This window comes from Polynucleobacter nymphae (genome assembly GCF_018882155.1).
GTDB lineage: Bacteria > Pseudomonadota > Gammaproteobacteria > Burkholderiales > Burkholderiaceae > Polynucleobacter > Polynucleobacter nymphae.
In genome coordinates, this window is the sequence record NZ_JACVPA010000001.1 from 1,148,882 (window position 1) to 1,376,788 (window position 227,907).

Sequence of the window (227,907 nt, forward strand, 5' to 3'; positions counted from 1 at the left end):
GATCTACTTGGCCCGCCTTAAAGGCATCACGACGTTGATCTACTACATCAGCCAAATGTGCAAATGCAGAATCTACATTAGAGGGTTTGTTTGAAGAACTCGTCATTGGTTTATTTTATGTCTTTTATTAAGCAAGCCTACTTCTTAGACTTGTCAACCCAGACGGATTTAGTAGAGTCCCATTGGAAAAAGAAGCAACTATGCTCTCCAGTGTGACAGGCGATTCCATCCTTTTGCTCAACCATTAACAAGATCGTATCGCCGTCACAATCTAAGCGAATTTCTTTTACCTTTTGGGTGTGGCCAGACTCTTCACCTTTGTGCCAGAGTTTTTGACGAGAGCGTGTCCAGTAAACCGCCTCACCTAAACGCATAGTTTCTAGAAGTGCATCGCGATTCATCCAAGCCATCATCAAAACATCTTTACTGCCGACCTCTTGTGCAATGACTGGAACTAAACCCTGATCATTCCAAGTCACGGCATCTAATAAGGTTTGGTCTTGAGGATTTTTATTTGTATCTGACATTGGCTCAATTTTGACAGAATTGTTAAGGCCAAACCAAATAAGTAGTTGTCGGGGCCTGCAGTAATGACCCGCCCCACCTTATGGACACTCACCATATTTGTGTGTATGATGTGTATAGAATTTATAATTTGCGGATGAATAGCAAAAAACTAATTAAGGTCATAGAAAAAGATGGCTGGGTATTGCGGGGCTCAAAAGGCTCTCATCATGTTTTTAATCACCCCCATAAACCTGGGCATATCACTGTTCCTCACCCCAAAAAGGATTTAGGGATTGGATTAGTTCAAAAGCTACTAAAACAAGCAGGAATGAAATAGAGGAATCATCATGAAATATCCAATTGCGATTGAACCGGGTGGAGATAAATTAGCGTGGGGCGTAATCGTTCCTGACTTACCTGGCTGCTTCTCAGCTGCCGATAGCGGAATTGATGAGGCAATTGAAAATACCAAAGAAGCGATTGAACTTTGGATTGAGGCAGCATTAGACGCTGGTGAAGATATACCGAAGCCTAGCCCAATTACCAATCTACAGAAAAAGAAAGAGTTCAAGGGATATATTTGGGCAATTGCCGAGATTGACCCAGCTTTGCTATCAGACGATATCGAAAGAGTAAATATATCTTTACCAAAAAGAGTATTGGCAAGATTGGATGCGAAGGCTAAATCAGCTGGAGAAAATCGCTCTGCTTTTATCGCTCATATGGCCATCAGTGCTTAAAAGTTCTCGCTAAATACGAACCGGAATTCCTTGGGCAGCCATATATTCTTTTGCCTGTCCTACGGTGAACTCACCATAGTGAAAAATGCTGGCCGCCAGCACTGCATCAGCATGGCCTTTAGTAATACCATCCACTAAATGCTGAAGATTACCTACGCCACCCGATGCAATTACCGGAATAGACACTGCATCACTGACAGCTGCAGTTAAAGCCAAATCGAAGCCATCTTTACTGCCATCACGATTCATACTCGTAAGCAAAATTTCGCCGGCACCACGTTTAGCCACTTCACTAGCCCACGCAACCACATCAATGCCAGTAGCCGTTCTGCCGCCATGGGTAAATACCTCCCAATTGCCGGCAGCAGTTTGTTTGGCATCTATCGCAACCACAATGCATTGGGATCCGTAATAGGCTGCAGCATCAGAAACTAAATCTGGATTAGCGACTGCTGAAGAATTCATGCTCACTTTATCTGCGCCAGCATTTAGCAAGCGTCGCACATCAGCAACTGCACGCACCCCACCTCCAACAGTTAAGGGAATAAAAACTTGTGACGCCACATCTTCAATGATGTGCAAGATTAAATCGCGTCCATCAGATGTTGCAGTGATGTCTAAAAAAGTGAGCTCATCCGCCCCTTGGGTGTCATAGCGTTTAGCGATTTCTATAGGATCGCCAGCATCTCGTAAGCCAACGAAATTCACACCCTTAACAACTCGCCCTGCAGTCACATCAAGGCAAGGAATAATTCGCTTAGTGAGCACTAGATAATTTTCTTTGCGTACTTGAGAGTTAACTCATCCGCATATTTTTGAGCTGCTGCAAGATCAAGGTCTCCAGCATAGATAGAGCGACCAGCAATGACGCCCATCACGCCCTCTTCTTCTGCCTTACAAAGTGCTTCGATATCTTTATTACTTGAAAGACCGCCACTTGCAATTACTGGAATGCGAATAGCCTGAGCGAGCTTAATAGTAGCTTCAATATTGACGCCCTTGAGCATGCCGTCACGACCAATGTCGGTATAGATGATTGCTTCAACGCCCCAGTCTTCAAACTTCTTAGCAAGGTCAATCACCTCATGACCAGTGATCTTGCTCCAGCCATCTGTAGCGACCTTGCCATCACGTGCATCTAAGCCTACCATCACATGGCCAGGGAATGCAGTACACGCATCTTGCACAAAGCCGGGACTCTTCACTGCGGCAGTACCAATGATCACAGTACTAATGCCGTCATCCAATAAACGCTCAATCGTTTCAAGGTCACGAATGCCGCCGCCCAATTGAACGGGAATCTCATCGCCGACTGCTTTGAGAATCGATTTGATGGCAGACTCATTTTTAAGCTTGCCAGCAAAGGCACCATTAAGATCTACTAGATGTAAGCGGCGCGCCCCTTTACTAATCCAGTGCGTGGCCATAGCACCAGGATCTTCCGAGAAAACCGTGGCTTTGTCCATATCACCTTGTTCGAGTCGAACGCAGTGGCCGTCTTTGAGATCAATTGCAGGAATCAGCAGCATATCTAAAGGTTAGAAAGTTTTAAGGTTGCCAAGAAACAAAATTTTGATAAAGCTTTAATCCGTATTCTGCACTTTTTTCTGGATGAAATTGTGTAGCGAAAATATTATCTCGTGCCACCGCAGAAGTAAACCAATCCCCGTACTCTGTTGAGCCCGCAATATCTTCTTTGCGTTGCGGCACAACATAGTAGCTATGGACAAAATAAAAGCTGCTTAAGTCAGGAATACCGTTCCAAAGGGGGTGTTTTGAGTCTTGACGCACCTGATTCCACCCCATATGGGGAACTTTATAAGCGGAGCCATCAGCCTGCTTCTTGCCAGCCAACTCAAAACGACGGACTTCGCCGGGGATTAAACCCAAACAGGATGTCCATGGGGTTTTTTCTGTGGCGCGCACTTCAGCGCTTTGATCAAACAGCATCTGCTCACCTACACATACTCCAAGTAGGGGCTTATTTTTTGCCGCCTCTAAGAGTGCCTCTAGCAAGCCAGACTCTTGAAGATGTTTCATGCAATCAGGCATGGCACCTTGACCCGGCAAGACAACACGAGCTGCAGAACGAATATCTTCCGGCTGATGTGCAATCAATACATTGTCACCTGGAGCTACATGATGAAATGCTTGATATACGGAACGTAGATTACCCATTCCATAATCAACAATCGCAATCGTTTGCGCCAATTTAGCTTATCTTTCGCTGTTGTCTGCAGAGCAACTATAAGGTGTCTAGATTAGAGACTGCCTTTAGTTGAAGGGACGGCACCAGATGCCCGTGGATCAATGGCTAGAGCCATACGTAAGGCGCGGCCAAAAGCCTTGAACACAGTTTCAATCTGATGGTGCGCATTAATGCCACGCAAATTATCAATGTGTAAAGTCACTCCAGCGTGATTCACAAAACCACGGAAGAACTCAATGCTGAGATCAACATCAAAGTCACCTACTCGAGCTCGAGTAAATGGCACGTTAAATTCCAATCCTGGACGACCAGAAAAATCGATCACAACACGCGAAAGGGTTTCGTCCAAAGGTACATAGGCGTGGCCATAACGGGTAATGCCTGCCTTATCACCTACTGCCTTAGCAAACGCCTGACCCAAGGTAATTCCCACATCTTCAACAGTATGGTGATCATCAATATGGGTATCGCCATTGCCAACTACTTTGAGGTCAATCATGCCGTGACGAGCAATCTGATCAAGCATATGGTCTAAAAAAGGAACGCCGGAGGCCAGCTCAGCCTTCCCAGTACCATCTAAATTGATGGAAATTTGAATTTTGGTTTCCGAAGTGTTTCGGGTAACGTCGGCTTGCCGCATTTCATTGCGCCGCGAGGCGAAGTGTTGATTGAAGCCTCATAATATCATTCCTAGAAGATTTATAAATGCAGATATTGCTTCACTTTCATTCTGATTTTTGAGCTGAGTACCCTAATGAGCCGTTTTTGGAGCCCTGTTGTTCACACCTTGACCCCTTATGTCCCTGGGGAGCAACCGCAAATGCAGCGGCTGGTAAAGCTCAACACAAACGAAAGTCCTTATGGACCATCGCCTAAGGCTCTTGCGGCAATTAATGCCCAAAATAATGAAGATTTACGTCTTTATCCTGATCCAGAGGGCGCTGCACTGAAGCAAGCCATTGCCAAGTTACATGGCCTAGACCCAAAACAAGTCTTTTTAGGCAACGGCTCCGATGAAGTTCTGGCCCATGTTTTTGCTGGCCTACTCAAACACAGTAAACCAGTTCTCTTTCCTGACATCACTTATAGCTTCTACCCGGTCTACTGCAAACTGCTCGGGATTGACTACAAAACCATTCCTCTTGGAAAAGAGTTTGAGATTAATCTAGCTGATTACAAAACTCCAAATGGTGGAATTATTTTCCCCAATCCAAATGCGCCAACCGGTAGATCTATAACGCGCTCTGAGATCCAAACTCTTCTATCCAGGAATAAAGACTCTGTACTAGTAATTGATGAAGCCTATGTTGATTACGGCACGCAGTCTTGTATTCCGCTTTTGCGTGGTGCCGCTTGCCCAGAGAATCTTCTAGTTGTTCATACACTTTCTAAATCACGCGCCCTTGCTGGTCTGCGCGTTGGCTTTGCGGTAGGTCATCCCGATTTAATTGCAGGCTTGGAGCGCGTCAAAAATAGTTTCAACTCTTATCCTCTTGGACGCCTAGCACAGGCAGGTGCAATTGCCGCGATTGAGGATCAAGCTCACCTTGAGCAAACTTCTCAACAGGTAATGCAAACCCGCGCCAAGCTCGTAAGTGATTTGAATGCTCTGGGATTTGAAACCTTGCCTTCAACTGCAAACTTTATCTTTACTCGCCATCCTCAGCATGCTGGAGCGGCGCTCTACCAGGCATTGCGTGATCGCGGCATTATCGTGCGCCACTTTAAATTACCACGTATAGAAAACTTCTTGCGCATTACGATTGGCACAGATGAACAAAGCGGCGAACTCGTCGCCGCTTTAAAAGAAATCTTAGCTTAATTTAATTCGAGTTTATTTTCGAATTATTTCTGAACTTATTTCTTTAGGCGCATCTCGGCAGCGCGCGCATGGGCTTGTAAGCCCTCACCGTGGGCAAGCGTGCTAGCTACTGCTCCTAAGGTCTGGGCACCCGCCTCGCTCACCTCAATCATGCTGGAGCGCTTAATAAAGTCGTAGACACCCAGCGGGGATGAAAAGCGGGCAGTGCGGGCTGTTGGTAGAACGTGATTTGGCCCAGCGCAGTAATCCCCCAGCGCCTCACTGGTGTAGTTGCCTATGAAGATCGCACCTGCATGACGAATTTTCTCTGCCCACTTGCGTGGATCAGCAGCGCAAATCTCTAAGTGCTCTGCGGCAATTGCATTAGCAATCTCGCAAGCTTCACTCATATCTTTTACCTGAATCAATAAGGCGCGATTCGTCAAAGAGGCTTCGATGACTTTAGCTCTTGGCATCTCAGGAAGTAGCTTATTCATGCTTGCTTGTACTTGTTCAATGAAGCTAGCATCTGGGCACAACAAAATAGATTGGGCTTGCTCATCGTGTTCTGCTTGAGAAAACAGATCCATCGCAATCCAATCTGGATTACTTGAGCCATCGCACAACACCAAAATTTCCGAAGGGCCAGCAATCATGTCAATACCAACAATCCCAAATACCCTGCGCTTGGCAGCAGCAACATAAGCGTTACCAGGACCAACAATCTTATCTACCGATGGAATACTCTTGGTGCCATAAGCCAAAGCACCAACTGCTTGAGCGCCGCCAATCGTAAAGACGCGGTCTACACCGGCCAAGTAGGCAGCAGCCAATACCAATGGATTACGCGCACCATCTGGCGTTGGCACAACCATGATGACTTCCTGAACACCAGCGACTTTGGCTGGTATAGCATTCATCAGAACAGAAGAGGGGTAAGCCGCTTTACCGCCTGGAACATAAATACCGACACGATCTAGTGCTGTGACTTTTTGACCTAAGCGCGTACCATCTGCCTCTTCATATTCCCAAGAGTGACAACCCGCTTCGATCTTTTGCTGCTCGTGATATGTGCGCACTCTTTGTGCAGCAACATCTAATGCGCTCTTTTGTTCGATAGATAAAGACTGATAAGCTTGTTCTAAATCTTTACGAGGAATCTCTAATTCAGAAACCTGATTAACATTTAAGCGATCAAATTGTTTAGTGAAGCCCAAGACTGCTTCATCACCCTTTTCTTTAACTGCTAAAAGAATTTTGGCGACAGTCGCATCAATCGCTTCATCATCAGCCATAGGCAAAGAAAGGCTGGAGAGCAGGGTTTCTTTGAAATCTGCGTCCTGGCTATTGAGGCGCTTGATTTTGATTTGTGCAGACATTTGAGCGAGAAGTAAGGTTGCGCTTTACTTCAGCAGCTCAAAAATGGGTTGCAGTTGAGCACGCTTACGCTTGTATGAAGCTTGGTTCACTACTAGGCGTGCACTGATATCCGCAATCGGTTCAACCTCAACCAAGCCATTAGCTTTAAGCGTATTACCAGTCGAAACTAAGTCCACAATTGCATCAGCTAAACCGACTAGTGGTGCTAACTCCATCGAGCCATAGAGCTGAATCGTATCAATGTGTACACCTTTGTTAGCAAAGTGCTCACGTGCGCAATTCACGTATTTCGTGGCTACCTTTAAGCGAGAGCCCTGCTTAACCGCTGCAGCATAGTCAAAACCTTCACGCACTGCAACCGACATACGGCACTTAGCAATATTGAGATCGTATGGCACATAAAGACCATCAGTCCCTTTTTCCATCAAGACATCCAAACCTGCAACGCCGAAATCAGCACCCCCAAATTGCACATAGGTAGGCACATCTGAGGCGCGCACAATAATCAAGCGCACGTCTGAATTTGAGGTTTCAATAATGAGTTTGCGTGACTTTTCAGGATCTTCCTTCGGCACAATGCCGATCTTGGATAAGATCTCTGCAGTTTCTTCGAAGATGCGGCCCTTAGAGAGGGCTAAAGTCAATTTCATGGACTAATTATCCATCAGGCTTACTTGATGCGCTCAATCTTTGCGCCTAAAAGCGTCAATTTATGCTCCATACGGTCATAGCCACGATCTAAATGGTAGATCCGATCAACCTGAGTTTCACCTTGAGCTGCCAAGCCAGCAATGACCAAACTAGCAGAGGCACGTAAATCGGTAGCCATCACAATGGCACCCGAGAGCTTTTCAACGCCCTGCGCAATTGCGGTATTTCCTTCGATTGCAATATCAGCGCCTAGGCGATTTAACTCTTGAACATGCATAAAACGATTCTCAAAAATCGTTTCAGTAATTGTTGAACTGCCTCCTGCTACTGCATTGACAGCCATCAATTGCGCCTGCATATCAGTTGGGAACGCTGGGTATTCTGAAGTGCGAAAACTCACGGCCTTAGGGCGACCATGCATAGAGGCCTTAATCCAATCTGGGCCCACTTCCATTTGTAGGCCAGCCTCCTTCAGTTTCACCATCACCGCATCTAAAGTATCAGGGCGGCAATGCTTCACAAGCACCTCGCCACCAGCAGCAGCAACTGCGCACAAGAATGTGCCTGCCTCAATGCGATCCGGTATCACTGCATGCTCAGCGCCGTGCAGTTTTTCAACACCTTCAATGACTAAACGATCGCTGCCAATACCAGTAATCTTGGCACCCATCTTCACCAATAACTCAGCAAGATCACCGACCTCTGGTTCACGTGCAGCGTTTTCTAGAATTGTTGTACCCGATGCTAAGGTAGCAGCCATCAATAAATTCTCTGTGCCCGTTACCGTAATCATGTCAGTCAAAATTGATGCGCCCTTAAGGCGATCAGTTGATGGCTTAGTTTCTGCTTGAATATAACCGCTCTTAATCTTGATACTTGCGCCCATGGCTTTCAAGCCTTTGATGTGTTGATCTACTGGGCGAGCACCAATAGCACAGCCGCCAGGCAAGGAGACCTTAGCGCTATGCATTCTGGCTAGAAGGGGGCCAAGAACCAAAATAGAGGCACGCATGGTTTTCACCATCTCATAGGTTGCCTCTGAACTCTTGATCACAGCTGCACTGAGTACTAAATGACTACGATCAGTTGCATCGGGAAAGGTAACGGTTACGCCAATTTCCTGCAAGAGTTTGAGCATCGTACGCACGTCCTGCAAATCTGGAACGTTACGCAGTACTACTGGTTGGTCAGTCAGCAAGCATGCACAAAGAATCGGTAAGGCGGCATTTTTAGCCCCTGCGATAACTACCTCACCATTGAGAGGTGTGCCGCCAACCATTCTTAATTTATCCATGAAACGATTCCAGTAAAGACTGATGTAGTGCTGTTATTAATAATAATCTTAGGCCGCAGGATTCTGGGCAAACTCTTGCGGCGTAAATGCCTTAATCGATAAAGCATGTACTTCGGCTTTCATCCGATCGCCCATCGCGCCATAGACCAATTGATGGCGTTGTACTAAACGCTTGCCTTCAAATTCTGGGCTCACAATCGTTGCAAAAAAATGCTGGCCATCACCTTCTACCTGAATATGGGTGCAGACAATTCCCTGCTTAATGTAGCCCTCAATTTGCTCTGGGGTTGGAAACATCAATCTCTCCTAATAAAACTAAATCATTAATGGCGGAGCTTATAGCCCTTTTGTAATAAGCGCAAAGCAATGATTGAAACGGCAATAAAAAAACAAGTAATGATTGCCAAACTATTCCACGGGGAGAAATCAGAAACCCCGAAAAAGCCGTAACGGAATCCATCAATCATATAAAAGAATGGGTTGAAATGCGACACAACCTGCCATGCTGGTGGCAGCGAATGAATTGAGTAGAAAACTCCTGACAACATCGTGGCAGGCATGATGACAAAGTTCTGAAAGGCAGCTAGCTGATCATACTTATCCGCCCAGATGCCAGCAATCAAACCCAAACTACCTAAAATAGCAGCGCCTAAAAAGGCAAAGGTCAAAATCCACAATGGATACTCTATTGCAGGAAGGCCATACCAGGCAGTAATTAAAAACACCCCAAAGCCTACTACTACACCCCGAAACACCGCTGCCAAAATATAGGCTGCATAAAACTCAAAATGGCTCAGCGGGGCAAGTAAAACAAATACTAGGTTACCCGTAACCTTGGATTGAATTAAGGAAGATGAAGTGTTTGCGAAGGCATTTTGCAAAACGCTCATCATCACTAAGCCTGGTATTAAAAATGCTGTGTAACTTAAGCGACCATAGACTTCTCTACCTTCAAGAACCTGGCCAAAAATCATGAGATATAAAACGGCGGTTAATACTGGAGCAGCTACAGTCTGAAACCCTACTTTGTAAAAACGGAGTATTTCTTTACGCAACAATGTTGGAAAACCACTGCCGTACTCTAAAGGTGGCCTACTCAGTCCGTGCTTCATAAAGCACCTCCCGACATGATGTTGACAAATACCTCTTCTAAATCCGTCTTGCCTTCACCATCTTTTTTTATTGAACCGTGACGCGCCAAAAGATTGGCAGTGGTATCTAAGGCAACAATCTTGCCTTGCTTGAGCATAGCAATGCGCTGACATAACGCTTCGGCTTCTTCTAGGTAATGGGTAGTTAGCACAATCGTGTGGCCATCTTGATTCAGCCTGCTAATGAACTGCCATAAAGACTGGCGTAACTCTACATCCACGCCAGCCGTAGGTTCATCCAGAATAATGACTGGAGGTCTATGAACCAAAGCTTGAGCAACCAATACTCGGCGCTTCATACCGCCCGATAAAGAGCGCATATTACTATCTGCTTTTGATGTGAGGTCAAGATTAGCCATGATCTCGTCAACCCATGCATCGTTATTGCGAATACCGAAGTAGCCAGATTGAAAACGTAAGGTTTCACGAACCGTAAAGAACGGGTCAAATACTAACTCTTGTGGAACAACGCCCAACATTCGGCGCGCTTCACGAAATGTTTTTTGTACATCGGCGCCCATAATTGCGGCATGGCCTTTATTTGGAGTGACCAAACCTGCCAAGATAGAAATCAGGGTCGTTTTGCCAGCACCATTAGGGCCTAGTAAGCCAAAAAATTCACCTGGCTCAATGCTCAAGGAAACATCATCGAGCGCCTGAAGTGCCCCGTAGTTTTTGGATACATTTTTAATGGAAATTGCAGCTTGCATGCTATTAGAAGCCTAGCAATGCGGATACGCCATAGACACTGGCTAGTACTTTCAACTTTTCAGGAGCATGCTCTATAGAAAGGGAATGGCCATCAGCCTGCAACTTTTTTTGCCACGCTAATAGAACAGTTAATACTGTGGAATCAAAATCTTTTAAGGAAGAACAGTCAATCGTTCTTAAGTTAGCCAAATTTAACAAGCCTTCTTTTTCTAGCAGTAGAGCATTTTCCTGCGTAACTATCTTAGGTAAAGAAAAGGTCATCGTTAAATATCTAAATTAATCTTGCTATGAATTTGCAGGCTTGGCACTAGCCAATTGCTTATTGCGATCTTGCAAGAACTTCACTAGGCCATCAATTCCATTTTGACTAATCTGGTTTGAAAACTGATTTCGATAAGCCTCAATCAACCAAACGCCCATGATATTCATGTCGTAGACTTTCCAGCCCTTATCTGTTTTCTCAAGACGATAATCTAAAGGTACAGGGTCTCCACGACCCAGGACAACCGTTTTAACAACGACTTCCTTGTCGTCTGGGGCGGCACGAAGCGCCTTAAATTGCACAGTCTGATCACGTAACTGACTTAAAGCTCCAGAGTAGGTCCTTATTAATAAATTTTTGAATTCCACCACCAATTGATTTTGCTGCTCAGGAGTAGCTTTCTTCCAATTAGGGCCCATTGCCATTTCAGTAGTGCGGAGCATATCGGTATAAGGAACTATTTTCTTTTCAACCAAATCAACAATCTTTGGAATATTCCCTTTTTGAATATCTGGATCTGACTTTACAGAAGCCATAACGTCTGTCACAACCATTTTGATTAAAGCATCGGGGGGGGTGGCTTGATCAGGCGTTTGCGCAAACGCAGTACAGGAGATCAGGAGCAAACCTGTCATGAAGTACTGAGTGATTCTTTTGTAACTTTTCATATCTAATGATCTCGCTATCTTTATCTAGATTGAGGCTAATTTTAGCCCTCCTCAAGAAAACTACTTATTCGTAAGGATTCTGGTAAACAGGCATCGTAGGCTCTTCATCATCACGGCCCTGGTTAATCTGATACTGACGACGCTGAATATAAGCATCACGCATAAAGCTGTACTTATCAATTGCGGCGCCATCCAACAAATCGCCAGCTTCGTAATACGTATTGCGCGCGTTGATAACGCGTAAGCCCGTAAGGCTATTTCGTAAGCCTACTGGATTAATATATTTAAAGAAGTAGTCAGACTCTAAGTCGGCAACAGTACCAAAAGTATCGCGAATGTTACTTGGCCCAAAGAATGGCAATACTACGTAGGGACCAGCAGGAACACCCCATACACCAAAGGTTTGACCCCAGTCTTCTTTATGCTTTTCAAGACCCGCAGGCGTTGCCAGATCCAAAAGTCCACCTAATCCCATGGTGGTATTGACGAACACCCGCATCAAATCATTAAATGCAAAATCTGGCTTGCCTTGCAACAGATTCTGTAAAGCAGTGTAGATATCGCTGTAGTTACTAAAAAAGTTATAAATACCTTCTCGTACAAATTCAGGTAAAACAAAACGATAGCCCGCCACTACTGGCTTTAAGACATAAGCATCTAATCCTTCATTAAACTCAAAGACCGAACGATTGAATGGCTCCCAAGGGTCTTGTGGCGAGCGCTCAACCCCTGCAGGTATTGAGGCGCAGCCCACCAGAAATGCAGTAAAACCAAGTAAGACTAGGCGCTTGAGCTTGCGCTGAAGATCACAGGCCCACAAATTCATTTTGCTGCGCCTTTGTCTTGACCGCTATCTGCTGCCTTGTTGTAAAGAAACTGACTAATGAGATTTTCTAAAACAATAGCTGATTGAGTCTGAGTAATTTTTCCACCATTAGCTAATAAATCATCCGAACCGCCAGCCTCAAGGCCAATATATTGCTCGCCTAACAAACCCGAAGTCAAAATTTTGGCGGCAGAATCCGCTGGGAACTTATAGGCCTCTTCAATCGTCATCACAACGGTTGCCTGATAAGTTTTATCGTCAAAAGAAATATTAGCAATCCGGCCGACAACTACACCGGCACTCTTGACTGGTGCACGAGGCTTTAAGCCGCCAATATTGTCAAAACGTGCGGAAATTTTATACGTCGGTGCAAATGACACCGCGTTCATATTGCCAACCTTTAATGCCAGGAATAAGGCTGCCAACAAACCAATGGCAACGAAGATTCCCACCCAAATATCAATTGCACTTTTTCTCATAAGAGCCCCAGTTTATTCTTTCTAGTTCGAGAACATCATTGCGGTTAGCAGGAAATCCAATGCCAAAACCGATAAAGAGGAAATCACCACCGTCCGGGTAGTGGCTTGCGATACACCCTCGGGTGTAGGCTTAGCTTCATAGCCTTGATAGAGGGCGATAAACGTTACTGCCACGCCGAAAACCATACTTTTAATTAAGCCGTTACCAATATCTGAAAAGAGGTCCACGCCACCCTGCATTTGAGACCAAAAGGCTCCAGAATCAACACCAATTAGTGGGACGCCAACAAAATAGCCACCCATCACACCTACTGCGGTAAAAATCGTCGCCAAAATTGGCATAGCAATAATGCCAGCCCAAAGTCGTGGAGCGATCACACGAGCTAATGGATCTACCGCCATCATTTCCATTGCACTTAACTGTTCACCAGCTTTCATCAAGCCAATTTCTGCAGTCAATGAGGTGCCAGCGCGGCCAGCAAACAATAAGGCAGTAATAACTGGGCCTAATTCACGGGTCAAAGAGAGTGCCACTAATAAGCCTAATGCCTGCTCTGAGCCATAGCGATTTAAGGTGTAGTAGCCCTGCAATCCCAGCACAAATCCCACAAATAAACCGGAGACTGAAATGATCACAAAAGAATGATTGCCCACAAATAGAATTTGATCAATCACTAAACGAGGTCTTTTGAGTAAAAATCCTGAACGGAAAATGACTGCGGAAAACATTCTTGAAGCAAGTCCAAGACTAGTTAAATTACGGCGCACAAAAAACCCAAGATCGCCGAATAAATCGAGAAGTTTATGTATAGCAGCCATTAAATACTTAATCCAAAATCTTCTGCCAAACTCTGGCCTGGATAATGGAATGGCACTGGGCCATCAGGAGCAGCATCTAAAAATTGTCTGACAAAAGGGTCTGTGGAGCGACTTAATTCAGCAGGTGTCCCTTGTGCGCCAATACGGCCATTAGCAATGAAGTACACATAATCAGCAATTTCAAAAGTCTCCTCAACATCGTGTGTCACTAGAAGACTAGTGGCGCCAAGCGCATTGTTGAGATCGCGTATCAATCGCGCAGTAATACCCAAAGAGATTGGATCTAAACCTGCAAATGGCTCGTCGTACATGATGAGTGGAGGATCTAGAGCGATTGCTCTAGCGAGCGCAACGCGTCTTGCCATACCACCAGAAATTTGTGATGGCATTAAATCACGAGCACCTCGTAAACCCACTGCATTTAATTTCATTAGTACTAGAGAGCGCAAAAGCTCTTCACTTAAATCTGTATGTTCGCGCAAGGGGAATGCGACATTTTCAAAAACACTCAAATCTGTAAACAATGCGCCAAACTGAAAGAGCATGCCCATGCGACGACGCGCAGCCATCAATTGATCGTCAGCCATCCTGCCAATATCTTTACCTTCAAATAAGACTTGCCCGGATTGAGCAGTAAATTGACCGCCAATTAAACGCAGAATCGTGGTTTTACCGCAGCCTGATCCACCCATTACCGCGACTACTTGGCCACGGCGAAACTCCATATTGAGGCCCGACAAAATCTGCCGCTCACCAAGAGCATAGGAAAAGTCGACATCCTTAATAGAGACGACAACTTCTTCTGCAGATTGAGCGCTTGCATTCAAAGAGTTTGGGTGGACAGTGTTCATATCCCCGATATTATCGGGGTAAAACAGATGACCCCATTAAATACTGGTCTACTGCTTGAGCGCATTGGCGACCCTCACGAATTGCCCAAACTACAAGAGACTGCCCGCGGCGCATATCACCAGCAGCAAAGACCTTAGAAACATTAGTTTGATAGGCATTTTGTCCTTCTACAGTAGCTTTGGCATTGCCGCGAGCATCTTTTTCAACGCCGAAAGCATTGAGAACCTGCTGTACTGGAGATACGAATCCCATTGCCAAAAGTACTAAATCTGCCTTGATCTCAAACTCAGAGTTTAGAACTTCAACCATCTTGCCGTCTTTCCACTCCAATCGAACACCAATCAGTTTTTCTACTTTGCCGTTTTTACCTTCAAAACGCTTTGTTCCTACTGACCAGTCGCGCTCACAACCTTCCTCATGGGAAGATGAGGTGCGGAGCTTGGTTGGCCAATAAGGCCACACCAAAGGCTTGTTCTCAACTTCGGGGGGCTGCGGGAGTAATTCAAACTGAGTAACGTGTTTTGCACCGTGGCGATTGGATGTGCCAACACAATCAGAGCCAGTATCGCCGCCACCAATCACAACAACGTGTTTATCAGTTGCCCGGATTTCATTTTTGAAGTCTCCAGCATTCTCTTTATTTTGTGGAATCAAAAATTCCAATGCATAGTGCACACCAGTCAATTCACGGCCAGGTACAGGCAAGTCACGTGGCTGTTCAGCGCCGCCAGTAATGACTACAGCATCAAAATCTTTCATCAACTGCTCAGGAGAAACAGTTTTGGTAGAGTAATTTTTTACTTCAGCGCTCATGGCTTCTTTGCCAACAAAAACACCGGTTTCAAATTTCACACCTTCAGCCTGCATCTGCTCGACACGACGATCGATGAGCCACTTTTCCATTTTGAAATCAGGAATACCATAGCGCAGCAAGCCGCCAATGCGATCGTTCTTTTCAAACACAGTGACATCATGACCAACACGAGCCAACTGCTGAGCGGCAGCCATACCAGCGGGGCCGCCGCCAACAACAGCTACTTTTTTACCAGTCTTGGTTTTAGATGGCTGAGGCTTAACCCAACCACTTTCCCAACCCTTATCAATAATGGCATGCTCGATAGACTTAATGCCGACAGGAGCACGATTAATGCCTAGAGTACATGCAGCCTCGCAAGGCGCCGGACAAATACGACCCGTAAACTCTGGAAAGTTATTGGTAGATTGCAAAACATCTAAAGCATTCTTCCAGTCGTTATGGAACACTAAATCATTGAAGTCGGGAATGATGTTGTTGACTGGGCATCCATTATTACAAAATGGAATGCCACAATCCATACAACGAGCGCCCTCAATCTTGGCTTCTTCATCAGTTAAAGCGGCAACGAACTCTTTGTAATGATGGAGACGTTTAACGGGCGCTTCGTATGTTTCCTCGACGCGCTCAAACTCCATAAACCCAGTGACCTTACCCATATCTAATCCTTAGTATCTTTTCTGAATGTTCGTATTAATTAAGCAACTTAAGCGGCAACAGTTTTGTTTTGCGCCTTGTCCCATAGCTCACCTAGGGCACGCTTGTACTCAGTTGGGAGGACTTTCACAAAACGGCTGCGGGAATTTTCCCAATCAGCCAAGAGTGCTTTAGCACGCTCTGAACCGGTGTAGCGGAAATGGCGTTCAATTAAGCCCTTTAAAATTTGCTCATCAGTGATGCGCTCTCCACCATCTTTCACGTCAACTGGGGCGTGCCACTCAGACTGAGGCATCTTTGCAATTTGCTCTGCAGACGGCAATACCTTTTCTAAAGTTGCCATACTGGTATTGCAGCGCTTATCGAATAAACCATCTTCGTCATAAACGTACGCAATACCACCGCTCATACCAGCAGCAAAGTTACGCCCAGTGGCACCAAGCACCGCCACAGTTCCACCAGTCATGTACTCACAACCATGATCGCCAGTACCCTCTACAACAGTCGTGGCTCCAGAATTACGTACCGCAAAACGCTCGCCAGCAACGCCATTAAAGAAGGCTTCACCAGCAATTGCGCCGTATAGAACAGTATTACCAACAATGATGTTCTTGGCTGTATCACCACGGAACTCGTGTGGAGCACGCACAATCACGCGACCCCCAGACAGGCCTTTCCCAACGTAGTCATTACCATCACCAACTAAATCTAAGGTAATGCCTCGTGCCAAGAAAGCTGCAAAACTTTGGCCAGCAGTGCCGTTCAATTGAATATGAATAGTGTCATCAGGCAAACCAGCATGACCGTATCGCTGTGCAACTTCGCCAGAAAGCATTGCACCAACAGTGCGGTTTACGTTCTTCACTGGAACGATAAATGAAACTTTCTCGCCACGCTCTAATGCAGGCTCACTCTTCTCAATCAAGATATTGTCAAGGGCACTTGCCAAGCCATGATCCTGTGTCAGTACTTGATAACGCGGAACATCACTTGCCACTTTTGGCTCAGCAAAAATCTTGCTGAAATCCAAACCATGCACTTTCCAGTTATCAATCCCTTTACGGGTATCTAATAAATCCACGCGGCCGATCAGATCATCAAACTTACGAATGCCCAATTGCGCCATGATCTCGCGAGCCTCTTCGGCAATAAAGAAGAAGAAGTTCACTACATGCTCAGGCTTGCCAGAGAACTTCTTGCGCAATTCTGGATCTTGAGTAGCAACACCAACGGGGCAAGTATTCAAATGGCATTTACGCATCATGATGCAACCTTCAACCACCAATGGCGCTGTTGCAAAACCAAATTCGTCTGCACCCAACAATGCGCCGATCACGACATCACGACCCGTCTTCATTTGGCCGTCAGCCTGAACCCGGATACGGCTACGTAGACCATTGAGAACCAGGGTTTGCTGTGTTTCAGCCAAACCGAGTTCCCAGGGTGAACCAGCATGTTTAATCGAAGAAAGGGGGGAAGCGCCTGTACCGCCATCGTGGCCAGCAATCACCACGTGATCTGCTTTGGCCTTGGCAACACCAGCTGCCACAGTACCAACACCAACCTCTGATACTAACTTCACAGAAACGTCTGCTTTAGGATTGACGTTCTTTAAGTCATGAATCAATTGAGCAATATCTTCAATCGAGTAAATGTCATGGTGTGGAGGAGGAGAAATTAAACCAACTCCCGGCACGGAGAAGCGTAACTTACCAATATAGTCAGATACTTTGCCGCCAGGTAATTGACCGCCCTCACCAGGCTTAGCACCTTGTGCCATTTTGATCTGAATTTGATCTGCAGAGCGCAAGTACTCAGTAGTTACTCCAAAACGACCAGAGGCAACTTGTTTAATTTTGGAGCGCAATGAATCACCATCAAGTAATGGGATATTGGCTTCAACTACATCGCTGCCCAATACGCTGGCAAGAGTTTCGCCTTTTTTAATTGGGATACCTTTGAGCTCATTAATATAGCGATTTGGATCTTCACCGCCTTCGCCAGTATTGGACTTACCGCCAATACGATTCATCGCAATTGCCAAAGTAGCATGCGCTTCGGTAGAGATCGATCCTAAAGACATAGCGCCAGTAGCAAAACGTTTCACAATTTCTTTGGCAGATTCAACTTCATCTAATGGAATTGCTTTTACTGGATCAATCTTGAATTCAAAGAGACCGCGCAAGGTCATTTGACGTTTGGTTTGGTCATTGATGATGTTGGCATACTCTTTATACGTCTGGTAGCCCTTCTCTGCACCAATTCGAGTGGAATGCTGTAACTTTGCAATCGTATCTGGTGTCCACATATGGTCTTCACCACGGATACGAAAGGCATATTCACCACCAGCATCGAGCATATTGGTTAACACTGGATCATTGCTAAAGGCAGAAGTGTGCATCCGCAGAGCTTCTTCAGCCACCTCAAATACACCGATACCACCAACGTTTGATGGAGTGCCCTTGAAATACTGATGAATAATCTCCTGATTCAAGCCAATCGCTTCAAAAATCTGTGAGCCGGTATAAGACATATAGGTAGAGATACCCATCTTGGACATCACTTTTTGCAGGCCCTTACCAACTGCTTTGATATAATTCTTAACCGCTTTTTCACCAGACAAATCGCCCGATAAGCCTTTAGCCATATCGGTTAACGTTTCCAAAGCGAGATATGGGTGAACTGCTTCAGCACCATAGCCAGCCAAGAGCGCAAAGTGGTGTGTTTCACGAGCGCTACCAGTCTCAACCACGAGGCCTACGCTGGTACGCAAACCTTTTTCAACTAAATGTTGGTGAATTGCAGAGGTCGCCAGTAAAGCGGGAATCGCAACATGCTTCTCGTCAACTTGACGATCGCTCACGATCAAGATGTTGTAACCAGAACGTACTGCATCAGCTGCTTCTGCGCACAAAGATGCTAAGCGAGCTTCAATACCAGCTCTGCCCCATACCGCCGGATAGCAAATATCTAATTCATAAGAGCGAAATTTACCATTGGTGTAGTGGCCAATATGACGAATCTTAGTGATGTCATCAAAATCTAAAATTGGCTGACTCACTTCTAAGCGCATTGGCGGGTTGATGTTGTTGGTATCTAATAAGTTAGGTTTTGGCCCAATGAATGACACCAATGACATCACCATATTCTCGCGAATAGGGTCAATTGGAGGATTAGTAACCTGTGCAAATAATTGCTTGAAGTAGTTATATAAGGGCTTGTTCTTGTTGGAAAGAACAGCTAATGGGCTATCGTTACCCATTGAACCAATCGCCTCTTCACCATTCATGGCCATTGGCGCCATCAGGTACTTGATATCTTCTTGGGTATAACCAAACGCCTGTTGACGGTCTAATAATTTAGCCGCTGGACGAATCGTCGTTTTTTCATCAACCAAGTCGGCCTTGCTTGCGTCAACCTCATCTAGCTTGACACGAACTGCATCGATCCAGCTCTTGTATGGCTTAGCATTTGATACGGCATTCTTGAGTTCAACGTCATCAATAATGCGACCTTGCTCCATGTCGATCATAAACATTTTGCCTGGCTGTAGACGCCATTTTTGAATAATCTTGGTTTCTGGAATTGGCAATACGCCAGCCTCAGAAGCCATGATGACCAAGTCATCATCGGTTACGTAATAACGCGCTGGACGCAAACCATTGCGGTCTAAAGTTGCGCCGATTTGACGACCATCGGTAAATGCCATTGCAGCTGGGCCATCCCATGGCTCCATCATGGCTGCGTGATATTCATAGAAAGCACGGCGGTTGTCATCCATTAATGTATGCTGCTCCCATGCCTCAGGAATCATCATCATCATGGCTTGCGCCAATGGATAACCTGACATCACTAAGAGCTCTAGGCAGTTATCAAAACTAGCTGTATCTGACTGGCCTGGGTAAATCAGTGGCCATAATTTTTGCAAGTCATCACCAAGCACTGGGGAGCTGATTGCTCCCTCGCGTGCATTAACCCAATTGACATTACCTTTAACAGTATTAATTTCACCGTTGTGAGCAATCATGCGGTATGGGTGAGCCAACTCCCAAGCAGGAAAAGTATTGGTAGAGAACCGTTGGTGCACTAACGCTAATGCTGATACGGTACGGGGATCTTGCAAGTCCTGGTAATACGCACCCACCTGATTAGCTAGCAGCAAACCCTTGTAAACAATGGTTCGGGCAGACATTGAAGCAACAAAATATTCTTTACCATGCTTCAAATGTAAATCTTGAATTGCATGGCTCGCAGTTTTACGAATGACGTACAGCTTGCGCTCAAGCGCATCAGTCGTCATGATGTCGCGGCCACGGCCAATAAAAATTTGACGAATGAATGGCTCTGTCATTTGCACTGTTGGAGACATTGGCAACTTCACATCTACTGGCACATCTCTCCAACCCAAAACAACCTGGCCCTCTAAGCGGACGGTGCGCTCCAACTCTTGTTCACAAGCTAAACGTGATGCCTGCTCTTTTGGCAAGAAAATCATGCCAACGCCGTACTCGCCTAAAGGCGGCAAGGTGACGGCTTGTTTAGCCATTTCTTCGCGGTACAAAGTATCGGGAATCTGAATCAAGATGCCAGCACCATCACCCATCAATGGGTCAGCACCAACAGCACCCCGGTGATCTAGGTTTTCCAAAATCTGCAAACCTTGGCTAACAATCTCGTGGGATTTCTTGCCTTTAATATGCGCGACAAATCCTACGCCACAGGCATCATGCTCATTTCGAGGGTCGTATAAACCTTGAGCGATTGGGCGAAGATCAGAATTGAATTGTGTAGTCATAGTATTTCCGAGGGGCGACAAAGGCCTGATTACTTTTGGAGGATCAAATATAGGTGAATACCCATACCGATGCAATAGAAATAAAATGAGTCTGTCCCATTTATTGATGTGGCGCACCAAAATAAACTATTTAAATGGGGACAGAGTTGTATACCCTCACCCTAGAAAAATTCTAAGTTACTGAATTTATTAGCTTAATTTTTCTAGGGCGGCCACGATCCCGAATTTGGGTGAGCTCTGGATCATCTTTAAATAGCTTTTTAGCATAAATATCACTAACCCAAGGCTTTGATCGAAGCAAGGCTTCCGTAATTTGCTGGTCCTCCCAGTGGGGCGCCCCATCTTTTACAAAGCTGGCCCAGCTCATTTGTCTTTCAAAAGGGGTATTACCCAACTTCCAAAAGTGCTGGTGGTCAACCAACCAAGACTCTGCATTTCCCCCAATATGGCTTGCAAAGCTAGTCCAACTGGAATCTTGGGGGGTGGATTCATAACCTGCCCTGACTGGATTTAACTCGATATAGCGTTGGCAACGTAAAAAATAATCTGGATCAATTAAGGAGGAGCGATAACGTCCCTCCCAAATGGTTCCAGATCGTTTGTGCTGTTGATTGAAATACTGCACATAACGTCTACCCAAGGACTGCATTGTTTTAGCGAGCGACTCTTTGTTTTGCGGCGTCATCAACAAATGCACATGATTGGGCATTAATGCAAATGCATGGACTGCACAACCAAATTGTTTTGCGGCCTCTCGCAACCAATCTAAATAAGTGCGACGGTCTTCAGAACTAAAGAAAAGAGTTTCTCGATTATTGCCACGAACCATCACATGCATTACTTGGCCAGGTATTACAGTGCGCGCTTGCCGAGCCATTTTGAAAACGAACTACTGAAGTTCGCGGGGGGCGCCACTACGAGAAAACTCAGGGATAAACCAATCGCCGTCAGCTTGTGTCACACCAGTTGGAACTTCACGTGATTCTTGTGGCACATCTTTTAGAGCTACAGACATGTAAGAGATCCACATTGGTAAAGCAAGCCCACCACCCGTTTCGCGATCACCCAAGCTAGCTGGCTTATCAAAACCAATCCAAGCAATCGCCACTATTTTGGGGTTGTAGCCAGCGAACCAAGCATCATGAGATTCATTGGTAGTGCCAGTCTTTCCAGCAATATCACTGCGACCCAATTTAGCTCTAGCGGATGCAGCCGTGCCAGTCTTAGTCACCTCTTGTAGCATGCTATCCATTACGAAAGCAGTGCGTGCATCTAAAACACGTGTAGCACCATCGCCAACACGAACAGGTTTAGCCTCAAATAAAACCTCCCCTTTAGAGTCCATCATCTTATCGATTAGAAAGGGGTCTACACGATAGCCGCCATTTGCAAACACGCTGTAGGCTGAGGCCATCTGCAAAGGCGTTACCGAACCTGCTCCCAAAGCCATCGTCAAATAAGGTGGATGTTTTTCAGGCTCAAAACCAAACCGCTGAATATATTCTTGGGCATATGAAGGGCCGATTGCACGAATCACGCGAACTGAAACTAAATTCTTAGACTTTGCTAATGCTGTACGCAAGCGCATCATGCCTTCATATTTACCATCGTAGTTCTTTGGCTCCCAGGCCTGACTGCCCGTCTCCATGCTACCAATTGATAAAGGCGCATCGTTCACCATAGTGCTTGGTGTAAAACCTTTTTCAATTGCAGCGGCATAAATAAAAGGCTTGAAAGAGGAGCCTGGCTGACGCAAGGCTTGAGTCACGTGGTTGAACTGATTGCGGCGGAAATCGAAGCCGCCAACGAGAGACAAAATTGCGCCCGTATCTGCATTCATAGAGACGAAAGCTGCCTCGACTTGGGGCAACTGCGCTAACTTCCAAGTGCCACCATCCAATAGTAGCCTCACTACCGCGCCCGGGCGTAAACGTTTTTTGGGCTGAGTACTATCGGTAATTGATGCGGAAGCTAATTTCATGCCATCACCTTTTAAAGTGACCGTATCGCCTGTAGCAATCATGACTTGCATTTCTTTTGGCTTCACATCAAGGACAACGCCAGACTGCAAATCATCTAATTGTGGATAAGCAAGCAAAGCCTCATCAATGGCGCGTTGGCGCTTAACGCGATCCTCAGGAAGATCAATAAAACCCTCTGGACCACGATAAGCGTGACGTAAGTCATACTCAAAAATACCGCGACGTACAGCTTTATACGCGGCGTCTTGGTCCGCTTTTAAGATCGTTGTGTAGACATCGATTCCTTGGGAGTAAATAGCCTCACCATATTGGTTAAATAGTAACTGGCGCACCATTTCTGCAGGAAAGTCTGCACGTACCGCAAATTCATTGCCCAAACCGCGAATGCGCAACTCCTCAATCATGGCCTTTTGATACTCCTCTGGGGAGATATATCCAAGGTCACGCATGCGTTGCAATATATATTCCTGACGAATCTTAGCGCGACGAAAATTGCTAACTGGGTTGTACGCCGAGGGGGCCTTAGGCAGGCCAGCTAACATTGCAGACTCTGCAATCGTGATGTCTTTTAATTCTTTACCAAAATAAATCTGGGCTGCACTCGAAAAACCATAAGCCCTCTGACCTAAGAAAATCTGATTCATATAGATTTCGAGAATCTTATCTTTGGTTAGTTGAGACTCGATTTCCCAGGCTAGTAAAACTTCATAAATTTTTCGACTAAAAGTTTTCTCATTGCTCAGGAAAAAGTTTCGAGCCACCTGCATGGTGATGGTGGAGGCGCCTTGAGATAAATGCCCACGCAGATTAGTCAAAGTGGCCCGCAAAATCCCCACATAATCGACCCCGCCATGAGAGTAGAAGCGATCATCCTCGATAGCCAAAACAGCATTGCGCATACTTTGTGGAATTTCATCCAAAGGGATAACCTTACGGCGCTCTTCGCCAAACTCGCCAATCAAAACCTTATCGGCCGTATAAATCCGCAGAGGGGTTTTTGGGTTGTAATCTGTTAAAGCCGAGATTTTCGGTAAATTGGGCTTGGCTACTAAAAATGCGTAGCCCATCAGCAGCATTACCACTAAGGCAAATACCACGCCAATAATCAACATTGCCTTCACCAAAGGATTACTAGAAGATTTACGGGGTGAACCAGGCCCTACTCGGGAATATCGCGGACCTTTATCGAGCTGACGGATTAGTCGTTGGTTTTGCGGCGGCTTGTCTTTTGGGGGGAAGGCCATAAGCTCAAATTATATGGTGCTTAAGTAATTTCCCTAAAAGCTCTAAAAGCCTAGTTTTTGAGCTTTTAGAGGTGTCTTTGCTGACATCAGCTTCAAACTATGCTGATGGCTATTCTTAGGCTAAACCTGAAAAATGTAGGCATGCCATCACGCCATATTTCTCCACAATCTTTTGATGAAATTTTGAGTGAGCTTGGTGATGATCCAGCGATTCCTGATCCCCATGGGATACGTAAAACTGCTTCCTCCAAAAGTCCTCCTCTAGAGCATCCAAAACTGAGCAAAGAGGGCGCCCAGCTAGATGCCTTAAGTAATCCAAATCTTTTGAATCAACTCCAAAAATTGGGAGGATTTTTTGCTTTTGGGGCGTGTTTAATAATTATTGGTATTGCGCTTTTTATTGCCTATGGGGCTCTAAAAACAAGTTTTGAAGCTACCCTCCAAGAGTCCCAGAAGGAAATTTCTGAGCTTAAAAAAGAATTAGCCATACTGCGCACTGAACTACAAAGTGAACAAGATGATCTATATGAAGCCATAGATTCAATAGAAGTGAGTATTCACTCATTAATAGAGAATAAACCAACTAAACAAGTTTTTACGAAGCCTCAAGCGCATCCTCATGAGGCTGAACTGCGTCGCTGGCGTTATTTGGGGGCGAGTGAAATGGGTGGTTCTCGCCAGGCGTTTTTTCATACTGGGAAGAGCAATGTGATGTTTCAAAAAGGGATGCTTGTTTTGGGGGATTGGCGATTGACCCAGCTTGAGAAAGATCTCGCAACCCTAACCCATAGCCAAGGCAAAACCTTACACATTAAACCCTCCAAAACCGAATGAAGCAAAGTCTAAAACCCGCACATCAATACATACAAAAATTTAGCCTTTGTCTTGGCTTTTTATTCATTTTTTGTGTGAGTCCAATTGGTGCCAACACGTCTGGACAAAACTTAATGGAAACGCCTATTAGTTTGCAATTTACCGATATTGAAGTGTCAGAGCTTTTACAAGCTCTTGCAGCACTGGGTAACACCAACTTTTTGTTAAGTGAATCGATTAAGGGGAGGATTACGGTTGATCTCAATAACACGCCATGGCAAACAGCACTCCACTCAATTCTAGCGAGCAGAGGATTGCGCCTAGTTCGCAACGGTGACATTTACTGGATTGGGCCTCATGCGGAAATTGCTGCGTTTCAAAAGCATCGTCGTGAAGATGCGGCCCTACCCTTTGGTGGCGACCATATTAATAGTCCAAGGCAAATACTCATTGAGGCCCGCATTGTAGAGGCTGATGAGCGCTTTGCCCGCGAACTGGGAGTTAAGCTGGGCTACCAAGCAAACTCTTTGGGAGGTAACTCAGATAAAACAATCTCTAGTAATTTTGATTTGGGTGGATCAGGCTTAAGTGGCTTTAATCCAGCAACCGTGGCTGCAACTTTAGTCTCCCGAAACGGTAGTCGTCTTTTGCAAATGGAACTATCGGCCCTTGAATCGGATGGTCAAGGGAAAATTCTTTCTAATCCGCGCATCATGACAGGGGATCAAGTCAAAGCTACTATCGAACAAGGTACTGAGCTCCCCTATCAAACTACCTCACAAAATGGCAGTAAATTGCAATTTCGGAAAGCCAATTTACGCTTAGAAGTTTTACCAAAAATTCATCCTGACGGAAAAATCTCCATGCTAGTTGGGATTAATAAGGACACCATTGGCATGAAAACAGAGCAGGGATATGCAATTGACACTAAAAGCCTGAGCTCAGAGGTCACCGTTGAAAACGGGGGAACAGCCATCATTGGGGGTATTTTTCAAACAACCGCTAGGGAGGATGAAGTCAAAATCCCCTTACTAGGAGATATTCCTCTAATTGGCCACTTATTTCGCCATAAATCTAAATTACAAGATAAAACTGAACTACTTGTCTTCCTAACCCCTACCGTTCTCGATAAACCCTAATAAAATCGAAGGGTGAACTCCCCGAAAAACAATATCTTTCTGATTGGCCTTATGGGTGCCGGAAAGTCGACCGTCGGAAAAGTGCTAGCCAAAAAATTAGGGCGCCGCTTTCTAGATGCTGATCATGTGATTGAAGAGCGCTGTGGCGTCAAGATTCCAGTTATCTTTGAGATGGAAGGTGAGGCAGGATTTCGCAAACGAGAAGCACAAGTCATTCGAGAAATTACAGCTGAGCACGAGATTGTCCTGGCTACCGGTGGTGGGGCTATTTTATTTCCCGATAACCGTCAAGCGCTAAAGGAGCGCGGCACCGTCATTTATCTACATGCAAATCCAAATGAACTTTGGCATCGCACTAAAGGTGGCGATGGACGTCCCTTGCTTCGTAATGGTGATGCCAAAAAAATTCTGGAAAATTTATACACTATTCGCGATCCCCTTTATCGCGAAATCGCCGATCATGTGATTGAAACTGGCAAACCCAGCGTCAATCAGCTGGTCAACACCTTAATTATGCAACTTGAACTTTCTGCTTAAATACATTGGCGCTATGATGAAAACACTTGAAGTTGATCTTGGTAACCGAAGCTATCCAATACATATTGGCACTGATCTAATTGATCAAGCCAGCTTATTTGGGGCCTGTGAAAAAGCAACTTCAATTTATATCGTTACTAACACTACGGTTGCCCCGCTCTACGCTGCCCGCCTAACTAAGACTCTAGAAGCCTTTGGTAAACCTGTTAGAACCATCACCTTGCCTGACGGCGAATCGTATAAAGACTGGAAAAATCTTCAGCTCATTTTTGATGATCTATTAAAGTTTGGTGCGGATCGCCAAACCATGTTGATTGCCTTAGGTGGCGGCGTGATTGGCGATATGACAGGTTTTGCTGCAGCCAGCTTTATGCGTGGCATTCGTTTCATTCAAGTTCCGACTACCTTATTGGCTCAGGTTGATTCTTCTGTTGGTGGCAAAACTGGCATCAATCATCCTTTGGGTAAAAACATGATTGGGGCATTTCATCAACCTGTTGCTGTGGTTGCTGATCTCAACACGCTGAAGACCTTGCCGCCAAGAGAGCTCTCTGCTGGCCTTGCCGAAGTGGTGAAACATGGCGCTATCGCTGATACCAAATTTTTAGATTGGATCGAAACAAATGCGGTGGCATTGCTAGCCTGCGACACAAGCGCAATGGGGCATGCAGTACTTCGTTCCTGTGAAATTAAATCTGCAGTAGTTTCTGCAGACGAAAGGGAGGGTGGCATTCGTGCAACTCTAAACTTTGGTCATACCTTTGGACATGCGATAGAAGCTGGCATGGGTTACGGCGAATGGCTTCACGGGGAGGCTGTTGGCTGCGGTATGGTGATGGGTGCTGACTTATCTTGTCGTTTAAACCTCATCAGCAAGGCTGAGCTCGAGCGGCTCACTAACATTATCAAATCAATGAATCTGCCTATTGTTCCCCCTAAATTTGGCGCAGAACGCTATTTGGAACTGATGCAGGTTGATAAGAAAACAGAGGGTGGCCAAATTCGCTACGTGATCTTGGAAAGAATGGGCAAGGCTCAAATCAAGAGCGTACCCGATACCCTCGTGATCGAAACTTTAGTTTCTACTGGTGCAGCCTAAAGTTCTTAAGACTTGATCAAAGTGATCTTGACTGCTTGGCCAGCCTGAGTGCTAGCAAACTGCGTCAAATCACTTAATAGCTCTCTACCGGTTTTGGTGTCCAACCACAAAGGCGTAGCCATGGTTCCAGCCCAACGGTAGTGGTAGCCACCAGACTTAGCGGCCACCCAAATTTCATGTAAAGGTGGCTGGGTATTCACCACAATCACACTTTTATCCCTAAAGCGGATATTAATAACATTGCCTCCTTGGCGCTCTACATCCAAATCTAGATCTAATTCGTCATCAGCAGCCTCCAAAGCCGCCTCAATAGACTGTAATAAATTACTACCCAGTTGATGAAACTGCTTGTCATCAATGGCTTCCACGCTCAAATTATTTGGATTCATCCCAGAGTCCTGCATGCTATATTCAATCATTCGTTTTAGAGACATTCATGATAGCGATTCTCAATAGAGCCTTTGGCATTACCCTTGTAATAGCCCTTGCTGGATGTGGGGTTAGGGGTCCACTATTTATGCCAAATACGCCTAATGTGCCGCCAGCACCTACAGAGCCAGAACCTAAAGGCAAGCTCTATCCACCACAAACCCCTCCTAGCACAAGCAATTCATCACCGGCAAAGCAATGACAAGCAAAGCACTTCCTCTTCCTAAATTATCTGGATTTACTGAGCGTGACGGTACTTGGTATGCCGAAGAAATTCCGCTGGCAGATTTAGCAAAAGAATTTGGTACACCACTATATGTCTATAGTAAAAAATCGCTGACTGAGGCCTACCAAGCTTATGACAAGGCTTGTATTGATAACAAAGGTAAACGTCGTGCACGCGTGCATTACGCCATGAAAGCAAATAGTAATTTGGCAGTGATTGATTGCTTCAAAAAACTTGGCGCAGGGTTCGACTTAGTGAGCGGCGGAGAATTAGCTCGCGCATTGGCAATTGGTGCCGATCCTAAAAGCCTCGTCTTCGCTGGTGTAGGTAAATCCGCCTCTGAGATCGCTGCTGCCTTAGATGCTGGGGTTAAGTGCATCAACGTTGAATCGATTGCCGAGCTTCACAACATTAATCGCGTGGCAAGTAAGCTCAGCTGCCGTGCGCCTGTCTCTTTACGCGTTAATCCTGATGTCGATGCACAAACACACCCTTATATTTCTACTGGCTTAAAAGGAAATAAATTTGGTATTGCATATCATGAGGTTTTAAAAACATATCGTGAAGCCAGCCAACTCTCACAGATTGATGTGGTTGGCATTGACTGTCATATCGGCTCACAAATCACTACTACTGCGCCCTACTTAGATGCCTTAGATAAAGTTTTAGATTTAGTTGAGCAGCTCAAGAAGGAAGGCATCGTAATTCACCATCTTGATTTAGGTGGTGGCCTTGGAATTTCCTATAGCGATGAAACACCACCTGATATCACCGAGTTCACGAATACGCTTTTAAACCATGTGGCAGAACGAGGCTTTGCTCATTTAGACATTGTTCTAGAGCCAGGCAGATCTTTGGTTGGTAATGCTGGAGTGCTCCTCACTACTGTTCAATACCTTAAACCTGGTACTGAGAAAAACTTCTGCATAGTTGATGCTGCTATGACAGAGCTGCTACGTCCAGCCTTATATGAAGCACATCATGGCATTGTTCCAGTACAAGCTAAAGAAGTTAATAGCTTGACCTATGATGTTGTTGGGCCTGTTTGTGAGTCTGGAGATTGGTTAGGAAGAGATCGTAATCTTGCTGTGGAGGAAGGCGATCTTCTAGCAATTCTTTCAACTGGCGCTTATGGTTTTGTCATGGCCTCTAACTACAATACTCGCCCCAAACCAGCTGAAATTATGGTTGATGGAAAAAATGCTTACGTCATTCGTGCACGTGAAAAAATATCTGACCTATTTATAAGTGAAACTGTTTTGCCAAAGTAGCTTTCTAAAACATACTGTAAATAAAAACCCCGCTACATGAGCGGGGTTTTTATTTGAAGCTCAGAATAATTTCTTAATGCAAACCTGCCATGTAATCAGCAACTGCTTTCATTTCTTGATCAGAAAGCTTAGTAGCAATCGTAGTCATTTGAATGCTATTTTTACGAACGCCTTCACGGAATGCAAGTAGCTGTGCATTGGTGTAATCAGCCCATTGACCACCTAAGAGTGGATATTGAGCAGGAATGCCAGCACCTGTTGGACTATGGCAAGCAGCGCAGGCTGGAATGCCCTTCGCCGCAATACCGCCGCGGTAAATACTTTGACCCAACTCAATGGTTTCTTTGTTTTGAGCAACGCCTTGCGAAAGGGCTTGCTTACCTAAGTATGCAGATATGTTTTGCATATCTTGCTCAGTCAAAGCTGCAGACATGCCCATCATGATTGGGTTAGCACGAGTGCCCTCTTTGAAATTTTTCAATTGCTTGTTCGTGTATGCAGCATGTTGCGCAGATAACTTAGGCCATGTACTAACAGCGCTTTGACCTTTAGGGCCATGGCAAGTAATACAAGCTACAACGCCGCGGGAAGTATCGCCGCCGTTATAAAGAGATTCACCAGCAGCAACATCAACCTTTGGTTTGCCTGGCACTGTAGCCTTCGCTACAGCTTCAGGAGCCATCGGAGCGGCATCGGCAGCCATAGCAGCCCCAGAAATGCCGATCAGAGTGAAAATAGAGAGAACTGCGAAACCAGCTCGTAAGCTAGTTAATTTGGAGATTTTGGGGCTTTGACGCATTATGTTTACCTTGGCAAAAATTCCTAAAAGTGTTTGGGCCCTGTATTTACAATCCTTTTACCCAACACCGTGAGATATTTCATGATTTTGCGTGATTTTACAATAGCTTCAGGACATGTCTAAACTCTTTCAAGCCCGATTCGCCACCACAGTCAATGACACCCATTGCCTGCCTGCCACACCCTTGCGTGAGGTGGCCTTTGCTGGTCGCTCAAATGCTGGAAAATCCAGTGCCATTAACGTCCTATGCAATCAAAAAAGGCTCGCTTTTGCTAGTAAAACGCCCGGCCGAACCCAGCATATCAACTACTTCGGACTCTTCGCCAAAGATGACCTTTTAGCCTATCTGGTGGACTTACCAGGCTACGGCTATGCGGCAGTGAACCGTGAGACCAAATACCACTGGAATAGCCTCCTGAGCGACTATCTTCAGGAACGTGAGCAGTTGGTGGGTATGGTTCTGATTGTGGATGCCCGGCGCGGTATTACCGACCTAGATGAACAAATGATTCAGTGGTTTGTGCCAACCGGCAAACCGATCCATATTTTGCTCAGCAAATGCGACAAACTCAATAAAAGTGAGTGCAAGCATGCTCTTGAGGCGGTTCAGAAGCAATTACAACAGTACGATCCTGCCTTGCCAGATGGCACGGGCGAGTCTAAGCAACTTACGGCACAATTATTCTCAAGTACAAAACGTATTGGTCTTGAAGAGGCAGATAATTTAGTTATTAAATGGCTATTTGAAACAGAAACCCATGAAGATGAAATCACAAGCTAACTCTTTGCTCAACTTTCCGGGGCACCGCCCTCGCCGCATGCGTCGCGATGATTGGTCGCGCCGTCTGATGCAAGAAAACGGTATTTCTGCGAGTGACTTGATTTACCCCGTATTCCTGCTGGAGGGTAAAGGTAAATCTGAAGCAGTTGCTTCGATGCCGGGTGTTAATCGTGTCTCATTAGACTTACTGTTTAATGTTGCCCAAGAATGTGTGGATCTGGGAATTCCTGTATTAGCTTTGTTCCCAGTGATTGATGCTGCATTAAAAACTCCGGATGGTAAAGAGGCATACAACCCGAAAGGTCTGGTGCCAACAGCTGTTGCTGAATTAAAGAAACGCTTCCCCAATTTGGGCATCATGACTGATGTTGCACTTGATCCCTATACCAGTCATGGTCAAGATGGTGTTCTTGATGATCAAGGCCGCATACTCAATGATGAGACCAGCGCAATTTTAGTTCAGCAAGCCATTGCTCAAGCCCAGGCTGGTGTCGACATCGTTGCGCCATCAGACATGATGGATGGCCGTATCGGAAAAATTCGAGAAGCACTCGAACAAAAGAAATTAATTCACACACGCATCATGGCTTATTCAGCTAAATATGCCTCTGCGTTTTATGGTCCATTTAGAGATGCAGTTGGCTCAGCCAAGAACCTCGGTAAAGCAGATAAAAAAACGTATCAAATGGACTACGCCAATGGGGATGAGGCTTTGCGAGAGGTTGCTCTTGATATCAGCGAGGGGGCTGATATGGTCATGGTCAAGCCTGGAATGCCGTATCTAGATATCGTGCGTCGCGTCAAAGAGGAATTTAATTACCCCACTTATGCCTATCAAGTGAGCGGTGAATATGCCATGCTCAAAGCTGCTGCACAGAATGGTTGGCTCGATCATGACGCCGTGATGATGGAATCTCTTCTGGCATTTAAACGGGCTGGTGCAAATGGTGTATTGACTTACTTTGCAATCGAGGCAGCGCGCTTACTTAAAGCAACCAAGTAAGTCGATAAGCTATTTACCTTGAGAAGCTTTTTTTAAGCGCTCAATGAAACGTTGAGGTGGCATATAACCAATCACGCGTTGATCTGCCTGCTCTTGCGAATCAAGATTGAAAATCAAAATGCCTGGTGGGCCATATAAACCAAAGCGCTTCAGCAATGCTTGATTATCAGGACTATTCGTAGTCACATCCGCTTGCAGCAAAACAAATTGCTTTAATGCTTGACTCACTTCTGCGTTGGCAAAAGTATTGATCTCCATCTCTTTACAGCTGATACACCAATCTGCATAAAAATCGAGTAAGACTAATTTTTGATCGCGCTTTGCTTGGCTAAGCTGTGCATCAAGCTCCGCTGGCGAATGAATCACCACAAAAGACAAATCACCAACTGGATGAATAGTTTGTCCATTCATGATTTTTACGGGCCCGCTTGCATCATTCTGGCCAAGCAAAGGAGATGCAATCCAGGCTGCAGTCGCTACGAGCAAAACACCCAAGGTACGCTGTAACCAGACCATCCAAATGCCGGTAGATGGAATCAAAATACGTGCCTCAATGGCAATAAAGAGGAGCGGCAAACCCATGCCTAAAGCCATAACAAAAAGTAATCCGGCCCCTAAAGACATAGAGCCAGTTTGGGCAATAAATGCCAATACGCCTGCTAAGGGGGCAGTAATACAGGGGCTTGCTACTAAGGTTGAGATACCGCCCAAAGCAAAGGCGCCAAACACGCTACCACCCTTCTGGCGACCTGCTAGACGATCAACCTGCTGATGCCATGAATTTGGCAAACGAAGCTCATACAGCCCAAATAAACTCCCTGAGAGGGCTAGTAGCAATAAGGCAAAGGCAGCCAGTGCAACTGGGCTTTGCAGCGCCCTTTGTACACTACCACCCAGAGCTGCCATCAAGGTTCCAGCCAAGGCATATACCAAGGCCATGCCTAAAACATAAGAGAGTGCTAATAAGCTGGCGCGCCCCTTAGAAATCGTTTTGCCGCCTTGGGAACCAAAGATCACACTAGAAAGAATTGGAAGCATCGGCAACACACAAGGCGTAAATGCCAACGCAAGACCTAAAACAAAGAAAGCTAAGAACAAATAAGCAGTAAAAGTATTCGCTAAAAAGCGACCAATAGCATTAACGTCATCTCGTTCACGCCATAAATCAGCCAGACTAAATTCGGTTTTGGGCTGGCCTGTAACATTTTGTAATCCTTCAAGTTCTTCTGGGATCGGCGCTGCTTTAACGCCGGGCCCTGCCAGCAAAAACTTTAGGGTCGTGGGCGGATAACAAATGCCAGCTTCTGCACATCCTTGAAGACTGACTTGGGCGTAAATAGGTTTTCCAAGTACAGGTTTGATGTCCAATAAAACCATCAAGGGCTGCTTATAAACCTGTAGTTTTTTCTGGAAAGTCTCATCAAACTTTTCAATGCCATTAGGTAATGCAGGCCTTACATTAATTAGCTTTCCAGGCTCAATACCAATCGCAAAATGAAGAGATTCCCGATAGATGTAATACCCCTTAGCAGGAATAAATTCAACCTCAAGCTGCTTAGAATTTTCTAACCAAGTAGCCTCTACGCGGAAAGCTTTTTCTGGTGGCAAAAAATCTGGCGCTGCAAATACTTGCGCCGATAAGAGCAGTAGTAGCCCAAAAATCTTTCCCAGAAAAAAATTGAATTTCATGTCTTTGAATATACCTCCGAGCTAACCCACTGTGCATATTGCTGCTCGTATTGTTCAGGTGAAAAAGCCAAAATCTCCGGAAGATCATAAGGATGGCTTTCTTTTATGAATGCGCAGATCTCTTCCCATTGGTGGGACATCGTTTTTGCAGACAAGAGAATCTCTTGCTCCTCGCAAACCTTCCCTTCCCAGCGATAGACCGAATAAATCCCTTCATTAATCTGAATACAGGCCGCAAGATGTGCCTCAACCAGAGCTTTAGCTAAGGCTGTAGCAGTCTCCATATTCGGCAAACTAGTAACAACCACTAGAAGCTTATTGGGATTGGCTAATGGGCTCACTAAGGGGTTTTGAGGCATACCGTATTTATAAACCTATAAATGAAAAAAGCCAGACCGAAGCCTGGCTTTTGAATAGTTTCGAGACTTAAGCCTCTTCAACTACTGCTGCTGTTTCATCAACTTCTGGACGATCAAGCAACTCAACCAATGCCATTGGCGCATTATCGCCATGACGGAAGCCAAACTTCAAAATTCGAAGGTAGCCGCCTGGACGTGTTGCATAGCGTGGACCAAGCTCTGTGAAGAGTTTAGCAACGATATCGCGATCACGTGTGCGATTAAATGCCAAGCGACGGTTTGCCAAGTTATCTTTTTTACCTAAAGTAATTAAAGGCTCAACAACCATGCGCAATTCTTTTGCTTTTGGCAAAGTGGTTTTAATCACTTCGTGCTCCAAAAGAGAATTGGACATATTGCGCAGCATCGCCAAGCGATGTGAGGATGTTCTGTTTAGTTTGCGTAAGCCGTTTCCGTGACGCATGATGCTTCCTTTCTAATTATTTCTCGAGGTTAGCTGGAGGCCAGCTTTCGAGTTTCATGCCAAGACTTAAGCCACGAGCAGCCAATACGTCTTTAATTTCGTTCAAAGACTTACGACCCAAATTAGGCGTCTTCAACAATTCATTCTCTGTACGTTGAATCAAGTCACCGATGTAGTAAATGTTCTCAGCCTTCAAGCAGTTTGCAGAGCGAACTGTGAGCTCGAGGTCATCAACTGGACGCATCAACATTGGATCAACCATTGAAGAACGGCTTGGTGCAAGATCACCAGAAACTTCGCTGCTCTCAAGAGCTGCGAACACAACCAACTGATCAACCAAGATGCTAGCCGCTTGACGAATTGCTTCTTCAGGAGACAGCACACCGTTTGTTTCGATAGTCATTACGAGACGATCGAGGTCGGTACGTTGCTCAACACGAGCAGATTCAACAGCATAGCTAACACGGCTTACTGGGCTAAACGAGGCATCCAACACGATACGGCCAATAATCTTGGTAGTCTCATCGTTGTATTGACGCACGTTACCAGGTACATAGCCACGACCTTTTTCAACCTTGATCTGCATATCTAGCTTACCGCCAGCGGATAGGTGAGCAATTACGTGATCAGGATTCATGATTTCTACATCATGCGGAAGATCGATATCTTTTGCTGTAACGACGCCTGGGCCTTCTTTACGTAAATTGATAGTGACTTCATCGCGGGACTGCAACTTAAAGACGATACCTTTGAGGTTCAACAAGAGATTTACTACGTCCTCTTGAACTCCGTCCAAAGTGGAGTATTCATGAACAACACCTGCAATTGCTACTTCAGTTGGAGCATAACCAACCATCGAGGACAGAAGTACACGACGTAATGCATTTCCGAGTGTGTGGCCATAGCCACGCTCGAACGGCTCCATAACAACCTTAGCTTGGTTGGTGGTAAGCGCTTCAACAGAAATAATTTTTGGCTTGAGCAAATTTGTTTGCATATTTTTTCCTTGATAGTGCCTAATTAGCGTGAATACAATTCAACGATCAAACTTTCATTAATTTCACCGCTGATTTCTTCGCGGTCAGGCACCTGCTTGAATGTTCCTTCCAGCTTTCCTGCATCAACTGAAACCCAGCTGATAGCAGTCATTTGCTGAACCAAGTTGAGTGATTCTGTAATACGTGTTTGCTTCTTCGCTTTTTCACGAATAGCAACCACATCACCAGGTTTAACCTGAATAGATGGAATATTCACTGGGCTACCATTGAGCAAAATTGCACAATGAGAAACCAACTGACGTGCTTCTGCGCGGGTTGAACCGAAACCCATGCGATAAACCACGTTGTCGAGGCGTGACTCAAGCAACTGGAGCAATGTTTCACCAGTGTTGCCCTTACGACGCTCTGCTTCTGCGAAGTAACGACGGAATTGGCGCTCTAATATGCCGTAGATACGTTTAACCTTTTGCTTTTCACGCAATTGATTACCGTAATCTGATGTTCTTGAGCCAGATGTACGACCATGTTGACCAGGCTTAGTATCTAACTTGCACTTGTCTGACAGGGCGCGACGTGCGCTCTTTAAAAATAAGTCGGTACCTTCCCGACGTGCTAATTTGGCCTTAGGCCCTAAGTAACGTGCCACGATGCTTTCCTTTCTTTGCCGCAGTCTTGCGACCGGCGGTGAGTTCACCCTTTAAATCAGATGAACAGTGGGCTTTTAATAAAAAATACTAAACTTTTACTACTAACTCCGCAGCTTAAATACGACGACGCTTTGGAGGACGGCAACCATTATGTGGAACTGGAGTTACGTCTTGAATCTCAGTGATCTTGATGCCCAAAGAGTTCAAAGCGCGTACTGCTGATTCACGACCTGGGCCTGGACCCTTGATCTGAACTTCCAAGTTCTTGATACCGCATTCAACAGCAGCTTTACCAGCTACTTCTGCAGCTACCTGAGCAGCAAAAGGTGTTGATTTACGTGAGCCTTTGAAGCCCTGGCCGCCAGAAGTTGCCCATGAAAGTGCATTTCCTTGACGATCAGTGATCGTAATAATAGTGTTGTTAAAGGAAGCGTGAACGTGCGCGATACCGTCAGCAACGTTCTTCTTAACCTTCTTACGCGTACGCTGTGAAGCAGTAGAAGCGGATTGTTGTTTTGCCATGTCAATAAACTTTCTTGATTATTTCTTCAGTTGCACGCCAGACTTACGTGGGCCCTTGCGGGTACGCGCATTAGTCTTAGTACGTTGTCCACGCACAGGCAGACCCTTACGATGGCGTACGCCACGATAGCAACCTAAGTCCATCAAACGCTTGATGCTCATAGTTACTTCACGACGAAGGTCACCTTCGGTAATGAACTTACCTACTTCATCACGCAACTTTTCCAAGTCAGCGTCAGTAAGATCTTTGATTTTTTTGGAGATAGCAACACCTGTGGTTTGGCAAATTTTGCGAGCACGAGTTGTGCCAATGCCAAAAATTGCTGTCAAACCAATGACAGTGTGTTGATGATTTGGGATATTTACCCCAGCGATACGTGCCATGAGATTTCCTCTTAATTAACCAGATCAGCCTTGACGCTGCTTATGACGTGCATCTGAAGAACAGATCACACGCACAACGCGTTTGCGCTTAATGATCTTGCAATTTCTGCAAATACACTTAACGGATGCTAAAACTTTCATAACTCACCTCTTAAAAATAGGTACTACTGAATCTTTACTTCGCCCGGAATATGATTCTGGCGCGCGTCAGGTCGTAAGGAGTCATCTCCACCGTTACCTTATCTCCCGGCAAAATACGGATGTAATGCATCCGCATCTTTCCGGAAATGTGCCCTAGAACCACATGTCCGTTTTCCAGCTTCACGCGAAACATCGCGTTCGGCAAATTCTCAACAATCTCTCCCGCCATCTGAATTACATCGTCCTTAGACATTCAGTTAGGCGCCCATATTAAAGTTGGCTTTTTTCATCAAAGAGCCATACTGCTGTTGCATCACGAATGACTGAACCTGAGCCATGAAATCCATTGCAACAACAACAATAATCAACAGCGAAGTACCGCCGAAATAAAACGGCACGTTGTACTTCAATACTAAAAATTCTGGTAACAGACACACTAAAACCATGTAAATCGCACCGGCTAATGTCAAGCGCACCAAGATCTTATCGATATAACGTGCTGTTTGATCGCCTGGGCGAATGCCTGGAACAAATGCGCCGCTCTTCTTAAGGTTCTCAGCAGTATCACGGCTGTTAAATACCAAAGCGGTATAGAAGAAACAGAAGAAGATAATCGCTGCTGCATACAGAATGGTGTACACAGGCTGACCTGGAGCCAAAGTAGCCGCCAAATCCTTAATAATTCTGCTAAACATATTATTCGTTTCGCCTGATGTGAACCAGCCAGCAATGGTTGCAGGGAACAAAATAATTGAAGAAGCAAAAATGGGAGGAATAACACCTGCCATGTTTAACTTCAATGGGAAGTAAGAGGACTGGCCGCCATAGATCTTGTTGCCAACTTGACGCTTAGCGTAATTTACTAAGATACGGCGCTGACCGCGCTCTACAAATACTACGAAATAGGTTACCGCTACGCAAATCACAACGATGAGCAAGGCAGAAATAATATTCATTGAGCCAGTGCGAACTAACTCCAACAAGCTAGCTAATGCGTTTGGCAAACCAGAAACAATGCCACCAAAAATAATGATAGAAATGCCATTGCCAAGACCACGCTCAGTAATTTGCTCGCCAAGCCACATCAGAAACATCGTGCCAGTTACCAAAGTCACTACGGTATTGAGCTCAAACATTAAACCTGGATTAACTACTAGGCCTGGCTGAGCTTGTAAAGCAACTGAAATTCCTAAAGCCTGGAAAGTAGCCAACAGAACAGTGCCATAACGGGTGTACTGAGTAATCTTACGTTGACCAGCTTGGCCCTCTTTTTTTAATGCCTCTAAAGATGGAACAACAATAGTCATTAACTGCATGATGATCGATGCAGAGATGTAAGGCATGATTCCCAAAGCAAAAACTGTGAAGCGTGATAATGCGCCGCCTGAGAACAAGTTAAACATTCCCAAGATACCGTCTTTTTGACCTGCAAATAACTGAGCCAATTGGTCTGGATCAATACCAGGAACTGGAATATGAGCACCCAAACGGAACACGAGCAAAGCCAACACCAAGAAAATCAAGCGTTGGCGTAATTCGCCAAACTTGCCTCCTGCTGATGCAGTGCCTGCGTTATTGGTAGGTGCTAATGCCATATTAAATAAAAGACCTATTAAGCTGCTTCAACCAGTTTGCCGCCAGCTGCTTCGATAGCTGCTTTAGCGCCGGCAGTAGCTGTAACACCCTTGAGGGTTACAGCAATCTTGAGTTCACCAGTTTTAACAACCTTAACGGCATTGATTTGCTCACCAGCAAAACCGTGCGCCTTCAAAACTAATAGGTCTACTTCTGGCAAATTAATTTTTGCTAAGTCGTTCAAAGTGATTTGACCAACGTGACGACGCGTCAAAGAAACGAAACCGCGTTTTGGTAAACGACGATACATCGGCATTTGACCGCCTTCGAATCCAACCTTGTGGAAGCCACCGGAACGGGATTTTTGACCTTTGTGACCACGGCCAGCAGTTTTACCAAGACCAGAACCAATACCGCGACCAACGCGACGACGGTTTTTCTTGGAGCCCTCTGCGGGTTTGAGTGTATTAAGTTGCATATTATTCGCCTATTTACTTGCTAGTTAGCTAACAACTTTAACTAGATAAGAAACTTTATTAATCATGCCGCGGACAGCTGGAGTGTCTTCCAATTCAGAAACTGAATTGATACGACGAAGGCCTAAGCCGCGTACAGTTGCACGATGACTTTCGCGTGTGCCGATCAAACTGCGTACTAATTGCAGTTTGACTTTGGAGTTAGATTTTGTCATTTGTAGATTCCTAATCTTTTAGTCTTAGCCGAGAATCTCTTCAACTGACTTGCCGCGCTTAGCAGCAATCTCAGCAGGAGTACTCATCTTGCTTAAACCATCAATCGTTGCGCGAACTAAGTTGTAAGGGTTTGTAGAGCCGAGAGACTTGGCTACAACGTTGGTTACACCCATGACGTCGAAAATCGCACGCATTGGGCCACCAGCAATAATTCCAGTACCGTCTTTAGCTGGAGAAATCAAAACGCGTGATGCGCCATGTTGACCAGTAACAGTGTGCTGCAAAGTGCCCTTACGCAAGGAAACCTTAATCATCTTACGACGCGCTTCGTCCATTGCCTTTTGAACAGCAACTGGAACTTCTTTTGATTTGCCTTTACCCATGCCGATGCGGCCATCGCCATCGCCAACTACAGTGAGTGCGGCGAAGCCGAGAATACGACCACCCTTAACCACTTTAGTTACACGATTAACAGCGATCATCTTCTCGCGAAGACCATCATCACGCTCTTCGTTTTGCATCTTAGTTTGCATTTTTGCCATGTTTTTTCCTAAACCCTATTAGAACTTCAGGCCGGCTTCACGCGCAGCTTCAGCTAAGGCCTTAATACGGCCGTGATAACGATGACCGGAACGATCAAAAGCAACATCAACAACGCCTGCCTTAACAGCACGCTCGGCAACTAACTTGCCAACTTGTTTTGCAGCTTCAGCGTTGCCGCCGTTTTTGATCGCTTGGCGCAAATCTTTTTCCATTGTTGAAGCAGCTGCTAGTACTTTGGTTCCGCATGGGCTATAAACCTGCGCAGAAATATGTGAATTGCTACGGATAACTGTTAAGCGATTTGCCAATGCTTCGGCAATGCGAATACGAGTCTGCCGAGCACGTCTTTGTCTGGATTCGTCTTTATTCATTTTCTAATCTCGCTTACTTCTTCTTAGTTTCTTTTAGATGCACAACTTCGTCGACGTAGCGAACGCCTTTGCCTTTGTATGGTTCTGGTGAACGGTATGCGCGAACTTCAGCTGCGACCTGGCCAACTTGCTGCTTGTTGAAGCCTTTAATAATGATTTCCGTTTGCGATGGAGTCTCAGCTTTTACACCCTTTGGTAGCGTGTAAATAATGTCGTGTGAGAAACCCAACTGCAACTTCAATGTTTCGCCTTGTGCAGCAGCACGGTAACCAACACCTACCAAGCTGAGCTTGCGCTCAAAGCCAGCAGTTACGCCAATAACCATGTTGTTAACCAAAGCACGTGCCGTACCTGACTGCGCACCAGCTTCTGGTGAGTCATTATTGACAACAACTGTCAATACGCCGTCTGCTTGTTTTAAACCAACTGAAGGGTGCAAGTTATGTGTCAAAGTGCCTAATGGGCCTTTGACAGTAATGTTTGCACCGTTGATGCTGATTTCAGCGCCCTTAGGAACTGTAATTGGTGATTTGCCTACGCGGGACATATTTCTCTCCTTAAGCTACGTAGCAAATAACTTCGCCGCCCACGCCTGTTGCACGTGCTTTACGGTCTGTCATTACGCCTTGAGGGGTTGAAATAATTGCAATGCCCAAGCCATTCATTACTTCTGGAATGTCATGGCGGCCTTTATAGATACGCAGACTTGGTGTTGAAACACGGTCAATACGCTCAATAACAGGACGACCTGCATAGTATTTAAGATCAATATGGAGCACTGGCTTAGCTGCCTCACCTTTGATTTCAAAACTTTCGATATAGCCTTCATCTTGCAACACTTTTGCGATGGCTACTTTAACTTTTGACGACGGCATCAAGACTACGGGCTTCTGCACTGCTTGCGCATTGCGGATCCGGGTCAACATGTCGGCGATTGGATCGCTGATACTCATGAGTTCTCCTAATTCTTTCGCCGCTTACCAGCTGGCCTTGGTTAAACCGGGGATTTCGCCACGGAAGGCGATTTCACGAATCTTGCTACGGGCCAAACCGAATTTACGGAATGTGCCACGTGGTCGACCGGTTAATGAACAACGATTTCTTTGACGAATCGGACTTGCATTACGTGGAAGTGCCTGTAGTTTCAAGCGAGCTTCATAGCGCTCTTCATCGCTGCGTGATTGATCAGCAATGATCGCTTTGAGTTCAGCACGCTTTACAGCGTACTTCTCTACAGTTTTTGCGCGCTTATTCTCGCGCTCAATCAGGGATAGTTTTGCCACGTTAGCCTCTTAATTGCGGAAAGGGAATTTGAATGCTGCCAACAAAGCTTTTGCTTCTTCGTCGGTTTTAGCAGTCGTCGTAATACTGATATTGAGACCACGGAGGGCATCAATTTTGTCGTATTCAATTTCAGGGAAAATAATCTGTTCTTTAACACCAATGTTGTAGTTACCACGGCCGTCAAATGCTTTACCGGAGATTCCACGGAAGTCACGTACGCGCGGCAATGCAACAGTAACGAAACGATCTAAGAATTCGTACATGCGTTGACCACGCAATGTCACCATGGCACCGATTGGGTAGCCTTGACGAATTTTGAAACCTGCAATCGCTTTTTTAGCTTTAGTTACAACTGGCTTTTGGCCTGCAACTTTAGTTAAATCTCCAACTGCATTTTCGATAATTTTCTTATCGTTCACTGCATCGCCTAAGCCCATATTCAGGGTTACTTTGGTGATGCGTGGAACTTGCATTGCAGACTTGTAACCAAATTTGGCAATCAAATCAGCAACAACTTTTTGTTGATAGTGTTCTTGAAAACGTGTGCTCATAATTTCTCCGTGCCCCTTATGCGCTTAATGTTGCGCCAGTGGTTTTGAGGAAACGCTGTTTTTTACCATCAACGAGTTTGATACCAACACGTGATGGTTTGCCGTTACCGTCAACCAAAGCCACATTAGAAATGTGAACAGGCATAGTCTTGTCAATCATGCCGCCGGTTACACCAGCAGCTGGGTTTGGCTTAACGCTCTTTTTATAAATATTTACGCCTTCGATCACTAATTTGTTCTCGAGAACGTCCGTTACAGTTCCTTGCTTGCCTTTATCACGGCCAGTCAACAAAACTACGGAATCACCTTTACGAATTTTTTTCATATCAGCCTCTTAAATCACTTCGGGGGCGAGAGAAACGATCTTCATGAACTTTTCAGTACGCAATTCGCGTGTAACTGGTCCAAAGATACGTGTGCCAATTGGCTCTAACTTAGCGTTGAGCAAAACTGCAGCGTTTGCATCGAACTTAATCAATGAACCGTCTGGACGGCGAACACCCTTAGCTGTTCTGACTACAACAGCGTTATAAATATCGCCTTTTTTTACACGGCCACGTGGAGCAGCTGACTTAACGCTGACTTTGATGACATCACCAATACTGGCGTAACGACGCTTAGAGCCGCCCAATACCTTGATGCACAAAACTTCACTGGCGCCTGTGTTGTCGGCGACCTGCAATCTACTTTCGGTTTGTATCATTTCTAATCCCCAACTTATTGGCCAAAGGCAAACAGTCTTGGTTCCGTCTAGGGGCTTTAACGAAGGCTAAAACCCGGAATTAATGAAAAACACTACTTCTCCAATAAAACCAGAGAAGCCTTCTATTCTACTACGTAAAACAGGGATTTTGGAAGAATCTTCACCAAAATCCCATAAAAATACCTTAAATACCCTTTGAAGCCTCAACTAAACGGGTAACAACCCATGATTTAGTGCGTGAAATTGGCTTAGATTCAGCAATTTCAACGGTATCACCCATCTTGTATGTGCCAGCTTCGTCATGAGCGTGGTACTTCTTGGACTTGCCAACGTACTTACCAATCACTGGATGCTTCACTTGACGCTCAACCAAAACCGTCACAGTTTTTTGCATTTTGTCACTAACAATACGGCCTACGAGGGTGCGGCGTAAGGGTTTAGATAATTCTGTCATATCCCTTTTTCCTTATTTCTGTGCAGTCTTTTGGGTAATAAAAGTCTTTACGCGAGCGATGTCGCGCTTAGTCTTACCCAATTGACTAGTATTAGTGAGTTGCTGAGTGCCCTTTTGCATACGGAGCTTAAAGTTAGTCTTTAAGAGCTCTGTTAATTCTGCGTTCAAGCCAGTCAGATCTTTAATTGCTAATTCTTTATTTTTCATAATCTCTATCCCGATCAACCTAAGTGGCGAATCACGAAAGTAGTCTGTAAAGGTAATTTAGCGGCAGCAAGCTTGAAAGCTTCGCGCGCCAAAGTCTCGTCCACACCATCCATCTCGTAAAGTACTTTGCCTGGTTGAATTTCAGCTACGTAGTACTCTGGGTTACCTTTACCGTTACCCATACGTACTTCAGCAGGTTTTTGTGAAATTGGCTTGTCTGGGAAAATACGGATCCAGATACGGCCACCACGTTTAATGTGACGGGTCATTGCGCGACGTGCTGACTCGATTTGACGAGCAGTTAAACGACCACGGCCAACGGCCTTTAATCCAAAGTCACCAAAGGCTACAGAACTACCGCGTGTTGCCACACCAGTGTTACGGCCTTTTTGTTCCTTACGATACTTGCGACGCTTTGGTTGTAGCATGCTTACTCTCCTGACTTCTGCGTATCTGCGGCCGGCACTTCAACCTTACGCACACGCTTGATTGCTGGCTTAGCAGCAACTAATGGCTTATCGGTTCCAGCAGCTGGTTTACGAGCAGCCGTTTTGCTTGGAGCACGACGAGTTTTCTTTTCTTCAGCGGCTGGCTCAATGGATGGAGAAGCTACTGGAGCGTCAGCACCACGGCCCAATGTGTCACCTTTGTAAACCCAAACTTTTACACCAATGATGCCGTAAGTTGTTTCAGCCTCAGATGTTGCGTAATCAATATCAGCCTTCAATGTATGAAGTGGAACGCGACCTTCACGGTACCATTCACGACGAGCAATCTCAGCGCCATTCAAACGACCAGATGACATGATCTTGATCCCTTGTGCGCCAAGGCGCATTGCGCTTTGCATCGCACGCTTCATCGCACGACGGAACATGATGCGCTTCTCTAACTGCTGGGTAATAGAATCAGCGATCAATTGCGCATCAACTTCAGGCTTACGAATTTCTTCAATGTTCACGTGAACTGGAACACCCATACGCTTTTGTAATTCGCGGCGGAGAACTTCAATGTCTTCGCCTTTTTTACCGATCACTACGCCTGGACGTGAGCTATAAATAGTAATGCGGGCATTCTTTGCTGGACGCTCAATGATTACTTTACTTACGGACGCATTCTTTAACTTCTTCTTCAAATAGATGCGGACATCAACGTCCTCTTTGAGCATCTTTGCAAAGTCAGTGTTATTTGCATACCAGCGTGATGTCCAATTCTTTGTTACCGCGAGTCGGAATCCGGTGGGATTTATCTTTTGGCCCATATCTTTCCTTAGTTACTCAAGGTCACGCTAATGTGACAAGTTTGTTTTTCAATTTGATTACCACGACCCTTAGCGCGTGCAGTGAAACGTTTCAAGGATGTTCCTTTATCAACGATGACCGCTGATACCTTAAGCTCATCAATGTCAGCGCCTTTATTGTGTTCAGCATTTGCAATCGCTGATTCAACTACTTTTTTCACAATGAAGGCAGCTTTTTTGGGGCTGAAATTCAAAATGTTTAATGCGCGGGCAATCGGCAAACCACGAATTTGATCAGCGACCAAACGTGTCTTTTGCGCTGAAATGCGGGCGCTCTTGTGAATAGCTTTAACTTCCATCATCATCCCCTTACTTCTTCACAACTTTCTTGTCAGCAGAGTGACCTTTGAAAGTACGGGTCAAGGCAAATTCGCCTAACTTATGACCCACCATGTTTTCTGATACATAAACCGGAACGTGTTGACGACCGTTATGAACAGCGATTGTCAGACCAATGAAGTCTGGAAGAATCGTTGAACGGCGTGACCAAGTTTTAATCGGCTTTTTGTCTTTGTTAGCCTGTGCGACTTCAACTTTATTTACCAAGCTGGCTTCGCAAAATGGGCCTTTTTTAGCTGAACGTGTCATATCTATTTTTCCTTAATCGCTTAGCGCTTTTGACGGCGTTGAACGATCATCGATGTTGTACGTTTGTTACGACGTGTACGATAACCTTTGGTTGGAGTGCCCCATGGAGATACAGGTACGCGGCCTTCGCCAGTCTTACCTTCACCACCACCATGTGGGTGATCTACTGGGTTCATCGCCACACCGCGAACGGTTGGACGAATACCACGCCAGCGATTTGCACCAGCTTTACCAATGACGCGCAAGCTGTGCTCTTCATTACCAACTTCACCAATAGTGGCGCGGCACTCAATCAGAACGCGGCGAACTTCACCAGAGCGCAAACGCACTTGGGCGTATACACCCTCGCGAGCTAGCAATACTGCAGAACCACCAGCAGAGCGTGCAACTTGTGCACCTTTACCTGGCAGAATTTCAACGCAGTGAATGGTGCTACCAACTGGAATATTGCGAATAGGCAAGTTATTACCAGATTTAATTGCTGCTTCTGAGCCATTCATGATTGCTTGGCCAACAGTCATGCCTTTAGCAGCAAGAATGTAACGACGCTCGCCATCAGCAAACACGATCAATGCAATATTTGCACTGCGGTTTGGATCGTATTCCAAGCGTTCAACTTTTGCTGGAATACCATCTTTATCGTTGCGCTTGAAATCCACAACACGATAGTGATGCTTATGACCACCACCTTTATGACGGGTAGTGATGTGACCATTATTGTTACGACCCGCTTTTTGGAATTGTGGCTCTACCAACGCTGCAAAAGGCTTGCCTTTATGCAGGTCAGGATTGACCACCTTGACCATAGAACGGCGACCTGGTGAGGTCGGTTTTGTCTTCATCAAAGGCATGATTAATTCGCCTCCGCTTCAAAGTTAATTTCTTGACCTGGCTTCAAATTCACATAGGCCTTCTTAGTATGGTCACGACGACCTTCAAAACGGCCATAGCGCTTAGGCTTGCCCTTTTGATTCACGATTTGAACTGAGTCAACTTGCACTTTGAAGAGCAATTCAACAGCTTGTTTCACATCGCTCTTGTTTGCATCGCGAGCTACTTGGAAAACTACTTGTTCGTTTTTCTCTGCAACCATAGTGGCTTTTTCAGAGATAACCGGTCCAAGCAGAACCTTCATGAGGTTGTGATCGTTTTTACGGACTTGGCTCATTTCAGCAACTCCTCAATTTTTGCGATCGCAGCTTTGCTTACCAACACTTTTTTGTATTGAACCAAAGCTAATGGATCAGCGTGCTGTGGCTCACAGACAGCAATCTTATGCAAGTTACGTGATGCCAAGTACAAATTCTCACTAACCTGATCAACGATTATCAAGACTGAATCCAAACCCATTGCCTTAACTTTGTCAGCTAATTCTTTGGTCTTAGGCGCATCGAGATTGAATTGATCAACTACATTCAAACGACCTTCGCGAGCTAACTGAGACAAAATAGATCTCATACCAGCGCGGTACATTTTCTTGTTAACTTTTTGGCTGAAATTCTCTTCAGGAGAATTTGGGAATATACGACCGCCTCCGCGCCACAATGGTGAGGAGCTCATACCAGCACGGGCACGACCAGTACCTTTTTGACGCCAAGGTTTTTTGGTGGTGTGCTTAACTTGCTCACGGTCTTTTTGTGCACGGTTACCGCTACGTGCATTTGCTTGGTAAGCCACTACAACTTGGTGTACCAACGCTTCGTTATATTCGCGTTCGAATACTTCTGGTGAAGCTTGTATGCCTGCACCTAAAGTACCGTTGTCTTGGAGAAGCTTAAGTTCCATATTCGCTCTCCTTATTTCTTCTTCAACGGTGTTTTCACCGCTGGAGTAACAATAACTTTACCGCCTGGAGCGCCTGGAATAGCGCCTTTAACCATGATGAGATTACGTTCTGCATCAATGCGTGCGATGACTAAATTTTGAACTGTTTTGGTAACGTCACCAAGGTGGCCAGTCATGCGCTTACCTGGGAAAACACGACCTGGATCTTGTGCCATACCAATAGAGCCTGGTACGTTATGTGAACGTGAGTTACCGTGGGAAGCGCGACCAGAAGCAAAGTGATAACGCTTGATGGTGCCTGCATAACCCTTACCGATAGACACGCCTTGCACGTCTACTTTTTGGCCAGTAGTAAATGCAGCTTCAGCAGTAATCACTTGTCCTGGTGTCATTTCTGCGATTTTTGCTGCATCTAATTGGAATTCGTTGAGACCGTTACCAGCCATCACACCTGCTTTAGCAAAGTGACCAGCCATTGATTTGGTAACGCGAGTAGCTCTACGTGTGCCATGTGCCAACTGGATAGCATCATAGCCATCAGTTGCCTGGGTCTTGATTTGAGCGATTCTGTTGTCGCTCACGTCGATTACGGTCACAGGAATTGAATCCCCTTCGTCCGTAAATAGACGGGTCATGCCGACCTTGCGGCCGATTAAGCCTAAGCTCATATTCATGCTCCACGCCGACTACGATTGGTCGGCAAAATTAATTTAAGTGATTTACAAGTAAAAGTACTTCTAAATCAATAACTTACAACGTTTTTAATGCTAATAAAATCATCAACTTCGCCCAAATAATCGAGCGAAGCCTTAGATTCTATCCCGAAAGTCCAGTCTTGGCAAGAGCAAAGACTGGAAAAAGTGATTACTGCAGCTTAATTTCGACGTCCACACCAGCTGGGAGGTCTAATTTCATCAAAGCATCTACTGTTTTCTCAGTAGGATCAACGATATCCATCAAACGAAGATGGGTACGAATCTCTAATTGATCACGAGATGTCTTGTTCACGTGTGGTGAACGCAAGATATCAAAACGCTCAATACGGGTTGGCAAAGGTACTGGACCCTTGACAACCGCACCAGTACGCTTAGCTGTGTCAACAATTTCAGCTGCAGACTGGTCAATTAAGCGATAGTCAAATGCTTTAAGACGAATACGAATTTTTTGGTTTTGCATATTAATTCCAAAGAGCGGTGTGGTGCTGCCACGTTATACATCTAAAGAGCACGGTGACATCAGCAGCACTGATGTCACCGGTTAGCAAACCGCTAAATATTATTTACTTCTACTGCGAAATCTATTTGCTACTAAGCCAAAATCTTTGCAACCACACCGGCGCCAACAGTACGGCCACCTTCGCGGATCGCAAAACGTAAACCTTCTTCCATCGCGATTGGTGCAATGAGTTTGACGGTAATCGTGACGTTATCACCAGGCATCACCATTTCTTTATCTTTTGGCAACTCAATTGAACCAGTTACGTCCGTAGTACGGAAGTAAAACTGGGGACGATAGTTGTTAAAAAATGGAGTATGACGACCACCTTCATCTTTACCCAAGATATACACCTCAGCGGTAAAGTGAGTATGGGGAGTGATGGAACCAGGTTTGGCCAATACTTGGCCGCGTTCCACTTCTTCACGTTTTGTGCCGCGTAACAAGATACCAACGTTATCGCCAGCTTGACCTTGGTCGAGCAATTTGCGGAACATTTCAACACCAGTACAGGTGGTTTTTAAGGTTGGCTTGATACCGATGATTTCAATCTCTTCACCGACTTTAACGATCCCGCGCTCAATACGACCGGTCACTACAGTACCGCGACCAGAGATCGAGAACACGTCTTCTACTGGCATCAAGAAGGCACCATCAATGGCGCGCTCTGGTGTAGGGATGTAAGTATCAAGTGCCTCAGCCAATTTCATGATGGCTTCTTTACCCATCGGGCCTTCGTCACCTTCAAGGGCCAACTTAGCAGAACCTTGAATGATGGGTGTGTCATCGCCTGGGAAGTCATATTTAGACAGAAGTTCACGAACTTCCATTTCAACTAACTCGAGCAATTCAGCATCATCAACCATATCGCATTTGTTTAAGAACACGATGATGTAAGGAACACCTACTTGGCGTGCCAAGAGGATGTGCTCACGCGTTTGTGGCATGGGGCCATCAGCAGCAGAGCAAACCAAAATTGCGCCGTCCATCTGGGCAGCACCGGTAATCATGTTCTTCACATAGTCAGCATGTCCTGGGCAATCCACGTGAGCATAGTGACGGTTCGCTGTCTCATACTCTACGTGCGCAGTATTAATCGTAATACCACGGGCCTTTTCTTCTGGTGCAGCATCGATCTGATCGTATGCTTTTGCTTCGCCACCAAATTGCTTTGAGAGCACGGTTGCAATCGCCGCTGTCAAAGTGGTTTTACCGTGGTCAACGTGACCGATGGTGCCTACGTTTACGTGCGGTTTTGTCCGCTCGAACTTTTCTTTTGCCATTTTTGTCTGCCTTCTTTAGCTAGTCAATATTCAAAATAATGTGGATAAATTACTTCGCTTTAGCAGCCATAACTGCTTCAGCAACGTTCTTAGGTGCTTCGGTGTAATGCTTAAATTCCATGGTGTAGGTAGCGCGACCCTGGGTCAACGAGCGTAAGCCGGTTGAATAACCAAACATCTCTGCCAATGGGACTTCAGCGCGCACGATCTTGCCGCCGCCTGGAATGTCATCCATGCCTTGCAAAATTCCGCGACGGGATGAGAGGTCACCCATTACGTTACCCATGAAATCTTCTGGTGTTTCAACTTCAACAGCCATCATCGGCTCAAGTAATACAGGGGCTGCCTTACGCATACCATCTTTGAACGCCATAGAGCCGGCCATCTTAAATGCGTTTTCATTGGAGTCAACGTCATGGTATGAACCAAAGAACAGAGTTGCTTTGATATCCACAACTGGGTAGCCAGCCAAAATACCCGAGTTCAATGTCTCGCGAATACCTTTTTCTACAGCAGGGATGTATTCACGCGGTACTACGCCGCCTTTAATGGCATCAACGAACTCAAAACCTTTGCCTGGGGCTTGTGGCTCAAGCTTCAGAACAACGTGACCGTATTGACCACGACCGCCTGATTGCTTAACAAATTTGCCTTCAATTTCTTCGCAAACTTTACGAATTGTTTCGCGGTAAGCAACCTGTGGCTTACCAACAGTTGCTTCAACACCAAATTCCCGACGCATACGATCAACCAAAATTTCTAAGTGGAGCTCGCCCATTCCAGAAATAATCGTTTGCCCTGATTCTTCGTCAGTCTTCACGCGGAAAGATGGATCTTCTTGTGCCAAGCGATTCAAAGCAAGACCCATTTTTTCTTGGTCTGGCTTGGTCTTTGGCTCAACTGCTTGTGAGATCACCGGCTCTGGGAATACCATGCGCTCCAAAATCACAATGCTGTCTGGATCACACAAGGTTTCACCGGTAGTTGCATCTTTCAGGCCAACTGCTGCAGCGATATCGCCCGCATGAACTTCTTTAATTTCTTCGCGTTGGTTTGCATGCATTTGCAGCAAACGACCAACACGCTCTTTTTTACCCTTGATTGGGTTGTAAATCGTATCGCCAGACTTCATCACACCTGAATAAACACGGAAGAAAATGAGCTGTCCAACGAATGGGTCGGTCATGATCTTAAATGCCAACGCGGAGAATTTCTCATCATCAGCAGCTTTACGAGTAGTAGGTGTTCCATCTTCCAATTCGCAAGGAACTGGCGGAACGTCTAATGGGGATGGCAGCAATTCAATGACTGCGTCCAACATCGCCTGAACACCTTTATTTTTGAAAGCTGTTCCGCATAGCATTGGAACGATTTCATTAGCGATTGTGCGCTGACGCAGTGCGCCTTTAATTTCATCTTCGGTCAAGCTTTCGCCGCCGAGATACTTTTCCATCAATTCTTCTGAGCTCTCTGCAGCAGCTTCGAGCATTTTCTCGCGCCACTCGTCAGCAGAAGCTTGCAACTCAGCAGGAATCTCTGCGTAAGTAAACTTAGTACCCTGTGATTCTTCATCCCAATAGATAGCCTTCATTTTGACCAAATCTACAACGCCTTTGAAGTTTTCTTCGGCGCCAATTGGAATCTGGATCAAAATTGGGTTCGCTTTGAGGCGAGTCTTCATTTGGTCATAGACCTTAAAGAAGTTCGCACCAGTACGGTCCATCTTGTTAACGAATGCCAAACGTGGAACATGGTACTTATTAGCTTGACGCCAGACAGTTTCAGATTGTGGCTGTACACCACCTACCGCACAGTAAACCATGCAAGCACCATCTAAAACGCGCATTGAACGCTCAACTTCAATGGTGAAGTCTACGTGTCCTGGGGTATCAATAATATTGATACGGTGCTCAGGCATTGTTCCTGCCATGCCCTTCCAGAAAGTAGTCGTAGCAGCAGAAGTAATGGTAATACCACGCTCCTGCTCTTGCTCCATCCAGTCCATGGTAGCAGCACCATCATGTACTTCACCAATCTTGTGATTAACACCGGTGTAGAACAGAACGCGTTCTGTAGTTGTCGTTTTACCTGCGTCAATGTGCGCAGAGATACCAATATTGCGATATCTTTCGATTGGGGTTTTACGTGCCACTGTTGGTGCCTTTTCTTTGCTATTTAATTAGAAGCGGAAATGTGAGAAAGCTTTATTAGCTTCTGCCATACGGTGAACTTCTTCACGCTTCTTCATTGCGCCGCCACGACCTTCAGCAGCTTCTAATAATTCATTGGCTAAACGTTGAGCCATCGATTTCTCGCCACGCTTTTTAGCAGCTTCGCGCACCCAGCGCATGGCCAAAGCGGAACGGCGTGATGGACGAACTTCAACAGGAACCTGGTAGTTAGCACCACCAACACGACGGCTCTTTACTTCAACCATTGGCTTAACATTGCCCATGGCTGTAGAAAAAATTTCGAGCGGCTCTTTCTTTGCTTTTTTCTCGATGTGGTCAAAGGCACCGTAAACGATACGCTCTGCAACCGATTTCTTGCCGTCCAACATGAGGACGTTCATAAATTTGGCTACTTCTACATTGCCGAATTTTGGATCCGGCAAAATTTCCCGTTTGGGAACTTCACGACGACGTGGCATAACTATTCCTTCAGTTCAGTTAGGGGCGGCCTTTTTGGATCGCCCACTCCGGTTACCCTACTATCTAGAAAAAATTTCTAGACGGAGCAACCACTTACTTGTCTTTTAAGTCTGACAAAAAAATGACTTACTGCAAAAACTTTGTTGCTTATCTAATAAAAGATTAAGCTGCCTTCTTAGCGCGTTTAGCACCGTACTTGGAACGCGATTGCTTGCGGTCTTTAACGCCTTGCAAGTCAAGTGAACCGCGAACGATGTGGTAACGCACACCTGGCAAATCCTTTACACGACCGCCGCGGATCAACACTACTGAGTGTTCCTGGAGGTTGTGGCCTTCACCACCAATGTATGAAATCACTTCAAAACCATTGGTTAAGCGAACTTTAGCTACTTTACGAAGTGCAGAGTTCGGTTTTTTAGGGGTGGTTGTGTACACACGTGTACAGACACCACGGCGCTGCGGACTGTTTTCCAGTGCAGGGCTTTTGCTTTTAACGGTCAGCCTTGATCTTGGCTTACGTATTAATTGATTAATTGTTGGCATAAAATAGCTCGGTTAGTACTTCTTTGTTGCTTTCTTCAAGAAAATCAATGACTTAGAGAATTTCTAGGTCAAAAAGACCCTCTTCTGAATCAGTAGAACTCAGCATTCTAGCTTGGCCAGCCTTTTCCGTCAACCAAATGGGGAAAAAACTGGCCATATCCAGCCAGAATGACCAAATTAGCTCGGATCAGCCTCCCCAGCAGGAGCAACGACTTCAGCCTCAATTTCTACAGGCATATTGGCCATTGCTTCCTCTTCGGCGGCAATCATTTGGGCGCGATCACGCTCGAATTGCTCTCTGACCTTGCGGGCACGGCGGTAAGACAAGCCGGTACCAGCAGGAATCAGGCGACCAATAATGACGTTTTCCTTGAGTCCACGGAGTGTATCGGTCTTGCCCATAATTGCGGCTTCAGTCAATACGCGGGTAGTTTCTTGGAAAGAAGCCGCTGAAATGAAGCTATCTGTCGACAAGGACGCCTTAGTAATACCCAGTAATACGTTCTCAAACAGAGCTGGGCGCTTACCTTCAGCAATCACTAAATCGTTCGCATCATAGAGCTTTGAACGCTCAACTTGTTCACCGGTGATGTAAGCAGTATCGCCACCATCAGTAATTTGCACGCGACGCAGCATTTGACGCACGATCACTTCAATGTGCTTGTCATTAATCTTCACGCCTTGCAAACGATAAACGTCTTGAACTTCATCAACGATGTAGATAGCCAACTCTTCAATACCTCTGAGCGTCAAGATGTCGTGTGGATCGGCAGGGCCTTCCACAATCATCTCGCCCTTGTTCACAACTTGACCGTCATGAACGAGAACTTGCTTCTCTTTAGGAATTAAGAATTCATTAGCTTCGCCGTCCATATCGGTAATTACCAAACGTTGTTTACCTTTGGTTTCTTTACCGAAGGAGACTGTTCCAGTGACTTTCGCCAATACAGCTGCATCTTTTGGTGAACGTGCTTCGAACAATTCTGCAACGCGTGGCAAACCACCAGTAATGTCGCGAGTCTTCTGTGATTCGATTGGAATACGCGCTAATACCTCGCCAACTTCAACCTTCTGGCCATCTTTAACAGTAATCAAAGCGCCAACTTGCAGGCCAATGTTTACTGGATGATCAGTGCCAGCGATCAATACCTCTTCGCCTTTAGCATCGATCAAGTTAATGAATGGACGAACGCCTTTGCTTGCAGCACTACGACGTTTGCCATCAATCACCACCAAAGTGGAAAGACCAGTGACTTCGTCAACCTGCTTAGCAACGGTTACACCTTCTTCAACGTTGTCGAAGCGAGCGATACCAGCGTACTCAGAAATAATCGGACGTGTTAACGGATCCCATGTTGCCAAGCTTGCGCCAGCCTTAACTGCTGCACCTTCTTTTAACGAAAGGGTTGCACCGTAAGGCACTTTATGACGTTCGCGCTCACGACCATTGTCATCAACGATCAAGGCTTCACCAGAACGTGAAATCACGATCTGCTCACCCTTTGCGTTCTTCACAACACGCATCGTGCCGGAGAACTTCAATGCACCGTTAGACTTGGCTTCAATATTACTTGCAACCAATGCACGTGATGCTGCGCCACCAATGTGGAAGGTACGCATAGTTAACTGTGTGCCTGGCTCACCAATGGATTGAGCAGCAATAACACCCACTGCCTCACCAACGTTTACCAAACCACCGCGACCTAAGTCACGTCCATAGCACTTCGCGCACAAACCAAAGCGAGTTAAGCAAGACAGTACTGTGCGAACTTTAACTTCGTCGATACCCAATGCAACGATTTGATCAACATGATCTTCATCGAGCAAGGTGTCATTAGGAACGATGACTTCTTGCGTATCTGGGTGAACAACATCACCGATACATACACGACCCAAGATGCGGTCACGCAATGCTTCGATAATTTCGCCGCCTTCAACCAGCGCCTTCATAGTTACACCATTCGTTGCGCCACAATCATCTTCGATCACCACGAGATCTTGAGTAACGTCGCATAAACGACGAGTCAAGTAACCAGAGTTCGCTGTCTTCAACGCAGTATCTGCTAGACCTTTACGAGCACCGTGGGTTGAGATGAAGTACTGCAATACATTCAAACCTTCACGGAAGTTTGCAGTAATTGGGGTTTCAATAATGGAGCCATCCGGCTTAGCCATCAAACCACGCATACCGGCTAACTGACGAATCTGCGCTGCAGATCCACGCGCACCAGAATCCGCCATCATGTAGATGGAGTTAAAGGATTCTTGACGCACAGTTTTACCGTGACGGTCGACTACGTCAACATGTGACAACTCATCCATCATCGCTTTACCAACTTGGTCACCTGCAGCACCCCAAATATCAACCACGTTGTTATAACGCTCTTGATTGGTTACAAGACCTGACATGAACTGCTTGTCATATTCCTTAACCTTGGTAGAAGCCTCAGTAATGATGCGCTCTTTAGATGTTGGGATCAGCATATCGTCGATTGCAACCGAGATACCGGCATTAGTCGCCAAGCGGAAACCAGACTGTAGGAGGCGATCGGCAAAAATCACAGTTTCACGAAGACCGCACTTACGGAATGAAGTGTTGATCAAACGTGAGATTTCTTTTTTCTTCAGAGGTTTATTAATTTCCTCAAAAGTCATACCCTTAGGCAAAATCTCAGACAAGATTGCACGGCCAACTGAGGTTTGATAAATCGAAGTTTTTTCAGCAAAACGCGCATCGCCTTCTGCTTTCTTATCCACAATCTCAAACTCGGTAATACGCACGGCAACACGTGAAGCTAATTCAACTTCTCCAGCTTCATATGCACGCACAACTTCAGTGATATTCGCGAAGACCATGCCTTCGCCTTTACCATTGATCTTGTCGCGGGTAGCGTAGTACAGACCCAACACCACGTCCTGTGAAGGAACAATTGATGGCTCACCGTTAGCTGGGAACAACACGTTGTTCGAAGCCAACATCAAGGTGCGTGCTTCCATTTGCGCTTCGAGCGACAAAGGAACGTGAACCGCCATTTGGTCACCGTCAAAGTCAGCGTTAAATGCCGCGCAGACTAATGGGTGCAACTGGATTGCTTTACCTTCAATCAGCATTGGCTCAAAAGCCTGAATACCGAGACGGTGCAATGTAGGCGCACGGTTGAGCATGATTGGATGCTCACGAATCACTTCTTCGAGAATATCCCAAACGATTGGAGTCTGGCTTTCAACTTCCTTCTTCGCAGCCTTAATTGTGGTTGCAATTCCCAAAGTCTCAAGCTTGTTGAAAATAAATGGCTTGAATAATTCTAAGGCCATCAATTTTGGTAAGCCGCACTGATGCAATTTCAAAGTAGGGCCAACCACGATGACTGAACGACCAGAGTAGTCAACGCGTTTACCCAATAAGTTTTGACGGAAACGACCGCTCTTACCTTTAATCATCTCAGCCAAGGACTTGAGAGGGCGCTTGTTAGCGCCAGTCATAGCCTTACCGCGACGACCGTTGTCGAGCAATGAGTCAACCGCTTCTTGCAACATGCGTTTTTCGTTACGAACAATAATCTCTGGTGCGCGCAACTCTAACAAACGCTTCAAACGGTTGTTACGGTTGATCACACGACGATAGAGATCGTTCAAATCGGAAGTAGCAAAGCGACCGCCATCCAATGGCACCAATGGGCGCAATTCGGGTGGCAATACTGGCAACACTTCCATGATCATCCAGTCAGGCTTAATCCCTGAAGTCTGGAACGCCTCGAGCACTTTTAAGCGCTTAGCGTATTTCTTGATCTTGGCATCGCTACCAGTAGCTTTTAATTCAGCACGAATAGTCTCTACTTCACGATCGATATCAATCGAACGTAATAGATCACGAATACCTTCGGCGCCCATGATGGCGGTAAATGCACCATCACCATACTCTTCAGTCTTAGCAATGTATTCATCTTCAGACATGATCTGAGCGCGCTTCATTGCGCCTTCAGGGGTCATGCCAGGATCAACCACGACATATGCTTCAAAGTAGAGAACGCGCTCAATATCACGCAATGTCATATCGAGAACCATGCCCAAGCGGGATGGTAAGGACTTCAAGAACCAAATGTGTGCAACGGGGGCCGCCAACTCAATGTGGCCCATGCGCTCACGACGAACCTTAGCGAGGGTTACTTCAACGCCGCACTTTTCGCAAATAACACCGCGGAACTTTAAGCGCTTGTACTTGCCGCATAAGCACTCGTAGTCTTTGGTTGGTCCAAAAATCTTGGCGCAGAACAAACCATCACGCTCGGGCTTAAAAGTCCGATAGTTGATAGTTTCTGGTTTGCGTACTTCACCAAAAGACCATGAGCGAATTTTCTCAGGAGAAGCGAGACCAATTTTGATGACATCAAACTGTTCTTCGCCCTGTGTTTGCTTAAATAAATCGAGCAATGCTTTCATATCAGTTGCGCTCCATGTCAATGTCAATACCCAACGAACGGATTTCTTTTACCAGCACGTTGAAGGATTCGGGCATGCCAGCATCAATTGTGTGCTCGCCCTTGACGATGTTTTCGTAAACCTTGGTACGGCCTGCGACGTCATCGGACTTCACTGTCAGCATTTCCTGCAAGACATATGAAGCACCGTATGCTTCGAGAGCCCAAACTTCCATCTCACCAAAGCGCTGACCACCAAACTGAGCTTTACCACCCAATGGCTGTTGCGTTACCAATGAGTAAGGTCCGGTTGAACGTGCATGCATCTTGTCGTCGACCAAATGGTGGAGCTTCAAGACGTGCATTACGCCAACAGTGACTGGACGCTCAAATTGATCGCCAGTCCGACCGTCACACAGAATCATTTGCTGACGTGATGGGGTCATCTTCAAAGATTTAGCAACATCTTCTGGATATGCCAACTCGAGCATGCGACTGATTTCTGCTTCAGTAGCACCGTCAAACACTGGTGTAGCAAATGGCAAGCCTTGGCGAAGATTCTCAGCCAACACATTGATTTGCTCATCCGTGAAATTGTCGATGTCTTCGATGCGACCGGTTTCGTTGTAAAGCTGCTTAAAGAACTTACGCATCTCAGTTTGCTTAGCGTGCTCACGAACCATCTCGTCGATACGCTTGCCAATACCTTGAGCTGCCCAACCTAAGTGGGTTTCCAAGATCTGGCCGACGTTCATACGGGAAGGAACACCCAATGGATTCAAGACGATGTCAACAGGGCGTCCGTCAGCCATAAATGGCATGTCTTCCGCAGGGGCAATTTTAGAAACCACACCCTTATTACCGTGACGACCGGCCATCTTGTCACCAGGCTGTAAGCGACGCTTAACAGCTAAGTACACCTTAACCATCTTAGTTACGCCAGGCTGCAAATCATCACCCTGGGTAAGCTTAGTGCGCTTCTCTTCAAAAGCTTCATCAAACTGTTTACGTTTCGCTTCAATGGAAGATTTAATCGCCTCAACTTGAGAAGCAATATCATCATCCGCTGGACGAATATCGAACCAATGGTATTTATCCAAATCAGCAAGGTAATCCTTGTCGATCTTGCTGCCTTTAGCTAATTTCTTAGGGCCACCGTTAACAACTTTGCCAACCAGCAGCTTTTCTAAACGCATGAAAGCATCGCCCTCAACAATACGCAACTGATCGTTTAAGTCCAAGCGATAGCGTTGCAATTCTTCCTGAATAATTGCTTGTGCACGTGCATCGCGCTCAATGCCTTCACGAGTGAAGACCTGAACATCAATGACGGTACCAATCATTCCTGAAGGAACACGCAAAGAGGTATCTTTAACATCAGATGCTTTTTCACCGAAGATCGCACGCAGTAACTTCTCTTCAGGAGTGAGAGTAGTCTCGCCCTTTGGAGTTACCTTACCAACTAATACGTCGCCAGCTTCAACTTCAGCACCGATGTACACAATACCGCTCTCATCCAAACGGGAAAGTTGTGACTCTGCCAAATTGGAAATATCGCGAGTAATTTCTTCTGAACCAAGCTTAGTATCACGCGCAACAATCGACAACTCTTCAATATGAATAGAGGTGTAACGATCGTCAGCAACCACTTTCTCAGAAATCAAGATTGAATCTTCGAAGTTGTAACCGTTCCACGGCATAAATGCCACAGTCATGTTTTGACCCAAAGCCAACTCACCCAAATCGGTAGATGCGCCATCAGCAACAACGTCGCCTCGTACAACACGATCGCCAACCTTCACGATTGGACGTTGGTTGATATTGGTGTTTTGGTTTGAACGGGTGTATTTGATGAGGTTGTAAATATCTACACCAACTTCACCAGCTGCAGTTTCGTCATCGTTCACACGAATCACAACACGGTTTGCATCAACGTAATCCACGATACCGCCACGGTTAGCCAATACAACAGTACCCGAGTCAACTGCAACAATGCGCTCTAAGCCTGTACCAACCAATGGCTTATCTGGACGCAAGCAAGGAACTGCTTGACGCTGCATGTTCGCACCCATCAAGGCACGGTTTGCATCATCGTGCTCCAAAAATGGTACGAGTGAGGCAGCAGCAGAAACGATCTGGCTAGGAGCAACGTCAATAAAATTGATGCGCTCTGGGCTAACCATCATGGTCTCACCAGCTTCACGTGCAGAAACTAACTCATCAGCTAACTTACCATTTTTATCGATCGTCGCGTTAGCCTGAGCAATCACATACTTGGCTTCTTCAATCGCAGAGAGGTAAACCACTTCATCGCTTACCTTGCTATTAGCAACCTTACGGTATGGAGTCTCTAAGAAACCATGCTCATTCAAACGCGCAAAGAGTGCGAGTGAGTTGATTAGACCGATGTTTGGTCCTTCTGGAGTTTCAATTGGGCAAACACGTCCGTAGTGGGTTGGATGCACGTCGCGCACTTCAAAACCTGCGCGCTCGCGGGTCAAACCACCAGGTCCCAATGCAGAAATACGACGCTTGTGCGTAATCTCTGAAAGTGGGTTGGTTTGGTCCATAAATTGGGACAACTGTGAAGAACCGAAGAACTCACGAATCGCAGAAGAGATTGGCTTGCTGTTAATCAAGTCATGCGGCATGAGGTTTTCTGTTTCGGCTTGGCCTAGACGTTCTTTAACCGCACGCTCAACACGTGATAAACCAGCACGGAATTGGTTTTCGGCCAATTCACCAACGCAACGTACACGACGATTACCTAAGTGATCGATATCGTCTACTTCGCCCTTGCCGTTACGTAAATCAACGAGAGACTTAATGGTGTCGAGAATATCTTCGTTCGACAGAACCATTGCACCTTCCATCTCAGCGCGGCTAAGACGGCTATTGACCTTCATACGGCCAACACGAGATAAGTCGTAGGTATCTTCACTGTAGAACAAACGCTGGAACAAAGCTTCAACAGCATCTTCAGTTGGAGGCTCACCAGGACGCATCATGCGATAGATGGCAATACGAGCAGCCATTTGATCAGCAGTTTCATCAGTACGTAATGTCTGAGAAATATACGCGCCAGAATCTAAATCATTGGTGTAAATGGTTTCCAATTGCTTAATGCCTGCATCACGCAATGAAGCCAATAAATCTTCAGTGATTTCATCGTTCGCGTATGCCAAGATTTCACCAGAATCTGGATCAACAATATTGCGTGCAACCACACGACCAACTAAATAGTCATCTGGTACAGCGATTGTTTTGGTCTTTGCAGCTTCGAGTTCACGAATATGCTTTGCATTAATACGCTTGTCTTTTTGAATAACAACCACGCCATTTTTATCAAGCACATCAAAGTTAGCCAACTGTCCACGCAAACGCTCTGGAACAAATTCCATTGAGCCGCCATTGGCGGTTAACGCAAAATGATCAAAGTTAAAGAAGTTTGCAAGAATCTGCTCGTTGTTTAAACCGATTGCTTTAAGCAAAATGGTGACGGGCATCTTACGACGACGGTCAACGCGGAAATACAGAATATCTTTTGGATCAAACTCGAAATCAAGCCATGAGCCACGGTAAGGAATGATGCGCGCTGAGAACAGCAACTTACCAGAACTATGGGTTTTGCCCTTATCGTGCTCAAAGAACACGCCTGGGGAACGATGCAACTGAGAAACAATCACGCGCTCAGTACCGTTGATCACAAAAGAGCCATTTTCTGTCATGAGTGGAATTTCACCCATATAGACTTCGCTCTCTTTTACCTCTTTTACCTTAGTAGGCGCTTCGCGATCATAAATAATCAAGCGAACTTTTGCGCGTAGGGCAGAGTGGTAGGTGTAACCACGCTGTTGACATTCTTTAACGTCAAATGGTGGCTGTGATAACTGGTAAGACACGTATTCCATACGTGCATAGCCGTTGTTAGACACAATAGGGAATGCTGAAGTAAAGGCAGCTTGAAGTCCCTCAGTAAGACGAGACATGGCTGGCTTTTCAGCCTGTAAAAATTTAGCGTAGGATTCCAGCTGCGTTGCGATCAGGTACGGAACCTGGTGGTTATTTACGCGTTTAGCAAAGCTTTTACGGACTCGCTTGCGTTCGGTGAAGCTATAGTTCATTTCATCTCCGAATTCAGCGACTGTACAAAGATTTGGCGATTGGCCACTACCAATCACTGGCGGACAACACTAAATCGATAGACTTAGTGTCCGACCAAACTTGCATTCTGCAGTCGTATCAGAAGGCAAACCCGATTTCAATCAGAAATGAAATCGGGTTTGACCACTAATGGTCAAACCCAACATAGCTAACGCTCCTTTATGAGAAGCGCTAGCCGAGTTTGTATTACTTGAGTTCTGCTTTAGCGCCAGCTTCTTCGAGCTTCTTCTTAGCTTCTTCAGCAGTTTTCTTGTCAACGCCCTCTTTGATTGGCTTTGGTGCGCCATCAACCAAGTCCTTAGCTTCTTTCAAGCCAAGGCCAGTAATTTCGCGTACTGCTTTAATTACTGAAACTTTGTTTGCGCCAGTTTCGAGCAAGTTAACAGTAAATTCTGTTTGCTCTTCAGCAGCAGCACCGCCACCGCCTGCACCAGCAGGACCAGCAACAGCCATCGCTGCAGCTGAAACGCCAAACTTCTCTTCGAACGCTTTAACCAAGTCGTTCAAATCCATTACAGACATGCTACCTACTGCATCAATGATTTCTTCTTTAGTAATCGCCATTTTTAGCTCCTAATACTTAAATAGTTAATCTGTCGCTTATTCAGCGGCAGGGGTTTCTTTTGCTTCTGGATCTGCGGCTGCAGGCTCTGCACTTGCTTCTGGAGCGGCTGTTTCGGCAACCACCTCAGCAACAACTTCTGCTGGGGCTGCTACAACTTCAGCTACAGGTGCTGCAACTGGAGCGGGTGCTCCTGCTGCTTTTTGCGCTGCTACTGCGCCCAATACACGAGCCATCGCAGAAACAGGCGCCAACATCACACCTAACAACTGAGATAACAACTCGTCGCGGCTTGGAATTGACGCAAGGGATTTAACGCCCGCTACGTCTAACAGCTTGCCGTTATATAAGCCAGCTTTAATGACTAGCATGTCTTGAGTCTTAGCAAAGTTCTGCAATACTTTTGCCGAAGCAATCGGATCAGCAGAGATGCCGTAAATCAAGGGGCCAACCATCGAATCAGCAAGAGGCTCAAACTGTGTGCCTTGTGCAGCACGGCGTGCCAATGTGTTCTTCAAAACGCGAAGATATACACCTTGGTCACGTGCGCTAGCACGTAGCTTTGTCAACTGCTCAACTGGAATACCACGGTATTCAGCAAGCACGACGGTTTGGGCTCCAGCCAATTGAGCGCCGACATCAGCAACAATCGCTTTTTTGTCTTCTACATTCAAAGGCACGGTTTAACTCCATAAAAACCAACTGTTTCCAGTTGGGGTTACACACCAGCGTCTGATCATTTGTTCACAAAAACTCTTGTGAAAATCTTTTCAGGGTCGCCATCTGCGCTGGCTCTTACTTTCGTAAGGATTAAGAATTTATTCTTTACAAGCAACTCATTCACCAACGGTCTTTGATGTTCGACTCTCACTCAAAGAGTGGGAGTCGACCCAAAGTTCTTTTTTGTTACAAGCTACTTACTGAGCAGCCTGTAACGATGCCTGGTCTACACGTACGCCTGCACCCATGGTGCTGCTTACGGCAACCTTCTTTAAAAATATTCCTTTTGATGCAGGTGGCTTTGCTTTATTCAAAGCCTCAAGCAATGCGAGCAAGTTTGATTTCAATGCAGTTGGCTCGAATGAACGACGGCCAATACTTGCGTGCACAATGCCGGCCTTGTCGACGCGGAACTGAACTTGACCCGCTTTTGCATTCTTCACCGCAGTAGCAACGTCAGGAGTCACTGTTCCTACTTTTGGATTTGGCATCAAACCACGTGGGCCCAATACTTGACCTAAAGTACCAACAATTTTCATTGTGTCTGGGGATGCGATCAAAACATCAAAATCAATTTTGCCGCCCTTAATTTGTTCGGCAAGTTCTTCCATGCCAACGATTTCTGCACCAGCAGCTTTAGCTTGTTCAGCCTTTTCGCCTTGTGCAAAAACCGCTACACGAACGTGTTTACCTGTACCAGCTGGGAGCACTACTGCGCCACGCACAACTTGGTCAGATTTCTTAGCATCAATACCCAACTGAACAGCAACGTCGATAGATTCATCGAACTTCGCAGTTGCGCACTCTTTAACAAGAGTTAAGGCCTCCTCTAATGAGTAGAACTTGTTGCGATCAACCTTAGATTGAATCGCTTTTACGCGTTTAGATAATTTAGTCATGATTAGAGACCTTCCACAGTGATGCCCATGGAACGGGCGCTACCAGCGATTGTTCTAACAGCTGCATCCATATCAGCTGCTGTCAAATCTGGCATTTTTGCTTTAGCGATTTCTTCCGCTTGAGCACGTGTAATTTTTCCTACCTTATCGGTATGAGGGCGTGGTGATCCTTTTTCGAGCTTCGCAGCCTTCTTAATCAGAATCGTTGCTGGGGGAGTCTTCATCACAAAAGTGAAGCTCTTATCAGCAAATGCTGTAATCACTACTGGAATTGGAAGGCCTGGCTCCATGCTCTGAGTTTGAGCATTGAACGCCTTACAGAATTCCATAATGTTAAGACCGCGTTGACCCAATGCTGGACCTACGGGAGGTGATGGATTTGCTTTACCTGCAGGGATCTGCAGTTTGATAAAGCCAATAATCTTCTTTGCCATGTGTTGCTCCTGAAAGCGCGCCTAACCTCATGAGGAAAGACCGCTGTTGAGTAAACGCTTTGCTAGTTTTTGGCTTTCTAGCGCCGCTCCTCGGTTATTACTAACCACTTAAAACCTACTGCTACTGGAAACTAGGACTAAGTCCTTGTTTTTACATCTTTTCTACCTGACCGAACTCCAGCTCAACTGGGGTACCGCGGCCAAAAATTGTAACAGAAACGCGCAATCTTGACTTCTCATAATTGACTTCTTCAATATTTCCGTTGAAATCAACAAATGGGCCTTCTTTAACGCGCACAATCTCACCCACCTCAAACAAGGTCTTAGGCTTAGGTTTATCAACCCCAGCCTGCATTTGATCCATGATTTTGGCTACTTCAGCAGTAGAAATAGGGCTTGGGCGGTTACGAACCCCGCCAACGAAACCAGTCACTTTTGGCGTATTTTTCACCAAATGCCAGCTTTCGTCGGTCATTTCCATCTCAATGAGGACGTATCCCGGGAAGAAACGACGCTCAGTAACTGATTTTGCGCCACCTTTGATCTCAACAACCTCTTCGGAGGGAACCAAAATGCGACCAAATTTCTCAGGCATGCCAGAACGCGCAATACGCTCCTCGAGACCTTTTTTGACGCTCTTTTCCATACCAGAATAGGCGTGAATAACGTACCAGCGCATATTGCCAGTAGCTTGTGGGTTTACGGCCAACTCAGAATCGATCATTTTTCACTCACTTCCAACCTAAAAAGGCTGAAAAAACTAGCCATTCAATCAATTTGTCTGCAATCCATAAAAACAGGGACATGATCAGAACAAAGCCAAATACGACTAGAGTCATTTGGGTCGTCTCTTTACGAGTTGGCCAAACAACCTTTTTTACTTCATACCAAGAATCTTTCGCATAGGCGATAAAGCGTCGCCCATCCGGTGAAATCGCCACAATCAAAACCGCAGCAGCAATGCCACCAAACAGAACGCCCAAGCGCACCAATAAAGATTGGTCAATGAGCGTGTAATAAAGCACCAACGCTGCAACGACGATTAAAGCAGCGAGTCCGGAGACCCAACTGCTCTTTTCTTCAGAGTGACTTACAGTTTGTTGAGACATATTGCTTTCAGTTCAAATCGTGGCAGGGGCGGAGGGCATCGAACCCCCAACCTTTGGTTTTGGAGACCAACGCTCTGCCAATTGAGCTACACCCCTTTATAAAAACTCATTACTTAAAACTACTAAGCCAAAATCTTTGCAACCACACCGGCGCCAACAGTACGGCCACCTTCGCGGATCGCAAAACGTAAACCTTCTTCCATCGCGATTGGTGCAATGAGTTTGACGGTAATCGTGACGTTATCACCAGGCATCACCATTTCTTTATCTTTTGGCAACTCAATTGAACCGGTTACGTCCGTAGTACGGAAGTAAAACTGGGGACGATAGTTGTTAAAAAATGGAGTATGACGACCACCTTCATCTTTACCCAAGATATACACCTCAGCGGTAAAGTGAGTATGGGGAGTGATGGAACCAGGTTTGGCCAATACTTGGCCGCGTTCCACTTCTTCACGTTTTGTGCCGCGTAACAAGATACCAACGTTATCGCCAGCTTGACCTTGGTCGAGCAATTTGCGGAACATTTCAACACCAGTACAAGTGGTTTTCAAGGTTGGCTTGATACCGATGATTTCAATCTCTTCACCGACTTTAACGATCCCGCGCTCAATACGACCGGTCACTACAGTACCGCGACCAGAGATCGAGAACACGTCTTCTACTGGCATCAAGAAGGCACCATCAATGGCGCGCTCTGGTGTAGGGATGTAAGTATCAAGTGCCTCAGCCAATTTCATGATGGCTTCTTTACCCATCGGGCCTTCGTCACCTTCAAGGGCCAACTTAGCAGAACCTTGAATGATGGGTGTGTCATCGCCTGGGAAGTCATATTTAGACAGAAGTTCACGAACTTCCATTTCAACTAACTCGAGCAATTCAGCATCATCAACCATATCGCATTTGTTTAAGAACACGATGATGTAAGGAACACCTACTTGGCGTGCCAAGAGGATGTGCTCACGCGTTTGTGGCATGGGGCCATCAGCAGCAGAGCAAACCAAAATTGCGCCGTCCATCTGGGCAGCACCGGTAATCATGTTCTTCACATAGTCAGCATGTCCTGGGCAATCCACGTGAGCATAGTGACGGTTCGCTGTCTCATACTCTACGTGCGCAGTATTAATCGTAATACCACGGGCCTTTTCTTCTGGTGCAGCATCGATCTGATCGTATGCTTTTGCTTCGCCACCAAATTGCTTTGAGAGCACGGTTGCAATCGCCGCTGTCAAAGTGGTTTTACCGTGGTCAACGTGACCGATGGTGCCTACGTTTACGTGCGGTTTTGTCCGCTCGAACTTTTCTTTTGCCATTTTTGTCTGCCTTTAGTTAACTCTTAAACCAAAACACGAAATACACAATTAATAAAAAATAATACGAAACCTGGTGCCCATGGGCAGGATCGAACTGCCGACCTCTCCCTTACCAAGGGAGTGCTCTACCACTGAGCCACATGGGCCAATCTTTTTGCTACAAATTCTGGAGCGGGATAAGAGAATCGAACTCTTGACCGAAGATTGGAAATCTGCTGTTTTACCATTAAACTAATCCCGCACATCTGGTGGAGGGGGTAGGATTCGAACCTACGTAGGCATAGCCAACAGATTTACAGTCTGCCTCCTTTAGCCGCTCGGACACCCCTCCGCGAACCCAATATTCTGACTCCAAACGGAGTGTCTGTCAATCTCTCTAAACGCTCTGCACAAGTAAAAACGCCCAGACCTAAAGGGGTCTGGGCGTCGCATTGGTGCCCGGCAGTTACCTACTTTCACACGGGTAATCCGCACTATCATCGGCGTAGAATCGTTTCACTGTCCTGTTCGGGATGGGAAGGAGTGGTTCCAATTCGCTATGGTCACCGGGCGTAGAGGGTCGAGTTGCTGATAAATCAACAACTCTATTTGAGTAAGCATGTAATAAGGATGCAGATTAAATCTGGCAAACATCCAACACAATAGTGCTGGTTATAGGATCAAGCCTAACGGGCAATTAGTATCGGTTAGCTTAACGCATTACTGCGCTTCCACACCCGACCTATCAACGTTGTGGTCTTCAACGACCCTTTATGTAGGTTAAACCTACGGGAGATCTCATCTTCAGGCAAGTTTCCCGCTTAGATGCTTTCAGCGGTTATCTCTTCCATTCATAGCTACCCTGCGATGCTTCTGGCGAAACAACAGGTACACCAGCGGAATGTCCACTCCGGTCCTCTCGTACTAGGAGCAGCCCCCGTCAAATCTCCAACGCCCATGGCAGATAGGGACCAAACTGTCTCACGACGTTTTAAACCCAGCTCACGTACCTCTTTAAATGGCGAACAGCCATACCCTTGGGACCGGCTACAGCCCCAGGATGAGATGAGCCGACATCGAGGTGCCAAACACCGCCGTCGATATGAACTCTTGGGCGGTATCAGCCTGTTATCCCCAGAGTACCTTTTATCCGTTGAGCGATGGCCCTTCCATACAGAACCACCGGATCACTATGACCTGCTTTCGCACCTGCTCGACTTGTCGGTCTCGCAGTTAAGCACGCTTTTGCCATTGCACTTTAGGTACGATGTCCGACCGTACCAAGCGTACCTTCGTACTCCTCCGTTACACTTTGGGAGGAGACCGCCCCAGTCAAACTGCCTACCATGCACTGTTCCCGACCCAGATAATGGGCCAAGGTTAGAACCTCAAATAGATCAGGGTGGTATTTCAAGGTTGGCTCCAACAGGACTAGCATCCTGCTATCAACGCCTCCCACCTATCCTACACAGACCGATTCAAAGTCCAATGCAAAGCTACAGTAAAGGTTCATGGGGTCTTTCCGTCTAGCCACGGGTAGATTGCATCATCACAAACATTTCAACTTCGCTGAGTCTCAGGAGGAGACAGTGTGGCCATCGTTACGCCATTCGTGCAGGTCGGAACTTACCCGACAAGGAATTTCGCTACCTTAGGACCGTTATAGTTACGGCCGCCGTTTACTGGGACTTCAATCAAGAGCTTGCACCCCATCATTTAATCTTCCAGCACCGGGCAGGCGTCACACCCTATACGTCCACTTTCGTGTTTGCAGAGTGCTGTGTTTTTATTAAACAGTCGCAGCCACCTTTTTATTGCAACCCTTTCGTCCTCCCCTTGTACAGGGTCAAACTACCAGGGCGTACCTTATCCCGAAGTTACGGTACAAATTTGCCGAGTTCCTTCTCCTGAGTTCTCTCAAGCGCCTTAGAATACTCATCTCGCCCACCTGTGTCGGTTTGCGGTACGGTCTTGTTAGACTGAAGCTTAGAGGCTTTTCTTGGAACCACTTCCAATTGCTTCGTGAATAAATTCACTCGTCTCACGCCCTTGAATTACGCTACCGGATTTACCTAATAGCCATCTCCAACGCAAGAACCGGGACTTCCAACACCCGGACAACTCTCCGCGATCCGTCCCCCCATCGCATCTAACAATGGTCAAGGAATATTAACCTTGTTCCCATCAGCTACGCATCTCTGCCTCGCCTTAGGGGCCGACTCACCCTGTTCCGATGAACGTTGAACAGGAAACCTTGGGCTTACGGCGAGGGGGCTTTTCACCCCCTTTATCGCTACTCATGTCAGCATTCGCACTTCTGATACCTCCAGCATCCTTTACAAGACACCTTCACAGGCTTACAGAACGCTCTCCTACCATCACATTGCTGTGATCCGCAGCTTCGGTTATATGCTTAGCCCCGTTACATCTTCCGCGCAGGACGACTCGATCAGTGAGCTATTACGCTTTCTTTAAAGGATGGCTGCTTCTAAGCCAACCTCCTGACTGTTTTAGCCTTCCCACTTCGTTTCCCACTTAGCATATATTAGGGACCTTAGCTGGCGGTCTGGGTTGTTTCCCTCTTGACACCGGACGTTAGCACCCGATGTCTGTCTCCCGTGCTTGCACTTGTAGGTATTCGGAGTTTGCTATGGCGCGGTAATCCGCAATGGACCCCACAACCATGACAGTGCTCTACCCCCTACAGTGATACACGAGGCACTACCTAAATAGTTTTCGGAGAGAACCAGCTATTTCCAGTTTTGTTTAGCCTTTCACCCCTATCCACAGCTCATCCCCTAACTTTTCAACGTTAGTGGGTTCGGTCCTCCAGTACGTGTTACCGCACCTTCAACCTGGCCATGGATAGATCAACTGGTTTCGGGTCTACACCCAGCAACTAGCGCCCTATTCGGACTCGCTTTCGCTACGCCTTCCCTATTCGGTTAAGCTTGCTACTGAATGTAAGTCGCTGACCCATTATACAAAAGGTACGCAGTCACCCCTTACGAGGCTCCTACTGTTTGTATGCACACAATTTCAGGATCTATTTCACTCCCCTCCCGGGGTTCTTTTCGCCTTTCCCTCACGGTACTTGTTCACTATCGGTCGATTACGAGTATTTAGCCTTGGAGGATGGTCCCCCCATATTCAGACAGGATTTCTCGTGTCCCGCCCTACTTGTCTCTAGCCTAGTACCACTCAATAATTTTCACATACGGGACTATCACCCTTTATTGTTGGACTTTCCATTCCATTCTGTTAATTACTGAGATATCACTAGAAGGCTCTTCCCATTTCGCTCGCCACTACTCTGGGAATCTCGGTTGATGTCTTTTCCTCTTGCTACTTAGATGTTTCAGTTCACAAGGTTCGCTTCTCATACCCTATGTATTCAGGTATGGATACCACAAAAGTGGTGGGTTTCCCCATTCAGAAATCCCCGGATCAAAGCTTATTTACCAGCTCCCCGGGGCTTATCGCAGGTTATAACGTCTTTCGTCGCCTGTAATCGCCAAGGCATCCATCATGTGCACTTATTCACTTGATCCTATAACGAGCACCATTGCTAGTACCTGTTACAGGTTTTACTTCTACTTCTGACATGTTTGCCGTAATCCAAACTGTAAGTACTTGTTAAGAACTTTGTAAAACTCGTTTGTATTACTGATTGATGATTCAATCTTTACCCTTATTACATTGTCAAATGTCCTCTCAAAGAAACATTTGACACTTTGCTTACTCAAATTTTTAAAGAACAGCCATAAATGGCAAAACTAAACAATCGCTAAATTGCTTAGTTTTGACATTTAGATGTTGGTGGAGGATGACGGGATCGAACCGACGACCCCCTGCTTGCAAAGCAGGTGCTCTCCCAGCTGAGCTAATCCCCCAACGTCCACTTAGTCCATATCACTGCTGATTGGTGGGTCTGGTAGGACTTGAACCTACGACCCCTGCGTTATCAACACAGTGCTCTAACCAGCTGAGCTACAGACCCGTGGCTTTTATTGTCAACCGATAAGTGTGGGCACTATAGCTCCAGCATCTTTTCTCTAGAAAGGAGGTGATCCAGCCGCACCTTCCGATACGGCTACCTTGTTACGACTTTACCCCAGTCATGAACCCTGCCGTGGCAGTCGCCCCCCTTGCGGTTAGGCTAACGGCTTCTGGCAAAACCCACTCCCATGGTATGACGGGCGGTGTGTACAAGACCCGGGAACGTATTCACCGCGACATTCTGATCCGCGATTACTAGCGATTCCAGCTTCACGTAGTCGAGTTGCAGACTACGATCCGGACTACGATGCATTTTCTGAGATTAGCTCCCCCTCGCGGGTTGGCAACCCTCTGTATGCACCATTGTATGACGTGTGAAGCCCTACCCATAAGGGCCATGAGGACTTGACGTCATCCCCACCTTCCTCCGGTTTGTCACCGGCAGTCTCTTTAGAGTGCTCTTGCGTAGCAACTAAAGACAAGGGTTGCGCTCGTTGCGGGACTTAACCCAACATCTCACGACACGAGCTGACGACAGCCATGCAGCACCTGTGTTCACTTTCTCTTACGAGCACCTAATGTATCTCTACTTCGTTAGTGACATGTCAAGGGTAGGTAAGGTTTTTCGCGTTGCATCGAATTAATCCACATCATCCACCGCTTGTGCGGGTCCCCGTCAATTCCTTTGAGTTTTAATCTTGCGACCGTACTCCCCAGGCGGCTGACTTCACGCGTTAGCTACGTTACTCAGGATGTAAATCCCGAACAACTAGTCAGCATCGTTTAGGGCGTGGACTACCAGGGTATCTAATCCTGTTTGCTCCCCACGCTTTCGTGCATGAGCGTCAGTGTTATCCCAGGGGGCTGCCTTCGCCATTGGTATTCCTCCACATATCTACGCATTTCACTGCTACACGTGGAATTCTACCCCCCTCTGACACACTCTAGCTATACAGTCACAGGCGCCATTCCCAGGTTAAGCCCGGGGATTTCACGCCTGTCTTGTATAACCGCCTGCGCACGCTTTACGCCCAGTAATTCCGATTAACGCTTGCACCCTACGTATTACCGCGGCTGCTGGCACGTAGTTAGCCGGTGCTTATTCTTCAGGTACCGTCATTCCCGGACTGTGTTAGAGCCGGTGTTTCTTCCCTGACAAAAGAGCTTTACAACCCGAAGGCCTTCTTCACTCACGCGGCATTGCTGGATCAGGGTTGCCCCCATTGTCCAAAATTCCCCACTGCTGCCTCCCGTAGGAGTCTGGGCCGTGTCTCAGTCCCAGTGTGGCTGATCGTCCTCTCAGACCAGCTATTGATCGTCGCCTTGGTGGGCTTTTACCCCACCAACAAGCTAATCAAGCATCGGCCGCTCTAATCGCGCGAGGTCTTTCGATCCCCCGCTTTCCCCCTCAGGGCGTATGCGGTATTAGCACAGCTTTCGCTGCGTTATCCCCCACGATAAGGTACGTTCCGATGTATTACTCACCCGTTCGCCACTCGCCACCAGGTGCAAGCACCCGTGCTGCCGTTCGACTTGCATGTGTAAGGCATGCCGCCAGCGTTCAATCTGAGCCAGGATCAAACTCTTCAGTTTAATTCCTGTGATCCTTGCGGATCGTCGCACTCATTCAAGAAATTGACTTGGTAATAAAACCAAATCTTTTTACTGTCTATGAGTACTATTTGTTTACATCTGTCCCGAAGGACTGGATGCTTTCGCCTAGTACCCACATTTATCGGTTGACTAATTTTTAAAGAGGGCTGAATCGTTTTTCAAAAACATTCAGCGAAGAGGTGAGACTATGACATACCCGAATAGGGTTGTCAACACCTTTTGCAGTCTTTTTCCTAAAATAACGATGTTTTTTCTTACTTCATCAATAGATCGAATCAAATCATAGGGATAAATTTTTAGACTTGAGCATGTAGCAAAACCGCCTTTTTGCACATTTCCTGCATATTAGGGAAAACCCTGAAATTTTCACGTAAGACTGCTAATATATTGCTATGCACAATAAATTAGCGAGCAAACACTTACCCTCTAAGCCTTATTTGAAAAGGCAAGTTATCCCTGTACGAGAGCTCCATTCTGGGCACAGAGAAGAGATACTTCAGCACTTATTGCAGCTCAATGAGGAGGATCGCCGCCTGCGATTTGGCACCCAAACTCCTGACGAAGTGATCCTGCGCTACGTTGAGAACCTCAATTTCAATAAGGACACTATTTTTGGTGTATTTGACTCAATTTTAAAGCTCCTTGGCATGGCGCACTTAGCTTATTTACCTGAAATCAAGGGGCAGGTGCGCGCTGCCGAATTTGGCGTCTCAGTCCTACCGGCAGGGCGCTCGCAAGGTTTTGGTACTGCTCTGTTGCAGCGCTCAGCAGTCCATTCGCGCAATACTCGTATTGAAGCCCTACATGTTCATTGCCTATCAAGTAACAAAGCAATGATGCATTTGGCGCAAAAAGCTGGCATGAGTGTTGAATACGCCTATGGAGATGCAGATGCTTACCTTAAATTAGCGCCAGCAAGTCCATCAACGATTGTTGAAGAGGCTGCTAATGAGCAGTGGGCTGACATGGATTACGCCTTAAAACAAAACCTGAAGCGGTCTAATCAAGCCTGGTGGTGGTTCCTTGGCAGACCAAAGCTCGCACCTTAATTTTTAGTCGGCGCGCCGCGCAATATCCAGCTCGTCAAGAGCGATAAATCTGCGTCACTTAATTTTGCATTGGCAGGCATGGGCACAACGCCCCATGACCCTGCACCACCTTTAGCAATTTTATTTTTCAAAAATATTGATGCATTTGGATCAGATTGATATTTTTGTGCAACGGATTCAAAGCTAGGCCCAACAATTTTTTTATTCTTTGCGTGGCAACCTAAGCATGCGTTTTGTTTTGCAAGCCCATACGCCTTTTGATCTTCGCTACTCGCTTGTACATCTTGAAAATGTAAAAAGAGCAATGCAAATAAAAAAAATATTTTTATAAATTGATACGACGAATACATCAACATCTTTATAAAAAGATTACTGATACTTTGGCGGACTATCTGATTGTGATTGAGTTGCCTTGCCTTCTTTTTCTAAGCGCGTTTTCTCAGCATCGGAAATGATGTCGAAATAGACATAAACATCTTTCACGCCATTGGTATTGCTAGTAATCTTCTTCGCTAAATCCGCCTCATCTTGCGTCAAGATGCCAAGCAGATAAACACTACTACCTTCAGCAACAATGGCCATCGAATTAGAGGGTAACTTTTCTGTGAAGATCATTTGTGTTTTGATCTTAGACTCTAAATAGGCATCGTTTGCGCGGGATGTATAGCTGCTATTTGGGCCAATACGCAGTTCATTAAATACGGAACGCACATTCTTCATGGCTTTTACATAAGCCCCTGCTTCACCCTTGATATCAGCATCTTTTACTTCGCCGGTTAAGAGGACCTTCTGATTAAATGAGGTGACAGTAATATGCGCGTTGTCTCCAAATCTTTTACTTAATGCGCTATTTGCCTCCCACTCAATTCCTTTATCAATTGCTTGGACGCCAGCAGTGCGTCGATCTGCCAATACAGTTACGGTTGCAGCAACACCTCCAACGGCAACCACCGCACAAGATGAAAGTTGAGAAACGGTAATTACTGCAATCACAAGCTTAAGAAGTAAGGAGGTTTGCATTTGTCTATTTTCTAAAATGAATTGGGCTAAAAATTCTAGTCGTATAAAACGTGGTCTACGCCATCACATAATCCGTGCAGCAGAACTAAGTGCGTTTCTTGAATGCGTGCGGTACGCGTAGAAGGAACGCACAGATGGATATCGTCCTTATCTAACAAGGTAGCAATCTTGCCGCCGCCATTGCCGGTGAAAGCAATGATTTTGATGCCCATCTTCTTGGCTGCCTCTATTGCTTTGACTACATTCTTAGAGTTGCCAGATGTTGAAATTCCCAGAAGGATGTCGCCTTTCTTGCCAAGACCGCGAACTTGTTTGCTAAAGATATCGTCATAACTATAGTCATTTCCAACTGCAGTCAAAATGGATGTATCTGTTGTTAATGCAATCGCGGCCAACTCTTCGCGCTCTCGTTCAAAGCGTCCAATTAACTCTGCAGCAAAGTGCTGAGCATCAGCAGCAGAGCCGCCATTGCCGCAAGCCATGACTTTACCGCCAGACTTCAAACAATCTACCATTGCCAATACTCCGCGCGCAACTGCTTCTGGAAGAACTTTTTCAGCTTCTTGCTTTACCGCAATGCTGTCTAAAAAATGCTGTGATGCGCGCTTGCGCAAATGCTCAATAGTGTCTTTATCCATGCCAATATTATGCGCCAAACTAGGGGTAATTTCTAAAGCAACGTATCCTCTTACTTATGACCAATCTTACGCAGAAGATGCCCCCATGGAAATAGGCTCATTTGATTTTTTAAAACAACAGGATTTGCCTGCTGGAGCCCTCTACATGGTTGCTACGCCCATCGGCAATATGGGGGACATCACTTTGCGCGCGCTCCATGTCTTGGGTGCAGTTGATGGTATTGCCTGCGAAGACACAAGACATAGCGCCGCACTATTGCAGCAATTTGGTATTCATAAAAAATGTTTGGCGCTTCACGAACACAATGAAGTTGGGGGCGCGCAAACGGTGATTCAAAGTCTTGCTAAAAACGAGCGCTGGGCATACATTTCTGATGCGGGGACTCCAGGAGTCTCTGACCCTGGCGCTAGGCTGGTAAACGAAGTGCAGAAAGCGGGGTTTCGAGTGATCCCGATTCCTGGTGCTAGCTCAGTGTCTTGCGCAATCTCTGCAGCAGGCTCCGTGATGCTCAATTCAGAAGGGCGCTTTCAGTTTTTAGGATTTTGGCCAAACAAAACTAAAGAGCGCGATGCCTTACTACAAGATATTTGTAGCGGAATAAAAGCCAGCATCTTTTTTGAATCTCCGCATCACATTCGCGAAACACTACTGGTACTCGCAAACGCTTTGGAACCAGAACGACAGGTGTTTATTTGTCGTGAATTAACTAAAAAGTTTGAACAGCTCGTTTCAATTCAGGCAAGTGAAATAGCATCATGGTTAGAAAATGCGGAGAGCTTAAAGGGGGAATTTATTATTTTGGTAGCAGGGCGCCAAGCAAGCTCTAATGAGGCTCCAGAGCATGCGTCACTCTTGCTCTGGGCAAATACTCTGAGTCCTTTTCTCGGCAGTAAAGAAATTGCCACGGTTTTATCTCAAGCCTTAAATATTACAAAAAAAGAAGCGTATCAAATTGCTTTAGATGTAAAAGATAATGATGATGAGAAATAAAAAAGCTGGCATGTAGCCAGCTTTTTTGGAATGCGCTAAATTTTATTTGGCCGCTACAGGAGCCGAGGCCTTAGGATCTGCTGGGACGCTAGCATCCTGAACATTTAACTGAGCTACCGGTTTAATCAATTGTTCTGTCGTAGCGTTAGATTCACCGCGCTTGCCATTATTTACAAATACCATTAGTAATAAAATAATGATCAGAGGCACAAAAAAGCATGCAAACACGATGATGATGAGTTGTTTTGGGGACTTGATTAGATTTCCGTGCTCGTTGCTCATAGGAATTTCTTATTTAACGGGTTTTAGGGTTGTTTGGCGGTGATTATAACTAGTGAGTAGGGCTATAAGGCACTTACAATAGAGGGATATGCAGTTTCGCTGGCGCCCGTAGCTCAGTGGATAGAGTATTGGCCTCCGAAGCCAAGGGTCGCAGGTTCGATTCCTGCCGGGCGCGCCAAAAGGGGGTGTTTTTGACCTGTATCATGCGCAAAGTCCTAAAAGCCACTATCATTTGGGTCTAACTTATTGATTCTTATCGTGTCTACACATCTAAATTCAGCCCTTTCAGAGCCGTCCTTAACCAATCCCTTGCATCCTGAGGCGCCATTACCGCACCGCAAAATTATTCGGAGCTGGTTAATCCCAATGGCACAAGGTGAAACAGGTCGCGCAATCATGCTTCTCATGATTGATGCAGCCTTATGGCTTGGCTGTATTGCCGGCACAATCTTTTTAGAAAATATTTTCCTCAAAGTTGTTTTTGGCCTTGTTGCTGGATTTGTCACTGGTCGCATCTTTATTTTGGGTCACGATGCTTGCCATCAAAGCTTCACCCCTAATCGCGAACTCAACAAAGTTTTAGGACGCATTGCTTTCTTGCCATCGCTCACACCATACAGTTTGTGGGATGTTGGACACAACGTAGTTCACCATGGCCAAACCAATTTAAAAGGCTTTGACTTTGTTTGGGCGCCCCTATCAAAATCTGAATATGACGCGCTACCCTCATGGCGCAAGGCTCTAGAGCACCTCTATCGTAGTGGCTGGGGTCCGGTTTTCTACTACCTCATTGAGATTTGGTGGAGACGCGAGTACTTTCCAAATGCTAAAAATAAGCCTGGTGATCGTCCCATCTTTCTGAAAGACAACTTGCTTGTTACAGGCTTCGCAATTGTGTGGATAGCTTGTCTTGTTGCTGGTGCAATCGCTACCGGTCAATCTATCTGGCTTGGTCTCATCACCGGTTTTGCAATTCCATTCTTATTCTGGAACGGCATGATTGGCTTTGTGGTCTACGTTCACCATACGCATCCCTCTGTCTCTTGGTATGACAAAAAGTCTGAGTGGTTGCGCGCTCAGCCCTTTGTTTCGACCACGGTCCACCTGACATTTAACTGGATTTGGGGCTCTTTAATGCACCACATCATGGAGCACACAGCCCATCACGTGGATATGAGCGTGCCCCTATATCGCCTCCAAGAGGCCCAAAACACCCTGGAGAACATCCTTCCAGAGCGTATTTTTGTTCAAAAGTTCTCCTGGAACTGGTATTTCGATACTGCCCGTAAATGCAAGCTCTATGACTTTGAAAATAAGGCTTGGCTGGATTTTGAGGGCAATAAAACGGCTGATTCAGTCCGAGTGGTCCTAAGCCCAGCCCCAGTGGGACAAAACGGGTAAAATAGATCTTCTGTATAAAGATTGCCTTACCCGGATTGCTCATGACTACTTCGACTCCAGCTGCTACCCAAGATACCTCTCAGAGCCTCAAGTTTTGCTCGTCTTGTAGTCGCGAAAAACGACTTGAGGGTGGCACATGGATTCCGACAAGTAATCGTAAGCAACGCTGGATTTGCGCTAGCTGTTTATACAACCGCACACACCGCACCGGCTCAGCAAAAACTTAATCAGTAGTAATGGTGCGCGCCATTACTCACGGGGGCTTAATTGATGCCCCCAATGAAACGTTAACGTGAATACCCAAGATACATTCCAATTTGCCCAGACTCATGAGTGGGCCGATCTCGAGAGCGATGGCTTAGTGTGGGTTGGTATTAGTCACCATGCTCAAGAAGCTTTAGGTGATGTGATGTTCTTTCAATCTCCCAAGCTTGGGCAACAAGTAAAGCAGGGCGAGGTAGTTGCTGTAATTGAATCAGTCAAGGCGGCGAGCGATATTCATGCGCCAGTAAGCGGGGAGATTGTTGCTCTCAATGAAAAAGTAGATTCATCCCCCGAAGCGGTCAATGAAAATCCTTATGGTGTTTGGCTATTCAAAATCAAACCAAACTCAGAAAGTAATCTTGCGTCCGAGCTTGCCCAATTAATGAGTTTAGAAAAATACAGTGCTACTACAGGTACATAAGTAAAACGTTAGATTGCGATGGGATCGCGCTCAATCAACCAGCGTATACGCCCTGTTTTACTAATGCGCCCTTGAGAGTTTGCGCGTAACTCTCGATCTACAAGCTCTAAAACTTCCTGCAACTGCTTGCGGCCATCTGCCTCAATCAGGAGCTGGGCGCGCTCCGTGCCCGCCACCCGCATCACTGCTTTTGGCACCGGATCATAGACTCTTAGCCCTGAAGATATCCGGCCTTGTGACTTTAATTGCGCTTTTAGGGCGCTTAAAAATTGAATTGCCTTATCCAAACTTTTTGCCTCGGCATGGACTAAAGCCTGATATGAATAAGGTGGCAATCCAGCCTCCTCCCTCTCTCTAGCAGTGTGAGATAAAAATCCATCCACATCATGTCGTAGCAAGTACTGAAATACCGCCGACTCGGGGTATTGAGTCTCAATATAAATATCCCCGCCAGCTTGTCCTTCTTTTCCAGAGCGACCTGCGCGGCCAGCCACTTGTACTAGTTGAGCAAACAACCTTTCGGCAGCTCTAAAGTCTTGAGAAAACAATCTCCCGTCCGCATCCAATACAGCTACGAGTCCGATATTTTGATAATCGTGTCCTTTAGCAATCATTTGCGTGCCAACCACGATGTCTACCTTGCCCTGATGAATTTCTTGAAAGAGCTCTTCTGCGCCCTTACTACTTCTACTAGAATCTGTATCGACCCGCAAGACTCTGGCGCCAGACCACATCTCCTCAATCGCATCTTCAATTTTTTGCGTGCCCTGCCCAAGGGTCTTTAGGTCGGCATTGCCGCAGTCTGGGCAATGACTCGGAATAGGCTTTGCCAGACCGCAATGGTGACAGCTCAACACTGGTTTTTTGGTCAACGCGCCCGCTTTATGCATCACCATATATGAACTGCACTGCTGACATTTGGAGAGCCATGTGCAGGCAGCACAACTTAAGACTGGAGCATACCCCCTGCGGTTAATTAAAATCAGGCTTTGTTTTTTATCTTCTAAATTTTTACTGATCGCCTTCGCTAGTGTCTTGGTTATCAGACTTTTGCCTTGGGGTTTGCCAACATCACCAGGGCTATATTGATTCTGAGGGTCACGCGTATTGACCAGGTGGACTCTGGGTAAGCTGGCCCCCTGAGCCCTCTGATCTAAACGAATGTGCTCATAGCGACCAGCTTTGGCTGCTAACCAAGTCTCTAAAGATGGCGTAGCTGATGAGAGCAAAATCGGTACTTTCACATCATGTGCTCGCCAGACTGCAAGGTCTCGCGCTGAATAGCGGATTCCGTCTTGTTGTTTATAAGATGGGTCATGCTCTTCGTCCACCACAATTGCGCAAAGATTTGGAAGTGGGGTTAATGCCGCCAATCTGGTACCCAAAATAATTTGCGCCTTACCAGTCATTGCCTCATGCCAAGCAATGCCTCTTTCTTTTTCTGTTACGCCACTGTGTAGCACCACCATTTTCTTGTCAGGAAAATAGGCGCGCACCCTTCGCTCCAACTGCGGGGTTAAATTAATTTCAGGGACAAGGAGTAATACTTGCGCACTCGCATCTCCCAAGATCTCACTTAACCAATTCAAAAAGACTGCCGTTTTTCCACTGCCAGTTTGACCTTGCAGAAGGATCGCTTTAAATTCTTTTTTATTGCTGCTGCATTGACGTAATTTCTCTAGAGCCTGCTTTTGCTCTTCATTAAGGTCTGCCTCTTTAATCAAGCCTTCACTTGGCTCTGGCTGAGCATTTTTCTTTTTCTTGTCTTCTGCAGCTATGAGTTTTTGGGGGATCTTTTCCCAGTTTTCTGGCTTTTTCCACATTTGTGGAATCGTTGGAATGATCGTTTCGCCAAGCGCGTGGATGTAGTACTGGCTCGCAAAGTTAATTAGTCTTAGGGCTGCTGGGTCTAAGGGGGGGAGGGGGGCCAAACTGCTTATTGACTTTAGCTTGTCTATCTGAAAATCAGAGTGAGAACCTACTTTGATAATCGCCCCTACCAGGCTGGAGCGCCCAAAAGGTGCCTCAACAAGCCGTCCTATTGCTGGGGGGTGCCCCAGTCTTTCAGAATCCCACAAGTAATCAAAGCCCTGGGCCAAGGGCTTATCAACAACTACCTGAACCACAATTGGTGGGGCCATTTTTTACTTCAGTCTTTCTTTTTACCTGTGGATAAGTCTGTGGATATCATCCAATGATTTTGATTTATAAGCTAATTTACCAGTCGGCCAAGGGCGCACTGTTTTTGAACGTTTTTATTAAAAAACTATATAAATCAATATATTGCAATCAATTTCGGAGGTTAATGTTTACCTTTATTCCGAATCTTCATGAATTTTGAAATTTGCACCAATCTGTGCATAACTTTCATCAAAATTTCAAACCTAAGTTAGCGGCTACTCAGTACTATTACTTCGATCTAAGAGCCTTTGAGCGCTGAATAACTGTTTCTGACAATGCAGTCACGCTTTCAGGCGGGGTAAATTGGGAGATTCCATGGCCCAAATTGAAGATGTGTCCATCAAGCGGGTGCAAGCCTGATTTAAGGGCTGGGGCGCTCGCCAAATCCTCTAGCAGTAGGTTTGCCTGCTCAGCTATCTGTTTTGCATCAGAGAAGAGAATTAGGGGGTCTAGATTGCCTTGTAATGCCAAAGGCTTATTCAATGCAAGTAACTGTTTGCGAGCGCGACTTAGTGACATCGTCCAATCAATAGCAATAACATCAGCACCAACCTGTGCCATATCGTCCAACCAAATTCCGCCGCCTTTGGTAAACATGATGATAGGAACTTTTCTGCCTTCATGTTCGCGCGGCAATAGGGCAATCACTTTTTGCATAGATGCCAAAGACATCCTTTGATACCAACCGTCTGGCAGCATACCGCCCCAAGTGTCAAAAATCATCAGCGCTTGTGCGCCGGCTTTCAACTGTTCAGTTAAGTACGCAGCCACTGATTGGGCATTGATATCCAGAATATGCTGCAACAAATCAGGGCGACTAAACATCATGGTTTTAGCATGACGAAAATCCTCTGAACTCGAGCCATCGATCATGTAGCACGCTAATGTCCACGGGCTTCCAGAGAAACCAATCAAGGGTACGCGTTGCTTGCCATCTTGCATTAGTGCTTTGCGAATCCCTGACACGGCATCGAACACGTATTGCAGCTGACTCATGTCGGCTACGCGTAATTTTTTTACCGCCTCTTCAGTGCGAAGAGGGTGATCAAAGCTTGGGCCTTCACCCGCAGCAAATTTGAGACCCAAGCCCATGGCATCTGGAATGGTCAAAATGTCGGAAAACAAAATCGCAGCGTCCAATGGATAGCGATCCAAAGGCTGAAGGGTGACTTCAGTTGCATAGGCAGGATTTTTAGCGAGCCCTAAAAAACTTCCAGCCTTAGCACGTGTAGCGTTGTATTCGGGGAGATAGCGGCCAGCTTGGCGCATAAGCCAAAGCGGCGTTTGATCAACCGCTTCGCCCAAGCAGGCCTTTAAAAATCGATCATTTAGTAACAAGGAGCTGGCCAACGATTATTTTTTGCGACGGAAACGCGCAATTGCAGCCAATTGTGCAGCCGCCATAGCAAACTCAGATTGGGCCAAAGCCAAATCAAAGTCAGTACCACGGTTTTGCATCGCCTCTTCTGCGCGTCTCTTTGCTTCTAATGCTTTTGCTTCATCAAGATCATGACCACGAATAGCAGTGTCAGCCAATACGGTGACGCGATCTGGCTGAACTTCTAAATAGCCGCCAGCAACAAACACGAACTCTTCATCGCCATCGGCTTTTTCAATGCGAACAGAACCAGGACGAATTCGAGTGATTAATGGGGTGTGGCCATGCAAGATGCCGAGCTCACCACTTTCGCCTGGAAGAGCCACAAACTTGGCCTCTCCGCTGAAAATGGACTTCTCGGCGCTCACTACGTCGACATATATGTTTGACATAATTTCCCTAGATCAAAGCGATTAAAGCTTCTTCGCCTTCTCAATGGCTTCATCAATTGAACCCACCATGTAGAACGCTTGCTCTGGCAAGTGATCCAACTCACCGCTACAAATCATCTTGAAGCCGCGGATAGTTTCTTTCAATGGCACATATTTACCTGGCGAGCCAGTAAATACCTCAGCAACGTGGAAAGGCTGAGACAAGAAACGCTGAATCTTACGAGCGCGTGATACGGCTAATTTATCTTCTGGTGACAATTCATCCATACCCAAAATTGCAATAATGTCGCGCAACTCTTTATAGCGCTGCAATGTCATCTGCACTTCACGTGCTACATCATAGTGCTCTTGACCAACTACTTGAGGATCTAGCTGACGGCTCGTTGAATCCAAGGGATCAACCGCTGGATAAATACCCAAAGCAGCAATGTCGCGTGACAGCACGACAGTGGAGTCTAGGTGCAAGAAGGTTGTCGCTGGGGATGGATCGGTCAAGTCATCCGCAGGAACGTAAACAGCCTGAATAGAGGTAACAGAACCCGTCTTTGTTGAAGTAATACGCTCTTGCAATTTGCCCATCTCTTCAGCCAATGTAGGTTGGTAACCCACAGCAGAAGGCATACGGCCAAGCAAAGCGGAAACTTCGGTACCAGCTAATGTATAGCGATAAATATTGTCAACGAAGAACAAAATATCACGCCCTTCGTCGCGGAATGCTTCAGCCATGGTCAAGCCAGTCAATGCAACACGTAAACGGTTACCGGGTGGCTCGTTCATCTGACCAAACACCATTGCCACTTTATCAACAACGTTAGATTCTTTCATCTCGTGATAGAAGTCATTACCTTCACGAGTACGCTCACCAACACCAGCAAACACAGATAAACCGGAGTGTTGCTTAGCAATGTTGTTAATCAATTCCATCATGTTCACGGTCTTACCAACACCCGCGCCACCGAATAGGCCAACCTTACCGCCCTTAGCAAATGGGCAAACCAAGTCAATAACCTTAATTCCGGTTTCAAGCAAATCAACCGAAGGGGACAGTTCATCAAATTTAGGTGCTGGTTGGTGAATAGCGCGACGCTCTTCAGTCGCAATCGGACCTGCATCATCAATTGGGCGCCCCAAAACGTCCATGATGCGACCCAAAGTTGCTGGACCGACCGGAACAGAAATAGGTTTACCAGTAGATTTCACTTCCATGCCGCGGCGCAAACCATCGCTTGCACCCATGGCGATTGCGCGAACTACGCCGTCACCGATTTGTTGCTGAACTTCAAAGGTCAAACCTTTTTCAGCAAATGATTTTTCGCCACTATCAACCAATGTCAGCGCATCGTAGATGCTTGGCATTTTGTCGCGTGGGAACTGAATGTCCACCACTGGACCGATACATTGCACGATATTTCCGTTACTCATCGCATTTCTCCGCTTTTAATTCCTGAATTCTGTCGTATTTCTAAATGCTGACCGCTTAAACAGCGGCCGCTCCACCAACAATTTCAGACAACTCTTTGGTAATAGCAGCTTGTCGTGTTTTGTTGTAATCCAATTGCAGTTCACCGATTACATTCTTCGCGTTATCTGACGCAGCCTTCATTGAGACCATGCGAGCAGATTGCTCAGAAGCCATATTTTCGGCAACCGCTTGATAAATCATTGCTTCAACGTAACGCTTTAATAAGCCATTCAAAATGGACTCAGCATCAGGTTCGTAAATGTAATCCCAAGACGGCCCTGCTTTATCTTCAGGAGTCAGCTCAGCGGGCTCCAAAGGCAAAAGCTTCTCTAAAACAGGCTCTTGTTTCATTGCATTTACAAAGCGGGTGTATGCCAAATAAACAGCATCAATCTCGCCACGCTCAAACGCCTCTAACTGGGCGGTAATTGCGCCAATCAACACATCCAAATGCGGCGTATCACCAATTTGAATGGTTTGGGAAATCAGTTTTGCTTTTGAGCGATTCAAAAACTGCAGGCCTTTTGAACCAATTGCGGTATACGCAATCTCAATGTTTTTTTCCTGCATATCGCGAACTTGGTTCGTAATCAAACGCAAGACGTTGGTATTTAAACCACCGCATAAGCCTTTGTCAGTTGTAACCAAAATAGTACCGACCTTCTTCACTTCGCGAGTTGCCATATAAGCAGGGCGGAACTCAGGATTTGCTTTAGAAAGGTTGGCAACAATCTCACGAATTTTTTCAGCGTATGGACGCGCATTACGCATGCGCTCCTGGGCGCGACGCATCTTGGATGCGGCGACCATTTCCATTGCCTTCGTGATCTTGCGCGTGTTTTGCACGCTCTTGATCTTGGATCGAATCTCTTTTGTGCTAGCCATGATGTATGCGAGTCCTCTTAGAAAGAGGCTGAGCGCTTGTAATCCTCAATTGCAGCACGCAAAGCAGCTTCATCATCTTTGCTGAGATCTTTAGTTTCTTCAATACGTGCAACTAAATCAGCGTATTTAGATTTCAAATGATCTTGCAAACCTTTTTCAAATGCCAATACATGCTTCACTTCAAGATCATCGAAGTAACCGTTATTCATTGCATAAAGTGAGACGGCCATTTCCCAAACCTGTAAAGGTTTGTACTGAGCCTGTTTGCACAACTCTGTAACACGCTTACCGCGCTCGAGTTGCTTACGGGTTGCATCATCAAGGTCAGATGCAAACTGCGCAAAGGCGGCCAATTCACGATATTGCGCTAAGTCAGTACGAATACCGCCAGACAATTTCTTGATCACTTTAGTTTGCGCTGCGCCACCAACACGAGAAACAGAAATACCCGCATTAATCGCAGGACGTACGCCAGCGTTGAACAAGTCAGTTTCAAGGAAGATTTGGCCGTCAGTAATCGAAATGACGTTCGTTGGAACGAATGCAGAAACGTCACCAGCTTGAGTTTCAATAATGGGCAATGCAGTCAAAGAACCCGTTTTGCCTTTTACTGCACCATTGGTGAACTTCTCAACATACTCAGCATTTACACGAGCAGCGCGCTCAAGTAAGCGTGAGTGGAGGTAAAACACGTCGCCAGGATAAGCTTCGCGGCCTGGTGGGCGACGGAGCAACAAGGAAATTTGACGATATGCAACCGCTTGCTTGGTCAAGTCGTCGTAAACAATCAAGGCGTCTTCGCCACGATCGCGGAAGTATTCGCCCATGGTGCAACCTGCATAGGCAGAGAGGTACTGCATCGCCGCAGACTCAGAAGCACTCGCTGCAACAACCACGGTGTACTCCATCGCGCCCAATTCAGTGAGCTTGCGAACCACGTTAGCAATCGTAGAAGCTTTTTGACCGATCGCAACGTAAACGCAGTAAACGCCTTTACCTTTTTGGTTGATGATTGCATCGACTGCAACAGCAGTCTTACCAGTTTGACGGTCGCCAATGATCAACTCACGCTGACCGCGGCCAATTGGAACCATTGCATCAATCGCCTTCAAACCCGTTTGCAGTGGTTGGCTAACAGATTGACGAGCGATAACACCAGGAGCAACTTTTTCAATAAAGTCAGTTAACTTGGTATTAATTGGACCCTTGCCATCAATGGGTTGACCGAGTGCGTTTACAACGCGACCGAGTAGTTCTGGGCCAACAGGAACTTCCAAAATACGACCAGTACATTTAACTGGGTCACCTTCTTTAATATGGGTATATTCGCCCAAAACCACTGCGCCAACTGAATCACGCTCAAGGTTTAAAGCAAGGCCGATAGTGTTGTTTGGGAATTCCAACATTTCGCCCTGCATCACGCCTGACAAGCCATGTACGCGGCAAATACCGTCGGTCACTGAAATAACAGTGCCTTCGTTGCGAGACTGGGTGTCAACACCCATTTCGCTAATTCGGCTTTTGATCAGCTCGCTGATCTCGGAAGGGTTGAGTTGCATTACTTACTCCTGGGTCTTATTTCGTATGTTCTTAATCGGGATAACTTATGCGCCAAGACTTGCTTGCATTTGAGCTAACCGTGCCTTTACGGAACTATCCATCACCTCATCGCCAACTTGAATGCGAACGCCGCCAATCAATGCTGGATCAATCTGAATAGTTGGGCGCAAATCTTTGCCCCCAAAGCGCTTCTTCAAACTTGACAACAAATCATTTAACGCAGAACCTTCTATAGGAAATGCGCTGGTAATCATTACTTCTGCTGCGCCTTCACTTTTGTTCTTCATCGCCTCAAATTGACTTGCAATTTCAGGGATGGCCGCTAAGCGATGACTTTGATTCACGAGACTTAAAAAGCTTGAGACTTTGCCATCCAACTTTGTCTTCACCATGCCAGATAAAAGCTTGGATAAATCAACTGCGGAAACTTTTGGATTGTTAGACAAACTAGCAACTTCAGGTAGCGCAGCAAGCTGAGCCAACTCATTGAGTTGCTCTAGCATTGAAGCAAGCTCAGTAGGCTTAGCGCTCTGGAAAAGCGCTTCCGCGTAAGGGCGAGCAATCGTAGCTAACTCAGCCATATCAAAGCTCTGCCTTCAGTTGGTCAAGCAATGCGCCATGCGCCTTAGCGTCTACTTCACGACGCAAAATTTGCTCGGCGCCCTTAACAGCCAATACAGCAACTTCCGCACGTAAAACTTCGCGTGCACGTGTTACCTGTTGGTCTGCATCTTCTTTTGCTTGAGAAACAATACGGGTAGCTTCAGCCTGTGCGTTGGCACGAATTTCATCAGCTGACATTTGTGCGCGTTTTTCTGCTTCAGCTACACGCAGCACACCTTCTTGGCGGGCTTTAGAGAGCTCTAATTCAGCAGCGTTGTTAGCAAGCGCCAATTCTTCTTTTCCACGCTCGGCAGCAGCCAAACCATCGGCAATTTTGCTTGAACGCTCGTCCAATGCCTTTACCAGTGGAGGCCACACAAAACGTGCAACCACCCACCATAAGACAAAGAAGACGATCATTTGCGCGAATAGGGTCGCGTTCAGATTCACGATATTCCTTTCAGTATTGTTGAGAACGGTTGGATGACCCGTTGGTCATCCACGCCAAAACAATTACTTAATAACTGCGAGCAGTGGGTTTGCAAAAGCAAACAACATTGCAACACCAACGCCGATCAAAAACGCAGCGTCGATCAAGCCAGCCAAAAGGAACATTTTGGTTTGCAATTCGTTGATCAGCTCTGGTTGACGGGCAGCGCCCTCAATGAACTTGCCGCCCATAAGGCCGATGCCCAAACAGGCTCCTAAAGCGCCGAGGCCGATGATAAGGCCAATACCGATAGCGGTTAGTCCTTGAATGTTGGCTAAGAATGCTTGCATGTTTACTCCTAAGTATTGAAAGTGAGGTTAAAAATAAAAAAGGTTAATGGTGACTATGAGCTTGGCCTATGTAGACCAAAGTCAACATCATGAAAATAAAAGCTTGTAACAAAATGACCAATATATGGAAGATTGCCCAAGCAGAGCCGGCAAGCACATTGCCCACAAAGCCAAGCATGTACAAATCCAAATTAAAGGTCCACATACTTCCTAAGAGAGCGATCAACAAAAAGATCAACTCGCCCGCATACATGTTTCCAAAAAGTCGCATTCCCAAAGAAACGCCTTTAGCAACATATTCAATGATGTTTAAAACAAGATTGAAAGGCATGAGATACCACTTGGCGCCAAATGGAGCAGAAATCAACTCGTGCATAAAGCCGCCAAAACCCTTAACCTTAAAGCTGTAGAAAAAGACTAACAACAATACTGAGAAAGACATGCCAAGCGTGGCATTCAGGTCGGTTGTAGGCACAATTTTGTGGTGCGGAACGTGCACACCAAAACCTTCAATAAAGTGATTTACACCAACGATCCAATCTACTGGGACCAGGTCAAGCGTATTTAAAAGAATGATCCAACAAAAAACGAACAGCGCTAGGGGCGCAATAAAGGATCGGTCGCCATGAACAATTCCCTTTGATTGAGTCTCGACCATTTCAACCAACATTTCAACCAAGCATTGAAAGCGGCCAGGCACACCAGGTGAAGCTCTGCGAGCAGCAATCACCAATAAAAATACTGTAACCAAGCCCATGAGGGTGGTCCAAAAAATAGTGTCGAAATGAATCACGCTAAAGTCAATAATGGATGCCTGTGGCCCCCCAATATTGTTGAGGTTTTGCAGATGCTCTGCAATATATGCGGTTGGTGTAAGCGCTTCTGTGGCCGCGTGGTGGCCTACTTCTGCTGCTGCGTTAACTTCACTAGACATCTCTTACTTGTCCTTGTTTATTTACTTCTTGCTACTTCCAAAACCACGCCAACAAATAACACTTGAGCGTAGCTAAATAAGTAACAAGCAACGGGATCCATTTCAAATCAGGCTGCTTTAGGGCAAAGCCTATGAACAAAACGATAGTTGCTAGGATTTTGATAAATTCACCAGAAACCACTGCCGCCAAAAAGCCGCCGGGGCTGGATTTGACACTCTTTTTTGCCGCCTCTATTCGCATCAAAAACAGCGCGGAAGGCAAAAATCCAATCAAACCGCCTACTAAAGCCGAATAAGTATAAACGCTTTTGTCAGCTAGACTTGAAAATACATAGCAAGAAGCAGCAATTGCCAGGGTTATAGCTACCTGACTTAAGACAATCCACCACGCATTCACTGAGGCAAAGTTGCGTGGCTTTGCTCTCCGCAATGCATCCATCTCCTCTTTACTGAGGGTCTTATAGGAATCGTCCTCGATTTCATCCCATTCGCGTTTATTGATTAGATGCTCTCTATTCACAAAATACTTTTTGAAAGCTAGCAAAAGCTTGCTAGTCAGCTGCAATACCCAACTTTTTTAATAAGGAATCAAGCTCATCAAACTGGCTAAAGCCAATGCGGATCTCGCCGCCCTTGCCTTTAAACTTAAATTCCACATTTAAACCGATTAAATCGGCCATTTCTTGAGAAAGGCGACGCATATCGGGGTCGCGGCTTGGCGCACCAGCACCGGCTTTAGTTTTAGGCTTTTTATCCCCAATGTGGCCTCCCGCAATTGCCAGCGCCGCAGACATTTTTTCCGCTTCACGTACTGATAGGCCTTGAGCAGCAATTCTTTGTGCCAGGGCAACCTGGCTAGCCCCAGGCAATGGCAACAGAGCGCGGGCATGACCCATATCGATATCGCCTGCCAATAACATTGCCTGCACGGGCTTTGCTAGCTGAGCCAAACGCAATAAATTGGTAATAGCGCTACGAGATTTTCCTACCGCCTTTGCAGCCTGTTCATGAGTAAAGCCAAACTCTTCGATTAGCCTTGCTAGGCCCTGTGACTCTTCCAGAGGATTTAAATCCTCCCGCTGCATATTTTCAACCAAGGCCATTGCTGCTGCTGCCTGATCATCCGCACCAGAAACTAAAACTGGGACTTCTTTGAGGCCAGCAATACTGGCTGCCCTAAAACGACGCTCCCCCGCAATGATTTCGTACCTGCCTGGAGCAACAAGTCTTACCAATAAAGGTTGCATCACACCCTGCTCACGAATGCTCTCTGCCAGCTCTTGTAAAGCGCCTGCTTCCATTTTTTGACGGGGTTGATATTTTCCTGCTTGCAGAGCAGTCAATGGCAAACGATTGATTTCTGTAGTTGAGTTTGCTTGTTGCGCCTTCTCGCCAAGAAGCGCCTCTAATCCTCTGCCTAAACCTTTTTTCTTAATTGCAACCATGATGTTTTTGTCTTCCCAAAAATTACATATGTTTGATGCGCTCAATCATCTCAGCGCCAAACTCTAAATACGCCTTCGCACCCCGCGAGGCTCTATCAAAAGCCACCCCAGGAAGCCCATAGGATGGGGCTTCAGCAAGGCGTACATTGCGCGGAATAATGGCCTTAAATACTTTATCGCCGAAGTGTTCTAGCAACTGATCGGATACCTGCTGCTGCAAAGTCATACGTGCATCAAACATCACACGCAGTAAACCAATGATGGCCAGATCGGGGTTCAAATTTGCATGCACTTGCTTAATCGTGTTCACTAAATCTGATAAGCCTTCGAGCGCAAAATATTCACACTGCATTGGAACGATCACGCCATTTGCTGCACACAATCCATTGAGCGTTAAGAGTGACAAGGCAGGGGGGCAATCGATCAAAATAAAATCGTAGTCATTGGCCACCGCTGCTAATGCATCTTTAAGGCGAGATTCGCGCGCATCAATATCCACTAATTCGATTTCTGCTCCGGCCAAATCACGATTTGCTGGCAACACATCGTAAGCAGAACTTTCGCAACGTTGCACACAATTTTTCACTGCGGCCATTCCAATCAAAACCTGATAAACGCTGTTATTTAAATCAGCCTTTTCAACTCCAGAGCCCATGGTGGCATTGCCCTGCGGGTCTAAATCTACTAGTAGCACTCGCTGTTTCAATCCAGCTAAACCAGCAGCCAAATTTACAGCGGTAGTGGTTTTGCCAACACCACCTTTTTGATTTGCGATACAGAATATTTTTGCCATAGCAGCTTTGTTTTTTTCTAAAGGGGAAGGGATGATTTTTTCATGGGGCTCAAGACCAAAATGCGTCTTTCCACCGATAAGTTGGGTATGTGCAAAGGTTCATCGGCTAACAAGCGCCAATCCTTCATGCAAACTTCTTGCATCTCTTCGTCCGCACGCTTGCCTTTCATTGCAAACACCAGGCCATCGGGCTTTAAAAAGGGCAAAGAAAGCTCTAAAAAACGAGCCAAACTAGTAAAGGCTCTTGAAATTACCGCATCAAATTGTGCTTTTTGATGCACTGCAACATATTCAACGCGCTCGCTCAGAATTTCTATGTTTTTTAGCTTCAACTTCCCTCGAACATGCTGCAGAAAAGCGGCCTTCTTTCTAACCGCCTCAATTAAGCTTAAGCGCCATTCTGGCTCAACAATAGCGATTGGGATTGCGGGCAGACCACCCCCCGATCCAAGGTCGGCAATTTTAGGGTTAGGGCTTTTTAAGAACTGCCGTAAAATAGGTAAAACTGTAATAGAATCAATAAGATGCAACCTGATAGAGTCATCTTCATCCTCAATTGCAGTGAGGTTATGGACTTGATTCCAGCGGGCCATTTCTTGCAAAAAAAGCTCTAAATCAGCAATGTTTGCTTCGCTTAAGTTTAAGCCAAGCCCTTCAATTCCGAGAGCAAGCAAACCCTCGGTCATGTCGTTTCTTGGGAACGACCCAAACCTTTTTTAAGGTGCACCAGCAATAAAGAAAGTGCTGCTGGCGTTATCCCAGAAATCCTGCCGGCTTGGCCCAATGTTTCAGGCTTATGCAGGTTCAGCTTTTGTTGAACCTCCTTAGATAGGCCCAGTACGTTTGAGTAGTCTAGTGTTTCAGGCAAGGGGAAGTTCTCGTTATGTTCTTGGCGAGCAATTTCAAGTGCCTGGCGCTCAATATAGCCCTGATATTTCACTGAAATCTCTACTTGATCGCTAATTTGTGCAGCAAGCCCAATATCATCGTCCAAAATTCCAGGGGACCATAAACCATCGCCCAAGCTTGTAATTGCCTCATATGTAATGCCCGGGCGCCTTAAAAGCTCAGTCAAGGTGCACTCATGAGACAAGTCTTGGGCTAAAAGCTCTGAAATTAGTGGGGCCGCCTCATGTTTTGGCCCAACCCAAATATCCTGTAAGCGAGATGTTTCACGTGAAACAGCCTCTTGTTTTCTACAAAATACTTCCCAGCGATAGTCTTCCACCAAACCTAGATCGCGCCCAATTGGGGTTAAACGCATATCTGCGTTATCTTCACGCAAGCTAAGGCGATATTCGGCGCGACTGGTGAACATTCGGTAGGGCTCTTGGACCCCGCGCATGATTAAATCGTCTACTAAAACACCAATGTAAGATTCGCTACGCTTGGGCAACCAGGGCTCTTTGCCCTTAGCGGCAAGCCCCGCATTGATGCCCGCTAGCATTCCTTGGGCTGCGGCCTCTTCATAACCAGTGGTGCCATTAATCTGCCCTGCAAAGTACAGGCCAGCAATGGCTTTAGTTTCCAGGCTATGTCGTAGCTGGCGCGGGTCAAAAAAGTCATACTCAATCGCATAACCCGGGCGAACAATGACTGCAGACTCTAGGCCACGAATGCTTCTGACTAAATCCCACTGGATATCAAAGGGCAGGCTAGTTGAGATTCCGTTAGGATAAAACTCGTTGGTAGTTAAACCCTCGGGCTCTAAAAAGATCTGGTGGCTGTTTTTAGAGGCAAAACGATGAATTTTGTCCTCAATAGAAGGGCAATAGCGCGGGCCAACTCCCTCAATTACACCTGTATACATTGGGGAGCGATCCAAACCGCCCCGAATAATCTCATGCGTTTTTTCATTTGTATGAGAAATCCAGCAAGGCACCTGCTTTGGATGCTGCTCTGGACGACCTAAATATGAAAATACTGGGACTGGGTCCAAATCTCCCGGCTGTTCTTGCATGACAGAGAAATCAATTGTTCTGCCATCAATGCGGGGTGGGGTGCCGGTCTTGAGCCTACCTTGAGGAAGCTTTAACTCTTTTAAGCGAGCAGACAGAGAAACGGCTGCTGGGTCTCCTGCGCGACCGCCAGCATAATTATTTAAGCCAACGTGTATTTTTCCATCCAAGAAGGTTCCAGCAGTTAACACCACCTTTTTAGCCATAAACTCAAGGCCCATTTGCGTAACTACGCCCTGAACCGCGTCTCCATGAACCAATAGATCGTCTACCGCAGCCTGGAAAAGGCTCAAATTAGGCTGGTTTTCTAGACGGCGACGGATAGCTGCCTTGTATAAAATCCGATCGCCCTGGGCACGGGTTGCACGAACAGCAGGCCCCTTGCTGGAATTAAGGATTCGAAACTGGATGCCGGCCTCATCAGTGGCTGCAGCCATGGCTCCACCCATTGCGTCAATCTCTTTAACTAGGTGGCCCTTGCCAATGCCACCGATAGAGGGATTACAGCTCATTGCACCCAAACTCTCAATGCTATGGGTAATTAATAAGGTGTCACAACCCATGCGCGCCGCAGCTAGAGCGGCCTCAGTCCCAGCGTGGCCGCCGCCCACTACGATGACATCGAAACTTTTGGAATAACGCATGATTTGCCTCAGATAGGGCGATGATCATAGCATTTTGTTTGTTTCACGTGAAACAAAAGCAATCAAAGAAGAGTGGGGGAAGGGATCAAATTTCTAAGTATTTGATTTAGCTCAAGAAATAAGCATTCCAAGCAGACTTCAGAATCAACACGCTCACAATTACCAGAAAAGCCTTTCTTACAAAAGTACTGCCATGCTTAATGGCAAGCCGACTACCAAATTGACTGCCGGCAATATTGGCAATCATCATGGCAATACCAAGGGACCAATTAATTTGCCCTAAACTAGCCAGCATCAAAATTGCCGCTAGATTTGTTGCAACGTTCACCAACTTGGTTGCTGCAGATGCATGCAAAAAGTCAAAGGCAAAAAATCGCACGAAACCAAAAAGTAAAAAGCTGCCAGTACCAGGGCCGAAGAAGCCATCATAAAAACCAATGGTTAGGCCAAGAAGCGCCGCCTTAAATTGCTGAAAACGGCTTTTACCTTTTGGCGCATGCTCCACACCAAGCGACGGTTGAAACCAGGTATACAACAAAAGAAATAGTAAAACGAAGGGCAGGGCCTTGCGCAAAGGCTCTGCGGGGAAATTACTGACTGCGTTGGCCCCCAAAAGAGACCCAATAAAACCCGCCATGATTGCGGGCAATACAACAGCCCAAGGCAAAGAAACATGATGTAAATATTTTCGGGCAGCATTTAAGGTTCCACCAACAGCAGACACTTTATTGGTTGAGAGCAATGTTGCAGGATGCTCGTTAGGGTAGGCAGCAAATAGGGCTGGGACCTGGATTAAGCCACCGCCACCAGCCACTGCATCGACTAAGCCAGCAAAAAATGCCGTCGCCAAAAGCAAGGGCCAAATGAAAATTGAAAATTCGATGAGGGACTCAGTCAAAAAATAATCATAAGGTCTTACATGGGGCCTTATTCAAAATGTATTTTAGTCGTAGGAAGTTTAAAGTGTAATTTCGGTTTTCCCTGCCATTACAATTAAACGATGGACTTCTCTTTAACGCCCAAACTAGAAGAGTTGCGGGATCGGACGCGATCATTTATTCGTGATCAAATCATCCCGTTTGAAAAAGACCCGCGGCAAAATCAGCATGGTCCTGCGGAAGATTTGCGTAAAGAATTAATTGCCTTAGCGCGCAAAGCTAGCTTACTAACTCCACATGCCTCTATTGAAATGGGGGGCTTAGGTTTAAGCCATATCGAAAAAGCCATTGTTTTTGAAGAGGCAGGCTATTCCTCATTAGGGCCAACTGCAATGAATATTCATGCGCCCGACGAAGGCAACATTCATTTGCTAGAAGAGATTGCCAGCCCAGAACAAAAAGAGCGCTGGCTTCGCCCCCTAGTCGCCGGAAAAATTCGTTCCTGTTTTGCAATGACAGAGCCTGCGCCTGGTGCCGGCTCCGATCCTTCAATGCTAATGACGTCTGCCACCAAAGACGGCGAAAACTATCTCATCAATGGGAGCAAGTGGTTTATTACTGGGGCCGATGGCGCTGATTTTGTAATCATCATGGCGCGGGGGGAAGACGGGTCTGCGACCATGTTCCTCGCGGACATGAGTGCGCCGGGAATAAAGTTGGTTCGCAATATGAATGCAATGGATAGCTGCTTTACTGGTGGGCACGGGGTACTTGAATTTACTAATCTGCGCATACCCCCGAATCAGATATTGGGCCAGCTGGGCAGAGGGTTTAAGAATGCCCAGGTCCGCTTAGCGCCAGCCCGATTAACCCATTGCATGCGCTGGCTTGGCCAAGCACGACGCGCGCAAGACATTGCGATTGCCTATGCAAGCAAAAGAGAAGCCTTTGGGAAAATTTTAGGTGAGCATGAAGGCGCTGGATTTATGTTGGCAGACAACGATATGGATCTACAAACTTCTCGATTAAATATCTGGCATACGGCATGGCTTTTAGATCAAGGGCAGCCTTGCAATTTTGAGTCAAGCCGCGCCAAGGTAATTTGCTCTGAAGCAGAGTGGCGAGTCATCGATCGCTGCGTACAAATTTTGGGCGGCCAAGGAATCACAGGCGAAACCGCGCTCATGAAAATATTTCAAGATATGCGTGGCTTTCGGATCTATGACGGGCCTAGTGAAGTACACCGCTGGAGTATGGCGCGCAAAATTATTGCAAACAAAGAACTCAAGTGATGGATATCGGTCAGCTGTTTCGCCTAGATAACAAAACAGCCTTTATTACGGGCGCCTCTAGCGGTATTGGCAAACACTGCGCCCTCTTACTGGCTCAAGCGGGCGCTAAAGTAGCCATCGCATCTCGCCGCATAGCCGAGCTGCAAGCTGTCGTAGATCAAATCGCTCAGTTGGGTGGCCAAGCAAAGGCTTTTGAATTAGACGTCACCAACAAAAAAAGTGTAGTGAAATGTTTTGATGAAATGATGGCGTGGTCTTTGCCAACCATTGTTATTAACAATGCGGGTATGAGCATCAATCGCAAACTGCTTGACCAAACCGAAGAAGATTGGGATCGTGTAATTGATACCAACTTAAAAGGTTCTTGGCTGGTTGCTACTGAGGCCGCACGGCGCATGGTTGCCTCTAATACCTCTGGCAGCATTATCAATATTGCCTCTATTTTGGGAGAGCGCGTTATTGGAGGTGTTGCTCCCTATGTCATCTCTAAGGCAGGGGTCATCCAAAGCACCAAAGTCATGGCGCTAGAACTTGCACGCCACCAAATTCGGGTCAACGCACTATTGCCTGGTTATGTCATTACTGACCTCAATCGCGACTTTCTACTGAGTGAGGCTGGTCAAAAAATTTTGGCGCGCATACCTTCACGCCGCTTCAATAATTTAGAGGATTTAAATGGGGCATTATTGCTCTTAGCCTCTGATGCCAGCAGTGCCATGACCGGCGCAACCATTGCGGTAGATAGCGGCCACCTGATTAACGGCTTATAAATACAAATCGGCTATGCAAACCCCCTCTTTTCAAGAGCCGCTTGCTAACTACTTACATGGCTTAGGCCTCAGTAAAGGCCCGATAGAGCTTAGCCCATTTACTGGTGGCCAATCGAATCCGACATTCAAAATTAGTAATGGAAACTCCCATTACGTACTCAGAAAAAAACCGAGCGGCCTACTGTTGCCATCAGCACATGCAGTTGATCGAGAGCATCGCGTCATGAAGGCACTGGCCAATACAGATGTTCCTGTTCCCCAAATGCTGGCGTATTGTGAGGATGAAAGCATTATTGGGACTCCTTTTTTCATCATGGAATATCTGGACGGGCGAGTCTTTGTAGATCAATCTTTGCCTGGCCTCACAGCCAGCGAGCGCCAGCAGATTTACAAAAAAATGAATCAGACTATCTCTGCGATACATCGCCTAGATTATGTGTCGCTTGGATTAGAAACTTTTGGCAAGCCGGGAAATTATTTTGCGCGGCAAATTACGCGCTGGTCCCGGCAAGTGCGCGAAGCCAACATCGCCATTCCTAACTCTCTTAATCAGTTGATGGACTGGTTACCTGAGCACATTCCTCCTGAAGACAAAACCTCGCTGATCCATGGCGACTTTCGCATGGACAATCTGATCTTTCACAAAACTGATTTGCGCATCATTGGTGTTTTAGATTGGGAGCTTTCTACCCTTGGCAATCCTTTGGCAGATTTTGCCTACCAATGTATGGCCTGGAGAATTGCCCCCACCCTTTGGCGCGGGATACAGGGGCTAGACTTGGCTGCCTTAGGAATTCCTAGCGAATCTGAATATATTGCCTTATACGAAAAACAAATAGGTCGATCAATTTCGGAACACTGGCCCTTTCTGATGGCTTACAACTTATTCCGAATCTCGGCAATTTTGCATGGCATTACTAAGCGCGCGATGGATGGCAATGCTAATGCCCCTGATGCCATTGAAAACGGGGCGAAAGCGGGGGCGCTTGCTGATCTCGGTTGGGCCTGTGCCCAACAGTAAGGCTATTGCTTTTTAATAAAGATTCCAACTAAGCCGCGGCGAAAAGCCATCACACAGAAAACAAATATCAAGCCTGTGACAACGGTGACTGACTCACCCAAAGAATTAAACCAAGCTACGCCAGTAATTTGAGCCAAGAAGTCTCCAATTTCACCTACCCGATGCTCAAGTAAAACAATTACTAAAGCGCCTACAAATGGGCCGGCCAAAGTGCCAACACCGCCAACCAAAGTCATCAAAATGACCAGGCCAGACATAGTCCAATGCACATCTGTCAGCGTCTCAAAACCCAAGACCAAAGCTTGAACGGCGCCTGCTAAGCCAGCAAGCGCAGCAGACAAAACAAATACTAAAAACTTAAAACGATTCACGTTATAGCCCAACGAGATTGCACGCGGCTCATTCTCTTTAATCGCCTTGAGGACCTGTCCAAATGGAGAGGAAATGATTCTGGTGATGAACAAGAATCCAATCAGCGTCGTCGCTAAAACAAAGTAGTAAAGATTTAAGTCGCTTTGTAAGTTAATGAAACCAAAGAGCTCGCCCCTTGGAATGCTCTGAAAGCCATCTTCGCCCCCAGAGGCCGGGGCTTGCAGGCAGATAAAGTAAAACATCTGTGCCAAGGCCAAGGTAATCATGGAAAAGTAAATACCTTGCCTTCTAATTGCAAGGCCACCAATTAGCGCACCCAAGGCTGCAGCAAATAAAACTCCAAGAAGAATTCCGCCGGCTGGACCAACACCCATATCGCGCATGAAATATCCCGCACAATAACCAGCGCCACCAAAAAATGCAGCGTGCCCAAAAGATAAAAGGCCTGTATAGCCCAGCAATAAATTAAATGCTGCTGCAAAAAGAGCGAAGCACAAAATCTTCATCAAGAAAATGGGGTAGGCAAAAAATGGCGCAGCTAGTGCGACAGCAAGAATTGCCAAAAAAATCCAAAGTTTGGGTGATTTCATTTTTCCCGCCCAAACAAGCCTGCCGGCCTAAATAACAAAACAATCACCATGATCGCAAACACCACAGTGCTTGAAGCTTCTGGATAAAACACCTTAGTCAGACCCTCAATCAAACCCAAGCCTAGACCAGTAACAATTGACCCCATGATGGATCCCATGCCGCCGATCACCACTACAGCAAAAACAATAATGATGAGGTTAGACCCCATCAACGGAGAAACTTGAATAATGGGTGCAGCGAGCACACCCGAAAAAGCAGCAAGCGCAACCCCAAACCCGTAAGTCAAAGTTGTCATAAGAGGGAAATTCACACCAAACGCCTGCACTAATTTTGGATTTTCTGTACCAGCCCGCAAATAAGCACCGATGCTCGTTTTTTCTATCACATACCAAGTTGCAAAACACACTGTCAATGAAGAAACTATCACCCAAGCGCGGTAGTTTGGCAAAATCATAAAACCTAAATCCGTTGCGCCGCTTAAGGCTTGTGGCGCGCTATAAGACAATCCAGAGGCGCCATAAATAGAGCGTAATACGCCCTCAATAAATAGCGTTAAGCCAAAGGTCAACAAGAGCCCATACAAATGATCAAGTTGATATAAATGCCTTAATAGCAAACGCTCAATCACAATGCCAATCAAGCCAACGATGATCGGCGCTAACAGCAACATTACCCAATAATTAATTCCAAAATATTGTCCTGCCATCCAAGTCACAATGGCGCCCAACATAAACATGGCGCCATGTGAAAAGTTAATAACATTCAAAAGGCCAAAGATTACCGCCAATCCCAAACTGAGGATTGCATAGAAACTGCCGTTAACCAGCCCCAAAAGGAGCTGGCTTAACAGAGCGGAACTAGAAAGGCCAAAAATTTCCAAAGTGGGTCTTATTTATTCAACAAAGCGCACTTGGAATCAGCGGGAATCGAGAATGCTTTTTCCCCTGAAAGAGTGGATACCAGTTTGTAATACTTCCATGGGCTTTCAACCTCGCTTGGGGCCTTCACTTCATAAAGGTACATGTCGTGAACCATAGTTCCATCTTTGCGGATATAACCATTTTTTGTAAACATGTCATTGATTTTGACCTTGCGCATTTGCTGCATGACTTTATCTGAGTCATTAGTGCCGGCTGCTTTAACTGCATTTAAATAGGTCATGGTGGAGGAGTAATTACCAGCCTGCACCATCGTTGGCATGCGCTTCATTTTCTCAAAGTAGCGTTTTGCAAACTGGCGTGTCTGATCATTTTGATCCCAATACCATGCGGTTGTTGCCAAGAGGCCTTGTGCATTTTGAATCCCAATTGCATGCACGTCGGAAATAAAAACTAGCAAGCCAGCAAGCTTCATCGTTTTGGTAATACCAAATTCATTGGCAGCTTTCACGGAGTTAATGGTATCTCCGCCCGCATTGGCTAAACCAAGAACCTGAGCTTTTGACGCTTGTGCTTGTAGTAAGTAAGAAGAAAAGTCACTAGCACTTAAGGGGTGCTTCACGGATCCTAAGACCTTGCCGCCGTTAGCAGTTACCACGCTGGCCGCATCCTTCTCAAGCGCATAACCAAAAGCGTAGTCAGCGGTCAAGAAATACCAAGTCTTAAGGCCCTTGTCCATCATTCCTTTTGCGGACCCGTTGGCTAGCGCAATCGTGTCATAGGTATAGTGAATGGTGTAGGGTGTGCACTGCTCATTGGTTAAGGCTGAAGTGCCGGCGCCGTTATTAATATAAATACGCTTTTTCTCAGCCGCCACTTTTGCTGTTGCAAGAGCAGTTCCTGAGTTGGTTCCACCAAAAACAACGCTTACGCCGTCTTGATCAATCCACTCTCGGGTTTTAGATGCAGCAATGTCTGCTTTGTTTTGGTGGTCTGCTGAAACGATTTCAATTTTCTTGCCCAAAACATTGCCGCCAAAATCCGCTACCGCCATTTTGATGGCCTCTAAACCGCCCTGTCCGTCAATATCTGCATACAAACCAGACATATCAGTAATAAAACCGATCTTTACAGCGGATGGATCCGCCGCATTTGCGCCACTAGAGACTGCGGCTAAAGCCGCCACTGCCATAGAAATTAAAGTCCGCTTCATTGTTTTTCCTTTAAAAGTAAACACTCAACTAAACGCCTAAATACCCGTTTAAGACTTCGGCCTTGGCCTTTAAGTCTGCACGCTCCACCACCTCTACTATCAAACCACTTTCAACTACATAATGTCTGTCTGCCAGTTCCGCCGCAAACCTAAAGTTTTGCTCTACCAGCACAATCGTAAAACCCTTGTTTCTTAATTTAGAAACCACCTCGCCAAGTTTTTCAACGATCACGGGGGCAAGGCCTTCAGTAATCTCATCTAACAACAAAAGTTTGGCGCCAGTTCTTAAAATTCGGGCCATCGCCAACATTTGCTGCTCACCACCAGAAAGCCTGGTGCCAGGGCTGTTTCGCCTCTCATAAAGATTAGGAAACATCTCATAAATTTCTTCTAATTCCATGCCACCAGAAGAAACCTTGGGGGGAAGTAGAAGATTTTCTTGAGCATCTAGGCTGCCAAAAATGCCTCTTTCTTCTGGGCAATACCCAATCCCCAGGCGGGCAATTTGATAGGTTGGCAGCCCAATAGTCTCAATGCCAAAGACGCTGATAGAGCCCGTCCGTTTGCTGGTCAGGCCCAAGATAGTCTTAAGCATGGTGCTTCTACCGGCACCATTTCTACCCAAAAGAGTCACAACCTCTCCATCGCGCACTGCAAAGTTCAGGCCGTGCAAAATATGGGATTCCCCATACCAAGATTCTAAATTTTTTACCTCTAGTGCCATGCCACTCATAAAGCGTCACCCCCATGGCTGCCCATATAGGCCTCAACCACTAATGGGTTTTTAGAAACCTCTTGATAAGAGCCCTCTGCTAAAACAGCCCCACGCTGCAGCACGGTAATCCGGTCCGCAATGGAGGCAACAACTTTCATGTTGTGCTCAACCATCAGAATGGTGCGGCCCTTAGCAACCCGATCAATCAGCTCTGTTACACGCTCCACATCTTCGTGCCCCATGCCTTGAGTCGGCTCATCTAAGAGCATTAACTCTGGCTCCATAGCAAGGGTGGTTGCAATTTCTAGTGCGCGCTTGCGACCATATGCCAAGTTTAAGGTTTGCTCATTGGCAAACTCCTCTAAACCAACCTCATGTAGCAACTCCATAGCGCGCTCATTCAGAACATTGAGGGAGTCACCGGACCTCCAAAAATAAAACTCGGTCCCCAATCCTCGCTGCAGCGCAACACGAACGTTTTCTAAAACAGTTAAATGGGGGAAAACCGCTGAGATTTGAAAAGAGCGAATAATGCCGCGGCGCGCAATTAAGGCTGGGGCCTCGCTTGTAATGTCTAGGCCATTAAATAAGATTTGACCGCTGCTTGGCTCCAAAAACTTGGTGAGCAAGTTAAAGCAAGTAGTTTTCCCTGCTCCATTTGGGCCTATTAATGCGTGAATAGCTCCTCTAGCAACCTTGAGGTTCACGTCATTAACCGCTGAAAACCCCTTAAAGGATTTTCCCAGTCCAATTGTCTCTAATATTGTTTCTTGCAAGCTTGTTTCCTCTGCCCTCTAGCGGGGCAAGACATTGAGGATAACCCAAGATAGCCTTGCTATATATAGCGATAACCCTAAATAAAGGGGGTTGGTTAGGTGGCCTGGTTAATTTTTTGAAAGTTTTGAATTGCTATCCGCGCAGCATCGTCCAAAACATCCATTGGCACACGCTGAGAGCCTTGGATAATCATTAGTGCGTAGGGTTTTGCAAGGGCAGCGGCTTCTGGGCACAAGCGCAGCTCTTCGCCCCCTGCTGGCCTCTGGCTGCGCCAATAGTTGATTGCGGCCTCAAGCTCCTGAATGCTGATGTACAACATAAGATATTGGGCGCCTACTTGCCCTTAAGGGCAAGCATAGTGCCACGACATTTCTTGGCGCCGCATCGACACTCATAGTCTTTTTTCATCTGCTTACTAATGCGACCCTCTATGTCAAGGGAGTAGTCATAAAACAACTCCTCACCAACCTTAAGGTCGCGCTTGGCATAAATAAAGACACGGGGCTCGCCATCATAAACACCCTCTTTTGTCTCACAGATTGGCTTGCACGAATGGTTAATCCAGCGTGCAGCATTGCCGCCATACTTCGCATCAATGACACGACCATCATCCAAAGAAAAGTAAAACGTATGATTCGGGTCCTTCTTATCATGTGGGTGACGCTTAATAGCCAACTTCCAACTAATACGTTCGCCCCTGTATTCAATAATGGCTTGGCCCTTCTTAATTGGCTTTACTACAAAAACACCTTTGCCATGAATGGGTGAGGATTTAACAACAATAGAAGACCGATCCACCTTGGGAGGTGTTAATTTTTTTGATTTCATATTTAGACGTCTAGGTTGCGTGCGATGAGCGCATTTTTTTCAATAAATGCACGACGAGGTTCAACCTCGTCCCCCATCAACGTTGTAAAGACCTGATCTGCTGCAATAGCGTCCTCAATCTTTACTTGTAATAAAGTGCGTGAGTTAGTGTCCATGGTGGTTTCCCACAGCTGTGATGGGTTCATCTCACCCAAACCTTTATATCGCTGACGGCTTAGAACGCGCTCAGCCTCAGATAGCAGCCAAGAAAATGCCGCCCTAAAGTCTCCAATTGTTTGTTCTTTTTGACTCTTGTCTGGATCGCCACGGCGAACTTTAGAGCCAGGTAAAACCTTGCCCGACAAAACGGCAGCGGCATTGGAGAGGCTTTGGTAATCGTCTCCATGCACAAAGTCAGAGTTAATTGAAGAAAGTTTGAGGTTGCCATGAATGCGGCGTGACAACAACAATCTAAAGCGCTCAGTACGATCCTCTTTTTGCACAATGATTTCTGGTAGCAGCGCCAAGGGGTTTAAAGAATCTGATAGCGCCTCTCTTAAGCGGGCAGCAGAATCATTTGCAGATTGCTCTGTGTCTAAGTTGAGTTGAGCGCCGGAGGCAATTGCCCGTAAAGCGTCCTCGTCAATTGTGCGCGACAGACGATCAACAATCGACTGAATTACTTGATAGTGCTTAGCCAGCTCGTTTAGAGAGGCGCCCTCGATAATTTCACCAGTTGGGGTTTGTAAAGACGCTGTTTCTAGGGCGATCTTTAACAACAACTGGTTGAGCTCCACATCATCTTTAATGTATTGCTCATTTTTGCCGAACTTCACCTTGTAAAGCGGTGGCTGTGCGATATAGATGTGGCCGCGCTCAATTAACTCTGGCATCTGTCTATAGAAAAAAGTGAGTAGTAAGGTCCGAATGTGGCTGCCGTCAACGTCCGCATCGGTCATGATGATGATGCGGTGATAGCGCAGCTTGTCTGCTTTATATTCTTCAATACCAATACCCGTGCCAAGAACGGTAATCAAGGTAACAACCTCTTGACTGGCCAACATTTTGTCAAAGCGCGCTTTTTCTACGTTCAGAATTTTTCCCTTTAAAGGAAGGATTGCCTGAAAGCGACGATCGCGCCCTTGCTTGGCAGAGCCGCCCGCAGAGTCACCCTCGACAATAAATAATTCTGATTTGGCGGGGTCTTTTTCTTGGCAATCCGCTAACTTTCCAGGAAGCCCAAGGCCATCTAGCGCGCCTTTGCGCCTTGTCATGTCGCGCGCTTTGCGAGCTGCTTCACGAGCTCGTGCAGCGTCAACAATTTTTCCACAGAGAATTTTTGCGTCTGCCGGGCGCTCTTGTAAATATGCTGAAAGAGCCTCTGCAACAATTTCTTCGATTGGTCCACGAACCTCACTAGAAACCAGCTTATCTTTTGTTTGGCTTGAGAATTTAGGCTCCGGAACCTTGACCGATAAAACACAAGTTAAACCCTCGCGCATATCATCGCCAGAAATTTCTACCTTAGCCCTTTTAGCAACCTCATGCTCGTCAATATATTTATTAATAACGCGCGTCATTGCTGCACGCAAACCTGTTAAGTGTGTGCCTCCGTCGCGCTGAGGAATGTTGTTGGTAAAACAAAGCACCTGCTCGCTAAAGCTGTCGTTCCACTGCATCGATACTTCGGCGGTAATTTGACCACCAAGATCAGAGGGGCGGTTACCTTCTGCATAAAAAATATTAGGGTGTAAAACGTTTTTTGTTTGGTTAATGTACTCAACAAAACCCTTAACGCCGCCAGAAAATGCAAAATCTTCTTCTTGCCCAGTGCGTTGATCAATTAATTTGATGTGTACACCATTATTTAAAAATGAAAGCTCGCGAATACGCTTTACAAGAATTTCATAATGAAACTCTACGTGTCCAAAAATGGTCTCGTCGGCCAAGAAATGCACCTCAGTTCCCGAAAGCTCTGTGTCGCCAGTAACCGTTATTGGGGATGTGGCAACCCCCTTCTCTTCTTGAATATTACGGTTCTTAATGACGCCTCGCTCAAACTCCATGTAGTGAGTTTTTCCGTCGCGACGAATAGTAAGTTTTAGCCATTTTGATAGCGCATTTACGCAGCTAACACCCACACCATGTAAACCCCCAGAAACCTTATAGCTGTTTTGGTCAAACTTACCGCCGGCGTGTAGCTCGGTCATAACAATTTCAGCGGCACTTCGCTTTGGGTCATGCTTGTCGTCGTATTTAATGCCCGTTGGCACACCTCGTCCATTGTCAACAATGGAAATAGAGTTGTCAGTTTGAATGACAACGGTAATTTCTGAACAATAACCGGCTAGCGCCTCATCTATAGAATTATCTAAAACCTCAAAAACCAGATGATGCAAGCCTGTCCCATCAGAGGTGTCTCCAATGTACATGCCAGGACGTTTGCGAACAGCTTCAAGGCCCTCTAAGATTTGAATCGATGCGGCGCCATACTGCTCAACTACTTTTTTTTCTTCAGTCATTTTTTTCTAAGTTAAATACGCATTGGCATCACAACATACTTGAAGCTCTCTGAGCCAGGCAGAGTAATTACAGCGCTGCTGTTTGCATCGCCCAAACTAATTTGGATTTTTTCATTCTTCAAGTTAGATAAAACATCTAATAAATAACTTACGTTAAATCCAATTTCCACTGTATCGCCACTGTATTCGGTTTCGATTTCCTCTTGAGCCTCTTCTTGCTCAGCGTTAGTAGATTGAACGGTGATGCGATTAGGTGATAAAGAAAAGCGGACACCTTTAAATTTATCTGTAGTGAGAATAGCGGCGCGTTGGAGGGCTGCTTGTAAAACATCACGACCAACAACTAAAGTGTTTTTATGTCCTTTAGGAATAACTCTTTGGAAGTCTGGGAATTTACCCTCAACCAATTTCGAAATTAATTCAATATCACCAAACGCAAATTTCACTTGATTTGTTGTAAGGCTGATTTCCAGTGGCTCATCCGAATCCTCTAAGAGATGTTGACATTCCAAAATTGTTTTGCGAGGAATAATGATTTCTTGTCTTTGGCCGGAGCCTGATGGAGCTTCAGCCAGCTCAACCTGAGAGTAGGCAAGTCGATGTCCGTCGGTTGCAACCGCCACCACCTCTTTACCCTCAACAACTAACAACATTCCATTTAAGTAATAACGAATATCTTGTTGCGCCATGGAAAAATGTACTTGGCTAATTAACTGACGAAAGCTTTTTTGTGACATTTTCCATGTAGCCGTGACTTCACCAACGCTTTGCATTACCGGAAACTCTGCAGCAGATAAAGTTTGTAACGAAAAACGACTTTTACCGCTCTGCACAACCATGCGATTGTCTTTTAGATTAAGGGAAACGGGACCCTCTGGTAGTGCACGCAAAATATCTAGTAATTTTCTAGCGGCAACAGTAGTCGTCGCATCTTCTGAACCAACACCAAAATTTGCGTTGGTGGTGATTTGGATTTCAATGTCTGTTGAGATAAAAGAAACTTTCTCACCAGTCTTTTTAAAAAGCAGGTTTGCCAAAATTGGCAGTGTGTGTCTACGTTCAACAATCCCACTAACAACCTGAAGGGGTTTAAGTAAGTTATCGCGTGAAGTGTTAACGAGTTGCATTGCTTTTAAATCCTTGTATATATCTTAGTAGTAATAGTAATAAGGCTTCTTATTTTAGTGGATAAGTCAAAAAAACCATATAAATCAACACACTAGAAGACAAAAAACCTGTGGAAAACCCTTGTATAAACACTGCATAAAAAGTGAATAACTTTTTTTCAACCCCCTATTTTTGCATGAAGCTGGGCTTTTCCACAATTTATCCACACACAATCCCCAAGCTTATCCCTAGCGTTGTCCACATCCTTATCCACAGGCAAAAACTACGCCTTCAAGGTTTGCTCAATGACGTGGATTTCGTGGTTTAACTGGCCGTCGTGGGAGCGTTCGTCCGCTATCTTTCGAACCGCGTGTAAGACCGTTGTGTGGTCCCTGCCACCAAAAAGCTCGCCAATCTCAGGAAGGCTTTTTTGAGTTAATTCTTTAGCCATAAACATTGCAATTTGGCGTGGTCGCGCGATATTCGCAGGTCTCTTTTTTGAGTACATGTCGGCAACCTTGATGCTATAAAAATCAGCCACAGCCTTTTGGATGTTTTCAACGGAAATCTGGCGATTTTGTATTGAGAGAAGGTCTTTAAGCGCAACCCTAGCCACCTCAATCGTTACCTCGCGGCCATGAAAGCGAACAAAAGCCAATATTTTCCTGAGCGCTCCCTCAAGCTCACGGACGTTAGAACGTAAGTGTTTGGCCACAAAAAAAGCCACATCCTCGCTCATTGGGATTCCCTCACTAACCGCTTTTTTCATCAAAATAGCGACTCGCATTTCTAGCTCCGGCGGCTCAATCGCAACCGTTAGGCCAGAATCAAAGCGAGAAATTAGGCGATCGTCAATGCCTGCCATCTCTTTTGGGTAGGTGTCGCTTGTAATGATGACTTGCGCCTTGTTGCTGAGGAGCGCTTCAAAGGCGTAAAAAAACTCTTCTTGCGTTCTAGATTTGCCGCTAAAAAATTGGATGTCATCAATTAATAAAAGGTCTAGCGAGTGGTAGTAGCGCTTAAAGCGATCAAACGCTTTTTGTTGGTATGCGCGCACCACATCTGAGACATATTGTTCGGCATGTATATAACGAATGCGGGCATTGGGCTTTTCTTTTAAGAGGTGATTACCGATTGCGTGGATTAAATGTGTCTTACCAAGACCCACTCCACCATACAAAAACATTGGGTTGTACGAGCTGCCAGGGTTATGTGCAACCTGTATTGAGGCTGCTCTAGCAAGCTGGTTAGCTTTACCAGTAACAAAGGTTTCAAAGGTGAGGTTGGGGTTGAGTTTTGAGTGGTCTTCAATTTCAAACGCGCCCTCCTCGAAAGAGGTGGCCGCTTCAGCGGTACTTGTTTGATTGGGTTCAGGTGTGGCGCTCATTGAAATTGTTGGTGCAGCAACTGATGGCGTGGCCACCTCAACGTCGAGGACAAAATTGACATTAATTGGCAGGCCAAAATACTGTGATGCCAACTCCTGAAACCGATCGGCAAATGTTTTTTTAATCCAGTCAAGCTTAAAGCGGTTTGGAGCACCAATAGTTAGTGAGTGATCACTCTCATCAAATGAGACAAGAGTCAAAGGTTGAATCCAAGTCTTAAACTGTTGGGGCGATAACTCACGGGAAAGCGTGCTAACAGCGCCATCCCAAAAAACCAAGGGGCTGATTGAATTTAATGCGGGGGGATTTTGTAGGTTACTCATATTTTTAGAGGATCCATTGTAGCGATGCTACAAAGTTATCCACAAGCTACAAAAACGTGGAAAAGCTGTGGATAACTTGTGAACAAGGCTAAAAAAACGATATAAATTAACGCCTTAAGATAAAAACTCATAAAAATAGAGAAAAACACCTATATATTCATCAAGATAGATTGACCTTTTGCCTTGCAACAAGGAAAATAGTCGGTTTTCCCGGGATATATCATGAAAAGAACCTACCAACCATCAGTAACACGCCGTAAACGCACGCACGGTTTTCGTATTCGCATGAAAACCAAGAGCGGCCGTGCAGTATTAAACGCACGACGCGCAAAGGGTCGTAAGCGTTTGGCCGTTTGATTTAGCCATTGAACAGCGCCAGGATTTCTGAGTTATTAAAAATACACCCCAAAACAAGTTCGTATTGGGGCCTGTATGCTGCGCCCACCCAAGAGGGCATTAAGCCAGACTTGGGGGTAGCGGTAGCTAAGAAATTAGCAAAAAGAGCAGTTGACCGCAATCGCCTAAAAAGAATGATTCGCGAATTAATTTGGGCTGCCCAAGCAGGCAACTTAGATAAAGATGTAGTGGTAAAGCTCAAAAAACCAATTGGCCGTGAGACGCGGGGTAGGCTTAGAAAAAAAGAAACAGAACTTCTGCGCTCTCAGATCTCGGGATTAATTTAAGGTGAACCTTCTAAACAGTGCCGCAATTAAGTTGGTAAAAATTTATCAACTGGCTTTAAGCCCCTATACGGGAGCGCACTGCAAATATGTACCCAGTTGCTCACAATATGCCTGCGACTGCTTTAATCATTATGGATTTATTAAAAGCTTTGCTTTGGTTGTATGGCGCATTCTGCGCTGTAATCCATGGTCACAAGGCGGTTATGATCCTGCGGTAAAACAAATATCTCATTAATTTAAGTGAATGCAAATGGACTTTAAAAAAACAATTCTTTGGGCAGTGTTCTCGATGTCAGGCCTCATGCTCTACAGCAATTGGCAGGTTCATGAAGGAAAACCTTCTTTGTTTGGCGGCTCACCGGTAAGCGCACCATCCCTTGCTGATAAGACCACCGCAATCAACAAGGCGGATGTACCAACTCAAATATCAGGTGCGCCAACGATTGCTACAACCCCCACAGTTAATTCGGGCGCAATCGAGAGCGCTGAAAAATTCGTATTAAAAAATGATGTATTGGTATTAGAAATTAGCGCCAATGGCGCCAATGTGATTGATGCAAAACTACTTAAAGCATTGACTGCAGAAAATACCCCGGTTGAGTTATTTCAGTACTCACCAAACCACAAATACTTTGCACGTTCCGGCTTGATTTCTCTGAACAACAACGACTTACCAAATCACACAAGTACGTTCAAGCTTATTCAATCTGCCAAAGATGGCTCTGGACGACCTTTTCTAACTCTGGTGAGCGAGCGAAATGGCGTTAAGTTAGAAAAAACTTTCATCCTCAATCCTGGAAGCTATGTGGTTGAAGTCGGCCATCGTGTTACTCAGTCTGGCAACAATTCTTCGCCATTAGTTCTTTATACAGAGTTGGTGAGAGACGGCAGCCAAGAGCAAAAAATTGGCCCATTTGACGGCGCCTTTTCAGCAAGCACTTTTACTGGGCCAGCTGTTTATACCGATAAAGAAAAATTCAACAAACTGGAATTTACGGCGATTGATAAAAATAAAATTACGATCCCAGCCCAAGTAGCCGCTGGAGACCCAGCCTGGATCGCAATGGTTCAACACTATTTTGCTAGCGCCTGGATTCCAGGAGATAAATTTACGCGCGATATCTACGCTGGGAAAATTGATAACGGCCTATATCGCATTGGGATGCAAACGCCGCTAGGTGTTGTTGCTCCAGGCTCAACCGTTGTAGAAAAATCTCGCCTCTTCGTTGGGCCACAAGAGGAAAGTGTTCTAGAAACGATTGCCCCTGGTTTTGAATTGCTGAAAGACTATGGCTACTTAACGATTCTGGCAAAACCTATTTTCTGGCTGCTGGAGAAAATTCATGGTTATGTTGGCAACTGGGGTTGGGCAATTATTCTTCTTACAATTTTGATTAAGTTAGTATTTTTCCCGCTTTCTGCTGCAAGTTATAAATCGATGGCCCGCATGAAAGAGGTGCAGCCACGTTTAATGGCCATGAGGGAGCAATATAAGGGCGATCCACAGAAGTTAAATCAAGCAATGATGGAGATGTACCGCAAGGAGAAAATTAATCCACTAGGCGGATGTTTGCCTGTGGTGGTCCAGATCCCGGTATTTATTGCGCTGTATTGGGTGTTGTTGTCGTCGGTTGAGATGCGTGGCGCCCCTTGGGTTTTGTGGATCCATGACCTATCTATTCCAGACCCTTATTACATTCTGCCAGTCATTATGGCCATCTCGATGTTTGTGCAAACTAAACTTAATCCAACGCCGCCTGATCCTATTCAGGCAAAAGTGATGATGTACATGCCAATCGTATTCTCGGTAATGTTCTTTTTCTTCCCGGCAGGCCTGGTGTTGTACTGGGTGGTTAATAACCTGTTGTCAATTGCACAACAATGGCAGATCAACCAAATGTTTGGAAAAAAAGAAGCCAAGTAATTTTTTGATGGCATAGGGTTTAATGGAAAAGGCACAGCAATGATGACTAGAAAGCTGCCCATCATTGCTGTAGCTACCGCCCCAGGTAAGGCGGGCGTTGGAATTGTGCGCATTAGTGGGGAGAGCCTTGGCTCAATTACAAAGGCGCTTTTTCAAAAAGAGCTATCTTCGCGAAAAACCCATTTAGTCACCTTATGTGACGCCGATGGACAAACCATCGATCAACTCATTGCGATTTATTTTGCAGCCCCAGCTTCATTTACAGGTGAAGATGTATTGGAGTTGCAATGTCATGGAGGACCCCAACTTCTCGAGTTGGTAATGAAGCGCTGCCTTGAGTTAGGCAAAGACGATGAATTAGTAATTGCGGAGCCCGGCGAATTTACTTTGCGCGCTTATCTGAACAACAAAATTGATTTAGCCCAAGCCGAAGCAATTGCAGATTTAATTGATGCTCAGAGTGAGGCCGCTGTTCTTGGCGCCGCTAGATCATTGCAGGGCGGCTTCTCGGAGGGCATTAACGACCTCATCGAAGAAATTACACAGCTGCGTATTTTGGTGGAGTCTACCCTAGACTTTCCCGAAGAAGAGATTGAGTTTTTGGAGAATGCACAAGCACGTCAACGTTTAGCTGCAGTTAAAGAGAAGTTACAGTCTCTTCGCAATGGCGCTAAACAGGGAAAAATTTTGCGCGACGGTATACATCTGGTTTTAGCTGGCGCCCCAAACGTTGGCAAGAGCTCTTTACTGAATAGACTCGCGGGTGAGGAGGTTGCAATCGTGACACCCATTGCAGGCACAACACGTGATCGAGTGAAAGAGAGTATCACCATCGAGGGCGTGCCGTTACACATTATTGATACTGCCGGCTTGCGTGATACAAAGGATCTGGTCGAGGCAAAAGGCATTGAAAGATCTTGGGACGCCATTCGTTTAGCGGATTTAGTGATTTTCCTGACCGACCCTAATTCTGGCGAAGATGGCTTGAAAGAGCGAATTCTTTCTGAGTTGCCACCAAAATGCCCTGTTTTAGCGGCCCTTAATAAATCAGACTTACTACCCTCAGGCTCTGTAAGGACTCAAAAAGAGACTATCTTGATTTCAGCCAAGACCGGTGCTGGAATTGAGGCTCTAAAGCAGAAGATATTAGAAATAGTGGGTTGGAATGGCTCGCAAGAGGGGGCAATTGTCGCCAGAAGAAGACATTTAGACTGCTTAGAGCGAGCATCAGAACATATTGCAAGATCAGAACAATTCGCAGCAAATGGCAACAATTCGCTTGAATTATTCGCTGAAGAGCTATTTTTAGCGCAAAATCACCTAGGGCAAATCACTGGAAAGCTGCTTCCAGACGACCTTTTGGGCAAAATTTTTAGCCAGTTCTGCATTGGCAAGTAGAGGGTTTGTTCCCCCTTATTTAAGGGGTTAAATATCCCCAAAATGATAAAATCATTGGATTAAAAATTAAATCTTCACGGGTAAATATATGACCACAGCAACTGCCGACCAAATTGATGCGAATGCACCAGCTTACGTAAAAAACAAGCAATTAATTGGGTGGGTTGGTGAAATTGCAGCCCTGACTAAGCCAGATGCAATTCATTGGTGTGATGGCTCCCAAGCCGAATATGAGGAACTTTGTGAGCTCTTGGTCAAAGCGGGCGTATTTAAGCGTTTAAACCCAGCCAAACGAAAAAATTCATTTTTAGCCCTTTCAGATCCTGAAGATGTGGCACGAGTTGAAGACCGTACATTCATTTGCTCTGCTAAAAAAGAGGATGCCGGCCCCACAAATAATTGGGTGGAGCCAAGTGAAATGCGCGCAACATTACACCCTTTGTTTGATGGCTGTATGCGTGGCAGAACAATGTATGTAGTGCCATTCTCCATGGGTCCAATAGGATCTCCCATTGCTCACATTGGTGTGGAGCTCTCTGATAGCCCTTATGTTGCAATTAATATGCGCCTCATGACTCGCATGGGCAAGGCTGTGATTGATCAGTTGGGCGCTACTGGCGAGTTTGTTCCTTGCATTCATACTGTTGGCAAGCCCTTAGCTGCTGGTGAAAAAGATGTTGCATGGCCAAACAATAAGAACAAATACATTGTGCACTACCCTGAAACCCGCGAAATCTGGTCATTTGGCTCTGGTTACGGTGGCAATGCATTGTTGGGCAAAAAATGTTTTGCGCTGCGCATTGCATCCAATATGGGCCGTGAACAAGGCTGGCTAGCAGAGCACATGTTGATCTTGGGTGTGACCTCGCCTGAGGGAAAGAAATATCACATTGCAGCTGCTTTCCCATCCGCTTGCGGCAAAACCAACTTCTCCATGATGATTCCACCAAAAGGATTTGATGGTTGGAAGGTCACTACTATTGGCGATGACATTGCATGGATTAAGCCACGCAAAGACCCGGTTACTGGCAAAACCCGTTTGTTTGCAATTAACCCAGAGTCTGGTTACTTCGGCGTTGCGCCTGGTACAAATCGCCAAACCAATCAAAACTGTATTGATTCTTTGAATCAGGATGTAATTTTTACTAACGTTGGTCTGACTGATGATGGCGATGTTTGGTGGGAAGGTTTGACAGAAACTCCACCGGCGCACCTAATTGACTGGCAGGGCAAAGACTGGACTCCAGCGGATGGCGCTGCAGGCCGCAAAGCTGCCCATCCAAATTCACGCTTTACGGTTGCTGCTACCAATAACCCAGCGGTTGATCCTAAGTGGGATGATCCGGAAGGCGTTCCAATTGATGCATTCTTATTTGGTGGCCGCCGTTCAAACACCGTACCCTTGGTTAGCGAGGCGCGCGACTGGGTAGAGGGCGTTTACATGGCCGCAACCCTTGGTTCAGAAACCACCGCAGCGATCACTGGTCAAATTGGTGTCGTGCGTCGCGACCCATTTGCGATGATCGCGTTTGCTGGTTACAACATGAGCGATTACTTTCAGCATTGGCTCAACATCGGCAAGAAGTTAGAATCCGAAGGCGCTGTTTTGCCCAAGATCTACTGCGTTAACTGGTTCCGCAAAGATGAAAACGGCAAGTTTGTTTGGCCAGGCTTTGGTGAAAACATGCGCGTACTCTCTTGGATTTTGGAGCGCGCTGAAGGCAAAGCAAAGGGCAAAGAAACACCATTTGGTATTTGTCCAGAGTACGCTGATATGCATTGGAATGGCCTTGACTATTCGGCTGAGAAATTTGCTCAAGCCATTCGTGTCGCTGTTGATGACTGGAAGAATGAGTTAAAGCTTCACACTGAGTTGTTTGATCACCTTGGTGATCGCTTGCCAAAAGAGTTGAAAGAGACTCGCGCCAAGATTGAACAGCGATTAAACGCTTAAGTATTTCATCTAGATTATTCCAATGACCAACCCCCAACACCATGAAATAGTGGTGATTGGGGCAGGCATTTGCGGCTCAACAATTGCAAACGAGCTGCTCCTGCGCGGCAAAGCTGTATGCATTGTAGATGCCGCATCATCACCCGCCACCGCCTGCTCAAGTCACGCTTATGCCATAGCCCACCCACACATAGGCAAAGGATCTCCACGTTTATTACGCCTAACACGCATTGCTTTTTTGTTGGCTGAGGCGAGATGGGGTAATACTTGGAACAAGCATGGCATTTTTCAGCCTACTAAAAAAGACAAGCATTTCGATCAAGTAGAAGTGGCTAATTATTTAAAGTCATTGGGCCTCGATGAAGACATTGCTATAGCTTTAGATGCTCAGGCGGCCGAAAAAACCTGCGGCATTGGACAAAGCGGAGTATGGCTTTCCCGGGGCGCATCTTTAAATATATTTGAGGCAAGCAATACGCTACTGAAAGAGCATGTGCATTTAACTTGTCTGTGGAACACCCGCGTTGCAAAACTCGAACAAGCCAATGGCCAATGGCTTTTATTGAATCAGGCCAATGAAGCCATTCTTACTGCAGACCAGGTAGTAGTTGCAACAGCTATGGACACCAAGTCCTTAATGGGCAGCATCGGAATACGATTGCCCCTAAAACCGGTGCGCGGTCAACTGAGTATTTTCTCTATTAAAAAAGATGGTCCTTGGGTGCAAAAATTACCGAGCGTTGGGGTATCTGGTGACGGATATTGTCTCCCAGCGCAGCAGCTTGAAGACGGCAGCTATCGTTGGATGGTGGGCTCTAGCTTTGATGAGGGCGAAGATGATTTGGGCTCAAGAGATAGTAGTGATGCATTTAATCGTGAGCAAGCACAAGGTTTGTTAGCCTATTCTGAGGGAGACCCGGCAGCGCTAATCAAGGTCGGTGATTTTGTTGGGGTACGCTGTGTTGCGGGCGACCGTTTACCAATCATTGGCGCGCTTACCCAAAGACCTGGAATCTTTTTAGCTACTGCATTAGGCTCACGAGGTATTTTATGGTCAGCGCTCGCTGCTAAGCTGATTACAGCTCAAGTGCTAGGCGATGACTTTGCTTTGCTTGCGCGCTTAGGTTTTGCTGCAGATTTAGTTGCAGCACTAGCGCCCGCCCGTTTCTTTGCTGGAGCTTTGGCTGCACCGGCAGCCTTAGCCTCAAACTCAAAACCAATTTTTCCATCAGCACCCAAGGCTAAATAGGCCTTAAAGCCACGCCCAGTTCGGTTTGATTTGAAGTTGGTTAAGAGATCAGTCTTGCCTTCTTTCAGCAGCTTTTGCACCTGCTCAGCAGAAATTTCTTGTTGCAAAACAACTTTGCCCGTTTTGAAATCACAGGTTTTGCTTGGCCCTGTATTGTTTTCGCAAAGATAGCGCATACCATCTTCGTATATGGCGCCAGAACATTTTGGACAAACGCCCAAGGCTTGACGACCTGTGAAATCGATTGCCTCAGTTTCTTCATCTTGAGAATTACCAAAATCAAACTCGAGTTTGAAACCTGCATTTGGATAGTCCTTATCATCTTCCGGAATTTCACTTAACTTAATGATGGCTGCAAATGGCCGACCTATTTTGCTGCGGAAGCCCTGTAGTGGGCCGATTGTTTTTTCGCGCAGCAACTCTTCCACTTCAGGATATTCAAATGCGCGTCCACCAGGAGTTTTGCTGATGGTAAAGCCGCATTTTTCACAGGCAAAGCGACGATAGTTTTCTTTCACCGAGCCCTTACAGTGCGGGCATGGCGTGGTCATCGTGGCATAGTCACCCGGAATAGTATCGCTGTCATACTCCTTGGCGCGCTTGACGATGCGCTGCGTCATCTGCGCAATTTCTTGCATGAAGGTGTCGCGATTCATTTTGCCCTGCTCAATCAAAGAGAGCTTGTTTTCCCAATTACCAGTTAAATCAGGGCGCGTTAATTCTTCAACATCTAGCCCACGCAATAAAGTCATTAATTGAAAAGCTTTTGCTGTGGGAATCAGCTCACGTGCTTCGCGCACGATGTATCTTTCGGCGAGTAATCCCTCAATGATGGCCGCGCGCGTTGCAGGCGTTCCTAGACCTTTTTCTGCCATAGCTTCGCGCATATCGTCATCATCAACCCACCTGCCAGCACTTTCCATTGCAGAAAGTAATGTTGCTTCGGTATAGCGCGCAGGCGGTTTAGTTTTTAATGGCACCACAGCAATTGATTCGTTTTGAACGGTTTCGCCCTCTTTCACCGCTACAAGCTCATCGTCAGCTTGATTTGATTTGCCATAGACAGTAAGCCAGCCGGGATTAATGAGGACACGACCCTCGGTTTTGAAGTGGTGGCCCAAAACTTCAGTAATGCGGGTGGTGACTCGGAATTCGGCAGCCGGATAAAAGACGGCCAAGAAACGACGGACTACTAAGTCGTATAACTTTGCTTCTGGCTCACTTAAAGTCTTTGGAGTTTCCAGAGTTGGAATGATTGCAAAGTGATCAGAAATTTTTGAATTATCAAAGATGCGTTTGTTTGGCTTGATCCAGCCATAACCAGCTTTTGCTTTTGGATCCTTCGGGTCACCCTTCAAAATCTGTTTGGCAAAGGCGCGATAGTCTTGTGATTTCTCAGCAAGAATTTCCATGGTTTGTTTAACAGTATCTAGATAGTCCTCTGGAAGCGCTTTTGCATCAGTACGGGGATAAGTTAAAACCTTGTGACGTTCATAAAGTGCCTGTGCAAGACCCAAAGTATTTTTTGCAGAAAAGCCAAAGCGGGCATTTGCTTCACGTTGCAAGCTGGTTAAGTCAAAAAGTTGCGGGGCAAGTTGGGTTGCTGGCTTCGCTTCCTCTGTAACACTTGCTTTTTTATCCCGACATGCTGCAACAATGCTTTGTGCTGCAGCTTCGCTCCAAAGACGGTTTTCACGAGCATCGGGTTCTGTAACATCTTTTTTAAATTTGGGGTCAAACCAGCGGCCCTCATAAACCCCTGCGGCAGCAATAAACTCAGCCTTTACTTCCCAATAATCTTTGGAAATAAACTTACGAATCAGTTCTTCACGCTCCACCACAATTGAGAGCGTCGGTGTTTGAACGCGACCCACAGTGGTCAAGAAGAAGCCGCCACTCTTACTGTTAAATGCGGTCATAGCACGCGTGCCATTAATGCCAACCAACCAGTCAGCCTCTGAGCGGCAACGGGCTGCATCAGCTAGCGGTTGCATATCTTCATCGGCGCGTAAGTTTGCAAAGCCATCACGTATTGCTGATGGAGTCATTGACTGCAGCCATAAACGCTTGATACCTTGTGATGCTTTTGCATGCTGTGTAATTAAACGAAAGATTAGCTCGCCTTCGCGTCCCGCGTCACAGGCATTAATCAAAGAGGTGATGTCTTTGCGTTTAATGAGTTTTTGCAATACTTTCAGGCGCGATTCTGTTTTGACAATTGGTCGCAAATCAAAATAAGGGGGAACTACAGGTAAGTTAGCAAAAGACCATTTGCCACGTTTAACGTCATATTCTTCTGGGGCTGCGATTTCTAAGAGATGGCCAACCGCAGATGAGATTACAAAGTCGTCGTTCTCAAAATAGTCCTCGTGCTTAGTAAAGCCGCCTAGAGCCTTAGCAATGTCATTAGCTACCGAAGGTTTCTCGGCAATGACAAGGGTCTTGGGATGATCCGTAGATGAGGTCTTGGAGCTGCTTTTGGTAGATGCTTTAGCCACGCGTTTGCCTAAATTTGAGCCTGAAATGATGTTTCTAATAAGGAAAAAGGATGAACAATTTAAACCAAATCAGGGTTTGGTCAATTGCTTACCCCTTTTTTATTATTAACCGATAAATTGGGAAAAGTCCAAAAGGGCCGCTTTTTCGATAAGTAAGGGGGCGTTTTTTGGACTGTTTATGGGTAAAAAGTAGCATTTAAACCCTTTTAAATAGGGGTTTTCTCAAAAAACCAACTCTTCTAGAACATCTTGGGGGTTGCGCACCAGTTTTGCGCCCTGCTGAATGAGAAGGTGGCAGCCACTAGAAAATGGGTACTGAATCGATCCTGGCACGGCAAAAACCTCCCTACCCAGCTCTGCCGCAAGCCTTGCGGTAATAAGAGAGCCCGATCTTTCGGCCGCCTCAATCACCACTACACCAATCGATAGCGCTGCAATCAGTCGATTACGCCTAGGGAAGTGACATGCTTGTGGTGGCGCCCCCAAAGGGAGTTCAGAGACTAAAAGCCCTTGCTTTCGAATATTTTTGGCTAAATCGAGATGTTCTTTGGGGTAAATCACATCCACACCAGCCCCACAGACTGCCATCGTGAAGTGCTTGGGGCCAAGCTTGAGGGTTGCTTGATGAGCAGCTCCATCAACGCCTCTCGCAAGCCCTGAGACGATTAGTAAACCTGCTCGTGAGAGCCCTTTGGCAAAAGCAGCCGCATTTTCAAGGCCTTCCATGCTAGCTTTGCGTGAGCCCACGATTGCGACCATGGGAATTTTTAGCAATTTAAGATCCCCGTCTATATAGAGACGCTCGGGCGGATCATATAAGTCATTAAACCGGCAGGGGTAGTTTTTATCACCCTTAGCAAGGCAAGTGATTTGATTTGGTTTTGGGGGTGGGGGCATTCAAAGATTTTGATCTTTAGGGGAATTTCAGCAATCAGGACATACTGATTGCTCTGTTGGATAATTCTTCTATGGCTTTGTTAAACGTCCTTTGTTACCCAGATCCGCGCTTGCATAAGGTTGCTAAACCTGTAGCGCAAGTGGATGCGCGCATTCAAAAAATAGTCGCCGATATGGCCGACACCATGTATGAGGCTCCAGGAGTTGGCTTAGCTGCAACACAGGTTGATATTCATGAGCGAATTGTTGTTATCGATATATCTGATGAGCAAAATAACTTGATGGTTTTCATAAACCCAGAAATTATTTGGTCAAGCCCTGAGAAAAAGTCTTGGCGCGAGGGCTGTCTTTCAGTGCCCGAGTTTTATGATGAAGTTGAAAGAGCTGCACAAGTTCGAGTAAAGGCTTTAGATGCGGATGGTAAAGAGTTCGAGCTTGATGCGGATGGCTTGTTGGCAGTTTGTTTGCAGCATGAGATTGACCATTTACAGGGAAAGGTATTTGTTGCGTATTTATCGATACTCAAACGAACACGAATTTCACAAAAACTTAAAAAGCGTGCCAAAGAGTTAGTGGGTGAGCGCTAGGCGCCGCTGATGAAAATTGTATTTGCTGGAACTCCCGAGTTTGCTGCGCAAGCAATGCGCGCAATTGATGGTGCAGGTCATGAAATTGTTCTGGCGCTTACCCAGCCAGATCGTAGGGCTGGACGGGGGATGCACTTGCAGGCTAGCCCCGTTAAAGAGTTTGCATTGGAAAAAAATATTCCCGTGCTGCAACCAGAAACACTCAAGCGCGATAGTAGCGACCCCCAAAAGCAAATCCAAGCTCAAGAGGCACATGCGCAATTATCTGCAATAGATTTTGATGCTATGGTGGTAGCTGCCTACGGACTCATCTTGCCACAAGACATTTTAGATATTGCACAGCAGCCAGGAAGGCATGGTAGTTTCAATATTCATGCATCCTTATTGCCACGTTGGCGTGGTGCTGCACCGATACAGCGAGCGATCGAAGCGGGCGATTCAAAAACAGGCATTTGTATTATGCAAATGGACGCCGGTCTCGATACGGGCGACACGGTGTTTATTGGTGAGCTTGAAATTACGCCCGAAGAAACAAGCAGCACCTTGAACCATCGATTGGCAAAATTAGGCGCCCAATCAATGATTGAGACGCTAAATCGTTTGCAAGGAGGCAAGGGCTTAGTTCGGACCCCGCAAGAAGCAGAGGGCATAACTTATGCGGAAAAAATATTAAAGAGCGAAGCAGAAATCGACTGGAATCTAAGCGCTCAAGAAATTGATCGAAAGATTCGGGCTTTTAACCCCTTTCCTGGGGCTACTAGCAACGCTGAAGAGGCGTCGATGAAATTTTGGAGCTCTCGCATTCCAAAAGTAGACGCCTGTAGCAAAGCTGGGCGCCCCGGAGAATTATTGGGGCTCAGCGAGGAGGGCATTTATATTCAGTGCGGCAAGGATGCTATAGAAATTTTAGAGATGCAAAAGCCTGGCGGTAAGAAAATGAATGCCAAGCTTTGCTTGCAGTCGCTTGCTTACCGTGAACAAGTATTACGCTTTCAAGCAAAATAAACCAACACTAAATTAATTTGACTGATAAAAAAACGCCGCACAGCTTGCCCCTTTCTGAAGCTATCAGCATTACTGCTCAGGCCGTTGGTGAAGTAATGAGTGGCAGGTCACTGACGGAAGTTCTAGATCAATTAGAGCCGCATGAGCGCCCTATTGTGCAGAGCTTAAGTTTTGACGCTTTGCGCAAATGGGTTCGATCACATGAGTTAATCAAAGAATTTATTCCAAAGAATCCTCCGCCAGAAGTCGATCATTTATTGAGCGTTGCTATTGCTCTGTTTCTAAATGAAAACGCAGATGGCAAAGGCTATGCAGCCCATACCATTGTTGACCAAGCTGTAAGCGCTTGCGCCAACTACGATAAGACAATGTATGCCAAAGGCTTAGTGAATGCAGTACTTCGTAAGGTAAGTCTTATTGTTCAGCCGCCAGAGGGCGAGCCCCGCTTTCCTCCAGACCCCATTCCAATGTTCGTTCCATCTTGGTGGCGCGCCAACTTAAAACGGCATTACTCGAAGGCCTGGCAATCTATTTTATTTGCACAAGCAAAACGGGCGCCATTAATTTTGCGCATCAATCAAAAACAATATTCACGTGATCAATATCAAACTTTATTAAGCGAGCTTGGAATAGCGTCCACTCCAATTGAAGATGTGGCTGGGGTTAAATTGTCATCCGCTTTGTTGTTGTCTAACCCGGTTCCCGTTTCAGATCTACCAGGTTTTTATAGTGGCGCGGCATCGGTTCAAGATGCTGGAGCGCAGATAGCAGCGCTCCTCTTAAACCCTCAGTCAGGCGAACGAATCTTAGATGCTTGTGCGGCTCCCGGCGGCAAGACTGCCCATTTGCTAGAGCTAGCTAATTGTGAGATGGTGGCTTTAGAACTCGACGGTGATCGTCTGAGCAAAATTGGCGGTAATTTAGACCGCTTGCGTTTGCATTCTGACAAAGTGCAGGTACTTCGGGGCGACGCTTCAAAAGCATCTTGGTGGGATGGCATCCCTTTTGACAAAATTTTGCTTGATGCGCCATGTTCCGCCTCAGGTATTGTGGCCAGACACCCAGATATCCCATTTTTAAGGCGTGAGGCCGATATCAAGTCCTTGCAACAGAAGCAACGCGGCATTCTGGAGCAGGCCTGGAAAATGTTGAAAGCTGAAGGACTGCTACTCTACGTCACTTGCTCGGTATTTCCTGAGGAGGGGGAGGAGCAAGCAATTTGGTTTGCTGCCGAGCATGGCAATGCGGTACGATTAGGCGCTCCAGGGCAGATCCTGCCAACAGACGTAAGCGACGGTTTTTACTATGCTTTGTTTAAGAAAAATGGGCCATGAGCCAAAGAATTAAACAATTCATCTTTTTATGCTTGATGGCGTTGAGTGTGTTTTCAACAAGCGCAAGCGCAGAAGGAATTAAGATCAAATCCTTTGAGTTGGAGAGGGTTGATAGCGACTGGCTTTTGAATGCCACTTTTCAGATTGAGCTTTCCCCCGGTCTCGAGGATGCAGTTCAAAAGGGGGTGGTGCTCTACTTTCAAACAGAGTTTGATTTAACGCGCTCGCGTTGGTATTGGTTTGATGAGAAACCCGCGCTTGCCCAGAGACAAACCCGCCTCTCTTATCAACCCCTAACGCAACAATATCGAATTGCTTCAGAGGGCTTCACATTCTCTGCGCAAACGATTTCAGAAGCGTTACAAGCAGTTGGCAGTATTGGTGGTTGGGACGTGATTGATAATCGTCAGCTCGATGCAGGTAAGTCATATACGGCCTCCTTGCGGATGAGTTTAGATTTGAGCAAGCTACCCAAGCCATTCCAGGTGAATGCCTTAAATAATCGTGATTGGAATGTTTCTAGCGATTGGTTGCGCATCCCATTTTCACCAACTGGCCCGACACTCATTAAGCGATGAACGCATTTTCAACACTGTTTCAGGGCACTTTTTTTACATCAAAGACCTGGAGAAAGAAGCTAATCCCCGTCGCCATAGGCGTCATAGGCGCATTTGCTTTAGTCCTCTTAGTCTTGCTATCAATTGCGTCATCCAATACAGAGTTTTTTGACAAATACTTTATCTGGCTTTATGCAGCCAATGTGGTCATTGGAGTTTCTCTCACTCTAGTGATCTTGATTTTAGTAATAGTGATTGGTGTTCGTTGGTATAGGGGACATTTTGGAACTCGCTTGATTGCCAAGCTGGCAATGATTTTTGCCTTAGTTGGCGTTGTTCCTGGCTTAATTTTGTATGGCGTTTCACTCCAGTTCGTATCGCGCAGTATTGAAACTTGGTTTGATGTGAAGGTTGAATCGGCACTTAACTCCGGCTTAGAGTTGGGACGCGTTACTTTGCAAATTGCTCAAGAAGAGATTTTGGCCGAGGGAAATTTTATTGCCGAACAAGTGGTGCAGGTACCTGCAGGCACTAGCTCTGATCAGGTTGGCCCCATGATCATGAAGATTCGTAATCAATTTGGTATTCAAGAAGTAAGCCTCTTTAATATGCAGCGCAATTTGATCCTAACTAGCGAGTTAAGATCAAAAAAATATTTACCTGCGCCTAGCGCTGAAGTGGTGGAGGAGGCTTTTAAAAAGAAAGGCGTTACCTTTTTAGATCAGATCGAAATAGAAGGCGGACAGCGTGGCTATCAAGTAAGGGCAATTGTGCCAATTGTGCGTAAGAAGAGTGCTCTGGGCAAGCAAGGTGAGGATAGATATTTCTTGCAATTGGTGCGACCCATTCCAACCCCATTGGCTAAGAATATTTTTGCGGTTGAGTCAGCCTATAGTGAATATCAAGAGAAGTCTTTAGGGCGCACTGGCTTGCGCAAGATGTTCGTTGGCACGCTAACACTCACTCTATTTTTTGCCCTATTTGTTGCGGTCACCCTGGCCCTGTTATTAGGGCGTCAATTGGCTCGCCCACTATTAATGCTGCTTAAAGGAACCCAAGCAGTTGCACAAGGCGACCTCTCTCCAAAGCCCGAGTTGGAAACGGGAGATGAGCTGGGAATGTTGACGCGTCAATTTAATGTAATGACCCGGCAACTTGCTGATACGCGCAACTCCTTACAAGAATCGAAGGCTTTCCTAGAGAAGGTTCTTGGAAATCTCACTGCTGGCGTATGCATTTTTGATAAGCGCTATAACGTGGTGTCAAGTAACGCCGGCGCAGACCGTATTTTTGGGCAAGACTTAACCCACCTAGATGGTAGGCCATTGAGTAGTATTCCAACTCTTACTGAGTTTGAGGGCGCAGTTAAAGAGGGCTTTGCAACAATGAGGCTTGCGGTTGCCAATGAAGGGGCCGCTTCGCCCCAGACTACTCTTAAGGCTGCACCCGTTTGGCAAAAGCAAATTCAATTACATACTACGAATGAATTTGAAAATGAGTTGGGCGTGACCTTGTTTGTGCGGGGTACAGAGTTAACAGCAGATTTGCGCATGGTGGTGTTTGATGACATCACGGACGTAGTAAGCGCACAAAGATCAATTGCTTGGAGTGAGGTTGCTCGCCGCCTAGCCCATGAAATCAAAAATCCACTCACCCCAATCCAGTTGTCGGCTGAGCGTTTGCAGCAGAAGCTTGCTGGCAAGCTCACCCCCGAGCATGAAGAAATGATCAATCGCAGTACCGAAACCATTATTGGCCAGGTGCAGGCGATGAAAGAAATGGTAAATGACTTTAGGGATTTTGCTAAAACACCGACGCCGCAGCTAAAACCCCTGTCCATTAATGCGCTCACATCAGAAATTTTGGGTTTGTATGAAGGCAGTCCATTGCGTACCCAGCTCGATCCCCATTGCCCAGATATTATGGGCGACCAAACTCAACTTAGACAGGTGATTCATAATCTATTACAAAATGCGCAAGATGCCACCTTAGAGGGGTCTCATCCTGGGGAGGCGGTTGAAGTAAAAACAGAGTTAGTGCCCTATGGAGAGCACAATGGCATAGAGCAAAAGGCAGTGCGCTTAACAATAAGTGATTCTGGAGTAGGATTTCCAGCTAAGATATTGGCAAGAGCCTTTGAGCCTTATGTCACAACAAAGAGCAAAGGCACAGGATTGGGTTTGGCAGTGGTTAAAAAAATTATTGATGATCACTCTGCCAAAATTGAAATACGAAATCGTATGCAGGGAGCAGAAGTGGTTGGTGCGCAGGTATCAATATTATTTATGAATCTAGCAAAAGAGGCGGCCTAAGGATGGCTAGTATTTTGGTTGTTGATGACGAGATGGGAATTCGTGAGCTTCTCAATGAGATTCTGACGGATGAAGGCCATACCGTGTATGCAGCAGAGAGCGCTATTCAGGCTCGAACCATCCGCGAACAAATGCGCCCTGACCTTGTCTTGCTAGATATTTGGATGCCCGATACCGACGGCATTACATTGCTTAAAGAGTGGTCTAAAACAGGCCAACTCACTATGCCTGTTGTGATGATGTCTGGTCATGCAACAATCGATACGGCGGTTGAGGCTACCCGTATTGGCGCATTAAACTTTTTGGAAAAGCCTATTGCTCTACAAAAGCTGTTGAAGACAGTGAGCAAAGCGTTAGAGAGTTCGCCAAAATATGTTGAGCCCGAAGCGGAGAGGACCGCTCAGCCGAACACTCATCAGGCTGTCACCCCAAAGCCAACATCAAATGAACCAGCTCCAGCCCTGCTTGAGGATGAGTACATTAGCGGCATTGCAAAAACATACTTCGATTTGCCGTTAAGAGAGGCAAGAGATCTTTTTGAAAAGGCGTACTTTGAGCATCAAATGCAAATCATGGGCGGCAGTATGACTAAGATTTCTGAGTACACGGGCTTGGAGAGAACTCACTTGTATCGCAAACTTAAGGCTTTAGGAATCGATACATCTCGCAATAAGGGCGAACAATAAGAGCTACATTAAATAACTTGCCATTAGCAGCAAGTTATTTATTCTTTGCGCTAGTGTTTATTGGGTATCGATGCGCAGGATAATAGTGGCGATATCATTTTTCCATCATCTTCTGAACTATTCCCATGGAAATTAAGGTCAACTTTCTCGATAAGCTGCGTCTTGAAGCCAAATTCGACGACTTCACGGTAATTGCTGACCAGCCAATTCGCTATAAGGGCGATGGTTCAGCCCCGGGCCCCTTTGATTATTTCCTGGCCTCATCGGCCTTATGCGCAGCTTATTTTGTGAAGCTATATTGCGAGACTCGCAATATTTCTACTGAAAATATTCGGCTCTCACAAAATAATATTGTTGATCCTGAAAATCGCTATCAACAGATTTTTAAGATTCAAGTGGAATTGCCTGAGGATATTTCTGCAAGTGACCGTAAAGGTATTTTACGCGCTATCGAACGTTGTTCAGTTAAAAAAGTAGTGCAAGCCGGACCTGAGTTTGTCATTGAAGAAGTAAAAAACTTAGATGCAGATGCGCAGAGCTTGTTGACATTGAAATCAACTGCTGACGCTAGCACTTATATTATGGGTAAGGATCTACCGCTTGAGCAAACGATTTCCAATATGACTACTGTGTTGGCGAACCTGGGAATCAAGATTGAAATCGCCTCATGGCGCAACATTATTCCTAATGTATGGTCCTTACATATTCGTGATGCGCATTCACCGATGTGTTTTACGAACGGGAAGGGGTCAACAAAAGAAAGCGCCTTAGCATCAGCCTTAGGTGAGTATATCGAGCGACTGAGCAATAACCATTTTTATGCTGGTACGTTCTGGGGGGAAGATATTGCCAATTCTGCTTTTGTGCATTATCCAAATGAGCGATGGTTTAAGCCAGGCATCGACGATGCACTGCCGACAGAAATTTTGGATGAGCATTGCTTGAAAATTTTTAATCCCGATAATGAATTGCGCGGCTCACATCTCATTGATACCAATTCTGGTAATGTGGCACGTGGCATATGTTCATTGCCATACGTGCGACAGTCAGATGGTGAGACCATCTACTTCCCGTCTAATTTGGTTGAAAATCTTTACGTCAGTAATGGTATGAGTGCCGGGAATACATTGGCTGAGGCGCAGGTGCAATGTCTCTCAGAAATTTTTGAGCGCGCAGTCAAGCGTGAAATTCTCGAAGGTGAAATCGCTTTGCCAGATGTGCCGCAAGAAGTGCTTGAGAAGTATCCTAATATTTTGGCTGGCATTCGGGGCCTAGAAGAGCAAGGCTTTCCAGTATTGGTTAAAGATGCATCGCTAGGTGGTGTTTACCCGGTAATGTGCGTCACTTTGATGAATCCACGAACCGGTGGAGTCTTTGCATCGTTTGGTGCGCACCCAAGCTTAGAAGTTGCGCTGGAACGAAGTTTGACTGAGCTGCTGCAAGGGCGCAGCTTAGAGGGCCTAAATGATTTGCCCCCGCCTACTTTTGCAAGTGAGGCAGTGACTGAGCCAAATAATTTTGTTGAACACTTCATTGATTCGAGCGGGATTGTGTCGTGGCGCTTTTTCAGCGCAAAATCAGACTACGATTTTATGGAATGGGACTTCTCTGGCCTAGGCGAGAACTCCAATGCTCAAGAAGCGGCAACCTTATTTGGCATTCTTAAGGCTATGGGCAAAGAAGCTTACGTGGCGGTATACGATCAGCTAGGTGCGACCGCATGCAGAATTTTAGTGCCTGGCTATTCTGAGGTTTATCCGATAGAAGATCTGATTTGGGATAACACCAATAAGGCCCTGTTATTCCGAAATGATATTTTGAGTTTGAGCCTTTTAAGTGATGCAAGCCTCAGTGCGTTGCTTGAGCGCTTAGAGAATAACGAGCTAGATGAGTACGGTGATATTGCCACGTTGATTGGCATTGAGTTTGATGAGAACACCCCTTGGGGTCAGTTAACGGTTCTGGAGTTAAAGCTGCTGATCCAGTTAGCCTTAAAGCAATATGAAGATGCGCATGCGTTAGTGGGAGCCTTCCTTCAATATAACGACAACACAGTTGAGCGTAGGTTGTTTTATCAGGCTTTAGATGCCGTGTTGGAGATTTTGTTGGCAGATGACCTTGAGCTTGATGACTACATCATCAACTTTCGCAGGATATTTAGCGATGAGAGGATGGATGCAGTAATAGGATCAGTAGATGGCAGCGTTCGCTTCTACGGATTAACTCCAACAAGCCTAAAGCTGGAGGGGCTAGACCGGCACAGCCGCATGATTGATAGCTATAGAAAATTGCATGCAGCTCGGTCTAAGGCTGCAGCCTAGTTAATTTTCAAGCTAAAACACAGTTTCATCTATAATTCCCAGTCTTGGCCTGGTAGCTCAGTCGGTAGAGCAGAGGATTGAAAATCCTTGTGTCGGTGGTTCGATTCCGCCCCGGGCCACCAAGAATGACCAAAACCACCTTCGGGTGGTTTTTTCATTTGGGGCCTTGTAGGGTTAGGCGCCATTTGCCTTGGATATCCCCATCATGAGCTCTCCTTTAAAAGGGCAAGTCAATTAGACATCCCTGTGTTGGTCAAGCATCGGTTTAAGTGAGCCTGATCTAGGGTCGGTGCTCGCAATGTCTTTTAAAACAACATTTTTAATGCTCGATGAGGGTAATCACCAACGCATGCCTCTTTAAAAGTAGCTATTCTTACTTGAACCAAAAATACTATGGAGGAGACATCCATGAATTCAGAAAACTTTACCAATAGACGTAAAGTCATTACAGCGGCCTTGGCTGGTGGAGCCAGTTCTTTATTGCCATCTTGGGCAATGGGGGGAGAGAAAGCGAATTTACCAATAGCCTATGGTGAACGCGAGCTCATGGCCTTTCCTGAAAAGAAGCCCATGATTGTGTTGACCTCTAGGCCTCCTCAATTAGAGACTCCATTTAGGTATTACGACAATCATGTCATTACGCCAAATGATGAATTCTTTGTGCGTTATCACATGGCCGGCATTCCAACATCCATTGACCCCAATACTTATAGACTAAAAGTTGGTGGCAATGTAGAAAAGCCTTTAGAGATTTCTCTAGAGTCGTTAAAGAAAAACTTTCCATCTCAACGTATTGTTGCTGTTAATCAATGCTCTGGTAATAGCCGCGGTTTATTTGAACCTAGAGTTAATGGTGGGCAACTCGGTAATGGTGCGATGGGTAATGCCGCTTGGGTTGGCGTTGCCTTAAAAGATATTTTGAAGGCGGCTAATCCCGGCGGCGGAGCTAAGCAAGTAACTTTCAATGGCTTGGATCAGCCAATTCTCCCAAGCGATTCTGATTTTGTAAAAGGCCTAGATATTGATCACGCCATGGACGGCAATGTGATGGTTGCCTATCAAATGAATGGCACAGATATCCCATTCTTAAACGGCTATCCAATCAAGTTAATTGTTCCCGGCTACTACGGAACATATTGGGTTAAGCACCTTAGTGAAATTAAAGTGGTTGATGATGTATACAACGGCTATTGGATGAATCCTGCTTATCGCATTCCTGATAATGACTGTAACTGTGTTGCGCCTGGAACCGCACCTTCAAAAACGATTCCAATTAATCAATTTACGATTCGCTCATTCATTACGAACTTCACAGACAGTAGCGTTGTCGCTGTTGGTAAGCCGGTTCAAGCCCGAGGCATTGCCTTTGATGCGGGCTATGGAATAAAGAAAGTTTTGTTCTCGCAGGACAATGGACAAAATTGGACAGAGGCGAGATTGGGTCAAGACCTTGGACGTTTCTCATTTAGAGAGTGGCGCATTGAATTTACGCCAAAACAAAAAGGGATATTGGACTTAAGGGTCAGGGCATTTAATCATGCTGGCCAAGTTCAGCCCATGACTGCAAGCTGGATGCCGGCTGGCTATATGCGAAATATTGTTGAGACTGTAAAAGTCACAGCGGTTTAAGGAGAAGAATATGAAAAAAACTATCCTCCTTCTATCTGCTCTTGCTTTGGCACAAATGGCACAAGCTAAAACGATTGAGTTACCAGCTGATACTGTTTTATGGCGACCATCAGATTTGCCTGGCTATCAGCTGACTTTACAGAAATGTTCTACCTGCCACTCTGCCCACTATGCAGAATATCAACCGCCCAATACGGGAGTTGGCTATTGGAATGCTCAAGTTTTAAGGATGAAAAATGTATTTAAGGCGCCCATTACTGATGAGGAGGTTCCGGCGATTGTTGATTATCTTAATAAGACCTACGGGGCCAATAGAAAATAAGGTTCGGTATCTTCAGACCCTGGTAGATTTCGCCCCGGGCCACCAAGAATCTCAATAGCCCACTTGTTGGGCTATTTTCTTTTGGGTTGGTAGGGTTAGGTGCCATTAGTTTGGGATATCTCTATCAAGAGCTGTCCTTTAAAAGGACACGTCAATTATTGATCCTTGCGTTAGTCGATGTCGTTTTAAACGACAAATGTACTAATCGGGTATAGAATTTGATCCATGTTGCTTCGCAGTAAAACACTCGTTCTATTGATATGCCTCTTCTTGTTTGCATTTAAGGCGGCCGCTGGAAGTATTTTTATCCAGTCTGCAATTGAGCGGGCAGAATTCGCTAGTAGCTACAGTAATGCTTCAATGTCACAGCAAGCACACAATAGTTCTGACTCAGCTGATGACAAAGAGCAGGTTCATACCATGTATCTGATGAGTCATGTAACAGCAAATATTAGCGAAACCACCATTGCTGTTTTTGTTCCGCACATGACAAAGCATAAATTTGTTTTAACGAACGAATCTTTGTTTACGCAAAACTTCCCAGACTCAGCATTTAAACCGCCCAAAACTAACACCTAATTTTCTTAGGTAAGAGGCGCCTTTAGGTCGCCCTCTTTTTGTTAGTTGGCTATTGATATAGCCGCATTTGGGGAATTACACCATGTATAAGTTTTTAAAAGTATTACCTTTGGCAATCCTCGTTTTATTTGTCTCTGCCTGTAGTAGTGTGAAGCTAGATGATGCTAATGGCGTTGCTACTGTTAATGCTGGTAGCTCTTTATCGTACGATCCAATCAGCGATCCAAAGTCTAGCGTTTATGGCAAGCGTTCAATCTATTTTGAATTTGATAGCTATACATTAGATCCAAAATACGCCTCTACTATCTCTGCCCATGCTTCTTACTTAAAAGCTTTTCAAAAGCAAAAAGCTTCTGTGATTATCCAAGGTAATACTGATGACCGTGGAACTGCTGAGTACAACTTAGCCTTAGGCCAAAAACGATCTGAAGCCGTAAAGAAAGCTTTGATTGCGCAGGGCGTTAGCGAATCTCAGGTAGAGGCGGTGAGCTTTGGAAAAGAAAAGCCAGCAAATCCAGCTCAGACAGAAGCGGCATATAAAGAAAATCGCCGCGCTGATTTCGTGTATCGCTAAACTAAAAAGGCTTCTTAATGAAAAACATATTTAAACTCAGTTTGATGGGGATTATTTTCCTAGGCGGATGTGCGACTAATGTTGCGCCCAATAACCCAGTGCAAGTTGCAAAAACTCCATCTCCAATGACTGCACCAGCTCCAGCCCCAGTTCATTCTGGTCCTGTGGCTAAACGCCTTAATGACTGTATTGTTAAAAGCAACCAAGGTGCTGATGCTTTATTAGTCGATAGCCAGATCATTGCCGTTACAAGAGGCAACCCACACGCTAAGGCCCTCTTTAGCTCTCCTGATAAGTTAACGGATCAACAAGCTAGGGCATTGGCCAATTACTTGGTTGAAGCGAATTCTTGTCGCCCGATTGCGCTAGAGGGCTTGAGTCCTGAAATGACTTCGGTCTATCAAGAGTTCTTTAAAAAAATAGATGGGGTTTATGCAGATCTCATAGCCAAAAAGATCACTATTGGCGTTGCTAATCAAGAACGGCAACTATTGATTCAAGATGCTCACATGAAGCGTCTAGCCATCCAATCTAAAAAGAATTAGCGGAATTAATTTATGGCTAGATATAAATTTGTTTGTAGTTCCTGCAGGTTTGAATGCATTAGTGGCATAGGCAAAGAGGTTGGACTTCAATCATCTAAGGTAGTCATGGTCTGTAAATCTTGCGCCACTATCGATCCATATACAGTTGCTCATCCGGGCAGTATTAATACTGAAATTAGCATTTCGCCTGCTTGTACAAGTTGTCTTTCTAGTCAGCATTTGGCAGAGTGGGATGGGCTGACTTGCCCGCATTGCCAAATGAAGATGCGAGCTATAGGTGGAGATGTAGATGCTGAGAAGGGACGTTTCAAATACTGGTAAAGGAGAATTCCGATGAGTGTGAATAATAGAACTTTGGAAGAGCTTTTTGAGCAGTTAGGGTTGTCATCGCAAAAAATTCACATGGAGCGATTTATAGAAAGACATCAACTAAAGCCCGGATCCGTTCTTGCGGAGGCTATTTATTGGGCGGCAGATCAAAAAGCTTTTTTGATTGAGGCAAAAGAAGCAAATTCGGAATGGTCAGAGGCTGTAGATCCATTGGCTAATCTGCTTATAAAAAAGTCATCTATTTGATATCTCAAAGATGAAGACCTTGCAAAATAGTATTGCTATGCGTTTTGCTTATATTCCTGCCGGAAGTTTCTTAATGGGCAGTAATGAAACGGAAAATTCATTAAGACAAGGTTTTCCTCAATATGAATTAACTCGGCTGTCTGAATTTCATGATGAAAGCCTACTACACAAGGTAATCATTACTAAGCCATTTTGGATGGGTCAGCATCCCGTCACTATTAAGCAGTTTGAATTGTTTTTGACTAACTCCGGGTATATGCCTGAATCGATCCGAGATGGTACTGGTGGATATGGATTTAATCCACTTGAAACCCATTTAAAGACTATTGATGACGAAGTCTTTGAAGGTCGTAATAATCAGTATGCATGGCATAAAACAGGATTTACTCAAGAAGAGGATTTTCCAGTAGTGAACATTACTTGGAATGACGCTAATGCTATGGCCAGATGGTTAAGTGAGAAAGAGGGCAAAAGGTATCGACTCCCAACCGAAGCCGAGTGGGAATATGCCTGCAGAGCTGGGACGGATAGCAGATATTTTACTGGCGACAATCCCAATACACTTGGCTCATATGCCAAAGTGTTTGATTTAGATACTGCAAGGATTTGGCCGCAGTGGCAACGTTATGCCCTTGACTATCACAGTCATTATGAATTTGCCGCTCCCGTTGGTAGTTTTCTCCCGAACCCATTTGGTTTATATGACATGATCGGAAACGTATGGGAATGGTGCTCTGATTGGTATGCTGAAAACTATTATCAATATTCTCCAACCATTGATCCACAGGGGCCCAATGAGGGTGAGGCGAAAGTCAGGCGCGGCGGCTCATGGCACACATGGCCTTTGTATTGCAGATCTTCTTTTAGAAATGTGAATACACCAGACTCAAGATATATATTGCAAGGTATGCGTTTAGTGTTGGAGGAATGAAACGTCCTTTAAAAGGATGCTTCATGTGTGGGGCACCCCGAACACAACAAGCACATCACATCCTTGTGTCAGTCGAATCCTCACTACGCCACCAAACTTTCTCGTTATCCTTGCGTGGGTCAAAATAACTCAACCAAATCAGTCGCATACAAACACCCAAGAAAGTTTTGTGCACAAAGTTTGTCTATGGTGGGGTGAACCTTTTGAGATCTAGCGGGAGTTTAGTCTGGGGGACAGAGTTGAAAATCCTTGTGTCGGTGGTTCGATTCCGCCCCGGGCCACCAAGAATTCTCAAAACATTAGAGTTGGCCCATAGAATCTCTAGTGTTAGCCGCGGTCTGGCACCATTTCCCCTTGGTTTTCCAAATTCTCCCTGACTAGAGGCGTCCTTTAAAAGGACAGTTTATGAAGTAGGGATTTGTTATCCCTGTGCCAGTCAAGCGTCGCTTAAATCGACGCTTATCTAGGGTTAGTGCTTGGAATGTCGTTTTAAACGACATTAAATAGCTCGTAATCAAGTTGTCATATCTCAGGATAACTATAAGGGTTCAAACTCTTGGTTAAGGGATGGGCATGCTATACCTTTTGCAAAACACAATTGCTTCCAGTATTCGACCAATGCGTCAATCTCTTAGGATTGTGCGGGCTACTTTAAATAGTGCGGCCAACCCATTTATTAATACTGAACTCCATAAATCCAATCTAGCTTGGTTAGATGTTATTGAGCAACTATCTGGCGCCCATCTAAAGCCAGAGTGGGATATCCATGAAACAGTTGTGAATGAAGAGCAGGTTGAGGTTATAGATGAAATTGTACTCAAGCGAACTTATTGTCAATTAGTGCACTTCAAAAAAGTAGCCACAAAATTACATCAACCAAAACTTCTCATTGTTGCTCCCTATTCGGGGCACTTTGCCACCCTTTTGCGAGGTACCGTTGAGGCAATGCTACCAGACCATGATGTTTACATTACTGATTGGTTAGATTGCAAGAACATTCCTACCAATCAAGATCGCTTTAATCTAAATGATTTTATAGACTACTTAATTGATTTCTTGCATTTCTTAGGCCCTAAGACCCATGTGTTAGCTGTGTGTCAGCCTACCGTTGCCGCTCTTGCAACCACTGCCATCATGTCTGATTGGGGTGATCGCTGTCAGCCATGCTCATTAATGCTGATCGCTGGACCGATTGATACTAGAGTAAATCCAACCAAGGTTAATGAGTTTGCAAAATCTCACGATCTAGAGTGGTTTGAGAAAAATTTGATTCAACCTGTTCCACCACCATTTTTAGGCATGGGCAGAAGAGTTTATCCAGGCTTTTTACAGCTCAATAGTTTTATGGCCATGAATTCTGATCGTCATGCCATGTCTATTGATGCGATGCATGAGGCATTGGTTCGAGGTAATGAAGAAGAGGCTCACCGTCGTAAGGCTTTTTATGATGAATATCTCTCGGTGATGGATTTAACTGAGGAGTTTTACTTGCAAACTATTAAAGAAGTCTTTCAAGACCACTCTTTGCCTCAAGGAAAGATGATGAGCCGTTGGCACCAGGTGGATACCAAACATATTCGTAAAAGCTATTTGATGGTCATAGAAGGTGAAGAGGACGATATTTGTGGGGTTGGTCAAACGAAGGCGGCGTTTGATATCACGCCAAATTTACCTGAAAGACATAAACGCTACGAGTTGATTCAAGGAGTAGGGCATTACGGTACTTTTAATGGCGGAGTCTTCCGGCGCTCTATTGCACCAATGATTACCCAATTTATTCAAGATGCTGAAAAGCACCATGAAGTAACAGTTTTACCTTCCCAAGTAACTACAACAGGAGACCAATCATGACCTTAAACCATTTTGGTGGATCAGGACAGACATCAGGGCAAATGAACCCCATGAAAACTATGGAGGGATTTTATAGTTTGCTGATGCCTATTTGGGCTGTGACGAGCAATTCTTTCGAAAATCATAAAAAATTACACGAAGAATTAATTGAGTTAATGCAAGTGGCCAATGAGCGGGTTACTGACAGAGTAGTTGAAGCGGTAGATCATAGTAAGCCTAATGAATTCATGGCCGCTATGACTATTGCCTGTCAAGCGTTTGGACAAACGAATCTAACCATTTATAACGCTATGGCTGAGCAACATCATCAATTTATGGACAGCTTCTTTCAGCTAATGGATAAAGGGCATCAGCAGATTTATAAAGATGCCAGTCAGATATAAAAAGTTGTAAGGACATGTGCTGATCCTTACAACTGCAATACAAACTATCCCTCATCCCTTACAGCGATCCGTCCTTGAGCGTCAAGATCAGACTCATCCACCTCCAAGGAATCATCTTCAATGACTGTTGCGTCCTCTAAATGCTCGATATATTCTCGAATGGCATAGTAAGGCGCAACATGGACATGATCATCATCTTGATGATCCCAGACTTTGTAACGAAAGACGGTTAACTTCATTTAGTGTTTTCCTAAATTAAGCTCATGAACCTAGGCGGTGATTAATATAGCGACTGGCGTAGGCTTTACGAGCTTCAACCCAAGCCAAAGCCGCTTTAATGAACAGGCGTTTTAGTTTTTTCATGATTTATAGCCCCCTAGAATTGGTGTAGTGATACAGGTAGTCACGAGTAAGTTGCTCTACCTGCTGATGGCTATTAGGGTTGCGGCTATTGATGTACTGCTCTAAATCGTTGCCTTTAGTCAGGTTGCCAAAGACTTGATTTAAGAGACTCAATAATTGTGTCATTTAAGGCTCCTATGGTTAAAAATACTAGGGTTATTACCTAGTTAGTATGGGCCTTATTGATGAATACTGCATGACAGCAAAATAACTTTTTAGATTAAAAGACCTTAAGTTCATGACTAAAATAACTATTTGTCGTCAATTGGTCATAAAACCCTAAAATTCCGCAAAACCAATCAAAAGCACACAAACCTTGGTTGAAGATCTCCCTAAATTTCAATCAAAAACTCAATTTCAACAAGAAAAGGCTTCAAGATGAGCGGATTAAAAGAGGCTATAGAGAAACTAAGGCAGACTGGGTCTATTGGACTGGAAGACTTTAGAAATCTCAAGATGAAAGATGTTGAACACCTCACCGAAGAAATCAAACAGTGGTGTCTTTATGGCAATGGCAAGCCTGAGAAATTGGGTAAGAAACATAAAGAGCATTAAGTCAAAAATGTTATTTAGAGAACAAAACTATTTCACATTCGAGCAATCTTCAATGTCGTTTAAAACGACATAATTTGTCATGCCTGTGTCATAAACCACTTATAAATTTGAGCCTATTCTTTATTTTGGTTCATTGTGTCTCTAATCGACATTCGCTCAGCCAAGCAAATTGGTAAATTATTGAGAAGCTCTCGTGAATCTCAGAGAGCTAATCTTCAAAACATATCTAAACAATGTGGGCTTAGCGTTGCCCAGTTAGTTCATATCGAGAATGGCAATCTTTTTGCTTTTGAGAGTAACTTAGAAAAAATCTTGAGTTATTCCAATGTTTATGCTCAGGCATTAAATATCGACATCAATACTCTTAGCGAAGCTCAATCAATGGCGCCAACAAGAGATGTCGAAGCTCTATTAGATCGTCATATACCCAGCTTTTTAATCAAGCGTTCCTAGTTGTCTAAATTTAATGTGGCTCAGACCAGTCTTAAATAAAGATTAATTTGTTATGTATTGGAAGATCCGTTTTAGGGTTAATAAATCAGCTGATAGCCCGATTTCAACAATTCGCATAGATTCTGACACATTAAGAGATGCCTGCTTGGACGTTCTCAGCATATATCGCAATGCAACCATCTTAAGTTATCAAGAAGATGGTGGTGAGGTTAAAGCTTTTGATTTGTCAGATATTGGTGCTAAGACCTACCCAATAGATCCCCTGATATTTTCAGCCGCCAAGGAATGAGAAGTGTATGGCCATTCCAAATATTCTAGGAAAGAATTTTAAAAAAGCTAGAGAGGCACAAGGGCTATCTTTTTCCGAATTAGCAAGTAAGGCCACTCTTTCGCAAAATCAAATTGAACAAATAGAAAATGGTGGCAATAAGAGTTTTTATACGGCGGCAATCAAATTTCAAAGTGCCAAAAAGGTTGCCAAGATATTAGGACTTTCAGATGAAGAGGCTTTTGAAAAGAAAAAAACTAATGACAGCCAACAAATTCCATTTCATTTTCCAGAGACAGCAAAAACAGAATTAATTGAGGACCCCAAAACTGAGTTAGAGCAACCCCCCAAAATCGTTTCTCTTTCTAACGCCGAGCCAAAAAAAGCCTCAAAATTAAAAAAAGAAATGAGTGCGGAATTAGAAAAAGTAAGCTCTATTACTACCCATCTAGAAGAAGTCATTGCTACAGCTAAAACGGATAATGATAAGAATCGGCAAAAGACGATCTCATATTCCAAATTTCTTATATATCTTGGTAGTGCTGTAGCTTTAGTCTTTGTGGTTGTTCAATACAATCATCACTCTAAAGAGACAAAGATCTATCCCTCGGCTACTTCAGCTTTACCAATAGAGCCTTCAGAGCCAAATCAGGTTGAAGATATTAAAGATGCTGAGGAAGTAGAAGTAACCAAGGCGTCACCCTCAGAAGCTATTGCTCCAAAAGAATTACCAAAGCCAACAGCTAAAGCGGTCACCACGATTGCAGAGTGTTCGGGATTGTTTTCTAACCCTGAAAAACATACCCCCACTATAGCAAGCAAGATTGGCAATCAAGTCTATGTACAAAGTAAATCTGAAGCCTCAATATGTTTTGAAGACGCAGACGGTAATCAGCAAAAAAGAGATTTAGCTCAAAATGCTGGTGCCAGTTTTTATGGAAAAGCCCCATTTAAGTTGGCTTCAAATAACCTTGACCAATTTGATATTTTTTACCAAGGATATAAGGTCAAAGCAGATTTATCTAAAAAGGCGATAACACTTGTGGAGCGAAGTGTCGATTAAATAGACGCTGAATAAACTGTCCTTTTAAAGGACACTTCATGTAGCGGTGGCGAGCACTCCAAGGATGTTCCATCCCTGCGCCAGTCAACCCTCATGACCGACGCATTAACTACCGCACTCCTTGTGTCGGTCAAATACCTCTTCCAAATCAACCCCATACAAAGGGCATGTTGATTTTGTGAACAAAGTTTTCACATGGTGGGAGAACCAGATGATTGAAAAGCGAAATCGGTCTAGCTGAACGGGTTGAAAATCCTTGTGTCGGTGGTTCGATTCCGCCCCGGGCCACCAAGAATCTCAATAGCCCACTTGTTGGGCTATTTTCTTTTTGGGCTTGGACCCTCCTAGTCTCAGATATTCCCATCATGAACCGTCCTTTAAAAGGACAAACTAAGTAGACGTCCCTGCGTCAGTTGATGTCGTTTAAAACGACAAGTTTTTTGTTAGTATTTGATTATGAAAAAACTAATCATTTCAGTCTTGGCGGTTTTATCGCCATTTTTATGTGCTTATGCCCAGACCGATAACGGTGCTAAAGACTATTTAATAGAAACAGCCAAATATAAGAATGGTGATGTGGCTCCATATGCCCTCACTACTACAGGCGTAGCTAATCCAAAATATGTGGTGATCTTAATGCCGGGCGGCAATGGGATACTCTCCCCGAAAGCATCATCTGATGGACAGGGCGTATTTTTCTTCACGAATGATAATTTTGCGATTCGTATTCGAAATCTTATCGCTGATAATGAATTCGTCACAGCAGAAACAGACTCAACTGTTTCTATAAGCTCAATAGAGCGGGTCGAGTCGATTGTGGCCGATCTTCAAAATAGATACCCTAAAGCAAAAATTTATTTTTTGAGCACAAGTAAAGGCTCTATCTCTATTCAAGAATTATCAAAGGCAATGGATGGAAAGGTTGCGGGATTTATTAATACATCCTCTCTCTCAAGAGTTAATCGAGAGTTAGATACGCGAGGTCTGAAAAGTCGGTATTTACTGGCTCATCACAAGTTTGATGGCTGTAAGACCACTGGTTATGATGGGGCCCAATTTAACCATGAGACATATGGCACCGAATTGATCACTATGAATGGCGGCACAACGGCTGGAAATGAGTGTGGCCCAATGTCCCATCATGGTTTCTTGGGCGTTGAAAGTGAAACAGTGGCAAAGATTAAAGCGTGGATTAAAGGAGAAAAGTAGGGTTAGGCATCCTAGGCCCTGGTCGACTCCGCTCCGGGCAACCAAGCATCTCAATAGCCCACTTGCTGGGCTATTTTCATATGTGGGTATTATTAAACATACCCATTTCTAGGAATAAAAAAATGCTCAAGCTCTACTACCACCCATCGCCTAATCCAGCAAAAGTAGCTTTGTATTTAGAAGAGACTAATACGCCTTACGAAATTATTGTGACGGATACCCGTAAGGGCGATCAACACAAACCAGAATTTAGAGCAATCAATCCCAATGGAAAGACGCCTGCTTTAGTCGATGGCGACATTAAGGTGTTTGATAGCAATGCCATCATGCTTTACTTGGGCGAGAAGATTGGCAAGTTTATGCCAGCAAATACGCCACAAGCACATGCTGAGCTGTATTCATGGCTCATGTTTGTTGCTACTGGTATTGGCCCTTATTGTGGTCAAGCTGTTCATTTCAAGCACTTTGCTCCAGAGCCAAAAGAATATGCTGTTAATCGCTATGACTTTGAAGCATGGCGTCATTGGTTGTTAATTGAAGAGCGCTTATCTAAACAGCCTTACATGCTTAATGACTACAGCATCGTAGACATGTCTGTTTGGGGCTGGGCTAGGGTGATTCCTTTTGTATTGGGCGAAGGTGCTTGGGTGAGGCTACCTAGTGTTAAGCGCCTATTAGATGAAATCAACGCTAAGCCAAGTGCTCAGGCTGTGGAGGCGATTAAGACTAAGTACACCTTCAAGACTGAGGTGGATGAAGATTCTAGAAAGAATCTCTTTCCAAGCAATGAGCGACTCAAGAAATAAAATTAAAGGAGATATTTAGATGCCATTTGTCAGAATCGATTTAGGTAATAAACACCCAGAAGGCTTTGCTCAGCAAGTAGGCGATATTGTTTATGAAGTGATGATGGCGGATATTAATGTGCCTAAAGATGATAAGTTCCAAGTCATTACTAAGCACGATAGTAAGGATCTGGTTGTGCCTAAAAGTTATTTAGGTATTGAGTATTCGGAAGAGGTCATCTTTATTCAAGTGACTTTAAATGAGGGAAGAACTACTGAGCTGAAGAAAAAGTTCTATAAAGCCATTTGTGAGAGTTTGGTTGAAAAGCTCAAAGTCAGGCCCCAGGACATTTTTATTAATTTAGTTGAAGTGAGCAAAGAAAACTGGTCATTTGGTAATGGTGAGATGCAATATGCACCAAAGGATTAAACATCCTAGGCCTTGGTCGATTCCGCCCCGGGCCACCAAGAAATACCAAAACTACCTTCGGGTGGTTTTGGTGTCTAGTCTGGCGGGTGAGGTTCTGCTGGTCTTTTGCGTTTTCAATAGAACGCCTCATTAGAATTCATACTCAACCTGTAAACGTATTGTGTTTTTTGGGGATGCGGTAGTTGTTCCCCAAAGATAGGCAACGTTATAGGCAAGCGCCTCTTTTCGACCAAGTTTGGTTTTTCCAAATATGGCTGGCCCAACACTGGTTTGCTGTTGTTGGTTAGTATTCCAATTATTTAGTTGTCCAAGCCAAGAATAGAGTTGTGCTCCCAGCTGAATCTCAGGTTGTAATCGATACTTTAACTGCCCCTGGTATCCAAAATAGGTTCCTTGATTTTCGGTACCAGTGTAGTGTCCTTGAAGCAGTAGGTTTAGATTTGCTTGCCACTTATTCCAATCTTTTTGAAGCAAAAATCCATACTTAGCTTCATATCCTTCATTACGATTTTGTGGGCGCTCCATTTCAATTAAGAATCCCACATCTACAAAATATTTTCCAGTCTCGGTCAGCTGGAATTTGTTTTCCCACTCGACAGCATCAAATTGAGAATTATTGCCATTCCATATGTTTTTTCCATAGATCTCAGTAAACCACCACGAGGTCACCCCGTAGCCAAATCCAATGGAAGCGCCTGATTGCCTGGAGTCTTCACCACTTCTTGGTTTTTGAGAGCCAAATTTAGTGTCAATTTCTCGCTCACCTTCTTCTACTCTTGGACTGTAGATATAGTCAGCTGGCCCACTCAAATATTCACCAGCATGGGCATATGGCGTTATTAAAAAAAAGATAAGTAGCGCAAAGTGTTGAATACTTATAGAGATAATCTTCTTCATTTAACGATGACTACGCCCTGAGCGGTTTCAGGGCTAAATTCACCTTCAAATTTGTAGCGGCCTGGTGAGAGTGGGCCAATATAGAAAGAGGCGCTACTGTTTGCTTTAATAAACACTTCTCGATTTAGATCATGACTTTCAAATTCTTCTGGGGTGTCATCCAGGTTTTGAATGACTAGCCTTACTTTGGTATCTGCTGGGATTTCAATTTGGGCGGGTGAGAAGCGTCCCTTTTGAATCTTGATGGTGATTTCTGACTGGTTGGCGCTCACCAAGGTAGCTACTCCAATCATTAGACAAAATAAGGTGTAAGCAATAGTGTTTTTCATAAAATGAGATCTTTATCAAATAAGAATGACTCTCATTGTATACCTTATTGAGAATGACTCTCATTTAATAAAAGTAGACAACCATGCTGTGAGTGTCTGCTTTGGGTATGTTGGCAATCGGATCAAGCATCCTCAGCCCTGGTCGATTCCGCCCCGGGCCACCAAGAATCTAAATAGCCCACTTGTTGGGCTATTTTCTTTAGAAGTCCTCAATGGCGCTTAGACCTTGATCTTAGCGTAGTCGGTCACTTTCCATAGAGTCAATCCGTCAATCAGGATGCTCCTACTCTAGTTCTAGACTGGGGTATCTGGTTCATGACGTGTCCTTTAAAAGGACGCATCAATTAAACATCCCTGTGTCAGTCAAGTGTCGATTTAAGCGACGCTCATTCATGGTCAGTGCTTGCGATGTCGTTTTAAACGACAAATGCGGTACAGTAGTAACAATAATACTTTTCAATATGCAATAAATTACACATGCAAATTCAAGTTCGCCCATCAATCATCACAAGAAATCCTCGTCTAGGTGGCGAAGATTCAGTCGACCTATTGTGGCTATCTGCGATTCTCAAAGATATTAAAGCGGGTAGTTCATTGATTGAGGCCACTAAAAAATCTGGAACTTCATACCGAGGCGCGTGGGAAAAGCTGAACTTGGCAGAAGAGGCTTTGGCAACACCATTAATTATTAGGACAAAAGGGCATGGCTCAAAGCTAACAAGTTTTGGAGAGTTCTTTCTTGAATTTATTGATGAGATGCAAGCGAGCAATCACAAGTATGTAAAAACATATCAAGATATGCTGTCAAAGAAAATTGGTGAGGCTGGGGTAGCCGACAGCAAACGCTGGAGATTTTCTTCTAGTAGCGATGCCGTCATCCAGCAATCAGTAAGTGAGATTAAAGGATTTGACTTAAAAATAGCCGGCTCTGGTGAGGCGCTAGAGAAGTTGCTAAACAATGAAACTGATTTAGCTGGATATCATGTGTCCGATAAGAAAAACTCCAAAGCAATTCATAGTCGCCTATCTAAAAATGATATTCAAATATATCCAGTAATGAAGCGTGTGCAAGGGCTCATGGTTAAAAAAGGCAATCCATTGGGTATTCAATCAATCTTAGACTTAACCAATCCTAAGATTCGGTTTATTAATAGACAAATAGGATCTGGAACAAGGCAACTACTTGATACTTTATTGATGGATGAGGAGATAAGCCCTTCCGATGTGAATGGGTATCTTCACGAAGAATTCACCCACTCGGCTATCTCAAATGCGATCTTAGCTGGCAAGGCAGATGTCGGCATTGGCGTTAAAAATGTAGCGATGGAAAGCGGCCTAAGTTTTATTCCATTGAAAGATGAAATCTTTTTTGTGGCAATGAAAAAAGAAGTAGCGGACCAAAGCATCGCTACAAAGCTCATTAGAAGAATTCGAAGTCACGCAGATACAACTAGGGGCTACAAGGCGGTAAGTCTTAATCGTCAAATTTCAGGTTGGATTTAAAGATATTTTTGTACTAATTTTTAATCAAAGGAAACATCAAATGCGTCGTCTACTATCGATTGGATTACTGGCAATAACCATAGCCATTGCGTCCCCATCATTTGCACAAAAATCGATTGTTGTCTCATCAACAACCTCAACCGAGCAATCTGGATTATTTGGCTTTCTCTTACCAATCTATAAAAGTAAGTCAGGAGTTGACGTCAAGGTTGTTGCTGTAGGTACAGGACAGGCTTTAGATATAGGGCGTCGTGGTGATGCCGATGTCGTTTTTGTCCACGATAAGGTTGGCGAGATGAAATTCTTGGAGGAGGGAAATGCGACCAAGAGATACGATGTTATGTACAACGACTTTGTATTGATTGGGCCTAAGTCTGATCCTGCCAAAATCGCTGGTGGCAAAGACATCAAAGTAGCATTACAAAAAATTGCTAACGCAAAATCAACTTTTGTTTCTAGAGGGGATAAGAGCGGTACACATGCGGCTGAACTTCGCTATTGGAAGACTGCAGGGATTGAGCCTAATAAAGAGATGGGCTGGTACAAGGACACTGGTAGCGGTATGGGCCCAGCGTTAAATTCAGCTTCGGCAATGAATGGCTATATCTTGGCAGACCGCGGTACTTGGTTGGCATTTAAAAACCGTGGAGACTTGGATATTTTGGTTGAGGGTGATCCTCAGCTCTTTAATCAATATGGCGTGATGTTGGTTAATCCAGCAAAGTTCCCACATGTAAAGGCTAAAGAAGGACAGGACTTTATTGATTGGATCATTTCTAAAGATGGGCAAGAAGTCATCTCTCTATACAAGATTGAAGGCAAACAACTCTTTTTCCCGAATGCTAAGAAATAAATTATGTCTAAATCAATTCACGCCATCATTGGCATAACGCTTTGTTTAATAGGATTCAGTTCTATGGCTCAAGCTGAACTAAAGGTAGAGGCTGTCTATGGGTCGGGAGCCAATGTATATAAGTTGGCTACTGGTAGCCCAGGTGAGCTAGGTTTACTTCAGGCTTTAGGAGAGGCATTTGGCAAAAAAGAAAATGCCAAGATGGAGTGGATTAAGGCAGGCAGTGGAGCATCGTTAAATCTACTTAAGACTAAGCAAGTAGACATGATCATGGTTCATGCACCTGAGGCGGTTAATAAAGCGTTAGCAGAGGGATGGGCAACCGATAGAACTCTTATTGGCTCAAATGAGTTTTATATTGTTGGACCCAAGTCTGATCCTGCCAAGATAAAAACAGCCACCAGTGGTGCTGATGCCTATGCCAAGATTGCTGGGGCACAAGCAAACTTCATTTCTCGTGGCGATAAGAGTGGCACTCATGTAAAAGAAATGGATATATGGAAAAAGGCTGGTATCGCTCCATCAGGAAATTGGTACATTATTACTAATGACTTTATGACTGCTTCACTGAAAAGAGCTAACGAAGAGAATGCTTATTTCATGACCGATAGTAGTACTTGGGTAGCAGAAAAAAATATCGCTCCTAAGTTGGAGATTTTGTATCGTGGAGATAAGTTTCTCGTCAATACCTATGACGCATTAGCGGCTCCAGCAGGTGCTACACCGGGCAGAGAGACTGCAGTGAAATTCATTCAGTTTGTAGGATCTGATGCTGGACAAAAGATCATTCGCGACTATGGAAAAAATAAGTACCCTGAAGCTCTCTATAATGATGCTGTGTATGCCAAGCAGTATGTCTATTAAGGAAAATCATGAAACTCAATGTCAGCCTTAGTGCTCGCAATCAATTACCTGGAACTCTTAAAGAAATCAAAATGGGTCAAACCACATCCCATCTAAAGATTGATATTGGCAATGGTCAAATTTTGACAGCTTCAATTACTAATGAAGCCGTTGATGAGTTAGCTCTTAAAGTTGGCGATCAAGTTTGGGGAATTATTAAAGCCTCTGATGTCATGGTGGCGAAATAGTCAGAGATCTTATGCCCTACGTTTAGCGTCCTTTAAAAGGACATTTCATAGTCTGGGCACCCCGAGCAAGACAAGGAGTCGTCATCCTTGTGTCAGTCATATCCTCACTACGCTACCAAAAAGTCTTGTTATCCTTGCGCGGGTCAAAATAACTCAACCAAATCACTCTCTTAGATCACCCCATATAAATTTTGTGCACAAAGTTTGCCTATGGTGGGGTGAACCTTTTGAGATTTAGCGGGAGTTTAGTCTGGGGGACAGAGTCAGGCATCCTAGGCCGTGGTCGATTCCGCCCCGGGCCACCAAGAAACACCAAAACCACCTTCGGGTGGTTTTTTCATTTGTGAAGCATCAATTAAGCGGACGCTTATTGAAACGTCGTTTTAAACGACATTACAAGACACTATGGTAGTTAATTGGCAGGGTGATGTAAGTTTATTGTTTTGGTCCATCCAATTTAAATAATCGTACTGCGTTTCTGTAAGAAATTTTTTCAACTACTTCTGGTTCAAAGTAAGGCAAGAACATAGTACGTATATCGTCAATCATTTCACTGTAACGTGTTTCTAACCCACAGCAAGGGTCTGAACCCAACATAACTCGGTCTGGATGCTTTTTGATTACATCAAGCCAGGCCGGTTTAACTCCATCCTTGCTAAACATCCTTCCGGATTCAAAAGGACCTGCGTGTACTGGCCCATTCTTGCCTGATATTTCACAAACCACATTAGGTAAATCAGTAAAAAACTGGTCAATAACTTTTGGATTGCTTCTTGGCAAACAATGTGCCAGTACTGTAAGAGTGCGAGGATAAGTTTTTGACATGTAATATAAGTCCTCAACAAATTGAGTATCGTATTCTGCGTGGACTTGAACGTAGGCTCCGTACTTATTTGAAATCTCATACATCTTTTCAATTGCTGGAGTGCGGACTCTAATCTGACGACTAATGTCCGGCGAACCGCTTCGGTGATTGGCGCTGTGAATTTCTCCAAACCCTTTTAATGTGCCCGCCTTAAACATTTCTTCGGCTTGAGCAAACATGCTCTTAAAGTGCTCAGGATCTACTAGTGCGCTCTCACTGCGAGTATTCATGAACTCGTCTTGTCCAATTGCGGAAATATATCTATTGCCCAAAGCATTGGCTAGGTAAGTTTGATAATCACCTACACCACCTGCCCATTGCACGTTATTCTTTTCCATTTGATATTTGAAGTCACTGGGACTGGGACTGTAGGATGTATTGTGGACATGCATGTGTACGTCAGCAATGGGAATGGTTTTAGCCAACTCAATAGATTGAGCTGTTGGTTGTGCAAAGGAATGAGAGAAAGCGAACACAAGCGCAAGGAAGAGCTTTTTCACGATTTGTTTCCAAGTAAGCATACGGACAGGATAAGGCATCCTAGGCCCTGGTTCGATTCCGCCCCGGGCCACCAAGAATCACCAAAACCACCTTCGGGTGGTTTTTTCATTTGGTCTGAGACGGGTAATCCCTAGGATAGCGATGTAAACCCCATGTTAGATTACTAGTCGGAGTAAAAAACTTTAATTACAAGAGTTAAATGTGGAGAGACTATGAGCAACCAAAGACGTGAATTCCTAAAAGTATCTGCTTTAGCCGGCGGTGCTGCGCTAACCACCCCATTTATTGCAAACCAGGCTGAGGCGGCTGGACCTGGTGCAGGCGCTGTCAGAATTGCTAATCCTGATATGGCAAAGAACATGACTGTTCTAAATTACAAAGTGGACAATAAATATGTTCTAGGCGTGAAAACAGACAAAGGAATTTTAGATGTTGCTAAAGCAGCAAAGCAGTTTAAGGTTAAGGCGCCAATTAATACTGATGATTTGATTCAAAATGGTGATCAGGGTCTAGGTAAGCTGGTGGGCCTGGCATTGAGCAAGGGTGGCCCAAATTTGTTTTTGAACGAATCTAAAATCGAATATGCACCTGCTATTACTAACCCCGAGAAAATTATCTGCGTGGGATTGAACTATGCAAAGCATGCTAAAGAAACTAATAATCCCATCCCAACATTACCAATTTTATTTAATAAATTCAATAACACACTGAATAGCCATAATGGTGTTGTAAAGGCATCATTAGTCAACGCAGAAAAGTTTGATTACGAAGCAGAGTTAGTTATTGTGATGGGTAAGCGCGCATATAACGTTAGTGAGGCCGATGCGTTGTCATATGTATTTGGCTATGCTACAGGACAAGACTTTACGGCGCGTGATTTACAGCAACGCAGTAGTCAGTGGATGATTGGTAAAACCAATGACGGTTTTGCGCCTATAGGCCCATATATTTTGACATCAGATTTAGTTGGAGATCCAAATCAACTAAAGATAGAGCAATACGTTAATGGTGAGGTTCGTCAGTCATCTAATACTAACGATATGGTTTTTAATTGCGCTCAGATTGTGAGCTACGCCTCCAAAATTTTTACTCTAGAGCCAGGCGATATTATTTTTACCGGCACCCCGGAGGGTGTCATTACAGGGTACCCTAAAGAAAAACAGGTATGGCTTAAGCCAGGCGATAAGCTTGAAACGCGCATTGAGAAACTGGGTAATCTTAAATTTATCGTAGCTTGAGATTGGCGGCATATCAGAATCAAACATCCTCAGCCCTGGTCGGTTCCGCCCCGGCCACCAAGAATCTTGATAGCCCACTTACTGGGCTATTTTCTTTTGGTCAGGCAGGATTATTGGCCATCCATTAGGATGAGATGGCTGACTTACAAAAAGACAAAATTCGTATGAATCGTTTTAATCGCACAATTACTACATGCATTTTTTTACTTAGCGGTCTTTGTATCGCTCAGCAGGTAATGGCTACTTTGGCAAATGATTTGCAAGATGGTCAGCATATATTGCTGATGAGGCATGCCGACGCTCCTGGCATTGGAGATCCTGCTGGGTATGTTATTGCTCAGTGCTCTACTCAGCGTAACTTGGGCGATTACGGCAAAAAGCAAGCCCAGGCAATAGGAATATGGTTAACTGAGCAAGGCATTCAAAAAGCAGAAGTATTTAGTAGTCCGTGGTGTAGATGTTTAGATACTGCAAACCTTCTTAATAAAGGCTCGGTAAAAATTGAACCATCACTTGGATCTTTTTTTGACGAAATGAGTCTAGAGAAAAGGCAAACGAAAGCCTTGGGGGCATTCATTAAAAATGAGATGGGCAAGCAATCTAAGGCGCCACTGATCCTGGTTACGCATCATGTCAATATTCAGGCCTATACCGGAAAGGTGGTTGGTGTAGGCGATATGGTTTTGGTGAGGGTTAATAAAAACGGAGAACATTTTTCCCACACAATTTACCCAAGTCCCAAGCCCTAAGGGCAGAGTTTGGCATCCTCGGTCCTGGTCGATTCCGCTCTGGGCCACCAAAAAAACACTAAAACCACCTTCGGGTGGTTTTTTCATTTGGAGCTGGGTATTATGGGTAGGCTGGCTTTTGCTAAATTGGCAACGCAGCCCTTATAAAAAATCCCTAGGAGAAAACATGAATAAATCAGAATTAGTAGAAAAGATTGCTAATGACACAGATATTTCCAAAGCATCCGCAGACCGGGTCCTTAGCGTGGCAATAGAAACAATCATCAAGGCCGTTACTAAAGGCGATGATGTTCAGTTAATTGGTTTTGGCACTTTTAAATCTGGCAAACGCGCAGCGCGTATCGGCCGTAATCCACAAACCGGCGCCGAGCTTAAGATCCCAGCAGCTAAGACAGTTAAATTTGGCGCTGGCAAAGCATTTAAGGATGCTGTCAATAAGCGTAAGTAATTACTAGATTTGACATCCTCGGCCCTAGTCGATTCTGTCTGGGGCCACCAAGAATCACAATAGCCCACTTGACGGGCTATTTTTATAAGCACTAGGTTAAGATGCAAATATTAGGAAAATTGGCGCCAGCCAGCGTTTGATGATTAGATAATATTACAGCAAGCCCCAAAGCAAAAATCAGGACCTGTAGCTTTGTTTAACTTGAAAAGAGGGCAACTAAGTGAGTTCAACCGTTTTAATTACTACAGCCAATAAGCCGCCAAAGGATATCCCTTATTTGCAGATGACTAATCTAGCTACGCGTTACATAACTGCAAAAGCAGCGATATTTTTTTGGGCTGCCCACGGTATAAAAAAAATTGTTATTGCTGACGCTACTGGAGGCACCCTTCTTAATGATGAAGAGGTAGTGCTTTTAAAACAAATGGGCGTTGATGTTGAGCAAATCTCCTACTGCCAAAACGACGACTCTATAAAGTTAAGGGGCAAAGGATATGGAGAGGGGGAGCTAATAAAATTTGCCCTGAAACACTCAACATTTTTGAAAAACGAAAATAATTTCTTTAAATGCACTGGCAAAATCTATTGTCGAAATTTTGAAACAATAATAGAAATGATTAAGCAAAACAATATCCAAAATATTTTTTGGAGGCACCTTGGCGAGGGAGATTCATTACAGCCATGGGCGGACATGCGCTTTTTTTATACTAGCAAAAAGTTTTGTGAAGAATATTTGATTCCTGCGTATCTAAAGTCTGATGATAGAAAAGAAGAAGCTGTGGAATACTTTAGCTTCAATATTTTTAATGAAAAATTGTCTTCAGCAAAGGCCTTAAGACCTCTACTTTCTGGATTTTCGGGTGGGACTGGAAAACAATATTTTGATTTAGGCTTGGGCATGTTGGATATAAGTTACCCTTGCTGGGTCGGCGCCCAATGAGGATAAAAAAATTAGCCATTGGCGTCACATTTCATTATGTTGAGGACCGAATTAAATACCTAGAGAAAATTGCAACCCAGTTTCCATTGCTTGCAGATGAAGTTCTTATTCATATTTTTACTAATGAAAATGATGTGGATAAGAGTTTAAATATTATGAATGCCATCAAGCAAGGGCGTGAATTAACAGTAGAAATTCATACCCCCACCTATCTTGGCCATCCCTATCTTTTAACTTGGAGCCATTTTTATACTTTTCGGAAGCTCTTCGATGCAGATCAATCAATTACACACTTCATGTATGTGGAAGACGATATTTTTATCACGCCAAAAAATATTGAGTACTGGCTAAGGGGTCTCGAAGATCTAAAGAGTGAGGGCCTAATCCCTTCTTTTTTACGCTACGAGAAAATGGAGGGTTCTACAGAATTATATTCAACAGATTCTTTTACAAGATCTATTTTTCATAAGCTACCTAGAATGAAGGCATCAGAAAACTATTGCTACGTAAATTTGCCAGAACCTTATCAAGGTATGTATTTGCTAGATCGGGAGTTGATGTATGAGCACCTAAATGGCCCATCCTCTATTCCCGAAAAGACTCCTTGGCATATTAGGGAGAAAGCAGCAGCGGGATTAACATTCGTTAATGTCCCCAGGGGCTGTGTCTCCAGAAATTTTATTGGGTATGATTCTAAGAATAAGAAAATTGACCCTAATAGCCTTATTCATCACATTCCAAATAATTATGTCGCCAATCCAGACATAGCTTTAGGAAAAATTAAAATTAATGAATTAATAATTCGTGTCGGTTGAGGTTTAGCCTATATAGGGGTCATACAAGCACGGGCCAAGTGTGATCAAGATGCCGTAAAAGCTCAGTGAGTAAAGCGGAAAAAGCTGGTCAAAATCAACTTGCCAAAGCGACAGTGCCTAAATCCCGCCTAAGCCGCCTAACCCCAGGCGGTTCTATTCTGCCTTGGACTACTAAAAAACACCAAAACCACCTTCGGGTGGTTTTTCATTGAGCTTTAGGATTGATTTAATCAATATATGTTTTAATTATTAGATGTATATCCCTTCTCATTTTCTTGAGACTGATCTAGAGAAGATCTCTCAATTTATTAAGACTCACCCTCTTGGGCTGATGGTTGCCAATGTTGATGGGGAGCTGGTTGGAAATCACCTCCCTTTTATGGCGCCTAATGGAAATATAGCCGTTGGGAGTAAATTAATTTCACATGCAGCCAAAGCAAATCCAATATGGAAAATTGGCGAGAAAAAGCAAAAAGTATTGCTGGCCTTTTCTGGATATGAGGCTTATATCAGCCCATCTTCATACCCCACAAAGAGCGAAACCCACAAAGTTGTTCCTACCTATAACTATTTAAGCGTTCACATCAATGGAATACTATCTGCCATCCAAGACGAAGAGGATAAGCATCAAATTGTGAAGATCCTAACGGAGAAAATGGAGTCAAGTAGAAAAGATCCATGGGCCGTTACAGATGCCCCAAAAGACTACATTGAAACTATGCTTGCAAATATTGTTGGGGTTGAATTGTTGGTTGAAAAAATTGAAGCGAAGTGGAAGATTAGTCAAAATCGTCCTGCCAGAGATCGCCAAGGCGTTATTGATGATCTAAGGGAGAATGTTGAGGACTCTAATAGCTTAGAGATGGCAAGAGAGATTGAAGCGCTGGGTGGACTGAAACAAGATTAGATATTCTAGGCCTTGGTCGATTCTGCGCCGCCAAGAATTACGATAGCCCACTTGTTGGACTATTTTTATTGCACATGCTTCTTTAGAGTCCAGGCACTTGGATGCTGTTCAAAACCAAGAGGCCCATAATATTCTCTTGCTTTTGGGGCAGCCAGTAAAACCAACATACATTCTGGCCCAAGAGCTACTTTAGTTTTCTCAATTAATTGCTTTCCAATGCCCTGCTTTTGGTATTGAACATCTACAGCCAGGTCAGATAGATACGCAACATATGAGAAATCCGTTAATGATCTAGAAATACCAACTAACTTATCCCCATCCCACGCTGAAATAATCAGATTAGCGTGCTTATACATATTCTCAAACGCTTGGCGATTATGAATAGGACGTCTTTCCCCAAGTGTCGACCTAATGTATAAATCAATCGCTTGATCAGCAGAGATTTTGGCTGAACTGGAATAGGCAATGTTCATAGTTTTTCAATTTAATAAAAATACCAGTCTATATGGGCCTTATAAAAAAGTAAAACCAGGAATAGACATCCTCAGCCGTAATCGATTCCGCTCCTAGCTACCAAGAATCACTAAAACCACCTTCGGTCAGTTTTTTATTTTCTGAACTGGCTAGATCATAAAAATCCTATGCTACGATACTTCTTCAAACCATATACATATTGCTTAACTGCAAAAAGAGGATATACATGAAGCGAATATTAAAAACCGCCTTTGCAGCTATGTTTATATTAATGTTAGTAGCATGCAGTGCTACTGGCAGGTCTTCAGGTGGCTATGGCGGCTGCCAGAATCCTAGTGATGAGTCGCGCTGCATAGCCGGTTAATAAGCATAGAACTATCGTTTAATGCCCTCATGTATCACCAAAACCACCTTCGGGTGGTTTTTATTTTCTGAACTTGCTAGATCTTAAAAATCCTATGCTAGGATAGTTCTTCAAAACATCTACATATTGCTTAATTGCAAAAAGAGAATATAAATGAGGCGAATATTAAAAGCCGTTTTTGCAGCTATGTTTTTATTAATGCTAGCGGCCTGCGCTACTAGTAGCACTTCTTCATTTGGCTATACTAGTTGCCAGCTTTCTAATACAGATGGGCGCTGCATGTTTGGGGGATGATTATTCCCCGGATGGCGAAGAAATATAGGCATGCTTCAATGAAGCCCACCTCATTTAGACTGATTTTTAATGATTAAAAAAATCATTATTGCTATCTGCTTATGCTTATCACTGGGTGCGCAAGCCGCCTATCCGGATAGGCCTATTCGGTTAATCGTTCCATTTGCGCCTGGTGGCACTACCGATATTATTGCGCGTAGTATTGCCGATCCTCTTGGGCGTCAATTAGGCCAGACGGTGATTGTTGAGAACCGGGCTGGCGGCGGTGGGAGTGTTGGTGCGCTGGAGCTTGCGCGTGCGCCAAAAGATGGTTACAGCATTGGGGCAGCAACCGTTTCTACTACGGCCGCTAATCCAGCGATTAACCCCAAAATTGGTTACGATCCCGCTAAGGATTTCACCCCCATTACGAATATTGCTGCCACCCCAAACATCATTGCTGTAAATCCCAACTTTCCGGCGAAAGACTTTAAAACTTTTTTAGAAGAGTTGAAAAAAAATCCGGGTAAGTATTCTTATGCTAGTCCGGGGACGGGGAGTGTTGGCCATTTGCAAATGGAGTTATTTAAAAATTTGACTAGCACCTATATTGTGCCTATTCCTTACCGCGGTGCTGGCCCGGCATTAACAGATACTGTAGCGGGGCAGGTGCTGATTGTTTTCGATAACTTACCTTCTGCTTTGCCGTTTATTAGAGACGGTAAATTGCTGCCAATTGTAGTTGCAGCACCAAAGCGTTTAGTAGAGCTACCTAACGTACCAACTTTTACTGAGGTGGGCTTAGCCCCAGTTAATCGTATGGCTTTTTATGGGCTTTATGGCCCAGCGGGTCTACCCCGCGATATCGTCGACAAAATTTATGCAGCGATATATAAAGTAGTTTCGGATCCTGCTGTCCGAAAACGTATTGAAGATACTGGATCTATCATTAATGTGAATGGACCAGAAGAATTTAGCAAAGAAATGAAAGCCGAGCTAACTTTATACAAAGAAGTGGTAAATAAGCAAAAGCTACAGCTCGATTAATTAGTACAGACCGAGCGGCGCCCCATGGATTTAGAAGTCAAAGGAAGCTCCAGTCTCCGAAGCTTCTTCGCCCCAATCTTAACCCTATAATTTCTACACCTTCTCTAAAATACTCACCAAATGATGCCCGCTTCTGGCTTGGTAGACAACAGAAAATTTGCCCTTGAATCCTTAGATGCTGGCCCATTTGGTGTTGTCATCAAAGTATTTTTCAAATGTAGTATTAGTTATTTGATTGACATGCGTTGGATCTACGAAAGCGGGAGCAAATGGATACATTGGGGTAAATGAAAAAAATATTCCCCCAGGCTTTAGTGTCCGATATATTTCATTCATTAACTCAACAAAAGGAAATTTTCTATCAGGAGCATAAATCAGTCTTGGGACATGCTCTAGGAAATCGTATGCAGTTATGTAGTCAAAACTACCATCATCAAAAGGGATTTTTTCAACATTCAAGTCGGCATATTTGATCCCCTTCTCCTTGTTTTCCCTAATATCTATTCCGTATGTGTGATCAGCTTCAAAAGGATTTCTTGGAGAATGGCCGCAGCCAATATCTAAAGAAGACGAATTTGACCTAGACAGAGATTGTGCACAGAACTTTTTATAGCAAAAATCAAGATTTTTAATCTCAGGGAGCCCAATTAGTGAGTCGTAAGAAATATAGGCAAGCCTAAAGGTTTTGTAATAGAGGCCTATTTTTTTGAAAATATTCATGTAAAGATGCTTATGATTGATTAATCTAGACTTTAACTCATATTTATTTCGTGAATAAAACTAAAGCCTGGCAATGACCGCCTAGCTGATTGTGATTGCTAAAAAGATGCTAACTTAAGCCGTCTTATTAATGAAGGTTCAACATGTTGAGTCAAAAAATGAAGATTTTTCTAACGCCATTTTGCGAAGCAACCCCTGCCTGTCTCCTTGTTATGGTCCAGGGCAATATTTGGTTAGCAACTGTAGGGCACCTACTAAAGGCAGTGGAGACTGGATTGATTACTGCTGTTGGTGTTTTTATTCTTTCACTGTTTACTTATCGTTGGTTTAGTAATAAATATGTAGTAGCAGGCATAACCGGTGGCATGTGCTTTATTGCAGATTTTTTGGCACACCCGAGTCACTTTGGTAGCGCCTCTACAGAAGCAATGGTAACGGGCACTTTTACCGCTTTAATTTCTTTAGTTTTGAATATGCTGGGCAAGAAAATTTTCCTACATTTGCGAAAAAATTCATCAAGTATTCATTAGGGGGTCAGACATCCTTTAACCTGTAATCCCATGCCTTGAACCCCGCTTAATATAGGCTCGCACGATAAATTTAAGGAAAAAATGAAATTTTTATATTCAATTTCAATTAGCTGTTTCTTTTTGCTCGGCTCAGCATCTGCTCTAGCGCAAGAGGCTGGTGAACGTTTTGCAAGAATAACAACTGAAAATATGTCGGTAGATCAAAAAAAATATTTTGATCTACTAATGTCGGGGCCAGTTTCCTCTACTGGAAGTGCGGCAGTTGTGAAGGGCTCTAATAGTCTTGGGGCGCCTTTTAATATCTGGTTACGTAGCCCGAAATTAGCAGAATCATTTCGCATTGTTAGCGAGCAGATTCGTTTTAACAGCTCATTACCCCTAAAGTTAAATGAGTTTGCAATTCTGATTACGGCACAAAAATGGAGCTCATCTTATGAGTGGTACGCCCATCAGCGACTTGCTTTAAATGCGGGGCTAGATCCTAAAATAATTGATCAATTAGCTCAAGGAACAAAGCCAGACGGCATGAGCAATGAAGAGGGGGCGATATATGATTTTGTGAATGAGCTATATGAAACCCATCAAGTTAGCGATAGAAACTTTATAAAAGTCAAAAATTTATTTGGCGAACAAGGTGTAGTCGATTTAATTGCAACGACTGGCTACTATGTCCTTGTAGCAATGGCGCTGAACGTAAATCGCACCCCTTTACCTAATGGTGCTCAATATATTATCCAACCGCCAAAAGAAACCCAGTAATAGATGGGTTTATAGACATAAGGCCTTAGCTGATTCAGCCCTAGGTGACCAAGACCCACCAAAACCGATTTCTAGCAGTTTTGATTTGGCCTGTGTTTAAGCAGAAATTAAAGAATCAGTATATAAAAGAGAGACTCTCAACTAAAGATGCCCAAATGAAAAAAATACTTCTAGTAGCTCTATTATTCCTTTTAACGGTAGGGATATCCCAAGCCGCAGATACTGCGCCCCCAATTAAGTCAGATCCAGTTTGGCTAACCCAGACAAGGGCAAGTATTAAGTCTGAAAAATACAATCAAGCAATACAGCAATTACAGGCTGCCAACGAAACAGGTTCGGCTGATTGGAATAACCTAATGGGCTATAGTCTTCGTAAGAAACAGCCACCAGATTTAGTCGGCGCTGAAAAATATTATCAAGCCGCTTTAAAGATCGATCCAAATCATCGCGGGGCTCTTGAATATTACGGACAACTAAAGTTAACCAATAATGATCTGCCGGGGGCGGAGGCCTTATTGGCAAGATTAGATAAAGTATGCACTTTTGGTTGTGAAGAATATTCTGATTTAAAAGAGGCAGTACAAAAATATAAATCTAAAAAGTAGGATATGAATATCCTAAGCCCAAGCCAATTTTGTCTCGGGCCACAAAATTCAAACAATGCCCCGCTTTATGTGGGGCATTTTCTTTTGGTTTAGCCGAAGCGATTTGATTGGCTGGGGCAATCTTGCTCTAGGGTTCGCATTCTCAAGTTTCAGCGCTTACTGCAGACCCCTTTATATCAAAGCTGAACTATGTTTACTTTTAGCCCCAATCGAATATCATGACAAGAGCTTATTAGGGGGTTCTATGGACAAGGAATACAAAAAATTTCGCTGGTTCTTAATTAGGGCAAAGACTCGCCTTTTATATTCGGCTATTGTAGGTATTGCCGCCTTCTTTTTGCTTGAGGGACATCACCCATCTACTCGTTTTTTAATGGCCTGGAGTTGTGCCTCATTAACTTACTTGATCTCAGTATTTGTGATGATGCAGTATTTCAATAGAGGAAAAGTTTCTTACCTTAGCAACCATCAAGATGAAGGACAATCATTTATCTATATTGTTTCTCTGCTTGCAAGTGCCGTGAGTTTGACGGCCATTTTTATTCACGTTGGAGGTATAAGTGATATTCCTCTAAAAGATCGCATACTTGGCGTGATAATGACAGGCGGGACCTTTTTTATTTCTTGGTTAGTGTTGCATACGGCTTATGCCCTTCATTATGCGCGCGCTTATTATGTGAACCTCAAAGAGGGTGCTGAGTGCACACCACTTATTTTCGCCGGCACTAAATACCCAAGCTATGCAGACTTCTTTCATTTTTCAGTCGTGATCGGAATGACTTGTCAGACTGCTGACATTATCATTGCCGATCAAAAAATTAGAAGTCTGGTTACCACGCACAGCCTTTTATCCTTTGTTTTTAATGCAACCTTGCTGGGCCTAACGATGAGTTTAGTGGGCGGCCTATTAGGTTAGCCACCCTTCCCGAGCGATAGTGAAGTAGCTTGGGCAATGGATTATTTAAAGCATCATTAGGCAATATCAACCTCCCATTGGGAACATAAAGCTCCGCTAGAATGGCTTTATCTGTATACATAGGGGCCACCCAGAATGAAAAAAGTCTTATGCCGAGCTGCTGCCCTCTCTATTTGCTTTAGCTTATATTTAGGAGTAGCTCACGCAGAACCATCAACTCCTCCCTTTTATCAAGCTGTGAGCAAAATGAGCCCAGATGGTAAGTTGGGTCAGGTTATTAAAAAAGAGGAAGTACCCACGGCGGTTCCTGGCGCACAAGCATGGCGTATTGCATATATTTCTTCTGATGTGGGAGATAGGAAAACTATTTCTACGGCCTTGGTCGTAGCTCCAACTGGCAAGGCTCCTGCTGAAGGCAGGCCTGTCATGGCATGGGCACATGGCACTACAGGAACAGCGCAAAACTGCGGGCCTTCCCAACAGACTAATCCTGCCGTTTCTTTAAATGAATATTTCTTATTAGATGGAAACTCTTGGACGGACTATGGACTCCCAAGCCTAGAGGCTTTTATTAAAGAGGGTTATGTAGTTGTTGGCACCGACTATCAGGGCCAAGGCGGAGGCGGCAAGCATCAGTATGCAGTTGCGATTACTCAAGCAAAAGATACGATTGATTCAATTAGAGCAGTTGGGTCTATGCAAGAAACGGGAGCTGGTAAGAAAGCAATAGTCTATGGTTGGTCACAAGGCGGCGGAACTGCAATTGCTGCTGCCAGCATGCCAGATTACCTGTCCAAAAAAGGCACTGCATTTGATGATATTCAGCCGGTAGGATTTGTAGCACTAGCCCCCTATGATGTTGCAGTAACAATGCCTGGAGCGAAGCTTGATCAAGCCCTCTCAGAAAAAATGATTAGCCAGTTAACAAGTAGCTTTTCTGACAATGTATTTAACTTTGCCCATTTCTCAATGACCTTATGGGGCACCCAGGCGGCGTTTCCAAATCTTCAGTTGACAGATTTATTAACGGATGATGGCGCCAAAGTGATCGACAAAATTTATTCTAATAAATGTATTCATGTATCAGCTGATACTTTGAGTTATGCCTATGGGTCTGGGTATAAAAATCTTTTAAAGCCACAGGCACAAAATACCTTGGCATGGGCTCAAGCGTTTTTGAAGGGAAGCGTTAATCCAGTGAAGCCTGTAGCCCCCGTAATTATTTACTGGGGAACCAAGGATACGGTTGTGCCCCCTGTGATGGGCGAGCTATATCAAAAGCAGATGTGTAAGCTGGGCGGTAACGTCAGCAGAGTTCAACTGCCGGGAGAGCAAACCCATTTCTCTACGCCAGGTAGTGCCGCATCTTCATATTTGCCCTGGATAAAAGATCGCCTTGCTGGTAAAACTTTGGCGAATACTTGCCCACCAAATTGAAGATAATTTGCATGATTGATCATTTAGACCATCTTGTTTTAACTACAGCAAAAGAGGCTGAGTGTATTGATTTTTATACTCGCGTATTGGGCATGAAATTAGAGGCATTTATTGGTGGCACTCCACCAGAAGAGCGCAAAGCGCTTAAGTTCGGAACCCAAAAGATCAATTTGCATATCAAGGGCAAGGAGTTTGAGCCCAAAGCAAATATCCCAACTCCAGGCGCTCTAGACCTCTGTTTTATTGCTGATAGACCGCTTCTGGAAGTTATTCGTCGGCTAGAGAAAGAAGCTTGGCCAATTATTGATGGCCCTATTGTTCGTACTGGAGCAACTGCAAAAATTAACTCAGTGTACGTTCGAGATCCCGATCAAAATTTGATTGAGATTAGCGAGCTACTCCCTTAATTTTTACGCAATCTAGATAGAATGACTTTCCAGGATCTGCTCATCCAAGCCTTTGTTCTCGGTTTCTTAGGTTTGGGCGCAGGCGTTTTGGGTGGGGTAATTGGGTTTGGAACTACGATTATCTTAATGCCGGCCTTGGTGTATTTTTATGGCCCAATTCAAGCAATTCCAGTGATTGCACTCGTTGCCACTGTTGCAAATCTCTCTCGTATTTTTTTGTGGTGGAGCGTCATTAATTGGAAAGTATGTTTTGTCTATAGCATCACTGCAATACCTGCAGTGATCTTGGGTGTGAACACTTTAGTCACCCTAAACGATCGACTTGTTGAAATTACCCTTGGCCTTTTTCTAATTCTGCTTATTCCAATTCGCCGATGGATGCGTAAACAGAATTTTTATCTTAAGCTATGGCAAATGAGCTTGGTAGGTGCTGGGATTGGCTATCTCACTGGCATAGTGGCCACCACAGGCGCAATTAATACACCATTCTTTTTGGCATTTGGTTTGAGCAAAGGCGCCTTTTTGGGTACTGAGGCTGCTAGCACCTTATCCATTTTATTCACCAAAGGCATTACTTTTCATCAGCTAGGGTTTTTAAATGCTACGGCCATCATTCAGGGCCTATTGATTGGTAGCTGCGTATTATTGGGCTCTATCTTTTCCAAAAGAATTGTTTTAGCCTTGCCTGAAAAGAAGTTTTTATTACTAATGGAGCTAGTGATGCTGATTTCTGGGGCATCCATTCTGATAATGTCTTTTTAAAGCAACTGTAATAAATAATTAAACTGTAATTTAGAGCATCAGGATATAATTTTTTCAAGCAGGAGAGTGAGGGGCAACCCTCCACCGAAGGCGCAAACTCCCATGAACGCTCAGGTATCCCAAAGGAAGGTACTGCTTATCCTAAATAGCCGTCTGGAGAGCCACCATTTTTATGGTGCACCGAAGGAGCAAGTCCTAAGCCAGGCTTAGGGTGAATCTCTCAGGTATCAGGGACAGGGGGAGCGGCATCCATCTGCATGGCAATTGCTATGTAACTGATGGGCCGTTTTTAGGAGAGTCTTTTATGCAAAACCTTTGCAAATAATTCAGTAGCAAGTTGATTGGCATGCCAATGGAGTTCCATTTCTAAATTGCTTAATGGCGATACTGCTTTTGAGCACACACTGAATGAGGTTAATGTATGACAAACAAATTTGTTGAAGAGGCGCCGTATCACCCTGGATATGAGGATGCAGATTTTAAGGGCGGAACTTCACCGCTTGCCGCAGAAATTGATCAATTTAGAAAGAGCAATTCTCGCTATTTGAGTTTTGCAGATGTGATTGTTGACTTCTGTGCATCACAGCAAAATAAATTACATTCAACTAAGTAATGTAATGAAAATAAGCCACCGCTAGGTGGCTTATTTATTAAGGCCTTATTTAAAGCGGTAGGCTAGCGCTAGAAAAACATTGTCTTGGAATGAGCGATTCATCACAGGGCTATTGTTGATTGCATTACCCATCCATTTTCGTTTGCCATAGATATTGACATACCAGCTATCAATCACCGGAATCTCAACCATAACGCCCGCTAGTAAATTATTAGTAGCCGATACCGAGTAAGCGTTGTAGCCTGTGAGCTGTGATTCCCCAGTGTTAATACCATAGTAGTAGTTGGCGTATTGACTTGATTGCCTCTCTACTCCAACTTGAGGATAAACGACGATCTTCTTATAAGTCTCCAGTTCTGCAAAATAGAGAAACTCATAAAGTGCCCCTTTAGATTTGCCGAAGTCATGATAAGCATTTACAAAAAATCCACCAATGGGGGTTTCTTGGAATGTGCCTAAGCCCAGAGGTATGGGATCGCTACGGTTGATAGATGTGCCATTAAATGGCGATTTTACTTTATAGGTATCTAGGTTAATTTTCCCAATCACCTCAAGGTAGCCGTAACCCATCTTGAAAGTTTTAATGCCAACTTCATCAATGCGCACAAAAAAACGCTGATAGTCAAAAAAAGCATAGGGTAGAAAAAGAGATTGCGTACCTTCGGTACCAATATGCAGGTTTGAGGTGTAGACCGCTACGCCAATATCGCCAACAACATGATCTGGTAAGCTATCCGGTACGTCATCCATGGCATACAGAGGTGCTGATAGGAGTGCTATCAGAAGATAGATCGGCACCCTGAGAAATAGTTTCATATTCAGTAGTTTATAGGTCTAAATTATCTAAGGCCAATCCATCGAGATGGCTGGTATCCGCCCAGTTGTCAACTGTCCAGTTAGCCCCAACGCAACTAATCCAGTTAAGTGACGCATTTGGAACGGCTACCGCTCTCTCAGCATCTAGCGCTTGATTACTTGCTATTCGATACATCATGTCCAAGGCCCCACCATGACTGACTACCAAAATCGTTTTGCCAGCATGTTTTTCTTGGATATCTTGAAGCGCAGTTTTAATACGACTCGCAAATTGCAAGATACTTTCTCCACCGCGCAATTCATGATGAATATCTCGGCTGAGGTGAATTTGCCAGAGCTCTGGCTCTACAAGCGGCGCTTCGTTAATGGTAAGCCCCTGGAGGGCGCCAAGATGGCGCTCTTTTAGTGAGCTATGACTAATGGCAGAAACTGCATACAAGCTCTCAATTGCATTGGCAGTTTGTTTTGCTCTCTGCAAATCACTGGTGTAGAGAACATCAAATTGAAAGTTGCTGCTCTTAAGAGTCTTTGCGATCTGGGCCGCCTGAGCAAAGCCGCGGTTATTCAGAGGAATATCGGTATAGCCCTGAAGGCGGCGTGCACTATTCCAATCAGTTTCTCCATGGCGCACTAAGCAAAAGCGAGTTGTAGTCATATGACAATCATAAGGGCTAATGATTTCTCGAGAGCTCATGCTCTGCAATACTTTAGAAGCACCCCTCTGGGTTTGTCAATACAATGGCTTCATATATGCAAAGGGTGATAGTGAATAAAGAAACCAAAGGAATGCTGATCGGTTTTATTGGCATTTTGATTTTTAGTTTAACTTTGCCGGTAAGTAAAATTGCAGTTCTTAGCTTTGACCCATACTTCATTGCATTTGGTCGAGCGACACTTGCAGGCATAGTGGCTTTGGCATATCTACTATTCAAAAAAGGGCGCATACCATCCAAGGCTGATTTTACTAAGTTTGTAGTAATTGCCTTAGGGGTAGTTTTCGGTTTTCCAATTTTTACTACTGTTGCCATGACTGAGGGCTCTTCATCCCACGGAGCAGTGATCCTAGGCATGATGCCTTTGGCTACAACCGTTATTGGTGTTATTCGTTTTAAAGAAAGACCATCATTAGGATTTTGGCTAGTTTCTCTATTGGGCGCAGTCTTGGTAGTCGTTTATGCCCTGTTAAAGAACTTAGGAAGCTTTACTTACATAGACGGCTTATTGGTGCTCGGTGGCATTTGTGCCTGTGTCGGATATGTAGAGGGTGGCGAGCTTTCTAGGAAGATGAACCCACGGATAGTGATTTCTTGGGCGCTCGTAATTTCGCTTCCTGTCAATATTGTGATGAGCTATTTCACATTTGAGATGCATTACCTTAATGCGAGCCTTATAGCTTGGACCAGCTTTATTTATTTAAGCCTATTCTCGATGTTTATTGGCTTCTTTTTTTGGTACGAAGGGCTTGCTATTGGCGGCATTGCGCGAGTGAGCCAAGTTCAGCTGATGCAACCATTTTGTACGCTTGTGGCGGCCAGTGTTTTGCTCGGGGATTCGCTCACAGTCATGAATTTAGTTTTCGCCTTCTTGGTAGTTTCCACCGTCATTCTAGGAAAAAGAATGTTGGTAAAGAGGACTTAAATATTTTTGGCAGACAAGTAAAAAGCCCCGAAATATCGGGGCTTAGTATTTATGCAGCAACAGCATGTTTCTGTATCGCTCGCAAGATCTTGCTTTTTTCTTTTGGCTTAGTGCTAGCCTCCAGCAACTTATTGAGCTGAGTAGCATTTAGTGGCCCAAGGCGCGGTTTACCTGTTTTGGTGAGCATGGGATCGTTTTTTCTGTTTCTTTGATTTTGGCCTGCAGCCATGAGTTTTCCTAGACTAATGAAATGATGAATTCAAGAGGGATACTCAAGAGATCCCCCTATCTAGGGCGCACAATAGTGATCACAGTTCAGAATAACAGCTTAAAAGTCCAGGCGCTATGATTACGACATGATTAATCTTCCAAATATCATCTTCTCTCTAGCAATGGGCTTTCTGATGTCTTCTGCGATCACACTTGCAACCACTTTTGTACGCGTTGGGCTCTCGGTAAATTTCTCTTCAATATGGCTAGAGGTTTGATCGGTGGCCGATCTAGTGATCAAATAACAAGGAATCTTTTTTATGAAGACTTACATTTCCGGGGCGTTGTGTTTAGCTCTATTAAGCGCTTGTGCAGCTGTGTATACGGACGCATCTGATGCAAATCACGTCACTTTTTTGAATAGCAGCGGCGAGTCTATTGAGCAATTAAGCAAGAAGGCAAGCAACTATTGTGCGCAATACGGCAAGGTTGCTACTTTTAAAAGTACGGATACACCACTAGTGGCAGTTTTTGACTGTAAGCTGCCTCAGAGTAAAAGCAAATAATCAACCAGCTAAGTCTGATTGATAAATTAAGCCAGCATGTTCTCTGAGAGCGTGAAACTGAATTGATTCCCAGCGCTGTTGAGCCACATCAAGCTCTGACTTATGAGATGCCAGGAAAACAGATGCCCCTACAACGTCTTCTGCCATCCGATGAATATTTTCTTGGGTAAATTTTTTCAAAGCAACAGGATCATCTGAGCTTACCCAGCGGGCTAAGTTATAGCGTGCTGGCAGCAAGCGCACTTCAGCGCCATACTCCGTTTGTAGGCGATGACTCACGACCTCAAATTGCAGTTGACCAAAGGCTCCTAAGAGCATCGTGCCACCAGCCATAGGGCGGAAGACCTGAATAGCACCCTCCTCGCCAAGTTGCATCAAGCCAGTTCGGAGTTGCTTAGATCGCATGGGATCTGCTGATTCAACCATGCGAAAAATTTCAGGAGCAAAAAATGGCAGGCCCGTAAATTGCAATTGCTCACCTTCAGTAAGCGTATCACCCAGGCGGAGTAAGCCATGGTTAGGCAGGCCAATAATGTCTCCCGGAAATGCCTCATCCAAAATATCGCGTCTTTGTGAAAGAAAAGACAATGCATTATTGGTGCGCACTTCTTTGTTATTACGACAGATCTTTAATTTCATGCCACGCTGAAAATGCCCTGAGCAGATGCGTAAAAATGCCACACGGTCACGATGTGCTGGGTCCATATTTGCTTGAATCTTAAAGACAACGGCAGAGAATTTATTTTCAGCAGGACTTACCTCGCGTTGCAGCGCTTTGCGTGATCCTGGTGATGGCGCAAGTTCAACTAGCGTATTCAAAATTTCTCGTACACCAAAATTATTAATCGCTGAGCCAAAGAATACGGGGGACTGGCGGCCCGCCAAGAAAGCTTCACGATCAAATGCTGGCATTGCTTCTTTAATAAGCGCTACTTCTGTCAAGGCGTTTTCTAAGTCAGTACCCAGGCGCTGTTTAAGTGCTAGGTCATTTACATCAACCACAGCATGTGAGTCTTCAGTAACGCGGTCTTCACCTGCTTTAAACATGCGCATGCGCATATTGGCGATATCAATGACCCCCGCAAAAGATTTGCCCATGCCTACTGGCCAGGTAAATGGAACAACTTCGATACCAAGGGCGGTTTCGATCTCGTCCATTAATTCCATAGGGGGTTTCACTTCGCGATCCATCTTATTAATGAAAGTGACGATAGGTGTATTACGAGCGCGACACACCTCAAGCAAGCGTAAGGTTTGTGATTCGACACCATTCGCTGCATCAATCACCATCAAAGCAGAATCTACGGCTGTTAAAACGCGATAAGTATCTTCAGAGAAATCTTGATGGCCCGGAGTATCGAGTAGATTGATGATGCAGTCGCGATATTCCATTTGCATCACGGAGCTAGCAACAGAGATTCCACGTTGTTTCTCAATCTCCATCCAGTCAGAGGTTGCGTGCCGGCTTGCTTTGCGGGCTTTAACGCTGCCAGCAATTTGAATTGCACCAGCATAAAGCAACAATTTCTCAGTGAGCGTTGTCTTGCCAGCATCGGGGTGAGAGATGATGGCAAAGCTACGACGTCGTAATACTTCTGAGCCCGGAGTGCTGGAGGTGGTGGTATCGATGGTAATTCTGCGCTTATTAATCTAGTTTGGACGCAATTATAAGCGGGTGAGCTTACTTAGAATTGCTCTTCTGGCCTTACAAATCGCCATTGTCCCGGTGGCAGCGGGCCCAGTGAAATTCGACCGATTCTGACGCGTTTAAGTCCAATGACCTTGAGTCCAACCATTTCACACATTCTACGAATCTGACGCTTACGTCCCTCGCGCAATACAAAGCGGAGTTGGTCTTCATTTTGCCAACTCACCTGTGCTGGCTTTAGTACGACTCCATCTAAAGATAGACCATGTTTAAGGCGATCTAAATCTTCGAAAGACAGAGCCCCTTCAACACGGACTAAATATTCTTTTTCAATTGGGCTATTTTCGCCAATCAATAATTTAGCGATTCGACCATCTTGGGTGAGTACCAGCAGCCCAGTAGAGTCAATATCAAGTCTGCCTGCAGGAGCCAAGCCTTTAGTATTAAAGCGGGGGTTGCGACCCTTATCAAGCGGGCTACCAAAGTAGTTATCAGGCGTGATCAATGAGGCAGCCGGCTGATATTCTTGCTCATCATCGAAGTGTGAGATGAAGCCAACGGGTTTATTCAGGATTACCGTAATACGAGAAGCCTGCTGGACTTTGGCTCCAGACTGCAATTCAATTTTTTGATGTCGATAAGCGCGAACGCCAAGCTCGTTGACCACCTCTCCATCTACTGTGACTAAGCCTTGCTCAATATAGGCGTCTGCTTCACGACGTGAACATAGCCCCAACTCAGACAACAGTTTCGAAACGCGTACTTTATCTTCCATGCCCATATTATCGGGCAATTGCCCGAATTAGACGTTATTGCCAATCTTTCTTTAGGTGGAAGACTTATAAGGGTTGGTTTTGTTTCCAGGACGATTTTTAAAGCGCTTATGGACCCAATAGTATTCGGCTGGGCGAAGAAGAATTTCTTTTTCAAAGCATTGGTTTAAGCGAGCAGTATCTGTTTTGGGATCGGGTCCGGGGAAGTCTTTTAGGGGCTCGCTGATTTCACAAAGGTAGCCAGATTCATCCGCTTTTAAAGTGGTAGTCATCATGCAAACATCGGCCCCGGTAATCTTGGCCAGGCGCGACACAGTAGTAATGGTATTAGTTTCAATCCCAAAGAAGGGAACAAACTCAGAATCTTTTGTGCCTAGATCAATATCTGGAGCAATGATAATGAAGTCACCATTACGAATCTCTCGGATGATTTCTTTTGAATTTCCTTGACGATCAATTGAGTTTCCGCCAAAGCGATTACGCCATTCAATAATTTTTTGGTTGAAGAAGGGATTTTTCATCCTCTGAAAAAATCCTGAAGTGCGAGGCCAGTGCCGCTCTTTTGCAAGCGCACTCAAAATAATGCTGCCTTCAATCCCAGTGAAATGCATATTCACCAAAATGCGCGGCTTTCTGCTCGCCAGATCAACGGCAGATTTTACTTCGATCATGTCACCTAACTGTTTCCTACTGCCTAACCAGATAATGCTTTTCTCAACTAGGCTCCGACCAAGTAAGCGCCAGTGTTGCTTATACAGAAGATCAATTTCAGTTGTATTTAATTTGGGGAAACACAAATGCAAGTTTGTTTTTACAACCTGATTTCGGTCTCCGGGAATGCGTGCAGCGATATAGCCTAAGCCATAGCCAATCGACACTAAAAGCCGATAGGGCAGAATAGAAAGGAGCTGAAGAAAAGCAACTACTGCTTGATTAGCAAAGGATTTGAGCAAATGCGATTTACTCAGTGTCGTAACGAGTTAAGGTTTTTTTATAACGCATTTCCATCTCTTCGATTGAGCTACAGGACATTCCTAAATCTTTTACGATCCCTGTATCAAGACGGTATGCCCAGCCATGTACTGTCAGATCTTGGTCGCGAAGCCAAGCATCTTGAACAATGGTGGTCTCACACACATTGACAACCTGCTCAATCACATTTAATTCGCATAAACGATCTTGGCGCTTCGGTGTGGGTAAAACTTCCCCTAAATAGCGCTCATGTTTTTGGTGAACATCTTTAACGTGACGCAACCAATTATCAGCAAGGCCTACACGGCGATCGCTTAATGCAGCATGTACACCCGCACAACCATAATGTCCAACCACGATGATGTGTTTTACTTTCAGTAAGTCAGTCGCAAACTGAATCACAGATAAACAATTTAAGTCAGTATGTACAACAACGTTAGCCACATTGCGGTGAACAAATAGCTCACCTGGTAACAAGTCAACAATTTCATTGGCAGGTACGCGACTATCGGAGCAGCCAATCCAGAGGTATTCTGGGGCTTGTTGATTCACTAAGCGCTTAAAGAAATCAGGATCTTTGGCGATCATGCCTTCAGCCCAGTTGCGATTGCTTGCAAAAAGGTGGTCTAGCGTTTTGGAGCTCTTCATAATCATGGTTTAAGTTTAAAGTACTTTAATGACACCTATTTGGTTAAAACAAACCCCCAACGGAATTACGTTAAATCTACATTGCCAGCCAGGCGCAAAGATCACCAAAGTGGTAGGCTTGCATGATGGTTGTCTTAAGATTTCCCTGCAGGCGCCTGCCATAGAAAATAAGGCCAATGAGCTGTTATTGGCTTGGCTTTCGAAGCAATTAAAAGTCCCCCAAAAACAGATTCAGTTCATTTCTGGGCAAAACACCAGGCATAAGAGGGTTGAAGTCTGGGGGCCTATTAGCCTTGAGCAAATTATTCAGGCTCTCAAACCCTAAATTACCAGAAGATTGCCCACAAAATTCCCAAAATTAAGACCCATTTGCTGACGTAATAAACGCTGCGGTGTTTGGCTTTCAGTTTTTTAGCTTGGGCCCTGAGCTGGTAAAAGTATTTAAATACGACATTCACAAAGCCAACTTTTTCACCTTCAACGTTTTGAGACGCTGCAGCACTCATAACGTGGCGACCGAACCAGCGATTGATCCATTGCATTACTTTTGTATAAACAGGCCGCTCAACATCGCAAAATAGGACAATGCGTTGATGATCGGTTTCATTGGCAGCAAAGTGAATATAGGTTTCATCAAACATGACAGGTTCGCCATCTTTCCAAAAATAACGCTCGCCATCAACCTCAATAAAGCACTTAGGATCATTTGGAGTCACGAGGCCAATGTGATAGCGTAGGGATCCCGCATAGGGGTCACGGTGACGTACTAGAGTCGCGCCGGGGGGTAGGGATGCGAACATAGCTGCTTTGACGGAGGGGATGGATTTAAGCAGTGCCACTGTTTTAGGGCAGCTGGCCTGAGCGGAAGGTAGATCTTTGCCGTACCAGTAGAGGTGAAAACGCTTCCAACCCGTTCTAAAGAAGGAATTAAACCCAATATCGTTATAGCCTGTTGCTACAGCAATAGCACCGTCTGCATTTAATGAAAGCGCCTCTTGGCGGATGATTTCCCAATTATCTTGCAAAGGCTTCATTTCGGGAAATTGGCTTACTGGAATAAAAGCAGTCGCTTTTACTTTAGAAAATAAATATAAAAGTGTATTAATGGGGGCTAAAAGTACTTGATAGTCCATTAGTGATCTCACCAATCCAAAGCGGACCCTACCTCTGAAATAAACATAAAGAGCTGAGGCTACAAAAATAAAAAAGATGATGTGACGAATTTGCATGGAACTTGCCAATGTAAGGTGACTACTAACATTTTAATTTGTCTGCAGGCCCTTGATAGACTATTTCTTACTCAGAGATACACATATACTTAGTCAAGATAGGTTTGGGTGCCCAGTTAGGGTTTATGTGGACATAGATCAAGGATGATCGTATGAATGGGTTTATAAAATGGCTCTTAAGCCTTGTTTTAATTGGGTTAGTGGGTATTTCAGCATATACCTGGATCATGCTTAATTGGAGCTATGGGAACGGCGAACGAGCTGGATATGTACAAAAATTCTCCAATCGTGGCTATATTTGCAAAACCTGGGAGGGAGAAATGGCGATGGTTTCGATGCCTGGAACGATGTCTGAAAAATTCCTCTTTACGGTGCGTGATGATGCTGTGGCGCAAAAAATAAATGCTAATTTAGGCAAAAAAGTAGCCCTAAAATATGATCAGCACATTGGTTTACCAACAAGCTGTTTTGGGGATACTGAATATTTTGTTTCCGATATAGTCGTTTTAGCTGACTAATTTGTAGTGGTTGTAAAAATTAATGTAGCGCAGCTTTATTTTTGTAATTTTTTGTGGTTAAAATCATGTAAGCGTAATGTGCGCTGACATCAATATCTATAAGGAGCTTCACTTGAACAAAGCCGAACTAATCGCAGCAATTGCTGACGACGCCGAGATCTCTAAAGCAAAAGCTGAATTTGCATTGAATTCTGCTATCGACACAATCATCAAAGCTGTTACTAAAGGCGACTCAGTACAACTGATCGGTTTCGGGACATTCTCATCTGGCAAGCGTGCTGCACGTATGGGCCGCAATCCAAAAACTGGTGAGCCACTCAAAATCGCCGCCGCTAAAACTGTTAAGTTTTCTGCTGGTAAAGCATTTAAAGATTCAGTTAACAAGCGTAAGAAGTAATTCTTTCTTTGTTGATCAAAAAGCCCGGCATGCCGGGCTTTTTTATTACCTCAAGAATTTGAAGAATTTCAGAATCTGTTATGAATTAACTTTGCACTAGGCGTCGATGACGATGAATGCTCATCAATATCCCCGCACCAAACCCAAGAGTAACCAAAGCTGTACCACCGTAGCTAATAAATGGTAACGGAACACCAACGACTGGCAGTAAGCCGCTCACCATGCCAATGTTCACAAACGCATAAGTAAAGAAAATCAGCGTTACTGCAGCGCCCAGTAAACGCGTAAATAGGTTCGGCGCACTTGCTGAGATTGCTAGGCCTCTTTTAATAAGGGCAAAGAACAAGGCAATCAATATTAGATTACCAAGCAAGCCAAACTCTTCTGAGAAAACTGCAAATACAAAGTCGGTATGTTTTTCTGGAATAAATTCTAAATGTGCCTGCGTACCTTGAAACCAGCCCTTACCAAAAAATCCACCAGAGCCAATAGCAATCATGGATTGAATTGTGTGAAAACCCTTTCCAAGCGGATCACTAGTAGGGTCTAGCAAAGTACAGATGCGATGTTTTTGGTAGTTGTGTATGAATGGCCAGGCAACATCATGCGCGCAAATCGTGCTGCCAAAAATAATAATAAGCAGAATACCAATAACACCAAGACCTACAAAAGGCAGAATCCATTTCCATGGCAAGCCAGCTAAGATGATGACGTAGAGACCAGCTGCAAAAACAAGGAGTGCTGTGCCTAGATCTGGTTGGCGCGCTATTAGGAAAACTGGAATAGCCAAAATAATTGCTGCTACTGCGTAGTCCCAGCCCTTCTGAATGCCTTCGCGCTTCTGAAAGTACCACGCAAGCATAAGGGGCATTGCAATTTTCATGATTTCAGATGGCTGAATAACAAAGCCAATATTGAGCCAGCGACGCGCGCCTTTTTTAATCAATCCAAATACAGCTACCGCAATCAATAGCGCAATACCAATACCGTAAATCCAAACAGCACCCGTCTCTAACCACTTGGGTGGAATGCGAGAAACAATCCACATCACGATAAATGACAGTGCAAGGTTGCGTAACTCATCTATGATTTGAACAGGTGTATTTTGACTTGCAGATAAAAATGTAAAAAAGCCAATGGCCGCTAATCCAAGTAAAATAAGGCCTAGCTCGCGATCTAGTCCAGCGAATATGCCGAAGAATAAACTTTTAATTTTGATTAAGGGGCTCTTTTCCACTCAGGAATCTCCTTAGGCCACTTGCCCTCAATGTAATAGTCCAATGCCTTGCGAGCAATTGGCGCTGCGTATTGCGCACCAAAGCCTGCGTTTTCAACCACCATTGCAATCACGATAGTAGGTTTATCTGCGGGGGCAAATGCAATATATAAAGCATGATCTCTTAAGAATTCTGCAGTAGCGCTATGTTTATATTCTTTCGAATTCAAACTAAAGACTTGGGCAGTACCAGTTTTACCTCCAACTTGATATCCCGTGCCCTTAAATGCTGCAGCAGAAGTGCCAGAGTTATTCACTTCGACCATTGCTTTTTTGATGACCTCAATATTTTCCTGGTTCAGATCGATGCGATAACTTTCTTTTGGGGTTGTTAATACTCGGTTACGAGTAAATGGATCTTCAATGGCTTTTACCAAGTGCGGTTTCATCACAATGCCATTGTTTGCTACGTTTGCCATTGCGTGCGCTAATTGCAAAATGGTGAAAGCGTTATAGCCCTGGCCAATACCCAAAGAGATCGTTTCACCTTCGTACCATTTTTGCTGCTCAGGTTTCTTGAAGGTATTTTTCTTCCACTCAGTTGACGGGAGAACGCCCCTAGTTTCGCCTTCCAAATCAATGCCGGTGATTTGACCAAAGCCAAGAGGCTTCATAAAGTCATGCATCATATTGACACCCATATCACGAGCGAGCGTGTAGTAATAGGTATCACAGGATTCAACAATTGACTTTTGCATATCAACGATTCCGTGACCACCCTTCTTATCATCGCGGAAGGTGTGGTTACCGAAATTAAAATAACCAGGATCAGAAATTGTTTGTGAAGGTGTACGTTTCTTATTCTCCAAAGCAGCAAGCGCCATGAAAGGTTTATAGGTTGACCCTGGCGGATAAATTCCCTTTAGTGGACGGTTATAGAGCGGTTTTTGTGGAGAGTCATTGAGCTCTTTCCATGTTACGGAGTCAATCCCTTCAACGAAATCATTTGGATTGAAGTTAGGCTTAGATACAAAAGCCAAGACATCACCCGTTTCAGGTTCGATAGCTACAAATGCGCCGCGGAAATTTCCATAGAGCTGCTCAACTAAGTACTGCAATTTAATATCAACCGAGAGCACCACATTTTTACCGGGCACGGAAGGTGAGCTAGACAGTGTGCGCACTGGTTTTCCGCCTGCAGTGATTTCTACTTGATCATATCCGGGCACACCACGGAGAACAGTTTCGTAGCTTTGCTCCAAGCCAATCTTGCCAACATATTGAATGCCTGGCAAAAAAGAGGCCTGCAAAGCATCTGGGTCATCAGTTTTAGCACCCTCGATTTCGGCTTGCATGCGCTCCTTATCCCTTTGAGAAACTCGACCGATATAGCCGATCAGGTGAGAGGCTAACTCGTTATACGGATACTCCCGAAAGCTTCTGGCACGGATCTCAACCCCCGGAAAACGGTAGCGATTGGCCATAAAGCGTGCAGTTTCAGCTTCATTGAGCATGGATCGCAGGGGAAATGTGCCCATATTTCGGGAATCTTCCAAGGAGCGTTTGAAATTACGACGATCTTTGGGTGAAATATCAACAATTTCAGAAAGGTTGTTAATGAGTTGGTCAACATTGCCCTTAAGCTCTTCGGCATTGACATCTAAGGTAAGGGCTGAGTAGTTTCTGCCAATCACAATGCCATTGCGATCAATGAGAAGTCCACGATTAGCTGGTGCCGGCACTAAAGCGATACGATTACTTTCAGCTAACAAAGCATACTTACCATGGCTGAAAAGTTGTAACCACACCAAGCGAGTTATTAAAAGTAAAAAACAAAATGTGACAAATAAAGTCGCAATATGAATGCGTTCTTGAAATGAGTCAAGGTTCGGTTTTTTAAATGAAACCATACAACCTCTTACAGTGGCCGATTATGATCAACGTCAATCGGGCGACGTTGAGGTGCTAACAGTATGCGAGTTGCTAATGGCCAAAGCATTGCCTCAATGATGGCTTGAATGGCGCCTGTTAAGGCCCACCAATACAGTTCACCACTGAGCAGCCAATGCACTAAGACTGGAAATAAAGAAACCAGCAAGAAGATGGGCAGTAGATGGAGGGCTTGCGATAGAACCGTGAGCGCCACAATCCGCCTATGCCAAGAGATGGCTACATAGGCTACTAGGGAATAGCTAAAGGCATGGAGGCCCAAAAGATCAGAGTTATGCACATCAATCAATAATCCAAGAATGAAAGCCGAAATCACGCTAACGTAACGATGTTGATGGATATTCCAAAACACAATACACAGAATGAGCCAGTCTGGCACCCATCCATAATTACCAATTGGTAAAAGATTTAATAGCAGCGCACAAAATAAGCTGAAATAAATAAAGACCGGGTTGACCGGGCGCAATATATAGCCGCTTTGGAAGTCAATCATTGCATTCCTCGCGCACGAGTTTGGCGACGGCCTGGAGTATTGCTTAACGGTGTAGTGGCGCTCGATTTGTTATTGATAGTTGGTGCCTTAGCGTCAAACTGCGGATCATATAAAAAAGCTAAGGCTTGGCGATAGCGATTGACTGCAGCGACTGGAACACAAAATACATTAGAAGAGTTTTTATCGGCATTGCGCTCAATTTTGCTAATGACTGCAACCGCAAATCCTGGTGGGTAAATACCATCAATGCCGGAGGTAAGCAAAATATCGCCAACTTCTAAGTCACTGGCGACAGGCAAATAGCGTAATTCCAAAGGATTTCCACGCCCCGCCCCAAAAATAGCGGCACGCAGGCCGTTGCGGGCGACCTGCACTGGAACGGCAAAATCACGATCTTCTAGTAAGGAGACCTCAGCGGAGCGTTCATAGAGGCGGACCACTTGGCCAAGGATGCCGGAGTCGTTGGCGATGGGGTTACCGAGCTTTAAACCATCATTACTGCCACGGTTGATCACAATACGCTGCGAGATTGGGTTGGGCGGGTTAAAGAGAATTTCTACTGGTAAGGTTTTGAAGGCAACTTGTTTTTGCAGTGCCATCAGCTCACGCAAATTTTGATTCTCTACCATCAAGAATTCAGATTGATTTGCTAATAAAGAGAGTTCTGCTTGGCGTACCTTCATTACTTGATTTTCTTGATCAAGCGTTGACCGAGTAGTGAAATACTCTGATGTCGTCTCAAAAATATTGCGGGGGGCCATCATGACATATTCAAGCGGCCGCAAGATCCAATTCACATTATTGCGAATCGGGTCGAGAGCTTTAAAACGGAAATCAATCAGCATCAGAGCGATGCTGATTGACAGACAGACAATCAGTTTGAGTAAGGCCGGAATGCCCTGTCTGAAAAGTGGTGGAGCGCTATGTCGCAATTCCCTGATCGACGTGTATGTCGCTTACTCGTGCGAGAACACTCCGCCTAACTTATCCATGCGCTCAAGAGCAATGCCACAACCACGAGCGACGCAAGTTAAAGGATCTTCTGCTACATGAATCGGCAAACCAGTCTCTTCAAGAAAGAGACGGTCAAGGTCACGTAATAGCGCGCCGCCGCCAGTTAGCATCATGCCGCGCTCGGCAATATCAGAGGCCAACTCAGGTGGAATCTGCTCAAGGGCCGCTTTTACTGCTGTCACGATTTGATTCAGTGGATCTGTTAATGCTTCGAGAATTTCATTGCTGGTAACAGTGAAGCTACGTGGAATACCTTCCGAAAGGTTGCGGCCCTTAACTTCCATTTCGCGCACTTCTGCCCCAGGGAATGCAGAGCCGATTGTTTTCTTGATCATCTCGGCAGTTTGCTCACCAATTAACATTCCGTAGTTACGACGAATGTAATTGGTAATAGCTTCATCAAACTTATCGCCACCAACACGAACAGATCCTTTGTAGACCATGCCACCTAGCGACATCACGCCAACTTCAGTCGTGCCGCCGCCAATATCCACAACCATCGAACCTGCTGCTTCAGAAACTGGTAGGCCAGATCCGATTGCAGCAGCCATTGGCTCTTCAATCAAAAATACTTGTGACGCACCAGCACCTAATGCAGATTCACGAATGGCGCGACGCTCAACTTGAGTAGAGCCACAAGGAACGCAAATGATGATGCGTGGACTAGGCTTCAATAATTTACTTTCATGCACAAGCTTGATGAATTGCTTGAGCATTTGTTCGGTAATGGTGAAGTCGGCAATAACACCATCCTTCATAGGGCGAATTGCTTCAATATTTCCTGGAACACGCCCCAACATCGCTTTTGCCTCTTTCCCGACAGCTAGAATGGTTTTTTTACCATTTGGACCACCTTCTTGGCGAATTGCCACAACCGAGGGCTCATCGAGGACAATACCCCGCTCACGCATATAAATTAAGGTGTTGGCGGTTCCTAGGTCGATGGCTAGGTCATTGGAAAAGTAGCTGCGGAAAAAACCAAACATGATGTAGTGGGAAAATAGAAGTTGTTAATAAAAAATATATAGGAATGATACTCTAGCGCCCCATGAATCTTGATGATGTCCAGCGCATTGCGCACCTCTCTAGGCTTGAGTTAAGTCAGGCAGAAGCCGAGGCAGTTTTGCCTCAATTGCAGGCTATTTTTTCTCTGGTTGAGGAAATGCAGGCTGTCGATACCACTGGCTTGGAGCCGCTTGCTCACCCAATCCTATTTTTGCGTGATTTGGCTCAACCACTGCGCATTGACCAAGTCAGTGAGTCTGATCACCGTTCGGAGAATATGAAGTCTGCCCCCGCGCAGCTAGAGGGGTATTTTTTGGTTCCGAGGGTGATTGAATGAGTTGGCATAACACCCCCATCTCACTTATGGCGAAAGCCTTGACTGCCAAAGAGGTCTCCAGCGCTGAATTAACCCAATACTTTTTAGATCGAATTGAAGCTGGAAAGCAGTGGAATGCCTACTTAGATGTGAATGCTCACTTAAGCTTAGAACAAGCATCTAAAGCAGATAAGTTAATCTCTACTGGTAAGGCTGGCAAGTTGACTGGTATTCCAATTGCCCATAAAGATGTCTTCGTCACTCGGGGCTGGAAGTCGACTGCCGCCTCCAAAATCCTAGCTGGTTACCAGAGCCCCTTTGACGCTACGGTGGTTGCCAATCTCGGAATTCCCGATGAAAACAATCCGCATGGTGCTGGCATGGTTTGTCTTGGCAAGACCAATATGGATGAATTTGCCATGGGGTCTTCTAATGAAAATTCTGCCTATGGGCCAGTATTAAATCCCTGGAATGTGGCCTATGTTGCTGGCGGATCTTCAGGCGGCTCCGCTGCTGCGGTTGCCGCTGGCTTAGCTCCGATTGCAACAGGCACTGATACTGGTGGCTCAATCCGTCAACCTGCTGCATTTTGTGGCTTGACTGGCATTAAGCCAAGTTATGGGCGCGTTTCTCGATATGGAATGATTGCTTATGCCTCTTCATTGGATCAGGCAGGCCCCATGGGTAAATCGGCTGAAGATTGCGCTTTAGTTCTTTCTGCAATGTCATCACATGATCAGCGCGACTCCACTTCACTAGCGGATTCTGGCGAGGACTATGGCCGTTATCTCAATCAGAGTTGGCAAGAAGGCAATACAAACTCTGCTAAACCGCTAGAAGGTTTGCGAATTGGCTTGCCCAAAGAATTTTTTGCTGAAGGATTGGCCGCTGATGTTGCAAAGTCAGTAGGTGAAGCTGCAAAGACTTTAGAAAGCTTAGGCGCAAAATTAGTTGAAGTGAGTTTGCCTAAAACGAAACTATCCATTCCCGTGTATTACGTATTAGCACCTGCAGAAGCCTCTAGTAATTTGAGTCGTTTTGATGGCGTCCGTTACGGTCATCGAGCCACTGAATATAAAGATCTTGGTGATATGTACCAGAAATCTCGCACCGAAGGCTTTGGTGCGGAAGTCAGGCGCCGCATCTTGATTGGTACTTATGTTCTGTGTCACGGTTACTACGATGCTTACTACCTGCAAGCACAAAAAATTCGCCGGATTATTGCGGCAGATTTTCAGGCGGCATTTAAAGAGTGTGATGTGATTCTTGGGCCAGTTGCGCCTGATGTGGCATGGCGCCTGGGGGAGAAGTCAAAAGATCCAGTGCAAATGTATTTAGAAGATATTTATACGCTCTCAACGAATTTAGCTGGACTACCCGCAATGAGCGCCCCCTGCGGATTTAATGCAAATGATTTACCTATCGGCATGCAGCTCATTGGCAATTACTTTTCTGAGGCACGCTTATTACAAGTGGCGCATCAGTATCAGCAAGCCACAGATTGGCATTTGCGACAAGCTAGTGGGGTGGCATGATGCAATGGGAAGTCGTTATTGGTCTAGAGACCCACGCTCAGCTACAAACTCAATCAAAAATATTTAGTGGTGCAAGCACCCGCTTTGGTGCGGAACCCAATACGCAAGCATGCGCAGTGGATTTAGCTCTACCAGGAGTATTACCAGTGCTCAATCGCCAAGCGGTTGAGCATGCTATTCGTTTTGGATTGGCAGTTGGCGCCAAAATTTCGCCTGCAAGTATTTTCGCCCGCAAGAATTATTTTTATCCAGATCTACCTAAGGGCTATCAAATTAGTCAGATGGATCTTCCAGTAGTCATTGGCGGCCATCTTGAGATCTTGGTTGGCGATGAAGTGAAGGTCGTTGAATTAACCCGCGCCCACATGGAAGAAGATGCTGGTAAATCGGTTCACGAAGAGGGTTTTATGGGGCCGCATGGCGAGCCCTCTAGCGGCATTGACTTAAATCGTGCTGGTACCCCGCTTTTAGAGATTGTTACTGAGCCTGTCATGCGCAGTGCCGCAGAGGCAGTGGCATATGCAAAAGCTTTGCATACCCTCGTAGTGTGGTTAGGAGTGTGTGATGGCAATATGCAAGAAGGATCTTTCCGCTGTGATGCGAACGTGTCTGTTCGCCCAATGGGGCAAAAAGAGTTCGGTACCCGTTGCGAGATCAAGAACCTGAATTCATTCCGCTTTCTAGAAGAAGCTATTCAATATGAAGTGCGTCGCCAAATTGAATTAATCGAAGACGGCGGAACAGTTGTTCAAGAGACCCGTTTATACGACCCCGATCAAGGCGAAACTCGCAGTATGCGTAGCAAAGAAGATGCTAACGACTATCGCTATTTCCCAGATCCCGACTTATTGCCAGTTGTAATTGATGATGCGTGGATTGCGCAGGTGCGCAATCAGATGCCGATACTTCCAGCACAACTTCGCCAGCAATGGCAGGCAGACTATGGCTTGAGCGCTTACGATGCACAATTGTTGACGCAAGATCGTGATACTGCAAAAGTCTTTGAGGAGTTATTGGCAATTGTTGGCAAGCCTTTAGCAAAAGCTGCTGCGAATTTAATTGCTGGTGAATTTGCTTCTTCTTTAAACCGCGCTGGCATTGCAATGGCGAATGCGCCACTGAAAGCATCTCATTTAGCTCCCTTGCTGACTCGTGTAGCTGATGGCACTATCTCTCATAAGATCGCTAAGGAAATCTTTGCGATTTTGTGGGAAGAGGCTATTGCTGGTAAGGCGACTAGCACTGTCGACCAAGTGATTGATGCCAAAGGCCTTAAGCAGATTAGCGATAGCGGAGCTATTGAAGCAATCATTGATCAAGTGCTAGCGGCAAACCAGAAGTCGGTGGAAGAGTTCCGCTCTGGCAAAGAAAAGGCGTTTAATGCGCTTGTGGGTCAGATAATGAAAGCCTCTCAAGGCAAGGCCAATCCGGGCCAAGTAAATGAACTCTTACGTAAAAAACTGAGTTAACCCAAAGCAAGCTAAGAAAGAATTAAATGAGCGCAATAGATCCAAAGCTAGCCGAACAAGAGGAGTTGGTTGCCGAGTGGCTGCGTGCAACCCCAGGCTTTTTTGATCGCTATGCCGACCTCTTTAATGAGATTCGCCTCAAGCATCCGCATGAGGATCGTGCCATCTCATTGCAGGAGCGTCAGATGACGGTGTTGCGTACTCAAAATCAAGAGCTCAATCGTCGTTTAAGTGAGATGCTACATTTTGGGAGTCGTAACGATAAAACCCAACAAAGCTTAGTTGCTTGGTTGTTACGTTTAATGAAGGCAAATAATCAAGCTGACATTGAAGGTGCAATTACTTCTGGATTGGCTGAGGTATTCGAGGTTGAGTCTGCGCAGTTGCTAGCCCCAAATTCTGCATTTGGCCCTTGGGTAGATACACCACTATGTGGCTCGACTAAAGAGTTGGCTGCGGCAAGCATCAATCTATTGGCAAGCCAAACTACGCTGAGCCCAGACTGGCAAAGTATGGTGGCTATTGGTTTGCCGCTGGGTAAGAGTATTGGCGCTACCCAATCCCCCGCAGTTTTATTACTAGCAAGCAAAGATGAAACCCGCTTTACCGCAGATATGGGCGCCTTCTATTTACGTCAGATCGCGGAACTCACTGCAGCAGCTTTGGATCGCATCCAGGCTTATGAAATTACCAGCGACTGATCTTCATCCTCTCGTACAAGAGTATTTGCACGAGTTACATGTATTGCGTCAACTCTCGCCGCATACACTCAAAGCGTATGGCATGGATCTTGGGGAGCTGCAAAATTTTGCTCTTGAAGACTCTATTGATTTATTAAAAGTTAGCAATGGTCATGTGCGCCGTTGGGCCGGTCGTTTGCATTCCAAGGGAAAGTCTTCGAGAAGTATTGCTAGGGCACTTTCAGCTTGGCGTGGCTGGTATCACTGGCTCACTGAGAAAGATGCGAGGCGGGATGCGCGCGCTGGCAAACTGACTAGCAACCTAGTAGCCAACCCAGTCGATGATGTCAAGGCCCCTAAGCGCTTGAAGTCTTTGCCTAAAGCCCTATCAGTTGAGCAAGCACTTTCCTTAGTTAATCAAGCCATCCAAGAGGCGCAAGAGAAAAAAGACTTGGAATCGATTCGGGATGCAGCAATTATTGATTTGCTTTACTCCTCAGGCTTACGTCTTTCTGAGTTATTGGGTATCGATGTGATGCAGAGTAAAGACCGCCAAAATGAATCTGCGGGATGGCTAGATTGGGATGCTGCTGAAGTTACTGTTTTAGGCAAGGGCGGTAAAAGGCGCTCAGTACCGGTTGGAGCTCCAGCCATGCAGTCGCTCAACATATGGCGGCAGATTCGGGATGCCAGTAGTTATGCTGAGCAATCAAATGCACTTTTTTTATCAGCAACTGGCAAACGTTTATCACCACGTACGGTTCAGGCGCGCCTACGCACTTTAGCGATGCGTGCAGGACTCCCTACCCATGTACACCCGCACATGATGCGCCACAGCTTTGCTAGCCATGTTCTGCAATCCTCCCAAGATTTACGGGCTGTTCAAGAAATGCTGGGGCATGCCAGCATTGCTAGTACGCAGATTTATACGTCTTTAGATTTTCAACACCTTGCTCAGGCATACGATAAAGCACATCCACGTGCCAAGGCTGGTAAAGGCTGAGGAACTCAGTAAGATAGTGGGTTTCCCGCTTGGGGATGCATTACTTCTAGATTTTGATTGGATTATTCATGGCACTAATTCCGGTAACTATTTTGACCGGCTTCTTAGGAAGCGGTAAAACAACTTTGCTCAAACATATTTTGACCGAGCAACATGGCAAAAAAATTGCTGTGATTGAGAATGAGTTTGGCGAAGAGAATATCGATAACGATATCTTGGTTCAAGACAACCAAGAAAATATTGTGCAGATGAGTAACGGCTGTATTTGCTGCACCATTCGCGGCGATCTCGTTGATGCTTTAAATGAGCTTTGGGAGCAACGCAAGGATAAGAAGATTAGTTTTGATCGGGTTGTGATTGAAACGACTGGCGTGGCTAATCCTGGCCCAGTGGCTCAAACTTTTTTTATGGACGATGACGTTGCCGACCATTACGTCTTAGATGCTGTTGTAACCTTGGTAGATGCCAAGCATGGACCACACCAGTTAACTGAGCACGAAGAGGCGCAGCGCCAAGTGGGCTTTGCAGACCAGATCTTCATTACCAAAACCGATCTAGTTACACCTGCTGAAGTTGAGGCTCTGCGTAATCGCTTGATGCACATGAACCCAAGAGCACCGATTACTGGGATCTCTAAAGGAGTTGTGCCTCTTGATGCAGTGTTAGATCTCAAGGGATTCAATCTCAATGCCAAGCTCGACATTGATCCGCATTTTTTAGAGCAAGAGGATCATGATCACAGTCACGATCATGACCACAACACTTGTGGACATGACCATAGCCATGAGCACCATCATGGTCACGCAGGGCATACAGACCGCATTCAGTCCTTTGTTTTTCGTAGTGATAAACCCTTTGATCATAAAAAGTTAGAAGACTTCCTAGGGGGCATTTTGGAGGTTTTTGGTGAAAAGATGCTGCGCTATAAAGGCGTGCTCTATGTGAAGGGCAGCAACCGAAAAGTAGTGTTTCAGGGGGTTCATCAAATGATGGGCAGTGATTTGGCCGGCCCATGGGGTGCTGAACCCAAGCAAACCCGGATGGTCTTTATAGGTATTGATTTGCCTAAGGACACCCTACTGGCTGGGCTCGAGGGATGTTTGGTATAGGAAGTTTCGGGTACAATCCGCCGCCACGGTCAATATTAAAAAATATTGATTAAAGCACTGTAAAAGTTTGGCAGAATGAGGCAATAATGCTTCAAATCTAGGAAAGAATGAGATGACGGTAAAAACAGCAACAAAACCAGCAACTGCTGCAAAAGCTACTAGTAAGGCTGCGAGCGCCAAGACTGTAAAAGGTGCGCCCCTAACTGAAGCAGAATTGCTCAAGATGTCCGAAAAGGACTATATGAATGCTGCGCAGTTAGATTTTTTCCGTCAAAAATTACAAACTCTTAAAGAAGACATCTTGAAGAATGCTTCAGAGACTACTGAACATCTTCGTGAAAATATTTTGGTGCCAGATCCAGCCGATCGCGCAACGATCGAAGAAGAGCATGCTTTGGAATTGCGCACGCGCGATCGTGAGCGTAAGTTGCTTAAAAAAGTTGAGCAGGCTTTGGCTCGCATCGAGTCTGGTGACTATGGTTGGTGTGAAGAAACTGGTGAGCCAATCGGCTTGAACCGTTTAATTGCTAGGCCTACAGCCAATTTATCGCTTGAAGCTCAAGAGCGTCGTGAACTACGTCAAAAATTATTTGGCGAATAAATTTTATTTGCGATGACTAAGCATTTACCTACCCTTAGCGATATCTCACCTTTGTTAAAGGCGCAGATTTTGGCTGAAGCTTTGCCGTATATCCGCGCATATCACGGTAAAACCATTGTGATTAAGTATGGTGGAAACGCCATGATTGAAGAGCGCCTCAAAGAAAGTTTTGCGCGTGATGTGATTTTGCTGAAATTAGTTGGCATGAATCCAGTTGTTGTTCATGGCGGCGGTCCGCAAATTGATGAGGCCTTAAAAAAGGTGGGTAAGACCGGAAGCTTTATTCAGGGTATGCGGGTTACCGATGAAGAAACCATGGAAGTGGTGGAGTGGGTTCTCGGCGGCGAAGTACAACAAGATATCGTAATGTTGATCAATCAATTTGGTGGTCAGGCGGTCGGCTTGACTGGTAAAGATGGTGGCTTAATTCATGCTAGAAAAATGCTGGTGCCTAGCGATAAAGAGCCTGGCAAAAAAATTGATTTAGGTTTTGTGGGCGAGATTGAGGCCATTAATCCTGCGGTTGTAAAAGCCTTGCAAGATGATGCCTTTATTCCTGTGATCTCTCCGATTGGCTTTAGCGAAGAGGGTCAGGCCTATAACATCAATGCCGACTTGGTAGCCGGCAAGATGGCTGAAATTTTGCATGCAGAGAAATTGGTCATGATGACCAATACTCCTGGGGTAATGGACAAAGATGGCAAGCTCCTTACTGACCTCACTGCAAAAGAGATTGATGCTTTATTTGCCGATGGCACGATCTCTGGAGGCATGTTGCCTAAGATTTCTTCGGCCTTGGATGCTGCGAAAAGCGGAGTAAATTCAGTCCATATTATTGATGGCCGTATTGAGCACTCCTTGCTACTAGAAATTTTGACCGAGCAAGCATTCGGTACGATGATTCGCTCGAGGTAAGCTAATACATGCGCCAATCTATAGAGCCGACAAATACCGAGGACAGCAGCGCTGATGCTGGTAAGGCGCGCAAGCGTCCGCGTCCTGGTGAGCGTCGCCTGCAGATCTTGCAAGTACTTGCAGAGATGTTGCAAAACCCTAAGGGCGAGCGTGTAACAACAGCAGCATTAGCAGCAAAAATTCAAGTATCAGAAGCTGCGCTTTATCGTCATTTTGCTAGTAAGGCCCAGATGTTCGAAGGCCTGATTTCCTTTATCGAGCAAACCGTTTTTGGTTTGATTAATCAGATTAATCAAAAAGAAGAATCTGGTCTTGCCCAGGCACGTGGAATATTGCAAATGCTTTTGTTTTTTGCTGAGAAGAATCCTGGCATGACCAGAGTTCTTTTAGGCGACGCATTACTGCAGGAGGATGACCGTTTACAAGAGCGTATTTCTCAGGTTTTGGATCGCGTTGAAGCATCCTTAAAGCAAGCGCTACGCATTGCTCAAACCCAAGGCGGAGCCTGGGCTGGGGTAGGTCAAGAAGAAGTGAGTATTCGTGCTGCGATGTTGATGAGTTTCGTTTTGGGGCGTTGGCATCGATTTGCCCGCAGTGGCTTTAAGAAATTACCAACTGAAGCTTCTGATATTAGTTTGCGTATCCTCCTCTCAGAATGAGCGAGCTACATCTCTCTAGAAATACTATCCACTTTGCCGAGCCCTTGCCTTTGCAAAGTGGCGCCATCTTATCTGGCTATGATTTAGTCATTGAGACTTACGGCAAGCTTAATGCAGATAAAAGTAATGCAGTATTAGTTTGCCATGCGCTTAATGCATCACATCACGTAGCCGGCCCCAGTCCTGACGATCCAAAAGATATTGGCTGGTGGGACAACATGATTGGTCCAGGTAAGCCAGTAGATACCAATCAATTTTTTGTTATTGGCGTGAATAATTTGGGCTCTTGTTTTGGTTCTACTGGGCCTATGAGCATCCATCCAGCAACCGGCAAGCCCTATGGCGCTGACTTTCCTGTGGTCACGGTTGAAGATTGGGTAAATACTCAAGCGCGCCTTGCAGATAAATTAGGTATTCGGAAGTTTGCTGCAGTCATGGGCGGCAGCCTAGGGGGTATGCAGGCAATGGCTTGGGCGATTCAGTTTCCAAAGCGCTTGGATCACTGCGTAGTGGTTGCATCGACACCAAAACTGAGCGCGCAAAATATTGCGTTTAATGAAGTGGCGCGCAATGCCATTTTATCGGACCCTGATTTTTATGGGGGGAATTATTACGAGCATGGCGTGGTTCCAAAACGTGGCTTACGTTTAGCCCGAATGGTTGGCCATATCACCTATTTATCTGACGATGATATGGCTGAAAAATTTGGGCGCGAGTTACAGCGTCCTAATGGAGAATCGAATGACTATCGCTTTAGCTTTGATGTGGAATTTGAGGTAGAGAGTTACCTGCGCCACCAAGGCGATAAGTTTTCAACTTACTTTGATGCCAACACTTATCTTCTGATCACTCGTGCCTTGGATTACTTTGATCCATCACGTCGCTATGATGGTAGCTTGAACCGCGCCTTAGCAGAAGTACAAGCCAAATTTCTGGTAGTAAGCTTTTCAACGGACTGGCGCTTTCCGCCCAATCGAAGTCGTGAGATTGTGCAGTCTTTGTTGAGCAATAAGAGCGAAGTCAGTTATGCAGAGATTGATGCTCCTCACGGGCATGACGCATTCTTATTGGATGATGAGCGTTATCACAATTTAGTCAGAGCTTATTTTGCGCAAATGCTGGAGGCTCAAGTATGAGTACCCTGAATATGCGCGCAGACTTCGAGGCAATCGCCAAATGGATTGCTCCTAATAGCCAGGTGCTAGATTTAGGTTGTGGTGACGGTAGTTTCTTGGAGTTTTTGCAAAAACAAAAACCTGTACACGCCTATGGGGTAGAGATTGATGATGCAGGCGTTCTGTCTTGTGTACACAAGGGTCTCAATGTTATCCAACAAGACTTAGAGGGTGGCTTAGCACTTTTTGGAGACGATAGCTTTGATACTGTAGTGCTATCCCAAACATTGCAAACCATTCATCAGACTGAAAAGATTTTGCGGGAAGTGGTGCGCGTGGGCAAAGAGTCGATTGTGTCCTTTCCGAACTTTGGCCACTGGTCGCATCGTTTGGCGGTAGGGCTGGGTCGCATGCCAGTATCAAAGAGCTTGCCGTACCAGTGGTACAACACGCCCAATGTCCGCGTACTTACTGTGGACGACTTTGAGAAGTTGGCTTCTAGTCTTGGGCTCAAAGTAATTGATCAATGCATCTTGCATGATGGTCAGCAAGTGACCCTGATGCCTAATTTCTTTGGTAGTTTGGCGCTCTTCCGCGTCCGTAGCGCATAGAGCCGTGCTGAAAGCGACTCAGTCGTGGCTTGCTGATTTTCGGGTTTACCTCGAATGGCCATGCCTGAGGATGCTCTTCCTCGGCTTTTCTGCTGGCCTTCCGCTGCTACTCATCTTGGGAACATTAAGTTTTTGGTTACGTGAAGCCGGCATTGATCGCAGCACTATTGGCTACTTAACTTGGGTTGGACTGATTTATGCATTCAAGTGGATGTGGGCTCCCTTAGTCGATCGTTTACAAATCCCCCTGTTAACAAAATTATTTGGTCGTCGTCGCAGCTGGCTGCTATTTGCACAAGCACTCATTATTTTGGGCCTTATTGGGATGTCTACTCTTGATCCTAAACTTGCGCTGGACTCAGTAGTTTGGTGCGCGCTGCTAGTTGCGTTTGGCTCGGCCACACAAGACATTGCATTAGATGCATTTCGGATTGAATCTGCTAATAGCGATCATCAGGCTGCCTTGGCTGCGACTTATCAAACAGGCTATCGTCTTGCCTTGATCTGGTCTGGTGCAGGTGTTCTCTGGTTAGCTGCTCGGGCGGAGACGGGCAGTGGTTATGATGCAAGCGCTTGGCAGTTTGCTTATTTATGTATGGCCGCATCTATTAGCGTGGGTGTGATTACGACTTTATTAAGTAAAGAGCCAGTGAAAATTGACTTGCCAAAAGCGCGTAATGTTAAAGCGTGGCTGCATCAAACTTTGATTGAGCCTTTTGCTGAGTTTCTGACACGCTATCGCTGGCATGCAGTATTAATTTTGTCCTTGATCGCTATTTATCGCATTAGTGATGTGGTGATGGGCATTATGGCCAATCCTTTTTATGTGGACATGGGTTACACCAAAGATGAAGTTGCAGCAGTGAGCAAGGTATTCGGTGTGGTGATGACTTTGGTCGGCGCTTTTGTTGGGGGTATTCTCACACTGCGATTTGGCGTTTTACGTATTTTGTTCTTGGGCGCAGTGTTATCGGCAGTTAGCAACCTCTTGTTTGCTTGGTTGGCAACCCAAGGCCATGATTTACATGGCTTGATTTGGGTAATCTCTGCTGATAATTTAAGTTCAGGTATTGCCAGCGCTGCATTTATCGCCTTCTTATCCGCGCTAACAAATATTCGTTATTCGGCAACTCAGTACGCTCTATTTAGTTCGATGATGTTGTTGTTGCCAAAATGGTTGGCAGGCTTTTCTGGAGTATTTGTTGATCACTTTGGTTACCAGACCTTCTTCTATGGCACGGCGATTATTGGCGCACCAGTCTTATTCTTAATTTGGGCAACCATTCATTTCCAGATCGTTCAGATCAAGAAGGACGGAGAGTAACTCTTCTTAAAGCTTCCAGTCATAGTCCACGATGAGTGGCGCATGATCCGAGAAGCGCTCATCTTTGAAGACCGAAGTTTTTTTGGCAGAAGCAGCAATGCCTGGTGTGCTGATGTGATAGTCAATACGCCAACCAACGTTCTTAGCATAGGCTTGTCCACGGTTGCTCCACCAGGTGTAACAAGATTCACCGGCTTTAGGTTCTAACTTGCGGTAAACGTCTACGTAGCCAAGCTTATCAAATAAGTTAGTGAGCCATACGCGCTCTTCTGGCAAGAAACCAGAGTTTTTCAGATTGCCTTTCCAGTTCTTGAGATCGATTTCATGATGGGCAATATTGACATCTCCACAGAGGACGATTTCACGGCCTGATTTTTTCAACTTAATCAGGTGGGGTAAGAAGCTATCAAGATAACGATATTTAGCTTCTTGGCGCTCAGGTGAACTTGAGCCTGAGGGCATGTAAACCGAAATGATTGAAAGCCCTTTGAAGCGTGCTTCAACATAGCGCCCCTCAGCATCAAATTCTTCATTGCCATAGCCGTATAAGACTTCATCTGGCTGGTGGGGGGTGTAGATACCGCAGCCGCTATATCCTTTTTTCTGCGCATGGTGAAAAAAGCCATACATACCATCGGGGTTCAGGATAGAGTCTTCCAGGTCATCGCGTTGCGCCTTGAGCTCTTGCATGCAGATAAAGTCAGCTTTTTGCTTGATAGCCCATGGCAGAAAGCCTTTTTTGACTGCAGAACGGATACCGTTGAGGTTCGCGGAAATGATGCGTAACATGTAGGCCTATGAGCTCAAATAATTCAAATCAAGATAACTTCATTCGTTTTGCCTTGGAGGCAAAGGTTTTGTCCTTCGGGGAGTTTAAAACTAAAGCGGGAAGACTCTCACCTTATTTCTTTAATGCAGGCGGATTTAACGATGGCGCACGCTTGAGTGCTCTAGGCCGTTACTATGCAAAAGCCTTGCAAGAATCCAAGATTTCCTTTGACATGCTTTATGGCCCTGCCTATAAGGGTATTACTTTAGCCGCTGCAACTGCTATTGCTCTGGCTGATAACGGCTTAAATGTTCCCTTTGCCTATAACCGCAAAGAAGCTAAAGATCATGGAGAGGGCGGGACATTGGTTGGCGCACCCGTCAAAGGTAAAGTAGTCATTATTGATGATGTGATTTCTGCTGGTACTTCAGTTCGAGAGTCAGTGGATCTTATTCGAAGTGCTGGAGCAGAGCCAGCCGCGGTATTGATTGCCTTGGATCGCATGGAGCGTTCTGGTAATGCCATTGAAATTGGAGAGAAGTCTGCAGTACAAGCTGTTGAGCAAGAGTTTGGCTTGCCAGTGATTGCCATTGCGAACTTGGCTGACTTGATGACCTTCTTAACGACATCTAGCAATACTGAGCTCACCAATTATTTGCCTGCAGTAAAGGCGTACCGCGATCAATACGGCATCTAAGAAAATTTGATTTAGATTTCCGTTTCGCCTTCAAACGCAGTTGCTGCCGGCCCAGTCATGATGACTGGCTGAGCAACATTATTGACGATACCACCCCAGGCTATCTGGAGATCGCCGCCACGAGTATGAACTTTTACCGGGGAATTCAGCAAGCCTCGACGAATGCCAGAGACCACGGCTGCGCACGCGCCAGTCCCACATGCCAAAGTTTCTCCTGCACCGCGTTCGTATACACGCAATTTAATTTCACCGCGATTAAGCACTTGCATATAGCCAGCATTCACTCTGTTTGGAAATGCTGAGTACTTTTCAATTTCAGGGCCTTCTTCAAGAACAGGTGCGCTCTCAATATCTGCAACGACTTGAACGGCATGTGGATTACCCATTGAAAGCACAGCAACAAAACTATCATGCGAGGCGGGATGATCTAGAGGAAGTGCATAAAGCATCTCTTGAAACTCTTGTATGCTTGCTAATCCGCTTGCATTAAATGGAATTTGGCTATGCTCAAAAATAGGTGCGCCCATATCGACTTCTACTTGACCATCCGGATGAGACTTGAGAGTCAGAATAGTGTGAGCAACTTCAACCCGCAGTGGATTTTTGTTAGACAGGCCTTGATCTAACACAAAGCGTACAAAGCAGCGAGAGCCATTGCCGCATTGCTCTACTTCGCCACCATCAGCATTGAAAATTCGATAACGAAAATCAGCATCCGGACGAGTCGCTTTTTCAACGATGAGAATTTGATCAGCCCCAATGCCAAATTGACGATGGGCCAAGGCTTGCCATTGCTCACGTGTAATGGCACTCAGATCTTGATCAATGCCATTGAGCACAATGAAATCATTGCCAGCACCATGCATTTTGGTGAAGCGCAATTTGCGTAGTGGTGGATTAGTACTCAAAATATCTCTGCTTAATCATAAAGACTGGCTTGCCCAGGGGGTCTGTGTTTAAAACGCTTATGTAACCAATAGTACTCTGCCGGCCTTTCACGAACAAGTTCTTCAATATATTGATTCAAGCGGGCGGTATCTTTTTCGACATCATCACTTGGAAAGTTTGGCAAGGGCTTGCTGATATGGCAGGTGTAGCCTTTGCGGTCTTCGTTTAATGTGGTGGTCATCAAGCAGACCTCTGCACCACTAAGCCTTGCTAGTCGGGAGACGGAGGTGATGGTATTGGTTTGAATGCCAAAGAAAGGAACGAAGACAGAGTCACGGGGGCCTAAATCAATATCGGGGGCGATAAAAATAAAGTTGCCGGTTTGAATTTCACGAATGAGATCTCGCAAACGACTTTGTCTCTCGATAGATTTGCCACCAAAGCGATTTCTCCACTCAATCATCTTTTGATTGAAAAATGGGTTCTTCATATTTTGATATAGGCCTGCACCGCGGGGCCAGTCATGTTGACTGGCTAAAACAGATAAGGCCATAAAGCCGCCCTCGAGACCGACGAAATGTGGATTAATCAGTAAGCGTGGCTTGCGATCGCCTAAAGTAATGGCTGAGTCAATCGCAACGATATCGGTGATTTGTTTCCCACTACCAAGCCAAATACGACTTCTTTCTAAAACGCTACGACCAAATAATTGCCAATGCTCCAGTGCTAGCGTATCAATTTGTTGTTCACTTAGATTGGGAAAACATAAACGCAGATTCGTTTTGATTACATGCGTACGACTATTGGGTATGTGGGCTGCAAGCCAGCCAAGACCATAGCCTACATAGACAGTGATGGTATAGGGGAGGAAGGCAAAGAGGCGCAAGAGATTGAGCGCCAGGAAATTGAAGAGGTTGTGTAACCAGGTCATTTCAAAAGTTTATAACTAATTACTTGGGGGGTAAATCTGCACCAGTTGGATGTTTGTAGCGGTTGTAAGACCAAATAAATTGTTCAGGGGCAATTAAGACCGCAGCCTCGATTGCACTATTTAATTCTGCTGCTGCAATAGCAGGATCATCTGAAAACGGTTTCAAACGTTTAGCATTTACTATCCAACCAGAGCCTAAGCCCTTACGCTTTGCTGTAAACATTACCGCAGGGGTGTTGTGTCGATTAGCAAGTCGAACTGGAAGCGTAGTAGTGTAGGCTGGACGACCAAAAAAATTACACCAAACACCATCGCCGCCACTGGGGACTTGATCCGGAAGAATGGCGATAGCTTCACCTTTTGCAAGCGCTCGCGTCATATGGCGAACGCCATGAAGATTGGTTGGCACAAAGTGCATATTTGGATAAGCGCGCCCCTCTTCTACCACTTCATTCAACCATTCTTGTCGGGATGGGCGATACATGATGGTTGCGGGGAAATGTTGTGCCAGAAAGCGAGGAATGATTTCAAATCCCCCAAGGTGCGGACATAGAATAATCATGCCCTTGCCTTCAGACATTGCAGCTTGAATGACATCCCAGTCCGGCACCTCTGCCTTTACGAGTGCCTTTTGAGGGTTGCGCCATATCCACAGGCTATCTGCAAATAGCATTCCAGACGCCCTAATGGCTTCCCAGAGCTTGAATCGGAGTTTGTGAGTACTAACTACTGCCTCATATTGTGGGCGAAAAAGAGAGCGATATTGCTTTGAGCCTATATAGGCCAAGATGCCCAAAGAAGCCCCAATGATTTGTACTAAGGCAAGGGGAAGCGCAGCAACAGCATTGAGGCTAAGTTTGAGGATTAATTTTCGCACCCCTCAATGATATTCAATACAGCCATTAGGGCCAAATTTAAGTCTACCTCGCTGGGTTCAGCCCTTTTCAGATAGAATTGAACCATCGCCGAGTTAAGACAACTTGCAGGGCGATTCATAAATTCTGCTAAAGCGTCGCCGTTGTGGTTCCTGGCACGTCGAGTTGTCCCAAAGAACGTGTTAATTTTTTTAAAGGAATATGCAATGGCAAATGATTACTTCTTTACCTCAGAGTCCGTCTCTGAAGGTCACCCCGATAAAGTAGCAGACCAAATTTCTGATGCTATCTTGGATGCTATTTTGGCCCAAGATCCCACGGCACGTGTTGCTGCAGAAACTTTATGTAACACCGGCTTAGTAGTACTAGCTGGTGAGATCACCACAAACGCAAACGTTGACTACATTCAAGTTGCCCGCAATACTTTGCGCGAAATTGGTTATGACAACACTGCTTACGGCATTGACTACAAAGGTTGTGCAGTACTCGTTGCTTATGACAAGCAAAGTCCAGATATTGCACAAGGCGTTGATAAGGCTCACGATGATGGCTTAGATCAAGGCGCTGGCGACCAAGGTCTGATGTTTGGTTATGCTTGTGATGAGACTTCTGAACTCATGCCTTTGCCAATTCACCTGTCACATCGCTTGGTAGAGCGTCAATCGCAATTGCGCCGTGATGGCCGTTTGACATGGTTGCGTCCCGATGCAAAGTCACAAGTGACCTTGCGTTACGTGGATGGCAAGCCTGATTCGATTGACACAGTGGTGTTATCGACTCAGCATGATGAAGATATTTCTCTGGAAAAATTGCGTGAAGCAGTGATCGAAGAAATTATTAAACCAGTTTTGCCTAAGCATTTAGTGAAGGGGGCAATTAACTTCCTGGTAAATCCAACTGGCCGTTTCGTTATTGGCGGTCCACAGGGCGATTGTGGTTTAACTGGCCGCAAAATTATTGTTGATACCTACGGTGGTGCAGCGCCTCATGGTGGCGGTGCTTTCTCAGGGAAAGACCCATCCAAGGTTGATCGCTCTGCTGCCTACGCAGGTCGCTACGTTGCTAAGAACGTCGTTGCTGCTGGCTTAGCAAGCAAGTGTTTGATACAAATCTCTTACGCTATTGGAGTTGCAAAACCAACTTCAGTGATGGTGAGCACGTTTGGTACAGGCAAGGTTTCTGATGAGAAGATCTCGCAATTGGTATCTGAGCACTTTGACTTGCGTCCAAAAGGGATTGTGAAGATGCTTAATTTATTGCGCCCAATTTATCGTAAGACAGCTGCTTATGGCCACTTTGGTCGTGAGGAGCCAGAATTTACTTGGGAGCAGACAGATAAGGCTGCGACATTACGTGCCGCAGCTGGCTTATAAGCATCTAAAGGTATTAAAAAGCAGTTTAAAGATGTATTGAGGCGAAATATGGCGAAATTGATTACAATTTCGCCATACCTTCAAGGAGCGTTGCAAGGAGTGCTGAGAACCAGCTCTTCCCCAGGCTTGAAGGGAGCAGATTCTTAAGTAGAGTTTGCTAATTGCAACCGCGCTCGCTAACCCATGATTCAATGGCTAGCGAGTTTCTACTCCAGCATTGGATCGTATTTAGCTGGAGCATTAATGAATACCGTTTCTGACTTAAACAACTTTGTTGCAACTCGTTGCGCGATTGCTGATATTTCTTTGGCTAACTTTGGCCGTAAAGAAATTGCTATTGCCGAAACTGAGATGCCTGGCTTAATCGCTATCCGCGATGAATTTTCTGCACAACAGCCATTGCGTGGTGCACGTATCACCGGTTCTTTGCACATGACCATTCAAACTGCAGTGTTGATCGAGACCCTTGAGGCGCTCGGTGCAGATGTGCAATGGGCTTCTTGTAACATTTTCTCAACTCAAGATCACGCTGCTGCAGCGATTGCTGCCAATGGCACACCTGTTTATGCGATTAAGGGCGAGACTCTTGAGCAGTACTGGGATTTCACCCATCGTATTTTTGAGTGGGCTGATGGCGGCTATACCAATATGATTTTGGACGATGGTGGTGACGCCACTTTGTTATTGCATCTGGGTGCCCGTGCTGAAAAAGACCAAGCTTGCTTGAATCACCCCACTAGTGAAGAAGAAACTATTTTATTTTCTGCGATTAAGAAAAAATTAACGCAAGATCCTACTTGGTATTCCACACGTTTAGAAAAAGTAAAAGGCGTTACAGAAGAAACGACCACCGGCGTTCATCGTTTGTATCAAATGTTTGCTAAGGGCGAATTGAAGTTCCCAGCAATTAACGTAAACGACTCAGTAACAAAGAGTAAGTTCGACAACCTCTATGGTTGCCGCGAGTCCTTAGTTGATGCAATCAAGCGTGCTACCGATGTTATGGTGGCCGGTAAGGTGGCTGTGGTTTGTGGTTATGGCGATGTGGGTAAGGGCTCAGCTCAAGCATTGCGGGCCTTGTCTGCTCAAGTATGGGTTACTGAAGTAGATCCAATTTGTGCGTTACAGGCAGCAATGGAAGGCTACCGTGTTGTCACAATGGATTACGCCGCTGATAAAGCAGATATTTTTGTTTCTGCAACGGGCAACTACCATGTCATCACGCATGACCACATGGCTAAGATGAAGAACCAAGCCATCGTTTGTAACATTGGCCACTTTGATAATGAGATCGATGTTGCTGGTATTGAAAAATATCAGTGGGAAGAGATCAAGCCGCAAGTTGACCATGTTATTTTCCCAGCTGCCAATGGCAAGCCTGAGAAGCGCATCATTATTTTGGCTAAGGGCCGCTTGGTTAATCTTGGCTGCGGTACAGGCCATCCTTCCTATGTGATGAGCTCTTCATTTGCAAACCAAGTGATTGCGCAGATTGAATTGTGGAATGCGGTTGGTACAGATAAGTACCCAGTTGGCGTTTACACATTACCTAAGCATCTGGATGAGAAAGTTGCACGTTTGCAGCTTAAAACTCTCAATGCAGAGTTAACTGTGTTGTCAGATCAGCAGGCTTCTTATATTGGCGTTACGAAGCAAGGGCCATACAAGGCCAACCACTACCGTTATTGATCCAATTTGTTAAATAGATACCTAGGCCCAAAATCATGGAATTAAGCGTTGAATTCTTTCCTCCAAAAACACCTGAAGGTGAGAAGAAGCTACAACTTGTGCGCGAGCGTTTCAGCGAAACACTTAAGCCCTCGTTTTATTCCGTGACTTTTGGCGCTGGAGGTTCTACTCAGTCGGGCACATTAAAGGTGGTGAGTAATATTCATGCTGCTGGTGCAGCGGTTGCCCCCCACTTATCTTGTGTTGGTAGCTCACGTGAAAGTGTGCGCGAGATGTTGAAGCAATATCAAGCTTTAGGTATTAAGCGCATCGTGGCTTTACGTGGTGACTTGCCTTCGGGTATGGGTCAGTACGGCGAGTTTCATCACGCCAACGAGTTAGTGGAATTTATTCGTGCAGAAACTGGCGACTGGTTTCATATTGATGTAGCTGCTTATCCAGAATGTCATCCCCAGGCAAAGTCTCCTGCAAGTGATGTCCATTTCTTTGTAAAAAAAATGAAGGCAGGCGCTAATTCTGCTATTACTCAGTACTTCTATAACAGCGATGCTTACTTTCGCTTTGTAGATGAAGCATATGACTTAGGCGTAGAGCAACCGATTGTTGCAGGCATCATGCCGATTACTAATAGCAGTCAGTTGCTGCGTTTTTCGGATGCCTGTGGCGCAGAAATTCCACGTTGGATTCGTTTGCGTCTTCAGTCCTATGGCGATGATATTGCTTCTATTCGCGCCTTTGGTGAAGAGGTAGTGACAGATCTATGCGATCAATTATTGACTGCTGGCGCACCAGGCTTACATTTTTATTCTTTAAATCAGGCAGATGCTGTTTTAGCGATTGCTGATAACTTAGACTTAGCAAAGTAAATCAGCGCAATAAGCCAGATTCCGTAAGCAGTATATCTAGAGGCTCATCATGTGTTTGAGCGACCCACTGAAGATCGTTGAGCTTTTGCCAATCAAATCCAATCCCTAAACAAATGAGCTTGGGATTATTTTTTCTGAGCGTTGCTAAGGTGCGATCAAAGTACCCCCCACCATAACCTAGGCGCCAATAATGGGTTTTGCCATTCTTAGTAGAGCTAGACCAGCCTACGCAGGGAATGAGAATGCAATCAGGGGCAATTGCTGGTCTTGAAGGATTGCTCGGACTTGGTTCTGGCACACCATGTTGACTGGGGATTAAAGCATCGCCATCTTGCCATTCATAGAAGTCAAGGTGCTTATCAGGCCTAGCATATGGCAGTGCCAGGCACCGCTCAGGGCTTTGCTTGGCCCAGGTAATTAATGCTGGACGTAAATCGAGCTCATCTTGGATGGGCCAATACACGGCTATAGCTTGAAGTGAATTACCATCTTTTGCTAAAAACTGATTTAGAGCAGCAATGAGCCGATCTTTAGTTTGAGCGTAAGTTTGACCAGCAGCAAATTCTTTACGTTGCTTTAACAAATCTTGACGAAGAGTTTTTGGCGAATTACCGTGCATATCGTCCATTATCAGGCGAAAATTAGAAGATATGGTAAACAAGTTAATGTCCGGTGAATGCTGGCGAATATGTACAGGGCTAGATAGTGAAAAAGAAGTCTGAAATTCTCAAAATGAATCAGTTCCGCTGGACCAAGATTTTGATCCTCGGGCTAGCCTTAGCTATGCCCAGTGCTTTTGCTGAAAAGTCTAAAAAACCAAGCCTGCCTAAATCCTATGAAAGCAAGGCCGCCCCCGCTGAAATCACTGATACAGATCGAATGTTTATTGATTTACGTGAAGCAGCCCGAAAAAATGATGTTTTCAGAACACAACAGCTTTCAGCCAATCTAGCGGCTTATCCGTTTGATGACTATGTGACCTACTTTCGAATTAAGCCGCAACTATTTGATAGCAGTGGCACGCCACGTGGTGATTACAGCGCCGATTCCCAGGTCGTTGCATTCTTAAATCAGTATCAAGGAACGGCTTTAGCTGATCGGATGCGTAACGATTGGCTATTGGTATTGGGCAAGCGAAAAGACTGGGCGCGATTTGATTTGGAGTATGCCAAGTTTGCTTTAGATGATGACACTCAGGTGAAGTGTTATTCCTTGCTGTCAAAATTATCTCAAGGCGAGAATCCAACTAAATTGGCGATTGACTCTCGATCAGTTTTATTAGACCCAAGTTACTTCGGATTTGCCTGCCAAGAGCTGGTTCCCTCTTTGGTGGCAGCGGGCGGTATGACGCCTAGTGAAGCAAAAGCAATTGGTCGCGCTGCTAGCGAACGAGGTTTTGACACCATGGCACGTCGCTTAGGTGGCGACGACCCCATCGCAGAAATCGTCAAGGCTGCAAAAGCAGACCCCTCCAAAGCATATCGAGATTTCTTACAAAGCTCATCACGTTATAGCAAAGAAAATCAAGCAGTAGCTTGGGGTGTCATTGGTCAATTTCTGGCAAAGAAATTAGATCCTAATGCAGATGATGCTTATCGCTTGCAGCAGGAGCTTGGATATAACGAGTTGCTCTCAGTTGAGTCGCAGGAGTGGAAGGTGCGAGCAGGCTTGCGCGCTAAAGATTGGGTATTGGTAAAAAATGCCATTGAGGGTATGAATCCCATAGTACGGAGCAAGGACCCTGCTTGGACTTATTGGTATGGCCGCGCCTTAAAAGCTGAAGGTCAGGATGCAAAAGCTAAAGAGAGTTTTGAGTTGATTGATGAGCAATACAATTTTTATGGACAACTCGCACGAGAAGAGATGGGTAAATCTAATCAAGCGCCAGCACGCACGAAAGTGCCCGAGCAAGAGATTGATGCGATGGCTAGTCGCAAGGGCTTTGTGAGGGGTGAGCGTTTGTATGCCATGAATTTGCGCTTTGAAGGTAATCGCGAGTGGAACTGGGAGCTACGTAATATGACTGATAAGCAGTTGCTGGCTGCTGCTGAATACGCTAAGCGTATTAATTTATATGACCGTGTAGTGAATACTGCTGATCGCACAAAGCAAGAGCATGACTTTAGTTTGCGTTATCCCACTCCATTTAGAGACGAACTTTCACCAATTGCCAGACAAATTGATTTGAATCTTGCATGGGCTTATGGATTAATTCGTCAAGAATCACGCTTCATCATGAATGCGTCATCATCAGTGGGCGCCTCTGGCCTGATGCAGGTGATGCCAAACACAGCAAAGTACGTTGCTAAAAAGATTGGCATGCTGAACTATACCAACGACAAGCTAAGCGATACCAATACCAATTTAACTTTAGGTAGCAACTACCTCAATATGGTTTTGATTGACTTGGATGGCTCCTGGGTATTGGCTTCTGCTGCTTATAATGCTGGCCCCTCTCGCTCAAAAGCATGGCGCGAGAAATTAACTAGCCCAACTGAAGGTGCGATATTTGTAGAGACTATTCCATTTAATGAGACGCGTACTTATGTTAAAAATGTACTCTCAAATGCAAATTACTATTCATCAGTTATGAATGGACAAACCCAATCTTTGAAGCAACGCTTAGGAGTAATTGCTCCAAAGGCAGCTACTCAATCTGAATTACCTTAATTAGCATTCATTAATACGAGAGCCTATGAAATACGACATTCTTCTGATTGGTGGCAATGGATTTGTTGGACGAGTTTTAGCCGCGCAATTGCATGCTGAGGGGTACTCAGTTCTTTTGCCTACGAGCCATCTAGCCGCAGGTCGTGACTTACGCATGTTGCCTAAAGTGTATTTAGAAGATGCTGATATTCATGAATTTGATGAGCTGCAATCCTTGTGTGCACGCATCAAGTCAAATGGCGCTGTGATTAATTTAGTTGGCGTCTTACACGACAAGCCAGCAATGCCTTATGGAAAAGTATTTAAAGCAGCGCATGTGGACTTGCCAAAAAATATAATTACCGCAATGCAATTACATGGCCTTAAACGTTACCTTCATATGAGTGCTCTAGGAGCTGATTCCAATGGGCCATCTATGTATCAACGTAGCAAGGGTGATGGTGAAGCGGCAGTGAAGGCGGGTAATTTAGATTGGACTATTTTTAGGCCTTCAGTCATCTTTGGCGCCGGAGATCAATTCATTAATTTATTTGCTAAGTTAACGAAACTATCCCCAGCGCTACCTTTAGCAAACCATCAGGCAAAGTTTCAGCCAGTAAGCGTAGACGACGTAGCAACTGCTTTTGTAATGGCATTAAAGATGCCCCAGACTATTCATCAGTCCTATGATTTAGTTGGACCTACGATCTATTCTATGAAAGAGATTGTAGAGTTTGCTGCGCGTAAGGCTAAAACGTCTTGCGCCATTATTCCAGTGCCAGCCTTTGTAGGCTATCTACAGGCTCTAGCGTTTGAATTCTTACCAATCCCTACTTTGATGTCACGAGATAATATTGCTTCAATGCAATTGCCTAATGTACTTCCAGTCAATGGGCGGGATGCATTAACTGAAGTATTTGGAGTGAGTCGACGAAGCTTAGAGGGTATGAAGTAATGAAGATTTATGCAGTCGGTGGTGCAATACGCGATACCTTAATGGGTTTGCCTGTACACGATATCGATTATGTAGTCGTTGGTTCTAGCGTTGAGGAAATGATTGCTAAAGGCTTTCGTCCAGTAGGTAAGGATTTCCCAGTCTTTTTACATCCAGAAACGCAAGCCGAGTATGCGCTAGCTCGGACTGAACGAAAAACAGGCCAAGGCTATAAAGGCTTTCATTTTTATGCTGACCCTTCAGTTACCTTGGAGCAAGATTTAGAGCGGCGTGATTTAACGATCAATGCCATGGCACAGGAAGTGAGTGCTGATGAAAAACAGCTTGGACCGATCATCGATCCCTATAACGGTCAAGAAGATTTGGCTGCAAAAGTATTTCGTCATGTGTCCAGCGCTTTTTATGAAGACCCGCTACGCTTATTGCGAATTGCTCGCTTTGCTGCACGTTTTCCGGAATTTAGGATTGCTGATGAAACGATGACAGCATTAAAGGCAATCGTTCAGTCAGGAGAGTTAAATGCACTTTCAGCTGAGCGGATTTGGCAAGAGCTAGCTAGAGGCTTTGTTGCTTCAAAACCAATGCATATGTTTCAGGTATTACTTAATACCGGCGCTGCCAAAACTTTGCTGCCAAACTTGCTCACCACAAAACTCGGAGAAGAATCATTTCGCGAAGAATTAATTGCCCATTTCAATGATGCCGGCAACAGTCTAGAAGAACGTTGCGCTATTACTTTGGTGGATTTACCTGCCAGTGACATCCGCTCTTGGGCTGAATGTATACGTATGCCCATTGAGGTGCGTGACTTTAGCGAGATCTTTAGTGAGTTGGTCTTATTACTTCGTCGGCATGCAAAAGTTGCTTATCAATCTGTTGATGTCTTGGCTTGGTTTAATCGCGCTGATATTTGGCGTAAACCAGATCGCGGCCAAGTGCTGCTAAATCTTGCTGACAAAATTGGATTCAATGTTTCGGTATTGGTAGCTGCAATGCGTAATGCTCAAGCATTAAATACAGCTGAGATCATTGCTGGCGTTGAAGCGCAGGACCGCTCGAATGGCGAGCGTATTGGTAGTGCATTTGAAGCTGCCAGGCTCGCTGCAATTACTGCTGCACTTCAGTCTTAGACTTTAGAGTCTATTTCTGCCACGAAGTCCGGGTAGATCTTCTAGAGAGTATCCAGGTAACACAGCATCTAATTTCTTTGAGAAAGCAAACGCCTTAAAGAGCTCACCCATTTCAGCTTCTGAGAGCAATTTTTGCAGTGCGTTTGAAATCGGAAGGAAAGATTCAGGATCACTAGGATCGCCAATCTCTAGCGCAATATCCCCAATACCAGCATCTAATAAGTAAGCGGCTTGATTGGTGAGATAAACGTCGTCGGCATTTTCTGCGAGCGCGCTACGAGCAATTTGTGACCACTCAACATGTGCTGTTAAGTCACAAAGACCGGGCAGATAAAATGGATCTTGAATCGCATGATGACGATGATGCGCCATCAATGTTCCCTCTAGTCTTTGTGGATGGTAATACTCCTCCTCTGGAAAGCCATAGTCGAAAGTTAAAAATAGGCCTATAGCTAAGTGCTTGGCTACTTGATGCATCCAAGCATTGGCAGGTATATGCAATTCAGTGACATAGCCTTCAGAAAAATCTCCACTTAAGAAACTTTCAGGTAAGAGCCCTTGTTCTACTGGCGAACCTATTTTCCAGATAAGCTTTTCATTCTCAAAGCTAACACCATGCCAATACCAAAAGCCGTTTTGATAGATGATGGCATCGCAAGGAATTGCATCGATCACTTCGTTAGCTAAAATAATGCCCTTGAAGGCTTTTGGTAGTTCATCGAGCCAACTAGATTGCGTTGATAGCTTTAATTCTTTAAGAGCGTCACCAATCTGTTTTTGCTGCCGTTGCGCCAAGTCTGGAGAAATCTCAATGATGTCGTAGCGATCTAAGGCAAACCCGAGATCATTTAAGCGATTCAGAATAGAGGTGGCAAGTTTTCCGCTGCCGGCACCAAATTCGAGGATCTGGGTAGGCAACCCTTTTTCTTTAAGACCTTCAAGAACTGGTAATAGGGTGGAGCAAATTGCAGCTCCAAAAAGGGGGCTTAACTCAGGGGCCGTCGTGAAGTCGCCGCCAGCGCCTAATTTATGGGCCCCAGCACTGTAATAACCCATACCTGGCTCATATAGAGCCATCTCCATATACCTAGAAAATGGTAGCCAGCCGCCCTGAGAGGCTATCTGAGACGCTATTTTGCCCTTGAGGAGCTCGCTATGCTCCGTTTCTAGGCTGGTCAAGGTAATATCCATAGCTCGCTAGTCTAAGAGAATTTAATTGAACTCACCCTTATCCCGGCAACAAAAAGCAGTTTTAGTGACCGGCGCTGCCAAGCGCCTAGGTCGGGAAATTGCTTTGCAGTTTGGACTCCAGGGATGGGATGTTGCTGTTCATTATGGGCGATCCGAGCAAGAGGCCATAGAAACTGTCAGAGAAATCGAGATGATGGGGGTTAAATCCCAAGCTTTCCAGGCAGATTTAGCAGACGAGGCCGCTGTCAAAAAGCTCTTTGCCACCGTCAGTCATCAATTTATCAATCTACATTGCTTGGTGAATAGCGCATCTATTTTTGAATACGATCGGGCTAATTCCAGTGCACCCCTCAGTGCTAGAAGTTTACAAAATCATATGCAGGTCAATTTAACGGCGCCGATTTTGCTCTCTCAGTTGATGTTTGAATATCAAAAAAATAATGTAAACAAAACAGCTGATTTGGATCTTCCATCCGTCATTCAATTACTCGATCAAAAGTTGATTAATCTCAATCCAGATTATTTGTCATACACCTTATCAAAAGCTGCGCTAGCAACTTCAGTAGAAGTATTGGCCCTCGATTTTGCGCCTTACCTTAGAGTAGTTGGCTTGGCGCCTGGAATTTCTTTGCCCTCTGGGGATCAAACTAATGATGGCTTTTCGAAAGCACATCAAATGACACCATTAGGAAAGTCTTCAACCCCAGACGACGTTGCTAAAGCAGCTATATTTTTGGCGCAAGCTAACGCCATTACCGGAACCACTTTATATGTTGATGGTGGACAACATTTATTACCTTCATCACGCGATGTGATGTTTAAGACAAACTAAGTAGACTATTTATGCACGCTATTCTTTCCTATCCCGCCCTAGCTGATTGCCGCCGTTTATTTTTACGAGACTACGAAATCTATATCAACATCGGCGTTCATGATTTTGAGAAAAAAGCAGAACAACGCGTCATTCTCAATGTAGATCTCTACATTCCGTTAGCTATGAATACGCCAACAAGCGACCAATTAGATGAAGTGGTTGATTATGACTTTATGCGGGAAACGATTAAGGAGCGGGCTTCTAAAGGGCATATTCACCTTCAAGAAACATTTTGTGACGATATTGTTGCTGTAATGCTAGCCCATCCTAAGGTATTGGCAGCACGCGTTAGCACTGCAAAGCCAGACGTCTATCCAGACTGTCATTCTGTTGGCGTTGAAGTATTTCGGATTAAGCAAGCGTAAGTGATTTGTTATGGGTGATATTCGTAAAGTGATCTTCGAAGAAAACAAGCTAGAGAAAAAACTCTGTCGCTTAGTTGGCCAAGCTATTGGCGACTTTGGCATGATTGAAGACGGAGATAAGGTGATGGTATGTGTTTCTGGTGGCAAAGATAGTTATGCCATGCTAGATATCTTGATGAAATTACGCGAACGCGCGCCGATCAACTTTGAGATCGTAGCCGTTAATCTTGATCAGAAGCAGCCTAATTTTCCAGCAGAAATACTTCCCAATTATTTAAAAAGTCTGGGCGTCCAGTTTCACATTGAAGAGCAAGATACCTATAGCATTGTGAAGCGTGTTATTCCAGAGGGTAAGACGACTTGTGGTTTGTGCTCCCGTTTGCGTCGGGGTATTTTGTATCGCGTAGCAGATGAGCTGGGTGCTACCAAGATTGCCTTGGGGCATCACCGCGATGACATCTTAGAAACTTTGATGCTCAATATGTTCTATGCAGGCAAGTTAAAAGGTATGCCGCCTAAGCTACGCTCTGATGATGGTAAACATATTGTCATACGTCCTTTGGCTTATGTTCCTGAGAAATTATTAGAGCGTTATGCAGTAGATATGAACTTCCCAATTATTCCTTGTGATCTGTGTGGCAGTCAGCCTAATCTTCAGCGCCAAGTGATGAAGGAAATGTTACGTGACTGGGAGAAAAAGCACCCTGGTCGAGTAGAAAATCTTTTTCGTTCAATGCACCATATCGTCCCATCCCATTTGATGGATGGGGAGGCTTTTGATTTCCAAAACTTAGAGATTTCTACAGAGCTATCTGGCATCGCCGCTAGATCCTCTGGTGATAAGGCGATTGATGAGGCTGAATTAGACGAATTGGCTTGCGGAACCCTTATTCAAGGGACTTATAATCCCCCTTTATGAATATCGTCATATTGGCTGCGGGGCAAGGAAAGCGGATGAAATCCGCCTTGCCCAAGGTCCTGCAAACTTTAGCAGGTAAACCACTACTTCAGCATGTCCTTAGTACAGCACTATCCTTACAAAATAAACAGACTAAAACTGGCCCAATTGTGGTGGTTGGACATGGAGCTTCCGACGTTAAAGCTTTCCTGGAGAATACGAGTAAAGCCGATCCCAGTTTTAGTAAAGTGAGCACGGTTCTCCAGGCTGAGCAAAAAGGTACAGGGCATGCACTCTTGCAGGCACTTCCAAAACTAGATTTGCAAGAACCTACTTTGGTTCTGTATGGCGATGTCCCGCTGACTACTAAAAAGACTTTGAGTAAGTTGGTTAAATTAGCTGACGGTGTGCGTGGCGAAGATTCTGCTTTGGCATTACTAACCCAAAACCTTAGCAATCCAAAAGGGTACGGTCGTATCGTGCGTGATGCAGACGGATCCGTTAGAGAGATCGTTGAAGAAAAAGACGCAAGTGCTGCACAAAAAGCGCTACAAGAAATTAATACCGGCATCATGGTGTTACCAACGAATGCATTAAAGAAGTGGCTCAAAGCATTGCGTGCTAGCAATGCACAGGGTGAGTACTATTTAACTGATGTGATTGCGATGGCAGTTAAAGATGGTGTGCCTATTCGTACTACACAAGCAGATGAAGAATTTGAAACTATCGGCATCAATAGTCGTGATCAACTAGCCTCCCTCGAGCGTACACACCAATTGAGCATTGCGAATCAATTAATGGATGCGGGCGTATCACTTGCTGATCCTGCGCGTATTGACGTGCGCGGTATCCTTGAGTGTGGGACTGATGTTTTCATTGACGTGGGCTGTGTCTTTGAGGGTTGTGTTTCTTTGGCTTCCGGTACAAAGGTTGGCCCTTACTGTGTGATTCGCAATAGCGTGATTGGCAAATCTGTAGCAGTGCACGCATACAGCCATATTGACGGCGCTAAAGTAGGCAATCAATCAGTGATTGGCCCATATGCACGTTTACGCCCAGGCGCTGACTTATCCAATGACGTTCACATTGGTAACTTTGTTGAAGTCAAGAACAGCAAGATTGCGGCCAATAGTAAGGCAAATCATTTGTCCTACGTAGGCGATTCCATTGTTGGATCCAGAGTCAATATTGGTGCTGGCACGATTACTTGTAATTACGATGGCGTGAACAAGCACCAGACCATTATTGAAGATGATGTCTTTATTGGTTCAGATACGCAGTTGGTTGCTCCGGTGCGCGTTGGACGTGGCGCTACATTAGGTGCAGGCACAACTCTGACAAAAGATGCGCCTGCAAATCAGTTGACTGTATCAAGAGCTCGGCAAGTTTCTTTGCAGTGGAAGCGACCTGTGAAGCAAGCAATAAAACCTGTTGCAAAGAAGGCAGCGAATAAGAAGGCAGCTGTTAAAAAAACCGCAAAGGGTAAAAAATAATGTGCGGTATTGTTGGCGCAGCATCCCATCAAAATATTGTTGATATTCTGGTTGAGGGCTTACGCCGTCTTGAGTACCGTGGTTATGACTCCTGTGGTTTTGCAGTCATTAATGGCAATGACGCCAAGCACCCAATTGAAAGAGCTCGTACTACGGCCCGTGTTTCTGAATTAGCTGATCAGGGAAAAGAGTTTATTGGCACCATTGGTATTGCCCATACACGTTGGGCCACACATGGCAAGCCAGATACGCAAAATGCACATCCTCATATTTCTAATGGATTAGTTGCAGTGGTGCATAACGGCATTATTGAGAACTATGAAAATTTACGTACAGAGTTGATAGCCGCTGGTTATATTTTCACCTCTGAGACCGATACTGAAGTGATTGCTCATTTGATTCATCAGCAATATGTTGCTGGCGGTCAAGAGGATCTTGCTCAATCTGTCAGAGCAGTCTTGCCTAAATTGCAAGGCGCATATGCGATTGGTGTAATCGCTCAAGATAAGCCAACTAAGCTCATAGGTGCTCGCGCTGGCTCGCCTTTAGTAGTAGCGTTGGGTGAGCATGAAAACTTTTTAGCCTCAGATGCTCTTGCCTTAGCTGGGCGCGCTAGTTCAATGATGTATTTAGAGGAAGGTGATATTGCTATCTTGCAGGCAGATAGTGCGCAAGTAATCGACCAATCTGGAAAGTCTGTACAAAGAGATCGTAAGCCGATGCCTGCGCAGGCTGACTCTGTGGATCTTGGCCCCTATCAGCATTACATGCAAAAAGAGATCTTTGAGCAACCTAGGGCAATTGGCGATACTTTGGCCAATATTACTTCTTTTGGTCCAGAGTTATTTGGCGCAAGCGCCCAAGATTGGAAGGCGTTTGATCAAATCCTGATCTTGGCATGCGGGACAAGTTACTACTCTGCATGCGTTGCTAAATATTGGTTAGAAGATATCGCAGGTATTCCAACTCAAGTAGAGATTGCTAGTGAGTATCGTTATCGCAGCACAGTGCCTAATCCAAAGACGCTGATTGTAGTGGTTTCTCAATCAGGCGAGACAGCAGATACTTTGGCAGCATTGCGCCACGCCAAGTCTCTTGGTCATCGTTATACATTAGCAATTTGTAACGTTGCTAGCAGTGCAATGGTTCGTGAAACCAATTGGCATTTTTTAACCAAAGCTGGCACTGAGATTGGTGTTGCATCTACCAAGGCATTTACAACACAGTTACTGGCCTTATATCTCTTAGCAGTCTCTATCGCAAAACGTGCAGGAAAAATTTCTGCGGAGAATGAAAAAGAGCTTCTTCGAGAATTACGCCATCTTCCCAAAGCCTTGAATGCGGTATTGGCTCTTGAGCCACAAATCATTGCTTGGAGTGAAGCGTTTTCTAAATGTGAAAATGCTCTGTTCTTGGGTCGCGGTTTGCATTACCCAATCGCACTTGAGGGTGCATTGAAGTTAAAAGAGATTTCATATATTCATGCTGAGGCCTATCCTGCTGGCGAGTTAAAGCACGGCCCATTAGCACTAGTAACCGATAAGATGCCCGTAGTGACTGTTGCGCCTAATGATGTTCTATTGGAAAAACTCAAGTCCAATATGCAAGAAGTTAAAGCGCGTGGCGGGAAGTTATATGTTTTTGCTGATCAAGATACGCATATTGTTAGTGCTGAGGGAATTAATGTCATCCGCTTGCCTGAGCATTACGGCAATCTCTCCCCAATTTTGCATGTGGTGCCCCTGCAGTTATTGGCATATCACACAGCTTGCGCACGCGGCACTGATGTTGATAAGCCAAGAAACTTAGCTAAGAGCGTCACGGTCGAATAATTTTTAAGTTTGTCTTTAGCTCAATTCGAATAATAAATTTAAGTAGTTAAATCAGGACTTTACGAGGTCGTGACAGTATTTTTGTGTTCAAATAGACCTTATAAAAAGGATATTTGTTGCAATTCATGTTTCTGTCGAAATTGGTATCACCCTTACGTTTAAATTTACTTCTGTTGATTTGCACAGGAGTGCTATCTGCGTGTGCGGTTGGCCCAGACTTTAAGCAACCCGATCCTCCGAAGACTTCAGGCTATACCGATAGACCACTTCCCCAAAAATTAACAACAGCGCCTGGCGTACCCGGTGGAACTACGCAAGAATTCGCAGAGGGTGCTGACATAGAGGCTGAATGGTGGCAGCTGTATCAGTCTCCAGAGCTAGATGCACTCATTAAAAAAGCCCTCCAGCAAAGCCCAAACTTAGGCGCTGCTGATGCAGCACTACGCGCTGCACAAGAAAACGTCAATGCCCAAATTGGAGGGCAATATTTTCCAGCAGTAGGTTTAGGTGGTGCTGCTACGCGTCAGCTACAACCATCAGCAATTTATGGTCTTCCATACGGCTCTGATACTTACAATCTTTTGAATACCTCTGTCAATGTAACTTATAAGTTAGATGTCTTTGGTGGCGCACGACGAGCTGTAGAGGGTGCTAGAGCCAAAGCAGAGGTTGCGCAATTTCAGTTAGAAGGGGCTTACCTTTCATTAACTGCCAATGTTGTAACTGGCGCAGTCAAAGAGGCGTCGCTACGTGCACAAATGCAGGCAACTGAAGAAATCTTAAAGGCTCAAATCAATTTTGCAGAGATGACAGAAAAGCAATTAAATATTGGAACAGTGAATAAAGTTGACCTCACCTCTCAACTAACATTAGTGGCAAGTTCACAAGTTGATTTATTTAATTACGAGCGTAATTTAGCATTTGCTCGTAATCAGTTAGCAGTGCTAGTTGGTGAGCTACCTAGTAATGCCAATATTTCGAAGTTCGATCTTTCTAATTTACATTTACCCGAGAAACTACCGCTTTCAGTACCATCAAGCTTGGTACGTCAGCGTCCTGATGTACGTGCAGCAGAAGCAATGATTAAATCAACTAATGCCTTGGTAGGCGTTGCTACCGCAAATTTGTTGCCACAATTTAATATCACGGGTGCAATTGGATCTGCAGCTCTGTCTTCAGCAAATCTATTCGGGCCTAATGCCGCATTGTGGTCAATTGCCGGTGGAATATTTCAGCCCTTGTTTCAGGGTGGTCAACTCTTAGCTCAGCGTCGAGGCGCAATTGCTAATTATGAACAAGCGGTTTATCAGTATCAAGCCACAGTGTTAAAGGCCTTTCAGGAAGTTGCGGATGCATTGCGCGCACTTGAAACTGGAGCGCAAGCACTCAAGGCAGCATCAGATGCAGAGCGTTATGCCTATGAGACCTTAGACCTAGTTGAGCAACAATATAAATTGGGTACTGCCAGTTATTTAGCAGTTCTGTATTACCAAAATCAGTATCAACAAGCTAAAGTGAAATCAGTCGCGGCCCAAGCAACTCGTTTTTCTGATACTGCAGCATTATTTACAGCATTGGGCGGCGGCTGGTGGAATCGTGAAGGCCCTGCCTTTAAACCAAAAGACATAGCGAACAAAGACCAAAATGAAACTTCTGGAAAAAATTAAAAACAAACTCATTTCCCTGGTTCTGGCCTTATGGACATGGCTTAAGTTGCGGGCAGTAGAGTGGAAGTTGCGCGAGAAAGCGCTTGCTCTCTGGGAAAAGATAAAAGCCTTTTGGAGTCGCATGGGTCAAAAATGGCGCGCTACAAAGGCTTATAAAAAGCTCATGGCAATGGAGCCCTTGCAGCGTCGTATGACCATCATGTTGTGCGGTGTTTTTTTATTGCTAGGTTTGATTTTTGCCATCAATCAATTAAAGACTGCTATGTTTAACTATTTTGTCTCTGGAAGGGGTTTGCCTCCAGCGACTGTTTCAACGATGGTTATCTCTACTTCTGAATGGCAGCCCAAACTGAGTAGTGTTGGTAACGTTCGTGCGTTTAGAGGTGTTGAGTTAAGTACTGAAATTAGCGGACTGGTGGTCGCTGTACCAATTAAGTCTGGTCAGGATGTTAAAGAAGGCAATTTATTAATTAAATTAAATGACGCATCTGATGTTGCACAACTGAAGTCTTTGAAAGCAATGGCTGATCTTGCGAAAGTCATTAATGAGCGCGATAGACAGCAGCTAGCAATTCAGGCAATTAGTAAAAACGTATTTGATACCAGCGCTGCAGATGCTAAGTCTAAGCAGGCTCAGGTTGAGTCACAGATCGCATTAGTGGCAAAGAAGAATCTAACGGCCCCATTCAGTGGGCGGGTTGGTATCGTATCGATTAATCCCGGTCAGTACATTAATCCAGGCGACAAGCTTTTAACATTACAAACTTTAGATCCTATATTTGTTGATTTCAACTTACCCCAAAGTAATGCTGAGCAAATTCAGGTGGGTCAAGAAGTCTTTGTGACAACGGATGCATTTAAAGATGCAAGCTTTACAGGCAAGATTACGGCTGTTAGTCCAAAAGTTGATACTAACACTCGAAATATTCAAGTTGAGGCACAGCTTGCGAATCCGGATAAAAAAATTCTTCCGGGGATGTTTGCTAATGTAAACATCAAGCTAGGTGATCAAGTGAAATTGCTCACCTTGCCACAAACAGCGGTAACTTATAACCCTTACGGTTCAACGGTGTTTATTGCCAAGCCTACCGGTAAGAAAGATAAGCAAGGTAATCCAGTATTAGAGGCCCAACAGGTATTCGTTACTACTGGGACCACTCGTGGTGATCAAGTAGCAATTCTAAAAGGGGTTGAAGAGGGTGCAACTGTAGTTACCAGCGGCCAGTTAAAGCTTAAGAACGGTACACCGCTCATTATCAATAATAAGGTGCAACCTGCAAATTCGCCTGATCCCAAGCCGCAGGAATAATTAGCCCATGAATTGGACTGATATCTTTATTCGCAGGCCAGTACTTTCACTGGTAGTGAGCGCACTTGTGCTCGTATTTGGTTTGAAAGCAATCGGTTCCTTGCCAGTCAACCAGTATCCACAAACTCAGAACGCAGTTGTCACGATCAGTACTGCTTACTATGGCGCGGATCCAGAAACGATTGCTGGTTTTATTACGCAGCCACTTGAAGCCTCTATTGCACAGGCACAAGGCATTGATTACTTATCCTCAACTAGCGTAAGTGGTATATCCACAATTACCGCTACCTTGAAGTTGAACTACGACTCAAACTCAGCATTAACTCAGATTCAAACGCAAATTAGCGCAGTTAAAAATCAACTACCACCCCAGGCTCAGCAGCCAATACTGACAGTTCAGATTGGGCAGTCGACTGCAGCGATGTATATGGGTTTCTATAGTGACCAGCTTCCTAATAATGCGATCACTGATTATTTATTGCGGGTTGTAAAGCCAAAACTGGATTCAGTTGAGGGCGTCCAAAATGCCGAAATTATTGGGGGTAGAAAATTTGCACTGCGTGCATGGCTAGACCGCGAGAAGATGGCTGGACTTGGGATTGGTGCTGATGATGTATTTTCTGCGATGTCTGCAAATAACTATTTGTCAGCAGTGGGGAGTACCAAGGGTGATATGGTTGCCGTTGATCTAGTTGCTGGAACGGACTTACATACCCTAGAGGAATTTCGTAAGCTAGTTGTTAAAAAAGATGGCGTCAATATCGTCTACTTAGATCAAGTAGCAACAGTCTCATTGGGCTCTGAAGATTACAACACTAATGTAGCTTTTAGTGGCAAGAGGTCTGTATTTATTGGCATTAAGGTTGCCCCTCAGGCTAATTTATTGGATGTTGCACAGCGCGTAAGAGACGCGGTCCCCCCTATTCAGCAGCAGCTACCAATCGGCATGACTGGCAAGATCGTTTATGACTCTACTAAATTCATTACTAGCTCTATTGACGAAGTAGTTTTGACATTAATCGAGGCCTTAGTAATTGTTACGGCTGTGATTTATCTTTTCTTGGGTAGCGTGCGTGCGGTTGCTGTACCAGTGATTGCTATGCCACTCTCTCTGATTGGCACATTTTTTTTAATGCAGATTCTGGGCTACTCAATTAATTTATTGACACTCTTAGCCTTAGTTTTAGCGATTGGCCTGGTAGTTGACGATGCCATCATCGTAGTTGAAAACGTCGATCGTCATATGAAGGAAGGCAAATCTCCGCTAGAGGCCTCGTTGATTGCTGCTCGCGAGCTAGGCAGCCCTATTTTGGCAATGACGGTTGTCCTGATTGCGGTGTATATCCCAATTGGTTTCCAGGGTGGATTAACTGGCGCACTTTTCACAGAATTTGCTTTTACTTTAGCCAGTGCAGTTGCTGTCTCTGGCTTGATTGCATTAACACTTTCGCCGATGATGTGTTCACGCATCTTTACGGAAAAGCAAGAGACATCTTCTTTTGTGCAAAAGATTGATCGGGTTTTTGACAGGATTCATCATGGTTACCAAAGCACTTTGCGAGATTTATTAAGCACATGGCAGGTCATTATTGTGATGGGCGTAATTTTACTGGGTGGTGTTGCTTACCTCTATGCTACTGCGCGCACGGAGCTAGCCCCAACCGAAGATCAAGGGATTGTTTTGATGCAGGCATCTGGTCCGCCTAATAGTACGGTTAATCAAATGCAAACCTATGCCGATCAAATTTATGCGATTGCAAGTGCAGAGCCAGACTATGAGCAGGCCTTTCAAATCACTAGTCCAACTTCAAGCTTTGGCGGCATCATATTAAAAGATTGGATGGAGCGGAGTCGTAATGCCACGAAGTTCCAACAAGATATGCAGCAGAAGTGGAATACGATTGCTGGTGTACGCGTAGCAGCCTTTCAGTTTCCCGCTTTGCCTGGAGCACAGGGCTTGCCAGTACAAGTGGTTATTAATACTACGGAATCATACGATCAGCTTAACGAGGTCTCTCAGGCGGTATTAGATAAAGCCCGTCGTTCTGGGCACTTCTTCTTTGTGGATTCAGATTTAAAGATTGATAAGCCTCAAGATGTTCTAGTCATTGATCGCGAGAAAGTGGCTGCCTTGGGCATGACCCAGCAACAAGTGGGCTCCGCATTATCTGCTGCCTTGGGTGGTGGGTATGTGAATTACTTCTCAGTAGCAGGAAGATCATATCGGGTGATCCCACAAGTAAAACAGACTGATCGCTTAAACCCAGATCAGATATTGGATTACTACATTCGTACGCCAAGTGGCGCCATGATTCAGGCGCGGACGATTGCCAGCATTAAGCAGCGCGTTGTTCCTCAATCAATCAATCACTTTCAGCAATTAAATTCTGCCACGATTTCAGGTGTCAGCACACCCTTTATCTCCCAGGCTGACTTATTAGAGTTTATGCGTCAAACCTTAAAAGAGGTTGCACCTAGTGGTTACAACATGGACTATGCTGGCCCATCACGCCAGTTCATGAATGAGTCCGGTGGCTTCTTAGTCACCATGTTCTTTGCAATCTTGATAGTCTTCTTAGTACTTGCTGCGCAGTTCGAAAGCTTTCGTGACCCAATCGTGATTTTGGTGTCGGTGCCGCTTGCTTTATTTGGTGCGTTGATCTTTATCAATTTAGGATTTACTACTTTGAATGTCTATACCCAAGTGGGCTTAGTCACACTCATGGGGCTCATCAGTAAGCATGGTATTTTGATTGTCCAATTTGCTAATGAGTTACAAGCAGCAGGCCGAAGTAAGTTAGATGCCATTGTTGAGGCAAGCAGCGTTCGTTTAAGGCCAATTTTGATGACAACGGCAGCAATGGTATTGGGCGTCTTGCCACTAGTGATTGCCTCTGGAGCGGGCGCCGCAGGCCGTCAATCCATGGGTATTGTGATCTTCACTGGTTTATCAATCGGCACATTATTTACTTTATTCGTGGTGCCTGCAATGTACCTCTTTATTGGCGCAGATCACCACGCGAAGAAGTTTAAGCAAGAGTAATGGTAAAAATTGATTGCCACTCAATATCACTTATTAATGATATTGAGTTCTTTCTCCGCAAATTCTTGAAAGTAAGTTTCGGCCTCAAGCTGTTTTAGCCAGCGATTAATATTTTTGAGATTGGCGCGTTCACCGGTTTGTTTCGGGAAAGCCTCGTTTAGCAAAATCCAACGATGAACACATAGGGCGAGGACAATATCGCCAATATGAAATCGTTCTCCTGAGCAATATGCTTGAGACTCTAGTGTTTGATTAAGCGAGCCAAATAATTGGTTTGTATCTTGATACGCTTTTTGAATACCAGCATGATCTTGCTCTGCTTCTGGAACCCTAGTAAGACCAATAAAGGTGGGGCGAAGCGCTGGCCAAAGAGTGCCAACTTGCCAATCCATCCACTTTTCGGAGTTGAACTGAGGGGCAGTGCCCGATGGGAAACGTTTGTTTTTATCGTACTGTGAAGCCAAGTAGCGCATGATGGTATTGGATTCCCAGAGCACGAGATCACCGTCTTCTAGGGTAGGCACCAAGCCATTCGGATTTAGTTTTAGGAATTCTGGCGAGCGAACTATGCCAAATTGCATCCCTGCGTCAATCCGCTCAAAGTCTTTACCTTCTTTCAGTCCCAATTCAGCAAGACACCACAATACTTTTTGAACATTGATAGAACTTTTACGACCCCATAAACGCATCATGGCATTTCCTTGAAAGGCTATTTAAATAGTTTTTATTTCTGCAAAATCAAGGCCAACAAATTTGCTACGAGCAAAAATGAGAGGCTCTTTTTCTGGATGATTTTTTAAGTTAATGACTTTAGCAAGAATGATGTTGTGGTCTCCACCAGTATGCACAGAAATAGTCTCACATTCATAGTAAGCAACACAGTGCTCAATTTGGGTTAAACCGCTTTCAGCAAGTTTATGCTCAACCCCAATAAATTGATCCTGCTTCACGGTAGCAAAATGCATAGCCAAATTTTCTTGAGAGCGTTCAAGTACATGAATGAGATGTTTCTTACCCAGCTCCACCCAGGGCATTAAACGAGAATGTTTCTTAAGATTCCAAAGAATCAGCGGGGGCTCAAGAGATACTGTATTAAATGAGCTAATAGTGATGCCATGATGACCATTACTTTCATCAAGACAGGTAATCACTGTGACCCCAGTTGCAAATGATGCGAATCCTTTGCGTAGCTCTTGTGAGGTAAATGGGGCCATCAAACTTGACTTACTTTGCTTCTGCTTTTACCGCAGGACCAAGAGTTGTTCCTGGAATAGGAATCAATATTTCATTTTCTTCAGCTTTCACGCATTTAAAGCGATACTCATTGCCTGCCTTGGATAGGAAGCTGGCGCCTTCATAAAAGTCACTTTTACAGGTGCTCGTTGCAAAGTCCATTACATCCTGTGGATCTGCGGTAGAAGTGATTAGCCGCATATTGCCCATAGACATGCTGATTCGAGTGGAATAGCACCCAGTGAGCATCAAACCAGAAATCACGGTTAATAGTAGAATTTTTTTCATGGAAGCCTCCATAATTAGCAATGCTCGTTAGGATAAACCTATTAGGGTTTTGTTGCGGGAAAACGGTCAGTTATAAAAGGAAGAGATATGTTTAGAGCAATTTTGGTAAATAAGGATGATCAAGGCTATCGTGCCGAGTTGGGCCAGGCAGATGAGGCTAGCCTTCCGGCAGGGGAGGTTCGGGTCAAGGTGCTCTACTCCACCCTCAATTACAAAGATGGCCTAGCCATTACAGGCAAAGGGCCTGTAGTTAGAAGTTTTCCAATGATTCCCGGGATTGATTTTGCAGGTGAAGTAATTGAAAGTACTAGTCCAGATTTCAAGACGGGCGATATGGTGCTCTTGAATGGCTGGGGTGTGGGTGAAGGACATTGGGGTGGTTTGGCAGAGCAAGCCAGAGTAAAGGCAGATTGGTTAATTCCCCTTCCCAAGGGATTTACAGCAAAGCAAGCATTGGCAATAGGTACGGCTGGTTACACAGCGATGCTCTGTGTGATGGCTTTGCAAAAGCACGGGCTTAAGCCAAGCGATGGTGAGGTATTGGTGACCGGTGCTGCGGGCGGTGTGGGAAGTTTTGCTATTACCTTGTTAAGCAAGCTGGGCTTTACGGTTGTTGCGAGTACGGGTCGAGTAACTGAAACCGATTATTTGAAGAAACTGGGTGCGGCAGAAGTAATTGATCGCGTTACTTTATCTTTGCCAGGTAAGCCTTTGGCAAAAGAGCGCTGGGCTGCGGTAGTGGATAGCGTTGGTAGTCATACTTTAGCTAATGCGTGTGCCCAAACTAAGAGTGACGGTGCGGTAGCTGCTTGTGGGCTTGCGCAGGGAATGGACTTCCCCTCTAGCGTGGCACCATTTATTTTGCGTGGCGTCACTTTGTATGGAATCAATAGCGTAACTGTACCGCGTGCAAAACGGATCGCTGCTTATGAGCAATTAAGTAAATTACTTGACCTTAAAACCCTAGATGAGATCTCTCACGAAATTACCTTAGAAGAATCTTTGAAGTATGCACAAGAGTTGATGGCGGGAAATGTGCGTGGTCGCTTAATTGTTGATGTGAATAAGTAAGAGAGAAATAAGAGATTATTCTGCAGCTTGTGGTTTGCGTATTTTTAGTTTTGACCAAACCTCAAGCTTCGCAGAATTAGAAAGATCAGACCAATCCGTAATTTCATTAAGAGTGCGATAGCATCCCCGACAGTAACCATTCTCGGGATTGATATCGCACCAATTGGTACAAGGTGATGGAATAGTTGTCAAAATAAACCTAATGCAATAGCCATTAAAAGAAAATAAATTTAAATTATGAGCACACAAAATCAGGCAAAAACTGAAGGCGCTATTCATTATCCATTAGGGGAGGCACTTCCTGATCTTGGCAGCACTATTGAGATCGCGCCAGGTGTTCGTTGGCTAAGAATGAAGCTACCATTTGCTTTGGACCACATTAATCTCTGGCTTTTGCGCGATGAAATTGATGGTATTTCTGGATGGACGATTGTGGATTGTGGCATTGCGAATGATGAGACCAAGGCAGCATGGGAGAAGATTTTTGCTACCCAGCTAGAAGGCTTGCCTGTTCTCAGAGTTCTGGTAACGCATATGCATCCAGATCACGTTGGCTTATCTCAATGGTTGTGTGAGAGATGGAATGCGCCTATGTGGATTTCGATGACAGATTATTTAACTGCCCAATGGTTAAGCTGCAAAGAAGGCGGCGCTGCAATTGGGGCGCGCGCTGGCGGCGGTGGATCTGCAGACCATTTTCAGAGACATGGCTTAACCACACCAGAAGATTTAGAAAAAATTCGGGCACGCTCTAATTACTACAGCAATATGGTTCCGGGCGTTCCGCGACAATATCGCCGCATTATGGATGGTGAAAATATTTTGATTGGTGGTAAACGGTGGCAGGTCATCATGGGATATGGCCACGCACCTGAACATGCATCACTATTTTGTAAAGACTTGGGGATCTTAATTTCTGGGGACATGCTGTTACCTCGCATCTCCACGAATGTCAGTGTGTTCGATACCGATCCAGATGCGGACCCATTAGGCCTTTATTTAGGTTCGCTGGACTACTACTTACCTTTACCTGATGAGACTTTAGTATTGCCTTCACATGGCAAACCATTTACGGGTATGAAGCCACGTATTGCGCAATTAAAAGCCCATCATGACGATCGTTTAGCTGACACGCTTGGCGCATGTAAAAAACCGGCACATGCTAGAGAGATAGTGCCGGTTTTATTTAAGCGTGAATTAGATATTCATCAACTTACTTTTGCTATGGGTGAGGCTATTGCCCATCTGAATTACCTACTTCGTCGAGGTAAGTTGCATCGCCAGCTTTGCGAGGACGGCGTGTTGCGGTTTTCCGTGGCTTCGCTTTGACGCTACCTGATTTAGTGCTTGACTCTTCTTTTGGCGCAGTTCCTGCCGTACTTGCTGCAGATACCGCATCGCCAAATGATTTCAGGGCCATCATCGTAGCGTGCTGCACTTCTAAGCCTTGAATGGTCGATTTGAGGATGTTGAGGTTCAGATTTAGCCAGCTCTCAACACTTTTGAGGTCCTTGATACGCTTTTCTAGCTCATCAACATCTAGGCCTGGGAATGCTGATCCAAAGCCACCAGCAGCCTTAGAGGCATCCGTAGTGAAGGGAAATTGGCCCGCTTGACCTGCAGCACCTTGGCCCCACATGGTTTTAAACATTTCAAGGCTTTGATTAAATTCTGGAATTGTTCCAAACATACCTGCTCCGGGTTAAATTAAAAGTGGCTTTTCCAATAGAATAAGGGATTCTAGAGATTTATCCCGGTTAATCAATGCAATCTAATGGTATGTCCCAGCCTTACACCCGTGGTCAGGCGCTTCCCGAGCTGCTGAAGCAGCGCATCCTGATTTTAGATGGCGCAATGGGCACAATGATTCAGCAGCATAAATTGACTGAGGCTGATTACCGTGGCTTGCCTGGCAATAGTCGCTTTGCCGATCATCCCGGAGATATCAAGGGCAATAACGAGCTCTTGGTCTTGACCCAGCCACAAATTATTAGCAAGATACATGAGCAGTATTTAGATGCGGGCGCCGACATTATTGAAACAAACACTTTTGGCGCAACTTCAGTTGCTCAAGAAGACTACAAAATGGCTGGGCTTGCGCGTGAGATGAATGAAGTTTCTGCAAAGCTTGCTCGCGCAGCTTGTGAAAAATATAGTACACCTGACAAGCCCCGTTTTGCAGCTGGAGCAATTGGCCCCACACCAAAGACAGCCAGTATTTCTCCGGATGTAAATGATCCGGGTGCGCGTAATGTCTCCTTTGATACTCTGCGCGCTTCTTATCGCGAGCAGATTGAAGGTTTGTTTGCGGGCGGTGTAGATTTGTTTTTGGTTGAAACTATTTTTGATACGCTCAATGCCAAAGCTGCGCTATTTGCGCTAGATGAATTCTTTGAAGAGACTGGTGAGCGTTTGCCAGTAATGATCTCAGGAACAGTAACAGATGCATCCGGGCGAATTTTATCTGGACAAACCGTTGAGGCATTTTGGAATAGCTTGCGCCATATCAAGCCGCTGACATTTGGTTTGAACTGCGCCTTGGGCGCCGCTTTGATGCGTCCTTATATTGCAGAGCTTGCACGTATTTGTGATGCCGCAGTTTCTTGCTATCCAAATGCTGGCCTTCCTAATCCGATGAGCGACACTGGTTTTGATGAGACCCCAGAAATTACTTCTAGCTTAGTAGATGGTTTTGCTAAAGATGGCTTAGTGAACTTAGTTGGCGGTTGCTGTGGCACTACGCCTGATCATATTCGCGCCATTGCTAACGCAGTTGCAAAGCGCAAGCCACGTGCTTTTTACAAAGAAAGTGCTGAGGCGTCAGCATGAGTAAGCTAGATAAACAAATCATTCCAGCAATGAAGCTCTCTGGGCTAGAGCCGTTTAATGTCACTGCAGTAATTGGTTTCGTGAATATTGGTGAGCGCACTAATGTCACTGGATCCAAAGCCTTTTCCCGCATGATTCTGAATAATCAATTTGATGAGGCGCTTGTAGTTGCTCGTCAGCAGGTTGAGAATGGCGCGCAAATCATCGATATCAATATGGATGAGGCGATGTTAGATTCTGAGGCAGCGATGACGCGCTTCTTAAATCTAATCGCTTCTGAGCCTGATATTGCTCGAGTTCCAATCATGATCGACTCCTCTAAATGGAGTGTGATTGAGGCAGGCTTGAAATGTATTCAAGGTAAACCAATCGTTAATTCCATCTCCTTAAAAGAGGGCGAAGAGCCCTTTAAAAAGCAGGCGCGATTGATTCGTCGTTATGGTGCTGCTTCTGTAGTGATGGCTTTTGATGAAGTTGGTCAAGCAGACACATTCAAACGAAAAACAGAAATCTGTCAACGTTGTTATGAAATCTTAGTGAATGAAATTGGCTTTCCTGCAGAAGATATTATTTTTGACCCGAATATTTTTGCAATTGCTACGGGTATTGAAGAGCACGATAACTACGCGGTCGACTTTATCAATGCTACCCGTTGGATAAAAGAAAATCTCCCTGGCGCTAAAGTGAGCGGCGGCGTCTCTAATGTGAGCTTCTCCTTCCGCGGCAATGATCGTGTTCGTGAAGCGATTCATACGGTATTTTTGTATCACGCGATTCAGGCTGGCATGGATATGGGCATTGTGAATGCCGGTCAGTTAGGTGTCTATGCAGATTTAGACCCAGAGCTACGCGAGCGGGTTGAAGATGTGGTTCTGAACCGTTTTAAAGAGAAAGATGGCAAAACACCCACAGAGCGCTTGCTAGATATTGCCGATCAATTTAAAGGTGGTGGCGCTAAGCAGGTTGAGAATTTAGTATGGCGTGAGGACCCCGTACGCGAACGTTTAACTCATGCACTAGTGCATGGAATTACCACTTTCATTGAAGAAGATACAGAAGAGTTGCGCGCTGAAATTATGGGTGGGGGCGGCAGACCAATCGAAGTGATTGAAGGTCCGCTGATGGATGGCATGAATGTCGTCGGTGATTTGTTTGGCGAGGGCAAGATGTTCTTGCCGCAAGTGGTAAAAAGTGCTCGCGTAATGAAGCAAGCGGTTGCTATTCTAATTCCTTACATCGAGGAAGAAAAGCGCCTACATATTGCTGGTGGCGGTGAAGCCAAAGCTAAAGGCAAAATTGTGATGGCTACTGTCAAAGGTGATGTGCACGATATTGGAAAAAATATTGTGACTGTCGTTTTGCAATGCAATAACTTTGAAGTCGCCAATATGGGTGTGATGGTTCCTTGTGCCGAGATTCTAAAACGTGCCAAAGAAGAGAATGCGGATATTGTTGGACTCTCTGGTTTGATAACACCATCGCTTGAAGAAATGACTTATGTTGCTCAAGAGATGCAGCGTGATGATTATTTCCGTGAGCGTCAAATTCCATTAATGATTGGTGGTGCTACAACCTCACGTGTGCATACAGCCGTTAAGATTGCTCCGCATTATGATGGCCCAGTAGTTTACGTACCAGACGCTTCTCGCTCAGTATCGGTTGCCTCCAGTTTGCTTTCTGATGAGAGCGCCAAGAAGTTTATTCAAGATTTGCGTGACGATTATGTGCGTATTCGTGAGCAGCATGCTAATAAGAAAGCAGCACCCACAATTTCATTAGAGGCGGCCCGAAAAAATCGCGAGCTGATTGATTGGTCTTCTTATGTTCCAGAAAAGCCAAAATTTATTGGGCGCCGTATTTTTAAAAACTTTGCAATGAGCGACATTGCAAAATATATTGACTGGACACCCTTCTTTCAGACCTGGGATCTGGCTGGTAAGTATCCGGCCATTTTGGATGATGAGGTTGTGGGCATTGAGGCACGCAAGGTATATGAAGACGCTAAGGTATTACTTGATAAATTAATCAAGGGTCAGTGGCTGCAGGCTGATGCAGTAGTTGCCTTTTATCCTGCCAACACGATTGGTGACGATATTGTTTTATATAGTGATGAAGCGCGTGAGCATCCACTGTTTGTGTGGCATAGCCTGCGTCAACAGGCTGAGCGACCAGTGGTTGATGGCGTTCGCCGACCAAATCGTTGCTTAGCAGATTATGTTGCTCCAAAAGATTCTGGTGTAGCTGACTATCTTGGCTGTTTTGCGGTAACAACTGGCCATGGCGTAGAGAAGAAAGTTGCAGAGTTCCAAGCAAAACATGATGACTACAGCGCGATTATGTTGAAGGCTTTGGCTGATCGCTTAGCAGAAGCATTTGCTGAACTCATGCACCACCGTGTTCGAACTGATTTGTGGGGCTATGCCACAGACGAGATTTTGACAAATGATCAAATGATCAATGAAGAGTATCGCGGTATTCGTCCTGCGCCTGGATATCCTGCTTGTCCAGCTCACGAAGTCAAAAAAGATTTACTGAGAGTGATCGGCTCTGAAGATATTGGCATGACCTTGACTGAGTCGATGGCGATGAACCCAGCTTCAAGCGTGAGCGGTTTTTATCTTGCTCATCCAGATGCTCGTTATTTCAACGTTGGAAAAGTTTCAATTGACCAGCTTGAGGACTTGGCTAAACGCCGTGGCGAACCCATTGAAGACGTGCGCCGCCAATTAGCAAGCCTAATAGACTAAACACCCCACATGATGGGCTCATGTTTGCCATTGGCCTGCTTCATGAGTTCTAGAAAAGGATAGGCTCGTTGTCCAAGGCGATCAGCCAGCTTAACCTTTTCGCCACCATCTTTACCGCCCCCTTGAACTTTGGAGCGCTCTTCTAGATCTTTGAGGATGGCAGTTTCTAGAGTAGTAATGAGAGTAGGAAGATGCTCAACTGTCAAAATTCCGCGGGGCTCTAATGGGCGACCTAAAATACCAAAGATCCGCATCGTTAGATCAGCCAGCATAATGACATCTGGACCGGCTTTTGAGCGAAATTGATAGATCATTTTGATAGCTTACCACCTGATAAACTCACTCTTCTATGTTGTCGACCAATAAAAATCGTTTAATTGAGATGCTTGGCAGTGCCCTTGGAAGCCTTGCTCAAGAGCGTGGCTTAGAGAAGCCTTCTGCGCCCCGTTTGGAGCGTCCTAAGGCTGTTGATCATGGTGATGTCGCCTGTAATATTGCACTTCAGTTATCCAAGGCTTGGAAGCTCAATCCTAGAGAGTTGGCTCAGGCCTTAGTTGAGCGTCTGCAAAAAGAGTCGGGTTATGACAAGCTCATCGCCTCTTGTGAAATAGCGGGCCCTGGGTTCATTAACTTCCGCCTAAGTAATGCTGCTAAAACAGCGGTAGTCAATGAGGTTCTCACTGAAGGCTCTCATTTTGGCGAGCTTGCGAAAGAGCAGGCTCCGGTTGCAAGCGCCATGATTGAGTTTGTTTCAGCAAATCCTACCGGCCCCTTGCATGTAGGTCACGGTAGGCAAGCGGCGCTTGGTGATGCCCTGGCAAATTTATTAGCCACCCAAGGAATCAAAGTACATCGTGAGTTTTATTACAACGATGCTGGTGTGCAAATTGCCAATTTGGCTTTATCTGTTCAAGCCCGTTTACATGGCTTAAAGCCTGGCGAAGCAGCTTGGCCAGAGCAGGCTTATAACGGTGAATACATTGCTGAGATTGCGGCTGCTTTTAAGGCCTCTCCAGAATATCAAGATGATCTTGAGGCTATTCGGCAATTTGCAGTTGCTTATTTACGTCATGAGCAAGACATCGATTTAAAAACCTTTGGCGTTCAATTCGATTGCTACTATTTAGAATCCTCTTTGTATACCGATGGCAGTGTTGCAAAAATTGTGAGTGATTTGCAAAGCATTAATAAGACTTATGAATCTGAAGGTGCATTGTGGTTAAAAACGACAGATGATGGCGATGATAAAGATCGCGTGATGCGCAAGTCTGATGGGACCTTTACCTACTTCGTGCCTGATGTGGCGTATCACACTAGCAAGTGGAGTCGTGGTTTCCATAAAGTGATTAATGTTCAAGGTAGTGACCACCATGGCACGATAGCCCGTGTCCGCTCTGGCTTGCAGGGTGTAGCACAAAAGCGTGGCTGGGATATTCCGAAGACTTATCCAGATTATGTTTTGCATAAGATGGTGACCGTCATGCGCAATGGTGAAGAGGTCAAAATTTCTAAGCGCGCTGGTTCATACGTCACCGTACGTGATTTGGTTGAGTGGTCTGGCGGTGTGACTCCTGAGATGAGCCCAGCAGAAAGAGAATTGGCACTACAACGTGGTCGAGATGCAGTGCGCTTTTTCTTGATCTCACGCAAAGCAGATACTGAATTCGTTTTCGATATCGATTTAGCTCTACAGCAAAATGATGAAAACCCAGTGTTCTATGTTCAGTATGCGCATGCGCGCATTAACTCAATCTTGCAGCAATGGGGTGGACAAATTTCTGACTTACCCTCTGCCGACTTGTCTTTATTACAGAGTAAAGCTTCAGATCATTTATTGCGCCGTTTAGCTGAGTATCCCGAGGTACTGACAGATGCTGCGGCCGAGTTGGCTCCCCATGCTCTCGCTTTCTATTTGCGAGATCTTGCAGGGGATTTTCATACCTTCTATAACGCAGACCGCGTGCTGGTGGATGATCAAAACCTTAAGGTAGCTCGCTTAGCGCTACTATTGGCTACGCGCCAAGTGCTGCAAAATGGTTTAAAAGTATTAGGGGTATCTGCGCCCGCTAAGATGTAGTAGCAGGGTATGCAGTGAAAAGGTAAGATGAGGCAATCATGAAAAAACCGAATCAACAAACTGGTTTCATAAAGATCGAAGATAAAAACGCCCAATACGGCGGTACTATCTTAGGTTTTGTTTTGGGCTTAGGAGTAGGTTTAGGCATTGCATTTGTAATTGCCTTTTACCTTTCTAAAAACACGCCTCAAGAAAGACCTGGGGTTCGTGCACCCAATTTACCCTTAACAATCAAACCCTTTAGCACGCCTACTGAAGGTGAGACTACAGCCCCTGTTGAGCAATTAGATTTGAATAAACCCCTACAAGGCAAGTCGCCTGCCGCTGCCCCATCTGATCCGATTACGGATTTGGTAAACAGCAAGAAGTCAGTTGAAACCACGCCCGCTCCAAAATCGGATGCAATTTATTTCTTGCAAGTAGGCGCATTTGTAAAACGTGCTGATGCTGATGCACAAAAAGCAAATTTAGCCATTCAAGGAATTCAGACGCAATTAAGTGAAGTTACCGCCGATGGAAATACCCTATGGCGTGTCCGTGTTGGGCCCTATAACAGCCCTGAAGAAAGCAATCCTGTGCGCGATAAGTTGAACGGCATAGGCATTAAACCAACCTTAATTAAGTCTAGCAAATCATGATCTCATTTAGCAAAAGAGTATTTACATTACTGACATTGTTTTGTCTTAGCGCAACTGTGGCTGCACAAGGTCAAAAGATTGAAGAAGGGTTTGATTACCGCATCCTGCCGATTGCGCAGCCCCTTGAGTCAAAGGGCAAAGTAGAGGTTATTGAGTTCTTTTGGTATGGCTGTCCTCATTGCTATGACTTTGAACCAGAGCTTAGTAGCTGGGTAAAGCGTCAGCCCAAGGATGTCGTTTTCAGTAGAGTGCCAGTTGCATTTCGTGAGGACCTTATGCCACATAGCCAATTATTCTATGCACTTGAGGCAATGGGGAAGGGCGATGCTCTGAATGAAAAAGTCATGTATGCCATACATAAAGAGAACAAGCGTTTATTGACTGAGCCAGAGATTGTGGATTGGGTTGCATCTCAAGGTGTGGATCGCAATACTTTCTTAGCTACTTATCGCTCTTTTGCTGTAGTTTCTAAGGCGCGAGCATCAAAACAATTGGCAGAGGCCTATCGTATTGATGGCGTACCAACGATTGTGATGCAAGGCAGGTACGTGACTTCCCCTTCAATTGCCGGGACTAAGGCAAAGGCAATAGCGGTAATGGACTATCTTGAAGAAAAAATCCGTAAAGATAAATACAAGCAGTAATTGCTTTAGATTTTGACGAAGCGGCGCACTATCCAAAAGTAAACTGGATAAGGGAGGATTCTCAGAAATTTTAGGAACCTCGAAAATCTCTTGGGGAAGTGGATGTCAAACTCACCATTCTCAATGCCGCTTAAAATTTCAGTAGCAGCTTCTTGCGCACTTATTAAGGCAGGCATTTCAAAATCATTTTGAGCCGTTGCCTCGGTAGCCACAAAGCCTGGAGAAATCATATGAACGCTAATCCCCTGAGGGAGTAGATCATAGTAAAGGGTCTCGCAGAAATTGATGATCGCTGCCTTACTGGGCCCATATGCCAAAGCCTTGGGAAGGCCGCTGTAGCCTGCAACACTACCGACTATAGCAATGTGACCTGCATGCGCTTTGAGCATCTCAGGTAGCACTAGCGCAACAGCCCTCATTGGACCTAGTAAGTTTGCATCAATGATTTGTTCTGCAACATCAATATCAAAGTTGTCTGCGCGCAGCGGCGAATAAACACCAGATGAAAAGAGTAATAAATCAATTCCACCCCAGCTGCTTAGAATTGACTGGTAACTATTTTTGAGTTGAGAGTCATCGGTTACATCTAGTGGCAATACCAATGTTTGCCCTGGATTTCCAAGTGCTGCTAGTGGGTTTAGGCGTTCAACTCTTCGGCTAGAAAGAGCTACTTTAGCCCCGGCTTTAATTAATGCTTGAGCACAAGCCTCACCAATTCCACTGGAGGCGCCGATTAGCCAGACACGTTTTCCTGAGAAGCTTTCAATTCCTCTTTGCTTCATATCCTAAGAGCATTTGATGATGAATTGGTAGGATGATGGCTCAGCGTGAATTGCACAACATCAATATTGCGCTCTGCAAATCCAGCAGCACAATACATGAGATAGAAATTCCAGAGCCGGATAAAGGTTTCATCAAAACCTAGGCGTTGAACTTCATCAAGCTTCTGATTGAAATTGTCTCGCCACAGGCAAAGTGTTTTGGCGTAGTCAGCGCCAAAAGCAAATTCACCTTCAATTTGAAGCCCAGCCTTGGCAGCGCTTTCTTTAAAGCTAGTTCGCGAAGGTAGCATGCCCCCGGGGAAGACGTACTGCTGAATAAAATCAGTATTGTGACGGTAACGGTCAAAGAGCTCTTCGGCAATCACAATGGTTTGAATACATGCTTTGCCGCCAGCCTTAAGACATTTGGCAATCGTTTGAAAATACTCTGGCCAATGCTTTTCGCCAACTGCTTCAAACATTTCTACAGAGGCAATGCCCTCAAATTGTTCTTGGCAATCGCGATAGTCCTGAAGTCGAACTTCAAAAGGCTTCACTTGCTCGATTTGAGACTGAATCTTTTGCAGTCTATCTTCAGCGAATACTTTTTGCTCTGTGGAAAGAGTTAGTCCAGTAATTGCAATATTGTTACGCAGAGCTTCTTCCATAACGCCACCCCAACCACAACCGATTTCTAAAACATGGTCCCCAGGCTTAGTATCGAGTGACTGCAGTATGCGTGCGATTTTGGCACGTTGCGCATCAGCGAGAGATTGTTTCTCACCCTCCGAAAACCAAGCGCTAGAGTAACTCATGGTGGGGTCTAGCCATAAAGTATAAAAAGCATTCCCTAAGTCATAGTGCGCATGAATATTCTTGCGACTGCCGTTTTTGCTGTTATCACGCAACCAATGCCTGATACGGTAAAGAATAGAGCCATACCAGCTGCCATAAATTACTTTTTCTAGAATTGTGCGATTTCGAATTGCAAGCTCTAAAATAGTTTTGAGGTCTGGGGTGTTCCATTCTCCGCGGATATAGCTTTCAGCAAAGCCAATATCTCCATGAGACAGTACCTGTTTAAATACAGACCAATCTAAGATCTGAATCTCAGCATGCAATGCATCTGATTTATTGCCAAACTCTCGGATATTGCCGTCAGGCAGAGTCATCTTAAGGTGGCCGCTACTCAGTTGAGATAGGAGGCTTAATAGGGTTTCTGTTCCAAGGCGAGATTTACGTGCTTGAGCGCGGCTTTGTGGCCTTGCAAAATTCAGGCGTGAGAGTAAGGATTGTCCAGGACGATTCATTTGCTAACTTCAAATTCAGGTGGATTAGGTTTTGAGTGAAAGGGTACACCTTTTATCCATAATTTCAATGCTTGCCAATGAATTCGGAAGATTACCCCAAGACTCATTAGTGGGTAGCGCAAAAATGCTAGCCAAAGCATGGATTGACTTAAGGGGTGGCTAGTGCCGCTAATGCTGGTATTAATCAGCGGCCGCCCATCTTCGTGTAGCTCAATCCGATAAACAGAGTTCTTACCGCTATTACTATCTTGCGGGAATAGGAAACGAAAATGGTAGTCGCCACGTACTTCACAAAATGGCGAAACATAGAATACTTTTTGACTACGAAGAGTTTCGCCAGAGCGTAATACCTCGCCAGAATTTTTATGCAATAGATAGCAGTGACGCTCTCCAAAGGTATTGTTCACTTCAGCCAATACTGCTTGAACTTGGCCGTTTGCGCGTGTACATACCCAAAAACTGACCGGATTAAATACATAAGCCAAGACCCTGGGAAATGTGTGTAACCAAATTTCTCCATCAATATTTTGAATCTGATTTTCTTGCAGAATGTTTTCAATCCACTGCAGACTATCTGCTTGCCCTAAGCCGTGGTCTTTATCAAAGAATGAAAATAGTCCTAGGCGATTGTCATTTAACCCATATTGGCTTAGGAGATCAGGCTTTTGCTTTCGAGCCCGCATAGGAATCGACAATGTGAAAACGCCATAGCCAAAGGCATTTTTAGCAGGTCTGAGTCGCCGATGTTTTACAACTCCAAAGTTAATCTTTGGCTGATTCATTTATTGTGCGTCTTGCTTGGGATGGGTATTTTGTGGCGAATGGATGCCTTCTATTAAGGCTTCTGCGACCAATTCACCAGAGCGTAAACCATCTTCATGAAAGCCAAATCCAGTCCAGGCACCGCAATACCAGATTGATGCTACACCTTGAATGAGTGGTAATTCTTTCTGAGCTTGGATAGCGCTCATATCAAATACGGGGTGCGAATAATGAATTTCTTGATGTACTAGCTTTGGGTCCGGCTCTGAAGCAGGGTTTAGGCTGACAATAATTTGCGTGTCTTTTAATTGAGTGGGTAGCGGTTGCAGGCGATTAATGAGGTAGTTCACGCTCACATGCTGTTTTGATGAGGGCTTCATGCCAGATTTAGCAGTGTAATTCCAGGCAGCCCAGCAACGTTTAGCCTCTGGCAGAAAACGGACGTCTGTATGGAGGATGGCACGATTTTTTTGGTAAGGTATTGCTGCCAAAATATTTCTAGCCTGTTGATGAATGCCATGAAGTAGATCAAGGCTTTGGTCACTGTGGCACGCCATCACAATCTCATCAAAAAAAACAGACCCAGACTGAGTGACTACTTCAACTTGAGACGCGTTATCTTGCTTTGCATTTACCCGCACAACGCCTTCGCGCACAATCTTCACTTTAGACTCTTCTAGAGCTGCAATAATCCGCTTAACGTACTCTCGAGAACCGCCTTGAATAGTTAGCCACTGTGGACGGTTCTGAATTTGTAGCAAACCATGGTTATGGCAAAAGCGCACCATCGTTTGAATCGGAAACTCAAGCATCTGCCCAACAGAGCATGACCAGATGGCGCCAATCATTGGTAGAAAATAATTCTCTCTGAAGCTTTGACTAAATCGGTTGCGATCTAAAAAATTGGCAATGGTTTCATCAGGCTCTTTGTAAAGATGACCCGCTTCAATTTGCTGATGAGCTAGCCGGGAAGCTAGGCGGTTAAAGCGCAAGATGTCATAAGCCATCCTCCAGAAGGAGGGAGATAAAAGATTCGATCTTTGCCCAAAAAAAGAGTTCAGGTCGTTGCCTGCCCATTCAATATTTTGATGGGCATGTTTTTTATCGGATGTATCAATTGATACAGAAAAGGACATTTCAGAAGGCGCTACTGGCGCTTGAATTTCTTCAAAGAGACGTAGTAGGCGCGGATAGGTTTTGCGGTTGAAGACCAAGAACCCAGTGTCAACACCATGACTGATTTCCTGGCCATCAATCTTGCATTTGAAGTCGACTGTGTTGCTATGCCCCCCGATATGATTGCCACCCTCATATAAGGTCAGATCAAATTCAGGATGTTGCCTTAGAGCATAAGCGCACCCAAGGCCAGAGATACCAGCACCAACAATGGCAATTCTTTTTTTAATCACTGAGATTTTTCTCCTAAGAGTTTTTCAATCTCTGCAGTGATGGTGCTGCTTGTCGGTTTGGTCATGCTGCCATACGAATCAACGACATTCCCATTTCGGTCGATTAAATATTTATAGAAATTCCATTTTGGAGTTGTGCCGGTTTTAGCAATCAACATTTTGAAGAGAGGGTTCGCATTACTTCCCGTAACTGAGCTTTTTGCAAACATCGGAAATTTTACGTCGTACGTATTTTTACAAAAGTCAGCAATCTCTTTATTGCTCCCCGGCTCTTGTTGGCCAAAGTCGTTAGACGGAAAGCCTAAAACGACAAGGCCCCGATCTTTGTATTTGGCATAGACCTTTTCTAGACCTTCATATTGGCTTGTAAACCCACAAAAG

Annotated in this window: 244 protein-coding genes, 8 tRNA genes, 3 rRNA genes, 3 pseudogenes and 2 riboswitches (2 of these 260 only partly in view); of the genes and pseudogenes, 112 read left to right on the forward strand and 146 right to left on the reverse strand. The window is 45.1% G+C overall.

All coding sequences use genetic code 11. The features are described 5' to 3' along the window. Positions 1-106: the beginning of a phosphoribosyl-ATP diphosphatase gene (locus ICN29_RS05885; protein WP_216130628.1), read on the reverse strand. Its footprint begins 296 nt before the window's first position; the window shows 106 of its 402 coding nt (coding positions 1-106); its start codon is at positions 104-106; its stop codon lies off the left edge, out of view. 31 nt (positions 107-137) lie between these two features. Continuing rightward, on the reverse strand, positions 138-527 hold the full coding sequence (gene hisI, locus ICN29_RS05890; protein ID WP_216130630.1) for a phosphoribosyl-AMP cyclohydrolase: 390 nt from the start codon (positions 525-527) through the stop codon (positions 138-140). A 134-nt stretch (positions 528-661) separates the two neighbouring features. Here hisI and ICN29_RS05895 point away from each other — a divergent pair, with 134 nt between their 5' ends. Continuing rightward, entirely contained in the window at positions 662-844 is a 183-nt protein-coding gene (locus tag ICN29_RS05895) for a type II toxin-antitoxin system HicA family toxin (protein ID WP_216130632.1), read from the forward strand. Between the two features lie 10 nt (positions 845-854). After that, positions 855-1,247 carry a type II toxin-antitoxin system HicB family antitoxin gene (locus tag ICN29_RS05900; protein WP_088525660.1) on the forward strand — a complete coding sequence of 131 codons (393 nt, stop codon included), beginning with the start codon at positions 855-857 and terminating at the stop codon, positions 1,245-1,247. A 9-nt stretch (positions 1,248-1,256) separates the two neighbouring features. Here the strand turns inward: ICN29_RS05900 and hisF are convergent, their stop codons facing one another. Genes hisF through hisB form a run of 4 tightly spaced genes read right to left on the reverse strand, consistent with a single transcriptional unit; the run spans position 1,257 to position 4,096 of the window. Continuing rightward, positions 1,257-2,015, reverse strand: coding sequence for an imidazole glycerol phosphate synthase subunit HisF (hisF, locus tag ICN29_RS05905; RefSeq protein ID WP_216130634.1), 759 nt, complete (start codon positions 2,013-2,015; stop codon positions 1,257-1,259). Further along, positions 2,015-2,776: a 1-(5-phosphoribosyl)-5-[(5-phosphoribosylamino)methylideneamino]imidazole-4-carboxamide isomerase gene (gene hisA, locus ICN29_RS05910; protein ID WP_216130636.1), complete on the reverse strand. Its 762-nt coding sequence runs from the start codon at positions 2,774-2,776 to the stop codon at positions 2,015-2,017. The genes hisF and hisA overlap by 1 nt, the downstream gene beginning before the upstream one ends. Positions 2,777-2,795: 19 nt before the next feature. Next, a complete protein-coding gene (hisH, locus tag ICN29_RS05915; RefSeq protein WP_216130638.1) occupies positions 2,796-3,458 on the reverse strand; it encodes an imidazole glycerol phosphate synthase subunit HisH in 663 nt (220 codons plus the stop codon). Between the two features lie 50 nt (positions 3,459-3,508). Beyond that, positions 3,509-4,096 carry an imidazoleglycerol-phosphate dehydratase HisB gene (hisB, locus tag ICN29_RS05920; RefSeq protein ID WP_216130640.1) on the reverse strand — a complete coding sequence of 196 codons (588 nt, stop codon included), beginning with the start codon at positions 4,094-4,096 and terminating at the stop codon, positions 3,509-3,511. A gap of 114 nt (positions 4,097-4,210) precedes the next feature. On the opposite strand from hisB, the gene hisC reads away from it, so the two are divergent. Further along, complete coding sequence (gene hisC / locus ICN29_RS05925) at positions 4,211-5,278, forward strand: histidinol-phosphate transaminase (protein ID WP_216130643.1); 1,068 nt, start codon at positions 4,211-4,213, stop codon at positions 5,276-5,278. A 35-nt stretch (positions 5,279-5,313) separates the two neighbouring features. On the opposite strand, the gene hisD is transcribed toward hisC, so the two are convergent. From hisD to ICN29_RS06005, 16 genes and pseudogenes are all read right to left on the reverse strand, one after another. Continuing rightward, positions 5,314-6,636, reverse strand: coding sequence for a histidinol dehydrogenase (gene hisD / locus ICN29_RS05930; protein WP_216130645.1), 1,323 nt, complete (start codon positions 6,634-6,636; stop codon positions 5,314-5,316). Positions 6,637-6,660: 24 nt separating this feature from the next. Next, positions 6,661-7,287, reverse strand: coding sequence for an ATP phosphoribosyltransferase (hisG, locus tag ICN29_RS05935; RefSeq protein ID WP_216130647.1), 627 nt, complete (start codon positions 7,285-7,287; stop codon positions 6,661-6,663). Positions 7,288-7,307: 20 nt separating this feature from the next. Then, complete coding sequence (gene murA, locus ICN29_RS05940) at positions 7,308-8,582, reverse strand: UDP-N-acetylglucosamine 1-carboxyvinyltransferase (RefSeq protein WP_216130649.1); 1,275 nt, start codon at positions 8,580-8,582, stop codon at positions 7,308-7,310. A 48-nt stretch (positions 8,583-8,630) separates the two neighbouring features. After that, on the reverse strand, positions 8,631-8,879 hold the full coding sequence (locus ICN29_RS05945; protein ID WP_216130651.1) for a BolA family protein: 249 nt from the start codon (positions 8,877-8,879) through the stop codon (positions 8,631-8,633). 26 nt (positions 8,880-8,905) lie between these two features. Continuing rightward, positions 8,906-9,694, reverse strand: coding sequence for an ABC transporter permease (locus ICN29_RS05950; protein WP_216130653.1), 789 nt, complete (start codon positions 9,692-9,694; stop codon positions 8,906-8,908). A 65-nt stretch (positions 9,695-9,759) separates the two neighbouring features. Continuing rightward, positions 9,760-10,443 (reverse strand): annotated as a pseudogene (locus ICN29_RS05955) (ABC transporter ATP-binding protein); the annotation flags it as partial. 4 nt (positions 10,444-10,447) lie between these two features. Further along, a complete protein-coding gene (locus ICN29_RS05960; RefSeq protein WP_216130657.1) occupies positions 10,448-10,705 on the reverse strand; it encodes an STAS domain-containing protein in 258 nt (85 codons plus the stop codon). 24 nt (positions 10,706-10,729) lie between these two features. Continuing rightward, a complete protein-coding gene (locus tag ICN29_RS05965; protein WP_216130659.1) occupies positions 10,730-11,374 on the reverse strand; it encodes an MlaC/ttg2D family ABC transporter substrate-binding protein in 645 nt (214 codons plus the stop codon). Between the two features lie 64 nt (positions 11,375-11,438). After that, entirely contained in the window at positions 11,439-12,200 is a 762-nt protein-coding gene (locus ICN29_RS05970) for an MlaA family lipoprotein (protein ID WP_216130661.1), read from the reverse strand. Further along, on the reverse strand, positions 12,197-12,679 hold the full coding sequence (gene mlaD, locus ICN29_RS05975) for an outer membrane lipid asymmetry maintenance protein MlaD (protein WP_216130663.1): 483 nt from the start codon (positions 12,677-12,679) through the stop codon (positions 12,197-12,199). Before mlaD ends, ICN29_RS05970 begins: the two co-directional genes overlap by 4 nt. A 21-nt stretch (positions 12,680-12,700) precedes the next feature. Further along, positions 12,701-13,498, reverse strand: a complete 798-nt coding sequence (gene mlaE / locus ICN29_RS05980; RefSeq protein WP_216130665.1) for a lipid asymmetry maintenance ABC transporter permease subunit MlaE — start codon at positions 13,496-13,498, stop codon at positions 12,701-12,703. Then, positions 13,498-14,349 (reverse strand): ABC transporter ATP-binding protein, encoded by an 852-nt coding sequence (locus ICN29_RS05985; protein ID WP_216130667.1) that lies wholly within the window; start codon positions 14,347-14,349, stop codon positions 13,498-13,500. Before ICN29_RS05985 ends, mlaE begins: the two co-directional genes overlap by 1 nt. A gap of 10 nt (positions 14,350-14,359) precedes the next feature. After that, the gene (locus tag ICN29_RS05990; RefSeq protein ID WP_216130669.1) at positions 14,360-15,823 is read right to left on the reverse strand and encodes a glutamate synthase subunit beta; all 1,464 of its coding nucleotides are present in this window, start codon (positions 15,821-15,823) and stop codon (positions 14,360-14,362) included. 47 nt (positions 15,824-15,870) lie between these two features. Next, positions 15,871-20,616, reverse strand: coding sequence for a glutamate synthase-related protein (locus ICN29_RS05995; RefSeq protein WP_216130672.1), 4,746 nt, complete (start codon positions 20,614-20,616; stop codon positions 15,871-15,873). Between the two features lie 172 nt (positions 20,617-20,788). Next, positions 20,789-21,493 (reverse strand): transposase, encoded by a 705-nt coding sequence (locus ICN29_RS06000; RefSeq protein WP_216130674.1) that lies wholly within the window; start codon positions 21,491-21,493, stop codon positions 20,789-20,791. A gap of 12 nt (positions 21,494-21,505) precedes the next feature. Continuing rightward, on the reverse strand, positions 21,506-23,842 hold the full coding sequence (locus ICN29_RS06005) for a penicillin-binding protein 1A (RefSeq protein WP_216130676.1): 2,337 nt from the start codon (positions 23,840-23,842) through the stop codon (positions 21,506-21,508). A gap of 105 nt (positions 23,843-23,947) precedes the next feature. Between ICN29_RS06005 and ICN29_RS06010 the strand changes: the two genes are divergently transcribed. The 4 genes from ICN29_RS06010 to aroB all read left to right on the forward strand — a co-directional run bounded on the left by ICN29_RS06010 (position 23,948) and on the right by aroB (position 27,430). After that, positions 23,948-24,676, forward strand: coding sequence for a hypothetical protein (locus tag ICN29_RS06010; RefSeq protein ID WP_216130678.1), 729 nt, complete (start codon positions 23,948-23,950; stop codon positions 24,674-24,676). Between the two features lie 74 nt (positions 24,677-24,750). After that, complete coding sequence (locus tag ICN29_RS06015; RefSeq protein ID WP_369411638.1) at positions 24,751-25,794, forward strand: secretin GspD/PilQ domain-containing protein; 1,044 nt, start codon at positions 24,751-24,753, stop codon at positions 25,792-25,794. A gap of 12 nt (positions 25,795-25,806) precedes the next feature. Next, positions 25,807-26,331, forward strand: a complete 525-nt coding sequence (locus tag ICN29_RS06020; protein ID WP_216130680.1) for a shikimate kinase — start codon at positions 25,807-25,809, stop codon at positions 26,329-26,331. A 16-nt stretch (positions 26,332-26,347) separates the two neighbouring features. Continuing rightward, complete coding sequence (gene aroB, locus ICN29_RS06025) at positions 26,348-27,430, forward strand: 3-dehydroquinate synthase (protein WP_255538147.1); 1,083 nt, start codon at positions 26,348-26,350, stop codon at positions 27,428-27,430. Positions 27,431-27,435: 5 nt separating this feature from the next. Here the strand turns inward: aroB and cyaY are convergent, their stop codons facing one another. Then, positions 27,436-27,819: an iron donor protein CyaY gene (gene cyaY, locus ICN29_RS06030; protein ID WP_216130684.1), complete on the reverse strand. Its 384-nt coding sequence runs from the start codon at positions 27,817-27,819 to the stop codon at positions 27,436-27,438. Between the two features lie 47 nt (positions 27,820-27,866). On the opposite strand from cyaY, the gene lptM reads away from it, so the two are divergent. Both lptM and lysA read left to right on the forward strand, forming a co-directional pair. Continuing rightward, a complete protein-coding gene (lptM, locus tag ICN29_RS10670) occupies positions 27,867-28,061 on the forward strand; it encodes an LPS translocon maturation chaperone LptM (RefSeq protein ID WP_223146595.1) in 195 nt (64 codons plus the stop codon). Further along, complete coding sequence (gene lysA, locus ICN29_RS06035) at positions 28,058-29,356, forward strand: diaminopimelate decarboxylase (protein ID WP_216130686.1); 1,299 nt, start codon at positions 28,058-28,060, stop codon at positions 29,354-29,356. The genes lptM and lysA overlap by 4 nt, the downstream gene beginning before the upstream one ends. Before the next feature lie 73 nt (positions 29,357-29,429). On the opposite strand, the gene ICN29_RS06040 is transcribed toward lysA, so the two are convergent. Beyond that, a complete protein-coding gene (locus ICN29_RS06040) occupies positions 29,430-30,155 on the reverse strand; it encodes a c-type cytochrome (protein ID WP_216130688.1) in 726 nt (241 codons plus the stop codon). Positions 30,156-30,270: 115 nt separating this feature from the next. On the opposite strand from ICN29_RS06040, the gene yihA reads away from it, so the two are divergent. Then, positions 30,271-30,936: a ribosome biogenesis GTP-binding protein YihA/YsxC gene (gene yihA / locus ICN29_RS06045; protein WP_216130690.1), complete on the forward strand. Its 666-nt coding sequence runs from the start codon at positions 30,271-30,273 to the stop codon at positions 30,934-30,936. Beyond that, the gene (gene hemB, locus ICN29_RS06050) at positions 30,920-31,939 is read left to right on the forward strand and encodes a porphobilinogen synthase (protein WP_216132065.1); all 1,020 of its coding nucleotides are present in this window, start codon (positions 30,920-30,922) and stop codon (positions 31,937-31,939) included. Before yihA ends, hemB begins: the two co-directional genes overlap by 17 nt. 9 nt (positions 31,940-31,948) lie before the next feature. On the opposite strand, the gene dsbD is transcribed toward hemB, so the two are convergent. The 53 genes and pseudogenes from dsbD to ICN29_RS06315 all read right to left on the reverse strand — a co-directional run bounded on the left by dsbD (position 31,949) and on the right by ICN29_RS06315 (position 72,074). Then, positions 31,949-33,628, reverse strand: a complete 1,680-nt coding sequence (gene dsbD / locus ICN29_RS06055) for a protein-disulfide reductase DsbD (protein WP_216130692.1) — start codon at positions 33,626-33,628, stop codon at positions 31,949-31,951. Next, a complete protein-coding gene (gene cutA, locus ICN29_RS06060) occupies positions 33,625-33,987 on the reverse strand; it encodes a divalent-cation tolerance protein CutA (RefSeq protein ID WP_216130694.1) in 363 nt (120 codons plus the stop codon). Before cutA ends, dsbD begins: the two co-directional genes overlap by 4 nt. A gap of 67 nt (positions 33,988-34,054) precedes the next feature. Further along, positions 34,055-34,450: a 50S ribosomal protein L17 gene (rplQ, locus tag ICN29_RS06065; protein ID WP_216130696.1), complete on the reverse strand. Its 396-nt coding sequence runs from the start codon at positions 34,448-34,450 to the stop codon at positions 34,055-34,057. Between the two features lie 16 nt (positions 34,451-34,466). Continuing rightward, complete coding sequence (locus tag ICN29_RS06070; protein ID WP_216130698.1) at positions 34,467-35,447, reverse strand: DNA-directed RNA polymerase subunit alpha; 981 nt, start codon at positions 35,445-35,447, stop codon at positions 34,467-34,469. A 23-nt stretch (positions 35,448-35,470) separates the two neighbouring features. Continuing rightward, the gene (rpsD, locus tag ICN29_RS06075) at positions 35,471-36,094 is read right to left on the reverse strand and encodes a 30S ribosomal protein S4 (RefSeq protein WP_088525624.1); all 624 of its coding nucleotides are present in this window, start codon (positions 36,092-36,094) and stop codon (positions 35,471-35,473) included. A gap of 115 nt (positions 36,095-36,209) precedes the next feature. Continuing rightward, positions 36,210-36,617: a 30S ribosomal protein S11 gene (gene rpsK / locus ICN29_RS06080; RefSeq protein ID WP_216130700.1), complete on the reverse strand. Its 408-nt coding sequence runs from the start codon at positions 36,615-36,617 to the stop codon at positions 36,210-36,212. A gap of 18 nt (positions 36,618-36,635) precedes the next feature. Next, positions 36,636-37,001, reverse strand: a complete 366-nt coding sequence (rpsM, locus tag ICN29_RS06085; RefSeq protein ID WP_216130702.1) for a 30S ribosomal protein S13 — start codon at positions 36,999-37,001, stop codon at positions 36,636-36,638. A 24-nt stretch (positions 37,002-37,025) separates the two neighbouring features. After that, on the reverse strand, positions 37,026-37,142 hold the full coding sequence (gene rpmJ, locus ICN29_RS06090; RefSeq protein WP_012357167.1) for a 50S ribosomal protein L36: 117 nt from the start codon (positions 37,140-37,142) through the stop codon (positions 37,026-37,028). Positions 37,143-37,176: 34 nt separating this feature from the next. Further along, entirely contained in the window at positions 37,177-37,395 is a 219-nt protein-coding gene (infA, locus tag ICN29_RS06095; protein ID WP_112202623.1) for a translation initiation factor IF-1, read from the reverse strand. A gap of 4 nt (positions 37,396-37,399) precedes the next feature. Further along, on the reverse strand, positions 37,400-38,737 hold the full coding sequence (gene secY / locus ICN29_RS06100; RefSeq protein ID WP_216130704.1) for a preprotein translocase subunit SecY: 1,338 nt from the start codon (positions 38,735-38,737) through the stop codon (positions 37,400-37,402). 17 nt (positions 38,738-38,754) lie between these two features. Beyond that, on the reverse strand, positions 38,755-39,195 hold the full coding sequence (gene rplO / locus ICN29_RS06105; RefSeq protein WP_216130706.1) for a 50S ribosomal protein L15: 441 nt from the start codon (positions 39,193-39,195) through the stop codon (positions 38,755-38,757). A gap of 24 nt (positions 39,196-39,219) precedes the next feature. Next, positions 39,220-39,408 carry a 50S ribosomal protein L30 gene (gene rpmD / locus ICN29_RS06110; RefSeq protein WP_216130708.1) on the reverse strand — a complete coding sequence of 63 codons (189 nt, stop codon included), beginning with the start codon at positions 39,406-39,408 and terminating at the stop codon, positions 39,220-39,222. A gap of 24 nt (positions 39,409-39,432) precedes the next feature. Then, on the reverse strand, positions 39,433-39,951 hold the full coding sequence (gene rpsE / locus ICN29_RS06115) for a 30S ribosomal protein S5 (RefSeq protein WP_068947703.1): 519 nt from the start codon (positions 39,949-39,951) through the stop codon (positions 39,433-39,435). Between the two features lie 18 nt (positions 39,952-39,969). After that, on the reverse strand, positions 39,970-40,323 hold the full coding sequence (gene rplR, locus ICN29_RS06120) for a 50S ribosomal protein L18 (RefSeq protein WP_216130711.1): 354 nt from the start codon (positions 40,321-40,323) through the stop codon (positions 39,970-39,972). Between the two features lie 13 nt (positions 40,324-40,336). Beyond that, a complete protein-coding gene (rplF, locus tag ICN29_RS06125) occupies positions 40,337-40,870 on the reverse strand; it encodes a 50S ribosomal protein L6 (RefSeq protein ID WP_216130713.1) in 534 nt (177 codons plus the stop codon). Between the two features lie 10 nt (positions 40,871-40,880). Continuing rightward, positions 40,881-41,276 (reverse strand): 30S ribosomal protein S8, encoded by a 396-nt coding sequence (gene rpsH, locus ICN29_RS06130; protein ID WP_011901914.1) that lies wholly within the window; start codon positions 41,274-41,276, stop codon positions 40,881-40,883. A 24-nt stretch (positions 41,277-41,300) separates the two neighbouring features. Then, positions 41,301-41,606, reverse strand: a complete 306-nt coding sequence (rpsN, locus tag ICN29_RS06135) for a 30S ribosomal protein S14 (RefSeq protein ID WP_011901913.1) — start codon at positions 41,604-41,606, stop codon at positions 41,301-41,303. Positions 41,607-41,615: 9 nt separating this feature from the next. Next, positions 41,616-42,158 (reverse strand): 50S ribosomal protein L5, encoded by a 543-nt coding sequence (rplE, locus tag ICN29_RS06140; RefSeq protein ID WP_216130715.1) that lies wholly within the window; start codon positions 42,156-42,158, stop codon positions 41,616-41,618. Between the two features lie 16 nt (positions 42,159-42,174). After that, positions 42,175-42,483: a 50S ribosomal protein L24 gene (rplX, locus tag ICN29_RS06145; RefSeq protein WP_088525614.1), complete on the reverse strand. Its 309-nt coding sequence runs from the start codon at positions 42,481-42,483 to the stop codon at positions 42,175-42,177. 9 nt (positions 42,484-42,492) lie between these two features. Further along, positions 42,493-42,861 carry a 50S ribosomal protein L14 gene (gene rplN, locus ICN29_RS06150; RefSeq protein WP_011901910.1) on the reverse strand — a complete coding sequence of 123 codons (369 nt, stop codon included), beginning with the start codon at positions 42,859-42,861 and terminating at the stop codon, positions 42,493-42,495. A 184-nt stretch (positions 42,862-43,045) separates the two neighbouring features. Then, on the reverse strand, positions 43,046-43,315 hold the full coding sequence (gene rpsQ, locus ICN29_RS06155) for a 30S ribosomal protein S17 (RefSeq protein WP_216130717.1): 270 nt from the start codon (positions 43,313-43,315) through the stop codon (positions 43,046-43,048). Positions 43,316-43,327: 12 nt separating this feature from the next. Continuing rightward, positions 43,328-43,522 (reverse strand): 50S ribosomal protein L29, encoded by a 195-nt coding sequence (rpmC, locus tag ICN29_RS06160; RefSeq protein WP_216130719.1) that lies wholly within the window; start codon positions 43,520-43,522, stop codon positions 43,328-43,330. 14 nt (positions 43,523-43,536) lie between these two features. Beyond that, complete coding sequence (gene rplP, locus ICN29_RS06165; RefSeq protein ID WP_071464443.1) at positions 43,537-43,950, reverse strand: 50S ribosomal protein L16; 414 nt, start codon at positions 43,948-43,950, stop codon at positions 43,537-43,539. A gap of 2 nt (positions 43,951-43,952) precedes the next feature. Further along, on the reverse strand, positions 43,953-44,780 hold the full coding sequence (gene rpsC, locus ICN29_RS06170) for a 30S ribosomal protein S3 (protein WP_216130720.1): 828 nt from the start codon (positions 44,778-44,780) through the stop codon (positions 43,953-43,955). Between the two features lie 8 nt (positions 44,781-44,788). Further along, on the reverse strand, positions 44,789-45,121 hold the full coding sequence (gene rplV, locus ICN29_RS06175; protein ID WP_215358374.1) for a 50S ribosomal protein L22: 333 nt from the start codon (positions 45,119-45,121) through the stop codon (positions 44,789-44,791). A gap of 7 nt (positions 45,122-45,128) precedes the next feature. Next, a complete protein-coding gene (rpsS, locus tag ICN29_RS06180; RefSeq protein ID WP_216130723.1) occupies positions 45,129-45,407 on the reverse strand; it encodes a 30S ribosomal protein S19 in 279 nt (92 codons plus the stop codon). 20 nt (positions 45,408-45,427) lie between these two features. Next, a complete protein-coding gene (rplB, locus tag ICN29_RS06185) occupies positions 45,428-46,258 on the reverse strand; it encodes a 50S ribosomal protein L2 (protein ID WP_216130725.1) in 831 nt (276 codons plus the stop codon). Positions 46,259-46,260: 2 nt separating this feature from the next. Next, on the reverse strand, positions 46,261-46,575 hold the full coding sequence (gene rplW / locus ICN29_RS06190; RefSeq protein ID WP_068947693.1) for a 50S ribosomal protein L23: 315 nt from the start codon (positions 46,573-46,575) through the stop codon (positions 46,261-46,263). Beyond that, complete coding sequence (rplD, locus tag ICN29_RS06195) at positions 46,572-47,192, reverse strand: 50S ribosomal protein L4 (RefSeq protein WP_216130727.1); 621 nt, start codon at positions 47,190-47,192, stop codon at positions 46,572-46,574. Before rplD ends, rplW begins: the two co-directional genes overlap by 4 nt. Positions 47,193-47,203: 11 nt before the next feature. Next, positions 47,204-47,860, reverse strand: coding sequence for a 50S ribosomal protein L3 (gene rplC / locus ICN29_RS06200; protein ID WP_088525886.1), 657 nt, complete (start codon positions 47,858-47,860; stop codon positions 47,204-47,206). Between the two features lie 196 nt (positions 47,861-48,056). Further along, on the reverse strand, positions 48,057-48,368 hold the full coding sequence (gene rpsJ / locus ICN29_RS06205; protein WP_011901899.1) for a 30S ribosomal protein S10: 312 nt from the start codon (positions 48,366-48,368) through the stop codon (positions 48,057-48,059). Positions 48,369-48,499: 131 nt separating this feature from the next. Then, positions 48,500-49,690: an elongation factor Tu gene (gene tuf / locus ICN29_RS06210; RefSeq protein WP_216130729.1), complete on the reverse strand. Its 1,191-nt coding sequence runs from the start codon at positions 49,688-49,690 to the stop codon at positions 48,500-48,502. Positions 49,691-49,739: 49 nt separating this feature from the next. Continuing rightward, entirely contained in the window at positions 49,740-51,842 is a 2,103-nt protein-coding gene (fusA, locus tag ICN29_RS06215) for an elongation factor G (RefSeq protein WP_216130731.1), read from the reverse strand. Between the two features lie 27 nt (positions 51,843-51,869). Further along, positions 51,870-52,340 carry a 30S ribosomal protein S7 gene (gene rpsG, locus ICN29_RS06220; RefSeq protein WP_088525606.1) on the reverse strand — a complete coding sequence of 157 codons (471 nt, stop codon included), beginning with the start codon at positions 52,338-52,340 and terminating at the stop codon, positions 51,870-51,872. Between the two features lie 163 nt (positions 52,341-52,503). Beyond that, a complete protein-coding gene (gene rpsL / locus ICN29_RS06225; protein WP_216130733.1) occupies positions 52,504-52,884 on the reverse strand; it encodes a 30S ribosomal protein S12 in 381 nt (126 codons plus the stop codon). Between the two features lie 177 nt (positions 52,885-53,061). Next, the gene (gene rpoC, locus ICN29_RS06230; protein WP_216130735.1) at positions 53,062-57,324 is read right to left on the reverse strand and encodes a DNA-directed RNA polymerase subunit beta'; all 4,263 of its coding nucleotides are present in this window, start codon (positions 57,322-57,324) and stop codon (positions 53,062-53,064) included. Position 57,325: 1 nt separating this feature from the next. Next, positions 57,326-61,426 (reverse strand): DNA-directed RNA polymerase subunit beta, encoded by a 4,101-nt coding sequence (gene rpoB / locus ICN29_RS06235; RefSeq protein WP_216130737.1) that lies wholly within the window; start codon positions 61,424-61,426, stop codon positions 57,326-57,328. A 226-nt stretch (positions 61,427-61,652) separates the two neighbouring features. Beyond that, complete coding sequence (gene rplL, locus ICN29_RS06240) at positions 61,653-62,030, reverse strand: 50S ribosomal protein L7/L12 (protein ID WP_216130739.1); 378 nt, start codon at positions 62,028-62,030, stop codon at positions 61,653-61,655. Positions 62,031-62,189: 159 nt separating this feature from the next. Continuing rightward, positions 62,190-62,708, reverse strand: a pseudogene (gene rplJ, locus ICN29_RS06245) (50S ribosomal protein L10); the annotation flags it as partial. A 237-nt stretch (positions 62,709-62,945) separates the two neighbouring features. Beyond that, positions 62,946-63,647: a 50S ribosomal protein L1 gene (rplA, locus tag ICN29_RS06250; RefSeq protein ID WP_216130743.1), complete on the reverse strand. Its 702-nt coding sequence runs from the start codon at positions 63,645-63,647 to the stop codon at positions 62,946-62,948. Between the two features lie 2 nt (positions 63,648-63,649). Continuing rightward, on the reverse strand, positions 63,650-64,081 hold the full coding sequence (gene rplK, locus ICN29_RS06255; protein WP_088525601.1) for a 50S ribosomal protein L11: 432 nt from the start codon (positions 64,079-64,081) through the stop codon (positions 63,650-63,652). 151 nt (positions 64,082-64,232) lie between these two features. Next, on the reverse strand, positions 64,233-64,805 hold the full coding sequence (nusG, locus tag ICN29_RS06260) for a transcription termination/antitermination protein NusG (protein ID WP_255538080.1): 573 nt from the start codon (positions 64,803-64,805) through the stop codon (positions 64,233-64,235). Positions 64,806-64,812: 7 nt separating this feature from the next. Continuing rightward, the gene (gene secE / locus ICN29_RS06265; RefSeq protein WP_216130745.1) at positions 64,813-65,190 is read right to left on the reverse strand and encodes a preprotein translocase subunit SecE; all 378 of its coding nucleotides are present in this window, start codon (positions 65,188-65,190) and stop codon (positions 64,813-64,815) included. 20 nt (positions 65,191-65,210) lie between these two features. After that, positions 65,211-65,286, reverse strand: a tRNA-Trp gene (locus tag ICN29_RS06270). Between the two features lie 26 nt (positions 65,287-65,312). Beyond that, a complete protein-coding gene (tuf, locus tag ICN29_RS06275) occupies positions 65,313-66,503 on the reverse strand; it encodes an elongation factor Tu (protein ID WP_216130729.1) in 1,191 nt (396 codons plus the stop codon). Positions 66,504-66,574: 71 nt separating this feature from the next. Next, positions 66,575-66,649 (reverse strand) — tRNA-Thr (locus ICN29_RS06280). A 21-nt stretch (positions 66,650-66,670) separates the two neighbouring features. Continuing rightward, a tRNA-Gly gene (locus ICN29_RS06285) sits at positions 66,671-66,744 on the reverse strand. Positions 66,745-66,749: 5 nt separating this feature from the next. Further along, positions 66,750-66,834 (reverse strand) — tRNA-Tyr (locus tag ICN29_RS06290). Positions 66,835-66,939: 105 nt separating this feature from the next. Then, positions 66,940-67,053: ribosomal RNA gene (gene rrf, locus ICN29_RS06295) — 5S ribosomal RNA — on the reverse strand. A gap of 105 nt (positions 67,054-67,158) precedes the next feature. Then, a 23S ribosomal RNA gene (locus tag ICN29_RS06300) occupies positions 67,159-70,032 on the reverse strand. 267 nt (positions 70,033-70,299) lie between these two features. Beyond that, positions 70,300-70,375 (reverse strand) — tRNA-Ala (locus tag ICN29_RS06305). A 30-nt stretch (positions 70,376-70,405) separates the two neighbouring features. Then, a tRNA-Ile gene (locus tag ICN29_RS06310) sits at positions 70,406-70,482 on the reverse strand. Between the two features lie 59 nt (positions 70,483-70,541). After that, positions 70,542-72,074, reverse strand: a 16S ribosomal RNA gene (locus ICN29_RS06315). Together the 16S, 23S and 5S rRNA genes with 5 tRNA genes alongside form the textbook arrangement of a ribosomal RNA operon. Positions 72,075-72,487: 413 nt before the next feature. On the opposite strand from ICN29_RS06315, the gene ICN29_RS06320 reads away from it, so the two are divergent. Continuing rightward, positions 72,488-73,144, forward strand: coding sequence for a GNAT family N-acetyltransferase (locus tag ICN29_RS06320; RefSeq protein WP_216130747.1), 657 nt, complete (start codon positions 72,488-72,490; stop codon positions 73,142-73,144). On the opposite strand, the gene ICN29_RS06325 is transcribed toward ICN29_RS06320, so the two are convergent. The 3 genes from ICN29_RS06325 to ICN29_RS06335 form a co-directional block, all read right to left on the reverse strand. After that, the gene (locus tag ICN29_RS06325; RefSeq protein WP_255538081.1) at positions 73,141-73,449 is read right to left on the reverse strand and encodes a c-type cytochrome; all 309 of its coding nucleotides are present in this window, start codon (positions 73,447-73,449) and stop codon (positions 73,141-73,143) included. The genes ICN29_RS06320 and ICN29_RS06325 overlap by 4 nt on opposite strands. 64 nt (positions 73,450-73,513) lie before the next feature. Further along, a complete protein-coding gene (locus tag ICN29_RS06330) occupies positions 73,514-74,164 on the reverse strand; it encodes a BON domain-containing protein (RefSeq protein ID WP_216130749.1) in 651 nt (216 codons plus the stop codon). Between the two features lie 35 nt (positions 74,165-74,199). Next, positions 74,200-74,802, reverse strand: a complete 603-nt coding sequence (locus ICN29_RS06335) for a phosphoheptose isomerase (RefSeq protein WP_216130751.1) — start codon at positions 74,800-74,802, stop codon at positions 74,200-74,202. Here ICN29_RS06335 and rsmI point away from each other — a divergent pair. Further along, the gene (gene rsmI / locus ICN29_RS06340; protein ID WP_255538082.1) at positions 74,801-75,793 is read left to right on the forward strand and encodes a 16S rRNA (cytidine(1402)-2'-O)-methyltransferase; all 993 of its coding nucleotides are present in this window, start codon (positions 74,801-74,803) and stop codon (positions 75,791-75,793) included. The two genes, ICN29_RS06335 and rsmI, sit on opposite strands and share 2 nt — an antisense overlap. 42 nt (positions 75,794-75,835) lie before the next feature. On the opposite strand, the gene ICN29_RS06345 is transcribed toward rsmI, so the two are convergent. Further along, on the reverse strand, positions 75,836-76,075 hold the full coding sequence (locus ICN29_RS06345; protein ID WP_255538083.1) for a hypothetical protein: 240 nt from the start codon (positions 76,073-76,075) through the stop codon (positions 75,836-75,838). A gap of 102 nt (positions 76,076-76,177) precedes the next feature. On the opposite strand from ICN29_RS06345, the gene ICN29_RS06350 reads away from it, so the two are divergent. The 4 genes from ICN29_RS06350 (at position 76,178) to gcvH (ending at position 78,161) form a co-directional block, all read left to right on the forward strand. Further along, a tRNA-Arg gene (locus ICN29_RS06350) sits at positions 76,178-76,253 on the forward strand. 80 nt (positions 76,254-76,333) lie between these two features. Then, positions 76,334-77,476: a fatty acid desaturase gene (locus ICN29_RS06355; protein ID WP_369411639.1), complete on the forward strand. Its 1,143-nt coding sequence runs from the start codon at positions 76,334-76,336 to the stop codon at positions 77,474-77,476. A gap of 41 nt (positions 77,477-77,517) precedes the next feature. Further along, positions 77,518-77,703, forward strand: a complete 186-nt coding sequence (locus ICN29_RS06360) for a hypothetical protein (RefSeq protein ID WP_129560400.1) — start codon at positions 77,518-77,520, stop codon at positions 77,701-77,703. Positions 77,704-77,768: 65 nt separating this feature from the next. After that, positions 77,769-78,161 (forward strand): glycine cleavage system protein GcvH, encoded by a 393-nt coding sequence (gene gcvH, locus ICN29_RS06365; RefSeq protein ID WP_216130753.1) that lies wholly within the window; start codon positions 77,769-77,771, stop codon positions 78,159-78,161. An 8-nt stretch (positions 78,162-78,169) separates the two neighbouring features. Here the strand turns inward: gcvH and priA are convergent, their stop codons facing one another. The 16 genes from priA to ICN29_RS06445 all read right to left on the reverse strand — a co-directional run bounded on the left by priA (position 78,170) and on the right by ICN29_RS06445 (position 94,032). Continuing rightward, on the reverse strand, positions 78,170-80,302 hold the full coding sequence (priA, locus tag ICN29_RS06370; protein ID WP_216130755.1) for a replication restart helicase PriA: 2,133 nt from the start codon (positions 80,300-80,302) through the stop codon (positions 78,170-78,172). Between the two features lie 268 nt (positions 80,303-80,570). Next, the gene (hemE, locus tag ICN29_RS06375) at positions 80,571-81,692 is read right to left on the reverse strand and encodes a uroporphyrinogen decarboxylase (RefSeq protein WP_216130757.1); all 1,122 of its coding nucleotides are present in this window, start codon (positions 81,690-81,692) and stop codon (positions 80,571-80,573) included. Between the two features lie 3 nt (positions 81,693-81,695). Continuing rightward, positions 81,696-82,112, reverse strand: coding sequence for a F0F1 ATP synthase subunit epsilon (locus tag ICN29_RS06380; RefSeq protein WP_216130760.1), 417 nt, complete (start codon positions 82,110-82,112; stop codon positions 81,696-81,698). A gap of 21 nt (positions 82,113-82,133) precedes the next feature. Beyond that, a complete protein-coding gene (gene atpD, locus ICN29_RS06385; protein WP_216130762.1) occupies positions 82,134-83,534 on the reverse strand; it encodes a F0F1 ATP synthase subunit beta in 1,401 nt (466 codons plus the stop codon). Between the two features lie 55 nt (positions 83,535-83,589). Then, on the reverse strand, positions 83,590-84,459 hold the full coding sequence (gene atpG / locus ICN29_RS06390) for a F0F1 ATP synthase subunit gamma (protein ID WP_216130764.1): 870 nt from the start codon (positions 84,457-84,459) through the stop codon (positions 83,590-83,592). 17 nt (positions 84,460-84,476) lie between these two features. Next, positions 84,477-86,018 carry a F0F1 ATP synthase subunit alpha gene (gene atpA, locus ICN29_RS06395; protein WP_216130766.1) on the reverse strand — a complete coding sequence of 514 codons (1,542 nt, stop codon included), beginning with the start codon at positions 86,016-86,018 and terminating at the stop codon, positions 84,477-84,479. A gap of 45 nt (positions 86,019-86,063) precedes the next feature. Further along, entirely contained in the window at positions 86,064-86,600 is a 537-nt protein-coding gene (locus ICN29_RS06400) for a F0F1 ATP synthase subunit delta (protein WP_216130767.1), read from the reverse strand. 1 nt (position 86,601) lies between these two features. Then, the gene (locus ICN29_RS06405; RefSeq protein WP_216130769.1) at positions 86,602-87,072 is read right to left on the reverse strand and encodes a F0F1 ATP synthase subunit B; all 471 of its coding nucleotides are present in this window, start codon (positions 87,070-87,072) and stop codon (positions 86,602-86,604) included. A 63-nt stretch (positions 87,073-87,135) separates the two neighbouring features. Beyond that, positions 87,136-87,402: a F0F1 ATP synthase subunit C gene (gene atpE / locus ICN29_RS06410; RefSeq protein ID WP_028818346.1), complete on the reverse strand. Its 267-nt coding sequence runs from the start codon at positions 87,400-87,402 to the stop codon at positions 87,136-87,138. A gap of 43 nt (positions 87,403-87,445) precedes the next feature. Continuing rightward, a complete protein-coding gene (gene atpB / locus ICN29_RS06415; protein WP_216130771.1) occupies positions 87,446-88,336 on the reverse strand; it encodes a F0F1 ATP synthase subunit A in 891 nt (296 codons plus the stop codon). Between the two features lie 31 nt (positions 88,337-88,367). Next, positions 88,368-88,901, reverse strand: a complete 534-nt coding sequence (locus ICN29_RS06420; protein ID WP_255538084.1) for an ATP synthase subunit I — start codon at positions 88,899-88,901, stop codon at positions 88,368-88,370. Then, a complete protein-coding gene (locus ICN29_RS06425) occupies positions 88,888-89,781 on the reverse strand; it encodes a ParB/RepB/Spo0J family partition protein (RefSeq protein WP_216132083.1) in 894 nt (297 codons plus the stop codon). The genes ICN29_RS06420 and ICN29_RS06425 overlap by 14 nt, the downstream gene beginning before the upstream one ends. Positions 89,782-89,803: 22 nt before the next feature. After that, positions 89,804-90,574 carry a ParA family protein gene (locus ICN29_RS06430; protein ID WP_216130773.1) on the reverse strand — a complete coding sequence of 257 codons (771 nt, stop codon included), beginning with the start codon at positions 90,572-90,574 and terminating at the stop codon, positions 89,804-89,806. Positions 90,575-90,591: 17 nt separating this feature from the next. Continuing rightward, positions 90,592-91,260 carry a 16S rRNA (guanine(527)-N(7))-methyltransferase RsmG gene (gene rsmG / locus ICN29_RS06435; protein WP_216130774.1) on the reverse strand — a complete coding sequence of 223 codons (669 nt, stop codon included), beginning with the start codon at positions 91,258-91,260 and terminating at the stop codon, positions 90,592-90,594. After that, on the reverse strand, positions 91,257-93,176 hold the full coding sequence (gene mnmG / locus ICN29_RS06440; protein ID WP_216130776.1) for a tRNA uridine-5-carboxymethylaminomethyl(34) synthesis enzyme MnmG: 1,920 nt from the start codon (positions 93,174-93,176) through the stop codon (positions 91,257-91,259). Before mnmG ends, rsmG begins: the two co-directional genes overlap by 4 nt. 106 nt (positions 93,177-93,282) lie before the next feature. Beyond that, a complete protein-coding gene (locus ICN29_RS06445; protein ID WP_216861476.1) occupies positions 93,283-94,032 on the reverse strand; it encodes a sulfite exporter TauE/SafE family protein in 750 nt (249 codons plus the stop codon). A 144-nt stretch (positions 94,033-94,176) separates the two neighbouring features. On the opposite strand from ICN29_RS06445, the gene ICN29_RS06450 reads away from it, so the two are divergent. From ICN29_RS06450 to ICN29_RS06460, 3 genes are read left to right on the forward strand one after another with little or no spacing between them, the layout of a single operon-like run. Then, positions 94,177-95,346: an acyl-CoA dehydrogenase family protein gene (locus ICN29_RS06450; protein WP_216130778.1), complete on the forward strand. Its 1,170-nt coding sequence runs from the start codon at positions 94,177-94,179 to the stop codon at positions 95,344-95,346. Next, complete coding sequence (locus tag ICN29_RS06455) at positions 95,346-96,116, forward strand: SDR family NAD(P)-dependent oxidoreductase (protein ID WP_216130779.1); 771 nt, start codon at positions 95,346-95,348, stop codon at positions 96,114-96,116. The genes ICN29_RS06450 and ICN29_RS06455 overlap by 1 nt, the downstream gene beginning before the upstream one ends. A 13-nt stretch (positions 96,117-96,129) precedes the next feature. Then, on the forward strand, positions 96,130-97,137 hold the full coding sequence (locus ICN29_RS06460) for a phosphotransferase family protein (protein ID WP_216130781.1): 1,008 nt from the start codon (positions 96,130-96,132) through the stop codon (positions 97,135-97,137). A gap of 2 nt (positions 97,138-97,139) precedes the next feature. On the opposite strand, the gene ICN29_RS06465 is transcribed toward ICN29_RS06460, so the two are convergent. The 10 genes from ICN29_RS06465 to dnaA form a co-directional block, all read right to left on the reverse strand. After that, positions 97,140-98,099 (reverse strand): branched-chain amino acid ABC transporter permease, encoded by a 960-nt coding sequence (locus ICN29_RS06465; protein WP_216130783.1) that lies wholly within the window; start codon positions 98,097-98,099, stop codon positions 97,140-97,142. Beyond that, positions 98,096-98,980: a branched-chain amino acid ABC transporter permease gene (locus ICN29_RS06470; protein ID WP_216130785.1), complete on the reverse strand. Its 885-nt coding sequence runs from the start codon at positions 98,978-98,980 to the stop codon at positions 98,096-98,098. Before ICN29_RS06470 ends, ICN29_RS06465 begins: the two co-directional genes overlap by 4 nt. Before the next feature lie 8 nt (positions 98,981-98,988). Further along, positions 98,989-100,191 (reverse strand): ABC transporter substrate-binding protein, encoded by a 1,203-nt coding sequence (locus ICN29_RS06475; RefSeq protein ID WP_216130787.1) that lies wholly within the window; start codon positions 100,189-100,191, stop codon positions 98,989-98,991. 28 nt (positions 100,192-100,219) lie between these two features. Next, positions 100,220-100,924, reverse strand: a complete 705-nt coding sequence (locus tag ICN29_RS06480; protein WP_216130789.1) for an ABC transporter ATP-binding protein — start codon at positions 100,922-100,924, stop codon at positions 100,220-100,222. Further along, entirely contained in the window at positions 100,921-101,682 is a 762-nt protein-coding gene (locus ICN29_RS06485; RefSeq protein WP_216130790.1) for an ABC transporter ATP-binding protein, read from the reverse strand. Before ICN29_RS06485 ends, ICN29_RS06480 begins: the two co-directional genes overlap by 4 nt. Positions 101,683-101,777: 95 nt before the next feature. Then, positions 101,778-102,002 (reverse strand): DUF3717 domain-containing protein, encoded by a 225-nt coding sequence (locus tag ICN29_RS06490; RefSeq protein ID WP_216130792.1) that lies wholly within the window; start codon positions 102,000-102,002, stop codon positions 101,778-101,780. Positions 102,003-102,016: 14 nt separating this feature from the next. Next, the gene (locus tag ICN29_RS06495; RefSeq protein ID WP_216130794.1) at positions 102,017-102,511 is read right to left on the reverse strand and encodes an SET domain-containing protein; all 495 of its coding nucleotides are present in this window, start codon (positions 102,509-102,511) and stop codon (positions 102,017-102,019) included. A 2-nt stretch (positions 102,512-102,513) separates the two neighbouring features. Continuing rightward, on the reverse strand, positions 102,514-105,012 hold the full coding sequence (gyrB, locus tag ICN29_RS06500) for a DNA topoisomerase (ATP-hydrolyzing) subunit B (RefSeq protein ID WP_216130796.1): 2,499 nt from the start codon (positions 105,010-105,012) through the stop codon (positions 102,514-102,516). Between the two features lie 11 nt (positions 105,013-105,023). Next, positions 105,024-106,139, reverse strand: coding sequence for a DNA polymerase III subunit beta (dnaN, locus tag ICN29_RS06505; RefSeq protein ID WP_216130798.1), 1,116 nt, complete (start codon positions 106,137-106,139; stop codon positions 105,024-105,026). 263 nt (positions 106,140-106,402) lie between these two features. Then, positions 106,403-107,830: a chromosomal replication initiator protein DnaA gene (gene dnaA / locus ICN29_RS06510; RefSeq protein WP_255538086.1), complete on the reverse strand. Its 1,428-nt coding sequence runs from the start codon at positions 107,828-107,830 to the stop codon at positions 106,403-106,405. Between the two features lie 222 nt (positions 107,831-108,052). On the opposite strand from dnaA, the gene rpmH reads away from it, so the two are divergent. The 7 genes and pseudogenes from rpmH to mnmC1 form a co-directional block, all read left to right on the forward strand. Beyond that, positions 108,053-108,187 (forward strand): 50S ribosomal protein L34, encoded by a 135-nt coding sequence (gene rpmH / locus ICN29_RS06515; RefSeq protein WP_011903922.1) that lies wholly within the window; start codon positions 108,053-108,055, stop codon positions 108,185-108,187. Positions 108,188-108,195: 8 nt separating this feature from the next. Next, on the forward strand, positions 108,196-108,513 hold the full coding sequence (gene rnpA, locus ICN29_RS06520; protein ID WP_216130800.1) for a ribonuclease P protein component: 318 nt from the start codon (positions 108,196-108,198) through the stop codon (positions 108,511-108,513). Between the two features lies 1 nt (position 108,514). Continuing rightward, the gene (gene yidD, locus ICN29_RS06525) at positions 108,515-108,748 is read left to right on the forward strand and encodes a membrane protein insertion efficiency factor YidD (RefSeq protein WP_216130802.1); all 234 of its coding nucleotides are present in this window, start codon (positions 108,515-108,517) and stop codon (positions 108,746-108,748) included. A gap of 15 nt (positions 108,749-108,763) precedes the next feature. Next, a complete protein-coding gene (gene yidC, locus ICN29_RS06530; protein ID WP_216130804.1) occupies positions 108,764-110,437 on the forward strand; it encodes a membrane protein insertase YidC in 1,674 nt (557 codons plus the stop codon). Positions 110,438-110,479: 42 nt separating this feature from the next. Then, positions 110,480-111,835 (forward strand): tRNA uridine-5-carboxymethylaminomethyl(34) synthesis GTPase MnmE, encoded by a 1,356-nt coding sequence (gene mnmE, locus ICN29_RS06535; RefSeq protein WP_216132091.1) that lies wholly within the window; start codon positions 110,480-110,482, stop codon positions 111,833-111,835. A gap of 88 nt (positions 111,836-111,923) precedes the next feature. Next, positions 111,924-113,789 carry a phosphoenolpyruvate carboxykinase (GTP) gene (locus ICN29_RS06540; protein ID WP_216130807.1) on the forward strand — a complete coding sequence of 622 codons (1,866 nt, stop codon included), beginning with the start codon at positions 111,924-111,926 and terminating at the stop codon, positions 113,787-113,789. Between the two features lie 22 nt (positions 113,790-113,811). Then, a pseudogene (gene mnmC1, locus ICN29_RS10700) lies at positions 113,812-114,903 on the forward strand (FAD-dependent 5-carboxymethylaminomethyl-2-thiouridine(34) oxidoreductase MnmC1); the annotation flags it as partial. Here mnmC1 and ICN29_RS06545 read toward each other — a convergent pair. Both ICN29_RS06545 and dprA read right to left on the reverse strand, forming a co-directional pair. After that, positions 114,873-117,536, reverse strand: a complete 2,664-nt coding sequence (locus ICN29_RS06545; protein WP_216130809.1) for a DNA topoisomerase III — start codon at positions 117,534-117,536, stop codon at positions 114,873-114,875. The pseudogene mnmC1 and the gene ICN29_RS06545 overlap by 31 nt on opposite strands. 222 nt (positions 117,537-117,758) lie before the next feature. Beyond that, complete coding sequence (gene dprA, locus ICN29_RS06550; RefSeq protein ID WP_216130811.1) at positions 117,759-118,433, reverse strand: DNA-processing protein DprA; 675 nt, start codon at positions 118,431-118,433, stop codon at positions 117,759-117,761. Between the two features lie 71 nt (positions 118,434-118,504). Between dprA and def the strand changes: the two genes are divergently transcribed. From def to ICN29_RS06640, 18 genes are all read left to right on the forward strand, one after another. Beyond that, positions 118,505-119,020, forward strand: coding sequence for a peptide deformylase (def, locus tag ICN29_RS06555; protein ID WP_216132093.1), 516 nt, complete (start codon positions 118,505-118,507; stop codon positions 119,018-119,020). A gap of 9 nt (positions 119,021-119,029) precedes the next feature. Continuing rightward, positions 119,030-120,025 carry a methionyl-tRNA formyltransferase gene (fmt, locus tag ICN29_RS06560; RefSeq protein ID WP_216130814.1) on the forward strand — a complete coding sequence of 332 codons (996 nt, stop codon included), beginning with the start codon at positions 119,030-119,032 and terminating at the stop codon, positions 120,023-120,025. Between the two features lie 17 nt (positions 120,026-120,042). Then, positions 120,043-121,359 carry a 16S rRNA (cytosine(967)-C(5))-methyltransferase RsmB gene (rsmB, locus tag ICN29_RS06565; protein ID WP_216130816.1) on the forward strand — a complete coding sequence of 439 codons (1,317 nt, stop codon included), beginning with the start codon at positions 120,043-120,045 and terminating at the stop codon, positions 121,357-121,359. After that, on the forward strand, positions 121,356-121,937 hold the full coding sequence (locus ICN29_RS06570; protein ID WP_216130819.1) for a DUF4390 domain-containing protein: 582 nt from the start codon (positions 121,356-121,358) through the stop codon (positions 121,935-121,937). The genes rsmB and ICN29_RS06570 overlap by 4 nt, the downstream gene beginning before the upstream one ends. Then, positions 121,934-124,228 (forward strand): sensor histidine kinase, encoded by a 2,295-nt coding sequence (locus ICN29_RS06575; RefSeq protein WP_216130822.1) that lies wholly within the window; start codon positions 121,934-121,936, stop codon positions 124,226-124,228. The genes ICN29_RS06570 and ICN29_RS06575 overlap by 4 nt, the downstream gene beginning before the upstream one ends. Before the next feature lie 2 nt (positions 124,229-124,230). Further along, complete coding sequence (locus tag ICN29_RS06580) at positions 124,231-124,914, forward strand: response regulator (RefSeq protein ID WP_216130825.1); 684 nt, start codon at positions 124,231-124,233, stop codon at positions 124,912-124,914. 125 nt (positions 124,915-125,039) lie between these two features. After that, on the forward strand, positions 125,040-127,235 hold the full coding sequence (locus tag ICN29_RS06585) for an OsmC domain/YcaO domain-containing protein (RefSeq protein ID WP_216130827.1): 2,196 nt from the start codon (positions 125,040-125,042) through the stop codon (positions 127,233-127,235). Positions 127,236-127,281: 46 nt separating this feature from the next. Next, positions 127,282-127,357 (forward strand) — tRNA-Phe (locus tag ICN29_RS06590). A gap of 286 nt (positions 127,358-127,643) precedes the next feature. Then, the gene (gene sorA, locus ICN29_RS06595) at positions 127,644-128,864 is read left to right on the forward strand and encodes a SorA family sulfite dehydrogenase catalytic subunit (RefSeq protein ID WP_215366259.1); all 1,221 of its coding nucleotides are present in this window, start codon (positions 127,644-127,646) and stop codon (positions 128,862-128,864) included. Positions 128,865-128,874: 10 nt separating this feature from the next. Continuing rightward, positions 128,875-129,186 (forward strand): SorB family sulfite dehydrogenase c-type cytochrome subunit, encoded by a 312-nt coding sequence (sorB, locus tag ICN29_RS06600; RefSeq protein WP_215366256.1) that lies wholly within the window; start codon positions 128,875-128,877, stop codon positions 129,184-129,186. A gap of 225 nt (positions 129,187-129,411) precedes the next feature. Next, a complete protein-coding gene (locus ICN29_RS06605; protein WP_216130830.1) occupies positions 129,412-129,765 on the forward strand; it encodes a hypothetical protein in 354 nt (117 codons plus the stop codon). Between the two features lie 82 nt (positions 129,766-129,847). After that, positions 129,848-130,339 (forward strand): peptidoglycan-associated lipoprotein Pal, encoded by a 492-nt coding sequence (pal, locus tag ICN29_RS06610; RefSeq protein WP_216130833.1) that lies wholly within the window; start codon positions 129,848-129,850, stop codon positions 130,337-130,339. A 17-nt stretch (positions 130,340-130,356) separates the two neighbouring features. Further along, positions 130,357-130,884 (forward strand): hypothetical protein, encoded by a 528-nt coding sequence (locus ICN29_RS06615; protein WP_216130836.1) that lies wholly within the window; start codon positions 130,357-130,359, stop codon positions 130,882-130,884. Positions 130,885-130,896: 12 nt separating this feature from the next. Continuing rightward, on the forward strand, positions 130,897-131,205 hold the full coding sequence (locus tag ICN29_RS06620) for a hypothetical protein (protein WP_216130839.1): 309 nt from the start codon (positions 130,897-130,899) through the stop codon (positions 131,203-131,205). A 12-nt stretch (positions 131,206-131,217) separates the two neighbouring features. Further along, on the forward strand, positions 131,218-131,460 hold the full coding sequence (locus tag ICN29_RS06625) for a DUF2789 family protein (RefSeq protein WP_216130842.1): 243 nt from the start codon (positions 131,218-131,220) through the stop codon (positions 131,458-131,460). Between the two features lie 10 nt (positions 131,461-131,470). Continuing rightward, positions 131,471-132,391 carry a formylglycine-generating enzyme family protein gene (locus tag ICN29_RS06630; RefSeq protein ID WP_216130845.1) on the forward strand — a complete coding sequence of 307 codons (921 nt, stop codon included), beginning with the start codon at positions 131,471-131,473 and terminating at the stop codon, positions 132,389-132,391. Positions 132,392-132,964: 573 nt separating this feature from the next. Continuing rightward, on the forward strand, positions 132,965-134,242 hold the full coding sequence (gene phaZ, locus ICN29_RS06635; RefSeq protein WP_216130848.1) for a polyhydroxyalkanoate depolymerase: 1,278 nt from the start codon (positions 132,965-132,967) through the stop codon (positions 134,240-134,242). Then, the gene (locus ICN29_RS06640; protein WP_216130851.1) at positions 134,239-134,625 is read left to right on the forward strand and encodes a hypothetical protein; all 387 of its coding nucleotides are present in this window, start codon (positions 134,239-134,241) and stop codon (positions 134,623-134,625) included. The genes phaZ and ICN29_RS06640 overlap by 4 nt, the downstream gene beginning before the upstream one ends. 44 nt (positions 134,626-134,669) lie before the next feature. On the opposite strand, the gene ICN29_RS06645 is transcribed toward ICN29_RS06640, so the two are convergent. Both ICN29_RS06645 and ICN29_RS06650 read right to left on the reverse strand, forming a co-directional pair. Beyond that, positions 134,670-134,864 (reverse strand): hypothetical protein, encoded by a 195-nt coding sequence (locus tag ICN29_RS06645; protein WP_216130854.1) that lies wholly within the window; start codon positions 134,862-134,864, stop codon positions 134,670-134,672. A 127-nt stretch (positions 134,865-134,991) separates the two neighbouring features. Continuing rightward, complete coding sequence (locus tag ICN29_RS06650) at positions 134,992-135,153, reverse strand: hypothetical protein (RefSeq protein WP_216130857.1); 162 nt, start codon at positions 135,151-135,153, stop codon at positions 134,992-134,994. A 252-nt stretch (positions 135,154-135,405) separates the two neighbouring features. Here ICN29_RS06650 and ICN29_RS06655 point away from each other — a divergent pair, with 252 nt between their 5' ends. From ICN29_RS06655 to ICN29_RS06685, 7 genes are all read left to right on the forward strand, one after another. Continuing rightward, positions 135,406-135,582 (forward strand): hypothetical protein, encoded by a 177-nt coding sequence (locus ICN29_RS06655; protein WP_216130859.1) that lies wholly within the window; start codon positions 135,406-135,408, stop codon positions 135,580-135,582. 135 nt (positions 135,583-135,717) lie between these two features. Continuing rightward, a complete protein-coding gene (locus ICN29_RS06660; protein WP_216130863.1) occupies positions 135,718-136,035 on the forward strand; it encodes a helix-turn-helix domain-containing protein in 318 nt (105 codons plus the stop codon). Between the two features lie 52 nt (positions 136,036-136,087). Next, positions 136,088-136,324 (forward strand): hypothetical protein, encoded by a 237-nt coding sequence (locus tag ICN29_RS06665; RefSeq protein ID WP_215282790.1) that lies wholly within the window; start codon positions 136,088-136,090, stop codon positions 136,322-136,324. A gap of 7 nt (positions 136,325-136,331) precedes the next feature. Then, positions 136,332-137,366, forward strand: a complete 1,035-nt coding sequence (locus tag ICN29_RS06670; RefSeq protein ID WP_215291308.1) for a helix-turn-helix domain-containing protein — start codon at positions 136,332-136,334, stop codon at positions 137,364-137,366. 456 nt (positions 137,367-137,822) lie between these two features. Next, the gene (locus ICN29_RS06675) at positions 137,823-138,575 is read left to right on the forward strand and encodes a hypothetical protein (RefSeq protein ID WP_216130866.1); all 753 of its coding nucleotides are present in this window, start codon (positions 137,823-137,825) and stop codon (positions 138,573-138,575) included. A 122-nt stretch (positions 138,576-138,697) separates the two neighbouring features. Continuing rightward, a complete protein-coding gene (locus ICN29_RS06680) occupies positions 138,698-139,381 on the forward strand; it encodes a glutathione S-transferase family protein (RefSeq protein ID WP_216130869.1) in 684 nt (227 codons plus the stop codon). Between the two features lie 19 nt (positions 139,382-139,400). Then, positions 139,401-139,790: a tautomerase family protein gene (locus ICN29_RS06685; RefSeq protein ID WP_216130872.1), complete on the forward strand. Its 390-nt coding sequence runs from the start codon at positions 139,401-139,403 to the stop codon at positions 139,788-139,790. A 129-nt stretch (positions 139,791-139,919) separates the two neighbouring features. Here the strand turns inward: ICN29_RS06685 and ICN29_RS06690 are convergent, their stop codons facing one another. Beyond that, positions 139,920-140,687: a hypothetical protein gene (locus ICN29_RS06690; protein WP_216130875.1), complete on the reverse strand. Its 768-nt coding sequence runs from the start codon at positions 140,685-140,687 to the stop codon at positions 139,920-139,922. Then, the gene (locus tag ICN29_RS06695) at positions 140,684-141,016 is read right to left on the reverse strand and encodes a cupredoxin domain-containing protein (protein WP_216130878.1); all 333 of its coding nucleotides are present in this window, start codon (positions 141,014-141,016) and stop codon (positions 140,684-140,686) included. The genes ICN29_RS06690 and ICN29_RS06695 overlap by 4 nt, the downstream gene beginning before the upstream one ends. Before the next feature lie 477 nt (positions 141,017-141,493). Between ICN29_RS06695 and ICN29_RS06700 the strand changes: the two genes are divergently transcribed. The 4 genes from ICN29_RS06700 to ICN29_RS06715 all read left to right on the forward strand — a co-directional run bounded on the left by ICN29_RS06700 (position 141,494) and on the right by ICN29_RS06715 (position 144,463). Continuing rightward, positions 141,494-142,519: a substrate-binding domain-containing protein gene (locus tag ICN29_RS06700; protein ID WP_216130881.1), complete on the forward strand. Its 1,026-nt coding sequence runs from the start codon at positions 141,494-141,496 to the stop codon at positions 142,517-142,519. A 40-nt stretch (positions 142,520-142,559) separates the two neighbouring features. Further along, on the forward strand, positions 142,560-143,372 hold the full coding sequence (locus ICN29_RS06705) for an ABC transporter substrate-binding protein (RefSeq protein WP_216130884.1): 813 nt from the start codon (positions 142,560-142,562) through the stop codon (positions 143,370-143,372). Positions 143,373-143,435: 63 nt separating this feature from the next. After that, complete coding sequence (locus ICN29_RS06710) at positions 143,436-144,236, forward strand: ABC transporter substrate-binding protein (RefSeq protein ID WP_216130888.1); 801 nt, start codon at positions 143,436-143,438, stop codon at positions 144,234-144,236. A gap of 8 nt (positions 144,237-144,244) precedes the next feature. Further along, a complete protein-coding gene (locus ICN29_RS06715; protein ID WP_215357632.1) occupies positions 144,245-144,463 on the forward strand; it encodes a TOBE domain-containing protein in 219 nt (72 codons plus the stop codon). A 435-nt stretch (positions 144,464-144,898) separates the two neighbouring features. Here the strand turns inward: ICN29_RS06715 and ICN29_RS06720 are convergent, their stop codons facing one another. Then, positions 144,899-145,828: an amidohydrolase family protein gene (locus ICN29_RS06720; protein WP_216130891.1), complete on the reverse strand. Its 930-nt coding sequence runs from the start codon at positions 145,826-145,828 to the stop codon at positions 144,899-144,901. A gap of 213 nt (positions 145,829-146,041) precedes the next feature. Here ICN29_RS06720 and ICN29_RS06725 point away from each other — a divergent pair, with 213 nt between their 5' ends. The 6 genes from ICN29_RS06725 to ICN29_RS06750 all read left to right on the forward strand — a co-directional run bounded on the left by ICN29_RS06725 (position 146,042) and on the right by ICN29_RS06750 (position 150,926). After that, on the forward strand, positions 146,042-147,067 hold the full coding sequence (locus ICN29_RS06725) for a fumarylacetoacetate hydrolase family protein (protein ID WP_216130893.1): 1,026 nt from the start codon (positions 146,042-146,044) through the stop codon (positions 147,065-147,067). 134 nt (positions 147,068-147,201) lie between these two features. Then, entirely contained in the window at positions 147,202-147,816 is a 615-nt protein-coding gene (locus ICN29_RS06730) for a histidine phosphatase family protein (protein WP_255538091.1), read from the forward strand. A gap of 166 nt (positions 147,817-147,982) precedes the next feature. Continuing rightward, positions 147,983-148,264 carry an HU family DNA-binding protein gene (locus tag ICN29_RS06735; protein ID WP_216130896.1) on the forward strand — a complete coding sequence of 94 codons (282 nt, stop codon included), beginning with the start codon at positions 147,983-147,985 and terminating at the stop codon, positions 148,262-148,264. Between the two features lie 220 nt (positions 148,265-148,484). After that, positions 148,485-149,204 carry a hypothetical protein gene (locus tag ICN29_RS06740; protein ID WP_216130899.1) on the forward strand — a complete coding sequence of 240 codons (720 nt, stop codon included), beginning with the start codon at positions 148,485-148,487 and terminating at the stop codon, positions 149,202-149,204. After that, a complete protein-coding gene (locus ICN29_RS06745; protein WP_216130901.1) occupies positions 149,201-150,019 on the forward strand; it encodes a hypothetical protein in 819 nt (272 codons plus the stop codon). Before ICN29_RS06740 ends, ICN29_RS06745 begins: the two co-directional genes overlap by 4 nt. Positions 150,020-150,272: 253 nt before the next feature. After that, on the forward strand, positions 150,273-150,926 hold the full coding sequence (locus tag ICN29_RS06750; protein WP_216130904.1) for an FMN-binding negative transcriptional regulator: 654 nt from the start codon (positions 150,273-150,275) through the stop codon (positions 150,924-150,926). A gap of 65 nt (positions 150,927-150,991) precedes the next feature. Here ICN29_RS06750 and ICN29_RS06755 read toward each other — a convergent pair whose 3' ends face one another. After that, entirely contained in the window at positions 150,992-151,399 is a 408-nt protein-coding gene (locus ICN29_RS06755) for a GNAT family N-acetyltransferase (protein WP_216130908.1), read from the reverse strand. A gap of 227 nt (positions 151,400-151,626) precedes the next feature. Here ICN29_RS06755 and ICN29_RS06760 point away from each other — a divergent pair, with 227 nt between their 5' ends. Next, the gene (locus ICN29_RS06760; protein WP_216130911.1) at positions 151,627-151,764 is read left to right on the forward strand and encodes a hypothetical protein; all 138 of its coding nucleotides are present in this window, start codon (positions 151,627-151,629) and stop codon (positions 151,762-151,764) included. A 363-nt stretch (positions 151,765-152,127) separates the two neighbouring features. Then, positions 152,128-153,084, forward strand: a complete 957-nt coding sequence (locus ICN29_RS06765) for a tripartite tricarboxylate transporter substrate binding protein BugE (protein ID WP_216130914.1) — start codon at positions 152,128-152,130, stop codon at positions 153,082-153,084. A 171-nt stretch (positions 153,085-153,255) separates the two neighbouring features. On the opposite strand, the gene ICN29_RS06770 is transcribed toward ICN29_RS06765, so the two are convergent. Next, positions 153,256-153,804, reverse strand: coding sequence for a class I SAM-dependent methyltransferase (locus ICN29_RS06770; protein WP_216130917.1), 549 nt, complete (start codon positions 153,802-153,804; stop codon positions 153,256-153,258). A 158-nt stretch (positions 153,805-153,962) separates the two neighbouring features. On the opposite strand from ICN29_RS06770, the gene ICN29_RS06775 reads away from it, so the two are divergent. The 8 genes from ICN29_RS06775 to ICN29_RS06810 all read left to right on the forward strand — a co-directional run bounded on the left by ICN29_RS06775 (position 153,963) and on the right by ICN29_RS06810 (position 159,833). Further along, positions 153,963-154,334, forward strand: coding sequence for a hypothetical protein (locus ICN29_RS06775; protein WP_216130919.1), 372 nt, complete (start codon positions 153,963-153,965; stop codon positions 154,332-154,334). Between the two features lie 81 nt (positions 154,335-154,415). Beyond that, positions 154,416-155,093 (forward strand): carboxymuconolactone decarboxylase family protein, encoded by a 678-nt coding sequence (locus tag ICN29_RS06780; protein WP_216130922.1) that lies wholly within the window; start codon positions 154,416-154,418, stop codon positions 155,091-155,093. Positions 155,094-155,185: 92 nt separating this feature from the next. Next, entirely contained in the window at positions 155,186-155,698 is a 513-nt protein-coding gene (locus ICN29_RS06785) for a tetratricopeptide repeat protein (protein WP_369411640.1), read from the forward strand. A gap of 55 nt (positions 155,699-155,753) precedes the next feature. Continuing rightward, on the forward strand, positions 155,754-156,614 hold the full coding sequence (locus ICN29_RS06790; RefSeq protein WP_216130926.1) for a DUF1345 domain-containing protein: 861 nt from the start codon (positions 155,754-155,756) through the stop codon (positions 156,612-156,614). Positions 156,615-156,749: 135 nt separating this feature from the next. Next, positions 156,750-158,051: an alpha/beta fold hydrolase gene (locus ICN29_RS06795; RefSeq protein WP_216130929.1), complete on the forward strand. Its 1,302-nt coding sequence runs from the start codon at positions 156,750-156,752 to the stop codon at positions 158,049-158,051. 11 nt (positions 158,052-158,062) lie between these two features. Then, on the forward strand, positions 158,063-158,458 hold the full coding sequence (locus ICN29_RS06800; protein ID WP_216130932.1) for a VOC family protein: 396 nt from the start codon (positions 158,063-158,065) through the stop codon (positions 158,456-158,458). Positions 158,459-158,479: 21 nt separating this feature from the next. After that, positions 158,480-159,220, forward strand: coding sequence for a sulfite exporter TauE/SafE family protein (locus ICN29_RS06805; protein ID WP_216130936.1), 741 nt, complete (start codon positions 158,480-158,482; stop codon positions 159,218-159,220). Positions 159,221-159,363: 143 nt separating this feature from the next. Further along, positions 159,364-159,467: riboswitch (glycine riboswitch) on the forward strand. 174 nt (positions 159,468-159,641) lie between these two features. Further along, positions 159,642-159,833 (forward strand): hypothetical protein, encoded by a 192-nt coding sequence (locus ICN29_RS06810; RefSeq protein WP_216130939.1) that lies wholly within the window; start codon positions 159,642-159,644, stop codon positions 159,831-159,833. A 45-nt stretch (positions 159,834-159,878) separates the two neighbouring features. Here the strand turns inward: ICN29_RS06810 and ICN29_RS06815 are convergent, their stop codons facing one another. Both ICN29_RS06815 and ICN29_RS06820 read right to left on the reverse strand, forming a co-directional pair. After that, positions 159,879-160,649, reverse strand: coding sequence for a MipA/OmpV family protein (locus ICN29_RS06815; RefSeq protein ID WP_216130942.1), 771 nt, complete (start codon positions 160,647-160,649; stop codon positions 159,879-159,881). Positions 160,650-160,659: 10 nt separating this feature from the next. Beyond that, complete coding sequence (locus ICN29_RS06820) at positions 160,660-161,343, reverse strand: histidine phosphatase family protein (protein WP_255538093.1); 684 nt, start codon at positions 161,341-161,343, stop codon at positions 160,660-160,662. 71 nt (positions 161,344-161,414) lie between these two features. Between ICN29_RS06820 and ICN29_RS06825 the strand changes: the two genes are divergently transcribed. Then, entirely contained in the window at positions 161,415-162,287 is an 873-nt protein-coding gene (locus ICN29_RS06825; protein WP_369411641.1) for a DMT family transporter, read from the forward strand. Positions 162,288-162,336: 49 nt separating this feature from the next. Here the strand turns inward: ICN29_RS06825 and ICN29_RS06830 are convergent, their stop codons facing one another. After that, positions 162,337-162,516 (reverse strand): hypothetical protein, encoded by a 180-nt coding sequence (locus ICN29_RS06830; RefSeq protein ID WP_216130945.1) that lies wholly within the window; start codon positions 162,514-162,516, stop codon positions 162,337-162,339. Positions 162,517-162,643: 127 nt separating this feature from the next. On the opposite strand from ICN29_RS06830, the gene ICN29_RS10815 reads away from it, so the two are divergent. Together ICN29_RS10815 and ICN29_RS06840 are read left to right on the forward strand one after the other, a co-directional pair. Beyond that, on the forward strand, positions 162,644-162,775 hold the full coding sequence (locus ICN29_RS10815) for a DUF2798 domain-containing protein (RefSeq protein ID WP_216130948.1): 132 nt from the start codon (positions 162,644-162,646) through the stop codon (positions 162,773-162,775). Positions 162,776-162,817: 42 nt separating this feature from the next. After that, positions 162,818-163,063, forward strand: a complete 246-nt coding sequence (locus ICN29_RS06840; protein WP_216130951.1) for a hypothetical protein — start codon at positions 162,818-162,820, stop codon at positions 163,061-163,063. On the opposite strand, the gene ICN29_RS06845 is transcribed toward ICN29_RS06840, so the two are convergent. The 4 genes from ICN29_RS06845 to can all read right to left on the reverse strand — a co-directional run bounded on the left by ICN29_RS06845 (position 163,064) and on the right by can (position 167,110). Then, on the reverse strand, positions 163,064-164,632 hold the full coding sequence (locus ICN29_RS06845) for a peptide chain release factor 3 (RefSeq protein WP_369411656.1): 1,569 nt from the start codon (positions 164,630-164,632) through the stop codon (positions 163,064-163,066). Between the two features lie 116 nt (positions 164,633-164,748). Further along, on the reverse strand, positions 164,749-165,486 hold the full coding sequence (locus ICN29_RS06850; protein ID WP_216132109.1) for a pseudouridine synthase: 738 nt from the start codon (positions 165,484-165,486) through the stop codon (positions 164,749-164,751). 51 nt (positions 165,487-165,537) lie between these two features. Continuing rightward, positions 165,538-166,437, reverse strand: a complete 900-nt coding sequence (locus ICN29_RS06855) for an LpxL/LpxP family acyltransferase (protein WP_216130953.1) — start codon at positions 166,435-166,437, stop codon at positions 165,538-165,540. Positions 166,438-166,444: 7 nt separating this feature from the next. Then, on the reverse strand, positions 166,445-167,110 hold the full coding sequence (can, locus tag ICN29_RS06860; protein WP_216130955.1) for a carbonate dehydratase: 666 nt from the start codon (positions 167,108-167,110) through the stop codon (positions 166,445-166,447). Between the two features lie 22 nt (positions 167,111-167,132). On the opposite strand from can, the gene ICN29_RS06865 reads away from it, so the two are divergent. Beyond that, entirely contained in the window at positions 167,133-167,429 is a 297-nt protein-coding gene (locus ICN29_RS06865; RefSeq protein WP_216130957.1) for a DUF167 domain-containing protein, read from the forward strand. Between the two features lies 1 nt (position 167,430). On the opposite strand, the gene ICN29_RS06870 is transcribed toward ICN29_RS06865, so the two are convergent. Then, entirely contained in the window at positions 167,431-168,327 is an 897-nt protein-coding gene (locus tag ICN29_RS06870) for an aspartyl/asparaginyl beta-hydroxylase domain-containing protein (RefSeq protein ID WP_216132112.1), read from the reverse strand. 158 nt (positions 168,328-168,485) lie between these two features. On the opposite strand from ICN29_RS06870, the gene ICN29_RS06875 reads away from it, so the two are divergent. Both ICN29_RS06875 and ICN29_RS06880 read left to right on the forward strand, forming a co-directional pair. Next, complete coding sequence (locus tag ICN29_RS06875; protein WP_216130960.1) at positions 168,486-168,851, forward strand: DUF8785 domain-containing protein; 366 nt, start codon at positions 168,486-168,488, stop codon at positions 168,849-168,851. A gap of 112 nt (positions 168,852-168,963) precedes the next feature. Continuing rightward, complete coding sequence (locus ICN29_RS06880; protein WP_169709856.1) at positions 168,964-169,248, forward strand: HU family DNA-binding protein; 285 nt, start codon at positions 168,964-168,966, stop codon at positions 169,246-169,248. Positions 169,249-169,333: 85 nt separating this feature from the next. On the opposite strand, the gene rodA is transcribed toward ICN29_RS06880, so the two are convergent. The 5 genes from rodA to ICN29_RS06905 are packed head-to-tail and all read right to left on the reverse strand — an operon-like array spanning position 169,334 to position 174,907. After that, positions 169,334-170,485 carry a rod shape-determining protein RodA gene (gene rodA / locus ICN29_RS06885; RefSeq protein WP_216130963.1) on the reverse strand — a complete coding sequence of 384 codons (1,152 nt, stop codon included), beginning with the start codon at positions 170,483-170,485 and terminating at the stop codon, positions 169,334-169,336. Continuing rightward, entirely contained in the window at positions 170,467-172,374 is a 1,908-nt protein-coding gene (gene mrdA / locus ICN29_RS06890; RefSeq protein ID WP_216130966.1) for a penicillin-binding protein 2, read from the reverse strand. The genes rodA and mrdA overlap by 19 nt, the downstream gene beginning before the upstream one ends. An 8-nt stretch (positions 172,375-172,382) precedes the next feature. Next, positions 172,383-172,907: a rod shape-determining protein MreD gene (gene mreD, locus ICN29_RS06895; protein ID WP_216130969.1), complete on the reverse strand. Its 525-nt coding sequence runs from the start codon at positions 172,905-172,907 to the stop codon at positions 172,383-172,385. After that, on the reverse strand, positions 172,904-173,839 hold the full coding sequence (gene mreC, locus ICN29_RS06900) for a rod shape-determining protein MreC (RefSeq protein ID WP_216130972.1): 936 nt from the start codon (positions 173,837-173,839) through the stop codon (positions 172,904-172,906). The genes mreD and mreC overlap by 4 nt, the downstream gene beginning before the upstream one ends. Before the next feature lie 24 nt (positions 173,840-173,863). Then, the gene (locus ICN29_RS06905; RefSeq protein ID WP_216130975.1) at positions 173,864-174,907 is read right to left on the reverse strand and encodes a rod shape-determining protein; all 1,044 of its coding nucleotides are present in this window, start codon (positions 174,905-174,907) and stop codon (positions 173,864-173,866) included. 62 nt (positions 174,908-174,969) lie between these two features. On the opposite strand from ICN29_RS06905, the gene gatC reads away from it, so the two are divergent. From gatC to ICN29_RS06965, 12 genes are all read left to right on the forward strand, one after another. Next, a complete protein-coding gene (gene gatC, locus ICN29_RS06910; protein WP_216130978.1) occupies positions 174,970-175,263 on the forward strand; it encodes an Asp-tRNA(Asn)/Glu-tRNA(Gln) amidotransferase subunit GatC in 294 nt (97 codons plus the stop codon). Beyond that, entirely contained in the window at positions 175,260-176,777 is a 1,518-nt protein-coding gene (gene gatA / locus ICN29_RS06915) for an Asp-tRNA(Asn)/Glu-tRNA(Gln) amidotransferase subunit GatA (RefSeq protein WP_216130980.1), read from the forward strand. The genes gatC and gatA overlap by 4 nt, the downstream gene beginning before the upstream one ends. Next, positions 176,777-178,246: an Asp-tRNA(Asn)/Glu-tRNA(Gln) amidotransferase subunit GatB gene (gatB, locus tag ICN29_RS06920; protein ID WP_216132115.1), complete on the forward strand. Its 1,470-nt coding sequence runs from the start codon at positions 176,777-176,779 to the stop codon at positions 178,244-178,246. The genes gatA and gatB overlap by 1 nt, the downstream gene beginning before the upstream one ends. 26 nt (positions 178,247-178,272) lie before the next feature. Further along, positions 178,273-178,947 (forward strand): DUF484 family protein, encoded by a 675-nt coding sequence (locus ICN29_RS06925; protein ID WP_216130983.1) that lies wholly within the window; start codon positions 178,273-178,275, stop codon positions 178,945-178,947. After that, a complete protein-coding gene (locus ICN29_RS06930) occupies positions 178,928-179,929 on the forward strand; it encodes a tyrosine recombinase XerC (RefSeq protein ID WP_216130986.1) in 1,002 nt (333 codons plus the stop codon). The genes ICN29_RS06925 and ICN29_RS06930 overlap by 20 nt, the downstream gene beginning before the upstream one ends. Before the next feature lie 68 nt (positions 179,930-179,997). Next, positions 179,998-181,038: a CobW family GTP-binding protein gene (locus tag ICN29_RS06935; protein ID WP_216130989.1), complete on the forward strand. Its 1,041-nt coding sequence runs from the start codon at positions 179,998-180,000 to the stop codon at positions 181,036-181,038. A gap of 112 nt (positions 181,039-181,150) precedes the next feature. Beyond that, complete coding sequence (gene dksA, locus ICN29_RS06940) at positions 181,151-181,639, forward strand: RNA polymerase-binding protein DksA (protein ID WP_216130991.1); 489 nt, start codon at positions 181,151-181,153, stop codon at positions 181,637-181,639. Between the two features lie 12 nt (positions 181,640-181,651). Continuing rightward, positions 181,652-182,554 (forward strand): acetylglutamate kinase, encoded by a 903-nt coding sequence (gene argB / locus ICN29_RS06945; RefSeq protein ID WP_216130994.1) that lies wholly within the window; start codon positions 181,652-181,654, stop codon positions 182,552-182,554. A gap of 8 nt (positions 182,555-182,562) precedes the next feature. Further along, positions 182,563-183,213, forward strand: coding sequence for a nucleoid occlusion factor SlmA (slmA, locus tag ICN29_RS06950; RefSeq protein WP_216130997.1), 651 nt, complete (start codon positions 182,563-182,565; stop codon positions 183,211-183,213). Then, the gene (gene metX / locus ICN29_RS06955; RefSeq protein WP_216130999.1) at positions 183,210-184,349 is read left to right on the forward strand and encodes a homoserine O-succinyltransferase MetX; all 1,140 of its coding nucleotides are present in this window, start codon (positions 183,210-183,212) and stop codon (positions 184,347-184,349) included. The genes slmA and metX overlap by 4 nt, the downstream gene beginning before the upstream one ends. After that, positions 184,346-184,939, forward strand: a complete 594-nt coding sequence (gene metW, locus ICN29_RS06960; protein WP_216131002.1) for a methionine biosynthesis protein MetW — start codon at positions 184,346-184,348, stop codon at positions 184,937-184,939. The genes metX and metW overlap by 4 nt, the downstream gene beginning before the upstream one ends. Before the next feature lie 4 nt (positions 184,940-184,943). Next, entirely contained in the window at positions 184,944-186,263 is a 1,320-nt protein-coding gene (locus ICN29_RS06965; protein WP_369411643.1) for an AmpG family muropeptide MFS transporter, read from the forward strand. A 6-nt stretch (positions 186,264-186,269) separates the two neighbouring features. Here ICN29_RS06965 and ICN29_RS06970 read toward each other — a convergent pair whose 3' ends face one another. Then, on the reverse strand, positions 186,270-187,052 hold the full coding sequence (locus ICN29_RS06970; RefSeq protein ID WP_216131008.1) for an exodeoxyribonuclease III: 783 nt from the start codon (positions 187,050-187,052) through the stop codon (positions 186,270-186,272). Between the two features lie 8 nt (positions 187,053-187,060). Between ICN29_RS06970 and pyrE the strand changes: the two genes are divergently transcribed. Continuing rightward, positions 187,061-187,729, forward strand: coding sequence for an orotate phosphoribosyltransferase (pyrE, locus tag ICN29_RS06975; RefSeq protein ID WP_216131011.1), 669 nt, complete (start codon positions 187,061-187,063; stop codon positions 187,727-187,729). Between the two features lie 11 nt (positions 187,730-187,740). Here the strand turns inward: pyrE and dapF are convergent, their stop codons facing one another. Genes dapF through ICN29_RS06990 form a run of 3 tightly spaced genes read right to left on the reverse strand, consistent with a single transcriptional unit; the run spans position 187,741 to position 190,425 of the window. Next, positions 187,741-188,595: a diaminopimelate epimerase gene (dapF, locus tag ICN29_RS06980; RefSeq protein ID WP_216132118.1), complete on the reverse strand. Its 855-nt coding sequence runs from the start codon at positions 188,593-188,595 to the stop codon at positions 187,741-187,743. 53 nt (positions 188,596-188,648) lie between these two features. Then, positions 188,649-189,548, reverse strand: coding sequence for an LpxL/LpxP family acyltransferase (locus ICN29_RS06985; RefSeq protein WP_216131014.1), 900 nt, complete (start codon positions 189,546-189,548; stop codon positions 188,649-188,651). Between the two features lie 19 nt (positions 189,549-189,567). Beyond that, complete coding sequence (locus ICN29_RS06990) at positions 189,568-190,425, reverse strand: LpxL/LpxP family acyltransferase (protein WP_216131017.1); 858 nt, start codon at positions 190,423-190,425, stop codon at positions 189,568-189,570. Between the two features lie 204 nt (positions 190,426-190,629). Here ICN29_RS06990 and metK point away from each other — a divergent pair, with 204 nt between their 5' ends. From metK to metF, 3 genes are all read left to right on the forward strand, one after another. Continuing rightward, positions 190,630-191,796, forward strand: a complete 1,167-nt coding sequence (gene metK / locus ICN29_RS06995) for a methionine adenosyltransferase (protein WP_216131020.1) — start codon at positions 190,630-190,632, stop codon at positions 191,794-191,796. Positions 191,797-191,872: 76 nt separating this feature from the next. Further along, positions 191,873-191,978: riboswitch (S-adenosyl-L-homocysteine riboswitch) on the forward strand. Positions 191,979-192,039: 61 nt separating this feature from the next. Next, a complete protein-coding gene (ahcY, locus tag ICN29_RS07000; protein ID WP_216131023.1) occupies positions 192,040-193,485 on the forward strand; it encodes an adenosylhomocysteinase in 1,446 nt (481 codons plus the stop codon). A 35-nt stretch (positions 193,486-193,520) separates the two neighbouring features. After that, complete coding sequence (gene metF / locus ICN29_RS07005) at positions 193,521-194,351, forward strand: methylenetetrahydrofolate reductase [NAD(P)H] (protein ID WP_216131026.1); 831 nt, start codon at positions 193,521-193,523, stop codon at positions 194,349-194,351. A gap of 1 nt (position 194,352) precedes the next feature. On the opposite strand, the gene ICN29_RS07010 is transcribed toward metF, so the two are convergent. After that, positions 194,353-194,979 carry a 5-formyltetrahydrofolate cyclo-ligase gene (locus tag ICN29_RS07010; protein WP_216131029.1) on the reverse strand — a complete coding sequence of 209 codons (627 nt, stop codon included), beginning with the start codon at positions 194,977-194,979 and terminating at the stop codon, positions 194,353-194,355. Positions 194,980-195,083: 104 nt separating this feature from the next. Here ICN29_RS07010 and ICN29_RS07015 point away from each other — a divergent pair, with 104 nt between their 5' ends. Genes ICN29_RS07015 through ICN29_RS07025 form a run of 3 tightly spaced genes read left to right on the forward strand, consistent with a single transcriptional unit; the run spans position 195,084 to position 199,085 of the window. After that, positions 195,084-197,021, forward strand: a complete 1,938-nt coding sequence (locus ICN29_RS07015; RefSeq protein ID WP_216132121.1) for a lytic transglycosylase domain-containing protein — start codon at positions 195,084-195,086, stop codon at positions 197,019-197,021. Positions 197,022-197,046: 25 nt separating this feature from the next. Further along, a complete protein-coding gene (locus ICN29_RS07020; protein WP_216131032.1) occupies positions 197,047-197,955 on the forward strand; it encodes a complex I NDUFA9 subunit family protein in 909 nt (302 codons plus the stop codon). Further along, positions 197,955-199,085, forward strand: coding sequence for a tRNA nucleotidyltransferase/poly(A) polymerase-related protein (locus tag ICN29_RS07025; RefSeq protein WP_216131035.1), 1,131 nt, complete (start codon positions 197,955-197,957; stop codon positions 199,083-199,085). Before ICN29_RS07020 ends, ICN29_RS07025 begins: the two co-directional genes overlap by 1 nt. A gap of 3 nt (positions 199,086-199,088) precedes the next feature. Here the strand turns inward: ICN29_RS07025 and ICN29_RS07030 are convergent, their stop codons facing one another. Next, a complete protein-coding gene (locus ICN29_RS07030; protein ID WP_216131037.1) occupies positions 199,089-200,276 on the reverse strand; it encodes a class I SAM-dependent methyltransferase in 1,188 nt (395 codons plus the stop codon). A 25-nt stretch (positions 200,277-200,301) separates the two neighbouring features. On the opposite strand from ICN29_RS07030, the gene ICN29_RS07035 reads away from it, so the two are divergent. From ICN29_RS07035 to ICN29_RS07070, 8 genes are all read left to right on the forward strand, one after another. Next, a complete protein-coding gene (locus tag ICN29_RS07035; protein WP_216131040.1) occupies positions 200,302-201,108 on the forward strand; it encodes an SDR family oxidoreductase in 807 nt (268 codons plus the stop codon). 11 nt (positions 201,109-201,119) lie between these two features. Next, positions 201,120-201,515, forward strand: coding sequence for a dihydroneopterin aldolase (locus ICN29_RS07040; RefSeq protein ID WP_216131042.1), 396 nt, complete (start codon positions 201,120-201,122; stop codon positions 201,513-201,515). Between the two features lie 10 nt (positions 201,516-201,525). Continuing rightward, on the forward strand, positions 201,526-202,434 hold the full coding sequence (gene ttcA, locus ICN29_RS07045; RefSeq protein WP_216131045.1) for a tRNA 2-thiocytidine(32) synthetase TtcA: 909 nt from the start codon (positions 201,526-201,528) through the stop codon (positions 202,432-202,434). Beyond that, positions 202,431-203,906, forward strand: coding sequence for a bifunctional UDP-N-acetylglucosamine diphosphorylase/glucosamine-1-phosphate N-acetyltransferase GlmU (gene glmU, locus ICN29_RS07050; RefSeq protein WP_216131048.1), 1,476 nt, complete (start codon positions 202,431-202,433; stop codon positions 203,904-203,906). The genes ttcA and glmU overlap by 4 nt, the downstream gene beginning before the upstream one ends. After that, positions 203,906-205,738: a glutamine--fructose-6-phosphate transaminase (isomerizing) gene (gene glmS / locus ICN29_RS07055; protein WP_216131051.1), complete on the forward strand. Its 1,833-nt coding sequence runs from the start codon at positions 203,906-203,908 to the stop codon at positions 205,736-205,738. The genes glmU and glmS overlap by 1 nt, the downstream gene beginning before the upstream one ends. A 125-nt stretch (positions 205,739-205,863) precedes the next feature. Then, the gene (locus ICN29_RS07060) at positions 205,864-207,405 is read left to right on the forward strand and encodes an efflux transporter outer membrane subunit (protein WP_216131054.1); all 1,542 of its coding nucleotides are present in this window, start codon (positions 205,864-205,866) and stop codon (positions 207,403-207,405) included. A gap of 169 nt (positions 207,406-207,574) precedes the next feature. Continuing rightward, positions 207,575-208,714: an efflux RND transporter periplasmic adaptor subunit gene (locus ICN29_RS07065; RefSeq protein ID WP_216132124.1), complete on the forward strand. Its 1,140-nt coding sequence runs from the start codon at positions 207,575-207,577 to the stop codon at positions 208,712-208,714. A 7-nt stretch (positions 208,715-208,721) separates the two neighbouring features. Continuing rightward, the gene (locus ICN29_RS07070; protein ID WP_216131057.1) at positions 208,722-211,757 is read left to right on the forward strand and encodes an efflux RND transporter permease subunit; all 3,036 of its coding nucleotides are present in this window, start codon (positions 208,722-208,724) and stop codon (positions 211,755-211,757) included. Between the two features lie 26 nt (positions 211,758-211,783). Here the strand turns inward: ICN29_RS07070 and ICN29_RS07075 are convergent, their stop codons facing one another. From ICN29_RS07075 to ICN29_RS07085, 3 genes are read right to left on the reverse strand one after another with little or no spacing between them, the layout of a single operon-like run. Further along, a complete protein-coding gene (locus ICN29_RS07075) occupies positions 211,784-212,449 on the reverse strand; it encodes a glutathione S-transferase family protein (RefSeq protein WP_216131059.1) in 666 nt (221 codons plus the stop codon). 21 nt (positions 212,450-212,470) lie between these two features. Continuing rightward, positions 212,471-212,971 carry a flavin reductase family protein gene (locus ICN29_RS07080; protein WP_216131062.1) on the reverse strand — a complete coding sequence of 167 codons (501 nt, stop codon included), beginning with the start codon at positions 212,969-212,971 and terminating at the stop codon, positions 212,471-212,473. 10 nt (positions 212,972-212,981) lie between these two features. Then, positions 212,982-213,278, reverse strand: coding sequence for a hypothetical protein (locus ICN29_RS07085; RefSeq protein ID WP_216131065.1), 297 nt, complete (start codon positions 213,276-213,278; stop codon positions 212,982-212,984). Between the two features lie 87 nt (positions 213,279-213,365). Between ICN29_RS07085 and acuI the strand changes: the two genes are divergently transcribed. Continuing rightward, positions 213,366-214,349 (forward strand): acrylyl-CoA reductase (NADPH), encoded by a 984-nt coding sequence (acuI, locus tag ICN29_RS07090; RefSeq protein ID WP_216131068.1) that lies wholly within the window; start codon positions 213,366-213,368, stop codon positions 214,347-214,349. A 15-nt stretch (positions 214,350-214,364) separates the two neighbouring features. Here acuI and ICN29_RS07095 read toward each other — a convergent pair whose 3' ends face one another. Further along, on the reverse strand, positions 214,365-214,541 hold the full coding sequence (locus ICN29_RS07095) for a DUF1289 domain-containing protein (protein WP_216131071.1): 177 nt from the start codon (positions 214,539-214,541) through the stop codon (positions 214,365-214,367). 45 nt (positions 214,542-214,586) lie between these two features. On the opposite strand from ICN29_RS07095, the gene ICN29_RS07100 reads away from it, so the two are divergent. Next, positions 214,587-215,678, forward strand: a complete 1,092-nt coding sequence (locus tag ICN29_RS07100) for an MBL fold metallo-hydrolase (RefSeq protein ID WP_216131074.1) — start codon at positions 214,587-214,589, stop codon at positions 215,676-215,678. Here ICN29_RS07100 and ICN29_RS07105 read toward each other — a convergent pair. Further along, positions 215,584-216,039, reverse strand: a complete 456-nt coding sequence (locus ICN29_RS07105) for a PhaM family polyhydroxyalkanoate granule multifunctional regulatory protein (protein WP_216131077.1) — start codon at positions 216,037-216,039, stop codon at positions 215,584-215,586. The genes ICN29_RS07100 and ICN29_RS07105 overlap by 95 nt on opposite strands. 74 nt (positions 216,040-216,113) lie before the next feature. Here ICN29_RS07105 and ICN29_RS07110 point away from each other — a divergent pair, with 74 nt between their 5' ends. Continuing rightward, entirely contained in the window at positions 216,114-217,178 is a 1,065-nt protein-coding gene (locus ICN29_RS07110) for a homocysteine S-methyltransferase family protein (protein ID WP_439651259.1), read from the forward strand. Beyond that, positions 217,175-219,925: a methionine synthase gene (gene metH / locus ICN29_RS07115; protein ID WP_216131082.1), complete on the forward strand. Its 2,751-nt coding sequence runs from the start codon at positions 217,175-217,177 to the stop codon at positions 219,923-219,925. The genes ICN29_RS07110 and metH overlap by 4 nt, the downstream gene beginning before the upstream one ends. Here the strand turns inward: metH and ICN29_RS07120 are convergent. Continuing rightward, a complete protein-coding gene (locus ICN29_RS07120) occupies positions 219,922-220,239 on the reverse strand; it encodes a DUF1840 domain-containing protein (protein WP_216131085.1) in 318 nt (105 codons plus the stop codon). The two genes, metH and ICN29_RS07120, sit on opposite strands and share 4 nt — an antisense overlap. Before the next feature lie 35 nt (positions 220,240-220,274). On the opposite strand from ICN29_RS07120, the gene argS reads away from it, so the two are divergent. Genes argS through ICN29_RS07135 form a run of 3 tightly spaced genes read left to right on the forward strand, consistent with a single transcriptional unit; the run spans position 220,275 to position 223,284 of the window. Then, the gene (argS, locus tag ICN29_RS07125) at positions 220,275-222,002 is read left to right on the forward strand and encodes an arginine--tRNA ligase (RefSeq protein ID WP_216131088.1); all 1,728 of its coding nucleotides are present in this window, start codon (positions 220,275-220,277) and stop codon (positions 222,000-222,002) included. Positions 222,003-222,040: 38 nt separating this feature from the next. Continuing rightward, a complete protein-coding gene (locus ICN29_RS07130) occupies positions 222,041-222,640 on the forward strand; it encodes an SPOR domain-containing protein (protein ID WP_216131091.1) in 600 nt (199 codons plus the stop codon). Next, the gene (locus tag ICN29_RS07135) at positions 222,637-223,284 is read left to right on the forward strand and encodes a thiol:disulfide interchange protein DsbA/DsbL (protein ID WP_216131094.1); all 648 of its coding nucleotides are present in this window, start codon (positions 222,637-222,639) and stop codon (positions 223,282-223,284) included. The genes ICN29_RS07130 and ICN29_RS07135 overlap by 4 nt, the downstream gene beginning before the upstream one ends. Positions 223,285-223,289: 5 nt before the next feature. Here ICN29_RS07135 and ICN29_RS07140 read toward each other — a convergent pair whose 3' ends face one another. The 5 genes in view from ICN29_RS07140 to ICN29_RS07160 are tightly spaced (each overlapping or abutting the next) and all read right to left on the reverse strand, a layout consistent with a single transcriptional unit that may run on beyond the window. Continuing rightward, positions 223,290-224,066: an SDR family NAD(P)-dependent oxidoreductase gene (locus tag ICN29_RS07140; RefSeq protein ID WP_216131097.1), complete on the reverse strand. Its 777-nt coding sequence runs from the start codon at positions 224,064-224,066 to the stop codon at positions 223,290-223,292. After that, positions 224,063-225,355: an SAM-dependent methyltransferase gene (locus ICN29_RS07145; RefSeq protein ID WP_216131100.1), complete on the reverse strand. Its 1,293-nt coding sequence runs from the start codon at positions 225,353-225,355 to the stop codon at positions 224,063-224,065. Before ICN29_RS07145 ends, ICN29_RS07140 begins: the two co-directional genes overlap by 4 nt. After that, on the reverse strand, positions 225,352-226,137 hold the full coding sequence (locus tag ICN29_RS07150) for a DUF1365 domain-containing protein (RefSeq protein WP_216131103.1): 786 nt from the start codon (positions 226,135-226,137) through the stop codon (positions 225,352-225,354). The genes ICN29_RS07145 and ICN29_RS07150 overlap by 4 nt, the downstream gene beginning before the upstream one ends. Then, complete coding sequence (locus ICN29_RS07155; RefSeq protein WP_216131106.1) at positions 226,138-227,526, reverse strand: NAD(P)/FAD-dependent oxidoreductase; 1,389 nt, start codon at positions 227,524-227,526, stop codon at positions 226,138-226,140. It lies immediately after the preceding gene. Continuing rightward, a protein-coding gene (locus ICN29_RS07160; RefSeq protein WP_255538094.1) for a glutathione peroxidase crosses the window boundary here: on the reverse strand, positions 227,523-227,907 show its 3' portion. It continues 197 nt past the right edge of the window; 385 of the gene's 582 nt are visible here — the last part of the coding sequence; its start codon lies beyond the right edge, outside the window; the stop codon is at positions 227,523-227,525. The genes ICN29_RS07155 and ICN29_RS07160 overlap by 4 nt, the downstream gene beginning before the upstream one ends.

Bases quoted from the DNA above. Each gene is read 5' to 3' on its own strand.
- mlaE (WP_216130665.1), bottom strand. From the start codon at position 13,498: ATGGCTGCTATACATAAACTTCTCGATTTATTCGGCGATCTTGGGTTT.
- rplE (WP_216130715.1), bottom strand. From the start codon at position 42,158: ATGAGCACACGTTTTCAAGAACACTATCAACAAAAAGTTGTTGCTGAT.
- ICN29_RS05900 (WP_088525660.1), top strand. From the start codon at position 855: ATGAAATATCCAATTGCGATTGAACCGGGTGGAGATAAATTAGCGTGG.
- ICN29_RS06775 (WP_216130919.1), top strand. From the start codon at position 153,963: ATGAAGATTTTTCTAACGCCATTTTGCGAAGCAACCCCTGCCTGTCTC.
- ICN29_RS06985 (WP_216131014.1), bottom strand. From the start codon at position 189,548: ATGACCTGGTTACACAACCTCTTCAATTTCCTGGCGCTCAATCTCTTG.
- dnaA (WP_255538086.1), bottom strand. From the start codon at position 107,830: ATGAGTAACCTACAAAATCCCCCCGCATTAAATTCAATCAGCCCCTTG.
- hisD (WP_216130645.1), bottom strand. From the start codon at position 6,636: ATGTCTGCACAAATCAAAATCAAGCGCCTCAATAGCCAGGACGCAGAT.
- rplV (WP_215358374.1), bottom strand. From the start codon at position 45,121: ATGATGGAAGTTAAAGCTATTCACAAGAGCGCCCGCATTTCAGCGCAA.
- rplK (WP_088525601.1), bottom strand. From the start codon at position 64,081: ATGGCAAAGAAGATTATTGGCTTTATCAAACTGCAGATCCCTGCAGGT.
- rplN (WP_011901910.1), bottom strand. From the start codon at position 42,861: ATGATACAAACCGAAAGTAGATTGCAGGTCGCCGACAACACAGGCGCC.
- ICN29_RS06665 (WP_215282790.1), top strand. From the start codon at position 136,088: ATGTATTGGAAGATCCGTTTTAGGGTTAATAAATCAGCTGATAGCCCG.
- argB (WP_216130994.1), top strand. From the start codon at position 181,652: ATGACTAAGCATTTACCTACCCTTAGCGATATCTCACCTTTGTTAAAG.
- ICN29_RS07015 (WP_216132121.1), top strand. From the start codon at position 195,084: ATGAATCAGTTCCGCTGGACCAAGATTTTGATCCTCGGGCTAGCCTTA.
- fmt (WP_216130814.1), top strand. From the start codon at position 119,030: ATGAAAATTGTATTTGCTGGAACTCCCGAGTTTGCTGCGCAAGCAATG.
- gatA (WP_216130980.1), top strand. From the start codon at position 175,260: ATGAGTTGGCATAACACCCCCATCTCACTTATGGCGAAAGCCTTGACT.
- mnmE (WP_216132091.1), top strand. From the start codon at position 110,480: ATGACTAGAAAGCTGCCCATCATTGCTGTAGCTACCGCCCCAGGTAAG.
- metW (WP_216131002.1), top strand. From the start codon at position 184,346: ATGAGTACCCTGAATATGCGCGCAGACTTCGAGGCAATCGCCAAATGG.
- atpA (WP_216130766.1), bottom strand. From the start codon at position 86,018: ATGCAACTCAACCCTTCCGAGATCAGCGAGCTGATCAAAAGCCGAATT.
- ICN29_RS06700 (WP_216130881.1), top strand. From the start codon at position 141,494: ATGCAAATTCAAGTTCGCCCATCAATCATCACAAGAAATCCTCGTCTA.
- ICN29_RS07020 (WP_216131032.1), top strand. From the start codon at position 197,047: ATGAAATACGACATTCTTCTGATTGGTGGCAATGGATTTGTTGGACGA.
- rplF (WP_216130713.1), bottom strand. From the start codon at position 40,870: ATGTCCCGCGTAGGCAAATCACCAATTACAGTTCCTAAGGGCGCTGAA.
- cutA (WP_216130694.1), bottom strand. From the start codon at position 33,987: ATGCCTCAAAACCCCTTAGTGAGCCCATTAGCCAATCCCAATAAGCTT.
- atpE (WP_028818346.1), bottom strand. From the start codon at position 87,402: ATGCAAGCATTCTTAGCCAACATTCAAGGACTAACCGCTATCGGTATT.
- ICN29_RS07025 (WP_216131035.1), top strand. From the start codon at position 197,955: ATGAAGATTTATGCAGTCGGTGGTGCAATACGCGATACCTTAATGGGT.
- ICN29_RS06320 (WP_216130747.1), top strand. From the start codon at position 72,488: ATGCACAATAAATTAGCGAGCAAACACTTACCCTCTAAGCCTTATTTG.
- ICN29_RS06820 (WP_255538093.1), bottom strand. From the start codon at position 161,343: ATGAGCTCTCGAGAAATCATTAGCCCTTATGATTGTCATATGACTACA.
- hisG (WP_216130647.1), bottom strand. From the start codon at position 7,287: ATGAAATTGACTTTAGCCCTCTCTAAGGGCCGCATCTTCGAAGAAACT.
- atpG (WP_216130764.1), bottom strand. From the start codon at position 84,459: ATGGCTAGCACAAAAGAGATTCGATCCAAGATCAAGAGCGTGCAAAAC.
- rpmH (WP_011903922.1), top strand. From the start codon at position 108,053: ATGAAAAGAACCTACCAACCATCAGTAACACGCCGTAAACGCACGCAC.
- ICN29_RS06450 (WP_216130778.1), top strand. From the start codon at position 94,177: ATGGACTTCTCTTTAACGCCCAAACTAGAAGAGTTGCGGGATCGGACG.
- gyrB (WP_216130796.1), bottom strand. From the start codon at position 105,012: ATGACTGAAGAAAAAAAAGTAGTTGAGCAGTATGGCGCCGCATCGATT.
- ICN29_RS06585 (WP_216130827.1), top strand. From the start codon at position 125,040: ATGGAAATTAAGGTCAACTTTCTCGATAAGCTGCGTCTTGAAGCCAAA.
- ICN29_RS07010 (WP_216131029.1), bottom strand. From the start codon at position 194,979: ATGGACGATATGCACGGTAATTCGCCAAAAACTCTTCGTCAAGATTTG.
- ICN29_RS06805 (WP_216130936.1), top strand. From the start codon at position 158,480: ATGACTTTCCAGGATCTGCTCATCCAAGCCTTTGTTCTCGGTTTCTTA.
- ICN29_RS06830 (WP_216130945.1), bottom strand. From the start codon at position 162,516: ATGGCTGCAGGCCAAAATCAAAGAAACAGAAAAAACGATCCCATGCTC.
- ICN29_RS06580 (WP_216130825.1), top strand. From the start codon at position 124,231: ATGGCTAGTATTTTGGTTGTTGATGACGAGATGGGAATTCGTGAGCTT.
- ICN29_RS07080 (WP_216131062.1), bottom strand. From the start codon at position 212,971: ATGGCCCCATTTACCTCACAAGAGCTACGCAAAGGATTCGCATCATTT.
- ICN29_RS06850 (WP_216132109.1), bottom strand. From the start codon at position 165,486: ATGGAAGATAAAGTACGCGTTTCGAAACTGTTGTCTGAGTTGGGGCTA.
- glmU (WP_216131048.1), top strand. From the start codon at position 202,431: ATGAATATCGTCATATTGGCTGCGGGGCAAGGAAAGCGGATGAAATCC.
- atpD (WP_216130762.1), bottom strand. From the start codon at position 83,534: ATGAGTAACGGAAATATCGTGCAATGTATCGGTCCAGTGGTGGACATT.
- mrdA (WP_216130966.1), bottom strand. From the start codon at position 172,374: ATGGTTTCATTTAAAAAACCGAACCTTGACTCATTTCAAGAACGCATT.
- ICN29_RS06780 (WP_216130922.1), top strand. From the start codon at position 154,416: ATGAAATTTTTATATTCAATTTCAATTAGCTGTTTCTTTTTGCTCGGC.
- metF (WP_216131026.1), top strand. From the start codon at position 193,521: ATGGAATTAAGCGTTGAATTCTTTCCTCCAAAAACACCTGAAGGTGAG.
- ICN29_RS06630 (WP_216130845.1), top strand. From the start codon at position 131,471: ATGAAGACCTTGCAAAATAGTATTGCTATGCGTTTTGCTTATATTCCT.
- ICN29_RS05960 (WP_216130657.1), bottom strand. From the start codon at position 10,705: ATGACCTTTTCTTTACCTAAGATAGTTACGCAGGAAAATGCTCTACTG.
- ICN29_RS05970 (WP_216130661.1), bottom strand. From the start codon at position 12,200: ATGAATTTGTGGGCCTGTGATCTTCAGCGCAAGCTCAAGCGCCTAGTC.
- ICN29_RS06475 (WP_216130787.1), bottom strand. From the start codon at position 100,191: ATGAAGCGGACTTTAATTTCTATGGCAGTGGCGGCTTTAGCCGCAGTC.
- ICN29_RS06455 (WP_216130779.1), top strand. From the start codon at position 95,346: ATGGATATCGGTCAGCTGTTTCGCCTAGATAACAAAACAGCCTTTATT.
- ttcA (WP_216131045.1), top strand. From the start codon at position 201,526: ATGGGTGATATTCGTAAAGTGATCTTCGAAGAAAACAAGCTAGAGAAA.
- ICN29_RS06005 (WP_216130676.1), bottom strand. From the start codon at position 23,842: ATGGCCTTCCCCCCAAAAGACAAGCCGCCGCAAAACCAACGACTAATC.
- metH (WP_216131082.1), top strand. From the start codon at position 217,175: ATGAGTAAGCTAGATAAACAAATCATTCCAGCAATGAAGCTCTCTGGG.
- ICN29_RS06640 (WP_216130851.1), top strand. From the start codon at position 134,239: ATGACCTTAAACCATTTTGGTGGATCAGGACAGACATCAGGGCAAATG.
- dapF (WP_216132118.1), bottom strand. From the start codon at position 188,595: ATGCATGGTGCTGGCAATGATTTCATTGTGCTCAATGGCATTGATCAA.
- rpsE (WP_068947703.1), bottom strand. From the start codon at position 39,951: ATGGCAAAAATGCAAACTAAGATGCAAAACGAAGAGCGTGATGATGGT.
- ICN29_RS06570 (WP_216130819.1), top strand. From the start codon at position 121,356: ATGAGCCAAAGAATTAAACAATTCATCTTTTTATGCTTGATGGCGTTG.
- rplX (WP_088525614.1), bottom strand. From the start codon at position 42,483: ATGAAAAAAATTCGTAAAGGTGATTCCGTAGTTTTGTTGACTGGCCGT.
- rpsL (WP_216130733.1), bottom strand. From the start codon at position 52,884: ATGCCAACAATTAATCAATTAATACGTAAGCCAAGATCAAGGCTGACC.
- ICN29_RS06745 (WP_216130901.1), top strand. From the start codon at position 149,201: ATGAGGATAAAAAAATTAGCCATTGGCGTCACATTTCATTATGTTGAG.
- rplD (WP_216130727.1), bottom strand. From the start codon at position 47,192: ATGGAACTTAAGCTTCTCCAAGACAACGGTACTTTAGGTGCAGGCATA.
- hemB (WP_216132065.1), top strand. From the start codon at position 30,920: ATGAAATCACAAGCTAACTCTTTGCTCAACTTTCCGGGGCACCGCCCT.
- rpsH (WP_011901914.1), bottom strand. From the start codon at position 41,276: ATGAGTATCAGCGATCCAATCGCCGACATGTTGACCCGGATCCGCAAT.
- ICN29_RS06765 (WP_216130914.1), top strand. From the start codon at position 152,128: ATGATTAAAAAAATCATTATTGCTATCTGCTTATGCTTATCACTGGGT.
- rpsK (WP_216130700.1), bottom strand. From the start codon at position 36,617: ATGGCAAAACAACAATCCGCTTCTACTGCTTCACAGCGTACGCGTAAG.
- rplB (WP_216130725.1), bottom strand. From the start codon at position 46,258: ATGCCTTTGATGAAGACAAAACCGACCTCACCAGGTCGCCGTTCTATG.
- ICN29_RS07065 (WP_216132124.1), top strand. From the start codon at position 207,575: ATGGAGCCCTTGCAGCGTCGTATGACCATCATGTTGTGCGGTGTTTTT.
- ICN29_RS06070 (WP_216130698.1), bottom strand. From the start codon at position 35,447: ATGCAAACAAATTTGCTCAAGCCAAAAATTATTTCTGTTGAAGCGCTT.
- secY (WP_216130704.1), bottom strand. From the start codon at position 38,737: ATGGCATTAGCACCTACCAATAACGCAGGCACTGCATCAGCAGGAGGC.
- atpB (WP_216130771.1), bottom strand. From the start codon at position 88,336: ATGTCTAGTGAAGTTAACGCAGCAGCAGAAGTAGGCCACCACGCGGCC.
- ICN29_RS06495 (WP_216130794.1), bottom strand. From the start codon at position 102,511: ATGAAATCAAAAAAATTAACACCTCCCAAGGTGGATCGGTCTTCTATT.
- ICN29_RS07100 (WP_216131074.1), top strand. From the start codon at position 214,587: ATGAGCACACAAAATCAGGCAAAAACTGAAGGCGCTATTCATTATCCA.
- ICN29_RS06605 (WP_216130830.1), top strand. From the start codon at position 129,412: ATGTTGCTTCGCAGTAAAACACTCGTTCTATTGATATGCCTCTTCTTG.
- rsmI (WP_255538082.1), top strand. From the start codon at position 74,801: ATGCCAATATTATGCGCCAAACTAGGGGTAATTTCTAAAGCAACGTAT.
- ICN29_RS06790 (WP_216130926.1), top strand. From the start codon at position 155,754: ATGCCCCGCTTTATGTGGGGCATTTTCTTTTGGTTTAGCCGAAGCGAT.
- rplL (WP_216130739.1), bottom strand. From the start codon at position 62,030: ATGGCGATTACTAAAGAAGAAATCATTGATGCAGTAGGTAGCATGTCT.
- rpsS (WP_216130723.1), bottom strand. From the start codon at position 45,407: ATGACACGTTCAGCTAAAAAAGGCCCATTTTGCGAAGCCAGCTTGGTA.
- ICN29_RS06460 (WP_216130781.1), top strand. From the start codon at position 96,130: ATGCAAACCCCCTCTTTTCAAGAGCCGCTTGCTAACTACTTACATGGC.
- ICN29_RS07030 (WP_216131037.1), bottom strand. From the start codon at position 200,276: ATGGATATTACCTTGACCAGCCTAGAAACGGAGCATAGCGAGCTCCTC.
- ICN29_RS06925 (WP_216130983.1), top strand. From the start codon at position 178,273: ATGAGCGCAATAGATCCAAAGCTAGCCGAACAAGAGGAGTTGGTTGCC.
- rsmG (WP_216130774.1), bottom strand. From the start codon at position 91,260: ATGACCGAGGGTTTGCTTGCTCTCGGAATTGAAGGGCTTGGCTTAAAC.
- ICN29_RS06490 (WP_216130792.1), bottom strand. From the start codon at position 102,002: ATGTTGTACATCAGCATTCAGGAGCTTGAGGCCGCAATCAACTATTGG.
- infA (WP_112202623.1), bottom strand. From the start codon at position 37,395: ATGTCTAAGGACGATGTAATTCAGATGGCGGGAGAGATTGTTGAGAAT.
- ICN29_RS05895 (WP_216130632.1), top strand. From the start codon at position 662: ATGAATAGCAAAAAACTAATTAAGGTCATAGAAAAAGATGGCTGGGTA.
- ICN29_RS06935 (WP_216130989.1), top strand. From the start codon at position 179,998: ATGGCACTAATTCCGGTAACTATTTTGACCGGCTTCTTAGGAAGCGGT.
- rplW (WP_068947693.1), bottom strand. From the start codon at position 46,575: ATGAGCCAAGTCCGTAAAAACGATCACAACCTCATGAAGGTTCTGCTT.
- rplP (WP_071464443.1), bottom strand. From the start codon at position 43,950: ATGCTACAACCAAAGCGTCGCAAGTATCGTAAGGAACAAAAAGGCCGT.
- acuI (WP_216131068.1), top strand. From the start codon at position 213,366: ATGTTTAGAGCAATTTTGGTAAATAAGGATGATCAAGGCTATCGTGCC.
- lptM (WP_223146595.1), top strand. From the start codon at position 27,867: ATGATAGCGATTCTCAATAGAGCCTTTGGCATTACCCTTGTAATAGCC.
- pal (WP_216130833.1), top strand. From the start codon at position 129,848: ATGTATAAGTTTTTAAAAGTATTACCTTTGGCAATCCTCGTTTTATTT.
- rpoB (WP_216130737.1), bottom strand. From the start codon at position 61,426: ATGAACTATAGCTTCACCGAACGCAAGCGAGTCCGTAAAAGCTTTGCT.
- slmA (WP_216130997.1), top strand. From the start codon at position 182,563: ATGCGCCAATCTATAGAGCCGACAAATACCGAGGACAGCAGCGCTGAT.
- ICN29_RS07130 (WP_216131091.1), top strand. From the start codon at position 222,041: ATGAAAAAACCGAATCAACAAACTGGTTTCATAAAGATCGAAGATAAA.
- secE (WP_216130745.1), bottom strand. From the start codon at position 65,190: ATGTCTCAACAAACTGTAAGTCACTCTGAAGAAAAGAGCAGTTGGGTC.
- rpmC (WP_216130719.1), bottom strand. From the start codon at position 43,522: ATGAAAAATAAAGAATTAGCAATTAAAGATCTGACTGGCTTGAACGCA.
- ICN29_RS06400 (WP_216130767.1), bottom strand. From the start codon at position 86,600: ATGGCTGAGTTAGCTACGATTGCTCGCCCTTACGCGGAAGCGCTTTTC.
- ICN29_RS06695 (WP_216130878.1), bottom strand. From the start codon at position 141,016: ATGAAAAACACTATTGCTTACACCTTATTTTGTCTAATGATTGGAGTA.
- rpmD (WP_216130708.1), bottom strand. From the start codon at position 39,408: ATGACAAAATCTAACTCCAAAGTCAAACTGCAATTAGTACGCAGTTTG.
- ICN29_RS06645 (WP_216130854.1), bottom strand. From the start codon at position 134,864: ATGAAGTTAACCGTCTTTCGTTACAAAGTCTGGGATCATCAAGATGAT.
- rplR (WP_216130711.1), bottom strand. From the start codon at position 40,323: ATGAATAAAGACGAATCCAGACAAAGACGTGCTCGGCAGACTCGTATT.
- hisI (WP_216130630.1), bottom strand. From the start codon at position 527: ATGTCAGATACAAATAAAAATCCTCAAGACCAAACCTTATTAGATGCC.
- tuf (WP_216130729.1), bottom strand. From the start codon at position 66,503: ATGGCAAAAGAAAAGTTCGAGCGGACAAAACCGCACGTAAACGTAGGC.
- tuf (WP_216130729.1), bottom strand. From the start codon at position 49,690: ATGGCAAAAGAAAAGTTCGAGCGGACAAAACCGCACGTAAACGTAGGC.
- ICN29_RS07075 (WP_216131059.1), bottom strand. From the start codon at position 212,449: ATGATGCGTTTATGGGGTCGTAAAAGTTCTATCAATGTTCAAAAAGTA.
- ICN29_RS06345 (WP_255538083.1), bottom strand. From the start codon at position 76,075: ATGAGCAACGAGCACGGAAATCTAATCAAGTCCCCAAAACAACTCATC.
- sorA (WP_215366259.1), top strand. From the start codon at position 127,644: ATGAATTCAGAAAACTTTACCAATAGACGTAAAGTCATTACAGCGGCC.
- ICN29_RS06815 (WP_216130942.1), bottom strand. From the start codon at position 160,649: ATGAAACTATTTCTCAGGGTGCCGATCTATCTTCTGATAGCACTCCTA.
- rpsQ (WP_216130717.1), bottom strand. From the start codon at position 43,315: ATGACAGAATTATCTAAACCCTTACGCCGCACCCTCGTAGGCCGTATT.
- ICN29_RS06620 (WP_216130839.1), top strand. From the start codon at position 130,897: ATGGCTAGATATAAATTTGTTTGTAGTTCCTGCAGGTTTGAATGCATT.
- glmS (WP_216131051.1), top strand. From the start codon at position 203,906: ATGTGCGGTATTGTTGGCGCAGCATCCCATCAAAATATTGTTGATATT.
- rpsM (WP_216130702.1), bottom strand. From the start codon at position 37,001: ATGGCACGTATCGCTGGGGTAAATATCCCAAATCATCAACACACTGTC.
- ICN29_RS06625 (WP_216130842.1), top strand. From the start codon at position 131,218: ATGAGTGTGAATAATAGAACTTTGGAAGAGCTTTTTGAGCAGTTAGGG.
- ICN29_RS06770 (WP_216130917.1), bottom strand. From the start codon at position 153,804: ATGAATATTTTCAAAAAAATAGGCCTCTATTACAAAACCTTTAGGCTT.
- ICN29_RS05950 (WP_216130653.1), bottom strand. From the start codon at position 9,694: ATGAAGCACGGACTGAGTAGGCCACCTTTAGAGTACGGCAGTGGTTTT.
- ICN29_RS06865 (WP_216130957.1), top strand. From the start codon at position 167,133: ATGACACCTATTTGGTTAAAACAAACCCCCAACGGAATTACGTTAAAT.
- ICN29_RS06480 (WP_216130789.1), bottom strand. From the start codon at position 100,924: ATGAGTGGCATGGCACTAGAGGTAAAAAATTTAGAATCTTGGTATGGG.
- phaZ (WP_216130848.1), top strand. From the start codon at position 132,965: ATGCTATACCTTTTGCAAAACACAATTGCTTCCAGTATTCGACCAATG.
- rpsC (WP_216130720.1), bottom strand. From the start codon at position 44,780: ATGGGCCAAAAGATAAATCCCACCGGATTCCGACTCGCGGTAACAAAG.
- yidC (WP_216130804.1), top strand. From the start codon at position 108,764: ATGGACTTTAAAAAAACAATTCTTTGGGCAGTGTTCTCGATGTCAGGC.
- ICN29_RS05995 (WP_216130672.1), bottom strand. From the start codon at position 20,616: ATGACTACACAATTCAATTCTGATCTTCGCCCAATCGCTCAAGGTTTA.
- dsbD (WP_216130692.1), bottom strand. From the start codon at position 33,628: ATGAAATTCAATTTTTTTCTGGGAAAGATTTTTGGGCTACTACTGCTC.
- ICN29_RS06360 (WP_129560400.1), top strand. From the start codon at position 77,518: ATGACTACTTCGACTCCAGCTGCTACCCAAGATACCTCTCAGAGCCTC.
- ICN29_RS06330 (WP_216130749.1), bottom strand. From the start codon at position 74,164: ATGCAAACCTCCTTACTTCTTAAGCTTGTGATTGCAGTAATTACCGTT.
- dprA (WP_216130811.1), bottom strand. From the start codon at position 118,433: ATGCCCCCACCCCCAAAACCAAATCAAATCACTTGCCTTGCTAAGGGT.
- ICN29_RS06540 (WP_216130807.1), top strand. From the start codon at position 111,924: ATGACCACAGCAACTGCCGACCAAATTGATGCGAATGCACCAGCTTAC.
- hisB (WP_216130640.1), bottom strand. From the start codon at position 4,096: ATGCGGCAAGCCGACGTTACCCGAAACACTTCGGAAACCAAAATTCAA.
- ICN29_RS06755 (WP_216130908.1), bottom strand. From the start codon at position 151,399: ATGAACATTGCCTATTCCAGTTCAGCCAAAATCTCTGCTGATCAAGCG.
- ICN29_RS05990 (WP_216130669.1), bottom strand. From the start codon at position 15,823: ATGGGTAAGGTCACTGGGTTTATGGAGTTTGAGCGCGTCGAGGAAACA.
- ICN29_RS07070 (WP_216131057.1), top strand. From the start codon at position 208,722: ATGAATTGGACTGATATCTTTATTCGCAGGCCAGTACTTTCACTGGTA.
- ICN29_RS06650 (WP_216130857.1), bottom strand. From the start codon at position 135,153: ATGACACAATTATTGAGTCTCTTAAATCAAGTCTTTGGCAACCTGACT.
- ICN29_RS06670 (WP_215291308.1), top strand. From the start codon at position 136,332: ATGGCCATTCCAAATATTCTAGGAAAGAATTTTAAAAAAGCTAGAGAG.
- ICN29_RS07110 (WP_439651259.1), top strand. From the start codon at position 216,114: ATGCAATCTAATGGTATGTCCCAGCCTTACACCCGTGGTCAGGCGCTT.
- ICN29_RS06840 (WP_216130951.1), top strand. From the start codon at position 162,818: ATGAAGACTTACATTTCCGGGGCGTTGTGTTTAGCTCTATTAAGCGCT.
- ICN29_RS06335 (WP_216130751.1), bottom strand. From the start codon at position 74,802: ATGGATAAAGACACTATTGAGCATTTGCGCAAGCGCGCATCACAGCAT.
- def (WP_216132093.1), top strand. From the start codon at position 118,505: ATGGCTTTGTTAAACGTCCTTTGTTACCCAGATCCGCGCTTGCATAAG.
- ICN29_RS06760 (WP_216130911.1), top strand. From the start codon at position 151,627: ATGAAGCGAATATTAAAAACCGCCTTTGCAGCTATGTTTATATTAATG.
- mreD (WP_216130969.1), bottom strand. From the start codon at position 172,907: ATGATTGACTTCCAAAGCGGCTATATATTGCGCCCGGTCAACCCGGTC.
- ICN29_RS06690 (WP_216130875.1), bottom strand. From the start codon at position 140,687: ATGAAGAAGATTATCTCTATAAGTATTCAACACTTTGCGCTACTTATC.
- ICN29_RS06705 (WP_216130884.1), top strand. From the start codon at position 142,560: ATGCGTCGTCTACTATCGATTGGATTACTGGCAATAACCATAGCCATT.
- rplA (WP_216130743.1), bottom strand. From the start codon at position 63,647: ATGACTAAATTATCTAAACGCGTAAAAGCGATTCAATCTAAGGTTGAT.
- ICN29_RS06000 (WP_216130674.1), bottom strand. From the start codon at position 21,493: ATGGCTCGGCAAGCGCGCACTGTAATACCTGGCCAAGTAATGCATGTG.
- gatC (WP_216130978.1), top strand. From the start codon at position 174,970: ATGAATCTTGATGATGTCCAGCGCATTGCGCACCTCTCTAGGCTTGAG.
- yihA (WP_216130690.1), top strand. From the start codon at position 30,271: ATGTCTAAACTCTTTCAAGCCCGATTCGCCACCACAGTCAATGACACC.
- rplO (WP_216130706.1), bottom strand. From the start codon at position 39,195: ATGCAACTTAATACACTCAAACCCGCAGAGGGCTCCAAGAAAAACCGT.
- ICN29_RS06970 (WP_216131008.1), bottom strand. From the start codon at position 187,052: ATGTTACGCATCATTTCCGCGAACCTCAACGGTATCCGTTCTGCAGTC.
- rpsJ (WP_011901899.1), bottom strand. From the start codon at position 48,368: ATGCAAAACCAAAAAATTCGTATTCGTCTTAAAGCATTTGACTATCGC.
- ICN29_RS06040 (WP_216130688.1), bottom strand. From the start codon at position 30,155: ATGCGTCAAAGCCCCAAAATCTCCAAATTAACTAGCTTACGAGCTGGT.
- ICN29_RS06685 (WP_216130872.1), top strand. From the start codon at position 139,401: ATGCCATTTGTCAGAATCGATTTAGGTAATAAACACCCAGAAGGCTTT.
- ICN29_RS07150 (WP_216131103.1), bottom strand. From the start codon at position 226,137: ATGAATCAGCCAAAGATTAACTTTGGAGTTGTAAAACATCGGCGACTC.
- mnmG (WP_216130776.1), bottom strand. From the start codon at position 93,176: ATGCGTTATTCCAAAAGTTTCGATGTCATCGTAGTGGGCGGCGGCCAC.
- murA (WP_216130649.1), bottom strand. From the start codon at position 8,582: ATGGATAAATTAAGAATGGTTGGCGGCACACCTCTCAATGGTGAGGTA.
- metX (WP_216130999.1), top strand. From the start codon at position 183,210: ATGAGCGAGCTACATCTCTCTAGAAATACTATCCACTTTGCCGAGCCC.
- ICN29_RS07040 (WP_216131042.1), top strand. From the start codon at position 201,120: ATGCACGCTATTCTTTCCTATCCCGCCCTAGCTGATTGCCGCCGTTTA.
- hisA (WP_216130636.1), bottom strand. From the start codon at position 2,776: ATGCTGCTGATTCCTGCAATTGATCTCAAAGACGGCCACTGCGTTCGA.
- ICN29_RS06710 (WP_216130888.1), top strand. From the start codon at position 143,436: ATGGCTCAAGCTGAACTAAAGGTAGAGGCTGTCTATGGGTCGGGAGCC.
- argS (WP_216131088.1), top strand. From the start codon at position 220,275: ATGTTGTCGACCAATAAAAATCGTTTAATTGAGATGCTTGGCAGTGCC.
- ICN29_RS07135 (WP_216131094.1), top strand. From the start codon at position 222,637: ATGATCTCATTTAGCAAAAGAGTATTTACATTACTGACATTGTTTTGT.
- sorB (WP_215366256.1), top strand. From the start codon at position 128,875: ATGAAAAAAACTATCCTCCTTCTATCTGCTCTTGCTTTGGCACAAATG.
- ICN29_RS07060 (WP_216131054.1), top strand. From the start codon at position 205,864: ATGTTTCTGTCGAAATTGGTATCACCCTTACGTTTAAATTTACTTCTG.
- ICN29_RS06750 (WP_216130904.1), top strand. From the start codon at position 150,273: ATGTATATCCCTTCTCATTTTCTTGAGACTGATCTAGAGAAGATCTCT.
- ICN29_RS06675 (WP_216130866.1), top strand. From the start codon at position 137,823: ATGAAAAAACTAATCATTTCAGTCTTGGCGGTTTTATCGCCATTTTTA.
- ICN29_RS06680 (WP_216130869.1), top strand. From the start codon at position 138,698: ATGCTCAAGCTCTACTACCACCCATCGCCTAATCCAGCAAAAGTAGCT.
- ICN29_RS06575 (WP_216130822.1), top strand. From the start codon at position 121,934: ATGAACGCATTTTCAACACTGTTTCAGGGCACTTTTTTTACATCAAAG.
- ICN29_RS06810 (WP_216130939.1), top strand. From the start codon at position 159,642: ATGACAAACAAATTTGTTGAAGAGGCGCCGTATCACCCTGGATATGAG.
- ICN29_RS06425 (WP_216132083.1), bottom strand. From the start codon at position 89,781: ATGGTTGCAATTAAGAAAAAAGGTTTAGGCAGAGGATTAGAGGCGCTT.
- ICN29_RS07145 (WP_216131100.1), bottom strand. From the start codon at position 225,355: ATGAATCGTCCTGGACAATCCTTACTCTCACGCCTGAATTTTGCAAGG.
- ICN29_RS06615 (WP_216130836.1), top strand. From the start codon at position 130,357: ATGAAAAACATATTTAAACTCAGTTTGATGGGGATTATTTTCCTAGGC.
- ICN29_RS07105 (WP_216131077.1), bottom strand. From the start codon at position 216,039: ATGTTTGGAACAATTCCAGAATTTAATCAAAGCCTTGAAATGTTTAAA.
- ICN29_RS05945 (WP_216130651.1), bottom strand. From the start codon at position 8,879: ATGTTTCCAACCCCAGAGCAAATTGAGGGCTACATTAAGCAGGGAATT.
- ICN29_RS06735 (WP_216130896.1), top strand. From the start codon at position 147,983: ATGAATAAATCAGAATTAGTAGAAAAGATTGCTAATGACACAGATATT.
- rpsG (WP_088525606.1), bottom strand. From the start codon at position 52,340: ATGCCACGTCGTCGTGAAGTTCCCAAACGGGAAATTTTGCCGGATCCA.
- ICN29_RS06930 (WP_216130986.1), top strand. From the start codon at position 178,928: ATGAAATTACCAGCGACTGATCTTCATCCTCTCGTACAAGAGTATTTG.
- dksA (WP_216130991.1), top strand. From the start codon at position 181,151: ATGACGGTAAAAACAGCAACAAAACCAGCAACTGCTGCAAAAGCTACT.
- rplQ (WP_216130696.1), bottom strand. From the start codon at position 34,450: ATGCGTCACGGAAACGGCTTACGCAAACTAAACAGAACATCCTCACAT.
- aroB (WP_255538147.1), top strand. From the start codon at position 26,348: ATGAAAACACTTGAAGTTGATCTTGGTAACCGAAGCTATCCAATACAT.
- ICN29_RS06430 (WP_216130773.1), bottom strand. From the start codon at position 90,574: ATGGCAAAAATATTCTGTATCGCAAATCAAAAAGGTGGTGTTGGCAAA.
- ICN29_RS07140 (WP_216131097.1), bottom strand. From the start codon at position 224,066: ATGAAGCAAAGAGGAATTGAAAGCTTCTCAGGAAAACGTGTCTGGCTA.
- ICN29_RS06875 (WP_216130960.1), top strand. From the start codon at position 168,486: ATGAATGGGTTTATAAAATGGCTCTTAAGCCTTGTTTTAATTGGGTTA.
- ICN29_RS06800 (WP_216130932.1), top strand. From the start codon at position 158,063: ATGATTGATCATTTAGACCATCTTGTTTTAACTACAGCAAAAGAGGCT.
- cyaY (WP_216130684.1), bottom strand. From the start codon at position 27,819: ATGAATCCAAATAATTTGAGCGTGGAAGCCATTGATGACAAGCAGTTT.
- ICN29_RS07120 (WP_216131085.1), bottom strand. From the start codon at position 220,239: ATGATCTATCAATTTCGCTCAAAAGCCGGTCCAGATGTCATTATGCTG.
- metK (WP_216131020.1), top strand. From the start codon at position 190,630: ATGGCAAATGATTACTTCTTTACCTCAGAGTCCGTCTCTGAAGGTCAC.
- ICN29_RS06465 (WP_216130783.1), bottom strand. From the start codon at position 98,099: ATGAAATCACCCAAACTTTGGATTTTTTTGGCAATTCTTGCTGTCGCA.
- rpmJ (WP_012357167.1), bottom strand. From the start codon at position 37,142: ATGAAAGTTTTAGCATCCGTTAAGTGTATTTGCAGAAATTGCAAGATC.
- ICN29_RS07085 (WP_216131065.1), bottom strand. From the start codon at position 213,278: ATGAAAAAAATTCTACTATTAACCGTGATTTCTGGTTTGATGCTCACT.
- ICN29_RS05965 (WP_216130659.1), bottom strand. From the start codon at position 11,374: ATGAAAAGTTACAAAAGAATCACTCAGTACTTCATGACAGGTTTGCTC.
- ICN29_RS06715 (WP_215357632.1), top strand. From the start codon at position 144,245: ATGAAACTCAATGTCAGCCTTAGTGCTCGCAATCAATTACCTGGAACT.
- ICN29_RS05985 (WP_216130667.1), bottom strand. From the start codon at position 14,349: ATGAACACTGTCCACCCAAACTCTTTGAATGCAAGCGCTCAATCTGCA.
- ICN29_RS06795 (WP_216130929.1), top strand. From the start codon at position 156,750: ATGAAAAAAGTCTTATGCCGAGCTGCTGCCCTCTCTATTTGCTTTAGC.
- ICN29_RS06655 (WP_216130859.1), top strand. From the start codon at position 135,406: ATGAGCGGATTAAAAGAGGCTATAGAGAAACTAAGGCAGACTGGGTCT.
- ICN29_RS06730 (WP_255538091.1), top strand. From the start codon at position 147,202: ATGGCTGACTTACAAAAAGACAAAATTCGTATGAATCGTTTTAATCGC.
- ICN29_RS06010 (WP_216130678.1), top strand. From the start codon at position 23,948: ATGGCTATTCTTAGGCTAAACCTGAAAAATGTAGGCATGCCATCACGC.
- hisC (WP_216130643.1), top strand. From the start codon at position 4,211: ATGAGCCGTTTTTGGAGCCCTGTTGTTCACACCTTGACCCCTTATGTC.
- nusG (WP_255538080.1), bottom strand. From the start codon at position 64,805: ATGATCGATTCTGAGTTGGCCGTAAACCCACAAGCTACTGGCAATATG.
- priA (WP_216130755.1), bottom strand. From the start codon at position 80,302: ATGGCCCCACCAATTGTGGTTCAGGTAGTTGTTGATAAGCCCTTGGCC.
- lysA (WP_216130686.1), top strand. From the start codon at position 28,058: ATGACAAGCAAAGCACTTCCTCTTCCTAAATTATCTGGATTTACTGAG.
- mlaD (WP_216130663.1), bottom strand. From the start codon at position 12,679: ATGAGAAAAAGTGCAATTGATATTTGGGTGGGAATCTTCGTTGCCATT.
- ICN29_RS06380 (WP_216130760.1), bottom strand. From the start codon at position 82,112: ATGTCAAACATATATGTCGACGTAGTGAGCGCCGAGAAGTCCATTTTC.
- ICN29_RS10815 (WP_216130948.1), top strand. From the start codon at position 162,644: ATGATTAATCTTCCAAATATCATCTTCTCTCTAGCAATGGGCTTTCTG.
- ICN29_RS06725 (WP_216130893.1), top strand. From the start codon at position 146,042: ATGAGCAACCAAAGACGTGAATTCCTAAAAGTATCTGCTTTAGCCGGC.
- dnaN (WP_216130798.1), bottom strand. From the start codon at position 106,139: ATGCAACTCGTTAACACTTCACGCGATAACTTACTTAAACCCCTTCAG.
- rplC (WP_088525886.1), bottom strand. From the start codon at position 47,860: ATGAGCTTAGGCTTAATCGGCCGCAAGGTCGGCATGACCCGTCTATTT.
- gatB (WP_216132115.1), top strand. From the start codon at position 176,777: ATGCAATGGGAAGTCGTTATTGGTCTAGAGACCCACGCTCAGCTACAA.
- pyrE (WP_216131011.1), top strand. From the start codon at position 187,061: ATGAGCTCAAATAATTCAAATCAAGATAACTTCATTCGTTTTGCCTTG.
- ICN29_RS06905 (WP_216130975.1), bottom strand. From the start codon at position 174,907: ATGTTTGGTTTTTTCCGCAGCTACTTTTCCAATGACCTAGCCATCGAC.
- rpoC (WP_216130735.1), bottom strand. From the start codon at position 57,324: ATGAAAGCATTGCTCGATTTATTTAAGCAAACACAGGGCGAAGAACAG.
- can (WP_216130955.1), bottom strand. From the start codon at position 167,110: ATGATTATGAAGAGCTCCAAAACGCTAGACCACCTTTTTGCAAGCAAT.
- ahcY (WP_216131023.1), top strand. From the start codon at position 192,040: ATGAATACCGTTTCTGACTTAAACAACTTTGTTGCAACTCGTTGCGCG.